The organism is Lysinibacillus pakistanensis (assembly GCF_030123245.1).
Classification (GTDB): Bacteria; Bacillota; Bacilli; order Bacillales_A; family Planococcaceae; genus Lysinibacillus; species Lysinibacillus pakistanensis.
In genome coordinates, this window is the sequence record NZ_CP126101.1 from 1,160,586 (window position 1) to 1,391,271 (window position 230,686).

The following is a 230,686-nucleotide window of genomic DNA, read 5'->3' on the forward strand; positions in this document are numbered from 1 at the left end:
AAACGCAATCCTACCTGGTAAGAAGGAAGCTGAAAAACCAATACCATACAATCAAGAAACAAATTCATAGTAGTACCTTTTAATGAATTGTCCAGAGAGGCAAAAAAAGGGAAGTTGTGGACATGCTAAAGCAGGAATAGATGCCTGCTGTGGTTTGTCACGCCTCCTTATGCCTCGTTGATGACATCAGCGGGGCTTTTATTATCTTCATTCATTCCACCCTTGAAGGTGAGATGAATGAAGATAAAGCCTCCGGCGGATGTCACGGATTTTGAAAGGAATGAATTGTGCTCGCACAATTCAAAATCCGGACGCATTGTTTATCTGTGCGAAAGCGCAGTGCTAACGTAGCGACAGCAACAATTACGCCAAGGCGAAATTGATTTTAGCGAACGTTATACATAGACGTTCATGACACACAACCTAATGGAGGTCACATGATGAAGAACTTATTATCGATGGAACATTTAACAACTGAAGAAATTAACTACATCCTAGATCGTGCGCAAGCTTTTGAAAATGGTGAAGCATCATCGTTATCTCGCACATACAACATTGCAAACTTATTTTTCGAACCAAGTACCCGGACAAAAACAAGCTTTGAAATGGCTGAGCGCAAAGTTGGCTGTACAGTTATCCCTTTTGATGCTGGATTTTCGAGTGTTACAAAAGGGGAAACAATGTATGATACAGTAAAAACATTAGAGATGATTGGATTGGATGCAGTGGTCATTCGTGCAACTGAAGATGAATACTATAATGAGCTTCTAGAAGGTATTAATGTTGCCATCATTAACGCTGGAGATGGAGCGGGTCAGCACCCTTCCCAATCATTACTGGATCTTTACACAATAAAAAAAGAGTTTGGTTCATTTGAAGGGTTGAATGTTACAATCGCTGGGGATATATCCCATAGTCGTGTCGCAAAATCAAATGCAACAGCTTTACAGCGCTTAGGGGCTAACGTACATTTTCTTTGTCCAGAAGAGTGGGCAGGTGATTTCAAGGCCCATCATTCATGGGATGATTTAATCGAAATAAGTGATGTCATTATGTTACTTCGTGTACAGCATGAGCGTCATAAAGTTAATAAAAGCTTCTCGAAGGAAAGCTATCACCAAGAATATGGTTTAACAATTGAACGTGAGAAACAAATGAAGGATACCGCAATTATCATGCATCCAGCACCCGTAAACCGTGATGTAGAAATTACTTCTGAGCTAGTAGAGTGTGAACGTTCTCGAATTTTCGAGCAAGTCCGAAATGGTGTCTATACAAGAATGGCTATTGTGGAAACAATTTTAAAGGGGAGAGAATAACATGACAAAGATACTTCAAAATGTACAAATGTTAAATGAGCAAGGTGAATTGCATACTGTTAATATCGCCATGGCTGAAGGGAGAATTACAGCAATCGGACAAGACGTAACTGTAGAAGATGCTGAAATTATTGAAGGAAATGGTTTTGTTGTTGCACCAGGCTTTGTCGATGTCCACACGCATTTACGCGAGCCAGGCTTTGAGCATAAGGAAACAATTGCAACAGGTTCAGCATCAGCAGCAAAGGGCGGCTTTACAACAATTTGTGCAATGCCTAATACAAAACCAGTACCAGATTCAGTAGAAAACATGCAACTAATTAATGGGCTGATTAAGGAAAGTGCTGTTATTCGAGTACTGCCATATGGCTCACTCACAAAGGATATCTCCGGTGAGGTTCGTACAAATATTGAGCAATTAAAAGCACAGGGGGCAGTTGCATTCTCTGATGATGGTGTAGGTATTCAGCTTGCTTCAACAATGTATGAACAGATGAAGGATGCTGCTCAGCACGATATGGTTGTGGTGGCACACTGTGAAGATAATTCATTAATTTATGATGGAGTTATGCATGAGGGGAAACGAAATAAAGAGCTTGGTCTTCCTGGGATTCCGTCCATATGCGAATCTGTACAAATTGCACGAGATGTTTTATTAGCAGAAGCAGCTGGCGCTCGCTATCACGTCTGCCACGTATCAACGAAGGAGTCTGTCCGTGCAGTACGAGATGCTAAAGCAGCGGGTATTCGTGTAACTGCTGAAGTATGCCCACATCATTTATTACTTGAAGAAATGGATATTCCATCAGATGATGCAAATTGGAAAATGAACCCTCCATTACGCGGGGCGGATGACAAAGACTCACTTCACGCTGCTCTACTTGATGGAACAATCGATTGCATCGCTACAGATCATGCTCCACATACAGTAGAAGAAAAATGCTGTGGCATGGTAGGCGCACCATTTGGCATTGTTGGCTTTGAAACAGCCTTCCCACTCCTTTACACACAATTTGTAGAAACAGGGAAATGGACGTTAAAACAGTTGATTGACTGGATGTCTGTAAAGGCAGCAAAAATATTTGATTTACCCTATGGCACATTAGAAGTTGGAGCTTCAGCAGATATGATTTTACTAGATTTAAATAAAGAGCAAGCAATTGATGCGGAAGGCTTTGTATCAAAAGGACGTAATACACCATTCAATGGTTGGACTGCAAAGGGATGGCCAATCCTTACAATTTTTGAAGGCAATATCGTATACCAGGAGGCAGAGTAATGAAAAAACGTTTACTTATTTTAGAAGATGGCACAGTATTTACAGGTACAGCGTTCGGTAGTGAGCGAGCTTCACAAGGTGAGGTAGTTTTTACAACAGGGATGACAGGTTATCAGGAAACCATTTCAGATCCTTCATTCTATGGACAAATCGTTACATTAACATACCCTTTAATCGGTAACTATGGAATCAACCGTGATGACTTTGAATCAATTACACCTGCTATTCGTGGATTTGTTGTTCGAGAATTAGCCAAAACCCCTTCAAACTTCCGCTGCGATTTAACGGTAGATGATTATCTGACAGCAAAGGACATTCCAGGAATTGAAGGAATCGATACTCGGAAATTAACACGCATCATTCGTAGTAAAGGATCGGTAAAGGCCATTTTAACAGCAGCCGATGAGGAAGTGAATGTGGCTGAAATCGTAGCAAAATTACAAGCAACACCGGCGATTACACACCATGTTCGTGAAGTTTCACCAAAGGCTGCTTATCCGTCACCAGGACGTGGTAAACGTGTTGTATTAATTGACTTTGGTATGAAGCATGGTATTCTTCGTGAATTAAATAAACGTGATTGTGATGTGTTAGTTGTACCCTATAACACACCGGCAGAGGAAATTTTAGCATGGCATCCAGATGGAATTATGCTATCAAACGGTCCAGGTAACCCAGAAGATGTACAGGAAGGTATCGAAACAGTTCGCAATTTAATTGGTAAAGTGCCAATGTTCGGTATATGCCTAGGTCATCAAATCTTCTCACTTGCTTGTGGTGCTCGAAGCTTTAAATTACCGTTTGGACATCGTGGAGGAAACCATCCGGTAAAAGATTTACGCACAGGCCGTACAGATTTAACATCTCAAAACCACGGATACGCAATCGATATTGAATCATTAAAAGAGACAGATCTAGAATTAACACATATCGCATTAAATGATGGTACTTGTGAAGGTGTACGTCACAAGAAATATCCAATCTTCACAGTCCAATACCATCCAGAAGCATCACCAGGTCCAGAAGATTCAAACCACTTATTTGATGAGTTTATTGAAATGATGGAAGTAGAAGCAGGGAAGGGGAAACAACATGCCTAAACGTACAGATATTGAAACAATTTTAGTAATCGGATCAGGTCCAATCGTTATCGGACAAGCAGCAGAATTTGACTATGCAGGAACACAAGCTTGTCTATCTTTAAAAGAAGAAGGCTATCGCGTTATTTTAATTAACTCAAACCCTGCAACAATCATGACGGATACAGAAATTGCCGACAAGGTTTATATTGAGCCAATTACTCTTGAGTTTGTATCACGTATTTTGCGAAAAGAGCGTCCAGATGCCATCCTACCAACTCTTGGGGGGCAAACTGGCTTAAATATGGCGATTGAATTAGATAAATCAGGAATTTTGGATGAGCTTAATATTGAGATTCTTGGGACAAAATTAGAAGCAATTCATAAAGCAGAAGACCGTGATTTATTCCGTAATTTAATGTATGAACTAGGTGCTCCAGTGCCTGAATCAGATATTATCCATAACTTAGATGAAGCGAAAAACTTTGTTGCAAAGATTGGTTATCCAGTTATCGTTCGACCTGCATTTACATTAGGTGGTACAGGCGGTGGAATTTGCTACAATGATCAAGATTTAGAGGAAATCGTGACATCTGGGCTTAAATATTCTCCAGTTACACAATGCTTACTAGAAAAATCAATCGCTGGCTATAAAGAGATTGAATATGAAGTAATGCGTGATGCGGCTGACAATGCCATTGTAGTATGTAACATGGAAAACGTTGACCCAGTAGGTATTCATACAGGGGATTCTATCGTAGTAGCACCAACACAAACACTGTCAGATCGAGAAAACCAAATGCTACGTAATATTTCCCTAGATATTATTCGTGCACTGAAAATTGAAGGTGGCTGTAACGTTCAATTAGCTCTTGATCCATATAGCTTTAATTACTATGTAATCGAGGTTAACCCTCGTGTATCACGTTCATCAGCGTTAGCATCTAAAGCAACAGGCTACCCAATTGCCAAGCTAGCAGCAAAAATTGCAGTTGGCTTAACATTAGATGAAATTAAAAACCCTGTAACAGGTTCAACGTATGCTTGCTTCGAGCCAGCACTAGATTATATTGTGGCAAAAATCCCACGCTGGCCATTCGATAAATTCGAATCAGCAAAACGTAATCTTGGTACACAAATGAAAGCAACTGGCGAGGTTATGGCACTAGGACGAACATTTGAGGAAGCGATGCTTAAAGCAGTTCGTTCACTTGAAACAGGTCAAGTACACTTAGAGTTAAAGCATGCCGAGGAAAACTCCGATTCTTGGATTGAAAAACGTATCCGCAAAGCTGGAGATGAGCGTCTATTCTTTATCGGTGAAGCATTACGTCGCGGTGTAACAATTGAGCAAATTCATGAGTGGTCTGCCATTGACTTATTCTTCTTAAATAAATTCAAAAACATTGTGGATATGGAGAAAACACTTGCTGACAATAAAAACGATAAAGACGTATTACGTACAGCAAAACGTCTAGGCTTTGCAGATAAGAAAATTGCAGAGCTTTGGGAAACTACACCTGAGGAAGTATATGCATATCGTAAAGAATATGGTATTATCCCGGTCTATAAGATGGTTGATACATGTGCAGCAGAGTTTGAATCTGAAACACCTTACTTCTATGGCACATATGAGGAAGAAAACGAATCAATTAAATCAGATAAGCCATCTGTTGTTGTCCTTGGGTCAGGTCCAATTCGTATTGGTCAAGGGGTAGAATTTGACTACGCGACAGTACATTCAGTTTGGGCAATTCAAGAAGCTGGCTATGAGGCAATTATTATTAACTCAAATCCAGAAACTGTATCCACGGACTTCTCGATTTCAGATAAATTATACTTCGAGCCATTAACAATCGAAGATGTAATGCATATTATTGACCTAGAGCAGCCAATTGGTGTGGTTGTGCAATTCGGTGGACAAACAGCTATTAATCTTGCGGATAAATTAGCGGCAAATGGTGTGAAAATCTTAGGTACAACACTTGAAGATATTGATCGTGCAGAAAATAGAGATAAATTCGAGCAAGCATTACATGAATTAGATATTCCACAGCCACAAGGTGAAACGGCTATCTCAACAGAGGAAGCACTTGCTATCGGTGGACGTCTTGGCTTCCCGGTGTTAGTTCGCCCTTCATATGTACTAGGTGGACGTGCGATGGAAATCGTCTACAACGAAGAAGAGCTACAACACTATATGGAAAATGCGGTTGAAGCATCTCCAGACCATCCAGTATTAGTGGACCGTTATTTAACTGGTCAGGAAATTGAAGTAGATGCAATTTGTGACGGGGAAAATGTGTTGATCCCAGGTATTATGGAGCATATCGAGCGTGCAGGTGTTCACTCCGGTGACTCTATCTCTGTATATCCACCACAAAAATTAACACAGGCACAAAAGGATACATTAGTGGACTATACAACACGCCTTGCAAAAGGTCTTGGCATCATAGGTTTAATGAACATTCAATATGTTATTTCACAAGGTGAAGTATTTGTAATCGAGGTGAACCCACGTTCTTCTCGTACAGTGCCATTCTTAAGTAAAATTACTAATATCCCAATGGCTAATATTGCGACAAAAGCAATCCTAGGTAAGTCCATTATCGAACAAGGTTATCCTACAGGCTTAGCAGCAGAGCAAAAAGGCGTATTTGTAAAAGTACCAGTATTCTCATTTGCTAAATTACGCCGTGTTGACATTACATTAGGACCTGAAATGAAGTCAACAGGTGAAGTAATGGGGAAAGATGCAACATTAGAAAAAGCCCTTTACAAAGGCTTGGTTGCAGCAGGAATGGAAATTCGCACAGAAGGTACAGTATTATTTACTGTATCTGATAAAGATAAAGAGGAAGCGATTGCCCTTGCAAAACGTTTCTCAACAGTAGGCTATCGTATTGTGGCTACTGAAGGTACTGCTAAAGCATTTGAAGCAGCAGGAGTCCGCACAGATATCGTTGGAAAAATCGGTGCAAAGGGCCAAACATTAATCGATTTAATTCAAAATGGTGAAGCACAACTTGTAGTAAATACACTTACAAAGGGCAAGCAACCAGCTCGTGATGGTTTCCGTATCCGTCGTGAATCTGTCGAAAATGGTGTCCCATGTTTAACATCATTAGATACAGCAGAAGCAATGCTACGTGTTATTGAATCAATGACATTTACAGCAGAACAAATGCCAAAAGCGGAGGTAGTACACTAATATGATACGTCAAGAGAAAATGACGGTCGTCTCTCAAAAACAAATAGCGACAAACATTTTCGAATTGACACTTCATGGTGAACTGGTTCAGGATATGACTCCTGGCCAGTTTGTCCATGTAAAGGTGTCAGATTCATTGGAGCCGCTTTTACGTCGACCAATCAGTATTGCCAATATAGATAAAGATAACAACGAATTTACAATGATTTATCGAGCAGAAGGACGAGGAACAAAGGTTTTAGCGACGAATCGCGAAGGTCAGCTTGTAAATGTATTAGGACCAATCGGTAATGGATTCCCTGTAGACGCAGTAAAAGAAGGAGGGACAGCTCTTTTAGTTGGAGGAGGAATTGGCGTACCACCATTACATGAGCTTTCGAAGCAATTAAATGCGCGAGGTGTGAAAACAATTCATGTGTTAGGCTTCCAAACAGAGGATGTATGCTTTTATGAGGAAGAATTCAGCGCACTTGGTGAAACACATTATGTAACGGTGGACGGCTCTAAGGGCACAAAGGGCTTTGTCACGAATGTACTAGCGTCACGAGCACCTGAGTTTGATGTCTTTTATTCCTGTGGTCCACTACCAATGTTAAAAGCACTTGAAGGCTTTTACCCGGAAAAAGAGGGCTATCTATCATTTGAAGAGCGTATGGGCTGCGGTATCGGCGCTTGCTTTGCATGTGTATGTAAAACAACAGACCAAGTAGCAAAAGACTATGTTAAGGTATGCTCTGATGGTCCAGTTTTCCCGAAAGGTACGGTGGCATTATGAGTCGGCTAACAATACAATTACCAGGTTTAGAGTTAAAAAATCCAATAATGCCAGCATCAGGCTGCTTCGGATTTGGTCGTGAATATGCTCAACTATACGATTTATCAAAGCTTGGCGCTATAATGATTAAAGCAACAACTGTAGAAACACGACCAGGGAACCCTACACCACGTGTAGCAGAAACAGCAGCAGGGATGTTAAATGCTATAGGCCTACAAAACCCTGGCATTGACAAAGTCATGAATGAGGAATTAAAGTTTCTAGAGGACTATGATGTGCCAATTATTGCAAATGTAGCTGGTACAGAGACAGCGGATTATGTAGAAGTTGCACAACGTATTTCCACCGCGGCCAATGTAAAAGCATTAGAGCTTAACATTTCCTGTCCAAACGTAAAATGTGGGGGTATTCAATTTGGTACTGATCCCGCAACAGCACGTGAACTGGTGGAAGCTGTTAAAGCTGTGTCTGAGGTGCCTGTTTACGTAAAATTATCTCCAAATGTAACAAGTATTGTAGACATTGCCCAAGCTGTTGAAGCGGGTGGAGCAGACGGTATTACTATGATTAATACGTTAATTGGAATGCGTCTGGATGAACGTACTGGTAAGCCGGTAATTGCCAATGGCACAGGTGGTTTATCCGGCCCTGCTGTAAAACCAGTGGCGATTCGGATGGTCTATGAGGTCTATAAGGCTGTCAATATTCCGATTATTGGAATGGGTGGTGTAACAGAGGCACAGGACGTTATTGACTTTATGTCGGCCGGTGCATCTGCAGTTGCAGTTGGGACAGCAAACTTTGTCGATCATTTTGTATGCCCGACTATTATTGATGAATTACCAGCAAAGCTTGACAAATTAGGGGTAGAGCATATTTCAGAAATAATCGGAAGGAGCCACCGTTAATGAATACAAAACCAATACTTGCACTAGATTTTCCTGGTGAAGCAGAAGTATTCAATTTTTTAAAGCATTTTAATGAGCCTCTTTTCGTGAAAATTGGTATGGAATTATATATGCAGGAAGGGCCAGATATTGTTCGGAAAGTAAAGGATTTAGGCCATGATATTTTCCTTGATTTAAAATTACATGATATCCCGAATACAGTTGGCTCTGCCATGAAGGGCCTAGCAAAATTAGGGGTAGATTTAGTCAATGTCCATGCAGCAGGCGGACGTCCAATGATGGAGGCTGCAATGGAAGGCCTTGAAGCAGGTACACCTGCAGGTAAAGGTCGTCCTGCATTAATTGCAGTTACACAATTAACATCAACAACTGAGGAACAAATGCAAGCGGAACAAAGAATTGCTCTATCTTTACAGGAGTCTGTCTTGCACTATGCAAGTCTCACAAAACAGGCTGGTTTACAAGGTGTCGTTTGCTCAGTACACGAGGCTAAAATGATAGCAGAGGTATGCGGGAATGATTTTCTACGTGTGACACCTGGTATTCGTTTAGCAGGTGGCGATGCACACGATCAAAAGCGCATTGCCACACCAGACGGAGCAAAACGTGATGGCTCATCACTAATTGTCGTGGGACGCGCTGTAACAGGTGCACAAGATCCAGTAGCAGCATATAAAATTGTAAGTGAATTATGGGAGGCATAACTATGACATTACAAAATGAAATCGCACACGCAATGTTAAAAGTAGGAGCAGTGGAACTAAATCCTACAGAGCTATTTACATGGGCATCAGGCATTCAATCGCCAATTTACTGCGATACACGTCTAACAATCTCAGATCCTGTTATTCGTAAACAATTAGCAAACGGCTTGGCATCACTGATTAAAGAAAACTTTAGCGCAACAGAAATCGTTGCAGGTACAGCAACAGCAGGTATTCCTCATGCGGCTTGGGTAAGTGATATTCTAGATTTACCAATGGTTTATGTACGTTCTAAAGCAAAAGAGCACGGGCGTGGTAATCAAATCGAAGGAAAATACGCAGCGGGTCAAAAAGTAGTTGTAGTAGAAGATATTGTTTCTACGGGTGGTTCATCTATTACAGCGGTTGAAGCTTTACGAGCAGCAGGCTGTGAAGTGTTGGGCGTTGTTTGCGTCTACACGTACAATCTTCCACGTGCTGAACAAGCATTCGATCAAGCTGGTATTCAATATGTATCATTAACAAACTTTGATTATTTAATAGAAGCAGCCAACGAATCAGGTGCTATTCAGGAAGAAGATATCCCATTTCTTAAGGAATGGCATGGAAAATTAAAGGCTGGAGCACTTTAATCTTCAAAGAAACTTTTAAAAGCGACTGTCGATATTTTTATCGACAGTCGCTTTTTTTTGCTAAATCAGCTGAAAAGATATAGAAAATAAGCCAGATAAAATAACAAGAAGTATGTAACATGGCATTGTTTACTTGCTTAAAGTAAATTATTTTTCTGCTGTAATATAAATCACTTCAATTTATTAATGTGTTATCAGAAAAAATTATTTACAAAAATTGAAAACTGAAAAATTGAAAATGTATCAATTCGTCAAAAAAATAACTAAAGTAATCTGAAATACTAAATAAATGTAAATTATGTAAGAGTAGGTAATAATATATTACATAGCATTTTATTATATTTTAATAATAAAAAAATAACACTTTATGCAGGTGAAGTGAAAAATGAGCAAATATTCATTTGGTAGAAATAAAAATATTTTAATGAAAATTGGAATAGTTGTATGGTTTATTTTGTATATAAGATAATAAGAATTAAAAAAAATTGCTTGATTAAATGGTTTATTTCTAGATAAAATAGCATTACGTCCAATTATCAGAATATTACATCAGTAGAATTTTTGACTTGGTATTATTTTTTTTGGTAATTAATCTAGCCATATTTTTTGATTTTCGAAATTGGTGATTTGTTTTCTGAAAAAGTAAAAAGTTATAAAAGGGATTTTTAAAATACCGTGGTGTAAATGAACTTTTTTAACGGAATATAATTCTGAAATTTCTGAAATTAATTCCGAAGGATAAGTATGGTCATTTTTCTGAATATTGAATATAAGGGGAGAGATTGTTTGAATACAGCAAATGAACTACTAACAATTAGAAATTTAACTACAAGTTTTCGAATTAAAGAAACTTACCACGCTGCTGTAGATGATGTCTCGCTTTCGCTTAAAAAGAATGAAGTATTAGCAATCGTTGGGGAATCAGGTTGTGGTAAAAGTACTTTAGCAACTACGATTGTAGGTTTGCACAATGAAGTTAACACAAAAGTTTCAGGTGAAATTCTTTATAACAATCAAAATTTAACTCAACTAAATGAGCAGAAATTTAATAAATTACGTGGTAATGATATTGGTTTTATATTCCAAGATCCTCTTTCAGCTCTTAATCCATTAATGCGGATTGGAGAACAAATTGCTGAGGGATTAATGTATCATACAAAGTTCTCAAAGCAACAGCGCGAGGAGAGAGTATTAGAATTATTGATTCAAGTAGGTATCTCTAATCCACAACGTGTGGCAAAACAATTTCCACATCAATTGTCTGGAGGGATGCGTCAACGCGTCATGATTGCTATTGCACTGTCGTGTAAGCCTTCCATTTTAATTGCAGATGAACCAACAACAGCTCTAGATGTAACTATCCAAGCTCAAATACTAGATCTATTAAAAGCACTTCAAGTAGAAACCGAAACGGGTATTATATTAATTACCCATGATTTGGGTGTTGTCGCGGAAATGGCTGATCGAGTTGCAGTGATGTATGCAGGTGAAGTAGTAGAAGAAGCACCTGTTCAGAACTTATTTAATAATGCTAAACATCCTTATACTCGTTCTTTATTGAATTCTATTCCACAAACACATAGTGAAAATGAAAGACTTGAAGTTATTCAAGGTATGGTGCCATCGCTGATGAATTTACCTCGGGAAAGCTGCCGATTTTCAGCACGAATACCTTGGATTGATGCATCTGCACACGAAAAAAACCCACATTTACATGAAATTGCGCCAGGACATTTGGTTAGATGTACCTGCTGGAAACACTTTCATTTTGAAGGTGAAGAAGGAGGGGTGACTGTATGAGTTTTATGCAAATTAGCGATTTGAATGTTCATTATCCAATTCGAGGGGGCTTTTTTAATACAGTAATCGATAAAGTATTTGCGGTTGATGGCGTCACAATGGAATTTGAACAAGGAAAAACATATGGTTTAGTTGGAGAATCAGGTTCTGGAAAATCGACAACTGGGAAAGCCATTATAGGTCTAGAAAAAATCACCTCGGGTCAAATTTACTATGAAGGTGAGAATGTTACAAATCAACGTAGAAATCGTAATTCGGCATATAACAAAGATATTCAAATGATTTTCCAAGATTCTCATTCAAGTATGAATCCTAGAAAAAGGGTTTTAGACATTTTAGCAGAGCCTATTCGAAATTTTATGAAGCTTAGTGATCAAGAGGAACGTAAGCGCATTAAAGAGTTACTTGCAATTGTAGGTATGTCTGAAGATGTATTGTTAAAGTATCCACATGAATTTTCTGGTGGTCAAAAGCAACGTCTTGGAATCGCACGTGCTGTTGCTTGTAATCCAAAAATGATTATTGCTGATGAACCTGTATCTGCACTAGATTTATCTGTACAAGCTCAAGTGCTAAATTTTATGAAAGACATTCAGAGTGAATTTGGACTTAGTTATTTATTTATTTCACATGACCTTGGTGTCGTGAAGCATATGTGTGATTACATAGCTATCATGTACAAAGGACGCTTTGTTGAAACAGGCACTCGAAATGACATATATACGAGTCCACAACATATTTATACAAAGCGCTTGTTATCAGCTATTCCAAATATTGAGCCAGAAACACGTTTAGAGCGTAAAATAACACGTCAAGATGTCGAGGCCAATTATCAAAAAGAACAGCATAAATATTATGACGAGGATGGCAAAGTATACCCATTAAAAACCATTTCGGATACGCATAAAGTAGCGATGTCTGATATTGAACGGGAGGGTATATAAATGTGGAAAACGATTGTTAGACGTGTGTTACTGATGATTCCTCAGTTGTTTGTCTTAAGTCTTTTTATCTTCATATTGGCAAAACAAATGCCAGGAGATCCATTTACGGGGCTTATTACACCAGAGACGGACCCTGCAAGGATTGAGGAACTTCGTATACAAGCAGGTTTCTATGACCCCTGGTATGTTCAGTATTACCACTGGATTACAAACGCTTTTCAAGGTGATTTCGGACGAAGCTATACATATAAAATTGCAGTGTCCACACTTATTGGTGAGCGCGGATTAAATACATTCTGGCTTTCATTACTTAGTGCAATCTTTGTATATTTGATTGCGATTCCATTAGGGGTGTTGGCTGGTCGTTATCAAGAATCATTTTTAGATAAATCAATCACCCTGTATAGTTTTATAAGTTATGCAATACCAACTTTCGTATTATCACTCATTTTCGTATATATATTCGGTTATAGACTCATGTGGTTCCCAACTAGCGGGACAGTTGATGTAGGGCTTGATCCAGGTACAATGGCATATTATTGGAATAAAATGTATCATTTACTGCTACCTGCTATTACGTATGCTATCTTAGGTACAACAGCCATTATTCAATATTTACGTTCAGAAATAATAGATGCAAAAACACAGGATTATGTGAAAACAGCTCGAAGCAAAGGTATCCCAATGCGAAAAGTCTATACTAGACATATTTTCCGTAATTCCTTACTACCAATCGCAGCCTTTTTAGGGTTTACAATAACAGGTTTATTAGGCGGTTCTATTTTTATTGAAACAATATTCGGTTTCCCAGGAATGGGTCAGTTGTTTATCAATTCAATCATGAGTCGAGATTATAGTGTTATTACGGCACTAGTTATGCTTTATGGCTTCTTAACATTATTAGGTAGTCTACTGTCTGATATTATTATGAGCATTGTCGATCCACGTATCCGCATAGACTAACTACTAAAATAATGTTTAAGGAGAGGTGAATTCAAATGGAACAATACAATAATGAAATAGTCAAATTTGATAACTCTCCGCCGACGGGAATACAAGTCGTTTTACGAGAGTTTAAAAAAGATAAATTAGCAATGTTTTCATTTTTTGGGATAACGTTTATTATTATTGGATTTTTAGTTGCTGCCTTGCTTTTAAATCAAGAAGAAGTTTTAAAAATTAAACTGTTGGAGCGCTACACTGAACCTGGTGTAAATGGTTATACACTTGGAACAGATGAAGCAGGTCGTGATATGCTGGGGCAGCTAGTAATAGGGGCAAAAAACTCTATTTTAATAGCATTTGCAATTACGATTATTACTAGTATTACAGGGATAGGTCTTGGTATTATCATGGGTTATTACGGTGGATTTGTTGATAATTTGTTTATGCGAATTACTGAATTTTTTATGACATTACCTAATCTAATGGTGATCATTGTTTTTGTAACTATAATACCGAAATATGGCATCCTTGAGCTGATTTTGATCATAAGTTTATTTCAATGGATGAGCACCGCACGTTTAGTCCGAAGTAAAGCACTATCGGAGGGCAGGAGGGATTATGTAAGTGCTTCTAAAACAATGGGGACAAGTGACTTCGCTATTATGTTTAAAGGCATTTTACCAAATTTAAGTTCGATTTTAATCGTTGAACTAACGTTGAACTTTGCTGGAAACGTTGGGATCGAAACAGGATTGTCCTTCTTAGGCTTTGGCTTACCACCATCGACTCCGAGTTTAGGAACTCTTGTAAACTATGCGAGAAATCCAATCGTTTTATCAGAAAAATGGTGGGTATGGTTGCCCGCATCAATATTAATTTTAATCTTGATGCTTGGTATAAATTACGTCGGTCAAGCACTTCGTCGTGCAGCTGACGCAAAACAAAGAATTGGATAAAGGGGAGGATGTACTATGAAAAAAAATTGGTTATTACTATCCGTTATTTTTGCAGTGATGTTTGTATTGGCGGCCTGCAATAACGATGGTAAAGACGCAGCTAAAACTGGGGATGGCAACAAAGAGAAATCGACACAAAAGGAAACAGAAACTAATAAAGAAGATACAGCTAAGTTTCCAATGGATATAACAAATGAAGGTGATGCTATTAAAGGCGGTACGTTAAAAGTAGCGCTTGTAACAGACACTCCTTTTAAAGGTGTTTTCATTCCGGAATTATCTGATGATGCTTACGATAGTACAATCTTAGATTACGCAAAAAATGAGATTTTCGAATTGGATGGGGATTTCCTAGTAAAAGATACAGGTATTGCAAAATTAGAAGTTGATAAGGACAATAAGAAGGCGAAGATTACTATTCAAGGTGATGTTAAGTGGTCAGATGGTAAACCCTTGACGGCAGAAGACTTAATTTATCCATACGAAATTATTGGTCATCCTGATTACGACGGAAAACGCTATGATGACGACTTCCAAAATATTATCGGTGCAAAAGAATATCATGATGGAGAGGCAAAAACAATTTCTGGTATTAAAAAAATTGATGAAAAATCAATTGAAATTACGTTCAAGAAAGTATCACCAGCTATTTATTCAGTTGGGGATGGGTTATGGGGTTATGCAGCACCGAAGCATCAGCTAGAGTCAATCCCTGTTAAAGATGCCCTAATTGCTTCAGATGCAGTTCGTAAAAATCCTGTAACACTGGGCGCATTTAAAATTGATAAAATTGTAAATGGAGAGTCTGTTCAACTTGTAGCGAATGAACATTATTTTAAAGGCAAGCCAAAGTTAGATAAAGTGGTGATCGAAGTTGTTCCTTCTAGTTCAATCGGTGAAGCTTTGAAAACTGGGAAATATGATATTGCAGAACATTACCCAACAAATCAATATGACAGCATAAAGGATTTATCAAATATATCGATTGTAAGCCGTCCAGAGTTATCATACTCTTATGTCGGGTTTAAAGTAGGGAAATACGATAAAGCAAATCGTATGAATATTTTTGATGAGAAGTCAAAAATGAATGATGTAAATTTACGTCGAGCGATTGGCTATGCGATGGATATTGAATCTGTTACAGAAAAATTCTATCAAGGATTGCGTGTACGAGCAAACTCATTAATTCCACCAGTGTTTGCATCTTATTATGATGGTACGTTAGAGGGTTATCACTATGATCCTGAAAAGGCTAAGGAATTACTAGATAAGGCAGGGTATAAAGATGTCGATGGTGACGGAATCCGTGAAGGTAAAGACGGGAAAAAATTCACGATTCGCTTAGCAGCAATGTCTGGTTCAGACACAGATGAAGCGATTGCTGAATACTATCGTCAAAATTGGAAGGAAGTTGGGTTAAATGTTGAGTTGACTACTGGCCGCTTAATTGAATTCAACAGCTTCTATGATAAAGTTGAGGCTGATGATCCAGAAATTGATATGTATATGGCTGCATGGAAAACAGGTACGAACCCATCTCCGTCAGGTTTATATGGTGAGGGTGCAGAATTTAACTTGAGTCGTTTCGTTTCTGCTGAATTAACAGAAATGTTAGAAGACATTGATTCTGAAAAATCAATGGATCCGGATCACCGTGCAAAAGCATTCCGTACATGGCAAGAATATATGAGCAAAACAGCAACGACAATGCCAATGTACTTCCGTACAGAGCTTTTCCCAGTCAACAAACGCGTGAAAAATTACAATGTTGATTACGCAAATCCAACGGAACTTCAAACTATTGAATTAACAGCAGATGCACCACTGAAATAAGCTGGTCATTGAAAAAACAGTCTTTCTTCATATGGGAAAGACTGTTTTTCATAACTGAGTAGTTATAACTCATCATCAAAAGTTGGGATGATATTTGTTAAAATCTGTGTCATGTATATAAGTTGAGTGGAGTGAAGGTTATTGATGCTTTTATTAAGACAAAAAATCCATCCACTGAAAATCTCCAATGGATGGATATTGAAAGTTATTATCGATTAGCAACCCAAGTTTTCACAAGATCCGCTGTACCATAAACGTAATGCTGATCGCCTACCTCATGATATGTTGCACTATCGTCCACCTCCGTATGCTTGTACGGAATACGTTGACGACGCTTTTCTGACATTGGGTCAGGAAGTGGGATGGCTGATAATAAAGATTTTGTATACGGATGAACAGGATTATTATAAATATCGTCCGCTTTACCGATTTCCATAATTTTACCACGGTACATAACAGCGATACGGTCACTGATGTATTTAACCATGGATAAGTCATGGGCAATAAATAGATATGTTAAGCCGCGCTCTTTTTGAAGCTGCTTTAGCAGGTTAACCACTTGCGCTTGAATGGATACGTCAAGCGCTGAGATAGGCTCATCAGCAATGATGAATTTTGGGTCTAAGCTTAGAGCACGAGCAATTCCAATACGTTGACGTTGACCACCAGAGAATTCATGTGCATAACGGTTGGCGTGCTCTTTGTTTAAGCCAACTGCCTCAAGTAGTTGATTTACTTTTTCACGGCGTTCTTTTTTATCCTTATAAAGACCGTGAATATCAAAGCCTTCACTAATGATTTCTCCAGCCGTCATACGAGGGTTTAAAGAAGCGTATGGATCTTGGAAAATCATTTGCATTTGACGATTGAATTTCTTTAAGTCATTTTTGGACTTTTTCCCATGAACGTTCTCGCCATCGAAAATAATTTCCCCATCTGTAATATCATACAGGCGAATAATGGAGCGACCAGTTGTTGATTTACCACAGCCTGATTCACCTACAAGACCAAGTGTCTCACCTTCGTATACATCGAAGCTAATACCATCAACAGCTTTAATAGGGTTACTTGCTGAGCCGAAATGCTGCTTTAAATTTTTAATTTCAAGAATTTTTTTTGCACCCGTTTTAGTCATTTGATTGTGCCTCCTTTGCTAAATACCCTTCAATTCGTTTAGCAACAGCTTCTGGAAGTGGTATTTTTGGTGCGTCTGGATGCAACAACCAAGTTTTTGCAAAGTGTGTTTCACTTACCTGGAACATTGGAGGTTCTTGCTCGTAGTCAATAGCCATTGCAAATTCATTACGAGCGGCAAAAGCATCTCCCTTTGGAGGGTTTGTAAGATCTGGCGGTGAACCAGGAATCGTACGTAATAGCTCGTCTGTGTCGTTATCTAAGTCTGGCATTGATCCGAGAAGTCCCCATGTATAAGGATGCTTAGGATTATAGAAAATATCATTGACAGTACCATATTCCACGATTTGACCAGCATACATAACAGCAACACGGTCAGCGATGTTGGCAACAACACCTAAATCATGCGTAATGAAAATGATAGATGTTTTCGAATTTTTTTGTATTTCTTTCATAAGTTCTAAAATTTGCGCTTGAATTGTAACGTCTAGGGCTGTTGTTGGCTCATCGGCAATTAATAGCTTTGGATCAGCTGCAAGAGCGATAGCAATAACAACACGCTGACGCATACCACCTGAAAACTCATGTGGATATTGGTTATAGCGTTTCTCAGGGAAGGGAATACCTACCTGTGTTAAAAGCTCAATTGCACGTTTTTTTGCATCTGCTTTAGATACTTTTTTATGTTGTAAAATTACTTCAGTTATTTGACGTCCGACCTTCATGGTTGGATTTAAACTTGTCATAGGGTCTTGGAAAATCATTGCAATCTCATTTCCGCGTACTTTTGACATTTCTTTATCACTTAAAGGAACTAAATCACGGCCATTAAATAAAATCTGTCCTGACTCATAAATACCAGGTGGCTGTGGAATTAATTTCATTAACGCGTTACTCGTAACACTTTTACCAGAACCTGATTCACCAACTATAGCGAGTGTTTCACCTTCCTTTAAATCAAAGTTAACACCACGTACAGCATGGACAAGCCCTGCATAGGTTTTAAAGTTTATTCGTAAATCTTTTACTTCTAGAATTGTTTTATTCATTTCGGCCACCTCCTTATTTACGTAGTTTTGGATCTAATGCATCACGTAAGCCGTCACCAACTGCGTTAAACGCAAAGATTGTTAGTGAAATAAATACTGCAGGGAATATTAAACGCCAAGGAGCATTGGTAATCGCTCCATTACCATCAGAAGCCATTGTTCCCCAAGAGGCTTGTGGAGCAGGAACCCCAAGTCCTAGATAACTAAGGAAAGACTCTGTAAAAATCGCATGTGGAACAGTTAATGTCATTGTTACTAAAATCGCACCAAGTGCATTTGGCACTAAATGTTTTAAAATTAAATGTCCTGTTTGTGCACCCAGAGTTCGAGCGGCTAAAACATACTCTTGATTTTTAATAGATAATACTTCACCGCGAACAATACGAGCCATATTAATCCATCCTGTAATCGATAATGCGATAATCATTGGTATAATACCAGGTTTTAATACTACTAAAAGTACGATAACAACTAGTAGGTAAGGAACGGCTGTTAAAACATCGGCAATACGCATCATAATATTGTCAACACGACCGCCTGCTAAACCAGAAATACTTCCCCATAATACGCCGATGATCAAGTCAATCACTGCAGCAGTTATTCCGATGAGTAAAGAGATACGAGCGCCAGCCCATATTCGAACGAAAATATCTCGACCTAAATCATCTGTACCAAACCAATATTCTGAAGATGGTGGGGCGTTATAAACACCTAATTGATCACTATAGTGGTATTGTGAAAACATTGGCACAAATGTAGCCATCAAAACAATAATGATTAAAGCAATTAAACCAAAAATCGCCATTTTATTATGGGAAAAACGAATAAATACTTCCTTCCAAAAGGAGATAGATTTATCTGCTAATTTATCAGTTGCTTCATGATTTCCGCCAACAATTTTAAACTTATCTTTCTCAATTTGTTGCTGTGTCATTACTTTTTCGCTCCTTTCAGCTTAATTCGCGGATCAATCACGCTATATAAAATATCTACGATGAATACCGCAAATAAAAGAATGATTGCGTAGAACACCGTTGTTCCCATAACAACTGTATAGTCACGGTTTGTAATACTCTGTACAAAGTGCTTACCTAAACCAGGGACCGCAAAAATTTGCTCTACAATGAAGCTACCTGTAACAACCCCAGCAGTTAATGGACCTAAATAAGTAATAACTGGTAAAAGGGCGTTACGTAAAGTATGGCGGAAGACAACTGTCCATTTGCCTATTCCTTTTGCACGAGCCATTTTTACGTAATCACTATTATTTTGTTCAAGCATACTTGAACGTGTTAGTTTAGCGATAAAGCCCATATGCGAAAATGCAATAGCTAAGGCTGGTAATATACTATAACTAAAGCCTTTCCATCCACTAATCGGGAATAACTCAAGCTTGTATGCCAGAAAATACTGCATAAGCCCAGCTAAGATAAAGGATGGAACGGAAATTCCGAGCACCGCAAAGGTCGTTGCCAAATAATCTGGCCATCTATTATGATAAAGCGCTGCCACTACACCGATTAATACACCAAATCCAATAGCTAGCAGCATAGCTTCAATCCCTAAAGTTAAAGATACTGGGAAGCCTTCTGCAATCATATCATTCGTTGAACGCGCTTTATATTTCATAGATTCACCGAAATTAAAAGTGGCCGCATCGATTAAATAATCTTTGTACTGAATATACCAAGGGTTATTTAATCCATACGTTTCGTTTAACTTTTCCTCTATTTGAGGAGGGAAATTACGTTCAGATGCAAATGGATTACCAGGAGCAAGACGCAATAGGAAAAACGTAGCCGTTACGATGACGAAAAGCGCGAGAAGTATATACATCAGCCTTTTCAAAATATATTTAATCACATAAAACTCCTCCTTCTACTTGTCAATTATCTGACAAATAAGTGCTTTCGTATTTTAAAAAGAGCTGACTCGCGCCGCAAGGGCTACGAGGCAGCTCTCAGCTTAGAGCTTAAAAAGAAATGGTTAACAAAATTATTTCATCTTTACATCTTTAAGGTGGATATCACCTGTTGGATTTGGATTTAAATTTTCAATACCATCTTTAACTACTGATAAATTCGTGTAGTAGTAAATAGGTGCAACTGGGAATTCTGTCATACCAATTGCTTCTGCTTGTTTTAAATACTCAAGACGTTTAGCTTCATCTACTTCAGCAACTGCTTTATCTAGTAATTCTTTATATTGAGCATTTTCCCATCCTGTTTGGTTGTTACCGTTTTTAGCCGTATCGAACATTTCAAGGAATGTATATGCATCTAGATAGTCAGCTACCCATCCCATACGACCAATTTGATAGTCACCCGTTTTTAATTTGTCAATATAAACTTGCCATTCTGAGTTATCTAACTCAGATGAAATACCAAGTTTTTTACTCCATTCTTCTTGAATGTATTGAGCAATTGCTGCATGTCCTTCAGAAGTGTTATATGAAATGTTAACTTTAATATCTTTAGGGTCTTTAATACCAAGCTCTTTCATTCCAGCTTCAAGAGCAGCTTTTGCTCCATCAACATCATTATCTTTGAAGTAACCACGGTCTTCTGTAAAGCTAGGAATTGCTGGAGGAACCATACCTGTAGCCGGTTTTTGTTCACCTTTAGTTACGTTGTCAATTAATGTTTGACGATCGATTGCTAGTGTAAGCGCTTTACGAATATTTGCATTAGACATAATTTTGTCTTTTGTATTGAATTTATACCAATAAATACTTGCTTCGTCCTTGATTTTTAAAGAACCATCTTTTTTGAATTCATCAATAACATTAAGATCTACTGTTTGGAATGGCTTACCAATATAGTCAAGAGAGCCAGATTTAAAGTTAGTAGCAACAGTTGGCTCTTTTTCAATCATAGCAATATTGACAGTATCAACATCAACATTTGCTGCATCCCAATAATCTTCATTTTTTGTAAGAACGATAGAATCACTATGTTTCCATTCGCTTAATTTATAAGGACCATTTGTTACGTAATTTTCACCAGCGTCTGCGTACCATTCTTCATTAGCCTCAGTCACTTTTGGGTTAATTGGTAAATAAGTTTTAAAGCCTGTTAATTCTAGGAAATAAGGAGTTGGGTTTTCTAAAGTTACGACTAAAGTTTTGTCATCTTCAGCTTTAATACCAACGCCATCAGCAGAACCACCATTGTGGTAATCTTTAGCACCTTTAATTGGGTAGAAAATAGAAGCATACGCAGAAAGATTTTCTGGATTTAATGCCCATTTCCAAGCATATTCGAAGTCACCTGCTACAACTGGATCACCGTTTGACCATTTTGCATCACGTAATTTAAACGTATAAGTCTTTTTATCATCGCTGATTTCCCAATCCTCAGCTATACCTGGAGTAGGCTTACCATCAGCGTCTGAAACAGTTAGACCCTCAAAAACGTTAATTAAGATTGCACTAGATGTAGTATCTTCTGCAAGTCCTGGGTGTAAAGACGGTGGTTCTGAAGGAATTGCTAAGTTAAGCTCTTTAGTTTTTGAACCAGAATCTTTTTTACCGTCTGAAGATGAAGAATTATCAGACTTATCTCCACCGAAGCCACATGCAGCAAGAACTAATGAAAATACTGCAAGGACTGTTAGTAATAAAAACTTTTTGTTTTTAATCATGTAAATCCCCCTTATACAATTTTAAGCCTTCTTTGAAGCTCCTATTTAATATACCAAAAAAATCATTGTGCACAAAATAAAAAAGATTCAAATTTATATAGTATTATCTGACATCTAATAGAATAATAAATTTTTTCGATTTATCACATTACTAAACTAAAGTGTTTAATTGATAATAATTTGATATTTTTATCTTTTGAATATCAAAAATAAAACAAAAATAAAAAAATGACATACTATACCGAAAATTCCTATTCTTTTGATAATATTATTAATATTTGAAAAATGATTCGAAAGTCATAGATGTGATTCATTAAGAGAATTGTTTGGTTATGTAGAAAATCTTTGCAAAACTAAGTGATTTAGTTTCGTATTCAGGTAATTTTTTGTAATTTCCTATGTCGAAACATGAATATTTTTATCTATTAATGATATACAAGAATCTTGTTTTGTATTTATCTAAGATTTTCTGTTTTGACGCTAAAAAAGAAGAAGTAAAGTAAATGAATGAAATAATGAGCCCTTTTTAAGAAATAATTGTATTGAATGGGAAGTGATTTTAAGTAAGAGAAGTTTTCTTGAAATAATTTAAGGGATGCTTGAATATGCAATGATGTATGTAAAAATGACAAAAATCATCATTTATTCACATATTCAATTTTGTATCTATTGAATGGTAAAAATAACTATTTTAACGCGATTTTAAGTAGTTGTTTTGTGGAGAAGTTCATTTGTCTTACTTAGAAGGAAAGTACGTGCATATAGTTATTATAACATTCCAGATGAAAGTCTAAGTATGTGGTTTTTGACGAATTTTGTTGAATCAAAAACAGGAAAGAAAGGGATTAAGGATAAATATAGCAGTGCATTTTTTCGTTTTCAAATGCACTGCTAACATGTTTAAAGTTTAAATTGGCTAATTTTTGATTGCAGATCCAATGATTTTTCACTTAAATCAGCAGCGACCTGGTTTATTTGTTGCATTGTAGCAGCTTGTTCTTTACTAGATTCTGCAACAATTTGTGTATGGGCTGCACTAGCAGAGGCACCATTTGCAATCTCTGTGACAGATGCAGCTACTTGTTCTGCACTGGCAGATATTTCTTCAGAAGTAGCAGAAATATCTTCAATTTGATCGGTCATGGTATTAATAGCTTCCACGATGGCTTCAAAAGCTGTCCCAGCCTGGCCAATCATTTGTACACCATCTGCTACAGATTGTAGACCATTCTCAACAGCCTTCTCTACATTTTGCGTATCTCCTTGAATTTCTTGCGTTAAATTGACAATTTTATTGGCAGATTGCTTGGATTCTTCAGCTAATTTTCGCACCTCATCCGCTACTACGGCAAAACCTTTACCATGCTCACCTGCGCGTGCTGCTTCGATTGCGGCATTTAGAGCTAATAAATTAGTTTGTTCAGTGATAGCTGTAATGACTGTAGTGATATGACTAATTTCTGCAGATTGTTTGCTTAATTTCTGAACAAGATTATTAATTACCTGTGTGGAGTCATAGATGATATTCATTTGTTGTTGAGCCTCATCCGCTGTTGTACTACCGTTATTGGCTAATTCTGTTGTTTCGACTGCGTTTTGATGTAGTTGTTGGGTTGCTTCTGCTATACGTTGAACCCCTATAGCTGTTTCATCCATAGCATGTGCACTTTCATTTGCAGCAATGGTAGCAGCAGAAGCCGTGTTTGCAGTTTCAGTTATACTTCTTGTTACCTCATCTGCTGAAGCAGAAATTTCTTCTGTAGAGGCGGAAAGCTCTTCAGCCGAGGCCGTTAAGTGTTCTGTGTTGCCTTGAATATGGGTTAACAAGTTTCGCAAGCTGTTTTTCATTGTGTTAAAGGCGGTAGAAAGCTGACCTATCTCATCTTTAGACTGATGGCTAATATCTTCATGATACAATTCACCATTTGCTATGTTATTGGCTGCGATAACTGTTAATTTTAAAGGCTTTGAAATGGTACGCTGCACATAAAGCATTAGTAATATCCCAATAACTAATCCTAGAGCGATGGCAATAATCGAGATTGTTTGTGAATTGGCTACGGCCTTTTTGGACTCCTTCGTTACAAGATCAAGCTGGTTCTTTTGGTAGCTTACAATCTTTTCAGATACTTCTAATAATCCTTTATTTGCTTGTTCAACCTCACTATTAACTTTTTGTAAAGCCTCATCAAGTTTTCCTGCAGTATGAAGGGCAAGAGCTTCATCCGCTGCTTTATTAAAAGCTTCATTATATGTATTGAGGTCCTTAGCGTAAGTGTCCATTTCGGATGAATCGGATATTTGCATTATTTCATCTACATGCTCATCTAGCATTCCAGCATATTTCGAGAAATTTTCCTGATTAGTTGCTTTATCTTCAATAAATATTGCGCGAATAAAAAGGCCTTGCATCGCTAGTTCAAATTGAATATTATCCGCTAACTCTACTAGGGCGACACGATTTTCAAGTGCATTTTCAACCTTTTTTTCAATGTTGGTAAACTGAAAAAACATGATTAACAAAGAAATAATTAAGGTGAGGATGATTGTGAAAAAACCAAAACTTAGTTTTCTGCCTACAGTCATAGAGATACGCCCTTTCCAAAATACAAATATAATTTTTTTTATACTTAAATTTAGCCTTTTAGAAAGATGGAAGTCAATAACGCAACAGATAAACAGTACAGATTATTCATGAGTTTTTTTGACGCTATTATAATAAGGAACATTTGCTGTAAAAAAAGAGTAGAAGAAAGAAAAATTTAATACAGCTATAGTAAGGATTGCGTGGAAATTAAAATAAAAAAGGAATACGATATATCACATATCCTATTCCCTCTCTATTCTGTGCGGAAATACAATTTGGTCGTAGTAATTTGGGATACTATGGTCGAGTTTTGCACATATAACTTTAACTTCGTCCTAGTAAACAGTTTTTCTACTAAGCAAATTAACTTACAAAGATCATCCTGTATTTCAACACCAAGTTTATGATTGTTTTTTTAACTGTAAAATAACAGCTTCATCAGGATCAATGTATAGAGTTTTTTGTTCAAAGTAAATAACAAATCCAGGTTTAGCTCCATTTGGCTTTTTTACCTGACGGATTTCTGTGTAATCTACTGGAACAGACGAGGATTCCCTTGCTTTCGAAAAATAGGCAGCCAGTGTTGCTGCTTCACGAAGAGTAGTTTCGTCCGGTTCACTCATATGGATAACAACATGGGAACCAGGAATATCTTTCGTATGGAGCCAAATATCTGTGCGTTTAGCAATTTTAAATGTCAGCATATCGTTTTGTTTATTATTTTTACCAACAGATATGGGAACGCCTGTAGAAGATACATAACGCTCTGGTTCCGGCTTTGCTTGTTTTTTCTTTTTTCGAGCATGACGTAATTTTAAATAACCTTGTTCTGCTAACTCCTCGCGAATTTCTTCAATATCACTCGGCGCTGCTTGTTGAACCTGCTGTGAGAGCATTTCAAAATACACAATCTCGTCCTTCGTTTTTTCGAGCTGCTCCTGAACCATTATAAGTGCATTTTTGGCCTTTGTATATTTTGTATAGTAGCTTTGAGCATTTTCAATTGGGGTCTTACGTTCGCTGACTGGGATAGTGATTTCCTCTCCCGTTTCACTATAGTAGTTCATGACGGTGACTTCTTTTACACCCTTTTCAAACGCATATATATTTGCCATTAGTAGTTCACCATATAATTGAAACTGGTCGAGCCTTGAAGCGTGTTCATAGTCTTTATTAAGTTTTTTAATTTTTAATGTTAGCTTATCAATTTCATTTTGTAGCCATCGCTCTAAATCACCAGCCTGTTGTTTAACACGATCTCTCTCAGCGCGTGCAAAAAATACACGATCAAGTAGCTCATGAACATTTGAATAGTTGGTAACATCTCCTTGTAAATGTGTTAAAGCGATTGGGGAGTAGTAAGTTTTATTATTTGCTACTACATACATTGGCTGTGTGCCACCATGTTGAAAGGAAGCAATAAAATGTTGAAAGCAATCAACCTTATCTTTTGTATCCTTCAATCGGAACAGTAATTCCTCAGCATGTAACGGTGAGAAGCCCATAAACTGAGAAACAATATCCTTAGCAGATTTTGTTTCTGAGAAAAAAACTCCTAGCTGTTCTTTCGTTACGGTAAGCGGGTGCCATTTATTTTGTGCGGGAGGAGCAATGTAAGGCTGACCAGGTAGCACTGTACGGAAACTATTTACAGAAGGTGGCAAATGCTTTAAGCTATCGACTATTTTTTCCTGCTCCTTATCAATTAATAATAAATTACTGTGACGCCCCATAATTTCAGCGTGGAGCTCCCTTACAATTGGGTCGCCAATTTCATTTTTACTTTCAATTTCTACTATTATAATGCGGTCAAAATCATGCTGTTTAATTGAAGAAATAAAACCACCGTCCAAGTGCTTTCGTAACAGCATACAAAACATTGGAGGTTCTGCTGGATTTTCAATGGATTGCTCCGTAAGATGAACACGCGCATAAGAAGGATGAATTGAAAAAAGTAATTTATGATTACTTCCATTTGCACGGATGTGAAGGACAACCTCCTGAGCGTTCGGCTGATGTATTTTAGTAATCCGACCTTTTACTAATTGTTGTAGATCGGCTGTCATTGAGTAAGTAAATAAGCCATCAAATGCCATATGATTTCCTCTTTCCAACGATATAAGCATCCTTGGTACTTTCGTATTTGTTGTATTTTCATAATGCAGCGGTACCCCATGTTTCATTTAGGTAGCACAAATGCACTATTCTAATGTTTATCATAGCATTTTTTAGGAGAATATTAAAATATAGCTTCAGAAGTGGTAGAATTAGCTTTTGCTCTATCTTGGGTGTCCAAAGATAGAGCCACCAGCGGATGTTACGGAAGGTTGTTAGCCTAAAACCTCCGCATCCTGCGAAAATAGCTAACTGACCTACCTCCAGTAAAAACGCCTACGTCCCTGTGACATTATAGAAATACCGACGTCGTGTCCGCCTAGTCAAAATCTGTATGCATTGTTTTCGTAGCGAAAGCAAAGCGACAGCAACAATTACGCTAAGGCGAAATTGCTCTAATTTTTTACGGAGAGACATCATAAATGGCAGAGCTTATGTTATAATAATTCCAGTATGCAAAGAAAGGTGTGACGAACCTTGGTGCGTAGTATGACTGGTTTTGGCAGAGGTGTCACAACAACAAGGGACTTTCAATTAACCGTAGAAATGCGCTCGGTCAACCATCGTTTTTTAGAAATTCATGCAAAATTTCCGAAAGAATGGCTTGAAGCAGAAATTTTTGCAAAGAAACTAATTTCACAAGCTTTGTCACGCGGCAAAATAGATGTGATGGTTTATGTGAAGGATTTAGAAAATGTCGAGCAATCTATCGAGATTAATTGGTCATTAATTGAAGCGTATCGTAAGGCAAAAGAGGAATTAGCAAAAAAAGTACCACTAGAAGAAAAATGGACGATGCAAGAGCTACTATCACTTGAACAAGCACTTGTCCAAGAAAAACAGCAGCTTACACCTGAGGATTTACTAAGAGCTGTGGAAATGGCGGTTACGCAAGCAATTGAGCAATTAATTCAAATGCGTGAGCGTGAGGGGCAAGAGCTACATGATGTTGTCGTACAATATAAACAGCAGCTAACGGAACAGGTGAACCAGATTCGATCATTCTCCTCACTAGCTGTAGAAAAATATCGTACTCGATTATTGGAGCGAATTACAGAAATAGCTGATGGTGCGTTGTTAGAGGATCGCTTACTTGCAGAAGTAGCGATATTTGCTGAACGTGTGGACATTACTGAAGAATTGGACCGATTAGATAGTCATTTTAACCAACTGGAGGAGACGTTATTAGAAACGATTTCTGTAGGGCGTAAATTAGACTTTTTAATGCAGGAAATTCATCGTGAAATTAATACGATTGGCTCCAAAAATCAATCTACAGAGGCGGCAGTAGCGGTAGTTCAAGCGAAGACAATTTTAGAAAAGATGCGTGAGCAGGTTCAAAATATTGAATAGCCTATTGCATCTGTTATAAATTAAGGGAGATATAGAGAATAAATGATAAAAGAACGTGGATTATTAATTGTTCTGTCTGGCCCATCTGGTGTAGGTAAAGGGACAGTGCGAAAAGAATTATTTTCTCAGCCGAATACGAACTATGAGTATTCCATCTCGATGACAACACGAAATCCTCGCGAAGGTGAAGTAGATGGTGTAGACTATTTTTTCAAGACGCGTGTAGAATTTGAAGCGCTAATTGAACAGGGTGGCTTATTAGAGCACGCAGAATTTGTCGGTAACTATTATGGCACACCACTAGCCTATGTGAACGAAACACTGGATGCAGGTCGTGATGTGTTTTTAGAAATTGAAGTGCAGGGTGCAGCACAAATTCGTAAAAAAGCACCAGATGCCTTATTTATTTTCTTAGCCCCTCCAAGTTTAACGGAATTAAAAGATCGTTTAGTTGGACGTGGGACAGAAACAGAGGATATCATTGCAAAACGCATTGCTACTGCAAGTGAAGAACTTGAAATGATGAGCTTGTATGACTATGTTGTGGAGAATGATGAAGTGACGAATGCCTGTGATCGTATTAATGCGATTATAAAAGCTGAGCATTGTCGTAGAGAACGTGTGGAAAAAAGATATTTGTCAATGTTGAGAGGAGAATAAACCCATGTTATACCCATCAGTAGATGCATTAAAAAAAGAGATCGATTCAAAGTATTCATTAGTAAGTCTAGCATCAAAACGTGCTCGTCAAATGCAGGAAGAACAAGATACAGAACGCTTACACAAGTATGTTTCCCATAAATATGTAGGAAAAGCACTTGAAGAAGTAGCGGCAGGTGTACTTACAAAGGTATCACAGGATGAGTCAACTGTGTACGAAGACGAAATCTAACATGGATGTAAAATAGCTTTTGCCCCATTAATGTTAAAGTCTTGCAGTGGATTTTTGATTATACAGAATGCCGAAAGCTCCCGAGGAATGATCCTTTGGGAGCTTATCCTTTGAAAGGACGATATTATGCATGAATAAAAATATTTTACTTTGTGTTTCAGGTGGTATAGCGGTTTATAAGGCTGTCGCTCTTGTTAGCAAGCTTTCGCAGGCAGGGGCGAATGTAAAAGTCATCATGACAGCATCCGCAAGACAATTTGTAAATCCATTGAGCTTTCAAGTGATGTCCAAAAATGATGTCTTTTTCGATACGTTTGATGAAAAGGATTCTAGCGTTATTGCCCATATCGATTTGGCGGATTGGGCAGATTTAGTGTTAGTTGCTCCTGCGACAGCCAACATCATAGGAAAACTGGCAAATGGCATTGCTGATGATATGGTAACCACAACCCTGTTAGCCACTACTGCACCCGTTTGGATTGCACCAGCTATGAATGTGCATATGTATGATCATCCAGCGGTTAAACGGAATTTGGCTCAGCTTGCATCTGATGGCTATCAATTTATTGAGCCTTCAGAAGGATTTTTAGCATGTGGGTATATCGGGAAGGGACGTTTAGAGGAGCCGGAAAAAATAACAGCGATTGTCCAAGAATATTTTTCAGAAACAGCAAAGAGACTTTCCGGAAAAATTGTAGTTATTACAGCGGGAGCATTTTATATGCCTGTGGACGAACAACATATAATCAGTGCGTATGCTAACGGTAGAATTGGTCAAGCGATTGCCCAAGAGGCCAAGGTACTTGGAGCAAAAACAATCCTTTTAGATGAAGAAGATGCGAACGTGCATAAACTTTTGGCAAAACTTGAGGATTATAAAAAACAATATCCGCAGGCTATTTTCATCCATGCGGCAAATATCCCTGCAATCGAAGGTGCGCCAACATTATCGATTGAAGGAACAGTTGCAATAACCTTTGGACAAAGGGTTATTGGTGAACCTATGTTAACCATTACATCTGATAAATGGATTGATTTTAGTGATGAAGCACAAATAAACGGGGAACCTTTTGATACATCGAATGCTGAGCTTTTTGCGAAGGCGTTTTGGGCATTTCTTATTCAAGGTGAGGAGCAATGAGCTATTTAATTGCAGAGGTTATAGTGGATGTTTCAACATATCATGTCGATCATCCATTTGATTATAAAGTGCCGGTAGAATGGTCAAATGTTATTGAAATGGGTTGTCGTGTAAAAGTACCGTTTGGGCCAAGAAATGTCCTAGGCTTCGTAGTTGGATTAAAAAACGAAACAGAGGTACCACAAAATAAAATTAAGGCTATTACACAAATATTAGATATAGAGCCCGTGCTAACGGAAGAAATGCTATTGATGGCAAAGTGGTTAAAAAACGAAACAATATGCTATGAAATTGATGCCTTACAGGTCATGCTTCCATCTGCACTGCGAGCAAAATATGAGAAAATTATTACGCTACAAGAGGAAAATGATGCTTTACCAGATGAGGCTAAAGCAATTTTTGGTAAGCGACAACAGGCTAATTTTAAAGAATTCGAGCGTGCTGAATTACTTCCATTATTAAAGCAGCTTATAACTAATAAAATCGTAAAAATTGAAAATGTTGTAAAGCAGCAAGGAAATGTGAAAGAAATAAGGATGGTTAAAATTTCACATAATCAGCAAGATATAGACAGGGCAATGGAAGATGCAGCGAGAGCAGCCAAACAGCGCCAGCTAATTGAGTGGATGGGCAGACATCTTGGAGAGGTCCTTTTGCCACAGAAAATCTATGAGGAAACTGGTGTATCTTCCGCAGTACTCCAGTCAGTTATCGAAAAAGGAGCAGCCCATTTTATACATGAAGAGGTATATCGGGACCCCTTCACAAGGGAGGTTTCTCGTACTCAATCATTGCAGCTGACGGATGAACAGCATATTGCACTAGAGGCAATTACTACATCGATGGAAGAACAGACAGCGAAAACTTTTTTACTACACGGTATCACAGGAAGTGGTAAAACTGAAGTATATCTACAAGCGATACAAAAGGTCTTAGATGATGGTAAGGAAGCCATTATGCTGGTGCCTGAAATTTCATTAACACCACAAATGACAGAGCGTTTTCGTAGTCGCTTTGGTGAACTGGTTGCTGTTATGCATAGTGGACTATCTGTTGGAGAGAAGTATGATGAATGGCGTAAAATTCAGCAGGGAAAGGTGAGCGTTGTTGTAGGAGCTCGTTCAGCTATCTTTGCGCCTTTCACAAATATTGGTTTAATTATTTTAGATGAGGAGCATGAATCTACGTATAAGCAAGAAGATTCACCAAGATATCATGCAAGAGATGTAGCAATTTGGCGAAGTGAATTTCATAAATGTCCTGTTATTTTAGGAAGTGCAACGCCTGCATTGGAATCATTCGCTAGGGCTAAAAAGGGTGTTTATAACTTACTTACATTAAAGCAACGTGCTCTGCATCAAGCGTTACCAACTGTTTTTATTGCTGATATGCGAGAGGAGCTTCAAAAAGGAAATCGTTCTATGTTTTCTGAGCAGCTTGTTGAGGCAATGCGTATAAGGCTAGAGAAGCAAGAGCAGATGGTGTTGTTTTTAAATCGCCGAGGCTATTCCTCATTTGTGCTTTGTCGTGATTGTGGTACGGTTGTGCAATGTCCAAACTGTGACATTTCGCTCACATATCATCGTACAACTGAGAAATTAAAATGTCATTATTGTGGGTATGAGGAGCGTGTTCCACGAATTTGCCCGCAATGTCAAAGCGAGCATATTCGCTACTTTGGTACAGGTACACAAAAAGTGGAGGAAGAAATTTATAAGCTTTTTCCGGAGGCGAGGGTGCTTCGGATGGATGTGGACACAACAAAGCAAAAAGGTGCGCATGAACAAATTCTCCAGGCATTTGGAGAAGAACAGGCAGATATTTTGCTAGGCACACAAATGATTGCAAAAGGGCTTGATTTTCCTAATATTACGCTAGTAGGTGTGTTGAGTGCCGATACATCATTACATCTTCCCGATTATCGTGCGGCGGAGCGAACATTTCAGTTGTTAACACAGGTAAGTGGTAGGGCTGGAAGACATAACAAGCATGGAGAGGTTATTATACAAACGTATACCCCAGAGCATTATGCTATTGAGCTGGCAAAAATACAGGATTACGAGCCATTTTATGAACGAGAAATGTTTTTACGTCGTCGTTCAAGCTATCCACCTTATTTTTTTGTTGCGCTTGTTCAAATCTCTCATGAGGATGTTATGATGGCAGCGGAATATGCTGGACGTGCGGCGGATTGGCTACGAGGAAATTTATCTAATCAAGTTGCTATTATTGGTCCAACAACTGCAAGTATTAGTCGTCTCCAAAATAGATATCGCTATCAATGTTTGATAAAATATAAAATTGAACCAAATCTGATTGCTGTCTTACAGCGCCTTCTTGCAATGTATCGAGCAGAATGGATAAAACAAGGGATATTAATGACAGTGGATTTAGATCCGTCAACAATCTAATTATAATTGAAAGAATTATTAATAGATTTTTTAAAAATATTGACTTTACAGAGTAGCAAAGTCTGAAATAGTAGAAATGAGGAAACAGAAAATGGCTATAAAAAAAGTTGTAGAACATCCAGCAAAGGTCTTATCTACGCCATGCGCTGAGGTAACAGAAATAAATGAAGACATAATTACGCTGTTGGATGATTTATATGACACAATGGTTGAATATGATGGGGTTGGGATTGCAGCACCTCAAATAAATGTTGGCTTGCGTGTTGCAATTGTTGAGCTTGGTGAGGAACGAGATATATTAGAAATGATTAACCCAACTGTTATCGAAACAGACGGCGCAGAAATAGATATTGAGGGCTGCTTAAGCTTTCCAGGGTTATACGGTGAGGTTGAGCGACCTGACTACGTGAAAATCGAAGCATGTGATCGTGAAGGACGCGTTTATGAGTTAGAAGCGGGAGGCTTTGATGCTCGAGCTATTTTACATGAAATTGATCATTTAGATGGCGTGCTATTCGATTCAAAAATCAAACGAATTGTCACAGAGGACGAACTTGAGGCAATGTACGCAGAAGAGGAGGAATAATATGACATCAATAATTTTTATGGGAACACCAGATTTCTCTGCTCCAATTTTGCGTATGCTACACCATGAAGGATATGATATCAAAGCAGTTGTTACACAGCCAGATCGTCCAGTTGGCCGGAAGCGTGTTCTTACGCCACCACCTGTAAAGGCTGCTGCTATAGAATTAGGCTTATCCGTTATACAGCCTGAAAAGCTACGAGGTTCTGAGGAATTACAGCAAATCCTTGATTTACAGCCTGACTTAGTTATAACAGCCGCATTTGGACAAATATTGCCGAAAGCATTACTTGATGCACCCAAGCTTGGATGTATTAACGTTCATGCATCACTTTTACCCAAATATCGTGGAGGTGCACCGATTCACCAAGCGATTATTGATGGTGAAAAAGAGACAGGTGTAACAATCATGTATATGGCTGAAAAGCTTGATGCAGGTGATATTATATCTCAGAAGGCTATCCCAATCGAAGAGGATGACCATACAGGTGGTCTATTTGATAAGCTCAGTGTAGTAGGCAGAGAATTATTAAAAGATACACTTCCTTCTATTATTAATAGAACAAATAGTCGAACAGTACAGGATGAAGCACAGGTAACCTTTGCAAGTAATATTTCACGTGAACAAGAGCGTATCGATTGGACAAAGGATGCTGCAACTTTATACAATCAGGTGCGAGGACTGCATCCATGGCCAGTAGCCTATACAACCTTTGAGGGTGAAAACTTTAAGATTTGGTGGGCTAAGGTTGGCAACACAAAGCACGAGGCTCGTCCTGGTACAGTCGTTGCCATTTCAAAGGATTATTTTGAAGTTGCGGCTGGAAATGGCACAACACTTGCACTATATGATGTTCAACCAGCTGGTAAAAAACGTATGATAGCTGAAGAATACTTGCGTGGTACAGGTTCTAAATTACAGATTGGGGACCAATTTAAATGAGTAAAAAAAGCGTAGTTATTTGGGATGGAAATGTGCGTGATGCTGCCCTTTCTATTCTTTTAGCAATAGATAAAAATCAAGCCTATAGTAATTTACTTTTAAGTGAAACGATCAAGCGACATAAAATTGAGGCGAAGGATCGTGCTCTTTTAACAGAAATTACGTATGGCACCCTACAATATAAAATGACACTTGATTATTATTTAGAGCCCTTTATTCGTGGCTCTGTGGATCATTGGGTGCGTTGGCTTTTACGATTATCCCTATACCAAATACATTATTTAACGCGTATTCCGCCACATGCAGCGGTGAATGAGGCTGTAGAAATTGCTAAGCGTCGAGGTCACCAAGGTATTGCCTCAATGGTTAATGGTATTTTACGATCTATTTTACGTCAGGGTGTAGCTTCTACTGATGAAATTAAAGATCCAATTGAGCGCCTTGCTATTGAAACAAGCCATCCAGAGTGGTTAGTGCAACGCTTTGTGGATAACTATGGTATGGAAGTAGCGACTGAGATGTTACAGGAAAATAATGTTCCACCAGTACAGACTGTCCGCGTTAATACAACAAAAGTAAATGTCGAGGAAGCGATTGCCAGCCTAGAAGCGGAAGGCTTAACGGCTAAAAAAAGCGATATGATGCCAGAATGCTTACATGTAACAAATGGTCAGCCTGCTCGAACAAAAGCATTCCAAGAAGGGCTGATTACGATTCAGGATGAAAGCTCGATGATTCCAGCAAATGTCCTACATCCAAATCCCGGTATGCGTGTGTTAGATATGTGTGCCGCACCAGGTGGGAAAACAACACATCTAGCGGAGATCATGAACAATGAGGGGTCGATTTTAGCGACCGACCTTCATCCTCATAAATTAGATTTAATCGACCATAATACAGATCGTCTTGGTATTAATATAGTAGAAACTGCGCCTATTGATGGCCGTAAAGCACCAGATTTTCTACAGCCAGAATCCTTTGATGCTATTTTAGTCGATGCTCCTTGTAGTGGTCTAGGTGTTATGCGTCGTAAACCAGATATTAAATATACAAAGCGTGAAGAAGATTTAGAAAACCTTCAAAAAATACAATTGGCATTGCTTGATGCTGCAACAAAAGTATTGAAAATAGAAGGGAAACTTGTGTACAGTACTTGTACAGTCGATAAAAAAGAAAATGAGGGCACTGTAAATGCCTTTTTAACAGCGCATCCTGAGATGGAAGCGATACAACTAGAATCTTTACCAACAAAATTAGCGGAAAAGCAAGCAAATGGCATGCTTCAAGTCTTTCCACAAGACTTTGGCAGTGACGGTTTCTTCGTCGCCGCCTTTCGTAAAAAAGGAGGATCCAACTAATGGTGGATCAAGAGAAATTTAATGAACGTATCAACGATTTAGTTGACGAAGCAGAAGAAAAGCCTGTTCGACGCGCAAAAAAAGAAAAGCCTAATTTAAAGGAATCTGTCTATTCTTTACAACCAGAGCAGTTAGAAGAGTGGTTAAAGGAAAATGGTGAAAAACCATTTCGTGCAGCACAAATCTTTGACTGGTTATACAATAAACGTGTAAAGACATTTGCTGAAATGTCTAACCTTTCAAAGGGATTACGAGAAAAGCTTGAAGCAAGCTTTGCTTTAACAACATTGTCAACCATTGTTCAGCAAGAATCCAAAGATGGTACCATTAAATTTTTATTTCAATTACAGGATGGCTATTCTATTGAAACGGTATTAATGCGTCATGATTACGGTAACTCTGTTTGTGTGACAACACAGGTGGGGTGCAGAATTGGCTGTACGTTCTGTGCCTCCACTTTAGGTGGCTTAAAGCGCCATTTATTAGCAGGAGAAATCGTGGAACAAGTTGTCAAGGTTCAGCAAACATTAGATGAAGTGGGAGAACGTGTCTCACATATCGTTATTATGGGAATTGGAGAACCTTTCGATAATTATGATGCGATGATGAACTTCTTAAAAGTCATTAACCATGAAAAAGGTTTAAATATCGGAGCGCGTCATATTACTGTTTCGACTTCGGGTATCGTACCAAAAATTTATCAATTTGCTGATGAACAGCTTCAAATTAACTTTGCTGTATCTCTGCATGCACCGAACCAAGAGGCACGCCAAAAATTAATGCCAATCGCACGTGCCTATAAATTGGATGAATTAATGGAGGCTGTTCGTTACTATACAAAAAAAACTGGCCGACGTGTGAGTTTTGAGTATGGTTTAATGTCAGGTGAAAATGATTCAGTAGAAATTGCAGAAGAATTATCTGCATTAATTAAAGGAATTAAGTGCCATGTCAACTTAATACCAGTAAACTACGTACCAGAGCGTGATTATGTGCGTACATCTCGTAGTCAAATTTTTGCTTTTGAAAAAACATTAAAGAAAAATGGCATTAACGTAACAATCCGCCGTGAGCAAGGCTCTGACATTGCTGCTGCGTGTGGTCAATTACGTGCGCAAGAGAGATCTGAAGAGACGAGGTGACCAGTGTTGAAATACACAGTCGAAAGTGATATTGGGTTAAAACGAGCAATTAATGAAGACCGTGCTGCATTTTTTAAACGTCCAGATGGACTTGCACTAGCACTCGTAGCGGATGGCATGGGCGGTCATAATGCTGGCGATGTTGCGAGTGATATGGCAATGAAACAAATGGAACAAGTTTTTTTACAGGCAGAAGCACATCATTTTGCATCTACGACATCAAAAGAAGAGTGGTTATTACAAACAGTCAAGCAACTGAATAAAAATATCTATGACTATTCTTTATCACATGAAGACTGTAAAGGAATGGGCACGACGTTTATTGCAGTGTTAATTGAAGACAATCATTGTTTCATTGCACATGTTGGTGATAGCCGAGTGTATTATTTCTTTGATGATGGTGCACAACAAATAACAAGAGATCATTCATATGTAAATGTTTTGGTTGAAAATGGTGAGATTAGTGAAGAGGAAGCATTAACACATCCGAAAAAAAATTTCATCTTAAGAGCTTTAGGCACAGAAGAAACGATTAAACTAGACTTTTATGAAGTGGATTTAGCATCAGATTCGTATTTACTCATTTGCTCTGATGGTTTAAGCAATAAATTAACAGTGTATGAAATGGCGTCTATTATTACGTATCCGGATTCCATAGAAGAAAAGGGAAGAAAACTTGTGGAATTAGCAAATGCAAGTGGGGGGGAAGACAACATCTCCCTCGTGCTGCTCACAAGGCAAGATGAGGAGGTGTAAGTATGCTTGTAGGAAAACGAATTAGTGACCGCTATAAAATTATTGAACTCATTGGTGGCGGGGGTATGTCTAATGTCTATTTGGCACATGACATGATCTTAAATCGTGATGTAGCGATAAAAATATTACGCTATGATTTCACAAATGAGGATGAATTACATCGACGTTTTCAACGTGAGGCACTTTCTGCTACAAGCCTTACACATCCCAATATTGTTAGTATTTATGATGTAGGCGATGATGGAGATCTACATTATATTGTTATGGAGTATGTTCAAGGAAAAACATTAAAGCAGTACATACAGGAATATGCACCAATTTCTCCTGCTAGAAGTGTGCATATTATGAAGCAGTTGACGTCTGCAATTGCTAATGCCCATGAAAATCACATTATTCATCGTGACATTAAGCCTCAAAATATTTTAATGGATGCTGAAGGAAATGTGAAAGTCACTGATTTTGGTATAGCAATGACGTTAAGTGCAACATCCTTTACGCAAACAAATTCTGTGCTTGGTACTGTTCACTATTTATCACCAGAGCAGGCTCGTGGTGGTACAGCTACAAACAAATCAGATATATATGCACTTGGTATTGTATTATATGAATTATTGACTGGAGAATTACCTTTTTCAGGTGAGTCGGCTGTGTCGATTGCCTTGAAACATTTACAAGCTGAGACACCATCTGTTCGCGCATTTGATGCTACAATACCACAGAGCTTGGAAAATGTTGTGCTAAAAGCTACAGCAAAGGATGCTGCTCATCGTTATTCGACAGTAGAAGAAATGCAGGAAGATTTAGAAACAGTGTTATCGCCTAATCGTATAAACGAGCCTAAATTTGCTATTCCATTTGATAATGATGCCACTAAGGCTATTCCTATTATAAAGGACCAAGCGATACGAAATAATGAGGATTTAACGAAAACTAGAGCCATTGAACCTATTACACAATCCAAACCAAAACAAGACCCCAAAAAGACAATTGACAAGGTAACGCCTACTAAGAAAAAGAAAAAATGGCCGAAATATGTTGCTGGCTTATTCATCACAGTAATCGTGGTGTTCTTATACTTTTTATTTGCTACGGAGCTTTTTAGCCCAAAAAAGATACCTGTACCTAGTGTGACTGGTTTAACTGTTGAGGAAGCAGAAAAGAGATTAGAAGCAGATGGCTTTGTTGTAGGTGAGATAAAATCACGTAATGATGAGGAAGTAGAAAAGGATAAGGTGATTGAAACAGATCCGGCAGAAAAGGCAGAGCGTGTAAAAGGAACGAAAGTAGATATAATCGTCAGTCTTGGAGAAGAAATGACAAAGCTTGATAATTATGAAGGGCGACCATTTAGCCAAGTGGAAGCATTACTCAAGGACACATTTGCGGATATAAAATCTGAAGAAGTTTATTCACAAGAGCAGGCTGGTACTATTATTGGTCAGGAGCCAGTGGAAGGTACTGAAGTAATCGCCAAAGATACAACTTTACTATTTAAAGTTAGTAAGGGTGTACAATTGGTTAAAGTGGGGAGTATTGTGAATTATACTAAGGCTCAAGCAGAAGCGTATTTAAAAGATAAAGGCTTAAAATTGCATATAGTTCGTGAAGAAAATCACAATACAATACCAGCGGGAAGTATTATTTCACAATTGACAAAGGCTGAAGCAGAAGTTGAGATAGGTTCAACAGTAAGTGTTATCTTAAGCAAGGGACCTGCTAAAAAGCCTGATAAAACTTTTGTCAAAATAATCAAAATTGAGTATAAACCAAATGAGGAAGGCTTAGAACAAACCGTTCGAATCGAAATTCAAGATAAAACTCATTCAATGGTAGATACGTATGACACATTTCCTATCACGGCTGATACTGAATACAAAATACAGCTTGTTATAGGTGAGGGTCAAGAAGCGGCCTATAAAATTATTCGTGATTCGGATATCATTGCTGCAGATAAAATCAACTATGATGATATTAAATAAGGGGGAATTGGATGGCGCAAGGCCAAATACGCAAAGCATTAAGTGGTTATTATTATGTCTATGATGGAGCTCAATTAATACAATGTCGAGGACGTGGGGTATTTCGCAATCGCGGGGAATCCCCACTCGTTGGCGACATTGTAGAATATACGCTTGAAACAGAGGGATCAGACGGTACTATTCAAAAAATAATGGATCGCCAAAATGAATTAGTACGCCCTCCAATTGCTAATATTGATCAAGGCATTCTTGTGTTTTCTGTAAAAGAACCTAATTTTAATACGATTTTACTGGATCGATTTTTAGTTGTCTTAGAATCATTTCATGTTCATCCGATTATTTGTTTAACAAAAATGGATTTGCTAGAGGAACATGAACGTGAGGAATTGCAAGGCTATATAAAAGATTATGAAAGCATGGGATATACTGTACTGCAAACCTATAAAGGGGAGGAAGAATTAATAGAACGGCTTCAGCCGATTTTAAAAGGAAAAACCTCTGTGTTAGCAGGACAATCTGGTGTTGGCAAATCCACATTGTTAAATACTTTAATTCCAGATTTAAATTTAAAAACAGGTATTATCTCACAAAGCTTAGGACGGGGAAAACATACAACACGCCATGTGGAATTAATAGAGGTATGTGACGGTCTATTAGCAGATACACCTGGATTTAGTTCTTTTGATTTTGATGACATTGAAAAAGAAGAATTAGGCGCATGTTTCCCTGAAATGGTTCAAGTAGCGGAGAATTGTAAATTCAGAGGTTGCTTACATTTAAAGGAGCCAAAATGTGCCGTGAAGGTAGCTGTAGAGGCGGGAGAAATTCGTGAATACCGCTATAAGCACTACGAACAATTTATGCAAGAAATTATGGATCGAAAGCCGAGGTATTAATGATGATACAAATTGCACCATCAATTTTAGCAGCTAATTTTGCTAAATTAGGAGAAGAAGTAAAGGAAGTAGAAAAGGCGGGTGCCCAGCTTATTCACATTGATGTAATGGATGGACATTTTGTGCCAAATATTTCCTTCGGCTCTATCGTATTAGATGCCATTCGTCCTTTAACTGATTTACCGCTAGACGTTCATTTAATGATCGAAAATCCTGATCAATATATTGAACAATTCGCCAAAGCGGGAGCAGATTATATTACGGTGCATGTAGAAGCTTGCCGCCATTTACACCGTACAATTCAGTTAATTCGTTCATTAGGAGTCAAACCTGGTGTTGTGTTAAATCCACATACACCAATAGAATCGATTCAACATATTTTAGAGGATATTGATATGGTACTGTTTATGACAGTGAATCCGGGCTTTGGTGGACAACAATTCATCCATTCTGTTGTGCCAAAAATTAAAGCATTAGCTACAATCATTAAAGAGCGTAATCTTGATATTGCTATTGAAATAGACGGTGGCATTAATGCAGAGACAATAGTTCCATGTGCTAAGGCAGGTGCTACAATTTTTGTAGCAGGCTCAGCTATTTATAGCAAAGAGGATCGTACAGCAGCCCTTCAAGAAATTCTTGCTGCTGGTGAGGCAGCGATTAAAGGATGACACTAGTTGTTGTTTGTGCTGGTGGTCCTAAAGAGGAGCTATGTTCATTTGCTTCATTTTCAAAGAAAGAGGATGTACTATTTATTGGGGCTGATCGAGGAGCACTATATTTAATTGAGCAAGGCATTACACCGCATGCAATAGTTGGTGATTTTGACTCTTTAACACATGAGGAATATGAGCTTGTGATGAAGCATACCAATGATAGGCAGCGATTTCAGGAAGAAAAGAATGAAACAGATACTGATTTAGCGCTGTTAAAGGCCTATACCTACCAACCATCAGAGATTATACTCACAGGTGTTACTGGTGGACGCTTGGATCACTATGAGGCAGCAATCCGCTCCATTTATCGTTTGCAAAGGGAGCATCCACATATTGTCTTAAAGATTATGAATCATGCAAATCTATTGCAATTTTTAATGCCAGGTACTCACATTATTCAAGCAGATCAACAGTACCGTTATTTGTCCTTTTTTGCACATGAAGAGACGATAAAAAATGTTACTTTAAGGCAAGTGAAATATGAAACAACTGATGAAGAAATTACGTTAGGTACATCTCGATTTACAAGTAATGAAATAATAGGTGATTCAGGGTCTATATCTTTCTCAAAAGGCATATGTTTAATGATAAGAAGCATAGATTAGCGTAAGGAGGAGATAGTCCTGAAAGTCTATACTTTTCAGTTGCCAAAAGTTGTGAGTAGTATTACGCGTACATGTATCAATCTTTTTAAAAAAGACAAGAAAGTAAAAAAATCCGACTAATATTGGTCGGATTTTTTTCTGCCCTAGCGTTTGTTCTATTAGACTGTTCAATTATAGATTCTTTTTATAGTTCTGAGAAAATAAAAGCCTCTATTCATTATGTTCAGTGTAATGAATAGAGGCTTTAGGTAATTATCTAGCTGCTTACAATATGTTGCACTATATTTAAATGCACGAAGGCGGTTGGTAGTATGCCCAGTTAGAAAGAAAAAAATCGATTTGCGCTATAAGCCAAATCGATTTTTTAGAAGCAGCGATTAAACGCGCTCGATTTTACCTGATTTTAATGCACGAGTAGAAACCCATACACGTTTTGGTTTACCGTCAACTAAGATACGAACTTTTTGAAGGTTAGCACCCCAAGTACGTTTGTTAGCGTTCATAGCGTGGGAACGGTTGTTACCAGTACGAGCCTTACGTCCAGTGATTACACATTGTTTTGGCATGTTGTATTCCCTCCTTACTGTCAATGCTGAAAGATTATTATTTCAGTTCGGTATTTCACATACCATAATAATTTAACATACGATGACGTTCAGTGCAACAGTTTTCACATAACCTTTCAAGAAAAAAACCTTTACAGACAGAAAATCATTCCTTAATTTTGTTTAATCAATTTCGCCTTAGCGTAATTGCGTCTGGATTTTGAATTGTGCCCGCACAATTCATTCCTTTGAAAATCCGTGACATCCGCCGGAGGCATTATCTTCATTCAGTAGGTGATTGGACACCCGCTGAAAAGGAAACAAAACCGCATTCATCACACCACCTGTAGAGGTGGGAGTCTTCTGCTGAATGAAGATAAAGAGAATGCATCTTATTTACCTCGATAGCCAAGCTTAGCTGAGACACGTCTACCAGTCTCCACTAGAGAATCTGTTAGGTTTTGAATATGTTCTGGAGAAACATTGAAGCTTACAAAACCTATGCTTACGGCACCTACTACCTCACCAAAACCATTTAGGATGGAGACGGCAATAGAAGAGGTTCCTGCTGTTCTTTCCCCATGACTAATGGCAAAACCTTGTTGTCTTATTATAGCAAGCTGTGCCTTAAATTCAGCGATTTCCTCATGTGGCATAAGTTGCTCCATGATTTCATTTGCTTGATCAACAGGCATAGCAGCTAAAATGGCTTTATTTGCAGCACCTATATGCATGGGTATACGAATTCCTAGCTGATCGTAAATACGAATTGGATTAGCAGCGCTGTCTATTCTTTCAATAATAATCGTATCTAATCCAGCGGGTTTACTTAAATAAACGCTTTCCTCAACTTTTCTTGCTAAACGCTCTAATTCAGGTCTTATTTTACTAATGTAGTCCATCGTATCATACACTTGCAAACCAAGCTCCATCCATATTGTACCAAGTCGGTATTGTTTCGTCTGCTCATCTTGCTCAATCATTCCTTGCTTAATCATCGCTTTTAAAATTCTATGTAATGTACTAAGTGGCAAATCACATTTTGCTGAAAGCTCTGATATAGACAAGCTGTTTTCACTTGTTTCAGTAGCTAAAACTTTAGCTATGGTCATTGCACGTTCTAATAATTGCATGTCATTCCCACCTCTCCTTCCTATTATTTTATTTTTATTCCTTGTCTGCGTCTAGCTCCATAATTACAGTGCTACCTTTACATATGAAAATATCGCAAGTATTCATTTTTACTCCAAAAGGCAGTGCGAATATAAAAACTTTTCTAAATATATTGACAGTATAGCATAAAACACATATATTTTTCATATAAACTTTCCTCTTAACGGAAACGTTTTCCACTAAACGGAAAAGGGGTGAAGGGAATGCATTATTGTTCATCAATGTATGCACCTTTAAAACACGTAATAGTAAAACATCCAAAGGATGCTTTCCGAAACCAGGAGCATCTTAGAGATGAATGGAAAACATTTAACTACTTATCAGAACCAAATTTTGATGGGGCACTAAGAGAATTTGCGGATTTTATAGCGATTCTTGAAAAGTATGTGAAAAAAATTGATTATTTACCAGAATCAGAGAGTGTAGGTTTAGACTCCCTTTATGCACATGATCCAGTCAAATTTACCCCAAAAGGAGCTATTATTTTAAAATCTGGTAAAACACTCAGACAACCTGAAGCAGCCGTTTATAAAGACTTTTTACTAGATAAAGGTATTCCAATCATTGGCGAGTTAACAGGGGATGCAGTTTCAGATGGCGGCGATATTGTTTGGCTAGATGATAGAACACTTGCTGTAGGGAGAGGGTATCGAACAAATGATGAAGCAATTCGTCAGCTAAAGGATATGACGGCAGATATTGTGGATGAATTTATAGTTGTCCAGCTTCCACATGATTTAGGAGAGGCAGAATGTTTACACTTAATGTCCTTTATTAGCATGGTTGATAAAGATTTGGCGGTCGTACATTCGCGATTAATGCCAGTATTCTTCCGCCAGCTACTAATCGAACGAGGTGTTCAATTGATTGAGGTTTTAAAAGATGAATATGATGCGTTAGGCTGCAATGTGCTAGCCCTAGCACCAAGAGTGTGTGTAATTCCACAAGGAAATCCAATAACAAAACAGCAGCTACTTGATGCAGGGGCTACCGTTTATGAATACAAAGGTAATGAAATCACAGTAAAAGGAACAGGTGGTCCTACTTGTCTAACTTGTCCAGTGGTAAGGGGATAAAGTGGGGGAATGTACTTCATCCCTCTGATTAGTAAGTATTGCTAGTTAAATATAAAGGAGACGAAATGATGTTTAAAAATGTTATTGTAAAAAATCCAGGTAATAGTTTTGTAAACGGTTTAACAACAAGTGATCTAGGAAAACCAGTATTGGAGAAATTATTTGAACAACATGAAAAGTATGTGGCAGCGTTAAAAACATGTGGTGTAGAGGTAACTCAACTTCCTGCAAACGAGGCATTTCCAGATTCAACATTTGTAGAAGACACTGCTGTTTTAACATCTGAGTTTGCGATTATTTCAAATCCAGGTGCAGAGGCTCGCAATCGTGAAATAGAAGATATTGAACCAGCAGTAAAAAAATTCTATGAGAAAATATATTATATTGAAGGTCCTGGAACGCTTGATGGTGGAGATGTGCTACAGGCTGAAAAGAAATTTTATGTTGGTATTTCGGACAGAACAAATGAAGAGGGAGCAAGACAATTTAAAGAAATAGTTGAAAAAGAGGGCTATGAGGCAACGATTATCCCATTAAAAGAATTCTTCCATTTAAAAACAGGGATTGCCTATGTGGGTCAAAATCGCATGGTTCTTGCAGGTGAGTTTATCGATCATCCGGCATTTGCCTCCTATGAAAAAATTATTATTCCAAAGGAACACGAGTATTCAGCAAACTGTATTCAAGTTAATGATTATGTGATTATACCAGCCGGGTACCCAGAAACTAACCGTAAGCTAAATGATTTGGGCTATCAAACAATTGAGCTTGAGATGTCTGAATTCAGAAAACATGATGGTGGGTTAAGCTGTTTATCGTTACGTTTTTAATCAAATGTACAACTACCCAATCAATTTATATGGAATAAATTGATTGGGTACTTTAATACTTAAGATATCAGAATATTCACCTTAATTTAGCGAGCATACAAACGCCTAGTAAATCAAGAAAAACCCTGGCGAATGTCAATGGTTTTTGAAGAGGAGCTTTTCGAGTGAGCTCGAAAAAATACGGACGCAATTACACTAGGGCGTAATTGAATTAATTTGGGGACATATGGAAAGTGGGGATGGAATGTGAATAAAGGAGAACAACTTTTAAACCGATCAATGAAAAGCCGTCATTTATTGATGCTATCACTTGGAGGCGTTATTGGGACGGGGTTATTCTTAAATGTTGGCTATACAATCAATCAGGCAGGTCCCGGGGGAGCTTTAATTGGGTATTTATTTGGTGGATTAATATTATATATGGTTATGAATTGTCTTGGAGAATTAGCTGTTTATATGCCTGTAACAGGATCTTTCCAAACCTATGCAACACGTTTTATCAGTCCATCAGCTGGTTTCTCATTAGGATGGATGTACTTTGTAGGTTCAGCAGCAACAGCAGGAGTCGAATTTACAGCTGCAGGGATTTTGATGCAGCATTGGTTTCCAAATGTGCCGATTTGGATCTGGTGTGCAGTTTTTATGGTTCTACTCTTTATCTTAAATGCATTAACAACAAAGGGTTTTGCAGAAGCAGAGTTCTGGTTTGCGAGTATTAAAGTCATTGCAGTAATAGCATTTATTATTATTGGGGGTGCTGCCATTTTTGGTTTGATTCCATTAGCTGATCGCCCTACACCACATTTTACGAATTTAGCACCTTCTGGGTTATTCCCGGCAGGAATTAGTATTATCTTTGTCACGATGATGAATGTTATCTTTTCTTATCAGGGATCGGAGCTTGTTGGTATTGCTGCTGGGGAAACAGAGAGTCCAGAAAAAAACATTCCACGAGCAATACGGACAATTCTTTTTAGAATCATTGTTTTCTATATTGCCTCTATTATTGTATTGTCTGCTATATTCCCTTCTTCTGAGCTGGGCTTATTAGAAAGTCCTTTTGTAACGTTAATGAATTTAGCTGGGGTTCCATATGCTGCTGGCATTATGAATTTTGTTATTTTAACGGCTATTTTATCAGTAGGGAATTCATGCTTATATGCATCAACACGCTTGCTATGGTCGATGTCTAAAGAGGGAATGGCTCCGAAACTATTTGGACGTCTCACTAAAAACAAAGTGCCATTGAATGCATTGATTTTTACAATGCTTTTCTCATTGCTCTCCCTCTTAACAAGTGTAATGGAAGCAGATGCAGTATTTGTTTTACTCATGTCTATTGCAGGAATATCCGTTACGATTTCTTGGATGGGAATATGTGCCTCTCAATTGATGTTCCGCTATCGTTATGTAAAGGCTGGAGGGAATGTAGCTGACTTAAAATTTAAAACGCCATTTTATCCATTAATCCCAGTTTTTTGTATGAGCTTTTGCGTGATAATCCTTGCCTTTTTAGCTTTCGATCCAACGCAAAGAATTGGACTACTATATGGTATTGGATTCTTTATCGCATGCATGATTTTCTACAAGATTAAATTGAGTAAAACGAATACAGTTTCTTCTGAACTGGAAATAACAGAACAGGAATCACTAGATAGACAATGAAATGCATTCGATCTTGAGTATCGAATAAAGGAGACTTTTTTATGGAAAATTATTTTTGGGATTCACCTGAAAAATTAAAAGCATTGTTATGTGAAATTGTTAGCTGGGAAAGTAGGACATTAACGATAGGTGAGAATGAGTTTGCTTATAAATTAAAAAATATATTGCAAACGCTTTCTTATTTTCAAGATAATCCGCAATTCATTGAGCTGCATGATGCTGGACTTGGGCGAAATGCTGTAACAGCCTTGTATAAGCATCCAACCGCGACAGAGACAGTGGTGTTAATTAGTCATTTTGATACTGTCCATACAGAGGAGTATGGAGAGCTTGAACCTTTTGCCTTTTATCCAGAAGAATTAACGAAAAAGTTGATGGAGCCAAAATACAAAAAGGATTTACCCGAAGCCGCAAGAATTGATTTAGAATCTGGTAATTATCTATTTGGCCGTGGAACAATGGATATGAAAATGGGACTTGCCTTGCATATGCAATTAATCGAAAAAGCAAGCATTGAACAATGGCCCATTAATTTAATTTTAACGGCTGTACCTGATGAAGAAGTGAATTCAGCGGGAATGAGAGCTGCAGTGGTGGAGTTAGTCAGACTTCGTGAACAATATGGGTTATCTTATAAACTATTTTTAAACAGTGAGCCTTCATTTTCACAGGGACCTGCTGATATAAATGAATATATCTATTCAGGAACTATCGGTAAAATTATGCCTGCCGCCTTATTCTATGGGAAAGAGACACATGTAGGAGAGCCGTTAAAAGGGATGACCGCAAACTTTATTGCTTCTTATATGACACAGCATATGGAGTGGAATCCAATATTCCGTGAAACAGATCTTGGTGAGAGTACACCATTACCGGTGTCCTTACAATTAAAGGATTTGAAAATGGAGTATTCCACACAAACGCCATATCGCGCAGCCGCTCTTTACAATGTGTTCCTATTAAAGCGAACTGCATCTGAAGTAATGGAAATTTTTGAGCAAGTAGCTTTAGAGGCTATGATGGCTTGTAATCAGTCCTATAAACAAATGTGTGAGCGAGAAAAGGTTCAGGGTGTTGGAAAGGTAAAAGTCCTCCGCTATGAGGCGCTTTTGGAGCACGCGATTCATAAATTAGGCACTGAGGAAGTGGCATCCATCAAACGTCAGGTTCTAGAAAACAGTGTATGGGATGATCGTGAAAAATCCATCCGAATAGTGGATCAACTGATGATTCGTTGCCAAGAACTAACGCCAGCAACCGTATTATTGTATGCGCCACCTTACTATCCAGCCATCAATTCATCGAATCATCCATTAGTTATTCAATTGATTGAATTGATGAAAAAAACAGCCAAAACATTTGATATTGAGGTTGAACAAATTCATTATTTTAATGGTATTTGTGATTTAAGCTATGTGAATTATTCAGATGCTTCAAATGGATGGACCGCTTTTGAGCACAACACACCTGTATATGGCGATACGTATAGTATTCCGTTTGATGCTATGTCAGCCTTACAAGGTCCTGTTCTGAATGTTGGCCCATTTGGAAAGGATGCCCACCAAAAAACAGAAAGATTACAAGTGGACAGTGCTTTTAAGGAAATGCCTGTAATGCTAGACACGCTTATTAAGAGTTTATTTTAATAGTGAAAGATTTGAAGAAAGCTGATGCTAAAAAGTATCAGCTTTTTCTTTTTTATTTTTAAGCGATTGTAATTGTAGTCTGTTGAATATTTTAGAAAAGTGAAAGTAGAATAGCAGAAAATTTATCTTATGTTCGGATACATGAATTAACTTTAGATGATGCAGTGGGAAGATTTCAAAGGTTTCTTGATACTGATGTCACCAATGAATATATTCACAAACTAAAAATGAAATCAGAAAAGTAATGTATTTTGGAGCTATGCTATTTCTAATTTTTTTCAATATTTTTAAGGAGATTACTTGTATTTTAAATTATTTAGACGATAAATATAGGAAATATTATTTACTAAATTGCAATAGGAGCGGACAGTATGGAAAATCAAGAAAAACTTGCTCTCGCTATAAGTAAAGAAATGATTTATTTTAATGTAAAGCGTATGCGAACAGTGGCATGGTCATTAATGTATGTATCAGCCGTCATTACAATCATACATTATGGTGAGGTTTTCTTTTCAAAAACAGAGCAAGTGATGGTGCCAGCTTATATTGCGATTCATACTATTTTGTTTTATATTGATTTGGCAGTTCTATTGCTTATTAAAGAAAAAAAATTACATGTTACATTCTTGAACATGCGCAAATATGAAATGGTTTTACTTATGTATATTTATATAGTGTTATTGTTAATTACAATTATCACTGTAATGGATGTATATTATTTTAAACATGCTGCTCTATATGAAGTGCTGTTTTTAATTATTTGTACGGTTTTCGCTATTTCTTTTCGTAAGATATATCCATTAATTGTAGTAACTGCACTAGCAATTTTTATCAGTGCTTACTTGGGTAATGGAATATCGGGCGAAAGTATCAAGGTTTTCCTACCGTTGTCTCTCATTCTTCCGATAGGGTTCGTTATTCAGTATCATACCTACAAGATTCAGAAGCAATTCATCACACAACATATTTTGTTGGGGGAAGAAATGACAAAATCCAAGCAATTATCAAAATTATTAGTTGAAAAAAATAATGAGCTGTTAGAGCAAGCCCTCCGTGATTCGTTGACAAATCTTCCTAATCGACGAGCTTTTAATAATAAGCTGGTGCAAATTGGGCAACAGCTTCATAAAGCTAAAAACCTAACAGTGATGATGATTGATATTGATTTCTTTAAAAATTTCAATGATCATTATGGTCATTTACAAGGTGATGAGGCATTAATTAAGGTTGCTGCTCTACTAGATGAAATTGCTGAAAAGTATAATGCATTTGCTGCACGATGGGGAGGCGAAGAGTTTATAATTGTTAGCCAACACGCATCCAAATTTGCGGAGCATGTTTGTGAGGAAATTTTAGAGGAAGTCCGTAGTTTAAACATTCGTCATGAGCATTCAAAAATAGCTGACATTGTAACAGTTAGCATCGGGATGTGTCACGCCAAAATTTCAACAATTGAACAATTAGAGAAGTGTTGTGAATTGGCTGATCAAGCATTATATAAAGCCAAAGAAAAAGGACGTAACAATTTTTATCTTCATTCAGCAGAAGACTTCCACCTCTACAGATGGTGAGATGAATGTGGTTTTGGTTCCTTTTCAGTGGATGTCCAAACACCTACTGAAATAGAAGAACTCAGGCTAAGAACTTCACTTCCTGTGAAAACGCCTAAGTGACCAACCTCACATTTTGGCCCAAAGCCTCTGAACGCAATTACGCCAAGGCGAAATTGATAGCAAAATGAAATATTCGATGAAGGAGTATTTTATCCTATATAATGCCAGCGAAACGTTGATACAGAGCGTTTTCATGCCTTCTTAGGTTGCTTATTGTATAACGAAAGTGTTACAATATAGTTTAGTCAAAAAGAGCCAAGGGGGCATTTCTATGTCAATTGAATTAAACAATGAATTCGGCCAAATTGATATTTCAACAGATGTACTTGCACAAATTGCTGGTGGCGCTGCTGTAGAATGCTACGGTATTGTTGGCATGGCATCTAAACATCAAATTCGTGATGGTCTAACTGATATTTTACGTAAAGAAAACTTTGCAAAAGGTGTTGTTATTCGACAGCAGAACGACGATTTACATATTGATATGTACATTATTGTTAGTTATGGTACGAAAATTTCGGAAGTGGCTTACCAAGTACAGTCGAAAGTGAAATATACAGTGGATAAAACGTTAGGTATGAGCGTAAAATCTGTCAATATTTTTGTGCAGGGCGTTCGTGTAGCGAATGATTAAGAGGAGGAACTAAATCGAATGCAGTCTTTAGACGGAATAAAGTTTGCGGAAATGGTGCAAATGGGTGCTCATCACCTATTCCAAAATGCAAATTATGTTGATTCATTAAATGTATTTCCGGTGCCAGATGGCGATACCGGAACAAATATGAACTTATCGATGACATCTGGTGCCAAGGAAACAGAGCATTCTGCCTCAGAACATATTGGAAAAACAGCACAGGCTTTGTCAAAAGGTTTACTTATGGGAGCGCGTGGTAATTCTGGTGTTATTCTATCTCAGTTATTTAGAGGCTTTGGGAAGTTTATCGAAAAAGAGGCGGCAATTGACGCTAAGGGGTTTGCAGGTGCTTTCCAAGCTGGCGTAGATACAGCTTACAAAGCAGTCATGAAACCTGTTGAAGGTACGATTTTAACAGTTGCTCGTGAAGCGGCAAAAAAAGGCGTTGAAGTGGCTGAAACTGAAAACGATATCATTGCGGTGATGGAGGCATTTACAGCGGAAGCAAAAGCATCATTAGAACGTACACCTGAGTTACTACCAGTTCTTAAAGAAGTAGGTGTTGTTGATAGTGGTGGTCAAGGTCTTTTATTTGTGTATGAAGGATTTTTAGCTTCCTTGAAAGGTGAACCATTACCAGAGAAAAATGAAGCAACATTAGATGATTTAATCAATGCAGAACATCATAGGGCACAGGATTTCATGAATACAGCGGACATTGAATTCGGTTACTGTACGGAAATTATGGTCCGCTTTGAGGAAGGCAAAGAGCCTTTTAGTGAAGAACAATTTAGAAATGAGCTAAACCCATTAGGTGATTCTTTGTTGGTGATTTCAGATGATGAAATTGCGAAAGTGCATATCCATTCTGAGCAGCCAGGTGCTGTTTTAGCAATGGGGCAAAAATATGGCAGTCTTATTAAAATTAAGGTTGACAATATGCGTGAACAGCATTCTGCTATTGTTGGTGAGGATCATAGAGCAACAACTCCTGTTAAAAAGGCTGAGAAACATCCATATGCTATTGTAACTATTGCAATGGGTGAGGGCGTGGCTGAATTACTTCGTTCAATCGGTGCATCCTACGTCATCGAAGGTGGTCAAACAATGAACCCTTCAACTGAGGATATCGTGAAAGCTGTGCAAGAAATTGGTGCTGAAAAAGTGTTAATTTTACCAAATAACAAAAATATTGTCATGGCGGCAGAACAAGCAGTTGAGCTTCTAGATATTGAAGCGGCAGTAGTACCTACTAAAACTATTCCTCAAGGGATGGCAGCTATTTTATCGTTCAATCCAGAAGCAACAGTTGACATAAACCAAAAAGCAATGACAGAAGCGTTTGCTAACGTAAAAACTGGTCAAGTAACTTATGCAGTGCGTGATACATCTATAGATGGCATCCAAATTCATAAGGACGATTTCATGGCTCTTGCGGAAGGAAAAATTGTGTTATCTACACCAGCATTAAAAGATGCAGCTGAAAAGGTAATTACCGATTTAGTGGATGAAAATGCTGAAATTGTTACAGTTATTTACGGTGAAGATACATCGGAAGAAAATGCCTCAGAATTAGTGAAGTTTATTGAAGAGAACTATCCAGAAGTAGAAATTGAGTTATTTAATGGTAAACAAGCATTATATCCATATATTATTTCGGTAGAATAATTTAATGCCTACTTAGTAAATAAATAGACAAAGCAGTGCACAGTTTGTGTACTGCTTTTGTTTATGCTATAAGGAGAATAGAAGATAATTACTGAATTGCAATGCCAAAATAAACAATTCACTGTACGTATCTAGAGGACGATAAAATTGGAAATACTGGAATATGAGCCTTTAAGAGCTACTGTATATAGAGAGTGGACAAAAAATAACAATATTCTCATCGTGGAAATTATAGTCGTGTAAATTTTCTGAAAGTTGATAAATTATTGCTTTACTTTTATAGTTACTATCAAGCATGATATAAGTAAATGTAAATATTATTATATGGATAGAATAGAGGGGTGTTTGAATGAAGTTTACTTCAGTATTTGATATTATTGGACCTGTTATGATTGGGCCTTCCTCCTCTCATACGGCAGGGGCAGCTCGTATTGGACGTGTTGCTAGAGATCTATTTGGTAGACAGCCAAAGTGGGCAAAAATCCACCTATATGGATCATTTGCTGAAACGTATAGAGGTCATGGAACTGATGTTGCATTAATCGGAGGTCTTTTAAACTTTGATACATTTGATGAGCGAATTAAAACAGCCTTTGCTGAAGCCGAAAAAGCTGGGCTAGATTATGAATTTATCCCAGAAACAGCAAATACTGAGCATCCAAATACTGCGCGTCTTGTCATAGGTGATGATGAGGGAGAAATGTCTGTCGTTGGTATTTCTATTGGCGGCGGTAAAATTGAAGTAAGTGAAGTAAACGGTTTCAAGCTACGTTTAACTGGGGGAATGCCAGCCATTCTTGTAGTACATGATGATCGGGCAGGCTGTATTGCCAATGTTGCTAATTGCTTAGCGATGCATGATGTTAACATTGGTCATATGGAGGTTTCACGTATAGAGAGAGGATTAACGGCTCTGATGGTTATTGAAGTCGATCAAAATATAGAGGAAAAAGTATTGCAACAAATTTCATTAATACCACATATTACGAAGGTATCAAAAATTAACAACTAGGGGGTGTCTCACTATGGACGTATTGTTTCATAATGTTCGTGAACTTGTTGAACGAGCAGAGCAAGAGGGAAAACTAATTTCAGAAATTATGATTGAACAGGAAGTGCTAATAACGGGACGCTCACGAGAAGAAATTATGGGGCAAATGGATCGTAATTTAACGGTCATGGAGGAAGCTGTTGAACGTGGCTTAAAAGGTGTACAGTCCGTAACTGGCTTAACTGGTGGAGATGCCGTATTGCTTCAAACTTATATAGCGCAAGGAAAATCATTATCTGGTGATTTATTATTAGATGCTGTCAGCAAAGCAGTTGCAACGAATGAGGTTAATGCAGCAATGGGAACAATATGTGCAACACCAACCGCTGGCTCAGCTGGGGTTGTACCAGGTACATTATTTGCTGTCAAAAATAAGTTAAATCCAACGCGTGAGCAAATGATTCGCTATTTATTTACTTCAGGTGCATTCGGCTTTGTGGTTGCCAATAATGCATCCATTTCTGGTGCTGCTGGTGGCTGCCAAGCAGAGGTTGGCTCAGCAGCAGGTATGGCTGCGGCAGCTATCGTTGAAATGGCTGGTGGTACACCACAACAATGTTCTGAAGCTTTTGCCATTACACTTAAAAATATGCTAGGTCTTGTATGTGATCCTGTCGCTGGGTTAGTGGAAGTTCCATGTGTAAAACGAAATGCAATGGGAGCCGCTAATTCACTTGTGGCAGCTGATATGGCCCTCGCTGGCGTCACAAGTCGTATCCCGTGCGATGAAGTAATTGGGGCAATGTATCGAATCGGACAATCTATGAGTCCTAATCTAAAAGAAACTGCTCGAGGCGGCTTGGCTGCCACACCTACAGGAAAAGCCATTAGTAAAGCAATTCTAGAAAATGGTGGATTACAAAGTATTAAAGCGATTCAATAGGGTGCAAAATAAACATGCTATCAGTAAAGAGATAGCATGTTTCATAGTGTTGAAAAACTAAATGGTCAAGGGACTCTTTGTGAATATTTAGTCAAAAAGAAGGTGATTTCCGTTCCAGGCTACTCGCTTTCCAGTGGGCGAGCGACGAGCCGCTTCCTTCGCTGACGCTCCGTGCAGGGTCTCGTCTGTCTCGCTATCCCACGGGAGTCGAGTAGCCTTGCACTCCAATCAGCAATAGTGTAGAACTTTAAATATTTTCTTTCCTCAAAAGTAATGTAAAAGCATGTTACTCACCATCATTAAATGGATAGAATAGTGGTATAATTCTATAGCTGTCAACCTACATTTTATGCATAAAACTACTTTGTAACTTTACAAAAGTCACTTATTAAAATGTAACCATCACTATTTTGCGCAAAATAGTGATGGTTAAGACTTCAAAATTTATCACTATACTTTTATGTGAAATGCCAGAAGAAAATACTATGAGCAGTGGTTTATTGGAGTGTAGACTGAGTGACTTCTTGGGGATTCAACATCACAGATGAGGCCTGGAGCTTCACAACGCGAGTGAAGCGGTTCATCGGAAGCCCCCAGGAAGCTCTGCTCTGCGCGAAAGCGAAGCGTCAGCGGCAAATGTTTTCTGTAGCGAAAGCAAAGCGACAGCTACAAAGCACTCAGTCGGAACGGAGATCACCCCCTCGTTTTGAAAAAGACTATACTTTTAATTTGTCACCTTGATTTCATTGACATAATAGTATTTCAACAACATGAAACATGCTATCAGTAAAGAGATAGCATGTTTGTCTTTTTTTAATCTATAATTGTTTATTATTTCAACATTATTCACTACTACAAATTGCTTGTTCTTTTTCAATGAGGCAGAATAGGCATGGCTCAAATATTATTCTAGTTCATACATCGATATTTGGAGTCTAGAATTGGGCCATCAGTTGCAGGGAAACCATAAAGGAGTTTTATTAAATAATGGAAATTCACAATTTAGAGTCTTTGGCGAAAAAAGCGATAGATGATAGACGATATCTTCATCAATATCCAGAACTATCTGGAGAGGAGTTTGAAACAAGCAAATTCATTCGAAATAGATTAATGGAGTTAAATATAGACATTTTGTCTTTTGAACCACCCAGTGTAGTTGGATGGATAAGAGGGACGATAGGTTCGAAAACGATTGCCCTAAGAGCAGACATTGATGCGCTTCCGATTGTTGAGGAAGGGGATAAACCATACATCTCTAAAACACCCGGAATTGCTCATATGTGTGGTCATGACGGTCATACAGCTATTTTATTAGCAGTTGCTGAATGGCTATCAAACAATGAAGTTGAACCAAATATTGTTCTTATATTCCAATCGGCTGAGGAAATTACCCCTAGTGGAGCAGATTTGCTGATTAAACAGGGTGTTTTAGAGGGAGTAGATGCAATTTTTGGTATTCATTTATGGCAGGGGTTAGAGAAGGGGAAAATTGGGTTAACACATGGATCAATGATGGCTTCCGTTGATGATTTTGAGATTGACATTCTAGGGTATGGAGGTCATGGATCAATGCCACATGAAACAATTGATCCTATCTATATTGCAAGTAATTTAATCCAATCTTTTCAGAGTATAATAAGTCGAGGTATCAATCCGATTGAGGCAGGGGTTATTACTGTAGGAAAGGTTCAGGCTGGTACGACTTATAATATTATTCCTGATTCGGCGAGATTAATAGGTACAATAAGGGCGTTAACTCCTGAAACAGTTACAACGATTCAGACAAAAATGGCCAATTTAACTGAGGGAATCTGTCAAGCCTTCGGAGCAAAAGCGGAGGTTCGTTTTATAATAGGGACGCCACCGCTTATAAATGACCCAAAGGAATCAAGTTTCGTGCAAGATATTATTTGCAGAGAATTTAGTCATGACGTATTTGAAGTAGTTGAGCCTGTGATGGGTGGAGAAGATTTCTCCTACTATTTACAGAAAAAACCTGGAGCGTTTATTTTTGTTGGTATGGGCGGAGAAAAAAGTCAATATCCACATCACCACCCTCAATTTGATCTTGATGAGGATGTATTTCCAAAGGCAATTAAGCTGTTTATTGAGATTATAAACCAATATAAATAAAGGCTTAGAGGCTCTAACTGAAGTGCCATACTATAGGACCCACCTGATGCTAAATAGTAAAGTACTTATTTTAGGGAAAACCGTAGATCTATGATACAGTGAAAGTAAAAAAGCTAACATTCTGCTAAATAGAACATATATATTCTATAGCCAGCATCATGAAAGGAGTTGTCGTACAAGATGACTGATTTAACGAGTCCAGTCACCGGATTAAAGGGAATCGGGAAGGAAACTGCAGGACATTTAGAGGCATTAGGCATCGAGACGATAGCAGATTTATTATGGACGTTTCCACATAGACATGAGGATTTTAGGTTAAAGGATTTGGCACAAACACCCCATAATGAGCGTGTGACTGTGGAGTGTAAAGTAGAGCGTGAGCCGACAATTTTGTTTTTAGGGCGCAATAAATCAAGATTACAGGTGACAGTGCTAGCAGGTCGCCATTTAGTAAAGGTTGTGTTTTTTAATCAAGGCTATTTAAAGCAAAAGCTTATTCCTGGAGCTATTATTACCGTCACAGGAAAGTGGGACAGAGGCAGACAGGTAATCAATGGAACATCTGTCACATTCGGTCCAAAGACAGAGCAGGTCGACTTTGAGCCTGTCTATAGCTTGAAGGGCCTTATTCCACAAAAACGATTTCGTAAATATATACGACAGGCGTTAGATGACATTGGTGCAGAGATACCTGATGCTATTCCATTACATATACAAGAGGCCTATAAGCTTGCTCCAATAGCTGATGGTCTTGAAGGAATTCATTTCCCTCTCGATGCAGGGCATGCAAAACAGGCTAGACGGCGCTTTGCCTATGAGGAGCTACTATTCTTTCAGCTACGTATTCAAGCTCTACGTAAAATTAGAAAGGATAGTGAGCATGGCACCATAATACAATATGATTTACAAAAACTGCGTGCTTTCATTGCATCGTTACCTTATGAATTAACTGCTGCCCAAAAACGTGTGGTTAATGAAATTTGCAAAGATCTGAAAGAACCACATCGTATGAATCGCTTGCTTCAGGGAGATGTAGGGTCAGGGAAAACAGTTGTTGCGGCAATTTGCCTCTACGGAGCCGTTACTGCAGGTTTTCAGGGAGCGTTGATGGCGCCGACAGAAATACTGGCAGAGCAACATGCTGAAAACTTGACAGAATGGTTTGAACCATTTGGTGTACGTGTCGCTTTACTATCAGGATCAACAAAAACAAAAGAGCGCCGCTTACTTTTAGAGGAGCTTGCTAATGGCAGTATTGATATTTTAATTGGGACACATGCACTTATTCAGCCGGATGTTATTTTTAGTAAACTTGGTTTTGTGATAACTGATGAACAGCATCGTTTTGGGGTTGAGCAGCGTAGAATTCTGCGTGATAAAGGAGATAATCCAGATGTGCTTTTTATGACGGCCACCCCTATTCCACGTACCCTTGCTATCACAGCGTTTGGGGAAATGGATGTTTCCATTATTGATGAAATGCCAGCGGGACGTAAACAGATTGAAACGCACTGGATGAAAAAAGAGCTATTTGGCTCTGTTCTATCAAAGCTTGAAATGGAACTTGCTGCTGGTAGGCAGGCATATGCGATTTGCCCGCTCATTGAGGAATCTGATAAACTTGATGTCCAAAATGCAGTTGAGATTTATGAGCAGCTCGCCACGTATTTTAGCGGACGATACCATGTTGGATTAATGCATGGTCGTCTGACAGCCGATGAAAAAGATGCTGTTATGCGTGCCTTTAGTGAGGGGGCAATAGATGTGCTTGTATCAACAACAGTTGTTGAGGTTGGTGTAAATGTACCGAATGCAACTTTTATGCTTGTTTATGATGCAGAACGCTTTGGACTAGCACAATTGCATCAGTTGCGGGGGCGTGTTGGACGTGGAGAGCACCAGTCATATTGTGTATTACTGGCTGACCCAAAATCAGATGAAGGGAAGGAGCGAATGCAGTCAATGACAGAAACGAATGATGGGTTCCGACTAGCTGAAAAAGATTTGGAGCTGCGTGGACCAGGTGATTTTTTTGGCCGGAAGCAAAGTGGTTTACCAGACTTTAAAGTAGCAGATTTAGTGCATGATTATCGTATCCTTGAGACTGCGAGAAAAGATGCTATCGAGATGCTTGAGACGGATGCTTTTTGGCAGCATGATGACTATCAGGCTTTACGGGCAATGCTTGAGCAATCAGGCGTATTGCAGGGGGAACGCTTTGATTAATAATTATTCAGATGCTATCAACGGGATGTAAGAACTTGTTTTGAAAACAGGTCTTGCATTCTTTTTTTATAGTCTATATACTGATATTAGTACCAAGTGCTAATAACAACTAAAAAAGGTGGCGAATGATGTTGAGACGAACGAAAAAAGAGCGACAGCGACTATTATCTGAAACGATAGCTGAAAATCCATTCGTCACAGATGAACAGCTTGCAACACAGTTTCAGGTGAGTGTCCAAACGATTCGTTTAGATCGTATGGAATTAGCAATTCCAGAATTGCGAGAGCGAATTAAAGATGTTGCTTCGAAAACCTATGAAAATGAAGTAAAATCACTACCGATTGATGAAATTATCGGAGAAATTATTGATATTGAATTGGATAATCGTGCATTATCTATTTTTGACGTAAAAGAAGAGCATGTTTTTCAGCGCAATGGCATTGCACGTGGACATCATTTGTTCGCACAGGCAAACTCATTAGCGGTAGCGGTTATTGATGACGAACTGGCATTGACAGTGCATTCGAATATAACGTTTGTGAAACCTGTTAGAGCTGGAAATCGTGTTATTACAAAGGCAGTTGTTATCGCACGTGATGATGAAAATCATCGAACAAAAGTAGAGGTAACATCCACAGTTAATGGTGAAACTGTTTTTGTTGGTGAATTTGATATGTACCGCACGAAAGGTTAAGGTGAACAACAATGAAATTAGCGCTTGATGGAATGGGTGGCGACAACGCACCAAAATCAGTTGTTGAGGGTGCGCTATTGGCATTAGAGCAAATTCCAAATTTAGAAATACAATTATATGGTCAACAAGAAAAGCTTGAGCCATTTTTAAAAATACATGACCGATTGACGGTTATACATTGTGAAGAAGTAGTAGAAGGAACTGATGATCCAGCACGTGCTGTTCGTCGTAAAAAGGATTCATCTATGGCGAAAATAATGGATGCAGTGGAAATTGGGAAAGCCGATGCTTGTCTTTCCGCAGGTAATACAGGAGCTTTAATGGCAGGCGGTCTGTTTAAAGTTGGGCGAATAGAGGGAATTGCTAGACCAGCGCTTGCGACTACATTACCAACATTAGATGGTAAGGGCTTTTTAATGTTAGATCTTGGTGCAAATGCAGATGCACGACCTGAGCATTTATTGCAATATGCAATTATGGGTGATATTTATGCCAAAAAGGTTGGGGGCTTACAAAAACCACGCATCAGTTTGCTTAATATCGGTACTGAGGATAAAAAAGGGAACGAATTAACAAAAGCGGCTTTTGAACTGCTAAAAGAAGCGGATTTAAACTTTATTGGCAATGTGGAAGCACGTGATTTACTAGAAGGGGTAGCAGATGTTGTTGTAACAGATGGTTTTACGGGAAATATGGTACTGAAATCGATTGAAGGTACAGCAGGAGCATTATTTTCAATGTTGAAGGAAGCATTTATGTCTTCAACAAAGACAAAAATTTCGGCCGCTCTTATGAAAAATAATTTACGTGACTTGAAAAACAAAATGGATTATACCGAGTATGGTGGAGCAGCTTTATTTGGCTTACAGGCGCCAGTTATAAAGGCACATGGTTCATCTAATGCTAAAGCCATTTACAGTGCAATACGCCAAGCAAGTACAATGGTGGAGCATACAGTAATCTCAACGATTACCGAGACAGTACGTCACCTAGAAATTGATTAACTTCTCTCAGTTGAAAGAAGTTAAAGCCCCCGGCGGATGTCACGGAATCGGAAAGGAGTTCTTAAAGGATGTTAGCCTAAAACCATCGCATCCATGCGATAACGGCTAACTGACCTGCATCGGTAAAAAACGCCACGTCCTGTGGCTTTACCGAAATGACCGACATCGTGTCGGCCCTCACGCAGGCCTAAGCACAAATCCGATTCTGGACGCAATTTTGCCGAGGCATAATTGATTAAAAAGGGGTTAACGAAGAATGACGAAAATAGCATTTATTTTTCCTGGGCAAGGCTCACAGACAGTAGGTATGGGGCAGGAGTTTGTTGAAAATTCAGCAGACAGCAAGGCTTTTTATAATCGTGCAGATCAATCACTTGGCTTTGAATTATCGAAGCTTATGTTAGAGGGGCCTGCTGAGGAGTTAACATTGACTTACCATGCACAACCAGCTCTATTAACAACTGGTGTAATGGTTGCAGAAAAATTACAGACAGCAGGAATTACACCAAATTTCGCTGCTGGACATTCACTTGGAGAATATGGAGCACTGGTTATAGCAGGTGTGTTATCGTTTGAGGATGCAGTTTCTGTTGTGCATAAGCGTGGCCTTTATATGAATGAAGCTGTGCCTGCTGGACAGGGGGCAATGGCAGCTATTCTTGGGCTGGAGCTTGAGGCACTGCATGAGGTAACTGAAAAAATATCTAAAGCAGGGAATCCGGTTCAGGTAGCGAATGTTAACTGTCCAGGACAAATTGTTATTTCAGGTACAAAGGAAGGCGTAGAAAAGGCTTCTGTAGCTGCGAAGGAAGCAGGTGCCAAACGAGCAATTCCTTTAGTTGTTAGTGGCCCGTTCCATTCAGAGCTTATGCGTCCATCCTCTGATAAATTAGCAGCAACATTAGCAGCTATATCATTATCAGAGCCACAGATTCCGGTAATTGGTAATGTTATGGCAAAAGAATTAGAGGATGTTTCTGCTATTCAACAAGAATTAGTAGAACAAGTTTATAGTGCTGTACAGTGGGAAGCTTCTGTACGCGAAATGATTGCACAAGGTGTTGATGTTTTTATTGAGTGTGGTCCAGGCAAAGTATTAAGTGGTCTAGTGAAAAAAATCGATCGCTCTGTTGCAACTTATTGTGTTTATGATGAAGCATCCTTAGAGTCAGTGATAGAAGCGGCAAAGGAGTGGACAATTAATGCGTAAATTAGAGGGTAAGGTAGCCGTTGTAACAGGTGCTTCACGTGGAATCGGGCGTGCTATTGCATTAAAGCTTGCTGATGAAGGAGCTAAAGTTGTCGTTAACTATAGTGGCTCTCAGGCAAAGGCAGAAGAGGTTGTCGCAAGAATTCAAGAAAATGGCGGAGAGGCTATTGCCGTACAAGCGAGTGTGTCACAAACAGAGGAAGTTACAGCATTAATGGATACAGCGGTGAAGACATTTGGCTCGCTTGATATTTTAGTAAATAATGCTGGAATCACACGTGATAACTTATTAATGCGTATGAAGGAAGACGAATGGGATGATGTGTTAAATACTAATCTTAAAGGTGTTTTCCTTTGCACCAAAGCCGTAACACGTCAAATGATGAAGCAACGTGCAGGACGCATTATTAATATTTCATCTATCGTTGGGGTTGCTGGTAATGCTGGACAGGCAAACTATGTAGCTGCCAAAGCTGGTGTAATTGGATTAACAAAAACAACAGCAAAGGAATTAGCCTCACGAAATATTTTGGTAAACGCGATTGCACCAGGTTTTATCGAAACAGAAATGACTGATCAATTACCAGAAGAATTAAAGCAGGGAATGCTTACTCAAATTCCGCTGGCAAAACTTGGGCAGCCAGCGGATATTGCAAAGGCAGTAGCTTTTCTAGCTTCAGATGATGCAAATTATATGACGGGTCAGACATTGCATATAGATGGCGGCATGGTGATGTAATTTCAATTAGTCAATAATAATGTTTTTTTGTATAATATTTGAGGGGAGGTGAATGATTTGTCTACAGTATTAGAACGTGTAACAAAAGTAATCGTGGACCGTTTAGGTGTTGAAGAAAGCGAAGTAACGCTTGAAGCTTCTTTCCGTGATGATTTAGGTGCTGACTCATTAGACGTAGTTGAACTTGTAATGGAGCTTGAAGACGAGTTTGATATGGAAATTTCTGATGAAGATGCTGAAAAAATCTCAACAGTAGGTTCTGCTATTTCATACATTGAAAGTAAAATAAACTAATTTTTTTAACTTTATTTAACACCTTGATAGGTTTTGTCATAAATGCTAATCGTTTTTATGGACTGGTTAAATAAAGTTAAAGCCTCTGGCAGAAATTATTACTACTCTTTTTTCGTTAAAAGAGCAAATTTACATTGTAAAGTGTATTTAAAAGGGTACGAAATGGTTCATTTTTTGAACTATGGATGTCCCTTTTTTTATTTTGGAAAATAATTTGCAAAAAAACTTCCAAAACATTGTATTTCAGCCGAAATAATTTTGCATAAACGCCTTGAAAAAGGTACACTAAGACGGTAGAAACTATTAGGAAGGCAGATTGTTCAATGGCTATGAAAAGAAAAGGAACTATGCAGAAATCTGGCGTACTTCCTGAAAAAGTACGCAATCAATTCGAGCTGCTACAGCATGAATTGAATATCACATTTATTAATAAAAATTTATTGTATCAAGCATTCACGCATTCATCTTATGTGAATGAGCATCGCCGTAAATTATTTACGGATAATGAGCGTCTTGAATTTTTAGGAGATGCAGTACTTGAACTGTCTGTTTCTAAATACCTCTTTGAGAAATATCCTAATATGAGTGAGGGCGAGTTAACGAAGCTACGAGCATCTATTGTATGTGAGCCATCTCTTGTTATTTTTGCAAATGAATTAGGTTTTGGTCGCTTCGTATTACTCGGAAAAGGTGAAGAATTGACAGGTGGACGGGAACGCCCGGCGCTACTTGCTGATGTTTTTGAGTCATTTGTAGGTGCTCTTTACTTAGATCAAGATTTGCAAACGGTCGTGTCATTTTTAGAACGTATTGTGTTCCCAAAAGTAGAAATCGGTGCTTTTTCGCATGTGATGGATTTTAAAAGTCAACTGCAGGAAATGGTACAACAAACGAATAATGGATTACTTCATTACGAAATTATTGATGAAAAGGGTCCTGCCCATAACCGTACCTTTGTATCAAGTGTTCTTTTGAATGGACAGGAGCTTGGTATTGGTCGAGGGAAATCGAAAAAAGAAGCCGAGCAGCAAGCTGCGCAATGTGCAATGCGAACAATGCGCGAGCAAACTGCGAAAGAGGAGGCTTAATAGATGTTCCTAAAACGACTCGAAGTGATTGGCTTTAAATCTTTTGCGGAGCGCATTGGAATTGATTTTGTACCTGGTGTGACAGCAGTTGTCGGACCAAATGGCAGTGGGAAAAGTAATGTCACTGATGCCATTCGTTGGGTACTTGGGGAGCAATCGGCAAAGTCGTTACGTGGATCTAAGATGGAGGATGTTATTTTTGCTGGCAGTGATTCTCGAAAGCCACTAAATTTTGCTGAGGTAACATTAGTTTTAGATAATACAGATGAACAACTTGCTTTTTCATATACAGAGGTCAGCGTAACAAGACGCGTATACCGTTCAGGTGATAGTGAATATTTATTAAATAACCAGCAGTGTCGCCTGAAGGATATTACGGACTTGTTTATGGATTCAGGTCTTGGGAAAGAGGCATTTTCAATTATTTCGCAAGGCCGTGTTGATGAGATTTTAAATAGCAGACCCGATGACCGACGTTCAATTTTCGAAGAGGCAGCTGGCGTATTAAAGTACAAACTGAGAAAGAAAAAAGCAGAGCATAAACTTATTGAAACAGATGAAAATTTATATCGCGTGTTAGATATATTACATGAATTAGATAGTCGACTTGAACCGCTTGAAATTCAGGCATCCAGTGCAAGAGATTATGTGCAAATGTCTACAGAGCTAAAAGATTTTGATATCGCCATTCTTGTGCACGATTTAAAAAATTGTGCACAATCTTTGCATGCTCTGGAAGCTGAGTTCACAGAGTTATCTGAGACTGAGCAAAAACAAGCACATTCCATCGCTACCGTCGAAAAACAAACAGCAAGTATTCGTAAACTGTTAAAGGAGCTAGATGACTATTTAGATACTACTCAAGCTGATTTTGTGAATGCAACAATGGAAGTTGAACGTTGGGATGGTCGAAAGGCACTAATGGCAGAAAAGCGACAAAATGCTTCCAATCAATTACTACAATTGAATGCTTCTTTACAGGAAGCAAAGACTGAGGTAGAGGCTCTGATTTTACAGGAAGCTGAAAAAAAAGAGCTATTTACAGAGAAGCAGCAAGATGTACTGGTGTTAAAACAAAGCATTAAGCAACTGGAACAATCATTAAATCGCTCTGTTACTGAAATTGAGCAAGAGATTGAAGAGCAAAAGAATCGCTATATTGACTCCTTAAATGAAGAGGCAACCATTAAAAATGAATTAAAGAATATTGATCAGCAATTGGCACAGCAAAAAGCGATGGCAGCACGTATGTCAGACCAAACAGATGAAATTGGACAAGAGCTTGCGCAAATTATTGCAGAAAAAGAAAAGCTTGCTGTGGCTCACAACACCACAACAAAGGATTTGCAAGGAAAGCTTGAACATTACGAATCATTGCAAATTGATCTAAAAAAAGTCAATGCATCTTTTAATGAGAAGCAGGATATGCTTTATAAAGCTTATCAACACCAACAGCAACTTAAGGCTAGAAAGGACACATTAGCAGAGCTTGAAGCTGACTTTTCAGGTTTCTTCCAAGGTGTAAAAGAAGTATTGCTGGCACGTGATAAAGGTGAACTAGTAGGCATTGAGGGGGCTGTCGCTGAGTTAATTCAAGTAGATGGAAAATACTCACAAGCGATTGAAACAGCCTTAGGTGCGGCTTCTCAGCATATCGTGACAACGGATGAGCGTCATGCTCAGCAGGCTATACATTGGTTGAAGCAAAAAAGAGCTGGTCGTGCAACATTTTTACCAAAGACAGTTATGAAGTCGCGAAAAATTAATCTATCTACTATTCATTTGGCAATAGAGCACCCCGCCTTTGTACAAATGGCGGATGAACTTGTGACTTTCCATGAGGATAATCGAACAATTGTTGAGAATCTTCTAGGCAATGTAATTGTTGCATCAAGCTTAGAGGGTGCGAGTCAAATTGCACGTTTATGTGGCTTCCGCTATCGTGTGGTGACTCTTGATGGTGATATTGTTAATGCAGGTGGTTCATTGACAGGTGGTGCAACGAAGCAACAATCTTCGCTCTTTACAAGAAAGGCTGAATTAGATGGTCTAATTGTCAAATTAGAAGCGTTGGAAGCATCTATTTTTAGTGCTGAACAGGCTGTTTCAGCAGAAAAAGAAAGGCTAGCGACATTACGAGATCAAGTAGAGCAATTGAAACTTGAAGGCGAACAGCTTCGAAAGGATGAATTACAACAGGCAAGTCGTATTCGTGAGCTTGAGGTTGTTGAGAAAAGTCTATCAGCACGTGTATCCTATGCATCAAATGAGACACAAGATGTTAAGACACGCGAGCAAACATTATTAGCTCAACGGGAAGTGGCTACAAATCGTTTAACAGCCCTAGCGACAGAGCTATTAGAGATTAATGGTACGGTTGAGCACCTAAATAAAATAAAACTGCAGAGCGAAACGGAGAAAGATGTACTGCGTGAACAATTAGCAGAAAAACGCTCCCAATTAGCAGTTATGCAGGAGCAAATGTCACAAGTACAAATTGCTACTGCAGAAATAGCTTTGCAATTAAACAAAGCTCAGCAAAAGATGGACAGTATTTCTCAGGAAATAATCTGGTTGCAATCAGATGAGTCGACAAAACTTTTAAGTGATGAAGAAGTTGAGGAGCAGGTTGCTACTTGGAAAGAGAGAAGAGATTCGTTACACAATACGATTTCTCAGAAAAAGGATGAGAAAATAGCACAACAGCAGCAACTCGCTGCTTTAGAGGAACAGCTTAAAGAATTGCAACGTATACATAAAGGTTACCTTGAAGCAATACGTGCAAATGAGCTAAAGCAGAGTCGCTTAGAATTTGAAATTAAAAGTTTTAATGAGCAGCTAGAGGAAAACTATCAGCTAATCCTTGAGGAGGCTGAGGAGATTGCGATAGAAATTAGCGATGAAGAGCATATGCGACGTAGAGTGAAGCTATTGAAAAAATCGATTGAAGAGCTTGGTCCTGTTAATTTGAGTGCGATTGAAGAATATGATAGAGTACTAGAACGTCATTCATTCTTGACAGAGCAACGTGAGGATCTACTTGCTGCTCAGGAAACATTGCATGAAGCCATTAAAGAAATGGATGAGGAGATGACGTTGCGATTTAGCGAAACGTTTTATGCTATTCGTGAACAATTTAAGCGTGTATTCCGTGAATTATTTGGTGGTGGGCAAGCAGATTTAGTATTACTGGAGCCTCAAAACTTACTTGAAACAGGTATTGAAATTGTGGCTCAGCCTCCAGGGAAAAAATTGCAGAATCTAAGTTTACTTTCTGGTGGTGAGCGTGCACTTACTGCCATCGCATTATTATTTTCCATCTTAAATATAAGACCTGTACCATTCTGTATTCTGGATGAAGTAGAGGCTGCGTTAGACGAGGCAAATGTAGTTCGGTATAGTCAATACTTGAAAAAATTTAGCCATGACACACAATTCATTGTTATCACACATCGTAAAGGAACGATGGAAGGAGCTGATGTATTGTATGGTATTACAATGCAGGAGTCTGGTGTCTCGAAACTTGTATCAGTAAAATTAGAAGATGAACCCGTACTTGCGGAGCAAAGGAGCGAACAAGCATGAGTTTTTTTAAACGTTTAAAAGATAAGCTGATGGGCAACCCAGCAGAAGAAGAAAAAGTTGTAGAAGTTAATGAAAATGAGGATGAGACTGCCGAGAAGCTTGAGGATGCAGAGGAGCCCGCTCTTATTGAAGCAACTGTTGAGGAAATCGACTTAGCAACTGAGACTCCAAAGGCGGAGGGTCCTATTGAAACAGAACTTCCCGAATTAATGGAAGAACCGGTGCAACATGAAGTGCACGAGGTTGCGAATGTGGAGGAGAAAAAGCCTTCTGCATGGTCCATTACGCAAAAATTTAAAGCTGGTCTGGAAAAAACGAGAAATTCCTTTACTTCAAAAGTAAACGATTTAGTGGCACGTTATCGAAAAGTGGATGAGGACTTCTTTGAAGAACTAGAAGATTTATTATTACAGGCTGACGTTGGCTTTGAAACAGTTATGGAGCTAATGGACAAATTACGTTTTGAGGTTCAACGAAAAAATATTAAAGACACAAATGGTATCCAAGCAGTGATTTCTGAGAAGCTTGTTGAAATTTATGAGCAGGGCGAAGAGGATTTAATTGATGTAAACATGCAGCCTGATGGTGAACTAACAGTGATTCTATTTGTTGGAGTCAACGGTGTTGGGAAAACCACAACAATTGGTAAGCTTGCTCATCGTTTGAAATCTCAGGGCAAAACGGTTGTTTTGGCTGCGGGCGATACGTTCCGTGCTGGAGCCATCGATCAATTACAAGTATGGGGCGATCGAGTCGGCTGTGAGGTCATTAAACAATCTGAGGGTTCTGACCCAGCTGCAGTGATGTATGATGCTATTCGTGCAGCGAAAAATCGCAAAGCAGATGTATTAATTTGTGATACTGCTGGACGTTTACAAAACAAAGTCAATTTAATGAATGAGCTTGAAAAAGTACATCGTGTCATTTCACGTGAAATACCAAATGCACCTCATGAGGTTCTATTGGCTTTAGATGCAACTACTGGTCAAAATGCACTTGTGCAGGCACAAACGTTTAAGGAAGCGACAAATGTTACGGGAATCGTTTTAACAAAGCTTGATGGTACAGCAAAAGGTGGTATTGTCCTAGCAATTCGTAATAAATTACACATTCCAGTTAAGTTTGTAGGACTTGGTGAGAAGATGGATGACCTTCAGCCATTTGATGCAGAACGCTATGTCTATGGTTTATTTGCCGAGGGATTAGATAAAGAATTACAAAATAACGAGGATTAATCTTGATTACGCCCCCTCTATAAATACGAGATGAATGCGATTTTTGCCTATTCAGGTGAGGTAGAAACGCCTGCCGAATCTGGGAGGCTCCCTTGAGAATATTTACTGAAGAGGGACTTTTTAATCGACCTTGATTATTCTGGGGGAATATACACTGGGGCATAATTTAGTTAAGTGAAAAGCTCGTCTGTAAAATGGACAATTCATTGTTTAAAAGAGAAATGCTTGCTATAGGTGAAAGACGCCTGAAAGCAGTTAATGAAGGCTTTTAGACAAGGGAATTACCTTGACACAGACGGGCGCTTTTCGTTATGATACAAATGACTAAGGACGGGAGGAGAAACATTCGATGCTACTTGAAAAAACAACACGCATGAACTTTCTCTTCGACTTTTATCAAGCATTATTAACAGACAAGCAACGTAGTTATATGGAACTATATTATTTAGATGATCACTCACTTGGGGAAATCGCTGAATCATACGGAGTTTCACGTCAGGCTGTTTATGATAATATTCGTCGAACAGAAGCGATGCTTGAAGAATATGAAGAAAAACTTTGTTTATTAGACAAATTTCAAAAACGTACACAAATGCTTGCACAGCTAACAGCAGGAATTACAAAACAAAACATGACGGCTGAAGAACAGCTAGCGCTTATTGAGCAGTTGAAAGAATGGGATTAGGAGGCGAAAGCAATGGCTTTTGAAGGATTAGCGGAACGACTCCAAGGAACGATCCAAAAGATTAAAGGTAAAGGTAAGGTATCGGAACAAGACGTTAAGGAAATGATGCGTGAAGTCCGATTTGCTTTAATCGAGGCGGATGTTAACTTAAAAGTAGTCAAAGAATTCGTGAAAAAGGTTAGTGAACGTGCGGTTGGTGTAGATGTTATGCAAAGCCTTACACCTGGCCAGCAGGTAATTAAAATCGTACAGGACGAATTAACGGAATTGATGGGTGGCGAGCAAAGCCCCATTAAATTTAATACAAAGCCACCAACTGTTATTATGATGGTCGGCTTACAGGGTGCGGGGAAAACGACGACTACAGGTAAACTGGCGAATGTGTTACGTAAAAAATATAACCGTAAGCCATTACTAGTAGCGGCAGATGTTTATCGCCCAGCGGCTGTTCAGCAATTACAAACATTAGGTAAACAGTTATCTCTTCCTGTATTTGCATTAGGCACTGATGTTTCTCCTGTAGAAATTGCACGTCAGGCAATTGAACTGGCAAAAGAAGAGCATCATGATGTCGTTATTATCGATACAGCGGGTCGCTTGCATATTGACGAAGATTTAATGCAGGAATTAAAAGATATACGTGCGTTAAAGGAGCCAGATGAAGTCTTCCTAGTTGTGGATGCTATGACGGGTCAGGATGCTGTAAACGTAGCAGAAAGCTTTAATGAAGCAATTGGTATTACCGGAGTTGTTTTAACAAAGCTTGATGGTGATACACGTGGCGGTGCAGCTTTATCAATTCGTTCCGTTACCCAGAAACCAATAAAATTTGTTGGTATGGGCGAAAAAATGGATGCACTGGAACCTTTCCACCCAGAACGAATGGCGTCTCGTATATTAGGGATGGGTGACGTTCTATCACTTATTGAAAAGGCTCAGGCAAATGTTGACGAAGCAAAGGCCAAAGAATTAGAGGAAAAATTTAAATCCCAAACCTTTACATTTGATGATTTTGTTGAACAATTACAGCAAGTGAAGAAAATGGGGCCTCTTGATGAAATTTTGAAAATGCTACCTGGCGCGAACAAAATTAAAGGCTTAGACAATGTTAAAGTAGATGATAAGCAAATGGGCCGTGTAGAAGCGATTATTTATTCGATGACAACGGCAGAAAAGACGAATCCGGAAATCATTAATGGTAGCCGTAAAAAGCGTATTGCAAAAGGCTCTGGAACATCTATTCAAGAGGTGAACCGTCTATTAAAGCAATTTGATGAAATGAAAAAAATGATGAAGCAAATGACTGGAATGGCAAGTGGTAAAGGTAAGAAAAAAATGAAATTACCAGGCTTTGATTCATTGTTTAAATAATAATTTTTAGGTGTTAAGAAAAAACACTTTACAAACAACCTAAACATTGATAATATACTATCTTGTGTGAAACTTATTCGGAGGTGCTATTAAAATGGCAGTTAAAATTCGCTTAAAACGTATGGGAGCTAAAAAATCTCCTTTCTATCGTATTGTAGTTGCAGATGCTCGCTCACCACGTGACGGTCGTCAAATCGAAACAGTTGGTACTTACAACCCACTAACTCAACCAGCTACTGTAAACATCGATGAAGAGAAAGCTCTTAAATGGTTAGCTGACGGTGCAAAACCATCAGATACAGTACGTAACTTGTTCTCAGAACAAGGAATCATGGAAAAATTCCATAACCAAAAATTCAGTAAATAATCGGGGGCGACGTTTTTGAAGCAGCTGATTGAAGCAATCGTTTTACCGTTAGTCGATTATCCAGAAGAAGTTCGTATTGAGACGGATGAAAATGCAAATCGAATTGTTTATAAACTTTTTGTTCATCCAGAGGATCGAGGGAAAGTCATAGGCAAACAAGGGCGAGTAGCGAAAGCGATTCGTACAATTGTTTATTCAGCGGCAGGTAGTCACCATCAAAAAAAGACCTACGTCGATATATTGGATTGATAGAAAAGATGTTCACGCTCTTTTACACGCGACAAGCACAGGAAAGTCCTGATTGGTATGTTTACATGCATTTAGGAATTCGGAGTGGTCTTGAGCCTGGAGCGTAAAATCTGGACTATAGAGGAGGGAGCTTGCCGGTTCCTTCCTTTTTTTATCTTTCATCATTAATGTATGTGCTGTAAAGCATTTATATGGAGGGTACTGCTTCCTTGTGCCTCATAGGTAATACTTAAAGCAATTATATTGAGAGATAATTGAGCATAATAACATTGAGATGCTTAAGCTAAAACATCTTCTCCAAAATGTTCAGCTGCTTTTTAGAGGAAAGTGAGACAATGGTTACTTTTAAACTCTGATTAGCAAGTAGCTTGAAGGAGGCAGCATGTTTTAACATTTTTTATCTTCATTCATCAGAAGACTCCCACCTCTACAGGTAGTGAGATGAATGCAGTTTTGGTTCCTTTTCAGTGGGTATCCAAACACCTACTGAATGAAGATAAAGCCCCTGGCAGATGTCACGGATTTTCAAAGGAATGAATTGTGCGTGCACAATTCAAAATCCGGACGCAATTACGCCAAGGCGAAATTGATATGAGGTGAAATTTGTGGAATGGTTTAATGTAGGTCGTATAGTCAATACGCACGGAATTCGTGGCGAGGTGCGAGTTTTATCAACAACAGATTTTGAAGAAGAACGATTTGCAGTCGGGAATAGACTTGCAGCATTTAAAAAAGATGATAAAAAACCAACATGGGTAACAATTGAATCCATACGTCGTCATAAAAATTTTATTTTATTAACATTTGAAGGCATGGACAATATTAATATGGTGGAGCCTTTTAAAGAAGGTCTGTTAAAAGTAACGAAGGACCAAATGACAGATGATTTATTACAGGAAAACGAATTTTTCTTTCATGAGATTATTGGCTGTGAGATTGTTTCTGAAGAAGGAGAAAAGATTGGTGTAGTGTCTGATATTCTTCAAACAGGTGCCAATGATGTATGGGTGGTAAAGGGTGCTAAAAAAGAGCATTACATTCCATATATCGAAGACATCGTCAAGGAAATTAATGTTGATGACAAAAGAATTGTGATTCATGTAATGGATGGTCTACTATGATGAATATTCATGTATTAAGTCTGTTTCCTGATATGTTTGCAGGCGTCTTTGGTGCCTCAATATTGAAGAAAGCGCAGGAAAAAGGCGCTGTTCAGCTAGAAGTGACTGATATTCGAGCGTTTTCAGGTAACAAGCATAATCAAGTGGATGATTATCCCTATGGCGGTGGTGCAGGCATGGTATTAAAGCCTGAGCCAATGTTTAGCGCTGTTGAGACAATTACAGCTGGGAAAAGTCCTCGAATCATTTTAATGTGTCCACAAGGAGAACGCTTTACTCAAAGAAAGGCTGAAGAGCTAGCACAGGAAAAGGAGCTTGTTTTTTTATGTGGTCATTATGAAGGCTACGATGAACGCATTCGGCAACATCTTGTCACAGACGAGATTTCTATTGGAGATTTCGTTTTAACCGGTGGAGAGCTAGGAGCTATGACGGTTATTGATAGTGTTGTACGATTACTACCTGGCGTTTTAGGGCAGGAGGAGTCCCATATACAAGATTCATTTTCCACAGGCCTTTTAGAGCACCCTCATTATACGCGACCAGCTGATTTTCACGGAATGAAGGTACCTGATGTTTTACTATCAGGCAATCACGCAAAAATTGAGCAGTGGCGTGAAGAGCAGTCACTCAAAAGAACCTTGGAGCGTCGCCCAGATTTACTAGAAAACTATCCATTAACAGATAAACAAAAAGTGTATATAGAAAAACTGAAAAACAACCATAAAGATGCTTGATTGCTTTTTATATTTGTGATAACATCTAATCTGTACTTCTATGTGAAGTACTGAATTACGGTGTTCCGCTGTGACATAAATTGCGTGCAAGAGCATCTGTCTAAGGAGAGAAAAACAATGTCAAACATTATTGCAGAAATTACAAAAGCTCAGCTTCGCACTGATCTACCAGCTTTCCGTCCTGGTGATACTGTTAAAGTACACGTGAAAGTAGTAGAGGGTACTCGTGAACGTATCCAAGTATACGAAGGTGTAGTTATTAAACGTCGTGGTGGCGGTATTAGCGAAACTTTCACAGTTCGTAAAATTTCTTACGGTGTAGGTGTTGAACGTACTTTCCCTGTACACACACCAAAAATCGCTAACTTAGAAGTTGTACGTCGTGGTAAAGTACGTCGTGCTAAACTTTACTACCTACGTAACCTACGTGGTAAAGCTGCTCGTATTAAAGAAATTCGATAATTATGGCTTAAAAGTGAGGGGCTTGTATTGCAAGCTCCTTTTCTTTTTGCTTGTCATCTTAAATAGCTATCATCTAAAATGAGGATAGACAAGGGGGCAAATCTCGATGGAAAAAAAAGTGAAGGAAAAGAATGAATTATGGGAATGGACGAAGGCACTTCTTATTGCATTTGCGATCGCAGCAATTATTCGTTATTTTTTATTTACACCGATTGCAGTAGATGGTGAGTCTATGATGCCAACCCTTGAAAATGGCGACCGTATGATTGTGAACAAAATTGGCTATAAAATAGGAGAGCCGAAACGCTTTGATATAGTTGTGTTCCATGCTCCAGAGAAGAAAAACTATATTAAACGTGTTATTGGGCTACCTGGAGAGACATTAGAATATAAAAATGATCAATTATATATAAATGGTGAACCTATCGATGAGCCCTATTTAGATGCCTACAAATCACAGATTACTGAAGGTACATTAACAGAAGATTTTTCATTAAAAGATATTGGTGTAAACCTTGAGGAAATTCCAGAAGGCTATGTGTTTGTTATGGGAGATAATCGTCGATACAGTAAGGATAGTCGTCATATTGGACTTGTTGATCAGAAAGAGATTATTGGGAATACAAGTCTAATTTTCTGGCCGTTTAGTGATATAAAAATTGTAAAGTAATGCAATGCAAGAAAGGGAGAACTTACACTCCCTTTTTCTTTTAGTTTAGGAGGTATAGATATGACTATACAATGGTTTCCAGGGCATATGGCAAAGGCCCGAAGAGAAGTAACAGAAAAATTAAAGCTTGTGGATATTATATTCGAATTAATTGATGCACGTTTACCATTATCCTCACGGAATCCAATGATAGACGAAGTTATCAATCAAAAGCCGCGTCTTCTTATCTTAAATAAATCAGATATGGCTGATGAGCAGGAAACACGGAAGTGGGTAGATTATTTTGCACAGCGTGGTCATAAGGCAGTGGCCATCAATTCTCTTGAAGGCAAAGGCTTACAATTGGTAACGAAAGCAGCACAAGAAATTTTAAAAGAAAAATTCGAGCGTATGAAAGCGCGTGGGATGAAGCCTAGAGCAATCCGTGCGATGATTGTCGGTATTCCGAACGTAGGAAAATCAACGCTAATCAATCGCCTAGCTAAAAAAAATATTGCGAAAACAGGAAATACGCCGGGGGTAACAAAGGCCCAGCAATGGATAAAAGTTGGGAAGGAGCTTGAATTACTTGATACGCCAGGTATTTTATGGCCAAAATTCGAAGATCAGGAAGTAGGCTATAAATTGGCATTAACCGGTGCTATAAAAGATACTATAACAAATATGGAAGACTTAGCTGTCTATGGGTTGCGCTTTTTATCTATTCACTATCCAAAGCGTATGGAGGAGCGCTATGGCTTTGAGTTTCTCCATGAGGATTTAGTGGAAACCTTCGATCATATCGGTAAGCTTCGTCGTGTCTTTGGACAAGGCGGCGAAATTGATTATGACCAAGTAGCTCAATTAATCGTACGTGATATTCGTGGCTTACAATTAGGCAAACTAACATTTGATTTTGTTGATGAGCAACTGGAAAAAGAGGCAACAGAAGAATAGAAGGATATAAAACGGCTGTCGAGAAAATGAAGAATCTCGACAGCTGTTTTTTTACGATTGAATACCACGAATAGCTTTTAGGGTGCTTGAGATTGCATTACCCTCTGAGGGGAGGGAGCTATTCGCCGATATAGATAGCTAGCATACAGGCAATTTTTTAAACGACATATAATTTTACAAAAGTGTGAAAGAATTGTAAGGAAATGCATTTCTTTCCTTACAAGCCCTATCTTTCTTTTGTTATATAATTAAAAAAACAAGCCGATATACATAAGAGAGATGAGGTAATACTACAATGCAAACAATAAAAGAAATTACAACTGCTTTAAAAGCCGCTACAGCACATGAGCCGTGGATGGATACCGTCCAGCAAGATGGACGAACAGGCGTACAGAAAGCGTGGCAGCAGTTTTTAAAGCGCATGGAAAAAAAGCAGCAATTACAACGGGAGCACGATGCGAAAATTGCATTTGATGCACAATTTGGCCAGTTAGTCGCGGGCATAGACGAGGCTGGGCGTGGTCCATTAGCAGGCCCTGTCGTTACCGCAGCCGTAATTCTACCTGAAAATTGTCAGGCATTGCTAGGCTTAAATGATTCTAAACAACTGTCAAAAGAAACAAGAGAAAAAATGAGTAAGTTAGTAAAAGAGCATGCAATAAGCTATAGCATACATTTTCAAAATACTAAAGTAATTGATGACATCAATATTTATGAGGCAACGAAACAATCAATGGTCACAAGTATAGAGACACTAAAAATAAAACCGAATTTTGTTATAGCAGATGCCATGACACTGCCAATCAATTTACCACAGAAATCGATTATTAAAGGGGATGCACAAAGCTTAGCGATTGCTGCCGCTTCTATTTTGGCGAAAACGGCGCGTGACGAATATATGGAGAAGCTTGCACAAGACTTTCCGCAGTATGGCTTTGAGCAACATGCAGGCTATGGCACAAAACAGCATTTAGAGGCACTTGCTAAGTATGGACCGACGATTCATCACCGAGCAAGTTTTGAACCGATAAAATCTATGATGAAGGGGTAATGATATGACATCTACATCATTTAATCCAATTGCAGCACAAACACAGGCGCTTTCAACGAATCAACCGTTAGCGATGAAACAGGGTCAACTATTTCATGGAACAGTTAAGCAGCTTTATCCAGATCAAATGGCCGAGATACAGGTTGGTCAACATAAGTTTGTTGCTAAGCTTGAAGCACCGCTAAAAGCAGGAGACACACATTTCTTTCAGGTAACAGGCACAAGTCCCCAAACGGAACTAAAAGTGGTGACAGGCCCGATGGTACAAACGGCTTCTTCAAGTCAGCAAATCAATCAATTACTTGAATCTATGAATTTGCCAAAGACACCTGAAATGCAACAGCTTCTAGCTCATTTTATGAAGGCGGAATTACCGATTTCAAAAGAGCAGCTGATGCAGGCAGAAATGTGGTTAAAGGCTTTACCTGAAGGTATTACTAAAATGGATGCTCTACAAGCTATTCAAAAAATGGTAGAGCTAAAAATGCCGATGACGAATGAAATTTTTCAAGCACTTATTAGTGGGCAAAAAACTACAGGGATGAATTCCGTTATGGAAAACTTTACTCAAGTTTTAGCAAAGGATACATCTTTACCAGAAAGCCTAAGGCAAAATCTAATGCAACAAGTACAGGCAATTGCAAAGCCATTTGAGGTAGAAACAGGTGGTTTAGTACTCGCGAAGTCCATTCAATTACTAACGAGTGAAGCTGCTTCGATGAGTGAAAAGATTCAAGCTTTGAATATTTTAAAAGAGGCAGGGATAGTGCCTCAACAAGCTACTTTACAAAATTGGTCAAATCTGAACGCAGCCAAGTCTGGTCAACCAATTCCACCTCAACAGGCAGGACAAGTTATTCAAACAATTTTAACGACAAGCCCTGAAGATAAAAATCAGCTTATCAACGACCTAAAATCATGGACAGCCAACCAAAGCCTATTAACGAATGAGCAAAAACAGCAAATTAATCAATTAATCGATAGGCTAAACCAAATACCAGCTACTAAACAAACATTAGAGATTTTTGCGAAGCAGATGCAGGAACAACTCATAAAAGCATTTGCACAGAATGCTTCAGATCGTTTATTCACACAGGATAGTAATGCTCTTTCAGTAAAGGATCATTTATTATCATTATTAAAAAATGATGTAATTACTCCATTACAGAGCGAAGTATGGATGAGAAATCTTATGAAAAGTAGTGTAGAATCCCCACAATCTTTCATTCAGCAAATGGTTACACAGGCAGATGCACAGGTGCAAAACTCAATGGATAATAAAGCAATGGAGCACGCTCTTAAAACGGTATTGAAGAATCTAGGTATTAGCTATGAGGCTGCACTTAATAATAAATCTGCGGATTTACAAGTGATTGCACATCAATTAAAGCCTCAACTTCATACACTCTTGCAGGATGCCCAAATTACACCCCAGTTGAAGGAAGCGGCAGAAATGTTAATGGCTCGTATGAATGGCATGCAGCTTGTATCTGGAGAGAATGGGCATCAGCATCAACTTATTATGCAAGTACCGCTAGAATTCTTCGGCAGAAAAATGGATGCAACACTACAATGGAATGGACGTATGAAGGAAGATGGAAAAATAGATGCCAATTATGCGCGTATTTTATTTTATTTACAAATGGAATCAATGAAAGAAACTGTAATTGATATGCAGGTTCAAAATCGTGTCGTAACAGTGACAGTATTTAATGAAAATAATGACGTTGTTCCTCTTGCAGAACCATTAAAAGCAGCATTAAAAATTGGCTTAGCAGAAAAAAATTATCAACTTTCAGGAGTATTTATTAAACAATTTGAAAAAGCTAAACCTGAAAAAATAACCGCTGTAGTAGAACAGCAGGAGGAACATAATGGGGTGGATTTCCGCGTATGAGTGAAGAAAAATTTACTCGAAAAGAGGCTATCGCGCTCACATATAAGCTAGGTCGTTTTGATAGTCCAAAAGTCGTAGCAAAAGGAAAAGGGAAAATAGCAGAAAATATTTTAGCACGAGCAAATGAGCACAATGTGCCGATTTATGAGGACCCGAACCTCGTTCAATTACTTGGGCAATTAGATTTAAATGAGTCAATACCTGAAGAATTGTATCAAGCTGTCGCTGAAGTTTTTGCATTTATTTATCATTTAGATCAACAACATGCGCAAAAAAATAGAAAAGATAAATGATTCTGATAGTTTGAAAAATCTGTTTTAGTACACGAAGTAGAAGAAAATGTCATAACAAGAGAGAAAATTCGAACAAAAGACAAAGTGTAGACTTTATCAGAATCTTTCGTTAGAATAGATTATGTTAGTAAAACAATTTTATGCAAATGTTTGATGGGAGGATGTATTATGAATATCCATGAATATCAAGGGAAAGAGATTCTGAGAAAGTATGGTGTAGCTGTACCAAATGGAAAAGTAGCTTTTTCCCCTGATGAGGCAGTGAAAGTAGCGAAGGAACTTGGCTCTAATGTAACGGTAGTCAAGGCGCAAATTCATGCAGGTGGACGCGGTAAGGCGGGCGGTGTAAAAATCGCTAAAAACCTTGACGAGGTGCGTACGTACGCAAAGGAATTACTAGGAAAAATTTTAGTGACTCATCAAACAGGTCCTGAAGGAAAAGAAGTAAAACGCTTATATATTGAAGAGGGTTCTGATATTCAAAAAGAGTACTATTTAAGTTTAGTATTAGACCGCGCAACATCCCGTGTGACAATGATGGGTTCTGAAGAGGGCGGCATGGATATTGAAGAGGTAGCGGAAGCACATCCAGAAAAAATCTTCAAAGAAGTTGTAGATCCAGTCGTTGGATTAACAGGCTTCCAAGCACGTCGTATGGCGTTTAATATGAATATTCCAGCAAACCTTGTAGGGAAAGCTGTTAAATTAATGTTAGGCTTATATCAAGCATTTATCGATAAGGATGCTTCAATTGTCGAAATCAATCCGCTTGTTGTCACTGGACAAGGAGATGTATTAGCTCTAGATGCTAAATTTAATTTCGATGCAAATGCATTATATCGTCATAAAGATATTGTCGAATTACGCGACTTTGATGAAGAGGATGCAAAGGAAATCGAAGCATCTAAATATGACCTTAGTTATATTTCACTAGATGGCAACATTGGCTGTATGGTTAATGGTGCTGGACTTGCTATGGCTACAATGGACACAATTAGCTATTACGGCGGAAGCCCCGCTAACTTCCTTGATGTAGGTGGCGGTGCAACAGCTGAAAAAGTAACAGAGGCTTTCAAAATTATCCTTTCTGATCCTCACGTAAAAGGCATTTTCGTGAACATTTTTGGCGGAATTATGAAATGTAACATTATCGCTGAAGGTGTGGTAACAGCTGCTAAAGAAATTGGCTTAGCTGTGCCATTAGTTGTACGTTTAGAAGGTACAAATGTAGAACTTGGAAAAGAAATTTTAAATGCATCTGGTTTAAACATCGTTGCAGCGGATTCAATGGCTGACGGTGCACAAAAAATTGTGGGACTAGTAGGCTAAGGAAGGCAGGGAGAATAATGGCTGTATTTATTAATAAAGATACGAAGGTAATTGTACAAGGGATTACAGGCGAAACAGCGCTTTTCCATACAAAACAAATGCTTGAGTACGGTACTAAAATCGTAGCAGGTGTAACACCAGGTAAAGGTGGTCTTGAAATCGAAGGAGTACCTGTATTCAATACAGTAGCAGAAGCAGTAGCTGCAACAGGTGCAACTACATCAGTTATTTATGTACCAGCTCCATTTGCTGCAGATGCAATTCTAGAAGCTGTAGATGCTGAATTAGAATTAACAATCTGTATAACAGAACATATACCTGTCCTTGATATGGTAAAGGTTAAACGTTATATGGAAGGTAAAAAAACTCGCCTTGTAGGACCAAACTGTCCAGGAGTTATTACAGCAGATGAATGTAAAATTGGTATCATGCCTGGCTATATTCATACAAAAGGACATGTAGGAGTGGTTTCTCGCTCTGGAACATTAACATATGAGGCAGTTCACCAATTAACGCAAGAGGGTATTGGTCAAACTACAGCTGTTGGTATTGGTGGAGACCCTGTCAATGGTACAAACTTTATCGATGTATTAGAAGCCTTCAATAATGACCCAGAAACATATGCAGTCGTGATGATTGGAGAAATTGGTGGTACTGCTGAAGAGGAAGCTGCTGAATGGATTAAAGCAAATATGACGAAACCTGTCGTTGGCTTTATCGGTGGACAAACTGCACCCCCAGGAAAACGTATGGGCCATGCTGGTGCTATTATTTCTGGTGGTAAAGGTACAGCCGCTGAAAAAATCAAGGCTATGAATGCTGCTGGTATTGAAGTAGCAGAAACGCCATCTGTCATTGGTGAAACACTTATTAAAGTAATTAAAGAAAAAGGGCTATACGAAAAGTGTAAAACCCATTAAAATGGAAGATGTAGCACATTGTGGCTACATCTTTTTCTTTTACTTTATTTGGACATAAATTAAAGTACTTCTCCTGCCTTGCTCAATATTGATTAATGAAAATTAAGATTGCGGTCATTTATCTTTCTTCTATATTAAAAGGAGGTTTTTAAATGATCTTTTCAGTCGATACACAAAGATTACTAGCTTTGCATTATATTTACCCGTTACCACTTCAAAAACTTCAGCAATTACTGTCTCCAGTAGATCTATTAAGTTATTTTGAAGAAGCAACCCCCAATGAGATCGCAAATGCATTGCAAATATCATCGCACAAAGCCTTGCAAATTTCTCGAAGTTTTCGACAAATTATGACATGGTCGTTTGAAGAGGCATATGAACGTTCCCATATTTTCCCCATACCTTTTCATCATCCTTTTTATCCAGCGCAATTATTTGAAATCTCCAGCCCACCTACTGTATTGTATGTGAAAGGTCAGTATTTGCAATTAATGAAAGGAAAACAAGTAGCTGTAATAGGCTCTAGAAAGGCTACAGCTTATACAAAAACAGCGATGGACTTAATTGTCCCACCTCTCGTTGAACATGGGTATACGATAGTGAGCGGGCTTGCAAAAGGTGCAGATACGATGGCTCATGAAGCAACTATAAAAATTGGTGGGCAGACAATTGCAGTGCTTGGTCATGGTTTTAATTATGTATATCCAAAGGAAAACAAAGCCTTGGCAAATAGTATGGCGGAGCATCATTTATTAGTTACCGAGTATCCACCTTACATGAAGCCGGAGAAATGGCATTTTCCTATGCGTAACCGTATCATCAGTGGCCTGTCTCAAGCATTAGTTGTCACAGAAGCTTCATTAAGAAGTGGTACGCTTATTACAACGGAATGTGCACTAGAGCAGGGAAAAGATGTATTTGTTGTGCCAGGTCCAATTGATGCTGAGCAATCAAAAGGGACGAATAGATTACTGGTAGAAGGAGCTATTCCAGTATGTAATGGTCATGAAATCGTTGCATCACTTGCACTCTTTTCTAACAAAAATTGAAAAAAAGTTGCATTATCTTAAAATCTGTTATACATTTTGCAACAGGTAACTTAAAAAATTAGCAATAGACCTCGCTAAGGGGGAGACATAGATGGCGGATTATTTAGTGATTGTAGAATCACCAGCAAAAGCAAAAACAATTGAACGTTATTTAGGAAAAAAATATAAAGTGAAAGCGTCAATCGGACATGTTCGTGACTTACCACGTAGTCAGATGGGCGTTAGTGCTGAAAATAACTTTGAGCCTAAATATATTACTATTCGTGGTAAAGGGCCTGTTTTACAGGAATTAAAGACTGCAGCTAAAAAAGTGAAGAAAGTCTATCTAGCGGCCGATCCAGACCGCGAGGGAGAAGCGATTGCTTGGCACCTTGCGACTGCGTTAAATATTGATATTCATTCAGATTGTCGTGTTGTATTTAACGAAATAACAAAAGATGCAATTATAGAATCTTTTAAAAATCCACGTCCTATTAATATGGATCTTGTAGATGCACAGCAAACAAGACGTATATTGGACAGACTTGTTGGCTATAACATTAGTCCAATTCTTTGGAAAAAGGTTAAAAAGGGATTATCAGCAGGACGCGTTCAATCTGTAGCACTGCGCATGATTATTGATCGTGAAAATGAAATTAAAAATTTCCAACCTGAAGAGTATTGGACAATTGAGGGCTCTTTTGAGAAGGGGAAAAAAACGTTTGATGCACTTTACTATGGTAATGGCAAAGACAAAATTAAATTAACAAATGAAGAACAGGTAAAGGCTATATTAAAAGATGTAAAGGGTACTGATTTTAATGTAGTCAATGTTTCTAAGAAAGAGCGTAAACGAAATGCCGCACCAGCCTTTACGACATCTTCATTACAGCAAGAAGCGGCACGTAAGTTAAATTTCCGTGCGAAGAAGACAATGATGTTGGCACAACAATTATATGAAGGAATTGATATTGGTAAAAAAGAGGGAACTGTCGGTTTAATTACCTATATGCGTACTGATTCAACTCGTATTTCAGATACTGCAAAAGCGGAAGCGATTGCATACATTGAATCGAAATACGGAAAAGAATATATCTCAACAGATACGAAGCAGGCAAAAAAAGCATCAAATGCACAGGATGCCCATGAGGCGATTCGTCCAACTAGCACAATGCGTTCTCCGGATGAATTAAAAGCAGTTCTAAGTCGTGATCAATTACGCTTATATCGTTTAATTTGGGAACGCTTTATCGCAAGCCAGATGGCACCGGCTATACTTGATACAGTTGCTGTAGACCTTCAAAATGGTGATGTTTTATTCCGTGCAAATGGCTCACAAGTTAAATTTGCAGGCTTTATGAAGCTGTATATTGAAGGTACTGATGATCAGACAGAGGAAACTACAAAGCTTTTACCTGAAATGGAAGTTGGCGATCAAGTAAAGTCTCTTGAAATCGAGCCAAAGCAACATTTTACTCAGCCACCACCACGTTATTCAGAGGCGCGTCTTGTAAAAACAATGGAAGAGCTAGGTATAGGGCGCCCGTCCACATATGCACCGACCCTCGATACAATTCAGCGCCGTGGCTATGTCGTGTTAGATGCAAAGCGATTTATGCCAACAGAGCTAGGAGAAATCGTGCACCAACTCGTACTAGAATTTTTCCCTGATATCATAAACATCGAATTCACAGCACAAATGGAGCAAGATTTAGATGATATTGAAGAAGGTAGTCGGCAATGGAAAAATGTTGTAGAAGAGTTTTATAAAGATTTTGAGGTTCATGTAAAATATGCAGATGAGGCGATGGAAAAGGTTGTTATTAAAGATGAGCCGGCTGGCGAAGATTGTGAGCTTTGTGGGTCACCAATGGTCTTTAAACTAGGAAGATATGGGAAATTTATGGCTTGTTCAAACTTCCCGGATTGTCGCAATACTAAAGCGATTATGAAGCCAATTGGCGTAAAATGTCCTTCGTGCGAAACTGGTGAGATTGTAGAGCGTAAAAGTAAAACAAAGCGTTTATTCTATGGCTGTAATCAGTACCCTGAGTGTGAATTTGTTTCATGGGACAAGCCAATTAGTAGACCATGTCCAAAATGTAGTGCATTATTAGTAGAGAAAAAAATTAAAAAAGGTGTACAAATTCAGTGTACGAAATGTGACTATGAAGAAGCACCAACACAATGATAGAAAGATGGTAAGCACATGACGGAACAAGTAGTAAATGTAATAGGAGCGGGCCTTGCAGGAAGCGAAGCGGCTTGGCAAATTGCCAAACGTGGTGTGAAAGTTAAACTTTATGAAATGCGTCCAGTAAAGCAAACACCAGCTCATCATACCGATAAATTTGCCGAGCTTGTATGTTCAAATTCTTTGCGTGCGAATGGTTTAACAAATGCTGTAGGCGTTATTAAAGAAGAAATGCGTATGCTAGATTCTGTTATCTTAAAGGCGGCAGACCAATGTTCAGTACCTGCTGGGGGTGCATTAGCAGTAGACCGTCACGAATTTGCTGGATATGTGACTGAGAAGGTGAAAAACCATCCGCTTGTGGAAGTTATTCATGAAGAGGTCACAGAAATTCCAGAAGGTATAACAGTTATTGCAACAGGACCTTTAACATCAAAAGCCTTAGCTGAAAAAATTCAAGGCTTAACAGGATTAGATTATCTTTATTTTTATGATGCAGCTGCACCTATCATCGAAAAAGATAGTATAGATATGGATAAAGTATATTTAAAATCCCGTTATGATAAAGGGGAGGCAGCCTATTTAAACTGTCCTATGACAAAGGAGGAGTTTGATCGTTTCCGCCAAGCATTAATTGAAGCGGAAGTTGTACCTTTGAAAGAATTTGAAAAGGAAATTTACTTTGAGGGATGTATGCCAATTGAAGTAATGGCAGCTCGTGGGGAGAAAACAATGTTATTTGGACCGATGAAACCAGTAGGTCTTGAAGATCCGAAGACAGGAAAGCGCCCGTATGCAGTTGTCCAATTACGCCAAGATGATGCTGCGGGTACTCTTTATAATATTGTTGGCTTCCAAACGCATTTAAAATGGGGACCACAGAAAGAAGTATTGCAGCTAATTCCTGGGTTAGAAAATGTGGAAATCGTTCGTTATGGTGTGATGCATAGAAATACCTTTATAAATTCACCGAAGGTATTAGAGAAAACTTATCAACTTCGTGAACAAAAAAATATTTTCTTTGCTGGTCAAATGACAGGTGTTGAAGGGTATGTTGAGTCAGCTGGTAGTGGACTAATTGCAGGGATTAATGCTGCTCGTTTAGCATTGGGGCAGGACCCAATTATTTTCCCATTCGAAACAGCATTAGGCAGTATGGCGCGTTATATAACAGAAGCGCAAGCAAAAAACTTCCAACCGATGAATGTTAACTTTGGAATTTTCCCTGAATTACCACCAGGTCGTCGTTCCAAACCAGAGCGTGCTGAGATGCATGCTAACCGTGCAATAAGCACAATTTGTAATTTTGTGAATTCACAAACAATTTAATTGCAATAAGCCTCTAAAAGTTGTTATACTCTTAGAGGCTTTTGTTTTTTTGTAGACAAAATGCTGATTAACACGTATTTTATTATTTTGTATGGAGATTTTCTCAAAATATAACCATTATCACTTGCTATATTATGTAGATAGGTATAGTGTCAGTATGTATGTTTGTTAACGATCGGTAACTGATAAGCTTATCCATTTAAATTGTAAGTGTTCGTCATTTGAGAAGATTATTAATAATTCATTGGTGGTGAATCTTTTCATGTTAGTTTCGTCCCAAGATGCACTTGAACAGTTCATGCTTTACATCCAGGTAGAAAAGAACTTCTCTGTTCATACGGTGCGAGAATATGAATCAGACCTACTAGATTTTTTAACCTTTTTACAGGCAGAGGGTGTCAACGATTTAGCTAGTGTTGAGTATATACATGCACGTCTTTATGTAACAAAGTTGTACGATGAAAAAAGAGCAAGATCTTCAGTATCTAGAAAAATATCTTCCATACGCTCCTTTTTTCGTTTTCTAAATAGACAGTTCGGCATAGATGATGGAGCATTTCGTTCACTTTATCATCCGAAAAAAGAAGCACGCTTACCAAGTTTTTTCTACGAAGAGGAATTAATGCAGCTATTTGAAGCAAATACTGGTGATGATTTGAAATCAATCAGAAATATGGCTATATTAGAGCTGTTATATGCGACAGGAATTCGTGTGAGTGAACTAACTTCAATTCAAGTGAAGGATGTAGATTTTCATTATTCAATTATTCGAGTAATGGGAAAAGGACGAAAAGAGCGTATTATTCCATTCGGTCAGTTTGCGAGTTTAGCGATGCAGGTTTACATAGAGCAAGCTCGTCCACGATTGATGAAAAAAACAAGTCATCAGCAATTGTTTGTCAACATGCGTGGTGGGGAACTTACTCCTAGAGGGGTACGTCATATTTTAACAGAAATGATTGACAAAGCCTCACTCCATACGAAAATATATCCTCATATGCTTCGTCATACTTTTGCTACACATTTATTGAATAATGGCGCAGATTTACGTACGGTGCAGGAATTATTAGGCCACGCACATTTATCTTCTACGCAGGTTTACACACATGTAACGAAAGAGCATCTTCGTCAAACATATATGAATGCTCATCCAAGGGCATAATAGAGCTAAGGAGGAAGACGAATGGGACAAATTCATGCGACAACGATATTTGCAGTTCATCATAATGGGGGCTGCGCAATGGCTGGTGATGGTCAAGTGACCTTAGGAAATGCAGTTGTGATGAAAGGTACGGCTAGGAAGGTCAGACGTCTGTTTAATGGGCAAGTCCTTGCTGGTTTTGCTGGATCAGTTGCCGATGCCTTTACACTTTTTGAAATGTTTGAAGGAAAGTTAAATGAATACAATGGTAATTTACAACGTGCAGCCGTAGAAGTTGCGAAGCAATGGCGTGGTGATAAAATGCTGCGCCAGTTGGAGGCAATGCTCCTTGTAATGGATAAAAGCACACTTCTTCTTGTTTCTGGGACTGGAGAAGTTATTGAACCTGATGATGGAATATTAGCAATTGGTTCTGGTGGAAACTATGCATTATCTGCTGGTCGAGCACTGAAAAAATATGCGGGCGAAACAATGTCTGCTCGTGAAATTGCTGAAGCAGCACTCGAAACTGCTGCTGAAATATGTGTATTTACGAATCATAATATTATCGTGGAGGCGCTGAGCTAATGACGCAAAATAATTTAACGCCAAGACAAATCACTGAGCATCTGGACCGTTATATTGTAGGACAAAATGAAGCAAAGCGAGCAGTTGCTATTGCCTTACGTAATCGTTATCGCCGCTCGCTGTTAAATGATGACATGAAGGCAGAGGTTATTCCAAAAAATATCTTAATGATAGGGCCAACAGGTGTCGGAAAAACAGAAATTGCAAGAAGAATTGCAAAGTTAACGAATGCACCATTTGTCAAAGTTGAAGCAACAAAATTTACAGAAGTAGGCTATGTTGGACGTGACGTAGAGTCTATGGTACGTGATGTTGTAGAAGCTTCTCATCGACTTGTAAAAGAAGAGATGATGGAGTCTGTGAAAGAGCAGGCGGAAGAATTAGCGAATGAGGCAATCGTTAAATTATTGGTTCCCTCCTTGCGAAAAAAACAATCGATGCAAAATCCTTTCGAAATGCTGTTTGGTGGCAAAGATCAGCAGTCAACTGATGAAAACTCATCTGAAGAGACTGAGGTGCGTTCAAAACGTGCACAAATCGCGATTGATTTACGTAATGGTAAATTAGAAAACGAGTGGATTACCATTGAAGTAACAGAGCAAAGTCCTTCTATTTTTGATGCATTACAAGGAACGGGTATGGATATGTCTGCTAATAGTGGTATGCAAGATATGCTATCTAGCTTGATGCCTAAAAAAACGAAAAAACGCAGAGTCCAAGTGAAGGATGCGCGACGCATTTTAACAATTGAGGAAGCGAACAAACTTATAGATGCAGATGAAGTTGCACAAGAAGCCATAGTAAGAGCTGAGCAATCAGGCATTATCTTTATTGATGAGATTGATAAAATTGCTAGTAAAGAAAGTAACTCTTCTGCGAATGTATCTCGAGAAGGTGTACAGCGTGATATACTGCCAATCGTGGAGGGATCTACAGTTACTACAAAGTATGGCGCTGTGAAAACAGACTATATGCTCTTTGTTGCTGCAGGAGCATTCCATATGTCAAAGCCATCCGATTTAATTCCTGAACTACAGGGGCGTTTCCCAATTCGGGTAGAACTTGAGAAATTAACGAAGCAAGATTTTGTCCGTATTTTGCAAGAGCCAGATCAATCGCTTATTTTGCAGTATAAGGCATTATTAGAAACAGAAGGTGTAGAGATTAACTTTACGGAAGATGCTATTGAACGTATTGCTGAAATTGCAACTGAGGTCAATCAAGAAACGGATAATATTGGAGCCCGACGTTTGCATACGATTTTAGAGCGCTTGCTCGAGGAATTATCGTTTGAGGCATCAGAGATTGCACCTGCGAATATTCCGATCACTGCCGCATATGTTGATCAAAAACTAGCGGGTATAGTAAAAAACAAAGATTTGTCACAGTTTATATTGTAAGATAAAGCTGAATAGTACCATTCAGTTGTAAAAACCTTTAGAATAGTAAGAAAATACTCTTTGGACCATTTATAGGAGGAACATATAATGAATTTATTAGAAAAAACACGTAAAATTAACTCAATGCTTCAAGCATCTGCTGGTAAACCGGTAAACTTTAAGGAAATGGCTGACACACTAGGTGATATTATAGATAGCAATGTTTACATTGTGAGCCGTAAAGGAAAGCTTTTAGGCATTTCCATCCATCAGCAAATAGAAAATGAGCGAATGAAGAAGATGTTTGAAGAGCGTCAATTCCCTGAAGAGTATACACATAGCTTGTTTACAATTTCAGAAACATCATCAAATCTAGATATAAATAATGAGCATACTGCTTTCCCAGTAGAAAATAAAGAGTTATTCCAAAATGCGCTAACAACTATTGTGCCAATCGTTGGTGGTGGAGAACGCCTTGGAACATTAATTCTTGCACGTTTATCTGCACAATTTGAGGATGATGATTTAATTTTAGCTGAATATGGTGCAACAGTAGTTGGCATGGAAATTTTACGTGAGAAATCAGAAGAAATTGAAGAAGAAGCTCGTAGTCGAGCAGTTGTACAAATGGCGATTAATTCACTTTCTTACAGTGAGCTAGAAGCCATTGAACACATCTTTGAAGAACTTGATGGTAACGAAGGGTTACTAGTTGCTTCTAAAATTGCAGACCGAGTAGGAATTACACGTTCAGTGATTGTAAATGCATTACGTAAACTAGAATCAGCAGGTGTTATCGAATCTCGCTCTCTAGGGATGAAAGGTACTTATATTAAAGTGCTAAATGATAAGTTTCTAAATGCATTAGCAGAAATTAAAATGAAATAAGCTAAAATTTCCTTGCGTTTTTTTAGGAACTGTAAAAGGTATCTGGAGTAGTTTTCCAGATACCTTTTGAAATTTTAAGAAATACTAGTAGCGATGATTGCGCACAATACTTCCTTCATCCTCTATAGGTAGCCCAAGATTCTTTCATATCTCAGCAGATAATAAAGGGGACCTTTTCGAGCTAGCTTGGAAAAATCCAAACACAATTGCGCTGGGGCGTAAATAACAATTAAATTAATCTTTGTGAAAGGTTTTGCCTTTTAAATGTGGGTAATTTTCGTTTTCCTGACGGGGCATCGAGCAAATTAGGAATGTATCCAAAATTGAATGCTGTTTGATATTTTCAAAAGGCAATATATATATCTTCATAACATTGACACTTTTTTGTTACTAATAGTATAAAAATAAAGGCTGGTTTTAATTTATTTGTCATATTGCAACTAAGCTGTTTAATCCATTCTATTTAGTGATTGACATAGTAAAAATGGACTTGGAATTTGGTTCTAAGTCAATGACGAAAAAGCGAAAAAAAGGAAATATTCAATACTGAAACCGTAAACACTGTCGAAATAGTGTAAAATAACTAGAAGTAACTTGAAACTCTTTGAAGGTAGATGGATCAAGGGGTTCGGGAGTTTTGTTACGGTTAACGGCAAGAAAAAATAGGGCGTATCTACTATTAAAAAATGACAAAAGACAATAGACACTACGTATCATCTTAATTACAATTGTATTATTGGATAAATTAAGAAATACATAGAATTGAAATAAAAATGAGGTGAATGGTTTTGAACTTATTTGGAGGAACTATTAGTAGCCTGGAAAACGGACTTTCCTATGCAACTTTAAATCATAAAACAATTGCCAATAATATTGCAAATGTTGATACGCCGAATTATAAGGCGAAAAGTGTTAGCTTTAAGGATATGTTAGAAGAAGAAAAACAAATATCAATTTCAGCATATCGTACCGATAGCAGACATTATGATTTTTCGATTCATCAATCTACACCTGGTGTGAATAATATTGATGGCCTACGATATCGAAATAATGGTAATGGTGTTGATATGGATGCTGAACAGGCGAAATTAGCAGAAAATCAAATTTATTATAATGCTTTAATTGACCGTGTTAATGGTAAATTAAATACATTAAATACTGTTATAAAAGGAGGTAAGTAATAAATGTCTATTTTTTATGGAATGAATACCACTGCCTCAGCTTTAACAGCACAGCGTTTACGAATGGATGTCATTTCTTCGAATATGGCTAATATGGATTCTACGCGTGCTAGACAAGTAAATGGAGAGTGGGAGCCCTACCGCCGTAAGTCAGTAACATTTACAGCTCAAGAGGGTCAGTTTTCAAAATTTTTCAATGTTGCTCTAGGCAAAAACGCAAAAAGCGGCGTCGGCAACGGCGTAAAAGTAACACAAATAAAAGAAGATAGAGAAACACCTTTCAAACTTGTGTATGATCCAACTCATCCAGATGCAAACGCAGATGGCTATGTAAACATGCCAAATGTGGATCCATTAAGGGAAATGGTAGATTTAATGTCAGCTACTCGTTCTTATGAGGCAAACGTAACTGTATTTAATGCAAATAAATCTATGCTGACAAAGGCTTTAGAGATTGGTAAATAACTAAGAAGAAAGGAAGATACATAATGACAATTTCGTCCGTTTCACTAATGACACCAACCCAGGTTGTAAATCAAACAAATAAACTCCAGACGACACCTTATGAAGCACAGCAAAACTTTGCGAACTCTTTAAAAGAAGCAATAGCAAAAGTGAATGATCAGCAAATTACTTCTGATAATTTTACACAAAAGCTAATTACTGGTGGAGATGTAGAGTTGCATGAGGTGATGATTGCATCACAAAAAGCAAGCATTACATTAAATGCAACAATTGAAGTTCGCAATAAGGTGATTGAAGCTTACCAAGAAATAATGCGAATGAGTGTCTAGCTTTATCGACTAGTTGAACAGTTTGATAAAGATTATATCCCCAAAAAGCTTGTTTATGGGGATATCACTGTTTTCGCGAATTATTGATGGTTAGGTTATTCACTATAACCGGAGGATTCATAATGAATGAACGATTGACGAAAATAAAAAACGACACCAGCCAATTTTGGACAAGTCGTAGTAAAAAACAAAAGATTGTAATGATTGGATCCGTCATCGGAGTAATAGCACTAGCGGCAGTTATTACAATTTTTGCTACAAAGACTACATACGTACCTCTCTACAAAGATTTATCGACAAGAGAAATCGGGCAAGTAAAAGAAGCGTTGGATTCTCAAGGGGTCAAATATGAAATTGCCCCAGGTGGAACATCGATTTTAGTCCCGGAGGAACAAGTGGATTCCCTATTAGTACAATTAGCTTCAGAGGGATATCCGCAAACAGGTACAATTGATTATTCATTTGCGAACAGCTCTGGATTTGGTATGACAGATAATGAGTTTAATCTATTGAAAAAGGCAGCAACTGAAACAGAGATTGCTAAGCTCATTAAAAATCTTGAGGGTGTAAAAGATGCAAAAGTGATGATAAATGTACCTGAAAAGGGAGTATTCTTAAAAGAAGCTAACTTAGAAGAAGCCACTGCATCTATTGTTTTGAATACTGATCCAGGTTATAAATTTACAGAGCAGCAAATTTCAACAATGTATAATTTAGTAGCAAAAAGTGTTCCGAACTTAAATACGGATAATATTGTAATTTCCAACCAATTTTCTGAGTACTTTGATTTGAATGCTGCCACTGCTGATGGAGCTTCCACAACAACAGCTGAAGGTCAATTACAGGCAAAGAAATTGGTGGAGCGTGATCTTCAGCGTCAAGTGCAAAATATGCTTGGTACACTGATGGGGCAGGATAAAGTCATTGTTTCTGTAACAACAGACATTGATTTCAAAAAAGAAAATCGTGAAGAAAATCTAGTTTCGCCAGTTGATGAAGAAAATATGGCTGGAATTGCTATTAGTGCACAGCGCATTACAGAACAATATTCTGGTACTGGAGCTGCAGCCACTGGTACACCTGAAGCAGAAACAACAACAGATAACTTCACAACTTATAATGAAGGTGCGATGGGGAACGGGGATTATGAACGTACAGAGGAAACGATTAATAATGACGTAAACCGTATCCGTAAAGATATTCAAGAGGCACCTTATAAAATTCAAGATATTGGTATCCAAGTAATTGTAGAGCCACCAACAGCGACAGATGCAGCTTCATTACCTGATGGGGTTCGAGAAGATATTGAGAAAATTTTAAGCACTATTGTTCGTACAACGATTTCTAAGGATGTTGCAGCAGAGCTTACTCAAGAGCAAATTAATGAAAAAGTGGCTGTTTCAGTACAACCTTTAAATGGGAAAGCAACAGATGTGGCTGAAGAAACGCCTGTTATTCCATGGTGGGTTTGGGTCATTGGCGGTATCCTATTAGCTGTTATACTATTGCTGGCATTCTTCATTATCCGCTCACGTAAACGTGCGAAGGAAGAAGAGGAACTTAGCATCCTAGAAGAACAAGAAGAACTAATGATTGATGATATAAATGAAGAAATTGAAACGGAAGCTACAATGCGTCGTAAGCAGCTTGAAAAAATGGCAAAAGAAAAGCCAGACGATTTTGCAAAGTTACTGCGTAGTTGGATTGCTGAAGACTAACTAAGAGGTTCGGCTGTGTCCAAGAAAGATAAGGAATTAACCGGAAAACAAAAGGCCGCTCTCTTGTTAATTTCGTTGGGGCCTGAGGTTTCAGCTTCTGTCTATAAACATTTAACAGAGGAAGAAATTGAACGCTTAACATTAGAAATTTCAAGTGTTAAAAAGGTAGAAGCAAACGTTAAAGAGGAGATTATAGAGGAATTTCATAATATTGCTCTTGCACAAGACTATATTACACAAGGCGGTATTGGCTATGCAAAAACAGTATTGGAGAAAGCACTTGGTGTTGAACAAGCACAAACAATTATTAATCGTCTAACATCTTCATTACAGGTGCGTCCATTTGACTTTGCGCGTAGAGCTGATCCTGCACAAATTTTTAACTTTATCCAAAATGAGCATCCACAAACGATTGCCCTTATTCTATCTTATTTAGAAGCAGGGCAAGCTGGTGTGATTCTATCTTCATTACCACAAGAAGTACAGGCTGATATTGCCAAACGTATAGCAGTCATGGAATCAACATCGCCAGAAGTTATTAGCGAAATTGAGTCTGTCTTAGAGCGTAAATTATCGTCAACGGTTACACAAGATTACACAGAGACTGGCGGTATTGATGCAGTCGTTGAAGTATTAAACGGTGTAGATCGACAAACAGAAAAAACGATTTTGGATGCACTCGAAATTCAAGATCCAGAGCTTGCAGAGGAAATCAAAAAACGCATGTTTGTATTCGAGGATATTGTTACACTCGACAATCGTTCGATTCAGCGTGTTATTCGTGATTGTGAAAATGAAGACTTATTACTATCCATGAAAGTTTCAAGCGAAGAAGTCAAGGATATTATTTTCCGCAATATGTCACAACGTATGGCTGAAACCTTTAAAGAAGAAATGGAAATTATGGGACCTGTACGTTTACGTGATGTAGAGGAAGCACAATCTCGAATTGTTGCGGTAATTCGTCGCTTAGAGGATGCTGGTGAGATTATTATTGCACGTGGTGGAGGAGATGACGTCATTGTCTAGAATCATCCGTTCTATCTATACAGAGTCCAATGGCGATAATGTTAAAACGATAAAAATTCGTGATATGTTTGAAATACCCGAAATTGAAGGGGAAGAAACACCATTACAGAAACAAATTACGATTGAAGAAATTCTTGAAGAGCGAGACCGTATATTAGCAGAGGCGAGAGCCGAATTGCAGGCAGAACGTGAAGCTTTTGAACAGGAGAAGCAAATGTTCTTTCAGGAAATTGAGCATCTAAAGCGTAACTGGGAAGAAGAACGTCCTAATCGTGTGCAAGAGGCTTATGATGAAGGATTTGGTCAGGGGTATGAGGATGGGACGAACAAAGCCAATGAAGCGATGATGCAATCCCTCCAAACGGCCAATGAGGTTATCATCCATGCAAAGGAAAATGCAAGGAAATATATTGAGGATCAAGAAGAAGTCATATTAGAGCTGGGCTTAACAGCAGCAGAACGAATTATTGATGCATCCTTGGAGCGTGAAAATGAACTATTTGTTTCTATCGTTCGCAGAGGACTTAAAGAAGCAAGAGAAATGAAAGAAATAAAAATTTATGTTTCACCAACCTATTATGCATTAATTACTGCTAATCGTGATGAATTAGCTGAAATGTTCCCAACTGATGTCCCATTCATGATTTTTGTTAATGAAGATTTAGAACATGAAACGGATTGCTTTATTGAAACAAATCATGGCCGAATTGTTGTTAGCATTGATGAGCAATTGAATGAATTAAGATTAAAACTTTATGAAATATTAGAAAGTAAGGAATGATCTAGATGAAAACGGCTCAATTAATCGAACAAATTCCTCATATATCAACCTTTAAAAAGTTTGGTAGAGTTACTCGAGTTGTCGGCTTAATGATTGAGTCGCAAGGTCCAGATAGTTCCATTGGTGATGTTTGTAAAATTCATGTGGAAACTTCAAAAAATGGTCATCAAATTATACTAGCAGAGGTGGTTGGTTTTAAGGATGAAATAGTCATCTTAATGCCTTTTACCTCTCTGCGAGAAATTTCAATTGGATGCTTAGTTGAAGGGACTGGGGCACCACTTGAAGTAAAAGTAGGACCCGAGCTGATAGGTAAAGTATTAGATTCGATGGGGAATCCTATCGATGGAACAGTGTTACCAAAGGGATTATTATCAGTTCCAACTGAGCAGGATCCACCAAATCCTCTGACACGTCCACCGATAAATGAAAGACTTGAAGTGGGCGTAAAGGCAATAGATGGTATGTTAACAGTCGGAAATGGTCAGCGTGTGGGTATTTTTGCTGGATCAGGCGTGGGGAAAAGTACCTTGCTTGGTATGATTGCTCGAAATACACAAGCTGATTTAAATGTTATTGCACTAATCGGAGAACGTGGTCGTGAAGTACGTGAGTTTATAGAACGTGACTTAGGATCTGAAGGGTTAAAACGTTCAATCGTTGTTGCTGCCACATCTGACCAACCCGCACTCATGCGTATTAAAGGCGCCTTTACCGCAACGGCTATTGCAGAGTATTTTAGAAACCGTGGTTTGAATGTAATGTTGATGATGGACTCCGTCACTCGTGTTGCGATGGCACAGCGTGAGATTGGGCTTGCAACGGGCGAACCACCAGCTCAAAAAGGCTATACGCCATCAGTGTTTGCCATTTTACCTAAACTATTAGAGCGGACAGGAACGAATGAAAATGGTTCTATTACAGCCTTCTACACAGTATTAGTAGATGGGGACGATATGAATGAGCCAATTGCAGATACTGTACGAGGAATTTTAGATGGTCATATTGTTCTTGATCGGAACCTTGCCAATAAAGGTCAATATCCTGCAATCAATGTATTAAAAAGCGTTAGCCGTTTGATGAATCATGTGGCAGAGCCAGAGCATAAAAAGGCAGCGGAACGATTAAGGGAGCTTTATTATACATATGACAAGTCAGAGGATTTAATCAATATCGGTGCATATAAACGTGGTACCTCACAAGAAATAGATGAGGCTATATACTATGAGCCTCTAATTACGGCTTACCTTAAGCAAGGCTATTTAGATAAAGTGACACTTCTTGAAAGTATGAATGAGTTAATTACATTATCGAACGGTGGAGGGAAATAAATGGTGAATTATATATATCGTTTTGAAAAAGTGTTAACCATTCGTGAACAAGAAAAAAATGAAACGGAAATAGCTTATAAAGATTCTGTTCGTTCTTTTGAAGAAATAGCAACTAGGCTGTATGAGCTGTTGAAAAAGAAAGAGGATTTAATTGACTTTCAACAAGAGCGCTTAGCTGTTGGCTCATCTATAGAGGAGATTCATCATTATGCGAGATTTATTGATAGCCTCGAAAAAACAATTGTAGATGTACAACAAAAGGTAGTGCAAGCACGTTCAAAAATGAATTGGTACGAAGAAAAACTGTTAGAAAAAAACTTGGAAGTACGTAAATTTGAAAAAATGCGAGAAAAGGATTTTAAGTTATTCCAGCAAGAGCAAGATCGGATTGAAGGTATTTTCTTAGACGAAATTTCAACCCTTACGTATAACAAGAGAGAAATCAGGTGATTTCATGGCGAAAAAGGAAAATCGACTTTCAATGGAATTAGCAGAGCAACAACCAAAGCGTAAATCAGGAGGCTTTCGAAAGTTTTTCACCTGGTTTGTCATACCTATTATGTTTGTGGTAGCCGTGTTACTTGTTGTAGCAACGCTAATGAATACGAATGTCTTTGATTTAGGAAAGAAAGCTTTTGAAAGCTTGCCATTTGTTCCTTCAGAAGAACAGCAGGCAAAAGATGCAGTCGTTAACAACGATTCAAAACTTGTAAATCTACAAGCTGAAATAAAAGAAAAAGAAGCTGAAATTGCACAGTTACAAAAGAAATTGGATACTACAGCGACTGAAAAGGAAAAATTATTGACAGAAAAAGAACAGCTCCAATTTGAAATTGAAAAACTAAATAGAGAACAAAATGATTCGAAGCGAGATTTTAATGATATTTTAATAACATTCGATAAAATGTCTCCTAAAGCTGCAGCACCAGTATTAATCAAAATGAGTGATGCTGAAGCGCTTCGTATTTTAACAAATTTAAAGCCAGATAAATTAGCAGCTATTTTAGAAAAAATGAGCCCTGAGAATGCAGCTAAATATACGGAAATGATGGCTAAACAATAAAACATGAAAGGAGGTGAAAAAAGATGGATGTAGCAATGATGCAAATGATATCCAAAGCAATGCCACCTAAAACAGCGGCTACTGCTACAAACAGTGGTTCTGATGTTAAAGCTAGTGGAGGTTCAAAGAATGATAATCTATCTGCATTTGGATCAGTTTTTGGACAAATTATGTCTGCTTCAAATCAAACAACTCAGCCTGCACAACAAACAGCAGCAGGTGAGATTAATCAATTAGCAGCTGTTCTAAACGCTGAATCAATTGAGGAAGTACTTGACTTACTAGATATTCCACATGATGATGGTCTGTTAATGCTTCAAATTGGTGAAGATGGTAAAGCTGTTGCAATGGATGAAATGCTCAATCTTGAGAATTTAATGGGTGCATTAGGCATTGATTCTGAACAGCTTCAAAAATTAGTACAGAAGTTGCTAGGTGAGGATAAAGAAGCAAAGGATGTTTGGGAGCTATTAGCATTAGTAGATGTTCAGGCACCTGTACTACAGGCACAAGTAGTTACTGCTTTACAGGGTGAGGGACAGGTTACACCAAAAGAGGCCACACAATTACTTCAAGTTTTAAAATTAGCACAATTAGTTGGACAAAAAACAGATTTAACAGCTCCACAAGAAAATTTACTAACAAATGTTAAAAGCCTTTTAACAGTGCTACAAACGAATGTAGAGACGATTCAAACTACACCACAGGTAACAACAAAAACAACTGTAACTCTTCCATTGCAGGGCTTTCAACATGTGGTTCAGCAGGTTCAGGTAACAAAGCAGACTGACACAAGCGCCAATGAAATGGTAACGGCTAATACAGTTCAAACAAAAGCTGATACATTCCAAGTGACGTTGCCAGCAGCAAAACCTGCACAATCCGAGGCATTATTAAAAGAGATGCAAGCTATCATGAATAAAGCACAAATTTCCAATGTACAGGGAATTACACGTTTAACATTAAAATTGTATCCTGAGAATTTAGGAACAATTCGGATTGAACTAGTGCAAAATGATGGAGTTCTTACAGCTCGACTACTTGCTTCAACAGCACATGGACGTGAATTACTGGATAGTCAAGCACATCAGTTAAAGCAAGCATTTGTTCAGCAGAATATCCAAATTGAACGTCTAGATATTGCTCAATCCCTACAAGATGCAGACCGTCAACAAAGAGATCAAAGCTTCTTTAGCAATTTCTTTAAGCAGCAACAGCAAGAAGAGCAGGAGCAAAGCACCGAAGATGACGATGAAGGCAAGTCCTTTAATGACTATTTAATAAGTGAGGAGGTGTAAGCATGGCAGATGCAACAACAAAAACTGAAAACTCATCAATGTCAATAACGGATGATTTATATTATTCTAATTATAAAAAACCAACAAGACAAACAGGAAATAGTGAACTTGGCAAGGATGCATTTCTAAAATTACTGATTACACAATTACAACATCAAGATCCAACGAATCCAATGGATGACCGAGAGTTTATCTCACAGATGGCACAGTTTTCTTCATTAGAGCAAATGCAAAATATGACGAAAGCAATGGAGTCATTACTTGCCTCGCAGCAACAAACACAGATGATGAATTATTCAACCTTTATTGGTAAGGAAGTCAAATGGCACGAGTTAACTGACAAGGTAGATGAAGATAAAAAACCTATTGTCAATGAAGGAACCGGTGTTATCCAATCCCTGAAATTTGTAGATGGCAGTGTTGTATTTGTATTAGCGGATGGCAAAGAAATAACACCAGGTAATATTTCAGCCGTTTTAAGTGGTTCTGCAACGGATTCAAACAGTAACGGTTCAGTTACAGAATCGCCACTTGTACAAGCAAGCAAGTTGATTGGTAAAAATGTTACTTATAAAGATGGCGAACAAGAACTGCAAGGACGTATCGTTTCTGTTTCAAATAAAGATGGCGTTATACAATATATATTAGACAATGAGAAAAGGTTAACAGATAAGGATTTTACAGTAATAAGCGAATAAAGGTGGAGAATAATGATGGATAAATTTTCAATTCATCGTGTACCATTGCATCCATCTATTCGCCAAGCACAGCCCTCGCCAATAAAATCACAGCAATCGTTCCAAGCTCATTTACAGGAGGCTACCAAACAACAAGAACTAAAAGTGAGCAAACATGCGCAAGAACGTATTATGGAGCGTAAAATAGCGATTTCTGATCAGGAATGGCAGGTTGTATCAGACAAGGTATTTGAGGCACATTCAAAAGGTGTCAAACAACCATTAGTCTTGATGGATCAAGCGGCTTTAATTGTCAGTGCTAAAAATGCTACTGTCATTACAGCAATGGATCGCACGGAGGCAAGGCAACAATTATTTACAAATATTGATGGCACCATTGTGCTTTAATGGCTGGACCTTAATTGGAAGCCTAGTGTGCTGAATGATAGACGCACACAATTTAAAATGAAGGGAGAACGGCATTTATGTTACGTTCTATGTATTCAGGTATTTCAGGTCTTAAAAACTTTCAAACTAAACTAGATGTGGTTGGTAATAATATTGCCAATGTTAATACGGTTGGCTTTAAAAAAGGTCGTGTTAATTTCAAAGATTTAATGTCTCAAACACAAGCAGGTGCATCTGCTGCAACTGCTACACGTGGAGGAGTTAACCCTCAACAAGTAGGATTGGGTTCTCAATTAGCTGCCATTGATACGATTCATGGTGGTGGTTCTATACAAGGTACAGGACGTGCACTTGACTTCGCAATTGAAGGGGATGGCTTCTTTATGGTAGCTGATGCAAATGGTGCCCCAGACCCAGACAGTGGTTTTATTGATGAAGAAGGCTTCAACAACACTTTATTTACTCGAAACGGTATTTTCTACATGGATAGTAATGGCTACTTAGTTAATGCTGATGGTAAATACTTAGTGGGTGTATCTGCTGGGAATGATATTGTTATGGAAGCTGATGATGATGGCATAAATCCTGATGATGCACCAATCGCTTCAGGGGATGAAGGTGCTAACTTATTTAATGAAGATGGTGAATTAACACCTGCTGCTGGTACTGTAGGACCAATTCGTATTCCAACAACGGCTAAAGAGATTAGTGTAGGGCCTAATGGTACGATTGAATATACGGACTTAAACGGTCAACGTAAATGGGCAGGACAGATGATTATGGCTAAATTCCCGAATGCGGGGGGTCTTGCTAAGGTTGGTGGTAACTATTATCAACAAACAGCAAACTCTGGTGCCGCTTATGCACAAGTAGCAACTGTAGCAGGGATGGGGAAAGTGGCTCCTGGGGCTGTAGAAATGTCTAACGTTGATTTATCAGAAGAATTTACTGAGATGATTGTGGCACAACGTGGTTTCCAAGCAAATACTCGTATCATCACAACATCTGATGAAGTACTTCAAGAGCTAGTAAACTTAAAACGATAGGTTAAAATAATTTTAGTGTTTTATGCTTTATATGAATACCTGGTAATGCATATATTACTAGAATATGAATAAAGCATTCAGGTTATCAAAACATAATTTCATATGAGGGAGGGTCGGGCCGGCTCTCACGCTAGACCCGGCCCTATTTCAATGATTGAACTAACACGTCTAAATGGCAAAGCATTTACATTGAATGCTTTATACATAGAAACGGTCGAATCTTTTCCAGATACGACTATAACATTAACGACTGGAACCAAAATCATTGTTTTACAGAGTGAAGATGAGGTGCGACAAAAGGTAAATGCCTTTTATAAAAATATACAAATACTATCAAACCCGCATCTACGAGGTGAAGAAGATGAAGAATAACAAAATTTTGACGATGATTATTATCGTACTAGTAGCAATCATACTTATCGGGGGGATTGCGGTTGTATTGCTAACCCAATTTAATAAGCCAGCTGGATCACTTGAACCATCGATTGATGACATCGTAAAAGCTTCTGTAGAGGTTCCGGAAATAACGACAAATCTCGCTGATAACAGAGTCGTACGTTTTTCGTTAACAATTCAAACATCCAGTAAAGATGCAGCAGAAGAATTAACGAAACGTACATTCCAAGTGAAAAATATTGTTATTCAGGAGCTTTCCGAAATGGAGCAAAAGGATTTAGAAGGTAAGCAAGGTAAACAAGTTTTCCAAAAATCATTAAAAACACGAATAAATGAATTGATGCAAGAGGGAGAAGTTCAGGAGATTTATTTCACCTCCTTTATCACTTCATAAAACGAAAAACTGCTTGAAATGGAGGTGGGCAAATGGCAGGAGATGTGTTATCTCAATCCGAGATAGATGCGCTGCTTTCCGCAATATCAACTGGGGAAATGTCAGCGGACGACATAAAGAAAGAGGATGAGGGGCGTAAGGTTAAGGTCTATGATTTTAAACGAGCTCTGCGATTCTCAAAAGATCAAATCCGAAGTTTGACCCGAATACATGAAAATTTTGCACGACTACTGACAACCTTCTTTTCTGCACAGCTAAGAAGCTATGTGCAGATAACGGTTGCATCAGTGGACCAAATACCATTTGAAGAGTTTGTACGTTCGATTCCGAATATGACACTCATTAATGTGTTTGAAGTGCCACCATTAGATGGTAATATATTGATGGAAATAAATCCGAACATTGCCTACTCCATGCTAGATCGTTTAATGGGCGGTAGTGGATCAAGTCATAGTAATGTAGATAATTTAACAGAAATTGAAACGAAAATTATGACAAACCTATTCGAACGTTCATTTGATAATTTACGTGAAGCGTGGGAAAATGTTGCGGAAATTGATCCAATTTTAGTGGAGCTTGAGGTGAATCCTCAATTTTTACAAATGATTTCACCTAATGAAACAGTTGTTGTCATTTCTTTAAATACGATTATCGGTGAAACAAGTGGCATGATTAATATTTGTATTCCGCATGTCGTACTGGAACCTATTGTTCCAAATCTTTCTGTTCGTTACTGGATGCAAACAAATACGAAAGAGATGTCTCCAGAACAAACAAAAATGCTTGAAACGCGCGTTAAACAAGCGCAATTACCACTTACCGTTGAATTAGGTAATACAGATATCACGATTGAGGATTTCCTGACAATGCAAGTTGGGGATGTTATACAACTAGATCAAAAAATCGAAAATCCTTTAATGTTAAAAGTAGGTACACTACCGAAATTTACTGTTCAACCAGGTAAGCAAGGCAAAAAATTAGCAATCCAAATTATCGACCCTTTGAAAGGAGGAGACGAAGATGAGTGATGAAATGCTCTCCCAAGAAGAAATTGAAGCGTTATTAAGGGGCGAAACGTTGGAAGATAAAAACAGCGGCACTGAAGCTTCTACAAATGATGATATGAACGATATACGAGTAGAGGATTATCTCGATTCGTTTGCCCAAGATGCATTAGGTGAGGTAGGTAATATATCTTTTGGTAGCTCTGCCACAGCACTTTCAGCGTTATTAGGTCAAAAAGTAGATATTACTACCCCAAGTATTTCGATGATTAACCGCAATAAGTTAGAAGAGGAGTTTCCTCACCCTTATGTGGCAGTCCAAGTTGAATATACAATTGGCTTAACAGGTATGAATTTACTTGTTATTAAACAATCTGACGCAGCGATTATTGCTGATTTAATGTTAGGTGGAGATGGATTAAATCCGAAGCCAGATTTAGGTGAGATTCAGTTAAGCGCTGTTCAAGAGGCCATGAACCAAATGATGGGTTCAGCAGCCACGTCCATGTCGACTGTATTCAACAAAAAAGTAGATATATCTCCACCAACAATTGATTTGATGAATATTTCTCAAAATGAAGGACGAGAAAATATTCCAGAAGACGATTTGCTTGTAAAAGTATCCTTTAGATTACGTATTGGTAATTTAATTGATTCAAATTTAATGCAATTATTACCGCTTAAATTTAGTCAAAATATTGTTAAGTCACTTTTAGGAGAAACACAAACAATAGAAGAACCGGTAGCTGCAACGATTGCACCTGAAGCACCAGTAGCACCACAGCCAGTGCAACCACAAGCTCCTGCGACGCCACCACCAGCACAGCCAGCTTATCAACAGCAGGAGGCGCCAGTACAACAGCAACCAATGTATCAAGAGCAGCAACAGATCCCTTACGCAGCAAGACCTGTTCAGCCTGTCAATGTTCAACAAGCGCAGTTTGCTAGTTTTGATACGGATGTAATCTCGCAATCTGAAGCTAGAAATTTAAATATGCTACTTGATATTCCATTGCAAGTTACTGTAGAGTTAGGACGTACGAAACGTTCTGTAAAAGAGATATTAGAACTATCTAGTGGTTCGATTATTGAACTAGATAAATTAGCTGGTGAACCAGTTGATATTTTAGTAAATAGCCGTTTAATCGCTAAAGGTGAAGTCGTTGTTATTGATGAAAACTTCGGTGTCCGCATTACAGATGTTTTAAGTCAAGCAGAGCGTTTAAATAATTTAAGATAGTTTCAATTGGAGGAGTTAACCATGTCTAAAAGAATTTTGATTGTAGACGACGCTGCATTTATGCGCATGATGATCAAGGATATTTTATCGAAAAATGGATTTGAAGTGGTTGGAGAGGCAGCCGATGGTTTACAAGCTGTCGAAAAGTACAATGAACTGAAGCCAGACTTAGTAACAATGGATATTACAATGCCTGAAATGGACGGCATTGCTGCTCTTAAAGCGATTAAGGGCTCTGATCCAAGTGCAACTGTAATCATGTGTTCAGCAATGGGACAACAAGCGATGGTAATCGATGCAATTCAGGCAGGTGCGAAAGACTTTATCGTCAAGCCTTTCCAAGCTGATCGTGTAATTGAAGCGATTCAAAAAGCTCTAGGATGATAGCATGCAAATGTTAAAATCATTTCGTCTAACGATGATTTTCGCATTTCTTGTATCCTTCCTGTTTTTGTACCCTACACCTGCTTCTGTATCTGCTGAATCTAACACAGGAAGTGTTGATGATTGCATCAATAAAACAGAAGCATGTAAAGAAGATATAGATCCAGCTGCTCCACAAAATACAGATGTATCAGCGGCTGGAAATATATCTGCATGGGAATACATAAAAATGGTTTTGGCGCTTATTTTTGTTGTAGCTTTATTTTATGGGCTAATGAAGTTTTTAAATAAAAGAAATTTAAACTTTCAACGTAATCAATTGGTACAAAATTTAGGCGGTTTATCGTTAGGTGCACAAAAGTCAGTGCAGTTATTACAAGTAGGGAAAACACTCTATTTAGTAGGGGTCGGTGAGGATGTTCAACTGTTACGTGAAATTACTGATCCTGAAGAAGTCGCAACACTTTTAGCACTCTATAATGAACGACAAGAACTTGCAGCATCATCACCGTATATTGCAGAAGTATTTTCAAAGCTTAAGAGAAAAAATATTGGGAGCTCATCCACAGAGCAAGGGAAAGATTCATTTGGTGAGCTATTTGAAAAAAAGATATCCGAAATTAAACAGGAGCGTAGTGAAGAACTGGAGAGATGGAAGCAAAAGGAGAATGATGATAAATGAATGATGCAATCAGTATTTTGTCCAACAGCGACCCGACAAATGTCTCCAATGCTGTGAAGCTCCTTTTACTGTTAACGGTTCTCTCACTGGCACCAAGTATATTAATTTTGATGACTTCGTTTACACGAATTGTTATTGTTTTATCATTTGTTCGAACGGCGTTGGCGACACAGCAAATGCCGCCAAACCAAGTCATTGTTGGTCTTTCTTTATTTTTAACTTTCTTTATCATGGCTCCGACGTTCCAAGAGGTTAACAAAGAGGCATTGCAGCCCTTATTTTCTGAAGAAATCGGACTTGAGGAAGCTTATGATCGTGCCAGTGTGCCTTTTAAGGAATTTATGAGTAAACATACAAGGCAAAAGGATCTTGACTTATTTTTAACATACAATCAAGCAGAAAAACCAGCATCAGTGGAAGAAATTCCGCTAACTATGCTTGTTCCTGCATTTGCATTAAGTGAGATTAAAACCGCTTTTCAAATTGGTTTTATGATTTTTATTCCATTCCTAGTTATCGATATGATAGTTGCAAGTACGCTCATGTCGATGGGGATGATGATGTTACCGCCAGTTATGATTTCATTACCGTTTAAGATTTTATTATTTGTTCTCGTTGATGGCTGGTATCTCGTGATGAAATCATTACTACAAAGTTTTTAGGGGATGATACAGTATGACAGGTGAATTGGTTATTTCAATTGCAGAGCGTGCCATTATGATTATCCTTCTAACAAGCGGTCCGCTACTATTAGTTGCTTTAATCACTGGTTTAGCGGTTAGTATTTTTCAGGCAACAACTTCGATTCAAGAGCAAACATTAGCATTTGTTCCAAAAATTATCGCTGTATTAGTAGCCATAGTTTTTTTCGGACCATGGATGTTATCCCAGGTGACAAGCTATGCGAGAGATATTTTTGAGAATTTAACGCGTTATATAGGGTGAGTAGATGAATGAATTAATTCCGCACTTCACGGTTTTCTTGTTAGTACTTGTACGTGTATCGGCATTTTTTGTTACGGTTCCTTTCTTCTCGTACAGAACGATTCCGTCACAAGTCAAAATAACTCTCGCACTCGTTTTAGCTTGGATGATGTATTATACGATAGACGTTGAGCCATTTGCCTTTAATGGTGATTACATACTGTTAGTGATGAAAGAAGCCCTCATTGGACTGTTACTCGGACTTGTTGGCTATATCATCATGTCGGCAATTCAAATAGCCGGAAGCTTTATTGATTTTCAAATGGGGTTTGCTATCGCCAATATTATTGACCCGCAAACGGGGGCACAAAGTCCTTTAATTGGGCAATTTTTTAATATGTTAGCAATGCTCTTACTATTAGCGATTAATGGACATCATATGATTCTTGATGGCATCTATTATAGTTATCAATTTTTACCAATAGACCAAGGATTTCCTCATTTCTCGAGTGACAATTATATTACATTTATTATTACAACATTTACGGCTGTTTTTGCCATTGCCTTTCAAATGGCTGCACCTGTAGTCGCAACATTGTTTTTAGTTGATTTATCGCTCGGTATTACCGCTAAAACAGTCCCACAGTTAAACATTTTTGTAGTCGGCTTTGCTATTAAAATTGGTGTTAGTTTTTTAGTGTTATTTACAATGATGGCTGTTATGATTCAGGTTATCCAAAAGTTGATTAGTATCATGATCTATGCAATGCGAGATTTTATGGCAATTTTAGGTGGTGGGTAAAATGAAGCTACTACTAGACTTAGATTTACAATATTTTTCCGGAGAAAAGACGGAGAAGGCAACACCTAAAAAACGCCAAGATGCTCGTAAAAAGGGTCAGGTTGTTAAAAGTCAGGATATTTCCAGTGCTATTGTCATGCTCATGGTCTTTATCTTTTTATTCTTCTTCGCAGGCTCAATGCGAGACGATTTATTGGCTTTTTTTAGACAAACCTTTATCCATAATATACGCGTAGAAACACTTACAATTGATAGTGTCATACGCCTTTTTACAGAAACTTTAGTACAAATGGCTTTTATTGTTGTTCCAATAATGGCAATAGCCTTTGTAGGAGCCTTAGCGGGTAACTTTTTACAATTCGGTTTTTTATTTACTTTAGAGCCAATGAAATTTGATTTAACGAAGATGGATCCAATCAAGGGATTAAAAAAAATATTTTCAGTTAAGGCCATTGTAGAGCTGATTAAATCCGTATTAAAGATTGGTTTTATTGGTGGCGTTACGACCATTATTGTATGGACGAATTTGCCAGAGGTTTTGGCATTATCCTTTAAAAGCCCTGGAATTACACTGATTACAGTGGGCAAGCTTGTAGGAATCATGGGAATTGCAGCTTCCCTCGTTCTACTTTGTGTATCCATTTTAGATTGGATGTATCAAAAACATGATTACGAAAAAAATCTTAAAATGTCTAAGCAAGATATTAAAGATGAATATAAAAATAGTGAGGGTGACCCGCTAATTAAATCAAAAATCAAACAGCGTCAACGTGAAATGGCGATGCGTCGTATGATGTCAGAAATTCCTAGCGCGGATGTTGTCATTACAAACCCTACGCACTATGCAATTGCCCTCAAATATGATGAGAATAGTATGGATGCTCCACGCGTTGTGGCGAAGGGGACAGACTTTATCGCTCAAAAGATTAAGCTGATTGCAAAAGAACATGATGTCATTATGGTTGAAAATAGACCATTAGCACGAGCAATGTATGATCAGGTAGAAATTGGCGATCAAGTACCAGAAGAGTTTTTCAAAGCAGTGGCAGAAGTGCTTGCTTATGTATATCGAATTAAGCGGAAAATTTAAAGTTTTAAGTAGGAGGGACACAAATGAAAGTTCGCGATATAGGGGTTTTAGGTGCGGTTATTTTAATCGTTGCGATGCTCATCATCCCTCTTCCTCCGTGGATGTTAAGTTTCTTAATCGTCATTAATATTACATTGGGATTAATCGTACTTTTAACAGCAATGAGTATGAAGGAAGCATTAGATTTTTCAATATTTCCTTCCGTTATTTTACTGTTAACCTTATTCCGACTCGGACTGAGTGTATCAACAACACGTGCCATCTTGGCAAACGGAGATGCTGGTGCTGTTGTTGAAACCTTTGGTGATTTCGTAGTCGGCGGGAATGTTCTTGTTGGGTTAGTTGTATTCTTAATTCTTGTGTTAATTCAGTTTATCGTTATCACTAAAGGAGCGGAGCGTGTAGCTGAGGTAGCAGCACGATTCACACTGGATGCGATGCCTGGTAAACAAATGAGTATTGATGCTGACTTAAATGCAGGAATTATTTCTGAGCGAGAAGCACGTGAACGACGCGATAAAGTATCGGGTGAAGCGGATTTCTACGGAGCAATGGATGGTGCCACAAAATTTGTTAAAGGGGATGCCATTGCCTCTATGGTAATGGTTATTATCAACCTATTATTTGGGATTATCATCGGTGTTGTGCAGATGAAGCTTCCATTTGCAGAAGCAGCAACTCACTTTTCTAAGCTAACTGTTGGTGACGGTATTGTATCTCAAATTCCTGCGCTATTAATTTCTACAGCGACAGGTATTGTTGTAACACGTGCATCCTCTAAAGGAAGTCTTGGACAAGATATTACGGGTCAGCTCTTTGCTCAAGCAAAACTGCTCTATGTTGCGGGCGGTACAATTGTATTACTAGGGTTATTTACACCTATTCCAAACTGGGTTACACTTCCAATTGGCATCTCGCTAATTGCTGGTGCATATATGATGGAACGTAAGAAACCAGAAGATGAAGAAGAATTACTTGAAATTGAGGAAGAAGTGGCAACAGACGGTATGAAGAGCCCTGAAAATGTTGTGAATTTATTAAATGTGGACCCTATTGAATTTGAATTTGGCTATGGTCTAATACCTTTAGTAGATGCTGCACAAGGTGGAGATTTATTAGACCGTGTCATTATGATTCGTCGTCAGTTAGCATTAGAATTAGGAATTGTTATTCCTGTTGTACGTATTCGAGACAACATTCAATTACAACCAAATGAATATCGAATTAAAATTAAGGGTAATGAAATGGCACGCGGTGAACTGTTGCTTGATCATTATTTAGCAATGAGTCCAGGGGACGATGATTCTATTGAGGGCATTGATACAGTCGAACCTTCATTCGGCTTACCAGCTAAATGGATAACTGAGCAAGTGAAAGAAGATGCTGAAATGTTTGGCTATACAGTAGTTGATCCACCGAGTGTTGTTTCAACACATCTAACAGAAATGATCCGTGCCAATGCATATGAGTTGCTTGGTCGACAAGAGACAAAGCAGCTAATCGATCATTTACGCGAAACACATCCAATTTTAGTAGAGGAATTGACACCTGCTCCATTATCAACAGGGGAAATTCAAAAAGTGTTGGGTAAATTACTCCGAGAAAATGTTTCTGTCCGCAATCTACCAATTATCTTTGAAACACTAGCTGATTATGCAAAATTAACTAGCGATACGGATTTATTAACGGAGTATGTGCGTCAATCTTTGGCGCGTCAGATTACTTCACAATTTGTTGGGGACGGTTCATCATTGAAGGTTATTACTGTTTCGGGTAAAGTAGAGAAAATGATTGCTGATAGTATTCAGCAAACCGATCACGGTAATTACTTGGCGATGGATCCACAAGATTCCCAAATTGTCCTGGAATCCATTGCAGCAGAAATAGAACGTGTTTCCTTTATGGAGCAGTCAGCTATAATATTATGCTCTCCAGCGGTTCGTATGTACCTGCGTCAGCTAACAGAGCGTTACTTCCCGCAAATTCCAGTTCTATCCTATAACGAACTTGATGCTACGGTTGAAATTCAAAGTGTTGGAGTGGTGAATGTAGAATGAAAATGAAAAAATATTATGCATCTTCCATACCAGAGGCTATGAAGCTTGTGCGTGCTGAGTTAGGTGAGGACGCTGTCATTCTGAATTCAAAAGTAGTAATCACAAAGAAATTTTTCGGGATTCTTAAAAAGAAAAGTTTTGAGGTGGTGGCAGGTATCGATTCAATGGAGCCAAAGGACTTGGCTCCAAAACCTGCCGAAGTACCAGTAATACAGCCTAAAAAAGAAAATGTAAGTTTACAAGAAATTACTCATGCTGTGCAAGCCAAAATACACCAAGGACAGCCGCAGCAGGATGTGTCTTTACTTGAAGACACAGGCATACCTGATGAATTGAGGAAGGAAATTGCAGATTTAAAATCTTTAATGCAGTCTATGCATAAAAAGACAACCCAAGCTCAATATCCCGATGAACTCTTCCCCTTCATTGAATACTTAAGACAGCAAGAGCTAAGTGAAGAGCTCATCACGGAGATTGGTGATGAGCTTTTTATGCATTTTAGAGAAGCATCAGAAATTAATTTTTCACAATGCAAGCTGATAACAAAAAATTTATTACGTAAAAGGCTAGAGGATTTTCCGATAGGAGGAATATCCTATGAAAGAAAATATATTAATGTACTTGGTCCTACAGGTGTTGGCAAAACAACAACTATTGCAAAAATGGCTGCTAGGGCAGTTTTAGAGAAAAAGAAAAAAATAGGATTTATTACAACTGATACTTACAGAATTGCAGCAATCGAGCAATTGAAAACATATGCAGGACTTTTACAGGCACCTGTCGAGATTGCCTATAATGCAACAGACTTTGAACAGGCCGTTCAACGTTTAGCTCATTTAGATTTAGTATTTATCGATACAGCAGGGAGAAATTATAAAGAAGTAAAATATGTTAATGATTTGCAACGTCTAATAAAATTTGATGATCAAGCAGAATCCTTCTTAGTCCTTGCTATGACAACAAAAGAGAAGGACATGGCAAACATTATCGAGCAATTTAAGCAATTACCAATTGAAAAATTCATTTTTACAAAGCTAGATGAAACAAATTCTATTGGCACAATGATTAATTTAATGATTAAATATAATAAAGGACTTGCTTACTATACGAATGGTCAAGAAGTACCAGAAGATATTGAAGAAGCTAATCTAGAAGCAGTGCTTAATTTGTTTTTCCAAGGTGAAGAAAAATGAGAGACCAAGCTGAAACATTACGCTTGAAAATGCTAAAACGGCAAGGAGATTTAGGTAGAGCAATTGCTGTTGTAAGTGGCAAAGGTGGGGTAGGTAAAAGTAACTTCACAATGAATTTTGCAACTATGCTAGCAAATAGAGGGAAAAAAGTTGCAATCATTGATATGGATATAGGTATGGGGAATATCAATATCTTAATTGGAAAAAATGTTTCTTTTAGTTTAAAAGATTACTTGGAAGGAAATAAGTTACTAGATGAAGTGGTATTTGAGGGTCCTTACGGTTTAAAGTATATTTCCGGTGGTTCTGGTATGTCGAGTGTCCTAGAATGGTCGGAAGTGTTGCTTGAACGACTTATACATGCATTTGAGCAACTACAAAAAAACTTTGATTATATTTTATTTGATATGGGGGCAGGAGCAACAAGCTGGTCATTAGAATTACTGACGTCAATCGATGAGATTATTGTTATTTCAACAGCTGAACCAACTTCTATTACAGACGCCTATTCGATGATGAAATATATTCATGTAAGAGATATGGATAAACAGTTTTATATTCTCTGTAACCGTGCTTTTAGTAAGGAAGAAGGAATGGAGACCAATGAACGATTAAAGCAAACCATGAAACGTTTTTTGGACAAAGAGGTTATTGTTTTAGGATCATTACCTGAGGATGCTGTTGTGCGTAAGGCTGTGCGCGAGCAAGTACCTTTTTCACTTGCTTATCCGGACGCACTTATTTCGAAGACACTTCAACTTATAGTGGCTCGTTTTATGGAACACCGTGTGGAGGAAGTTCACGCACATGATCAGTCAGCGAGTAAATTCTTAACTAAATTAAGAAGTATTTTTTCGAAAGGGCGTGATTAATTGGACTTTTTACATAAAAGCAAGCTATTGGTAGTTGATGATTCTGCTTTTATGAGAAAGCTAATTAGTGACTTTTTTGTTGGTAATTCGAAGGTTGAAGTAGTTGGAACTGCACGAAATGGGAAAGACGCGATAAAAAAAATTCAATCATTGAGGCCGACAGTTGTGACAATGGATATTGAGATGCCTGAAATGAATGGACTTGATGCTTTAAAAGAAATAATGACAATATGTCCAGTACCTGTGGTGATGCTTTCTAGTACAACACAACGAGGTGCTGAAAATGCCTTATCAGCAATTGAATTTGGAGCAGTGGATTTTGTCGCTAAGCCAAGCGGAACAATTTCTCTTGATTTACATAAAATCCAAACTGAACTTGTCCACAAGGTTGAACAAGCATCATTGGTACCTATTTCAAAATTAAAGAAACCTTCTGGTAGTAAAAGACAACAAGAACCGGCATTAAACGTGAGTACCATAAGAAGAGATTCACCAAATGAAGGAAAAATAGCCTCTCCTGTTAATATTTCTCCAACAAGAGTAGAGCTATCAAAATCACGTGTGGAGTGGAATAAAATAGGTAGGAAAATTGTGTTGATTGGTACTTCTACTGGCGGACCAAGAGCGTTACAAGAAGTCATTACGAAAATTCCTAAAACAATTCAAGCACCGATTTTAATCGTCCAGCATATGCCGGCCGGGTTTACAAAATCACTTGCGACTCGCCTTGATCAATTGAGTGAAATTACTGTAAAAGAAGCCGAGCAAGGTGATATTCTCCAAAATGGAGTAGCCTATATTGCTCCTGGCGGGTATCATCTAAAACTTCGAAAAGTAGGTACCTCCTTTGGCATCGTTCTAGATAGTAATGAACCACCTAGATCCGGACATCGACCTTCTGTAGATGTGATGTTTGAAGATGTGAGTCAATGGAAGGATTTTGATAAGGTAGCAGTGATTATGACAGGTATGGGGCAAGATGGCTCAAATGGACTAAAGGTACTAAAAAGTACTGGCAATGTAATTGCTATCGCTGAGTCAGCTGAAACTTGCATTGTATATGGAATGCCAAAAGCAGCAGTAGAGACGCAGCTTGTTGATGAAGTTGCAGATGTAGATGATATTGCACAAACAATAATGAAATATTTGCCTTAAAAGGGGTGTCCTCTTATGGAAGTAAATCAATATTTAGAGATGTTTATTGAAGAAAGTAAAGAGCATTTACAAGCATGTAGTGAACATTTATTAGAATTAGAAAAAAATCCGGAAGATTTGGCGATTGTTGGGGAAATTTTCCGTTCGGCACATACATTAAAAGGTATGTCTGCAACGATGGGCTTCGAGGATTTAGCAGATTTAACGCATAAAATGGAGAACGTATTAGATGCAATCCGTAACGAAAAAATTCACGTATCACCGGAAATTCTAGATGTTGTCTTTGAGTCTGTTGATCATTTAGAAGAAATGGTGATGGACATTGCGAATGGTGGAGATGGAAAGCGAGATGTCTCTTCTACTGTAGCACAATTAAAACGTATCGAATTAGGTGAAGAAGCAATTCCTGAGGTTGTGGCAACTATTGAAGCGCCTTCAGCCCCTGCTGTAGCAAGCGTTTTAGAATATGACAGCTTTGAAGAAACGGTTATTTCCCAATCTGCGGAACAAGGTTTCAATGCTTATGAAATTTCAGTGAAATTACGTGAAGATTGTCTATTAAAAGCTGCACGTGTATTTATGGTGTTTGAAATTTTAGAAAAAGATGGAGATGTTATAAAATCAAGTCCATCTGTAGAGAAACTAGAAGACGAGCAGTTTGATCAACAATTCCATGTAGCCTTTGTGACGAAAGAATCTGCAGAAGATATGCAGAAAAAAATTATGAAAGTCTCTGAGGTGGAAGAGGTTAACGTTGCTACGATTGACCAAAAGCAATTTAGTGAAAAAGAATTCCAAGTAAATGAAGAAGTAGCTGCGACTACTACAGCACAGGTTGAAGTGGTGGATAAAGCTGCAGCAGTACCAGAAAACAATACACCAGCAGCTAAGTCTGCAAAAACGGCAACTCCAGCTAAGGCAGATAAAAGCCATGCACCTGTTGGAAATAAAACAATTCGTGTCAATATCGAGCGTCTGGATATTTTAATGAACTTATTTGAAGAGCTTGTAATAGATCGTGGAAGACTGCAGTCTATTGCAACAGAGGTAAACCATGGTGAGTTAAATGAAACGGTTGAACGTATGAGTCGTGTAATGGGTGACCTGCAAACGATTATTTTAACAATGCGAATGGTACCAGTGGAAACAGTATTCAACCGCTTCCCAAAAATGATTCGTCAATTGTCTCGCGATCTTAACAAGAAAATTAATCTTGAAATTATCGGTGCTGAAACAGAGCTAGATCGTACAGTTATCGATGAAATAGGAGATCCGCTTGTTCATTTAATTCGAAATTCTGTGGACCATGGTATTGAAAATCCTACTGCGCGTCGTGCTAAAGGAAAGCCAGAAGAAGGGACAGTTGTACTACGTGCATATCATAGTGGTAACTATGTCTTTATTGAAATTGAGGATGATGGCGCAGGGATTAACCGTGATAAAGTATTAGCAAAAGCAATATCTAAAGGTGTTGTAACGCAAGAGCAATCCTATTCAATGTCAGATAAGCAAATTAACGAGTTAATTTTAGCATCTGGGTTCTCAACAGCTGATGTCATTTCGGATGTTTCAGGGCGAGGCGTTGGATTAGACGTTGTGAAAACAACCATTGAATCTTTAGGTGGAAATATTTCGATTGAATCTACACAAGATGTAGGATCAATCTTCTCAATTCAACTACCCCTAACATTATCGATTATCTCGGTCATGCTGATAGAGATTGAAAAAGAGATTTATGCTATTCCACTTTCATCAATAATTGAAACTTCTATTATCCGTTCATCAGAGATTATGAATGCGCATAATCAAAAAGTAATTGACTTCCGTGGGAAGGTTGTCCCGCTTGTGTTCTTAGAAGAAATCTTCGAAGTACCTCGTAAAGAGCAGCAGGATGATGAATTCCATTCAGTAGTCATCGTACGAAAAGGCGAGAAACTTGCTGGTTTAGTTGTGGATTCATTCATTGGCCAACAAGAGATTGTACTGAAGTCATTAGGCAATTACTTAACGAATATCTTTGCTATTTCAGGTGCAACTATTTTAGGTAACGGAAAAGTAGCCTTAATTGTGGACTGTAACGCACTTATAAAATAAGTAAGGTGAATGAATAAGAGAGGTGTAGATTATGACAAACGCAGTGGAACAAGAAAGTATTAAAGTAATTGTCTTTCAATTAGCCGATAAAGAATATGCAATCCCAGTGTCACATGTACAAGGGATTGAAAAATTAATGCATATTACTCGTGTACCAAAAACGGCGAAATATGTGAAAGGTGTCATTAACCTTCGTGGTGTTGTAACACCAATTGTTGATTTACGAGAAAGATTTGAATTACCAATTTCTGAGCACGAAGAAACAACGCGTATTATCATTATTTCCTTAGAAGATATGGAAGTAGGCTTCGTCGTAGACTCTGCAAATGATGTATTAGACATTCCTGCAAATTCAATTGAACCACAGCCAGAAGTAGTTGGATCGCTTGAAGAAGAGTTTATTTCAGGAGTAGCTAAAATTGATAAACGATTATTAATTTTATTGCATTTAGAGAAAGTACTAAATCCACTAAAGTAGGGATCGATAATGACACTTAATCAAAAGATTACATCACTACATTTAGATGTATTAAAGGAAATTGGGAATATTGGTGCTGCGCATGCTGCGACAGCACTTTCCAATTTACTCGGAAAAAAAATTGATATGCGAGTACCAAAGGTAGAAATGGTGTCGTTTAATGACATGATGGAGCTTGCTGGTGGATCTGAAAATGTTGTAGTTGGCATCTATCTACGCATCGAAGGTGATGCTGAAGGCAGTATGTTCTTTATCTTGCCAATCGAACAAGCGAATCGTTTTATTCGTCGTCTTATTCATGATGAATCATTCGACTTTAAAAAACGACCAGTTTCAGAGCTAGGGTTATCAGCCATGCAGGAAATGGGGAATATTTTATCAGGTTCCTATTTATCCGCATTATCTGACTTTACAAATTTGAAAATTTATCCAACTGTTCCAGGACTAAGCGTTGATATGTTTGGTGCTATTATCAGTATTGGCTTAATTGAATTATCACATGTAAGCGATAATGTTATCGTCATAAACACATCCATTTTTGAAGACGGGGTAGAGGACCACGAAACAGTAAGGGGCCACTTTTTCCTATTGCCCGATCCAGACTCATTTGATGCTATTTTCAAAGCATTAGGAGTTTCGTAGATGATGCTAAATAGTAGTAGTGGGCTAGTGATTAAAGTTGGAATTGCACAAATGGATGTGGTAAAGTTACCCAACACTATCAGAACATCAGGTCTTGGATCTTGTGTAGGTGTTATTTTATATGATGAATCAAAAAAAATTGCTGGTTTAATACATGTGATGTTGCCAGATTCAAGTTTAGGTAGACAGGAGTCAATAAACGTAGCCAAATTCGCTGATACAGGTATTTCAGCTATGATTGACTTATTAAAAATAGAAGGCGTACAAAAATTCAAGCTAAAGGCAAAAATTGCGGGTGGTGCACAGATGTTCCAATTCACCTCAGATAAAGACTCGATGCGCATTGGTCCACGTAATGTTGAGGCTGTCAAACGTGAGTTGAAACGCCATGGCATTCCATTAGTTGCAGAAGACACTGGTGGTAATAGTGGTAGAACAATTGAATTTAATCCAGCGACGTCAACATTACATATTCGAACAGTTAACCAAGGAGTGAGCGAAATATAATGTTTGGTTCTATTTTTTACAACCTATGGGGAGCGCTAATTGCCTTTTCAATTTATTTTTTCAGTACATTTCAAAAACCCCTTACGCCACTACGTATTCTTATAGGATCATTTATAGTAGCCATAATCGTGTTTTTCGCAATGTATATAATTCGTTTTTTAATTGCCTATATTTTATATACACCAGAAGATAACGAAGCAATGGGTGAAGGTGAGTTGGAAGAAAACGCATCCGATGAGCATAATGAAGGCGAACAAGAAGGATCTTCTGCTAGTTCAACTGTTGAATTTCAGGATGAAAGCTCAGAAGAAATTGCGCAAGTTGTACGAACGATGATGAGCCGTGAAGACCATCAGCAAGTAAATGCATAAAATAAATAAGGGGGTCGCGAGTTGCGGCTCTTTTTTTGTTATCGTAAATGCTTTGATGAGTATCAAGCAATGAGGACTACTTTGATTAACCTCTTTAGAAATATTTTCATAAAATTCACAAGCTATAAGTTAAATACCTAGCAATTAATTAAATTATGTACACTCATAAATTTAAACAATATGTGAGAGAGTGGGGGAAACAAATGAAATTATGGTCGATTCTTGCTATAATGTAGGAAAGAATGGTAATCACTTTATCTTCATTCCGGAAGTGTTTTTTGTATCGAAAGCATAGCGGCAAATACAGAAGACTCCCAGGCCTGGGCACAATTTAAAATCCAGACGCAATTACGCTAAGGCGAAATTGATCTTGGCGGCTCACAACAGTGAAGTTTAGTGTTTTTCTAAACGAATAGGCGCGGTAAAGGCGTTTTCTTAAGAGAGGTGGATTTCATGACACAACCAAATCTAAACGATGAACAAAAGCTGTGGAACCGTTGGATAGATGACCGTGATCCAGATGCTGGGGATTTGCTTATCAAAAAATATATTTCACTAGTATCTTATCATGTACAACGCATTGGTGCGAGCTTACCGAAAAATGTATCTCGAGATGATCTAACTAGCTTAGGCATGGTAGGTCTATTTGATGCATTAAATAAATTTGATATTAAGAGAGATTTGAAATTTGATACATACGCTTCTTTTAGAGTAAGAGGAGCAATTATAGATGGTTTACGGAAAGAAGATTGGTTGCCGCGTTCTGCTCGTGAAAAAGCTAAAAAATTAGATGCGCAAATTGAACGGTTAGAACAAAAATATATGCGTCATGTAACTCCTGAGGAGCTTGCTGAAAATTTGGAATTACCAGTAGAGGAAGTCTATCAAACTGTACAGGAGCATTTCTTTTCGAATGTCCTTTCTATTAACGAACAACAAGATCAGGAAGAAACGGATGGAAAGTCATTTGTTATTAGGGATGATACAACAAAAACACCTGAACAGGTTATCATTAAATCGGAATTATTGGGTGATTTAGCGGAAAATATTCAAAAGTTGAATGAAAAGGAACAATTGGTGCTTAGTTTATTTTATACAGAGGAATTGACCTTAACAGAAATTGGTGAAATGCTTGATTTATCAACTTCACGTATTTCACAAATTCACTCAAAGGCGCTTTTAAAGCTACGAAAGTTATTATCTAGTGAAATGATTAATGCCTAATGATGATTAGATACATAACATTAAGGGAGGAATTCCAATGAGTTTAAAGGGTGTCGAATTACAAATTGCTATTCCAAAAACGTTTGAGGCAGGGAAAATGGCAGATCAGGCTCAGCAGCAAACCTTGGCTCAACAAGCACATGCAAATGAAGCATTAAAAAAAGAAATAGATCGCAAGCAAAAAATTGTGAATACTTCAGAAGGTATGGATGAGATTAGTGAAGATGAAGAGGCGGGCGGCGAGTACATTAAGGGAACTCGCAAAAAAAAGAAAGAGAGTGACAATCAAGAAAAACAGGCACGACATCCGTTTAAAGGAAATTTTGTAGATTTTAGTGGATAGGAGTTTACTATGGCAACCATACTAATTACGATTCTATTTTTCTTACAGTTGCTTTCGTTTTACTTCCTTATTATTTTAAATACGAAACTAGCTAAATTTAAAGATTTAGAAAAGAAACAGGAACGTTTAATGCGCGAAATGGATGATACAATTAGTGTCTATTTAGCAGATATGAAAGACGAGAATGATCGTTTAATACAAGAACTACACAGCGTTTCAAAATCGGAATTGAACGTAAATGCTATCCAGCAGGCTGAAAAAATTGTCATTCAGAAAGAGCAAGAGCCGCTTCCTGAAAAAATGAAAAAAGAACAAGAATCTCCTAATTTAGAAACCGATTCACGAAAATATATACCTAAAAATATTGTTGCGAGTGCTTATTCACGCCAGCAACAGTCTGTTTCAAAAGCAGCTCAATCTGATAGTATGGCTAATGAGACAGAAAAGGAACAACCAAAGGTATTCACAATGGAGCAACAAGCCATCGAATTAGCGAAGCAAGGAAAAACACCAGAGGAAATTGCAAAACAACTCCAAAAAGGCAAGACAGAAATCGAGCTTTTATTGAAATTTCATGGCTAAAACAGTTGCGAATAGGGTAAAGCTATGATATAGTTGCAAATGGTGTTATTACTACACACGCATTTTGATGCAGTAAGTGGTGCTCTAAGCTTAGGGTAGCTTGTTGTAGATGATAAATGCGGAGGATAAAAACCAAACATATTAGGAGGAAATTCACATGTCAGTAATTTCTATGAAACAATTACTTGAAGCTGGTGTACATTTCGGTCACCAAACTCGTCGTTGGAACCCAAAAATGAAGAAATATATCTTCGTTGAACGTAACGGGATCTACATCATCGACTTACAAAAAACTGTTAAAAAATTAGAGGAAGCTTATGACTTCATGCGTCAAGTTGGTCAAGACGGTGGTAAAGTTCTTTTCGTTGGTACGAAAAAACAAGCACAAGAAGCGATCAAAGATGAAGCTGAACGTTCAGGCAACTACTACATCAACCAACGTTGGTTAGGTGGTACTCTTACAAACTTCGGTACAATTCAAAAACGTGTTGCACGTATGAAACAAATCGAAAAAATGGAAGAAGAAGGAACTTTTGAAGTTCTTCCTAAAAAAGAAGTAATCCAACTTAAAAAAGAACACGAACGTCTAATCAAATTTTTAGGCGGTATCCGTGATATGCACGATCTTCCAGACGTAATGTTCGTGGTTGACCCACGTAAAGAACGTATTGCGGTTGCAGAAGCTCGTAAATTAAACATCCCTCTAGTAGGTATTGTTGATACTAACTGTGATCCAGATGAAATCGACTACGTAATCCCTGCTAACGATGATGCTATTCGCGCTGTTAAACTTTTAACTGCAAAAATGGCTGACGCTTTAATCGAGTCAAAACAAGGTGAAGAGGAAGCTCCAGCTGTAGAAGCTGCTGCTGAGTAATTCACGTTTACAAAAAGGTGATAAGTGGCTCAAAACCCTTATCACCTTTTTTAGAACCTATCATTAAATTATGTTCAACCAATTTGAGGAGGAAACACTAAATGGCAAACATTACTGCACAATTAGTAAAAGAATTACGCGAAAAAACTGGCGCTGGTATGATGGATTGTAAAAAAGCGTTAGTACAAACTGATGGTAACTTAGAAGCTGCTATCGATTTCTTACGTGAAAAAGGTCTATCTTCAGCTGCTAAAAAAGCTGACCGTATCGCTGCAGAAGGTACAACTTATATTTTAGAACAAGGTAACGAAGCAATCATCCTAGAAGTAAACGCTGAAACAGACTTCGTTGCAAAAAACGATAAATTCCAAGTATTAGTTGCTTCTTTAGCAGAACAATTACTTGCTGCTAAACCAGCATCAGTTGAAGCTGCATTAGAGCTTACAAATGCTGAAGGTGTAAAAATTGTTGACCAAATTTCAACAGCAGTTGCAACAATTGGTGAAAAAATCACACTTCGTCGTTTCGAAGTGAAAACAAAATCTGATGCTGATGCATTCGGTTCTTACTTACACATGGGTGGTCGTATTGGTGTATTAGTAACTTTAGAAGGATCTACAGATGCTTCTGCTGCAAAAGATGTTGCTATGCATATCGCGGCAATCAACCCAACTTATGTTTCTCGCGATGAAGTTTCTGCTGAAGAGGTTGAACGTGAGCGTAAAGTATTGACTGAACAAGCACTTAACGAAGGTAAACCAGAAAACATTGTTGCTAAAATGGTGGAAGGTCGTCTTGGTAAATATTTCGAGGATGTTTGTTTACTTGACCAAACATTCGTTAAAAACTCTGACCAAAAAGTGCGTGATTTCGTTGCATCAACTGGTGGTTCAGTAAATGGTTTCGTACGCTATGCTGTAGGTGAAGGTATCGAAAAACGTGAAGATAACTTCGCTGAAGAAGTTATGAGCCAAGTTAAAGGTAACTAATTAGCTGCATTTGATCCTAATCAAATAATATCTAGATTTTCTAGACAAAAAATGGGGAACACAATTTAACGTGTTCCCTATTTTTCCGAAGAGAGCGAAAAGAAGGATATAATTTTCTATTCTGCCTTATTCACAACTAGTAATTATTGTAATATATACTATAATGGAAAAGGGAATAGAGATGTTTTAAATAAAGTCTGACGGAGGTTTACAATGAGTGTGCCACAATATAAACGAGTAGTTATAAAATTAAGTGGTGAAGCGTTAGCAGGAGAAGCGGGCTTCGGTTTATCACCAAAAATAATCAAGGCTGTTGCAGAGGAAGTAAAAGAAGTAGTAGATCTTGATGTAGAAGTTGCTGTTGTTGTAGGTGGCGGTAATATATGGCGTGGAAAAATCGGTAGTGAAATGGGAATGGATCGTGCGGCAGCTGATTATATGGGAATGCTGGCAACGGTTATGAATTCTTTAGCATTACAAGATGCACTTGAAAAATTAGGCATTGAAACACGTGTCCAATCTTCTATCGTGATGACACAAGTAGCAGAACCATATATTCGTCGTAAGGCAGTTCGTCATTTGGAGAAAAAACGTGTGGTTATTTTTGCGGCAGGTACAGGTAACCCGTTCTTCTCAACTGATACAACTGCAGCATTACGTGCAGCAGAAATCGATGCAGATGCGATTTTAATGGCTAAAAATAATGTAGATGGTGTTTATTCTGCAGATCCAAAAGTAGATACAACTGCCATTAAATACGATACACTCACATACTTAGACGTTATTCAACAAGGCTTACAGGTAATGGATTCAACAGCTTCTACTTTATGTATGGATAACGATATTCCGTTAATTGTCTTCTCAATTACAGAACAAGGTAATATTAAACGTGCCGTACTAGGCGAGAAAATTGGAACAGTTGTTAGGAGGAATGCATAATGGCTAAACAAGTATTAGAACAAGCTAAAGAAAAAATGAACAAAACAATTGCAGCTTTCAGTCGTGAATTATCATCAATCCGTGCAGGACGTGCAAACGCATCTTTATTAGACCGCATTACGGTTGATTATTATGGTGCGCCAACCCCGATTAATCAGCTTGCAGGTGTATCTGTACCAGAAGCACGTTTATTAGTGATTACACCATATGATAAAACAATTCTAGGTGAGATTGAAAAGGCAATTATGAAATCAGATATTGGTATTACACCATCAAATGATGGCTCTGTCATCCGTTTAATGATTCCTGCTTTAACAGAAGAGCGTCGTAAAGATCTTGTGAAGCAAGTGAAAAAAGAGGCAGAGGATGCAAAAATCGCTGTACGTAACGTTCGTCGCGATGCCAATGACGATCTAAAAAAACTTGAAAAAGCTGGCGAAATCACAGAGGATGATCTACGTGGCTATGGTGAAGATATCCAAAAATTAACAGATGAATTCATTGTAAAAGTTGATCAGGTAGCGAAAGAAAAAGAAAAAGAAATTCTAGAGGTGTAAGCAGACGCTTTACATATCTAAGATGGAACTTTTTGAGGAGATGAAGGCGTCCTATACATATCAGGACGTCTTTTCTCTTTACAATTAAATCTACATGTATCAGAGTATTGGAGTTTTATACATTCAAGCTTTAATTGTTTTAGAGTGAATACCTTTCAACTATTTTTGCTTTCTTTTTAGATTAAGAAGAACTGATCTTTACTTGAAACGAAAACATAGGTGAGGATTGCATGAAAAAAAGGGAAACCGCCCTTAAAAAACCTTACTTGTAAGTAGTTCTAAATGAAGCTGGTTCCTACATAGTCAATTTAGAGGGAAAAAAAAGACAAAACATGCTTTTGTTTGTTATGATAGGTTAGTATACGTCCGATTAGTTGTAGTGGGGGAGTTAGCATGTTTAAAAAGCTATTAGGTAAACAAATAAATATGGATACACTATCATTGGGGGAACGTGTTGCCCTTGCTAAAAGCGAGCCAATTCCTGCCCATGTTGCGATTATTATGGACGGAAATGGACGGTGGGCAAAAAAACGCGCGATGCCACGTGTTGCCGGGCACCATGAAGGTATGAAGACGGTACGAAAAGTCACTAGATTTGCGTCAGATCTTGGAATAAAGGTTCTAACAGTGTATGCGTTCTCTACAGAAAACTGGAAGCGTCCAAAAACAGAAGTCGATTTTCTTATGCGTCTACCTGTTGAATTTTTAGGGTCCTTTTTACCCGAAATGATGGAACGTAATGTACGTGTGGAAATGATTGGAGATCCTACTTTATTGCCTGCACATACACAGAAAGCATTGTTTGAGGCGATGGAGGAAACGAAGCATAATACAGGGTTAATTTTAAATTTTGCCTTGAATTATGGAAGTCGTTCTGAAATGGTCAATGCAATGAAAACGATGCTTCAAAAAGTGCAAGATGGACAATTAACATTACAAGATATAACAGAAGAATGTTTAACATCTCATTTGATGACAGCTCATTTACCAGAGCCGGATTTATTAATTCGTACAAGCGGTGAGGTACGATTAAGTAACTTTATGCTATGGCAGCTCGCCTATACAGAATTTTGGTTTACAGATACATTGTGGCCAGATTTTAGCGAGGAAACCTTATTGGAAGCGGTGGAAAATTATCAGAAACGTAATCGCCGTTACGGTGGGTTGAAGGGAGAAGAAACAACTTGAAACAAAGAATCATCACAGCAATAATTGCAGCTGGGCTTTTTATTCCATTTGTTATTTATGGAAATGCACCATTTACACTACTAGTGCTTGCAATGGCTGTTGTCGGCTTTTATGAAATACTGAAAATGAAAGGTATTTCACTTTTTTCAGTGCCTGGTATTTTAGGGCTACTTATTTTACTGTTACTTGTTATACCTAACGGCTGGTCAGATAAGGTAGTAGATGCAATTGGCTACTCCTCTAATTTAATGGTTGTATATGGCATCGTTTTGCTATTGCTGATATATGTCGTTCTTGTAAAAAATAAAATCACATTTGATGAAGTGGGTTTTATTTTATTAGGTGCGTTTTACGTGGGCCTTGGCTTCCATTATTTAGTTGAGACAAGAAATGAAGGGCTTGTATATGTTGTCTACTGTTTACTAATTGTTTGGACGACTGACTCAGGAGCATATTTTGTTGGAAGAAAGCTAGGTAAAAATAAGCTATGGCCAGAAATTTCACCGAAAAAAACCATAGAAGGGTTTATAGGCGGAATTGTGATTGCAGTAATCTTTGCTGTAGGGATGCAGGCAATCTATCCATTTGCAAATGGCTACATCTCACTTATTTTCATCACAATTTTTGCATCCATTATCGGGCAAATGGGTGATTTAGTAGAATCTGCCATAAAGCGTCATTTTGATGTGAAGGATTCAGGAACTATTTTACCTGGACATGGCGGAATTTTAGATCGCTTTGATAGTCTATTATTTGTAGTTCCGCTATTACACTTTTTGCATTTTTAAGGAATTAAAGCCATCTACTTGAATGTTAATGTAGTTTTTCATTTGTTAGAGAGAAAAAGGGGACAATTTGTCGTGAAAAAAATTAGTTTACTTGGTGCAACTGGGTCCATTGGTTGGCAAACCTATGATATCTTAAAGGAACAGCGTGATGCCTTTCAGCTAGTCGCATTTTCTTCAGGGAAGAATATCGAAAAAACGCGTGAAATGATTGAAGCTTTGAAGCCAGAGTTGGTATCTGTTCAGCGAGAAGAGGATGCATTGACACTGGCTAAAGAGTATCCTCAAATCCAATTTTCATTTGGAGAAAAGGGGCTTGTTGAGGTGGCTACACATCCCGATTCTACAGTACTTGTTAATGCTGTTCTAGGTAGTGTGGGACTAGAGTCAACATTAGCCGCAATTCGAATGGGAAAAACAGTTGCCATTGCTAATAAGGAAACACTTGTAACGGCTGGCCATTTAGTGATGGCGGAGGCAAAGAAATACAATGCTAAAATTTTGCCAGTTGATAGTGAGCATTCCGCAATCTTTCAGTCAATGAATGGCGAAAATCCAAAAAATGTTGAACGTTTAATCATTACAGCCTCTGGTGGTAGTTTCCGTGATAAATCACGTGCGGAATTAAAGGATGTAACCGTTGCCGATGCACTCAATCATCCAAATTGGTCAATGGGTGCGAAGATTACCATAGATTCGGCTACAATGATGAATAAAGGGCTAGAAGTCATAGAAGCACATGTCCTATTTGATATGCCTTATGATAAAATTGATGTACTTTTACATAGAGAAAGTATTATTCACTCTCTAGTTGAGTATCATGATACTAGTGTCATTGCACAGCTTGGTACTCCAGATATGCGTGTGCCTATCCAGTATGCCTTAAGCTATCCTGATCGTATGCCGCTGCATAACGGACAACGACTCAATTTAGCACAAATTGGTCAGTTGCATTTTCAAGAAATGGATTTCGAGCGCTATCCAGCGTTGCGTCTTGCCTATGAGGCCGGTCGTACTGGTGGTACGATATTGACAGCAATGAATGCAGCAAATGAGGCGGCAGTTGCAGCCTTTTTACAAGGGAAAATAACATTCCTAGAAATCGATGAAACAATCGAGCGTGTGATGCAGGCACATAACAACATTTTAGTGCCAGATTTACAGACAATTTTACAGGTAGACGGTGAAACAAGAAAAACAGTGTTAGACATGGTAAAATAACAAAAGTATGATTACGTTAACTATTCACTTTTAAAGGTGGGGTATTATGCAAACAGCCATTGCATTTATATTAATATTTGGCCTGCTCGTATTCTTCCATGAACTTGGTCACTTCCTGTTTGCGAAACGCGCAGGAATTATGGTTCGTGAATTTGCTATCGGTATGGGTCCAAAAATTTATGGAAAAACACATGGTGAAACAATCTATACGGTACGACTTTTACCAATTGGTGGTTACGTTCGTATGGCTGGTGATGACATGGATGGTACTGAATTGTCACCTGGATACCGTGTAGGGCTTATTGTTGATGAAGATAATCGTGTTAAAAAAATTATTTTCAATCAAAATAATAAGCAGTTACCAGACTTATTATTTTTAGAAGTTGAACGAGCCGATTTAGAAAAGGATTTATTTATTGAAGGCTATGATGAAGAAGAAAATTTAGTGCGTTATAATGTGACGAGGGATTGTATTTTAGTCGAAAATGGAAAAGAAACGTTGATCGCACCATATGACCGTCAATTTAACGCTAAAACAGTGGGACAGCGTGCCATGACAATCTTTGCGGGACCATTGTTTAACTTTATATTAGCATTTTTCATTTATTTAATGATTGGTTTATTAAATGGTGTACCAACAAATGAGCCGATTATTACAGAAGTAGTAGAAAATCACCCAGCAGCACAGGCAGGCATGCTTGCAGGTGACAGGGTGAAATCAATAGATGGACATGCTGTTGAGACGTGGCAAGATTTAGTTTCCATTGTACAAAGTCGACCTAATAAGACGATTAATGTTACAGTTGAGCGAGATGGAACAACGGAAAATCTTACGATGACAGTGAACGAAGTGAAAGAAAAAAACGGTGAGACATATGGTCAAATTGGAGTGACAAGTCCAAAAGTCCACAACCCGTTAAAAGCTGTCGTCTATGGTGCTCAAGAAACATATAATATGACAATGCGTATATTTGAATTACTGGGAATGCTTATTACTGGTCAATTTACAATTGATGCTTTATCAGGACCTGTTGGAATTTACAAAACAACAGAGACTGTTGCCACATGGGGCATCTTTGCTTTAATGAATTTTGCAGCCATGTTAAGTATTAATCTAGGCATCATGAATTTATTACCACTTCCTGCTCTTGATGGTGGTCGCCTATTATTCTTTGGCTTTGAGGCAGTAAGAGGTAAGCCAATTGATCGTCAAAAAGAAGGTATGGTTCATTTTGTTGGGATCGTTCTATTAATGATCTTAATGGTTGTCGTCACATGGAATGATATCCAACGTTTCTTCTTTTAGTGAAGAAAGGTGAACGTTTTGACATAGTGCCTATACGTAATTATTACGTCAAGGCGAATATGAATGAAAAACATAGCTTTGAGCGCAATTTATTTGAAACATTGCGTTCAAAGCTAAATTTGTTTATGCTAATTAGAGTATAAACATATTTATCTTCATTCAGCAGAAGACTTCATACCTCTACAAGTGGTGAGATGAATGCAGTTTTGGTTCTTTTCAGTACGTGTCCAAACAGCTGCTGAATGAAGATAAAGCCTCTGGCGGATGCCACGGATTTTCAAAGGAATATATAAAAGGATGTTAGCCTAAAATCTTCGCATCCTGCGAAAATGGCTAACTGACCTGCATTGGTTAAACGCCACGTTCCCTGTGGTATTACCGAAATGACCGATATCGTGTCGGCCCTCGTGCAGGCCTGGGCACAATTCAAAATCCGAACGTAATTACGCCAAGGCGAAATTGATGAAAAAAGGTGGAACACTGAATGAAGCAAAGTAAAACATTTATCCCAACGCTACGTGAAGTACCTGCAGATGCAGATGTAAAATCACATAAGCAATTACTACGTGCAGGGTTTATTCGTCAAAATACAAGTGGGGTATATTCGTATTTACCGCTTGCAAAACGTGTATTATCAAAAATTGAAAATATTATTCGCGAAGAAATGGAAGCCATTAACTCTATCGAACTGTTAATGCCTGCATTACAATCTGCGGAGCTATGGCAGGAGTCTGGCCGTTGGGAAAAATATGGTCCAGAATTAATGCGTTTGAAAGATCGTCATGATCGTGACTTTGCATTAGGGCCTACACATGAAGAGGTCATTACGACTCTTGTACGTGATGAAATTAAATCTTATAAAAAATTACCGTTAACACTATATCAAATTCAAACAAAATTCCGTGATGAAAAACGTCCTCGCTTTGGATTATTACGAGGTAGAGAGTTTATTATGAAAGATGCTTATTCATTCCATGCATCACGTGAAAGCTTAGATGAAACATATGAAGATATGTATCGAGCATACTCTAATATTTTCTCTCGTCTAGGTTTAAATTATCGTGCGGTTATTGCGGATGCTGGTTCCATCGGTGGGAAGGGTACACATGAATTCATGGTATTATCAGAAATTGGTGAGGATACAATTGCCTACTCTGACACATCTGATTATGCTGCGAACATTGAAATGGCAGAAGTAGTAGTAGATTATCAAGCATCCGAAGAAGCATTAAAGGACCTTGAAAAAGTAGCAACACCAGATCAAAAAACAATTGAGGAAGTATCTGCTTTCTTAAATATTCAATCTTCAAATGTGATTAAATCATTAGTATTTGAAGTAGATGGTGAATTAGTAGTTGTACTTGCACGAGGCGATCATGAAATAAACGATATCAAACTGAAAAATGCCCTAGAGGCTAGCTCAGTTGAACTTGCTAGTGAAGCGGCAATTCAAGACCTTTTAGGCTGCGGAGTGGGTTCTATCGGTCCAGTTAAATTACCAGTAGATGTCAAAGTTATAGCAGATAATGCAATAAAGTCTATCCGTAATGGAGTAGCTGGTGCAAATGAGGATGGGTTCCACTTAATCAATGTAAATCCAGAGCGTGATTTTGCAGTTAATAATTATTTAGATATTCGCTTTATTCAAGAGGGTGATCCATCACCAGATGGACAAGGTATCATCAAATTTGCAGAAGGCATAGAGGTTGGTCATATTTTCAAATTAGGGACTACTTATTCTGCAAAAATGAATGGTACTTTCTTAGACGAGCAAGGGAAGGCACAGCCATTTATTATGGGCTGCTATGGTATTGGTGTTTCACGTATTTTAGCTGCTGTGGCTGAGCAATTCCAAGATGAGAATGGTTTCGTTTGGCCGACTCAACTAGCGCCATATGATATTCATGTTGTACCTGTAAATACAAAGGATGAAACACAGGTAGCCCTAGCGGATGAGCTATACGGCTTATTAAAGTCCTACCGCTATGATGTGCTTTTGGATGATCGTGCTGAGCGCGCTGGGGTTAAATTTGCTGATGCAGATTTAATTGGATTGCCTGTACGTGTAACAGTTGGTAAAAAAGCAACTGAAGGTATAGTTGAAGTCAAGTTCCGTCAAACAGGTGAAACATTTGAATGGAAAAAAGAAGAGGTCATTGATCGCTTAAATGAATTTTTCCGTAAAAACTAATTTAGACAAAGGTGTAAATGCTTCCAATAGAGGCTGCCCTTTAATTTTGATAAGATAGTAGTAAAGAATTCGCGACACTTCTGCGGGACAATGAACCAATCAAGCTATAACAGATATCAATCAGGTATTTGTTGTTGTTTGTAGATCGCCCGTAGAGAGGGTGCGAATTTTTTTCTTCAATTTAGATTGTAGAAAGTAGGTGTTACTAAGTTGGAACAGCAACAAGAGGCAAGAGCGAGGTTTTGGATGCTCTTGCAGCAACTAGAGTTAACAGATGATGTTTATATGTCTTTTTTTGAAGAAGGTGAATTATCACGTTTAACCGTTCACAAAAAAAACAGACTATGGCATTTCACCATTAAATTACGAGGAATACTTCCGTTTCCTCTTTATCAGCTTTTCCGTACACATTTAACAGAGAAATTCTCTGCTATTGCTCAGATCCATACAACATTTGAAACGGTAGAGAAAGATGTGACAGAAGAGCTTGTTCAGGCTTATTGGTTAACTGTAGTTGAACAAATAGATGAAATGGCGCCAACTCTTAAAAATTGTCTTGTATCTCAAATGCCAAACTGGAATGGTCAAAAGATTACGTTATCCTGCATGCAAGAAATGGAATTTATGATGCTAAAAACAAAGTATGCAGAAAAGCTTTCCATGAGCTATAGTCAATTCGGTTTTCCATCAATGGCTGTAGACTTTGTGTTACAGGATGAAACAGAAGAAATGATTGCAGCACAGGAAGCTTTTATGGAGCAGAAGCGCTTGGAGGAAGCTGCATTAGCTCAACAAGCGATACAAGATTATCAAAAACGTGAGCAGGAGAAGAAAGACAATCCAGCAATGGCGAACCTTGGTGATCGTCCATTCCAATTGGGAATGCATATTAAAGATGATGAGATTATGGAGATTAAACGCATTGTGGAGGAAGAGCGTCGGGTTATTATTGAGGGCTTTGTCTTTGATACAGAAATTAAGGAACTGAAAAGTGGTCGCTCATTATTACAAATTAAAATGACTGACTATACGGATTCTATTATTGTCAAAATGTTCTCTCGCGATAATGATGATGCCGAACTGATGCAACATTTGAAAAAGGGCATGTGGATAAAAGTTCGCGGCTCTGTTCAAACAGATACATTTATTCGTGACTTAATTGTGATGGCAAATGATATCAATGAAATCAAAAAAGAAACACGTCAGGACAAGGCACCAGAGGGAGAAAAACGTGTTGAATTACACTTGCATACACCAATGAGTCAGATGGACGCTGTTACCCCAGTTGATCGACTAGTGAGTCAGGCAGCAAAATGGGGACATCCAGCTGTTGCTATTACAGATCATGCAGTAGTGCAATCCTTCCCAGATGCGTATGCAGCAGGAAAAAAACATGGCATCAAAGTAATCTATGGTTTGGAAGCAAATTTAGTTGATGATGGTGTGCCAATTGCTTATGCCTCTGAGCATCGATTATTAGCTGACGCTACCTATGTTGTATTTGACGTGGAAACAACAGGTCTTTCCACCGCTTACGATACAATCATAGAGCTTGCTGCAGTTAAAATTAAAGATGGACATGTGATTGATAAATACGAAAGCTTTGCCAATCCACACCATCCGTTATCAGCGACCACCATTGAACTAACAGGTATTACAGACGATATGGTACGAAATGCACCTGAAGTGGAGCAAGTCATTAAGGAGTTCCATGCATTTATTGGAGATGGGATTGTGGTAGCTCATAATGCATCATTTGATATTGGCTTTTTATACACAGGCTATAAAAAATATGAGCTAGAGGATACCATTCATCCAGTTATTGATACGCTGGAGCTTGCCAGATTACTCTACCCAACAATGAAAAATCACCGTTTAAATACACTATGTAAAAAATTTAATATTGAATTAACCCAGCATCACCGAGCTATTTATGATACTGAGGCAACGGGTTACTTACTTTTACAGCTATTAAAGGATGCAGATGAATTAAACATTAAATATCACGATGATTTTAATAAGCATATCGGCGGTGGAGACGCTTATAAAAAAGGAAGACCTATGCACTGCACGATATTAGCAGTAGATAATGCTGGACTTAAAAATTTATTTAAAATCGTCTCTCATTCTCATACAAAAACGTTCTATCGTGTACCCCGTGTTACACGAGCAGTTCTTGAGCAATATAGAGAAGGTTTATTAGTTGGATCTGGCTGTAGTAATGGTGAAGTATTCGAGACGATGATGAATAAATCGCCAGAAGAAGCTGAGAAAGTTGCACGATTCTATGATTATATTGAGGTTCAGCCTAAGGCAGTGTACGCACCATTAATTGAGCGTAATGTCGTTCGTGATGAATGGACACTTGAGGATATTATTCGAAAACTTGTAAAGCTTGGGAAGAAGCTTGATAAACCAGTTGTGGCAACAGGTAATGTTCATTATTTAGATCCGACAGATGGGATGTTCAGACAAATATTAATTGGTTCACAAGGTGGTGCCAATATTTTAAATAAATCAAAGCTACCTGAAGTTCATTTTAGAACGACGGATGAAATGCTCAAGGAATTTGACTTTTTAGGGCCAGATCTTGCGAAGGAAGTTGTTGTTACCAACTCTCAAAAAATTGCAGATATGATTGGTGATGTGAAGCCTATTAAAGACGATTTATATACACCTAAAATTGAAGGCTCGGATGATGAGGTAACAAATTTAACTTATGAAATGGCTCATCGCATTTATGGAGACGATTTACCTGAAATCGTGAAGGCGCGTATCGAGAAGGAATTAAAATCGATTTTAGGTCATGGCTTCGGTGTAATTTATTTAATCTCTGCGAAGCTAGTGAAAAAATCATTAGCTGATGGTTATTTAGTTGGTTCCCGTGGTTCCGTTGGATCTTCGTTAGTAGCAACCTTTATGGAGATTACAGAGGTAAACCCACTACCACCTCATTATATTTGCCCAAATTGTAAGCATTCCGAGTTTTTTGATGATGGATCTGTTAGCTCAGGTTTTGACTTACCAAATAAAGATTGTACAGAATGTGGAACACCTTATAAAAAGGATGGACAAGATATTCCATTCGAAACATTCCTTGGTTTTAAAGGAGATAAGGTGCCTGACATCGATTTGAATTTTTCTGGTGAGTATCAACCAAATGCTCATAACTATACAAAAGTTCTATTCGGTGAAGATTATGTATTTCGTGCTGGAACAATTGGTACAGTTGCTGAGAAAACAGCGTATGGCTATGTAAAGGGCTATGCAAGTGATAATAACCTGCATTTTCGTGGAGCAGAAGTAGATCGTTTAGTGCAAGGCTGTACAGGTGTAAAACGTACAACAGGACAACATCCGGGGGGAATCATCGTAGTACCAGATTATATGGATATTTACGACTTCTCCCCAGTGCAATACCCTGCGGATGCACAGGATGCCGAATGGCGAACAACTCATTTTGATTTCCATTCCATTCATGACAATATTTTGAAGCTGGATATTCTGGGACACGATGATCCGACTGTGATTCGGATGTTACAGGATTTATCAGGTATAGATCCAAAAACGATTCCAACAGATGATCCAGTCGTTATGAAAATTTTTAGTTCCCCTGAATCTTTAGGTGTAACAGAAAAACAAATTGGCTGCAAAACAGGAACATTAGGAATTCCAGAATTCGGTACTCGATTTGTGCGTCAAATGCTAGAAGATACAAAGCCATCGACTTTTTCAGAGCTTGTGCAAATTTCGGGGCTTTCCCATGGAACAGACGTATGGCTAGGTAATGCTCAGGAATTAATACAAAACGGTACTTGTGTACTAAAAGAGGTAATTGGCTGTCGTGACGATATCATGGTGTATTTAATTTACCAAGGACTAGAACCGTCATTGGCCTTTAAAATTATGGAATCCGTGCGTAAAGGGAAGGGATTATCTAATGAGTTTGAAGCAGAGATGCTTGCCAATAAGGTACCAGGCTGGTATATCGAATCATGTAAAAAAATAAAATACATGTTCCCGAAGGCCCATGCGGCAGCTTATGTGTTAATGGCAGTACGTATTGCTTGGTTTAAGGTACACTTCCCAATCCTTTATTATGCAGCTTATTTCACAGTTCGTGCCGATGATTTTGATTTAATATCGATGGTACAGGGTTCCCAAATGATTCGTGCCAAAATTGATGAAATCAATATGAAGGGCTTAGATGCTTCCACAAAAGAGAAAAACTTACTTACGGTTATGGAGCTTGCACTCGAAATGTGTGAGCGTGGTATGAGCTTCCAAAAGGTTGACTTATACCGTTCACAGGCTAGTGAATTTGTAATTGATGGTAACACATTAATTCCCCCATTCGATGCGATTCCTGGACTTGGGACGAACGTTGCGAAAACAATTGTGGCGGCCCGTGAGGAAGGCGAGTTTTTATCGAAAGAAGACCTACAGCAACGTGGTCGTGTATCTAAAACATTAATTGAATACATGGATCAACTTGGCTGTTTAGAAGGCATGCCAGATGCTAATCAGCTATCACTATTCTAATGATTACGTAGGTTTTTATGTCAAACTAATGGATATTTTCGAATTCCAGACACATTTATAATGTGTCAATGATGTCTAGAATAAGGAAATTTGCATTGTGCTGTAAACTGTGCTATTCTTATGGTAATAATTTGTTGATAATTTTCCAGCAAAAGAGTGGGGCCTTCCCGCTCTTTTCTGTTGTTATGCCGTAGCAAAACAAATTTTTGACTAACAGCAGGTAAGACCGTAAAATTTCACCAAAGCAATGGTGGAATTTCTGTTTTATTATGGTTCATTACAGGGATTTAGTAATGAATCGTTATTACGCTAGAATTTAATAGATACAGGAGGCAACAATGAGCAAAGTACCATCTTTAATTGAAGAGCTCGCTAAACCAATTGTAGAAGAGTTAAACCTTGAGTTAGTGGATATCGAGTTCGTAAAAGAAGGGCGTAACTGGTTTTTACGTGTTTATGTCGATACACCTGAAGGCGGAATTGACATTGACCAATGTGCTCAAGTAAGTGAAAGACTGAGTCTACTATTGGATGAAAAGGATCCAATTACACAAAACTATTATTTAGAAGTTTCTTCCCCTGGAGCAGAACGTCCACTAAAAAAAGATGCTGATTTTGAAAAAGCGATTGGTAAATTTATTTACGTAAAGACCTATGAGCCCATTAAGGACATGAAGGAATTCCAAGGCTACTTAACGTCATACAATGAACATACATTAGTGATGGAAGTACGTATTAAAACGCGCAAAATAACAGTAACCATTGAACAAGAAAAAATCGCATTGGCACGATTAGCCATCGATTTTTCAGCATAATGCATATTTAGGAGTGAAAACAAAATGAGTAGTGATTTGTTAGATGCGCTAACTGCGCTAGAAGAACAAAAGGGAATTTCAAGAGATGTGTTAATTGAGGCAATTGAAGCGGCATTAGTTACAGCTTACAAACGCAACTTTAATCAAGCACAGAATGTTCGTGTGGACTTAAATTTAGATAAGGGCTCTATTCGTGTCTTTTCACGTAAAGATGTTGTAGAAGAGGTTGAGGATGACCGTTTACAAATATCTTTAGAGGATGCCAAGGCTATCAACCCCGCTTATCAATTAGAAGATGTGGTTGAACAAGAAGTGACACCTCGCAATTTTGGTCGTATTGCTGCTCAAACAGCGAAACAAGTCGTGACACAACGTGTACGCGAGGCAGAACGAGGCTTAATTTATGAACAATACGTAGACCGTGAAGACGATATTGTCACTGGTGTTGTTGAGCGTCTTGATGCTCGTAATATTTATGTAGGCTTAGGTAAAGTTGAAGCTGCTCTACCAGTCAATGAACAAATACAAGGTGAAAAATATCATCCGCATGATCGTATTAAAGTCTATATTACAAAGGTTGAGCGAACAACTCGTGGACCGCAAGTCATTGTGTCACGCACACATCCGGGGTTATTACGTCGATTATTTGAGATGGAAGTACCTGAAATTTATGAAGGTATTGTAGAAATTAAATCAATTGCTCGAGAAGCGGGAGATCGTTCAAAAATTTCTGTATATGCACATAATGAAGAAGTAGATCCAGTCGGCTCATGTGTAGGGGCAAAAGGTGCTCGTGTTCAGACTATTGTCAATGAATTAAACGGAGAGAAAATCGATATTGTTGAATGGTCAGAAGATCCAGTTGTTTTCGTGGCAAATGCTCTTAGCCCTTCAAAGGTTTTAGATGTGCAAGTAAACGAAGAAGAAAAATCTACAACGGTTGTCGTACCTGACTATCAATTATCTCTGGCAATTGGTAAACGTGGTCAAAATGCACGTTTAGCTGCAAAGCTAACTGGTTGGAAAATTGATATTAAAAGTGAAACAGATGCCCGTGAGCTAGGTATTTATCCATCTGCTACAAGCACTTTCATTCCTGCTGAAGATGAAGAAAGTGATTATGAGGATGTAGCAGTTGACTTATATCAAGACGACGAAGAATAAGTAAGAAAGGCCGTGTGACTAGTCTGCTGCCATTATTCAGTGGACGTTGAGGGCGTCGACTGAATAATGGCATTGTCTACCTTGTAAAAAGTTATGGTTTCTTAATCAGGACATGACTGAGGTAATGCGTGGCTAGTCCACCTCTTACGACAAGCTTCAGAGAGGAAAGGTGATTCTTATGGCTGTTAATAAAAAAATACCTCTTCGCAAATGTGTAGCTACTGGAGAAATGCTACCCAAAAAAGAAATGATTCGTGTTGTTCGTTCAAAAGAGGGTGAGGTAAGTGTGGATATTTCTGGAAAGAAATCCGGACGTGGTGCTTATGTCTCTAAATCAGAGGAGGCAGTTGAAATCGCTCGTAAGAAAAATGTTTTAGGGCACCAACTTGATGTAAAAATACCTGAAGAAATATACGATGAACTACTATTGTTGATTCGTAGGGAGTCTATTATATGATCCAGCAAGCAGTGTTTAATTTGCTTGGAATCGCGGCAAGAGCCCGTAAAGTCATTTCAGGAGAAGAGTTAGTAGTAAAGGAAGTCCGCAATGGTAATGCTAAGCTTGTACTGCTTGCAAACGATGCTTCTAAAAACTCTAGCAAGAAAATTCAAGATAAATGCACGTACTACAACGTTGAGTATCATGTAATTGGTGATCGTTATGATCTAGGACATGCTACAGGTAAGGAGGCCCGAGTGGCTTTAGCTATTACCGATAAAGGTTTTGCAAGTAAATTGTCTAGTCTACTCAACGAAAAATAATCGGGGGTGAGCAGATGACCAAAATCAGAGTTCATGAATATGCAAAACAAGTGAATAAAACGAGTAAAGAGGTTATTGAAGCACTAAGTAAATTAAATGTGAGTGTAACAAATCATATGTCTATGTTAGAAAAAGACATTGTGTCGAAGTTAAACCAAACATTTAGTACATCAGGAAAAAAAGAAGTGAAACAACCTACTCAAAACGTATCACAAAGAACACAACCTAATGGCCAACAAAAACCACAGCAATCGATGAAAAGGCAAGAAGGACAAAAGCAGCAATCTGCTACTTCTAAGCCTAGAGCAAACAATCAGCAACAATCGCACCAAAACTCAAATTCGTCTAACGAAAAATCTAAGAATACAAAAGGTAATCAAAATCGAAATATGACACAAAATAATAATAATAACAATAATAATAATCGTAGAGGTGGCGGTGGTTTTAACCAACGTCCAAAACCAGGAATTCATGGAGGCAAACGTCGCCATCCAAAAACACATCAACCATCAATACCAGTGAAACAAAAGGAATTACCAGAAAAAATTACGTTTGTTGAATCACTATCTGTTGCTGAATTAGCCAAAAAACTACATCGTGAACCATCAGAAATCATTAAAAAGTTATTTATGCTTGGTGTAATGGCAACAATTAACCAAGAATTAGATAAGGATGCAATTGAATTAATTTGCGCAGACTACGGTGTAGAAGTTGAAGAAGAAATTCGTGTAGATATTACGGATTTAGAAACACACTTCGAACAACCAGAAGAAGTAAACGAGGAGGAATTATCGGAACGTCCTCCAGTTGTAACAATTATGGGTCACGTTGACCATGGTAAAACGACATTATTAGACTCAATTCGCCATACAAAAGTTACAGCAGGAGAAGCTGGTGGTATTACACAGCATATTGGTGCCTACCAAGTAACTGAAGGTGACAAAAAAATTACGTTCCTTGATACACCAGGTCACGCTGCTTTTACAACAATGCGTGCACGCGGGGCAAAAGTAACAGACTTAACAATTTTAGTGGTAGCTGCAGATGATGGTGTCATGCCACAAACAGTAGAAGCTATTAACCACGCAAAAGCTGCAGAAGTACCAATTATTGTTGCTGTCAATAAAATGGATAAACCTTCAGCGAACCCTGATCGTGTAATGCAAGAATTAACAGAGCATGGTCTTGTTCCAGAGGCATGGGGCGGAGATACAATTTTTGTACCAATTTCCGCATTAAAAGGTGAAGGCATTGATACATTGCTTGAGATGATTTTACTTGTTGCAGAAGTTGGGGAATTAAAAGCAAATCCTAACCGCCTAGCAATAGGTACCGTTATTGAAGCACAGCTTGATAAAGGTCGTGGTTCCGTTGCAACACTATTAGTACAAGATGGCACACTAAAAGTAGGTGACCCAATTGTTGTTGGTCATACTTATGGGCGAGTACGTGCGATGGTAAATGACAAGGGGCGTCGTGTGAAAGAGGCTGGACCATCAACGCCAGTAGAAATTACGGGCTTAAATGATGTGCCGCAAGCTGGAGACCGCTTCGTTGTTTTTGAAGATGAAAAAACAGCACGTCAAGTCGGTGAAACACGTGCAATGTCTGCCATACAAGCACAACGCTCTGAAAAACAGCGCGTAACATTGGATAATTTATTTGAACAAATGAGCCAAGGTGAAATGAAAGAGCTTAACCTTATCGTGAAGGCTGACGTTCAAGGTACTGTTGAAGCTATGGCTGCATCTTTAATGAAAATTGATGTGGAAGGCGTTAACGTAAAAATTATTCACACTGGCGCAGGGGCAATTACAGAGTCAGATATTTCTCTTGCTGCTGCATCAAATGCCATTGTAATTGGTTTTAATGTTCGTCCAGACGTTAATGCAAAACGTGCTGCTGAACAAGAAGGCGTAGATATTCGCTTACACCGTATTATCTATAAAGTAATCGAAGAAATAGAACAAGCGATGAAAGGTATGCTTGATCCAGAATTCGAAGAAAAAATTATTGGTCAAGCAGAAGTTCGACAAACAATTAAAGTATCAAAAGTTGGTACAATTGCTGGTTCATACGTAACAGAAGGTAAAGTAACGCGTGATTCTGGCGTACGTGTAATCCGCGACAATGTAGTAATTTTTGAAGGTGAATTAGATACACTTAAACGCTTCAAAGATGAAGTGAAAGAAGTTGCAAAAGGATACGAATGTGGTATTACAATTACAAACTTCAACGATATAAAAGAAGGCGATATTATTGAAGCCTATATTATGGAAGAAGTTAAACGCGTCTAATGATTGTCTACGCAGAGGTTGAATTCATCATTCAAACTGCCCATTCGTTAAAGGAAAAACGTGCTGTCCTACAGCGTATGATTACCCGCACAAAGCAAAAGTTTAATGTATCCATTGCGGAAATTGACCATCAAAATGTATGGCAGCGCACAAAATTAGCACTTGTTGCTGTTTCTTCTTCAAAAGAAGCGGCCGAGCGAGAAATTAATCATGCGCTTCATTTCTTACAGTCAAATCCGTCATGGGAACAGCTCAATGTGTGGCGAGATTATTTATAAGTAACAAAAGATAGCTGTGTCATTTATATGTTGAGATCATTCCAATACATCTAAAAGAGTAAGCACACTATCTGGAATCGAAATAGAGGTGACAAATTATGTCTCTACGCTCAAACCGTGTTGCTGAGCAAATGAAAAAAGAACTCGGTGATATTCTTGGCCGTAAAATAAAAGATCCGCGTGTTGGGTTTGTTACTGTTACGGGTGTTGAGGTAACAGGTGATTTACAGCAAGCGACTATTTATATTACAACTTTAGGCAATGAACGTGAACGAGAAGAAACACTAAAAGCTTTAGTAAAGGCTTCTGGTTTTATTCGTTCAGAAATCGGTTCACGTATCCGATTACGCCGTACACCAGAATTAATCTTTGAATTTGATTCATCGATTGAATATGGAAACCGTATTGATACATTGCTACGAGGTTTACACAAAGAATAAGTAAAAGATAAAGAGTCTGCCACATGCATATTCATGCAGGCAGGCTTTTTATTGTAGGAAAAAATTGTTGATTTGGCAACAAAAAAGTTTGGGAGGAGCTATATGAACGGTATTTTACCGCTTTGGAAGGAACATGGCATGACAAGCCATGATTGTGTTTTTAAATTACGAAAAATTTTACGCACAAAAAAAGTAGGACATACAGGTACTCTTGATCCAGGTGTAGAGGGTGTTCTACCAATTTGTATTGGACAGGCAACAAGGATTGCAGAGTATTTAACAGATGCAGGAAAAACCTATGAAGCTATTATTTCTATTGGTCGAACAACGACAACTGAGGATGCAGAAGGTGAAACAGTTGAACAGGATACCAACATCAAGCAATTCACTCGAGGTCAATTATTAGAGGTGCTAGCTTCTTTAACAGGAGTGATTGAACAAACACCACCTATGTTTTCTGCGGTCAAAGTCAATGGTAAACGGCTTTATGAATATGCACGTAAAGGGGAAACCGTTGAAAGACCGACACGTCAGGTTACAATTTATGCTTTAGAGCTTTTAGATGAGATCGAACTATATGAAGGACAAGAAATTACGTTTCCAGTTCGCATAGCTTGTAGTAAGGGCACATATATCCGCACATTAGCCGTACAAATAGGGGAAGCACTTGGTTATCCTGCACATATGCAAGAGCTTGTACGCACAGCCTCAGGCACATTTACACAAGAAAATTGCTTTACATTGGGACAGGTAGCTGAGCTGATGGAAGCTGAACAAATTGATAGATGTATTTTACCAGTTGAGTATGCATTAACAGACTTTCCATATATTGAAATTACTGCTGCTAATGAAAAAGAAATTTTCAATGGACAAGTGCTTCCGGCAGATACATTATTAAAGATACATGATAAAATTGTTTTTGGAATCAATGGGAAAGCAATGGCGGTTTATCAACCACATCCAACGAAGGAAGGGTTGATGAAACCACATAAAATGTTTCCGACGATAGAGTAGGAGGATTTTTGTATGGAGGTCATTCATTTAAAATACCCGCATCAACTACAGCAACGAGAAAGCATGCAGCCTTATTCATTAGCAATTGGCTTTTTTGATGGTGTACATAGAGGGCATCAGGCAGTTATCAAGGCAGCGAAGGAAGAAGGGGACAAGCGTCAAATTTCGACTGCAGTGATGACATTTGATCCACATCCTTCTATAGTCCTTGGTGGACGAAACGAAAAGGTTTTTTATATTACATTGCTACAGCAAAAATTGCAACTGTTTCAAGAACAAGGCGTGGATACGGTATTTGTCGTACATTTTACTTCAGACTTTGCCAAGCTTTCTCCAGCAGCCTTTATTGATACGTTTATCCGTGGATTAAATATCCAACATGTTACAGCAGGCTTTGATTTCTCCTTTGGTGCATTTGGAAAGGGCACAATGGAGGAGATGCGTGCTTTGAGTAATGGCGATTATGGTGTGACGATTGTTGAAAAGAAAACGGATGATATTGAAAAAATTAGCTCTACACGAATTCGTAAACTTTTACAGGAGGGTGACATGGAAGCTGCAAGAATGCTGCTAGGTCGACCTTTTGAAATCGCAGGTATTGTTATACATGGTGATAAGCGAGGACGTACTATAGGCTTCCCTACTGCAAATGTTCAAGCACTAGAGGGCACTTATATTCCAGCAAGCGGTGTCTATGCTGTCCGTTTATTTGTACAAAATAATTGGTATGATGGCGTATGTAATGTGGGCTACAAACCAACATTTAAAGACCCAAATGATAAGCAATTATCCATTGAGGTCCATATATTAAACTTCGAAAAGAGCATCTATGGCGAAGAAGTACATGTTGCTTGGTATAAACGTATTCGAAGTGAACGTAAATTTGATGGTATTGAAGCATTAAAGGCACAAATTGAAAAGGATAAACAGGAAGCGATCGACTATTTTAATGCTTTCCAATAATAACAGTTAAACATGGTCAATGTGCTGTGTTTTTCTGCTTCGGTATTTGAATAGAATTACGTTATCACTTGCTTGACCTTTTGATTTATGGTAACATTCATAAGTGCATAATGCTTAACCTTAGCTCGGTATATCGATGACTCCAACGTGTACTGTGCTAATGGGGATTTATTATAATTTAGGAGGTCCATACAAATGGCTATTTCAAAAGAACGTAAAAACGAAATTATCGCTGAGTACCGCACCCACGAAAGTGACACTGGTTCACCAGAAGTACAAGTTGCAGTGTTAACAGAGGAAATTAATGCTCTAAACACACACTTACGTACTCACAAAAAAGATTTCCACTCTGAGCGTGGTCTTCTAAAAATGGTAGGTCGTCGTCGTCACTTATTAAAATTTCTTCGTGAAACTGACGTACAACGTTACCGTGAACTAATTAACCGTTTAGGCTTACGTCGCTAATTTAAAAGCGGGATTGCTCCTGTTTTAGACTATAGACAACTTTGTTTGTCTATGGTCTTTTTTGTTTTTTAGTCAGGTTAGTAACAAAAATATTACACTTGAAAAAGGAAATATTTCGCAACTAAATTGAGAGGTTATCAACATAACATAATGAGTTAGTCATAAAAGTCCTTATTCCCTGGAAAGAATTTGCTCAGGGTCGATTCATATGTTGCATTTTTACAATGGTCATGATCCTATTGGATTGGGCCGCTTCATCATGCCAATCTTTTTTATACTTCTTTGGTTATCTATGCTTAAACTTTACTATGCACCTAACTTTCATTATACTAGAAAGATGTGGTATGATAACCTATTGTGTAAACCTGCAGTTGAAAATAATGTTTTATCCATTATTTCCTATCAGGAAGGATTATTTTAAGTCAAATTCATATAACAAAAGTATAAAAGTGCTTTTTCAATAAAATATAAAAATAAATCTTAAATAAATTGGCAATAATTGATTTTAAATGTATGATTATTTCATGAAATATTTTTTAGCATAGAACAAGCATTTTTGGTACACTTACTATTAGTACATACAGACGAAGTAAGTGTTTTATAATAGAGAGGGGTTCATTGAATGAACGAGAAGAAAGTCTATTCCTACGAATGGGCTGGCCGTCCACTTGTAATTGAAGTTGGACAGTTAGCAAAACAAGCAAATGGAGCTGTATTAGTACGCTATGGCGATACTTCAGTACTTTCAACAGCAACAATGTCAAAATCACCAAAACCACTTGATTTCTTCCCATTAACAGTAAACTATGAAGAACGCCTATATGCTGCAGGTAAAATTCCTGGCGGCTTTATTAAACGTGAAGGTCGTCCATCTGAAAAAGCGATTCTTGCAAGCCGTCTAATCGACCGTCCTATTCGTCCGATGTTCCCAGATGGGTTCCGTAATGAAGTCCAAGTAATTTCAATGGTTATGTCCAATGATCCGAATTGTACGTCTGAAATGGCAGCTATGGTTGGTTCCTCATTAGCATTAGCTGTTTCCGATATCCCATTCGATGGACCGATAGCAGGTGTACAAGTTGGCTATATTGATGGAGAATTCATCGTGAACCCAACAGTGGAACAATCTAATCATTCAACTATTCATTTATCTGTAGCTGGAAACAAAGATGCTATCAACATGGTTGAAGCAGGTGCACTTGAAGTTCCAGAGGAGGTAATGTTAGAGGCCATCATGTTTGGTCATGAAGAAATTAAAAAAATTATTGCTTTCCAAGAGCAAATTGTTGCTGAAGTAGGAAAAGAAAAATTACCAGTAACATTATTTGAAATTAATGAAGAGATTCAAGCAGATATAAAGGCAGCTTGTGAGTCTGACATGCATGATGCCATTCAAACAGCGGAAAAACATGCTCGTGATGAAGCGATTCAAGCAGTAAAAGATCGTGTTATTGCTTCTTACGAAGAGCAAGAAGCTGATGATGAAACAATGAAGCAGGTTTATACGATTCTAGATAAGATGGTAAAGGATGAAGTACGCCGTCAAATTACAGAAGATAAAATTCGTCCAGATGGTCGTAAACTTGATGAGATTCGTCCACTTTCATCAGAAACAGGATTATTACAGCGTACGCATGGTTCAGCACTATTTACACGTGGACAAACACAAGCATTGTCAATTTGTACTCTAGGGGCACTTGGAGATGTGCAAATTATTGATGGATTAGGTGTGGAAGAATCTAAACGTTTCATGCATCATTATAACTTCCCTCAATTCTCAGTTGGGGAAACAGGACCGATTCGTGGACCAGGTCGTCGTGAAATCGGACATGGAGCGCTAGGAGAACGTGCACTTGAAGCGGTTATTCCAGATGAATCTGTATTCCCATATACGATTCGTTGTGTATCGGAAGTGCTTGAATCGAATGGTTCTACTTCTCAGGCTTCTATCTGTGCCTCCACGTTAGCAATGATGGATGCGGGTGTTCCATTAAAAGCACCTGTAGCAGGTATTGCAATGGGTCTTATTAAAAAAGGTGAGTATTACTCCATCTTAACAGATATTCAAGGAATGGAAGATCACCTTGGAGATATGGACTTTAAGGTTGCAGGTACAGCTAAAGGTGTAACGGCTCTACAAATGGACATTAAAATCGATGGATTATCTCGCAATATTTTAGAAGAAGCATTAACACAAGCTAAAATTGGGCGCATGCATATTTTAGAATCAATGCTTGCGACACTTGCTGAACCACGTGAAAAATTATCTGAATTTGCACCGAAAATTGTCATTGTGAAAATTAACCCTGATAAAATCCGTGATGTCATTGGACCAGGCGGTAAACAAATTAACAAAATTATTGAAGAAACTGGGGTAAAAATTGATACAGAGCAAGACGGTACAATTTACATCTCTTCTGCAGATGAAGAAATGAATGCACGTGCAAAACAAATTATTGAAGATATCGTACGTGAAGCAAAAGTAGGGGAGTACTACTTATCGACAGTGAAGCGTATTGAAAAATTCGGTGCATTCTGTGAAATCTTCCCAGGTAAGGATGGTTTACTTCATATCTCTGAAATCCAAGAGGAACGTACAAAGCAGGTAGAAGATGTTTTAAAACTTGGTGATCAATTACTTGTAAAAGTGATTGAAATCGACAAGCAAGGACGTGTGAATTTATCTCGTAAAGTTGTTATTCAAGAGGAAAAAGAGCGCGCTGAGCAAGGTAAATAATAGGGAATAGCAAAGGCTGCGTATGTTGCGCAGCCTTTTTTAAATCAAGATGGAGGGAATTTTATGGTACAAGTACATACATGTGACAATGGTGTGCGTATTGTGTCTGAGCAAATTGATCATGTAAGATCAGTAGCTTTAGGCATTTTTGTGAATGCAGGTTCTCGCTATGAATTACCTGAAGAAAATGGAATTACTCATTTTATTGAACACATGCTGTTTAAAGGAACAGCAACGCGCACTGCTCGTCAAATTGCTGAGGAATTTGATCGTATTGGTGGAGAATTAAATGCTTTTACCTCTAAGGAAAATACATGCTATTATGCAAAAGTTTTAGATCATCATGCTGAGCTTGCAGTCACAATACTTGCTGATATGTTCTTCAACTCTACATTTGCAGAAGAAGAGTTAGAGAAGGAACGACAAGTCGTATTAGAGGAAATCTTAATGAGTGAAGATGCACCAGATGACGATGTACATGAAAAGCTATGGGAAGTAATGTATCCGAATGATGCGCTTGGTCGTCCAATACTAGGCACTGCTGCTACGTTAAAAACATTTACAGCAGATATGATTCGCGCTTATATGGCTAAACATTATGGCCCGAAATCAGTAGTTATTTCATTAGCAGGCAATATTTCCGAAAAACTCCTACAAACAATAATTGATTTATTTGGACAATACCAAGCATCTCCTCTTGAAGTTGCACCAGTATTAACAAACCCGCAATTTCATCCAGGAGAGATAACAAAAATACGTGATACAGAGCAAGCACATGTAGCTATCTCTTACCCAGCAATCGGTGTAAAAGATCCAGATATGTATAGTTTTATTGCTCTTAATAATATTATTGGGGGCAATATGAGCTCTCGCTTATTCCAGGAAGTTCGTGAGGAACGAGGCTTGGCTTATACGATTTTTTCCTACCAATCCTGCTATGCTGACGTCGGAGCATTTACGATTTACGGTAGTACAAGTCGTCAACAATTATCACAGCTCCAGCACACAATTGATGCGACATTACTTGATATTGTAGCTGGTGGCGTAACAGAGGAGGAGCTTGATAATGCTAAGGAGCAGCTTAAGGGCAGTTTTGTGCTTGGATTAGAGGGGACTGGTGCTCGAATGAATCGTAATGGTACAAGTGAACTGGTACATGGAAAGCATCGCTCTGTGGACGAGGTACTAACAGCTATTGATGCAGTTTCAATGGAGTCAGTAGAACGCCTAATTGCGAAAATATTAAAAGCGGAGCCAGCCATCGCCATAATTGGCCCTAAGGCATAAATATTCCGAAATTAATAAAAGAGTATTAGCTCATATAACTAAGATAAGCTTCCGTTTTTAAGGGCACTAAAAAAGTCGATTTGTCACAAAAAAATGTGATGCAAATCGACTTTTTTTGGTTTTTTCAACTTTAACTAAAGACAGATTTCTACTATAAAAAATGAAATGGTCAGTGCCCTCTCGTTTTGGTAGCCTATTTCTATCTCTTTTAATAAACTTCTTTTGCTAAATACAATGTCAAGCTTTTATGGAAAATAAAAATGCTAATGATAAGACTGATAATTGTTGGGACTAAAATGATCAATAAATTGGCTGCTACTAGTGATAAATAGTAATGAATTGGAAAATTGATGATAAAAATAATGAGAATAGCAATGATCATCTTAAAATTACGTATCCCTTTCGTCTCTTCTAGATGATGGATATAAAACTGTGTACAGATGAGCAGAGAGGCACTGCTAATATAAGCAAAATACATGGCGAAATGCTCTGAGAAATTTTCGTTCGCAGCGGTTTGTGAAAAATAAGCTGGTGCCATTAGGAAAAATAGCAATATTACGATTCCATAGCAATATAGATAATCAGCCTGAAGCTGTGTTTTTTTAGTTAACGGGAGACTATTAACAAACAATTCCCAGTTAATTTTATAATCACTATCATATAGTCCCCCAACAATGGAAGCGGAAAAAACAACCGCAAAAATGCCTATTGAGGGATTGTCTAAATAAGGTATATCCAAGAAACTGATAATAGCACTTATGATAAATACCAAAAAAATTGACCATTTTTGTACCATTATTCTTTGTAAAAGTAGAGCTTGCATGAACTCCCTCCTCTAAAATTCTTTTTGTTTATAAATGGCTGTCGAGATAAGAGAGGATAGCCATAGGATTAGAAGTCCAGCAAAAGGTGCCAAAAACATAAATTGTTTAATGTTTGTTAAAACTAAAAACATATCAGGTGATTGCTTGTTAATGAGGCTAAATAAAAAGCCCGGGATGAAGCAGATCGCAATAAGAACCATTCTTCCTTTAATGGAACCAAATTTAATGTAGATGGGTAATAATATGGCTAGCATACAAAAGGCTAATGTTACTATTAGATTGAATGTTAGAAAAAATTCTGCTGATGCCCAGTTATTCGGCGTAAAACGATGAATAATCCATACAATCGGTAGTGCAAAAATAAGCCCCATAATCATAAGAAGGATACTAAGTATATATTTACTAAGTACGATGTCCCCTTTTGGAATAGGTAAAGTATTTGCATATTTATCCCAGCCACTTTGTTCATCATAGGTAATAGCAGTTATCGCCTGAAAAGTAACCATAATTATAACAAGTGAAAAGAGCATTGAACCTTGTTGTACAATGAAAGACATAAATAGGAAGAAAATCAACACAAAAGCTTGTGTCTTCATTTGACGCTGAATCGTCATTAAATCTTTTAATATAAGACCTACCATGCTCATACACTACCTTTCACATAAAATAGCATAATGTCTTCAATAGAAGGCTTTTCAAAAGAAAATACTTCGTTTACTTCATTTTTTAGCACTAATGCTTCTACACCAAAAGCTCCATTACGTTTTCTTAAAATGGCATGCTCTGGAATGGCACTTATATCCTCTTTACTACCTTTAAATATTCCATACTCATAGAGTAATACATCCTTACCCTCACTAAATAAAACCTCACCATTATGGATAAAAGTAATATAGTCTGCAATCTTTTCTAAATCACTTGTTATATGGGAAGAAAATAAAATGCTGTGTGTTTCATCTTGCATAAATGCTAAAAATAAATCGAGAATTTCATCACGAATAATCGGATCTAACCCACTTGTTGGTTCATCTAAAATTAACAGCTTTGGATGATGTGCCAGTGCCAATGCAATAGACAGCTTCATCCTCATACCTCGCGATAATTCTTTTACCCTCTTCTTCTCAGGAATTTTAAATTGTCTCAATCGCTCAAAATAATAGCTTGAATCCCACGTTTTAAATACTTTTTTCATAAATTTGTCAAGTTGTGTCGCATTAAGCGTTTCAGGTATGTGTAAATCGTCAAAAACTACACCGATGTCGTTTTTTATCGATAATTCATGTTCGACAATATCCTTGCCAAATAGTAAAATTTCGCCATATTCCTTTTTTAATAAATTGAGCATGCATTTTATCGTTGTTGATTTTCCAGCACCGTTTTCTCCGACAAATCCCATCACTGTGCCTTGGGGTACAGAAAAGCTTACATCTTTAAGGGAAAACCCTTCAAAGCTTTTATGTAAATCATGAATTTCAATCGCATTCATTTAGTTGCCCTCCTCTAAAATCATTGTTAATAATTCCTGTAGCTCCTCATTAGTTAGTCCAGCCGTTTTAGCAGTTTTGACTGCTTTTTGCATATGCTCTTCAACCTGACGTAATAATTCTTCGCGTAGAAAATCTTGATTTCGTTCTGTGACAAAGCTACCTTTTCCAGCGACGGTTTCGATAAAGCCATCTCGCTCTAAATCAGCATAAGCGCGTTTTGTTGTCATCACACTTATCTTTAAATCCTTTGCAAGTGCACGGATAGAGGGTAGTGCATCACCAGCCTGTAATTTATTTGCTAAAATTGCTTCCTTTAGCTGTATGGTAATTTGCTCATAGATGGGTTTATCACTGGCATTGCTTAAATGGATATGCACAAATTTCTCACCTCACTCAACTGTATATATACAGTATATACAGCGTGTTTGTGAAATGCAACATATTCCTACTTAAGGTAGGGGCACGATTTGCAAAAACTCGGCATATATTGGGGTAACGGTTCAAGGAGGGAGATGAGGGATGCTACTATCAGAGATGGTGGATAAGGAGTTAATTCAAGTTGAGGGTGGCGTACACTTTGGCATATTAGCACATACGGAATGTCTATTAGATGTGCAAACAGGAAAGATACATGGTTTTGAGATTGTCAAAGATAAATTACCATTCCAAAAAAAGAAAGTAAAAGTTAGTGAAATGATACCTTGGCATGAAATTATATTAATTGGAGAAGATCGAATTTTATTTAACAAAACAACGACAGTACAGTCAGAATTTTTACAGTGAGGTGAGCTTTTGGAAAACGAAAAGTGGCTTGTTATCGGTGAAGACTCACGATTAAAGGAATTAGCGACAATGTTAAGAAGCCCATCGAGAACGGTATTTTATAAAAGAACATCTGTTTGGAACGAAGAATTAAATAAACTAGTTTTAGAATTCCAGCCAAATAAAATTATTCTTCCTATACTTCCATTAAAGATTGAAGTAGAACAACTATATGGAATATCTCAGGTGAAGTTTTATACAGGGCGTTTAACTATGCATTGGAAGCAATTGCTAGAGAGAAATGAAACGAATTGCTATTTACAGCAAGAGTCTTTTATTTGGCAAAATGCAAGATTGACAGCAGAGGGATTTATCGCCACGTTTTACGGACTCGAGCAGAAATGTATTTACGGACAAAACTTTACAATCGCAGGATTTGGGCGCATCGCCAAAATGCTCGCTTCTTTACTTGTCAAGATGGGCGCTAATGTCCATATTGTAGCGCGTTCGGTTGTACAAGTGAGTGAAGCAAAAGCATATGGTTACAAAGCGACCAATTTAGATGATCGCAAATGGTCCATTAACGATAGTATTTTTATCAACACGATTCCAGCTAAGTGGATTACAGAGTCTTTTATAGAGCATGTCCCAGCAGTTTTATATGATCTAGCCTCGGAGCCAGGCTGTTTAGATATAGATGCTGAGCAACTACAAACATATGTACTATTGCCATCATTACCTGGGAAATACTTTGCACATGATGCTGCTGAAATATTGTGCAAGGCAATAGAGGAGGAAGAAAATTGCTAACGGGGAAACGAATTGGTTTAGGTATTACGGCCTCACACTGTACGTATGAGGATGTGATACCTAAAATTCAGAATTTCATCGATGTAGGAGCAACTGTTATCCCTATTATTACTCATTCTGTATTACATGCAGCTACACGTTTTGGTACTGGTGAGGAATGGATTGCTAAAATTGAGGCATTGACAGGCGAAAGAGTTATTTCTTCTATTAAAGAGGCAGAACCTTTTGGACCATCTAATCCTTTAGATGCCATGGTCATTGCACCAATGACTGGCAATAGTATTAGTAAATTTGCTAATGCTGCAACAGATAGTCCAGTACTAATGGCTGCGAAGGCAACATTGCGTAACGGCTCACCTGTGATTTTAGGCATTTCAACAAATGATGCACTTGGTTTAAATGGTATCAATATTATGAAGCTGCTTAATGCTAAAAATATTTATTTTATTCCATTTGGTCAGGATTCTCCACATTCAAAACCTAATTCACTCATTGCTGATTTCGATCAAATGGTTGCGACTGTTCAAGAAGCAATTACGCAAAAAAAGCAATTACAACCACTGTTGATACAATATTTCAAATAAATCAGGAATTACACACAATTTTCAGTATTTTTATGATACAATAGCACACATTATGGAACTTGTATTCAAGGAGAGATGATAGATGACAAAGCAGTTAACAGTTGCAGTTGTTGGGGCAACAGGGGCAGTAGGAACAAAAATGATGGAGCAACTAATTAAACGAAATTTTCCGATTGGCGCTATAAAGTTCTTAGCTTCTGCACGTTCAGCAGGAAAACCAATCGAATTTAATGGGAAGACATATACAATAGAAGAAGCGACACCTGAAGCTTTTGAAGGCGTCAATGTCGCTTTATTCTCCGCTGGTGGATCAGTATCAGCTGTATTAGCACCCGAAGCTGCAAACCGTGGTGCTGTTGTTATTGATAATACGAGCCATTTCCGCATGGATCCAGAGGTACCATTGGTTGTACCTGAAGTAAACAGAGAAGATTTAGCGAAGCATAAAGGAATTATTGCTAATCCAAACTGCTCTACAATTCAAATGGTTGCTGCACTTGAGCCTATTCGCAATGCATTTGGTCTAACAAAAGTGATTGTTTCAACGTATCAAGCTGTTTCAGGGGCAGGTATTACAGCTATTCAAGAATTAAAGACACAGAGCGCAAATTGGGAAGCAGGTAAGAATGTAGAAGCAAATATTTTACCTTCTGGTAGTGATAAACGTCATTATCCAATTGCACGTAATGTTATTCCACAAATCGATAAATTCACAGATAATGGATTTACATACGAAGAGATGAAAATGATTAATGAAACGAAAAAGATTATGCATGCACCAGAGTTAAAAGTAGCTGCAACTTGCGTTCGTGTACCAGTCGTTTCAGGACACTCTGAATCTGTTTATATTGAAGTAGAAAAAGAAACAACAGTACAAGAAATCTTTGACGTATTACGCAATGCACCTGGCATTGTTTTACAAGATGATATTACAACACAAACTTACCCAATGCCAATTTATGCAGAAGGAGAAGACGCTACTTTTGTAGGACGTATCCGTCAAGATTTAGATAATAATAAAGGATTCCACCTATGGATTGTTTCCGATAATTTATTAAAAGGCGCTGCATTAAACTCTATCCAAATTGCAGAAGCAATGCTTGAGGATAACTTACTATAAGAGGGGTGTAAGGATGAATTTAGGTCGAATTGGAACGGCTATGATTACTCCGTTCAAAGAGGATGGCACGATAAATTACCCAGAATTAGAACGAATTATTAATCACTTAATAAACAACGGTACAGATTGTATTGTTGCATGTGGCACAACCTCTGAAAATCCAACGATGTCCACAGAAGAAAAAATCGAAGTTGTCCGCTTTACCGTTGAAAAAGTGGCAGGGCGTGTACCTGTTATTGCAGGGACAGGGGATAACGAAACAGCTTATTCCATTGCAATGACACATAAGGCTGAAGAAAATGGTGCAGATGGTATTATGCTTGTAGCGCCATACTATAATAAGCCAAACCAACGAGGTATTTTCGCACACTTTGAAACCATTGCAAAAGAAACAAGTCTGCCTGTTATGCTTTATAATGTACCTGGACGTACTGGAGTCAATGTTGCTTACGAAACATCTGTTGCACTAAGTAAGATTCCAAATATCGCTTGGATAAAAGAGGCGAGCGGCAATTTAGATCAAATGGGCGATATTATTGAGAATGTAGACGCAGATGACAATTTCTTAGTATATAGTGGTGATGATGGTTTAACACTGCCACTACTAGCAATCGGCGGCGCAGGTATTATTTCAGTTGCTGCTCATGTTGTTGGTAATGATATGCAATTAATGATTAAGGCGTTTGAAGAAGGAAATCACAAGCTAGCAGCCAAAATTCATCGAGCATTACTGCCACTAGTACGTGCACTATTTGCTCAACCAAATCCTTCACCTGTCAAATATGCAATGACAAAATTAGGCTTTGATACACTTAATGTTCGTTTACCAATGATGGAGATGACAGATGAGGAAAAAGCTAATTTTGATCGAATTTGGGATACGTATCAAGAAAAAGCGAGAGGCTTTAGAGAATTAAATAGCTTTACTTAAGCATCAAAGACTTTAGTCAAATTTTAAATTTGTCTAAAGTCTTTTTACTTTTTAAAGGTGTTGCTCCTCTTAATTGTCATCATAGTTGGGAGTGCTCAGGTAAAGGCATTATCCGCTCAGGTGAAGGAGAAAACTGCTCAGGTAACAGCACTATCCGCTCGGATGAGAGAGAAAGTCGCTCAGGTAACGGCATTATCCGCTCAGTTGAGAGGGAAAACTGCTCAGTCAACAGCATTATCCGGTCAGATGAGAGGGAAAACTGCTCAGTCAACAGCATTATCCGCTCAGATGAGAGAGAAAGTCGCTCAGTCAACGGCATTATCCGCTCAGGTGAGGGAGAAAATCGCTCAGTCAACGGATTATCCGCTCAGGTGAGGGAGAAAGTCGCTCGGTCAACGGCATTATCCGCTCAGGTGAGGGAGAAAATCGCTCAGTCAACAGAATTATCTGCTCAGGTGAGAGAGAAAACTGCTCAGTCAACAGCACTAACTGCTCAGGTAGCATCCCATTCCGCTCAGGTAGGAGAAACCCCGCAAGTAGAAAAGAAAACCGCTTTAGAAGATAGTCCCTAGACAACTTTAAAATCAAATAGTTTTCACATCTAGTAGTCAAAATTTTAGACCTTCATCTATGTAAGACTTTTACCTTTCCTTCCATCTAAGAGCAACAGGGATTTGTAATAAATTTTTTGTTTCCATCATGAAACATGTATTTTTAATTTGTGCAAAAGCTTTGCAAACCGTATAATGAAAATTAAGTGGTTGCTGTTCGGGATATCTTTTAGGAGGAAATAAATTGACAAAAAAGAAAAATGAATTAATTCGTATCATTCCACTGGGTGGTGTGGGCGAAATTGGTAAAGCAATGTACGTAGTAGAAATTGATGAGGAGCTATTTGTAGTAGATAGCGGCTTAATGTTCCCGGAAGACGAAATGCTGGGCATTGATATTGTAATTCCAGATATTACGTATTTAGAAGAAAATAAAGAACGTGTGAAAGGCATTTTCTTAACGCATGGCCATGAAGATGCGATTGGCTCGATTGCCTATGTATTACAAAAAGTAAAAGCACCTGTGTATGGATCGAAGCTAACAATTGCACTTGCTAAGGAACATTTAAAGGAATTACCTGCACCACATCAGGTGAAATTCTTTGAGGTTACCAATCGCAGTCGCATGAATTTCAACTCAACGTATGTAACATTCTTCCATACAACACATAGTATTCCCGATTCGTTAGGGGTAGTGTTCCATACATCTGAAGGAGCAATTGTTCATACAGGTGAGTTTAAATTCGATCAATCCGCAACAGGTAAATTTAAGCCTGATTTAGCTAAGATGGCACACTTAGGAGAAGAAGGCGTTTTTATTTTGCTATCTGAGTCATGTGAAGCGGAGCGACCAGGTTATACGACATCTGAGATTGTAATTGAAGAGCAATTATCAAAAACATTCCATTCAGCACCAGGTCGTATTTTAGTGGCTGTGTATGCATCGAATTTTATTCGCATTCAGCAAGTGTTTACGCAAGCTCAAAAATCATTCCGTAAAGTTGTCATTGTTGGGAAACCATTAGAAAAGGCTGTGGATTTAGGTGTACAGCTAGGTTATTTAACAGTTGAAGACGAAACAATTATTCCTATTTCAGAAATGCATAAATATCAAGATGATGAGATTATTATAATTGCCACTGGTAATCGGGGAGAGCCGCTTGATGCGCTTGAAAAAATTGTACGTAAGCATCATCGAGACATTAAAATTAAGCAGGATGATACAGTCTTAATTACTTTTACACCCTCACCTGGCATGGAAGTACAGATGGCTAATACCATGAACTCTATTTCAAAAGCAGGTGCTGAAATTTTGACATCTAGTAAAAATGTTCATGTATCAGGTCACGGAAGCCAAGAAGATTTAAAGCTAATGCTTAACTTGATGCAACCGAAATACTTTATTCCTGTACAAGGGGAGTACCGTATGCTGATTGCGCATTCTAAACTTGCTCAACAACTGGGTATGCAAAAATCCCAAATTTTTATCGCTGATAAAGGGGATATCGTTGAGTACAAGAATGGTAAAATGCGTATGAGCGGGCGTGTACAAGCTGGTAATGTTTTAATTGATGGTATTGGTGTTGGCGACGTAGGTAACATTGTTCTGCGTGATCGTAAATTATTATCACAGGATGGTATTTTCATTGTAGTTGTCACATTAAACCGTGCTCAAAAGAAAATTGCATCTGGACCAGAAATTTTATCACGCGGTTTCGTTTACGTTCGTGAATCAGAGGAGTTAATGGTGGAGGCTTCTGATATTGCGAAGAATGTTATAGAAAAATATGTTGGTAAAGATACATTTGAATGGACAAACATTAAACAAGATATTCGAGATACACTGAACACATATTTATTCCAGAAAACAAAGCGCCGCCCAATGATTATCCCAATCATTATGGAATATTAAAAAACTCATCGTTCAAGCTTTGAGTGAGAAATGAATGAAAAAGGATTTTCTAGCCGAGTGTACACGGTGGAAAATCCTTTTTTTTGAAATAATTAAGTTCTACATGCTAGGATTCATTTCATATATAGAATGGATTGTAAAAGAGGGTGAAATAGATGGCGACTAGTAAAAGAAGAAAAGTCACTAAAGGAAAAGGAACAACCGAAAAAAAAGAGATGCATCCGCTGATGTTTGAAATTTTAGGACTCATCTTAATTGCAATTGCCGTTATTATCATTTTTGAATATGGCATGATTGGACGTTTTCTAACAACGATAGCAATGTTTCTTTTAGGAAATTTGTATTTTGCTGTGCCATTTATGCTTATATTTGTTGCATTATTGCTAATGATTGGTCGGAAAAAAGTAAGTTTGAAGGACCGTCTAATTTTAGGAATGTTCCTAATTGTTATGAGTTTAACAATTTTTAGTCATGGAATACTTTTTGAACAATTATCAAAATCAGGTGGTTTATTATCAGAATCTGTATTGCGAGAATCCTGGCGTATTTTAATTAATACAGAGGGTGTTGTTCAGCGAAGTAGTGCACTTGGCGGAGGAATGATTGGTGCCCTCCTATTTAGTATGCTACATGTTTTGTTTGAGGCTTCAGGGGCTAAGGTTGTTGCATGGGTGATTTTCTTTATAGGGTTAATTTTAGTTACGGGAAAAGCACTTGTGCCTTATTTAGCTGAAAAAATGCCTGCTCTTTTTGGTAAATGGCAAAAAAAACAAAAAGAGAAGAAAAAGAATGAACCAAAGAAACCTAAAAATCGCCGATCAACAAGAGACACAATGGAAGAAATCGCTGCTGTTGATCTTACTAATGAAATACAAGAAGAAGAGGAAATTTCCCATGAACCTATTATCTCAGCCTTTACTCAAAATGTTTCTCATGAACGAGAAGTGTTTGAGAGTAATGACTTTGAGGGTATTGAACATGGAGAGATCGTAGATGATGTCCATATCCAAGGCGCTGATGCAGTGGAAAATGCAGATTATCAACTTCCCTCTTATAATTTATTACAATTGCCACCGCAACATGACCAAAGTGGTGAATATTCAGTAATTCAGGCAAATGCAAAAAAACTAGAGCAAACGCTGCAAAGTTTTGGTGTAAAGGCAAAAGTTACGCAAGTTCATTTAGGACCAGCAGTAACTAAATACGAGATATTGCCAGACATTGGCGTAAAAGTAAGTAAAATTGTAAACCTTCAGGATGATCTTGCATTAGCGCTTGCTGCAAAGGATATACGGATGGAAGCACCTATCCCTGGAAAATCTGCAATTGGTATTGAAGTACCGAACAGTGAGGTAGCCATTGTCACATTACGGGAAGTATTAGAGTCGAAGGATGGAGCGAAGCCAGAAGCTTTATTGCAAGTTGCGTTTGGCCGTGACATTACAGGACAAGCTGTACTTGCTGAGCTTAATAAAATGCCACATTTACTTGTTGCTGGTTCAACTGGTAGTGGTAAGAGTGTGTGTATAAATGGCATTGTTGTATCCATACTAATGCGTACAAAACCACATGAGGTCAAATTGATGATGATTGATCCAAAGATGGTGGAATTAAATGTTTATAATGGGATTCCTCACCTTTTAGCGCCGGTTGTTACGGATGCGCGAAAAGCATCTCAAGCATTAAAAAAAGTCGTTGCAGAAATGGAACGTCGCTATGATTTGTTTTCACATACGGGTACACGAAATATCGAAGGCTATAATAACCACATCCAAAAGGTTAATGAACAAACTGATGAAAAACACCCAAAATTACCTTATATTGTTGTGATTGTGGATGAGTTAGCGGATTTAATGATGGTTGCCTCAAGTGATGTCGAGGATTCGATTACTCGTCTAGCGCAAATGGCACGTGCTGCTGGAATTCATTTAATTATTGCCACTCAACGTCCAAGTGTAGATGTACTTACAGGTGTCATAAAAGCAAATATTCCTTCCCGAATTGCCTTTGCAGTATCTTCCGCAATTGATTCCAGAACGATATTAGATATGGGTGGCGCTGAGCGATTATTAGGTCGAGGGGATATGCTATTTTTACCTGCTGGTGCCTCAAAGCCAAAACGTGTACAAGGTGCCTTTTTATCAGATCAGGAAGTAGAGTCAGTTGTAAGCTTTGTTATAGAACAGCAAAAAGCGCAGTACCAGGAAGAGATGATCCCAACAGAAGAAGATACGATTCTTGAGGAAACAGATGAATTATTTGATGAGGCTGTGCAATTGGTTGTAAGTATGCAGACGGCTTCTGTTTCCATGCTACAGCGCCGCTTCCGAATTGGCTATTCGAGAGCAGCTCGCATTGTCGATCAGATGGAACAACGAGGAATCGTCGGCCCTTCGGAGGGAAGTAAACCCCGACAAGTACTTGTTCATCAATACGATTAATCAACATAATTGCGGATATTGTTGTATATTTAGCAAGTTGTTTAGAATGTACAAATACAATTCAAAATTGATAGTAATTACGCTAAGGTGTAATTGATTTCAGTCTGCAAAAATGTTATATTTATGAACGATTAGTAGGAATGTTGTACATCAGATGTCTGATCTCTGATATTGGTGGTGATATATGTGACTATTAAAGCAGATCATCGTCATCTCTATCTTCAAGTAATTGATCGTTTAAAGTCTGACATTGAAACAGGCGTTTTCAAGGAAAATGAAAAATTGCCTTCAGAATTTGAATTATCTAAATCACTAGGAGTCAGTCGAGCAACACTTCGTGAGGCGCTTCGACTGTTGGAAGAGGAAAATGTAATTGTGCGTCGACATGGGGTAGGTACGTTTGTCAACCCCAAGCCATTGTTTACATCAGGCATCGAGCATTTATCGAGCATTTCTTCCATGATTGAGACAGCTGGTATGGAGCCCGGTTCCCGCTTTTTAAAGGCGACCGAAAACATACCTTCTGAGGAAGATTTAAAACGCTTCCAATGCGATGACGAAGATAAAATACTCACGATTGAACGTGTCAGAACAGCCGATGGGGAGCCTGTAGTTTATTGTATAGACAGATTACCGGCTAGCTTTCTGCCAACTGATTTTGTAGAAAAAAAAGAGGTTTCACTCTTCTCTGCACTTGAACAATCTGGGAAAATTCATGTGGCCTATGCTGTAACATATATAGATCCAGTAGGGTATCATGAGCAAGCGTCACCGATTTTAAATTGTGGCCGTGAAACAGCTCTTTTAGTATTAAAGCAGTTACACTACGATGATCATGATCAAGTAGTGCTCTATTCAAAAAATTATTTCCGAGCTGATAAATTCAGCTTCCATGTAGTTCGTAAACGGGTGTAGAACATTTCTAAATATTTTTCCTGCTAATTACATTACCTTTGGGGGGTTAACACAATGAAAAAACGTAAATTTGGCTTAGTATTATCATCAGTTTTAGCGGCGAGTGCTATTCTTGGTGCATGTGGCGCGAAGGAAGAAAAACCAGCAAAAGAAAATGAAAATGCATCATCAGGCGAAAATAACAGCGAAGAAGCATTCTCAGTAGCAATGGTTACAGACGTAGGTGGTGTGGATGATAAATCATTCAACCAATCTGCATGGGAAGGTGTTAAAGCCTACGGTAAAGAACATGGCCTTTCAAGAGGTGAAGGTGGTTTTGAATACCTACAATCAAAAACAGATGCTGACTATGAAACAAACCTAAACAACTTAATTCGCCGTAATTTTGACTTAGTTTTCGGTATTGGCTTCATGATGGCTGACGCTGTGGAAGCAGTTGCTGCAGATAACCCAGATAATCATTTCGCATTAATTGATGCAGAAGTAGAAGCTGACAATGTAGTAAATGTTATGTTCAAAGAGCAAGAAGGTGCTTTCCTAGCAGGTGTTGCTGCTGCGAAAATGACTAAAACAGGTAAAATAGGCTTTGTAGGTGGCGTAGATATCCCAGTTATTAACCGTTTCGAAGCTGGTTTTATAGCGGGAGCAAAGGCTATAAATCCTGATATTGAAATCCAAGATAAATATACTGCTGCATTTGATAAAGCGGATCTTGGTAAAATCACAGCGAACAGCATGTACTCTTCAGGTGTAGATATTATTTTCCATGCTGCGGGTGCCACTGGTAACGGTGTTTTCTCTGAAGCAAAAGAGCGTAAAGCGAAAGATCCTAATGCAAATGTATGGGTAATCGGTGTAGATGCTGACCAATACGATGAAGGTAAAGTAGACGATAAAACAAATGTAACGTTAACTTCTATGTTAAAAGGTGTTAATACAGCAGTAGTAGATATTTCTAATAAAGCGAAAAACGGTAAATTCCCAGGTGGTCAAACACTTACTTACGGTTTAGCTGAGGATGGTGTAAAACTTGCGGATTCTCGTGGCGCAATCCCAGAGGATGTACAAGCAGTAATTGACGAATATAAAGGAAAAATTGCTAGCGGTGAAATCGTCGTTCCAGAAAAAGTGGAAAAATAATTCATCTCTTGATCATCATAAGGGACTTTTAGCAGACCCTTATGATGATTTTTCAATCTATCGTTATATTTCGACTATTTATACTATTTGATTATTTTAAGATAGAGCTAGTATTTCAAAATATAATCGCGAGTTTATGAGTATTGATGGAAACAAATTAATAGAAGAAAGGTTTCTAACGATGACCTTTCCTGTATTAATTTATCTTCATTCAGCAGAAGACTCCTACCTCTACAGGTGGTGAGATGAATGCGGTTTTGGTATGGATCTTCATTCAGAAAAATACTGACCTCTATTGACAGGGCAAAATATGAGTGAATTTTTTGTTAATTTGGAAAGCCTATTGCCCACTGAGCGAAGATAGAAATATTGGCTATCATTACAATGATAGTAATATAGCTAGTATTAGAGTTAATACAAGTCTTCATATCATTTCAAAAACTGGACGTATTGCTTATCTGTATCAAAAGTCTAAGCATCAGATACGAATACGCCATAGCGAAATTTATTTACAAAAGTGCCTATTAAGGGAGTGACTAAATTGGAACATGTGATTGAGATGCTAGGGATCCGTAAAGAATTCGGAGATTTCGTGGCGAATAATAATATCACCCTCCAACTGAAAAAAGGCGAAATCCATGCATTGCTAGGCGAAAACGGTGCAGGTAAGTCGACTTTAATGAACGTCCTTTTTGGTTTGTATCAACCAGAGGGAGGCGAAATTCGAGTTCGTGGGAAGGCTGTTAAAATTACAAACCCGAATGTTGCCAATGATTTAGGTATTGGTATGGTGCATCAGCACTTTATGTTAGTGGAAAACTTTACAGTAACAGAGAACATTATTTTAGGTACTGAACCAACTAAAATGGGGATTGTTAACATTAAGGATGCAGCTAAAAGTGTACAGGCTCTTTCTGAAAAATATGGTTTAGATGTTGATCCCTATGCGAAAATTGAGGATATAACGGTTGGGATGCAACAGCGTGTTGAAATCTTAAAAACTTTATATCGTGGAGCAGAAATTTTAATCTTTGATGAACCTACTGCATCTCTAACACCTCAAGAAATTACTGAATTAATACAGATTATGCGTCGTTTAATTGCAGAGGGAAAATCTATTATTTTAATTACCCACAAACTAAAAGAGATTATGGAAGTTTCTGATCGTGTAACAATTATCCGCAAGGGTGAAGGCATCGGAACTGTTGTTACAAAAGAAACAAACCCAGAACAACTAGCAGAGATGATGGTTGGGCGTCATGTAGAATTTAAAACAGTGAAAACAGAGGCTACACCTACAAAAGAAGTACTTTCCATTGAAAATGTGGTCGTTACAGACTACCGTAATATTGATAAAGTAAAAGGGCTTAACTTAAAGGTTCGTAAGGGTGAAATCGTTGGTATTGCAGGTATTGATGGCAATGGACAGTCCGAATTAATCGAAGCCATTACAGGTCTGCGTAAAATCAAAAGTGGTTCTGTGAAATTAAATGGTAAAGATATAACGAATATGAAGCCTCGAAAAATTACAGAGGCGGGTGTTGGGCATATTCCTCAAGACCGTCATAAGCATGGTTTAGTGTTAGATTTCCCAATTGGGCATAATATTGCCTTACAAACCTATTACCAGCCTCCAATTGCAAAGGGCTTTGTTATGGATTATAAAAAGGTATCTGAAAAAGCACAACAGGTTATTAAAGAGTATGATGTGCGTACAGGTAATGGTGAAATGACGCCAGCTCGTGCACTTTCTGGTGGTAATCAGCAAAAAGCGATTATTGGTCGTGAAATTGATCGTGATCCAGATTTATTAATCGCGGCATTACCAACGCGTGGCCTAGATGTAGGGGCAATTGAATTTATTCACTCTCGCCTGATAGAACAACGTGATAAAGGAAAAGCTGTTCTGTTAATTTCATTTGAATTAGATGAAGTTATGAATGTTTCAGACCGTATTGCTGTTATTTATGAAGGACAGATTGTAGATGAATTAAATCCAAAAGAAACTTCAGAACAAGAGCTTGGCTTATTAATGGCAGGTCAAAGTAAAAAGAATCATACGAAGGAGGGGAACGACTAATGTCAAATCGTGTCATTAATATACTCGTTCCTGTCATCTCTATTATTATCGGTTTAATTGTTGGAGCTATCGTAATGGTAGTCAGCGGCTATGATCCAATACAAGGTTATATCGCTCTTTGGACAGGTATTTTTGGAGATTCATATTCAATCGGGAACACAATCCGTCAAATAACACCGTATCTTTTGGCAGGTCTTGCTGTAGCATTTGCCTTCCGTACAGGTTTATTCAATATTGGTGTTGAAGGTCAGTTAATTTTAGGTTGGCTCGCTGCCGCATGGGTAGGATATGCATTTGAATTACCTAAAATTATTCACTTACCATTAGCATTGCTTGCTGCAGCAGTTGCAGGTGCATTTTGGGCCTTTATTGCAGGTTTCTTAAAAGCGAAATTTAAAGTTCACGAAGTAATTGCGACAATTATGTTAAATTACACTGCGCTTTATATTGCGAACGCAGTGATTAAAAGATTGTCAGATGGGAGCTTTAAAACAGAACGTATTCATGAATCAGCTTCATTACGTTCTCCGTTTTTAAGAGAGCTTACAGACAATTCAAGTCTTCACTATGGGATCATTGTTGCACTTTTAATGGTAGTCGTGATGTGGTTTATTTTAGAAAAAACAACACGTGGGTACGAGCTAAAAGCAGTAGGATTCAATAAAAATGCTGCCGAATATGCGGGTATGAGTGTCAATAAAAATATTATATTAGCAATGACGATTTCAGGTATGTTTGCTGGACTTGGCGGTGCGATGGAGGCACTGGGTACTTTCCAAAACGCTTCTATTAAACCAGGCTTTACAGGTATAGGTTTCGATGGTATTGCTGTTGCCTTGCTTGGTGCGAACACGCCACTAGGGGTTGTGTTTGGAGCCTCATTATTCGGCTCACTTAAATATGGTGCGTTAAATATGCCAAACGCTGCAGGGATCCCAGAGGAAATTGTTTCTATTATTATCGCGTTAATTATTTTCTTTGTAGCTTCTGGCTACATTATTCGAGTTGGATTACAAAAGTTGAGTAAGAAAAAGGAGGGGCAATAACATGACCTTTTTAGAAATGTTATATTTTATCATCCCTTCTGCGATTCTTTATGCAACACCATTAATCTTTACGGCCATCGGTGGTGTTTTCTCTGAACGCTCTGGTGTTGTTAACATCGGGCTAGAAGGTTTAATGATAGTTGGAGCCTTTGTTGGTATATTTGTCAATTTAGAATTTGCTTCAACATTCGGTGCAGCAACTATTTGGGTGGCAATGCTTGCAGCTATCGTTGTAGGAGGTATCTTCTCACTTTTCCATGCTGTTGCCTCAATCTCCTTCCGTGCCGATCAAACGGTATCAGGGGTAGCCATCAACTTACTAGGTTTGGCTGCAACAGTCTTTTTAGTAAAAATGATTTATGATAAAGGTCAAACAGATATGATTGACCAACCTATTCGTCGTTTCGGAATCCCTTATTTAGAGGATATTCCATTTTTGGGTCCTTTATTATTCAAAGAAGTTTATAGTACTTCTATATTAGCTTTTGTAGTAGCAATTGGCGCATGGTTTATCATCTATAAAACGCCATTTGGTTTACGTCTTCGCGCAGTCGGTGAGCACCCAATGGCAGCAGATACAATGGGTATAAATGTTAATAAAATGCGCTATATTGCAGTTGTGATCTCAGGAGCCCTTGGTGGTCTTGGTGGGGCTGTCTATGCCCAAACTATTACGCACGACTTCTCACATGCAACTATTGCTGGGCAAGGGTTTATGGCTATTGCAGCAATGATTTTCGGGAAGTGGCATCCAATCGGTGCACTTGGTGCTGCATTATTCTTTGGATTAGCGCAAACGTTAAGTATCGCAGGGAACCAAATGCCATATATCCAAGAGATTCCGGCAGTATACCTACAAATTTTACCTTATGTCTTAACAATCCTTGCATTAGCTGGCTTTATCGGTAAAGCAAGTGCACCAAAAGCTAGTGGACAGCCTTATATTAAAGGTAAACGTTAAATAATAGGTAGCTAAATGTCTTAACACTAAAGACTGAGCGAAAATGCTCAGTCTTTTTCCTTGTACATATCTTAGATGTTTAGGAAAATAGAGATGTTGCACCATCATGCTAATGTAATTTTACACTTTTCAAATACATACTTTGGATTCTTTTTGCAATTATAGACAATAGCCATGTATAGTATGTGTAGTACATTGTTATATTAAGAAGGATAGGAGGGTTTCCATATGTTTAAAACAATACCTTTTGCAAAAGGTGTCAACTTGCATATCCGACAAACAACCCAATTTAAAACCGTAAATTTTTCAATTAAATGGAGAAGAGCATTAACGGCTCAAAATGCATCTGAACGTACTGTATTAACAAATGTTTTGCAACATAGTAACGCCAAATATACAACGACTGCTGCATTCCGAAGCTTTTTGGATGATTTATATGGTACTGTGCTGTATTTTGACACTTCCAAACGTGGTAATGAGCATACGGTACTAATGAATATAGAGACTGTAAATGATCAATATTTAGCCAATACAAGTGTTTTAAATGAAGTACTAGGTATTATACACACAGCAATATTTGAACCTAATTTAGAAAACGGTGTATTTAAAGAATCCATTGTAGAACGAGAGAAGAAAATGGTCATTCAGCGTATTGAATCCATCTTCGATGATAAATCCCGTTTTGCTCAGGTTCGCCTTCAGCAAATTTTACGTCCAAATGAACCGGCCTCTATTTCTGCTAACGGCACTGTCGAGGACATTCAAAAAATTACACCTACTTCATTACTGGAAGCATACCAATCCATGCTTGCCAACGATAAAATTGACATTTATGTTGCAGGGGATATTAATGAAGACGAAATTATAGCGAAGCTGAAAAAAGCGCTACCATTTACGGATCGTACTCCAGAAGAAATTCCTGTTGTGCTACCACAGCAACATCCGCAAAATGATTATGTTCGTGAACAACAAGAAATGAAGCAAGGAAAAATGCATATTGGCTTTAGTACACCTGTAAGATTTGGTGATGCAGATTTTGCAAAAATGCAAATCTTTAACGGCATCTTTGGTGGTTATCCACATGCTAAATTATTCATGAATGTTCGTGAAAAGGAAAGTCTGGCTTATTATGCATCTAGTTCATATGCATCACATTATGGCTTATTGTTTGTTGTATCTGGAATTGAACCAAAGAATGAGGAAAAAGCCTTATCACTCATTAAAGAACAACTTGCTGTTATGCAAGCAGGCGAAATTACAGATTTGGAATTAGAGCAAACAAAAGCTATGTTGACGAACCAATTAAAGGAATCATTAGATTCTGCCCGAGGACAAATAGAAATTTTTGACCAATACAAAGATTTACCCGAGGAGTTCTCTGTTGAAACCTGGGCAAATAAGTGGAAAGCTGTGACGAAGGAAGATGTTGTTGAAATGGCAAAGCAAGTACAGCTAGAAGCGGTCTATTTCTTATGTGGGAAGGAGCAAGCCGCACAATGAAAACAATTGAATTCAAGCAATTAGATGAAACACTTTACTATGAAAAACTTGAAAACGGTCTAGATGTTTATATTTTACCGAAAAAAGGATTTTCTAAAACATTTGTCACTTTCACCACTAAGTATGGCTCTGTTGATCGTACATTTGTGCCGATTGGTGAAACAGAAAGCATTACAGTACCTGATGGCATTGCCCACTTTTTAGAGCATAAAATGTTTGAAAAAGAAGATGGAGATGTCTTCCAAAAATTTAGCGAATTTGGTGCCTCTGCTAATGCTTTTACGTCATTTACACGGACTGCTTATTTATTTTCATCTACAGATAATATTTATAAAAGCACAGAAACGTTACTAAATTTTGTGCAAGAGCCTTATTTTACTGAAGCAACAGTCAATAAGGAAAAGGGTATAATTGGACAGGAAATTACCATGTATGATGATCAACCAGATTGGCGTCTGTACTTTGGTACGATTGAAAATATGTTTCATACACACCCAGTAAAAATTGATATTGCTGGTACGATAGAGTCAATTGATGGAATTACAGCTGATCATTTATATACGTGTTACAACACTTTCTATCACCCAGCTAACATGCTTTTATTTGTTATTGGGGCTGTAGATCCGAATGAGATGATAGCATTTATTCGCGAAAATCAAACTAACAAAGAATTTCCTGAGCCAACACCTATTCAACGCTTTTTTGATCAAGAGCCAGTTGAAGTGGCGATAAAAGAACGTACATTGAATATGGATGTACAGAAGCCAAAGATGTATATAGGTTTAAAAGCAAAAGATACAAATCTTTCTGGACGTGATATGTTAAAGCATGAGCTATCTGTCCAAATTGCGCTAGAGCTTATTTTTGGCCGTACCTCAAGCTTTTATGAACGTGTTTATGATGAAGGTTTAATTGATGAGACCTATGCCTTTGATTTTACATTAGAAAAAGGCTTTGGCTTTGCTATGATCGGCTCTGATACAACAGAACCAGCTACATTGGAGAAAGCAATTAAGGAAGAATTAGCCAAGTATGATGGTAAGGGACAATTTGAGCCTACAGATTTAGAACGAGTAAAACGTAAGAAAATTGGATTCTTCCTACGTGCATTGAATTCCATTGAATTTATCGCTAACCAATTTACACGCTATTCGTTTAATGACATGAATTTATTCGATGTTGTGCCTGTATTAGAGGAACTGACGATTGAGGATTTGAAAAAAGCATTTACTTCGATTCAAGGTGAATCTCAACAAACTGTTTTTAAAATCTTACCGGCAGAGAAGGGCGCACAGTGAAAAAATTTGTCCTTGTACTAGGGGCATCAGGGGAGATTGGCCGTGCTATTTGCCAAAGTCTAGCTGCAGACGGATGGTCTATCTATGTCCATTATTCGAATAACGAGAAAGCTGCACAGGATTTATATGCTTCCCTATCAAAAAATTTTCCTGCACAGGAATTTATGCTTGTGCAAGGAGATTTTTCAAAAGAAACGGGTGCTGAGTCAGTTGCTTCACAAGTTTTTAATGTGCAGGCTATTGTTTTTTCAAGCGGTCAGGCGCATTATTCTCTCCTTGAAGATACGACAGTTGAAGATATGGATGCTTTATGGCGTGTCCATGTGCAAAATCCTATGCGTTTGACAGCATTACTTTCATCCAAGCTTCGAGCTCATGATGTCAGCTATGTGCTTTTTATCGGCTCAATTTGGGGCGAGGCAGGCTCAGCTGGCGAAGCACTTTATGCTACGGTAAAGGGAGCTCAACACGCTTTTGTGAAATCCTATGCCAAGGAAGCTGCACTGTCACGAATTCGAGTGAATGCAATTGCTCCAGGATTTATTAACACTTCAATGAATAGTCATTTAAGTAAAGAGGAGCTCAATTACATTTTAGAAGACATTCCGTTAGGTACTATTGGAGAAACCACAGATGTGGCTGAGATGGTGCGTTTCTATCTTTCAGGAAAAGCAGATTATGTCACAGGACAAATAATTCGTTTAAATGGTGGCTGGTACATATAATATTCTTTTTTGCACATACTACATGTGTAAAGGAGGAGGAACATATGACCATTTTAGAAAACTGGCAAAAATGGACATCGTTTTTAGGACAAAATGTTATGCAGGCAGAATCAACTGGTATGCCAAAGAAAATGATTCAGCAAGCAGCTGTACAAATTGGCGAATATTTGGCGACAAATGTCGACCCTAAAAACGAACAAGAGCGAGTGCTGTCGGATTTATGGGGCGTTGCCTCTGAAGATGAAAAAGAAGCACTAGCGAATTGTGTCATTAAACTTGTGCAAAATAAGCATGTGCAGTAAAAAAGAGGAGAGCTTTCTCCTCTTTTTTCTATATCAAAAACATTCTTCCTATCGAAAAGGGAACGTATGTAAGCCTATTTGGATGGCTTTTAAAAAAAATAGGAAGTTTTTAAAAATAACGAGGTATTTCCATGTATTCTAACTTTCCATTACATAAAAAATCAGCTATGATGGAACTTATAAAGGATTTTTTACGTTAACTAATAGGAAGGGAACGAGTGTGTTTGAGCGATTGGTACTTTGAATATGAAATTCAGGTGAATCGCCCTGGATTATTAGGAGATATTGCTTCACTTTTAGGGATGCTTCGTGTCAATATTATTTCAATTAATGGTGTCGATGAGGATCGTCGTGGTATGTTAGTGCATACAGACAATGATGAGGCAATTGAGCGTTTTCGTACAATTGTTTCGACAATGGAACATATTAACGTGACCAAATTTCGACAACCTAAACTCCGTGATCGTTTAGCCATTAGGCACGGTCATTATATTCCTCGAGATGCAGATGAAAAAAATACTTTCCGTTTCGTACGAGATGAACTCGGTATCTTGGTTGACTTTATGGCTGAACTTTTTAAAAAAGAGGGACATAAGCTCATAGGAATACGTGGTATGCCTCGTGTTGGAAAAACTGAATCGATTGTTGCGGCAAGCGTATGTGCTAATAAAAAGTGGATTTTTTTGTCGTCAACAATGATTAAGCAAACTGTCCGGAATAAACTCGCTGGTGATGAATTTAGTGACAATAATATTTTTATATTAGATGGTATTGTGACACGTCGCTCTTCTGATGAACGACATTTACAACTAGTGCGTGAAATGATGAATATGCCTTCCATTAAGGTGGTAGAGCATCCAGACATGTTTGTTCAGCACTCAGAATATAAGATAGAGGATTTTGATTATATCATTGAACTACGTCATCACCCAGATGAAGAAATCACTTATGAAATAATGGAAAAAAATCATATGATGTCCGAATCCGATTCATTTGGAGGATTTAATTTTTAATTTGATATTAAAGTAGGTGTTATGAGTGGCAGAATTAGGGACTCGACTAAAAGAGGCGAGGCTGTCTAAAGGCTACAGCTTAGACGATTTACAAGAAATAACAAAAATTCAAAAGCGTTATTTAGTAGGAATTGAAGAGGGTAATTATTCGATTATGCCTGGTTCGTTTTATGTACGAGCCTTCATTAAACAATATGCAGATGCTGTTGGTTTAAACGCAGAAGAGCTTTTAGAAACCTATAAAAGTGAGCTGCCAAGTACGCCGAACGATCAGGTCAGCCAATCTATTACGAATAGCCCAAGTAGAAGAAAAGTTTCAAAGGGCCCTTCCAATAAAATGATGGAGGCAATGCCGAAAATAATTGTTGGTTTATTTATCATTGTCATCATTGTCGTGATCTGGGTTTTAGTGCAATCTAAAAATAGCCCAGGAACAGACGGTGAGAACGATACGCCTTCAGAAATAGAATATGATTCAAAAGTAAAACCAATTGATAGTGAAAAAGAAAAAGCTGACGCTGAGAAAAAAGCTGAAAAGGACAAAAAAGATTCAGCAGATTCTACGGATTCAACAAAAGAAGAAACACCTGATGAAGATCAAACTGAAGAGGTTAAGCAATCGATTTCAGCGGGTACTATAGAAGCGGATAGAGCTACAACTTCTTATACGTTAACAGGTACAGATACACTTAAAATACGTATTGAAGTGTCAGGTCCTACATTCGTCGGTATTCGTAATCAACAGCAGCAAGAATTATTAGCAGATACTCGCGTCTATAATGCAGGAGAGGTAGTAGAATTTGATGCAACTTCTCAAAACTATGTTCGCATTCGCTTAGGTAATTCACAACAGGCTAAGATATATATTAATGACGAGCTATTAACGTATGCACAGCAAATCGTAACGCAAAACATCGTCATCAATTTCAATAAAGAACAGTAGTCATCTAATGATGACTACTTTCTTTCATCATGAAAGGTGTTAGAAAAATGAACATTCCAAATAAAATTACCATCTCTCGAATCTTACTTATTCCTTTTTTTGTCATTGTAATGATGTTTGATTTTGGCTGGGGAACAATGTCACTATTCGGTGCGAAGATGCCTGTTCATCACTTTGTAGGTGCTCTTATCTTTATCTTTGCATCAACAACTGATTGGGTGGATGGTTATTATGCACGTAAGTATAATCTTGTGACGACATTTGGGAAATTTTTAGACCCGCTAGCTGATAAATTGCTTGTTTCAGCAGCTTTTATTTTAATGGTGGAGCTTGGTATGGCGCCTGCTTGGATTATCATTGTCATCATCAGCCGTGAATTTGCTGTAACAGGTTTACGTTTAATTTTGGCTGGTGGAGGAGAAGTAGTTGCGGCAAATCAGCTTGGCAAGATTAAAACATGGGCACAAATTGTTGCTATCGCAGCAGCACTTTTACACAATACAATCTTTACGCTAATTGGTATTCCGTTCGATACAATAATGCTATATATTGCATTGTTCTTCACATTGTGGTCTGGATGGGATTATTTCTATCTAAATCGACGTGTTTTACTTGAGTCTAAATAAGAAAGGTCTTGTGAATCATGAATGCTGAAATTCTTGCAGTTGGTTCAGAATTATTGCTAGGACAAATTACAAATACAAACGCGAAATTTATTTCTAATCAGCTGTCAGAGTTAGGGATAAATGTGTATTATCATACGGTTGTTGGGGATAATGCCAAACGTTTAGAGGAAGCTATAACAATTGCGGAGTCTCGTGCAGATTTAATCATATTTTCTGGTGGGCTTGGACCTACAAAGGATGATTTAACGAAGGAAACAATCGCACGTCATCTTGATATTTCGCTTGAATTTGATGATGTCGCCCTAACGTATATTGAGCAGTTTTTTGCTAAACGAGGTCGTCCAATGACTGAAAATAATCGTAAACAGGCATTAGTATTAGCTGGTTGTGAAGTACTAGCAAACCATCATGGAATGGCACCTGGCATGATACTAACAAAAGGTGGACGAACGTATATCTTGCTACCTGGGCCACCGAAAGAGCTTGAGCCAATGTTTCAATTTGAGGCAAAGCCAAAGCTTGGTGCATTGTTAAATGCTGGAGGCGTTATTGTCTCTCACGTTATGCGCTTTTATGGTATTGGGGAGGCAGAGCTGGAGGTTCGTGTTCAAGCTATTTTAGATACACAAACAAATCCTACTGTTGCACCGCTTGCCTCAGATGGTGAAGTGACATTGCGTGTAACTGCTAAAGCAGAAACAGTACAGGAGGCACAGCAGCTTATTGCGACTAAGGTAGCTGAGATTCAAGCACTTGTTGGCGAATATCAATACGGCGTAGATGACGATTCTCTTGCCTCTAAAACAGTAGAAATGTTACTTGATAATCAATTAACTATATCCGCTGCAGAAAGTTTAACTGCGGGGTTATTTCAATCAGAGCTGGCGGAAATTTCAGGAGTAGGGAATGCGCTTACTGGTGGCGTTGTCACGTATACAGAAGAGGCAAAAATAAGTCAGCTTGGCATTCCTAAACAATTACTAGATACACATGGCATTGTCAGCAGTGAATGCGCTGCGGCTATGGCTAGTGCCGTAAAGCAAAAATTTGGTACAAATATTGGTATTGGCTTAACTGGGGCAGCAGGACCAACAGCACACGATCACCAACCAGTTGGAACAGTTTGGATTGGTATCGCCATTGACGATGAAGAACCAATCACGTATTTACTTCATTTATCGGGTATGCGGAATACAAATCGACTTCGTGCAGTAAAGTTTACATGTCATTATCTAATGCAGCTTTTGGAAGAAAGAGGATATACTAAACGCTATAAATAGAGAAAAAGTAGGAATTTGGGTAGAGGAAAATTACCCAAATTTTTATTTTGAAGAAAAATCGAATAAACGTTCGCTTTTTTCTTGCGTGTTCTCTCAAAAACAAGTATAGTAGAGATAGAGAAAAACAGTGAACAGTTTTCGAAGGAGGAAAATAAATGAGTGATCGTAAAGCAGCCTTAGAACAGGCGTTAAAACAAATTGAAAAGAACTTTGGTAAAGGTTCAATTATGAAACTTGGCGAAAAAACCGATTTAGAAATTGCTACATCATCAAGCGGTTCGCTAGCACTTGATGCTGCACTAGGTGTTGGTGGTTATCCACGTGGGCGAATTATTGAAGTTTATGGTCCAGAATCATCAGGTAAAACAACGGTTGCTCTCCATGCAATTGCAGAGGTGCAAGCAACTGGAGGACAAGCAGCATTTATCGATGCTGAGCATGCATTAGATCCAATTTATGCACAAAAATTAGGTGTTAATATTGATGAACTACTATTATCGCAGCCGGACACAGGTGAGCAAGCCCTTGAAATTGCCGAAGCATTAGTTCGTAGTGGTGCAATTGATATTATCGTTATTGACTCAGTGGCTGCATTAGTGCCTAAAGCTGAAATTGAGGGGGATATGGGTGATTCCCATGTCGGTTTACAGGCACGTTTAATGTCTCAGGCATTACGTAAACTTTCTGGTGCTATTAATAAATCGAAAACGATTGCTATTTTCATTAACCAAGTACGTGAAAAAATTGGTGTAATGTTCGGAAATCCAGAAACAACACCAGGTGGACGTGCTCTTAAGTTCTATAGCTCTGTTCGTTTAGAGGTTCGCCGCGCAGAAGCCATTAAACAAGGCAATGATATTATGGGGAATCGCACAAAAGTGAAGATTGTGAAAAACAAAGTTGCACCACCTTTCCGTACAGCTGAGGTAGATATTATGTATGGAGAAGGGATTTCAAAAGAGGGCGAAACAGTTGATTTAGGTGTTGAGCTAGACATCGTTCAAAAAAGCGGCTCTTGGTATGCTTATGGTGATGAACGTTTGGGGCAAGGACGCGAAAACGCAAAACAATATTTAAAAGAGAATCCTGCCGTTATGGAGGAAATTGCTAATAAGATTCGTTCCTCTTATGGTATCGCTGCATCTTCATACACAATCGCTGCTCATGATGAGGAAGAAGAAATGGATGAAGAATTAATGCTTCTTCTTGAAGATGAATAATAAAAATGCATTGTTCCCACTCTAATTTGAGCAGGAACAATGCATTTTTTTGTCTATATTCCATATAAAGGTGGGTATACTCATGTAGATACCATCATGATTCTAATGAGAGTGTAAAATAAAAAATTATATCCATAGTACTGTTTATTCCTAATTATGTAAAACAGATAAATGTAATTCTAGTGTAAAAGTATTAGGAACTTTATCTTTATTCAGCAGAATACTCCCACCACTATGAATTACTTTTTTTCTGGAGAGGGGCGAACAGGTGCCCGACTATCCTTGACAGAGTTTGAGGCTAGCTATACAATTAAATATGTATAATTTCTGAATTATGACTTTAAATAGGCAGTACATTTTATCTTCATTCAGTAGAAAACTCCCACCTCTAAAGGCGGTGAGATGAATACGGATGTAGTTCCTTTTCAGTGAGTGTTTAAACACCTATTGAATGGAGCTAAAGCCTTTGGCGGATGTCACAGATTTTGAAAGAAATGAATAAAAGGATGTTTGTCTAAAACCTTCCATCCTGCAGGCCTAAGCAAATTCAAAATCTGAACGCAATTATGCCAAGGCGAAATGGATGTATGCGCCGACTGAAACTGTATTACCCAAATAGCAAGAGGAGGTGTTCATATGGATGGAATTACTATCATCTCCGCTTTGCTTGGAATCATCGTTGGTGCCGCTGTTAGCTATATCTACATGAAAAAAGTGAATGACTCAAAAATCACTGGTGCTAAACATGTTGCTGAAACAATCGTTGAAGAAGGAAAACGAGAAGCGGAGGCATTAAAAAAGGAAGCACTACTTGAAGCCAAAGATGAAACTCACAAATTTCGTACTGAAGCTGAAAATGACATTCGTGAACGTCGTTTAGAACTTCAAAAACAAGAGAACCGTTTATTGCAAAGAGAAGAGAATCTTGATCGCAAAGATGATGCTCTAAATAAGAGAGAAGCTGGCTTAGAGCGTAAAGAACAAGCTCTTGCCGAAAGACAACAGCATATTGAACAGATGGAAAGCAAAGTGGACGAGCTCGTTGCCTCGCAAAAAGCAGAGCTAGAGCGAATTTCTGCTTTAACTAGAGATGAAGCAAAGACTATTATCTTAGGGGAAGTAGAAAAAGAGCTAGCAACTGATATTGCTGTGATGACGAAGGAATCAGAAACACGTGCGAAAGAAGAATCAGATAAAAAAGCACGTGAAATTTTATCATTAGCATTACAACGTTTTGCTGCGGACCACGTTGCAGAAACAACGGTGTCTGTCGTGAACTTGCCAAATGATGAAATGAAGGGTCGAATTATTGGTCGTGAAGGACGAAATATCCGTACATTGGAAACGCTAACAGGTATAGATTTAATTATTGATGATACACCAGAAGCGGTTATTTTATCTGGCTTTGACCCAATTCGTCGTGAAACGGCTCGACTTGCACTTGAAAAGCTTGTACAGGATGGCCGCATTCACCCTGCTCGAATTGAGGAAATGGTGGAAAAAGCTCGTCGTGAAGTGGATGAACAAATCCGTGAAACAGGTGAGCAAACAACATTTGAAATTGGCATTCATAACTTACATCCTGATTTAATGAAAATTTTAGGCCGTATGAAATATCGTACAAGCTATGGGCAAAACGTCCTAAAACATTCAATTGAAGTCGCATATTTGGCAGGATTATTAGCTGCTGAACTTGGTGAAGATGTAGCATTAGCTCGTCGCGCAGGCTTATTACATGATATTGGTAAAGCAATTGACCATGAAGTTGAAGGTAGCCATGTCGAAATCGGTGTGGAATTAGCAACAAAATATAAAGAACATCCAGTAGTCATTAATAGTATTGCTTCTCACCATGGTGATACAGAAGCAACATCTGTCATTGCAGTATTAGTGGCTGCAGCTGATGCATTATCGGCTGCTCGTCCAGGTGCTCGCAGTGAGACACTCGAAAACTATATCCGCAGGCTTGAAAAATTAGAAGAAATTTCAGAGAGCTATGAAGGTGTAGAAAAATCCTATGCAATTCAAGCTGGTCGTGAAATTCGAATTATTGTCCAACCTGAAAAAATTGATGACTTAGCTTCACATCGCTTAGCACGAGATATCCGTAAGCGAATTGAAGAAGAGCTCGATTATCCAGGTCATATCAAAGTTACTGTCATTCGTGAAACACGTGCTGTGGAGTACGCGAAATAATATTGAATGTTAGAGGTTTCTCAAGATGATTATCTAGAGGACCTCTTTTTTACTGTCAATGAATCGCAATATACAGCTTTGTAGTCAAAAAGCGTCAAGAGCCTGTACTGATTAAACTGTAATCAAAAGGATATTGAAGCACACTTGAAATATGCACCTCCTATACTAAAACGCTACAATCACAATATTTAATATTTTTTTTGCTTAATACTCTTACTGAGGTTACAATTAATGATGTTATAGAGCCAGTCATTAAAAAGGGCTTCATAAAGCTCCAACTTATAGCAATAAAATGGCAGCGTAATTGATAGAAAGAGGCGTATGTAAAAATGAAAGTATTGTTTATAGGAGATATTGTCGGTTCGATTGGTAGAGACGCAGTAGAAAAATATTTACCACGCTTAAAGAAAAAATGGAATCCAGACGTTGTAATCGCAAATGGTGAAAATGCAGCGGCAGGTCGTGGCATTACTCGTAATATTTATAATGACTTATTACAAATGGGTGTGGATGTCATTACGATGGGAAATCATACATGGGATAATAAAGATATTTTTGATTTTATTGATGATGCGGATTATTTGATTCGTCCCGCAAATTTCTCAAGCGAGGCTCCTGGTAAAGGGATGGTGCAGATTTCAAAAAACGGAGTGACCATATCTGTGATTAATCTGCATGGCCGTGTGTTTTTACCTCCTCATGAGGACCCATTTGCAATGGCAGAGAAATTAATCGAAGAAGCACATAAAACGTCACCACTGGTATTTGTAGATTTTCATGCAGAGGCGACAAGTGAAAAAATTGCACTTGGTTGGCATTTAGATGGCAAGGCATCGGCAGTTGTAGGCACTCATACTCATGTACAGACAGCTGATGCACGTATTTATCCAAATGGAACAGCCTATATTACAGACGTTGGAATGACGGGTCCTTACGATGAAATTTTAGGAATGACAAAAGAAAGTGTTATTTATAAATTTCAAACAAATATGCCATCTCGTTTTGAGGTGCCCAAAAAAGGACGCGATGTGCTAAGTGGCTTTTTTGTAGACATTGATAATCAAACAGGAAAAGCACTGCATTGCGAGCGTATCTATATAAATGAAGATTATCCATTTCAGGTGTGAGGGAAAAAACTATTGTGTATGTTCTAAATGCACGATAGTTTTTTCCTATTCTATTGACAATAAAAAGTCATTCTTTTTTGATTGTTTGCAATATATCAGAAATGAAAATAGTCTATTTTCTTCTCGCCGAGCATAAAATGACCTATCGACAATAACTTGAGGTCCAAAAGGGGGACGTTTAGTTGTTGAGCGTAAACACTATTCGCGAAACGGGGAGGAATAATTGTGGATTCATTAAAAGTATCATCACGCTCTAATCCAAATTCAGTTGCAGGTGCATTAGTCGCGGTAATCAGAGAAAAAGGGCAGGCAGAAATGCAAGCAGTTGGGGCAGGTGCACTTAACCAAGCCGTGAAAGCAGTGGCCATTGCACGCGGATTTGTAGCGCCAAGTGGCACAGATTTAATTTGCGCACCGGCGTTTGCCGATATTTTAATTGCTGGTGAGGAACGTACAGCTTTGAAACTTCTAGTAGAAAAACGTATTCGATAAAAATGGAATGAAGTAAAATGCCTTGCACATTTTTAGTGCAGGCATTTTTTCATTATTTGTAGGAACATCTAGTTACATAATTTCGGAAAAATCACTCATCCTTAAATATGTTAACTGTCACTTGAAAATAGCAAGTTAATTTTTTATACTGCATTAATAGACCATATTGATGTAAACCGAAAATTACCCAGAAATTTAGTGAAAACAAGAAGTGAAGTGAGGGAATAATTGCGACTTATGACTGATTAGTGGAGAGTGGAAAAAACTTTTACTTTAGTATTTCGATAATTACAATTTATTGAACGGGATTTTCAGTCAAAGGTCTGATTTTCGGTTAAATCGTGGAATAACAATAGTGCAGACCGTTTCTTCGTGTTAAACTTATGAAGGAAAAATAGTAGTACACATTGGATTTAAGGAGTTGTTGACATGTTACATCAGCTTTCATGGAAAGTCGGTGGGCAACAGGGTGAAGGGATTGAAAGTACAGGTGAGATTTTCTCAATGGCAATGAATCGTTTAGGTTATTTCCTATACGGTTATCGTCACTTCTCTTCTCGAATTAAAGGTGGCCATACGAATAATAAAATTACAGTTCGTCCAACAGAGGTACGATCTATTGCGGATGATTTAGATATTTTAGTAGCGTTTGACCAAGAAACAATTGACGTTAATTATAAAGAATTAACGGAAAAAGGCGTTATTTTAGCGGATTCTAAATTTGAGCCAGTGAAGCCGGAAGATTCAAAGGCACCATTATTTGCCGTACCATTTACAGAAGTAGCAGCAGAGTTAGGTACTTCGTTAATGAAAAATATGGTGGCAATTGGAGCAACTGCGTCATTGTTAAATTTAGAAAACGAAGTATTCCAAAATGTTGTTGATGATATTTTTGGTAAAAAAGGTGAAGAAGTTGTTCAGAAAAATATGGAGGCCATTGCACGTGGTCGACAAATCATGAATGACCTGTTAGGTAATCGTGTAGGCGAATGGGAATTAGCTCCAGCTGATGGGAAACGCCGCATGTTTATGATTGGTAATGATGCTATTGCACTTGGAGCACTTGCAGCTGGGACACGCTTTATGGCAGCCTATCCAATTACGCCAGCTTCTGAAATTATGGAATACCTAATTAAAAAATTACCGAAATTCGGTGGTACAGTTATCCAAACAGAAGATGAGATTGCTGCAGCGACAATGGCAATTGGTGCAAACTTCGGTGGTGTTCGTTCCTTTACAGCTTCAGCTGGACCGGGTCTTTCGTTAATGATGGAAGCAATTGGTCTTTCAGGTATGACAGAGCAGCCACTAGTTGTTGTTGATACACAGCGTGGTGGTCCATCAACAGGATTACCAACAAAGCAAGAGCAATCAGATTTGATGGCAATGTTATATGGTACGCATGGCGAAATTCCTAAAGTAGTGATTGCACCTTCAACAATGGAGGAAGCATTTTTTGATACAATCCAAGCCTTTAACATTGCAGAGGAATTACAATTACCAGTTATTCTAATGACTGATTTACAATTATCTCTAGGTAAACAATCTGTTGAACCATTTGATTACAATAAAATTGAAATCCGTCGCGGGAAAATGGTCATTGATGACATTGAAGAGGCGGCAGATAAAGCTTATTTCAAACGTTATGAAAATTCAGAAGATGGTATTTCACCGCGCGTGCTACCTGGTACATTAAATGGTATTCACCATGTAACTGGTGTCGAGCATGATGAAACAGGAAAGCCATCGGAAGCAACTGGTAATCGTCAAACACAAATGGATAAACGATTCCGTAAGCTAGCTTCATTAACATTTGATCAGCCAGTTTATATAAATGCACCACATGAGGAAGCAGATATTTTACTAGTGGGCTTTAACTCAACACGTGGAGCGATAGAGGAAGTACAAGAACGATTAAATGCTGAGGGCATGAAGGTAAACCATGCGCATATTCGTTTAATTCATCCATTCCCATCTAAAGAAATAGCACCTTTAGTAGCGACAGCGAAAAAGGTAATTGTTGTGGAAAATAACTATACTGGCCAATTAGCCAATATTATGAAAATGAATGTTGGTGGTCACGATAAAATTGAGACGATTACAAAATATAATGGTACACCATTCTTGCCAGGTGAATTAGAAAATCGTGTGAAGGAGTTGACTCACTAATGGCAACATTTAAGGATTTTCGAAATACAGTAAAACCAAATTGGTGCCCAGGTTGTGGCGACTTCTCTGTACAAGCGGCCATTCAACGCGCTGCGGCGAACGTTGGCATCGAGCCAAATGAGCTAGCTGTAATTTCTGGGATTGGCTGTTCGGGCCGTATTTCAGGCTACATTAATTCTTATGGTTTCCATGGTATCCATGGTCGTGCACTACCGATTGCACAAGGCTTAAAAATGGCGAACCGTGATTTACATGTTATCGCTTCAGGTGGTGATGGCGATGGCTTTGCAATTGGTATGGGGCATACAATTCATGCAATCCGCCGTAATATTGACATTACTTATATTGTTATGGATAACCAAATTTACGGTTTAACAAAGGGGCAAACCTCTCCACGTTCAGCGGCAGGCTTTATTACAAAATCTACACCAGGTGGTGCGATTGAGCCTTCCTTAAAACCATTAGAAGTAGCTTTAACAAGTGGCGCAACTTTTGTCGCACAAGGTTTCTCAACGGATATAAAAGAGTTAACCGCTTTAATTGAAGCAGGTATTAATCATAAAGGCTTCTCATTCATCAACGTATTCTCACCTTGTGTTACGTATAACAAAGTGAACACGTACGATTGGTTTAAAGAAAACTTAACGAAGCTTGCTGATATCGAAGGCTATAATAATTCTGACCGTGGTATGGCAATGCGTACAGTGATGGAGCATGAGGGCTTAGTAACAGGTATTATTTATCAAGATACTGAAACAGCTTCATATCAAGAAAAAGTACCAGGCTACTCAGAGCTACCATTAACAGATATTGATATTAAAATGAGCGAAAATGATTTTAATGAATTAGTAAAAGAATTTATGTAAATCAATAACAAAGCGTATTTAAGAGAGTCTTAAATACGCTTTTTGCATGTTAAAAATCAGCAAGAGACACATTATTGCCCCCAAGGCTGTTCACCATATCTTTTGAGCATTACGACTTCGCCATCATTCTTTTTAATACGATTATATACATACTTAATTTTGTATTTATTGTATTTTTCCAATTCGATTTTGTCGTAAAAATCCTTTGGTAGAGCTAACTCCCGTTCATTAATTAAAAGATAGTGATCTCCGTTCTTCTCCATTATATTTTGTTCATCAATTTTAAAGGTACTTTCGATTTGCACATCATTTAAAGTATAAAAACCTACAGCAAACAAGCCTATAAATAAGAGTGATAAACAGATAGCTATCCAATTACCTTTTCTCAAGACCATCTCCTCCTTTTTTTATCTTTATCTTTTATACGAATAATCCATAAGATAGTTTCAAATTCTCCCGTTATTACGACTAACAACAATAAAAAATTTAAATCCTTATTAAATCCTTATAATTATTTTCTACATTAAAGTCATCGAAAGGATGATGACTTTAAATGGATACTATTATTTTAAAAACCGAAAATCTGAGTAAAAGCTTTAAGGGACAAAAAATTGTAGAGGATTTGTCGCTGAGGATACCACGCAATACTGTCTATGGCTTACTAGGCCCTAATGGAGCTGGAAAATCAACAACATTAAAAATGATGACTGGTATGCTGCGTCCAAGTACAGGTAAAATATTATTTAATGGACATGAATGGAATCGCAATGATTTACATGATATTGGTGTATTAATTGAAACACCGCCCCTATATGAAAATTTAACGGCAAGAGAAAATCTGAAAGTCCGAACGATTGCGCTTGGATTACCAGCATCACGTATTGATGAGGTATTAAGGATTGTTGATTTGACCAATACAGGGAAAAAAAGAGCCGGACAATTTTCCTTAGGCATGAAACAGCGTTTAGGAATAGCTATTGCACTGTTAAACTATCCAAAGCTTTTAATTCTAGACGAACCAACGAATGGGCTTGATCCAATTGGCATTCAAGAGCTAAGAAAATTAATTCGATCATTTCCAGAGCTGGGTATTACAGTCATATTATCAAGCCACATCCTGTCAGAAGTGGAGCAGGTCGTTGATGAAATAGGGATTATTGCAGGAGGAAAATTAGGCTATCAGGGAGCTGCACCACAGGGACAGGAATTAGAAGCATTATTTATGCAGGTAGTGTCTGCTAGTAGAAAGGCAGGCAATTAGTATGATTTCCATAGTGAGGGCTGAAAGATTAAAATGGAAAAAGACATTTATTGTTAAATTAGTTTGGCTAGCACCCATAGTGGCGATAGTACTCACTGCATTATTAATGGGAGGAAGCTTTTTTCAAAAGGGTGCTTATAATTGGTGGTATACAATGCTCTTACCAGGTGCTCTGACGATATGTTGTGCAATAGTGATGGAAAAAGATGCTAAATTGAAATATCATAGTATTCTCGCACTGCCGATTGATCTGAAGAAGATCTGGTTTGGCAAAATACTTGCATGCAGTGCCTGGTTGTTATTAATTTCACTTATTTTCTTTGCAGGAATTACTGCTGGTGGAATACTTTTTGGCAATAGCTTTTCTTTCATAAATAGTCTTACAGGTAGTTTATTAATTTTTGTCACATTTTTATGGCAAATTCCACTTTGTTTATTCCTTGCGGCAAAATTAGGAACTTATATGGCGATTTTTATAAATATAGTTGGCAATCTTGCTGGTATGATTGCATTTGCAAATGGAGAGTTTTGGTATAGAGTTCCTTATGCCATTACAGCAAGACTAATTTGTCCAACTCTTGAGATTTTACCAAATGGTTTGCCAGTGCCTGAGGGCAGCCCGTTATTAAGCATGTCGGTTATAGTTCCTGGCATTGTAATTGCTTTAGCATGGTTTGCATTAATCAGCTTCTTCACTGCCCGTTGGTTTCAGAAAAGGGAGGCGAAATAGTATATGGTAATGTTAAGATTACTGAGAGCTGAGTTTGTTAAAGTAAAAAGAACGCCATTTTTACTAACTCATTTCCTTGTACCGATTATTATTTCCGGGTTGTTTTTAGCATACTATTCTTATTCACCATGGAATTTTGATTGGAAAATATCCGGTTATTTTCAGGCTCTTTCATGTGGGTTTCCAATTATTATTGGATTAGTTTGTGCAATGGCTGCGGAGCAAGAAGCAAAGGCAGGACATTTTCAGGAGATGCTAACAGCTACTAAAACAAAAATAATTGCCTATTTAAGCAAGTTGCTACTGTTATTGTTATTTAGTTTTGGAGCAATATTACTGTCCTTCGGTATTTTTAGTGTTGGTTTTATTGAACTTTTGCATGAAGATACTTTTGGTTATCAATTTTATTTCATAGCTGGATGTATTCTATTTGTTAGCTTTGCATTTTTATATATTTTACATTTTTTTGTTAGTCTTCAATTTGGTAAAGGTGCCTCAATCGGATTAGGTATTGTGGGATCGCTATTAGTAGCCTTACTCCTCACTGGACTAGGTGATGGTATTTGGTCATTTATACCTTATGGTTGGGGTGGTCACTTTGTTTCATTGTGGGCAATGAAGGAGTCCGGGCTTGATCTATCGACGGTAGAAATAGGACTCCAGGAAGGTATTATTGCTTCAGTTTGCGGAACATTGCTAGCGTTAGTCCTATCTTGTTTATGGTTCTGGAGATGGGAAGGAAGAAAAACAGAAAGCTAGGGAAAATGATGAGGATAGAAGTATGGCAAAAATATTAGCAGTGGATGATGAAAAAGATATTTTAGTATTGATAAAAAATGCATTACTAAAAGACGAACATTTAGTAACGGCAGTCTCTGATGCGACAGAAGTAAGTAAAATGAATCTTGGTGCTTTCGATTTAATTTTATTGGATGTGATGATGCCCGAAATGGATGGATTTACTTTATGTGGCCAAATACGTCATGCTGTAGATTGTCCTATCCTTTTTTTAACGGCTAAATCGTTGGAGGAGGATCTAATGTATGGTCTAGGTCTTGGTGCAGATGATTATATTATCAAGCCGTTTGGAATTGGGGAGCTGCGTGCAAGAGTGAATGCGCATTTGAGACGTGAAAAAAGAGAAAGACGTAGCATTCTTTTTGTAGATAACGTTCACTTCAATCTATCTGGCAAAGAGCTGTTTGTAAATGAAGTTAAGGTAATGCTGACAAAAAGCGAATATGAAATATGCGAATTTCTAGCTCGAAATCGGGGACAGGTGTTTTCTAAAGAAAAGATTTATGAAACTATTTTTGGGTTTGATGGGAAAAGTGACAGTACAGCAATCACTGAGCATATTAAAAATATTCGTTCGAAGCTTCATGCCTTTGATGTGGACGCCATTGACACTGTTTGGGGGATTGGATATAAGTGGAGACAATGAGGCCTAATAAAGGAATACGTTTACATACTTTTTTTCTTCGATATCTCTTTTTCCTAAGTTTAGGTGTCATTCTGTTAGTAGTACTACTGCTCGGTTTAACGTTGTTTGCACTTTCTACCAATATCGTATTACCAGCAAATTATGCAGAAACTCAAATTTCGTTATCAAGGGATCGTATTGCATCTAGTAGTTCAGTTACAGCTGATATGATCCCGGATCTTGTTGATTACGCAGTCTTTTCTAAAGAAGGTAAATTTCTTGCAGGAAATCTTTCAAATAAGGAAGCTTTTAAAGCTTGGGATGCAATGACAAAAAAGCATTCTCAAAGTATCACTCATTTTTATTCGTTTATAGAGCGGGAAAATGAGATTTGTATATTACGGTATGATTTAGTGCCACAGTATCGTTCGGCTATTATGAGGAAGTATTTACCCAATCCACAACTATTAGATATTCTATTGTTTATTATAGGGGTTATAACTATAGCAACTGTCCTTGCAATCCATTTTGGAAGAAAGCTAAAGAAAAAAATGTTTAGCTTGCAGGAAGCTATTGAAAAAATACAAAATCAAAATTTAGATTTTAGTATTAACTCAACAGGAATTCGTGAAATTGATGATATATCCATCTCACTAGAGCAGATGAAAAGAGCGTTAAACAACTCATTAAAGCAGCAATGGGATTTAGAGCGAGCACGAAGAGAACAAATATCAGCTCTTGCTCATGATTTGAAAACACCTCTTACCATTATTCGAGGAAATGCAGAGCTTTTACAGGACACTGTCCAAGATGAGACACAAAAAGAATATAATGACTATATTTTAAAAAATACGATAGAAATTGAAAAGTTTACAAAACAGCTAATAGATTTATCGAAAATGGAGCAAAAAGTTGTTAGTGAAAAAGTGAATGTAGAAATGGATGCATTTATTCTACAGCTAGAACATCAAATGAAGGCTCTGTCTTTAGAAAAATGCCTTGAAGTGATTGTTGAAAAGAACAATCTTCCAGCTTCAATCTTTATGGATAAAGAGCTTTTTTATCGAGCAATGTTGAATCTGATTGTCAATGCAGTAGAGCATTCGCCAATTAAAAGTAAAGTCATATTATTTGTTCAAGGAGAGATGAATTTCGTTCATTTTACTGTAGTCGATAGTGGTGCTGGTTTTTCAGCAAAAGATTTAAAGGAAGCCACAAAGCAGTTTTATCGAGGAGATCCAAGTAGAAACTCAGCAAATCATCATGGTATGGGGCTTTATATTGCCCAATCTATCATTACTAAACATGGTGGAACGTTGACACTCGAAAATGATTCAATGTCTGGTGGAGGTAAGGTAACCATTACGATTCCAATCTAACCTTAAAAAGAATGAATTTAGCGTAGAGCTAAATTCATTCTTTCATAGTGTTGAAAAACTAAATGGTCAAGGGACTCTTTGTGAATATTTAGTCAAAAAGAAGGTGATTTCCGTTCCAGGCTACTCGCTTTCCAGTGGGCGAGCGACGAGCCGCTTCCTGCGCTGACGCTCCGTGCAGGGTCTCGTCTGTCTCGCTATCCCACGGGAGTCGAGTAGCCTTGCACTCCAATCAGCAATAGTGTAGAACTTTAAATATTTTCTTTCCTCAAAAGTAATGTAAAAGCATGTTACTCACCATCATTAAATGGATAGAATAGTGGTACAATTCTATAGCTGTCAACCTACATTTTATGCATAAAACTACTTTGTAACTTTACAAAAGTCACTTATTAAAATGTAACCATCACTATTTTGCGCAAAATAGTGATGGTTAAGACTTCAAAATTTATCACTATACTTTTATGTGAAATGCCAGAAGAAAATACTATGAGCAGTGGTTTATTGGAGTGTAGACTGAGTGACTTCTTGGGGATTCAACGTCACAGATGAGGCCTGGAGCTTCACAACGCGAGTGAAGCGGTTCATCGGAAGCCCCCAGGAAGCTCTGCTCAGCGCGAAAGCGAAGCGTCAGCGGCAAAGCATTCAGTCGGAACAGAGATCAACCCCTTGTTTTAAAAAAGGCTATGCTTTTTATTTTGTCACCTTGATTTCATTGACATAACAGTATTTCAACAACATGAAAGAATGAATTTAGCGTAGAGCTAAATTCATTCTTTTTTCTCTTTATTTTGGACAGCGTAGTGTTATACAGTTCATTAGGCCATATGTACAGATTGGCGTTTAATTAGATATAAAGAAAACAATTAACATTCCTCAATGGTGAGGGGCTATAAAAGTTTTTATAATAAAACAGCTTTCCATTAAATGCTTTAGTTTAAATAGCTGACAACTATTCACTTCAGCAAAGTTGTTTTCAAATGCCTGTACACCAATGATATAACAGTGATTTAGTATAGAATTTTAAAAGGAGGAATGCTATGAGCAAAATATGGAAGTCGGCAGTATCCTTTTTCGCCATCTATTTGTTATTCACACAGACTATATTTGGCAGTGTATCTGTGCTAGCAGAGTCAAATGGCAGTCCACAGCCAATACTCAACACCATCATGACATCGGATGGGCAGCCCTATAAAGAGGGTGACATCGCTACAAGTCCTGTTACGATTCAAGTCACAACGTCCACAGCCGATAGTGCCAGTATACAGCTAGAGCTATCCAAGGACAAAGGTGATTCGTGGGAGGAATTGGATAGCATGGCACCCCTTGTGCTAACTGAGGAGGGTGACTATTATCTTTGGTTTAGAATCAAGGGACAGCAAGCCATCAACAAGCATCATGTTCGTATCATACCACGGTTCACTGTATTAGCTGGAAATCATCCGATTTATGTAAATGCAGCATCAACTGGAGGTAATGATGGTAGTAGCTGGAGTAATGCCTTCAAAGATTTACAATCAGCACTCAATGCAGCTCAAACAGGGGATGAAATTTGGATTGCCACTGGAACCTATACACCCACAAAGAAGATTTCTGCAAATGATCCACGTACGGCAACCTTCCAAATGAAAAATGGAGTAGCAATTTATGGAGGCTTTCAGGGAACAGAAACCAAATTGGCTGAGCGTAATGTTCAAGTAAACCCAACAATATTAAATGGTCTAGGGGATATTTACCATGTATTTTATCACCCAAATGGCTTGTATTTAGATAGTTCAGCTGTACTTGATGGAGTGACGATTACAGGAGGGGATGCCAATGGAAGCTTGGAGCATATGTATGGAGGCGGTATGTACAACTGGAGGAGTAGTCCAACCATAACGAATGTAACATTCAATGAGAATAAGGCAAGCATTGGTGGTGGCATGTACAATGACAACGATAGTAGTCCAACCATAACGAATGTGGGGTTTAGTGAAAATGAGGCAGACTTTGGTGGTGGGATGCACAATAATAACTATAGTAGTCCAACCATAACAAACGTGGTGTTTAATGGAAACGAGGCCACCGAAGGAGGGGGAATGTACAATTATCAGAAAAGTAACCCATCCTTAACAAACGTAACATTCAATGGAAATAAGGCAAACGTTGGAGGTGGCATGTTCAGTAATACCGCTAGTAACCCAAACTTAACGAGTGTAACATTCAGTGGAAATAAAGCAAACGCTGGAGGTGGCATGTACAACTGGAGTAGTAGCCCATCCATAACGAATGTAACATTCAATAGGAATGAGGTAACTGCTGATGGTGGAGGCATATTCAATTATGATAGTAACCCGACACTAACGAATGTAGAGTTTAGTGACAATACAGCAAATTATGGAGGAGTCTTGTACAATATTAATAGTAGCTTGACACTATTGAATGTAACAATCAGCGGGAATCAGTTGAAGGGAGAGAAAGGTGCAATCGTTGGTGGGAATTCTCAAAGTAAAATTCAAAATAGTATTATCGTTGGTAACCATAATAAACCTGCTCTTTCTAACTATACGGGCACGATTGCCAATAGCTTATTGGATGTAGAGGAAAATGGGACTGTACTAGCTAAATTTCACAAGTCAAAATCAGATGTAGAAACGGACACTTATCAACCTGAAGATTTATTTATCAATCCAAGTCAGTCTGATTATCGACTAAGAGCAAACTCACCAGCTATTAACAAAGGGAACAATAGTGATATTACGATATTAACCGACCTTTCTGGCAATCCTCGTATTCAAGGAGTGAAAATTGATTTAGGTGCATATGAGGCATTTCCTTATACGGTGACATATCAGGAAAATCGAGCGATAAATGGGGACGTACCAATTGATAAGGAAACATATGATCAAGGACATTCAGTAATTGTACAAAGCAATAGTGGCAATCTTGAGAGAGCAGGCTATACGTTTAAAGGTTGGAATACACAAGCGGATGGAAAAGGCACACTTTATGCAGAAAATACAACATTCCCAATGGGCAAAGCGGATGTCACATTGTATGCAGAGTGGATGGTGAATCCAACCTACCAAGTTCAATATGATAAGAACGGTGCAACAGGTGGTCAAGTGCCACAGGATCACAACGAGTATGAAGAAAACGAAATGGTAACAGTCCAAAGCAATAGCGGCAAGCTTGTGAGGGCGGGTTATACGTTCAAGGGCTGGAACACACAAGCAGATGGAAAAGGCACATTCTATGCAGAAAATACAACATTCCCAATGGGTAAAGGGAATGTCACACTGTATGCAGAGTGGACTAAAAAACCAACCTATACCGTCACATATGATGCGAACGGTGCAACAGGTGGTCAAGTGCCACAAGATCACAACGAGTATGAAGAAAATGAAATGGTAATGATACAAAGCAATAGTGGCAAGCTTATGAGGGAAGGCTATACATTCAATGGCTGGAATACACAAGCAGATGGAAAAGGCACCCCCTACACTGAAAACGCAACGTTCCCAATAGGCAAAGCAAATGTCACGCTGTATGCAGAGTGGACAAAAAACCAAACCTATACCGTCACATATAATGCGAACGGCGCAACAGGTGGTCAAGTGCCACAAGATAATAGCGAGTATGAAGAAAACGAAATGGTAACGGTCCAAAGCAATAGTGGAAAGCTTGTGAGGGAAGGCTATACGTTTAAGGGCTGGAATACACAGGCAGATGGAAAAGGCACCCCCTACATGGAAAGCGCAATCTTCCCAATGGGTAAAACAAATATCACATTATATGCACAGTGGACAGTAAACCCACCAACAACTGGTGGAAGCACTACATATCCATCAACATCAAACGACAATGATTTTTCCCCACCAGCACCTGTGAAAATTACGTTTCATACAAATGGTGGCACAACACTAGCGCCAATCGAGCTTGCATACAATACAAAAGCAAAAGATTTGCCTATCCCAACAAGAGAGGGTTTCTGTTTTGATGGTTGGTATCGGGATGTAACGTTAACCACACTGTGGGCTGAAGATACGCTTGTGAGGGAAAATCTCAAGCTGTATGCGAAATGGACAGTATTGCCAGAAGAAGAATTGGAAAAACCAATAGAACCAATAGAACCAATAGAGCCCCACCAGCCATCTGTGGTAACTTTCCAGGATATTGAAAACCATTGGGCCAGAGAAATGATTGCGGCATTAGCAACGCTGGGCATTATTAAAGGCTATAAAGATGATACTTTCCGTCCAGATGAGCCGATTAGTCGTCAGCATGTGATGGCACTCTTTTCACGCGCCTTTGAGTTCGAAACAATTCGTCCTGCAACTGTCTTTTCTGATGTAGCACCAAATCATATATATTATGATGAGATTATGACCATGCAGAGAGCAGGGATTATCGACGGCACAAATGGTATATTCGCGCCAGCAGCCTATCTTACAAGAGCACAGTTAGCAAAAGTTTTAGTGGGTACATTGCGTCTAACACCTGAAGGTAGTAGCTCGTTCAAGGATGTATCCAGTTCACATTGGAGTGCAGGCTATATTGCAGCACTAGAACGAAGAGGAATTGCCTTGGGGGATAATGGCTATTTCCGTCCTGAGGCTCCTGTTACAAGAGCACAATTAGCAGCCTTTTTATACCGAGCAATGCAGCAAGGGACGTCTGAATTTTAAGGCGTCTCTTTTTTTATCCCATTCACGAGTATTCAGTTATATAAATTATTGTGTAGTATATTGCGGGAAAATACATAAATAAGCGCTTCCCGTACAGGAAAACTTCCTATAAAAAATGCTACAATAAAAGAAAAAAGAAGAGGCGATGCACGTGAGTAACGTCATTGATTTTATTGCAAAGAAAAAAGAACGTGAAGAAAGGCAGCGTGTTCAAGAATTAGAGCACTATGTTGCAACGCAGTGTAACTTTGAGCATCCCAGGAACATTGACGCACTTGTTGATGAAAAAATAATCGAAGTGAAAGATCATTCGCTATTTCTAGGTTTTCTATCCATTTTAAAGGATGAGCAAATTGATCCTCTTGATATTTTTCAGGATGTGTTTACTTTCGAGCCAGCTCACTTTGAGGTGTCCTATAATATGAGATGGTGGTCAGTTGTCCAGCTTGCCTTTACATTTTTAACAATCCTCAAGGAAAACGAGCCGCATACATATGCAGATTTTCTTGGTTTATCCGAATAACTAGAGTGTGTGCACGTCTTCAAATGCTATCAAAACGTGCGCATACGCCACTTGGTTTCCCCAATAGTCAACCCCAAACCATTTTAACTTTACAATTCTACCATTCTCAAAATAAAAATTCATATATTTTATAATTCCTCAATAATTTTTACCGAATATTTTAAAGCCCTCCATACTTGCTTAATGTTTGTTTTATAACATTATCGTTGTAAGCAAATAAAAATAAACAAAAACAAATGGAGGGTCCAACTCATGGCAATGCGAAAGTTGTGGAAGAAAGGTCTTATTGGTGCATTAGCAATTTCAATGTTGGCAGCTTGTTCTGATAGTTCTTCTGGTTCTAATGAAGTTAATAGTGATTTAACACTTGAAGAAATTACGAAAAAAGCAAAGGAAGAAGGAAACGTTAATTCAGTCGGTATGCCAGATACATGGGCAAACTGGGTGGAGACTTGGGAAGAGCTTGGTACGGAATATAGCTTAAAGCATAAGGATACAGATATGTCGAGTGCTGAGGAGCTGGCGAAGTTTGAAGCGGAAAAGGAGGATGCAACTGCCGATATCGGTGATGTAGGAATTGCCTTTGGTCCAATTGCCAAGGATAAGGGCTTAACATTACCATTCAAAACGTCTTATTGGGATGAAATACCAGACTGGGCAAAGGATGATGAAGGACACTGGATTGTGGGTTATACGGGAACTATTTCATTTTTAACAGATAAAAACAATGTAAAAAACGCTCCTACTTCTTGGGATGACCTTAAAAACGGTGATTATAATGTTAGCATTGGCGATGCACTAACTGCGAATCAAGCACAGTTCGCCATTTTAGCAGCTGCGATGGCATTTGGTGGAGATGAATCGAATATTCAGCCAGGGATAGACTTTTTTGCAGACCTAGCAAAGCAGGGGCGTTTGCAGGGTGATCCTTCTGTGGCGAATTTAGAAAAAGGTGAAATTGATGTAGCCATCCTTTGGGATTTTAATGCGCTAGGCTATCGACACCAAATTGATGAGCAACGCTTTGATGTAGTTATTCCCTCTGAAGGTTCTGTCACATCAGGCTATGCAACGATTATAAACAAATACGCTAAAAATCCTCATGCTGCAATGCTAGCGCGTGAATATATTTTATCTGATGCAGGGCAAGAAAATTTGGCGAAAGGATACGCTCGTCCGATTCGTGACAAGGTTCAATTATCAGACGATGTGAAGCAGCTACTACTACCTTCGAATATGTACAAAAACGCACAGCCAGTGAAAGATCAAAAGAAATGGGAAGAAACAACAAAGCAGATTCCACAACTCTATCAGGAGCAGGTATTAATTCATGCAAAATAATAAAGTTGTCTTAATAGTCGTAGATGCACTTCGTTTTGATACAGCCTGTACCCATATGGGATTTATGCAACATTTAGTGGAACGTAAAATTGCCGCACGCTATAAGGTTTGCTCTGAGGTTCCATCATTATCAAGACCTTTATATGAGACGATTTTAACAGGAACACCACCTATTGTGCATGGTGTCACAAGCAATATGACAGTACGTCTATCCACTCAAAACAGCCTATTTCATTTGGCGAAAGAAAATGGTTTGACTACAGCAGCCGCAGCCTATTATTGGGTTAGTGAGCTTTATAATCGAGCACCATTTATGCATATGGAGGACAGGCTACAATTAGATACACAACTACCTATCGAAAACGGCTTGTTCTACTTCGAGGATCATTATCCTGACAGTCATTTATTTGCAGATGCTGCTTGGCTAATGGATCAAAAGCAACCTGATTTTCTCTATATTCATCCAATGAATGTAGATGATGACGGTCATAAATTTACAGCAGATTCTGCACAATATCGAAATCGTGTGTTATCAGTTGATGCATTATTATCATTATTTATTCCAAAATGTCTTGCACAGGGCTATGAGGTGATTGTCACTGCAGATCATGGTATGACGAGTGATGGGAATCATGGAGGCACAACAGTAGAGGATCGTCATGTACCGATGTTTGTTATGTCTAAGCGAGTGAAGGCAGGTATAAAGGATGAGATTGTCTCTCAGCTTCAAATAGCACCACTTTGCTGTTATTTATTAGGAATAGAACCTTCCGATGAAATGGTTTCACTGTTATTAGAGGGCGTACAGTCCTTAAAAAAAGTTTAGTATGTATGAAATATTCGCGCCTTGTACAGGGTCAAGGTTAGAGGCGCGAATATTACTACAGGAAACAGCCGCGATTAATTATAGAAAGAAGTGATTGTATTGATATCGAAGCGGCAATCGATTGCCTGGCTATCTCCCTTTGTTGTACTAGTATTGCTATTTTTTTTAGTGCCGTTGCTGTATATGCTTATCACAAGCTTTCAAAATAGTGATGGATTTACACTTGCACAATATCAATCTGTCCTGACGAATGGTTATATTTTACAAGGCTTTAAAAATAGTATTACCCTGTCTGTTATTTCAGCAGTGATTGCATTAATCGTTACATTGTTTGCTGTCTATGCAATGATGAGGTTTTCTCCGTCAATGAGGGAGAAGATTTTAATACTGACAAACTTAACATCTAATTTTTCAGGTATTCCACTAGCGTTTGCCTTTATTGTTTTACTTGGTAATAGTGGGTTGTTTACATTGCTATTCGACAAATGGGGTATCGACACACTCTCCTCCTTTTCACTTTATAGCTGGGGTGGCCTGCTACTGATTTATATCTATTTTCAGCTACCGTTAGCATTAATGCTACTTTACCCAATCTATGATGGAATCCAACAACAATGGAAGGAAGCAGCCGCATTGCTTGGAGCTTCTACCTGGCAATTTTGGAAAAAGATTGGCATTCCGGTTATGCTTCCTGGGATTGTAGGAACATTTAGTGTGCTTTTTGCTAATGCAATGGGGGCATATGCATCAGCCTATGCGCTGACAAGCAGTAATTACAATTTGGTGGCCATACGAATTGGTTCACTAATTAAAGGAGATATTTTTGCACAGCCAGAGCTAGCCAGTGCTATTGCTGTATTACTTGCGGTAACGATGGTGACGGCAATGTTGTTAAGTGAATGGAGTATTTCAAAAACTAGGAGGAAGCTGTAATGAAAAAAAGAGGCTTTGCAGATTTATTTTTCCTCCTGCTTGCACTGTATTTAGTGTTGCCAGTTGTGGCCACAATGCTTTATGCCTTTGCAACGAAATGGAATAAGACGATTTTGCCAGAAGGACTAACCTTTAAATGGCTAGCAACATTATTTCAAGATGCTGAATTTATACAGGCATTTGGACGCTCTGTTTTATTGTCCTGTGGGGCAGTTTTGGTTGCGTTGCTCGTCATTGTTCCAGCTATCTTTGTAATTGTCTTGTATTTTCCAAAATATGAGAAGTGGATACAAGTGGCGGTTGTCATGGTCTATTCATTTCCAGGCATTATTTTAGCAGTTGGATTAATCCGTGTTTATAGCAAATTAGGTGTCTCCATGATTTTAGTAGTGTTAGGTGCCTATGTGATTGGCATACTTCCTTACATTTATCAGGGAACACGCAATAGTTTACGAAATGTAGATGCACGCCAGCTATTAGATGCAGCACAAATATTGGGTGCCTCTAAGTTTCAGGCATTTACCAAAATATTATTACCAACTGTTTATCCTGGCTTATTTGCTGGTGCGTTATTATCGTTTTCCGTCCTCTTTGGAGAATTTGTATTGATCAATCTAGTGGTTGGGTCTCGCTTTGAAACCGTGCAAATTTATTTAATGAAAAAGCTTAGTACAAGCGGGCATATTGCCAGTGCAGTTGTTTTTATTTATATCGTTCTAATGGGAGTATTAACGTTCATTATTGCAAAATTAACGAAACAATCGAAAGGTGCTACAAATGGATGAGTTATATTGTAATTGAAGGACTTCATAAAAAATATGGACAATCCACTGTTTTATCAAATATTGAGATGAGTATCGAAAAGGGCGAGTTTATCACGCTTTTAGGTCCTAGCGGCTGTGGGAAAAGTACCATTTTACGAATTTTAGCAGGCTTAACCGATGCATCTGCAGGGAAAATTCTAATTGAAGGAAAAGATATGCATGATGTTCAACCAAAGGATCGTCAAGTTGGGATGGTGTTTCAATCCTATGCACTGTTTCCTAATATGACAGTTAAGGACAATGTTGCTTTCGGCTTGCGAATGCAAAAAATGACTTCCGCTGAGATTGAACAACGTGTACAAGAAATGCTAGAGACTGTGCATTTATCAGAAAAGGCACAGGCTTATCCAAAGGAATTATCAGGCGGTCAACAGCAGCGTGTAGCTCTAGCGCGTGCGTTAATTGTTCGACCAAAGGTATTACTATTGGATGAGCCATTAAGTGCATTAGATGCTCAAATTCGCAAGAAACTGCAGGCAGATTTAAGAGATATTCAGCAAAAATTAGGCATTACCATGATTTTAGTCACACACGATCAAGAAGAGGCCATGGCTGTTTCTGACAGAATTTTTGTGATGAATAATGGGATGATTGCACAAAGTGGAACACCGACTGCCATTTATACAAGACCGGAAAGTGAGTTTATTGCAAGCTTTATTGGTCATTACAATGTTTTTACACGGCAAACTTTAGAGAAAATGGTAGGTGAGTTGTTACCCCAAGGTTACTCAAAGTTCGCCATCCGTCCAGAGGCCATCCACCTAGATAGGAGACAGGGGGATGTATCCATGGCTGGTGTGGCTAAGCAGTCATTTATGAGCGGCAATGTGATTCGTACAATGTTTGAGGGTGACTGCCTCTTTACGATGGAGCAGCTTCACGAGCGAGAGCAACAAATCAAAATAAATGAAAAATATATGTGCTATGTGGCAAGGGAAGATGTGATTGCATTATCATGACGTATGCAAAAATTGAACGATTCGAATTTATTTTAAAACAATTAGAGACAGATGGAAAAATTATTGTTGCCAATATTGCGGAAGAGCTACAGGTGGCCCCAGAAACAATACGTAGAGATTTTGATGAGCTAGAGCAACAACATTTATTAACGCGTGTCCATGGTGGCGCCATTAAGTATACGAATGTGAGAAATGAACCGGCATTTTTGCGCAAGCTGCAAATGCAAAAAGAAGCAAAGCGCAATATCGCACGCTTAGCAGCAAGGCGTATTTGTGATGGGGATACGATTGCTGTTGATACAGGGACAACGACAGTGCATATAGCAGATTTCATCATGGCAGTTAATGATATTACAGTCGTTACGAATTCCATTGCTGCAGCCGTACAGTTTAATTTGGCGATTGAAGAACGGCGAATGACAGGGAAAGTCATACTGCTAGGAGGTACCACAAATCCAAGACAATCCTCAGTTGCAGGTGCGATGACCCTAGAACTGTTAGGGAATATGAATTTTGATAAAGCGTTTTTATCCTGTGGTGGCATTAGTGAGGGCGTTATTTACGATTATGATTTGGATGAATCACTGATTTCTAAAAAAATGCTTGATCATAGTAAAATGAATTATTTATTAGCGGATGCCTCTAAATTAAATGGTAGATCCTTTTATCAAATTTGCCATATTGAGGAGTGTACAGAAATTTTTTGTGATATAGCTTGTCCGCTAGAGTGGCTTGCCTTTGAGGAAAAATGGACGGAATGCAATGGAGGGAAAAGCTAATGATTGATTATCATGTACATCTAGAGGAGGGGCCTTACTCATTCCGTTGGCTAGAGCGTACTTCTCAAGCAATGGCATTTTTTAAAGATGAGGATGTTGGAAAAGGATCCAAGGCATCTATAGAAAAGACAATGCAACAGCTGACTAGTCGACTGCAAAGTGGATGTTATAGTGAGCAATGGCTGGATTTATATTTACAGCAAGCTAAGAAGCTAGGTTTGCGTGAGGTAGGCATTGTAGATCATTTATATCGCTTTAAGGAGACGCGAGACTATTTCGAGCGTTATATGCAGTTAGACAATACCGAGACAATTGGAAAGATGCAGCGTTACTGGCTAGATAATGTGATGACCGAGAGTATCGATAATTTTGTGTCAGCAATTATTCGTGCAAAGGAAAAGTGGTGTCAGCATGGGATTGCTTTAAAGCTTGGCATCGAGGCAGATTACTTTGGTGGAGGTGAGGAAGAATTAGCATCATTCTTGCATAGGTATCCATGGGACTATGTAATTGGCTCCGTTCATTTTGTGGATGGCTGGGGATTTGATAATCCACAGACTCAATATATATTTGAGAATATGGATGAGGCTGCATTACAGCAAAGCTATGAGCGATTCTTTGCAACGGTTGAGAAAATGATCCATTCCAAAATGTTCGATTTTGTAGCGCATTTGGACAATTTTAAAGTATTTGACTATCAAGTGAAAGATGTGGCTTTTCTTGATTCTTGGTATGAGCGAATTGCAAGGGCACTTGTGGCGGCACAAACAGCGACAGAAATAAATGCTGGCTTATATTATCGCTATCCCGTGAAAGAAATGTGCCCAGGTCCTCGTTTCTTAGATGCATTAATTAAGCATGGAGTTACTTTTACTGTTTCCTCAGATGCACATTTCCCGGACGATTTAGGAAAGCATACATTTGCCAACGCAGATTTACTAAAAAGTTATGGTGTTCAATCAATTGTTGGGTTTAATCAACGTCATAAACAATATATAAAATTATAATGAAGGTCGCCGTTGATGAAATCATCGGTGATTTTTTATTAGGGGTAAGTGACGGATAGAAATAGCGAACTGGTGGATAGAATCATTTAAATGACGGATAAAAGCGACGAAGTGATGGAAAGCCCTCTCAATTGAGCGAAAGCGTAATTAAGTCTAAACCACGACATTTAGTACGCAAACCTTGTAGGATATAGCAATTATTCAGTATAATAATAAAATGGGAATTCAAATGCATGGAATTCGTTTGAAAGGAGTTACCTGATTACGATGAATGAGGAACAACGCTTAGCTAATCAACAGATCAATCAACCAAAACATAAAGACAAGCCTGAAAAGGATTATAGTAAATATTTTGAAACGGTCTTTACCGCCCCTTCGTTAAAGGATGCAAAAAAACGAGGAAAAGAAGAGGTAAAGTACCATAAGGACTTTAAAATTGCTCAAGAATTTGCGGGAATGGGTGTTGATCGTACCTTTTATATTCGTACGTATGGCTGTCAAATGAATGAGCATGATACAGAGGTAATGGCTGGGATTTTTATGCAGCTTGGTTACACGCCAACGGATAAGATAGAGGAAGCCGATGTCGTGTTGTTGAATACGTGTGCAATCCGTGAAAATGCAGAAAACAAAGTATTTGGAGAGCTTGGTTTCTTGCTGAAATATAAACGTAAAAATCCAGAAATGCTAATTGGTGTTTGTGGCTGTATGTCACAGGAGGAATCCGTTGTCAATAAAATTTTAAGAAGCTATCCACATGTTGATATGGTATTTGGTACACATAATATTCACCGTTTACCGAACATTTTAAAAGAAGCCTATATGTCTAAGGAAATGGTCATTGAAGTTTGGTCTAAAGAAGGCGATGTAATTGAGAATCTGCCGAAGAAACGTCTTGGCTCCATCAAGGCATGGGTAAATATTATGTACGGCTGTGACAAGTTTTGTACATATTGTATCGTACCATATACACGTGGAAAGGAACGTAGCCGTCGTCCAGAAGAAATTATAGCTGAAGTTCGTGAACTAGCGGCAGCAGGCTATAAGGAGATTATGCTACTTGGACAAAATGTCAACGCTTACGGCAAGGATTTTGATGATATTGAATATCGATTAGGGGACTTAATGGAAGAATTACGAAAAATCGATATTCCGCGGATTCGCTTTACAACGAGTCACCCTCGTGATTTCGATGATCATTTAATTGAAATACTTGCTAAGCGTGGCAATCTAGTGGAGCATATCCACTTACCTGTTCAATCTGGTTCCAATGACGTCTTAAAAATTATGGCGCGTAAATATACACGTGAGCATTTCCTTGAACTAGTGGCAAGGATTAAGGCAGCTATTCCTGAAGTGACGCTGACAACAGATATTATTGTTGGCTATCCAAATGAAACAGAGGAGCAGTTTGAGGAAACGCTTTCCTTATACCGTGAAGTTGGCTTTGAATCAGCCTTTACGTACATTTATTCTCCTCGTGAGGGTACACCTGCTGCAAAAATGGTGGATAATGTACCTGAGGAAGTAAAAAAACAGCGTCTTCAACGATTAAATGAGGTTGTAGCGGAATATTCTCGTAAATCATTAGAGGGCTTGAAGGGTCAGATAGTAGAAGTATTGGTCGAAGGGACAAGTAAAAGACGCGAGGATGTACTAGCTGGCTATACGCGTAAAAATCGTCTTGTCAACTTTAAAGCACCAGCGCATTTAATTGGACAATTAGTAAATGTAAAAATAATTGAGGCTTCCTCGTATTCATTAAGTGGTGAATTTGTTGAAGTCGTAAAAAATGAAAAGGTGGAAATATAAATGACACAAATTTTATATACAAAAGATGATTTAATTAAGAAATCTCATGAAATTGCACATATGATTGCCAATACGCCAGAAGTTGAATTTTTCAAAAAGGCAGAAGCACAAATAAATGAAAACCAGCATGTACGTGAGCGTATTGCAAGCTTAAAGAGCTTACAAAAGCAAGCTGTTAACTTCCAGCACTTGGGAAAAGAAAAAGCGCTGAAATTGATTGAAGATAAAATTGCAAAAATTGAAGAAGAAATTAATGCGATTCCAGTTGTTCAGCAATTTAAGGAATCTCAAGGCGATGTTAACGATTTACTACAATTAGTTTCAAACACAATCGCTAACAATGTGACAAATGAGATTATACGTTCAACAGGCGGCGACGTACTACGCGGAGAAACAGGCTCATATGTAGCTAACACAAAGCCAGGCAGCTGCTCATAAATATAATTATCCAGAAATGCACAAGCTTAATATCGGTATATCATAGCTCGAATGATTTTATTCGGGCTATTTTTTATTTTTATTCAGCAGATTACTTCCACCTCTATAGGCGGCGAGTTGAATGCGGTTTTTTCCTATTCAGTGAACGTACAAACGCCCGCTGAATCAAGATAACGCCCCTGGCAGATGTCACGGATTTTGAAGAGGAGTTTTCGAGCGAGCTCGAAAAAAATCTGGACGCAATTACGCTGGGGCGTCATTGATGCTTTCTTTCTATGGCAATCCCGTAAATCCCCAATCTTCAAGTCATTTAGATAAAATTCTATGAAAAGGAATGTTATGCCGAGGCATAATTGATTTCTATAAAAATATATGTTCACCCAATGGGCGCTACCTGCATATGATGGAGTGAAAAGAGTCGAAGGAGGAATTGCGCTGAAACGTTTACGACATATCGTGACGAGAGCAGTAGTTGCCAAAGGGAAGAAGAAAACGGAAGAACGTGTAACATTAAGTCCATCAAATAAACCGACAAGTATTCTTGGATGCTGGGTTATTAACCATACTTGCTCCGCAAAAAAAGTCGGTAAATTTGTAGAAGTATCAGGGAAATTTGATGTTAATGTATGGTATGCCTATAGTAATCATTCGAAAACAGCAGTGTTTTCTGAAACGGTTCACTATAAAGACAAAGTGAAGCTTCATTTTAGAGATGGCGATGTAAGTGCTGGTGATGATGTTCGTGTACGTGTTATTCAAGAGCCAAATTGCATAGAGGCTATCATCTCTCCATGCGGCACGAAATTTGAAATCGTTGTTGAGCGTGAAGTAGTTGTAGAGGTTATGGGAGAAACGACAATTTGTATTAGTGTACATCCACTAGATTTTGAAGAAGAATGGAACTTTAATGATGAGAGTTCATCCTCATCTTCCTCTAGCTCCAGTTCCAGCTCATCGTCTAGCTCGAGTGGAGAAGGAAGGTATGTTTTAGAGTCCTCATCGTTTCCTGATGAAAGACCAAGATAATATTCAAAACGATAAGTTATTGATACATGCGAAACGCTAACATCTTATAAAAGATGAATGAAGCGTTTCGCATGTATCTTTTGTTATAATAAAAATATCTATATGGCAAGAGCGAGGGAAATTTTATTATGACTACATATACACCAATGATGCAACAATATTTGCAGGTAAAAGAAGATTACAAGGATGCCTTTTTATTTTTTAGATTAGGTGATTTTTATGAGATGTTTTTTGAGGATGCGATTAATGCCTCACAACTGTTGGAAATAACATTAACAAGCCGAGATGCAGGTGCAAAAGAACGTATCCCGATGTGCGGTGTTCCGCATCATTCAGCGAAAAATTATATTGAAACACTGGTGCAAAAGGGGTACAAGGTTGCTATTTGTGAGCAAACAGAAGATCCAAAGCAAGCAAAAGGTGTAGTGAAGCGAGAAGTTGTGCAGCTTATTACACCAGGAACGATAATGGAGGGTAAATCCCTAGAAGGAAAATCCAATCATTTTATTGGTGCAGCTGAGCAGCTTGATGATACGACGTTTGGTTATGCCTATTTAGATCTCTCTACTGGTGAAGCAGTCGTCTCCTCCATCGAGGGAGATGGTCGGGCACTTTTACTACAAATGCAGGCATATGGAGTGCGTGAACTGATTGTGACGGAAAGTTTACAGCTTTTATTGGCGGAGCATGCAGTCAATGCTGGAATCGTACTATCTGTTGAAACTGATGAAATGACAATGGATAAAGCTACAAACTATTTACAAGCTGTACCAAGTGAATTACAAGTTGCATGCTTACGTTTGCTGGCTTATATCGATAAAACTCAAATGCGTTCATTATCACATATTCAAGCATTTACCTATAATGAAATGAAAAATTACTTACGCATTGATTCTAGTTCAAAGCGTAATTTAGAGCTTATTCAATCAATACGAGGTGGCGATCAAAAAGGTACACTCTTATGGTTATTAGATGATACGGTAACAGCCATGGGTGGGCGAAAGCTTAAGCAATGGTTACATCAGCCCCTTGCCACACGTTCAGCCATAGAGGCTAGACAGGACATTGTGTCAGTCTTATTAGAAGAATATTTTGTTCGAACAGAGCTACAGGCTTCCTTAAAGCAAGTATATGATTTAGAGCGTTTAGCGGGGCGTGTTGCTTTTGGAAATGTAGGGGGACGTGACTTAGCACAGCTTCGTGATTCGTTACGTCAGGTACCGATTATTCAGCAACAATTGCTAAGTGCCAATAAAGAAACCCTACAAAAACTTGGCGCTGCACTGGATACATGCGCAGATGTAGAGACATTGTTAGCTCATGCGATTACAGATAACCCACCGATTACAATTAAAGAGGGTGACGTCATTCGTGACGGCTATGATGAACGCTTGGATGAGCTACGTTTTGCTTCACGAAATGGCAAGGATTGGATTGCGCAGCTAGAGCAAGAGGAGCGAGCGAAAACAGGTATTAAAAACTTAAAAATCGGCTATAACCGAATTTTTGGTTATTATATCGAAATAACAAAATCAAATATTCATCTAGCTGATTTAACACGCTATGAACGCAAGCAAACTTTAGCGAATGCAGAACGATATATTACGCAGGAGTTAAAGGAAAAAGAAGCATTAATTTTAAACGCAGAAGAAGAAAGTCTAACATTAGAGTATAACTTGTTCGTGGAAATTCGTGATCAATTAAAGGCATTTATTCCACGGGTACAAGCACTGGCAGCAAGCATTAGTGAGATAGATGTGTTAGTCAGTTTTGCGAGTGTTTCTGAGAAATATCGCTTTACAAAGCCTGAATTCCACGGTGGTCGCTCCTTAGAAATTATAGAAGGGCGTCATCCTGTAGTAGAGAAAATGCTCAACAAGCAAATGTATGTGCCTAATGATTGTGTGCTTGAGGAAAATAATAATATGATGCTCATTACAGGTCCGAATATGTCTGGTAAAAGCACCTATATGCGTCAAGTTGCACTGATTGTCGTTATGGCGCAAATGGGCTGCTATGTGCCTGCTGAAAGAGCGAGATTGCCTATTACAGATCAGATTTTTACACGCATTGGGGCAGCGGATGATTTAGCAGCAGGGCAATCAACGTTTATGGTAGAGATGCTAGAATCTCAACATGCCATTATGCATGCTACGAAAAATAGTTTAATGCTGTTTGATGAAATTGGGCGAGGTACTTCCACTTATGATGGTATGAGCCTTGCGCAATCCATGATGGAGTATATCCATGATAAAATTGGAGCAAATACGCTGTTCTCTACTCATTATCATGAATTAACAGCACTTGAGAAGGAACTTACACGTCTACAAAATGTTCATGTTTCAGCTACTGAAAAAAGTGGAACAGTTGTCTTTTTACACAAGGTCAAAAAGGGGGCAGCTGATAAATCGTATGGTATTCATGTAGCACAGCTTGCTCAATTACCAGAGGAAATTTTATCGAGGGCACGTGTGCTGCTTGAAAACTTTGAGGCCGGGAAGGAAATAACTACCCCTCAGGAAATTAACGAACAGCCCGTTCAAATGACGCTATTCTCAGAGGAGGAACCAATTTCATCTGCCGAAGCAGAGGTGCTAAAAAATTTAGAAAAAGTAAATATTCTAGGCACTTCACCCATGCAGGCAATGAATATTTTATATGAGCTACAGCAGCAGCTAGTAAATGCTAAAAAATAAAGGAGTGATGCGCAATGGGAAAAATACAAATTATGGACGAATGGCTGTCCAATAAAATCGCTGCCGGGGAAGTAGTTGAAAGACCAGCCTCTGTTGTGAAAGAGCTTGTGGAAAATGCCATAGATGCAGGTAGTACGTCCATCGATGTTTTTTTACTAGAAGCGGGTCTCACTTCAATTCAGGTTATTGATAATGGAAGTGGAATGGATGAAGAGGATGCATTGATATCATACTCTCGGCATGCGACAAGTAAAATCCATCAAGAGCATGATTTATTCCGCATTCGAACACTGGGCTTTCGAGGTGAAGCATTAGCCTCGATAGCTTCAGTTTCTAAAATGACACTTATTACATCTAATGGAGAATCAGGTACGTATTTAGAGCTAGAGGGTGGGCATGTGGTGACAAATAAGCCTGGTCCACTGAGAAAAGGAACAGATATAACGGTGGCACAGTTATTTTTCAATACACCTGCACGTTTAAAATATATGAAAACGATACAAACCGAGCTTGGACATACAATCGATTTGATGAACCGTCTTGCGCTTGGCAATCCACAAATTGCGTTCAGATTGCTACATAATGGTCAGCAATTGCTACAAACAAATGGACGAGGTGATGTGCAGCAAGTATTAGCGGCAATTTACGGTGTGCATAATGCCAAGAAAATGGTGCCTTTTGAGGGAGAATCGCATGATTATAAAGTTACAGGCTTCGTATCCTTACCTGAAGTGACACGTGCTTCGAAAAATTATATGTCCCTCTTTGTCAATGGTCGTTGGGTCAAGCATTATTTAGTGCAAAAAGCGATTGTCGATGCTTACCATACGTATTTACCAATTGAGCGTTTCCCTATAGTGGCTCTCTTTATAGAGGGTGACCCCTACTTAACAGACGTCAATGTTCATCCTGCCAAACATCAAATCCGTTTAAGTAAGGAACCAGAGCTCCTTAAACTTATTGAGGAAACCATTCGGGAAACTATACGACATGTTATCAGAGTGCCACAAATGGAAAAGAAGGAAAAGGTTGTGAAGTCTACAGCAGAGCAGTTAAATATCTGGAAGCCAGCTCCGAAGCTAGATGTGGAGAAAATGAATGCCATTGTAGAAAAGCTATATGATGTGCAAACCGTTCAGGAATCAAGCATGCTAGAGCCAATAAAATCATTACAAGAATCATCCCCTACTCCTGTTGAAGATAGCTTTGAACATACACAGCCAATCGAGGAAAAATCAATTCAAAATGTGGTAGATGAGGAAGTAAAGCAATATTCAATGGAAAAGTCTACAAAAGAACCATTTCCTGCACTAGAAGTAGTGGGTCAAATTCATGGCACATATATTGTTGCACAGATGGAGGATGGCTTTTATTTAATTGATCAGCATGCAGCTCAGGAACGTATTAAATATGAATTTTTCCGAGAAAAGGTGGGTATGGTGAACCCAAATGAACGTCAGGCTTTACTGCTACCATTAACCTTCCACTATGCCGCTGACGAGGCACTCTTATTAAGAGAGAACAAACAAGAATTAGAGGCTGTAGGGGTGTTTTTAGAGGAATTTGGACAGTCATCATTTGTCGTAAGGGAGCATCCTAGCTGGTTTCCTAAAGGAGAAGAACAGGAAATTATTGAAGATTTAATTGAACAGGTACTCACCACGAAAAAGGCAGACGTTAAGAAATTACGGGAGGCAGCGGCAATTATGATGAGCTGTAAAAAATCAATCAAGGCCAATCATTTTTTAACAAGGGAGCAAATGGTAACGCTATTGAATGATCTACGAAATGCTGATAATCCATTTACATGCCCACACGGACGTCCAGTACTCATTCATTTTACGACTTATGAAGTGGAAAAATTGTTTAAACGGGTTATGTAGAACTGTATTAAAGGGGGAGAATGAATGGGTGAATTTATTTTAGCTATAGATCAGGGCACTACGAGCACAAGAGCAATTTTGTTTAATAAAAAGGGCAAAATTGTCCATGTAGCTCAAAAGGAATTCCAACAATACTTTCCCAGGGCTGGTTGGGTAGAGCATAATGCCAATGAAATTTGGGGCTCTATCCTAGCTGTGATAGCAGCCGTATTAACGGAAAGTGGGCATGAGGCCAGTGAAGTACATGCCATTGGGATTACTAATCAACGTGAAACAACTGTTGTTTGGGATAAACATACAGGTCAGCCTGTTTACAATGCCATTGTCTGGCAGTCTAGGCAAACGCAGGACATTGTGAATGACTTAAAGGATCAAGAAGGCCTAGAGGAACTCCTTGAGCAAAAAACAGGTTTACGTTTAGATGCCTATTTTTCTGCAACAAAAATTAAATGGATTTTAGATCATGTTGATGGCGCACGAACGATGGCAGAAAACGGAGATTTATTATTTGGTACGATTGATTCTTGGATTGTTTGGCGATTATCAAAAGGAAAGGCACATATAACAGATTATTCAAATGCCGCGCGCACTTTACTTTACAATATCCATGACTTGAAGTGGGATGAAGAGCTTTGCAAATTGTTAGATATTCCAATGTCCATGCTGCCAAGTGTAAAAAATTCCTCTGAGATTTATACACATACAGCACCTAGTATTTTCTTTGGTGAGGAAATCCCGATTGCAGGGATAGCAGGGGATCAGCAGGCAGCGCTTTTTGGTCAAACATGCTTTTCTAAGGGAATGGCTAAAAATACGTATGGCACAGGCTGTTTTATGCTATTAAATACAGGTGAGCAGGCGGTTAAATCAGAGAATGGTTTATTAACAACCATTGCATGGGGAATCGATGGTCAAGTGACGTATGCATTAGAAGGAAGTGTATTTGTTGCAGGCTCAGCGATACAGTGGCTACGAGACGGTTTGCGAATGATTCGCTCAGCCGAGGATTCTGAGACCTATGCGAGTAAGGTGGAAAACACGGATGGTGTGTATGTTGTACCTGCATTCGTAGGTTTAGGGACCCCTTACTGGGATACCGATGCAAGAGGAGCCGTTTTTGGCCTAACACGAGGAACCTCCAAGGAGCACTTTATTCGTGCAACACTGGAATCACTTGCTTATCAGACAAAAGATGTGCTTGATGCAATGGAGCAAGATGCGGGTACGCCTATTGAGTTGCTACGAGTAGATGGTGGAGCAGTAAGTAATAAATTTTTAATGCAGTTCCAAAGTGATATTTTGCAGTTAAGGGTGGAGCTAGCTAAGCTTAATGAATCTACTGCACTTGGAGCAGCCTATTTAGCAGGGCTTGCGACAAATTTTTGGCCAAATCAAGAGGCATTATCTGCATTATGGATGCATGGTCAAACGTATCAGCCGAAAATGAATGCAGAAGCGGGAGAAGCTCTTTATGATGGCTGGAAAAGAGCTGTAGCGGCTACAAGAATATTTAAATCATAGCTGATGGGGGAATAAGATATGTTTTCATTTGAGCATCGTCCTAAAATTATGCATTTTTTAGAACAATATAGCTTTGACGTCTTAATCATTGGTGGCGGTATTACAGGTGCAGGTATCGCACTCGATGCTGCATCTAGAGGGCTGTCAGTTGCTTTGATTGAGATGCAGGATTTTTCTGCTGGCACCTCAAGTCGCTCTACAAAGCTTATTCATGGGGGACTTCGATATTTAAAGCAATTTGATGTAAGCGTAGTGGCTGAGGTTGGGCGTGAACGGGAAATTGTATACGATAACGCCGTACATGTGACAACACCTGAAAAGATGCTTCTACCATTATATAAAAAAGGCTCACTTGGTCCTTTAACTACATCATTAGCTTTGAAGGTCTATGATCGCTTAGCAGGTGTCAAGAAGAATGAGCGTAGAACAATGCTAAGTGCACAGGAAACTTCAGCACTTGAGCCTTTACTCAATCAAGATGAGCTGGTCGGTGGAGGCTATTATGTTGAATATCGGACAGATGATGCACGTCTTACCATTGAGGTTCTGAAAAAAGCAGTGGAATATGGAGCATTATGCATTAATTATGCCGAGATGACAGAATTTTTATATCATAAGAAAAAGCTTGTAGGTGTGCAAGTTAAGGATCATATAACAGGAAAAACGATAGAAGTGCATGCTGCGCAAATTGTCAATGCAACAGGACCATGGGTGGATGCAGTCCGTCAAAAGGATAAAGTGGCAGACAAAAAGCAATTACGACTCACGAAAGGGGTCCATATTGTTCTAGATCAAAAGGATTTCCCGTTAAAGCAAGCGGTGTACTTCGATATCATGGATGGTCGCATGGCCTTTGCTATTCCACGCGATGGCAAAACCTATGTAGGTACTACCGATACAGAATACGAAGGGGACATAGCACATCCTTTTGCGACACAAGAGGATGTTGATTATTTAATTGCTGCGGCAAAAACTGTTTTTCCAACAGCGAAAATCTCAAGAGAAACAATTGAATCTTCCTGGGCTGGCATACGTCCACTTATTTTTGAAAAAGGAAAGAATCCGTCTGAAATCTCTCGAAAGGATGAAATATGGACGGCTCCAAGTGGACTCATGACAATTGCTGGTGGAAAATTAACAGGCTATCGTCAAATGGCAGAAACAATTGTAGATAAAATTGTCAAAACACATAAATATAAGCATGCAAGTCCATGTATAACACGTGAGTTATCACTTTCTGGTGCAAAGGGCATCAATGCGGTTAATTTCCCCGATTATACAGCCTATAAAGCAAGAGAAGGCGTTCAGTACGGGCTAAACTATGATGAAGCAAAAATGCTTGTTCAAAAATATGGCACAAATGTCGATGCATTGTTTGATCAGGTGAAATATTTACATGAGCATGGTAGTACGATGCCACTTGCTCTCCATGCAATGCTGCTCTATGGTATTGAGGCAGAGATGGTATACACCCCAAGTGACTTCTTTATTCGTCGTACAGGCTTGTTATACTTTGATATCGATGCTGTTAAACGTTATAAACAACAGGTTATTCAAGTGATGCAGCAACGCTTACATTATACAGAGCCACAAAAAAACATGTATATTGCTCATCTAGAGCAGGCCATTTTAGATGCAACAAATTTTGTGGAAGAGGGAGTGTAGGGAAATGGAACGTTACATTGAAATGTCAGACGGCCATTTTGTCTTTACGCGTACATTACAGCCGTCAAGTACATGTATTGGCCATATTCATATTTTACACGGCATGGCGGAGCATAGTGGGCGCTATATAAAGTTTGCTAGCGCACTAACGACAGCAGGGTATGCAGTGACTATGCATGATCATCGAGGGCATGGCGAAACGGCAGGCTATAATGGTACATTAGGGTTTTTTGCTGAACAAAATGGGTTTGATCGAGTCGTAGAGGATGTTCATGAGGTAGTTACAGCATTACATGAACAGTTTGCAGATGTCCCTTTCATACTATTTGGACATAGTATGGGATCGTTTATTACGAGAAGATATATACAACTGTACAGCCGCCATGTTGATAGGGTAATTCTTTGTGGAACAGGGCATGTGACAACCTTGCATGCGATGGGAAATATGGTAGCGAGAGCCTTAGCGAAGCAGCTTGGAAAAGAGACAGAAAGCAAGCTATTAAATAAGCTGAGCTTTGGAAGCTTTAATAAGCAATTTCCCAATTCGAAGACGGCGTATGATTGGTTATGCTCTGTTGAAAACGAGGTACAAAAATATATAGATGATCCATATTGTGGCTTTATCCCAACAAATCAATTTTTTGTAGATTTGACAACAGGTTTTATGACCTTAAATCGAAAAAATGAAATGGCAAAAGTAAGAAAAGATCTTCCTATTCTTTTGATCAGTGGTAGTAAGGATCCAGTAGGAGATCAAGGGCAGGGTATTTATGCTGTTGCTGAGCAATTCGCTGTGGCAGGCTTGCAGAATGTGACAGTCTATTTATTTGAGGATAAGCGCCATGAAATTTTAAACGAGGATAACCAAGAGGCAGTCTATCAAGTTTTATTACGGTGGTTAGAAAAAAATGATACAAGATAAAATAAGACAGGCAGAGGTCATCGCAATTGTTGGCCCAACTGCTTCAGGTAAAACAGCATTAAGTATTAAGCTAGCCAAAAAATATAATGGTGAAATTATAAACGGTGACTCCATGCAGGTCTATCGAGGCTTAGATATTGGTACGGCTAAAATTACCGAGGAAGAGATGGAGGGTGTACCACATCATTTACTTAGCTTTAAGGAGCCAACGGAGGCTTTTTCAGTAGCAGACTATCAAAGAATGGTACGAACGAAAATTGCAGAAATTCGAGCACGGGAGAAGCTACCTATTATAGTAGGGGGCTCTGGTTTATATGTGCAGGCAGTGCTCTATGATTTTCAATTTACAGAGGAGCAGGTAGATGAGGTGGCACGGAAGGCTTATTATGAAGAGCTGGAAAAATTAGGCCCTGAGGCAATGCATGCGAAGCTAGAGAAGCTTGACCCACAAACTGCAGAGTCCATCCATCCCAATAATACGCGCCGTGTGATACGAGCATTAGAGATGATTGAGCTAAGTGGTGTTTCTAAGGCTTCCGAGGCACATAATCGTGGAGAGATCCCTCTCTATAACCACGTTGTTTTAGGGCTTGGTCAACATATGTCTCGAGAAGAGCTATATGATCGAATTAACCATCGTGTTGATGTGATGATGGACAACGGTTTATTAGAGGAAGTAAAGGGGTTATGGCAGCAAAATATTCGAGGTGTACAATCCATTCAAGCGATTGGTTATAAGGAATTGTATGATTATTTGGATGGTAAATGCTCACTTGATGAAGCACTTGAAAGCTTAAAACAAAATTCTCGTCGCTATGCCAAAAGACAATTAACCTATTTCCGTAATAAGATGGATATCTATTTTATTTCAAATGGTGAACAAATTTAAAACTTCCACATTAGAATGCATAATTTCTAAAAATTACTAATTGCTAAAATGGTAGAACATGCTACTATAGGAATGAAGAGGTAGAAAGAGAGTAGGGAGGTATTTTTGATGAAGTCAATTAATTTGCAAGATACGTTCTTGAACCATCTACGTAAAAACAGTGTATTTGTAACTGTGTTTCTTTTAAACGGCTTTCAATTAAAAGGAACTGTAAAATCCTATGATAATTTTACAGTGTTGTTAATTGATGCCGAAAGTAAGCAGCACCTTATTTACAAACACGCTATTTCTACATTCGTTCCTGTAAAGCAAGTAGATTTTTTAGAAACAGAGCAATAAAAGCGTGTAAATATGATATGAAAACAGTTAGTGTTCATGACACTAGCTGTTTTTTTGCCTTCGAGCTATAATATAATAGGAAATTGATATTTTGGAGGACAAACTTTTATGAAATCAATGGATACAACGCAATTATTAGAACTATTAGACGCTAATGAAGATCTTTACATTATAGATGTTCGTGAGGATGATGAGGTAGCTCAAGGTATGATTCCTGGTGCTCAGCATATAGCGCTTGGAACAATTCCAGAACGCCTAGAGGAATTAGATGAGACGAAACCATATATTATTGTTTGCAAGGCTGGCGGTCGTTCAGCAAATGCTTGCTCATATCTAGAAGCTCAAGGCTTTGATGTAACAAACCTTGAAGGTGGTATGCTTGCCTATGATGGCGAGTTAGAGTTTAAATAACATTGATTTTGAAGCCTTCGCTTTAGTATGCGGAGGCTTTTTTTTGTCGAATACAAGTAGGAATTTATGTTTTGATGGGGGAGTGCTGAATTGAGGGGAATATGTGCAGAATTGATTAGTATTTATGCTAGATAGAAGGCCACTTGTGCTTGATAGCAAGAGAAAAACACTCGATTGAACACAATTCATTCTAGCTGATATGATAGATACAAGAAAGGTGTGATAAATTGCAAACAACCCAACCAAAAAAGCCCCACAAACTGTTAAAGCTTGAAGCGATATTACGCAGACTGCAGAAAACATCCCTAAATTATCCGTATTTTCAAGAGTTACATCGAAAATTGAGTGCTGGTTTTCAAGGTGAGCTCCGAGTTAATCGCTTTGGCAAGAAATGAACTTCACTTTCCCTCATCAAATATTCTATGATTATTGTTTTATCAATAATTCAGGTTTTACACATCAAATCGATACACTATTTGTGACACCACATTTTCTATGCTTAATCGAAATTAAAAATATTTTAGGAAAACTTGATTTTGATGATGTAAAGAGACAATGTATTCGTACAACTTCGGATGGAAAAATAGACAGTTTAATCTATCCAGTAGATCAACTATTTCGGCATCAAAGCTATTTCCAAATATTATTAAAGCAACTAAATATAGAGCTCCCAATTGTGAAGGTGATCGTAATTGCAAATCCTTCTACCATAATTGGTCAATTAAGCACAGAATGTCCAATTATGCATAGTGTGGGTTTACCTTATTTCTTATGGCAACAGCTACAGCATTTTGGTCAACGATCATTAGAAAAGAGTGATTTTCAGAGATTGCTTAAGCACTCAAAATCTATTCGTCAAGATAAATTATGGGAACAAAAACTGATGGAAGATGAATGGAGGTCAGGTGTTCTTTGTCCAAAGTGTGCCTATGAGAAGAGCATGTTTTATAGGCATGGCTCTTGGCTTTGTCGAAGCTGCGGTGTAGAAAATAATGAGGCTTTTTTACAAGCATTACAGGATTATCGACTTTTACGGGAAAGCTATGTTTCTACAACCACTTTATGCCAAGAATTCAATATACCAAGCAAGTATATTGCCTACCGTATTATAAAAGCGTTGAAGTTTGAAAAGATAGGGAATAATCGCTATAGTCATTATAAAATTTCGGAGTATTAGAAAGCTACACGATGAAAGCGGTCTTCATCGTATATCTTATTAAGATACATAACACTAACAGGTAAAAAAATAATCGATTATATTTATACGCATTTTGATGAACCTTAGATGGATTTAAATTATTTATCAGGCATTTGATAAGGCAAAGCGCTACTAGTTCATAGAAATAATGAAATTGCTTCGTTAGTGGGCTATAGTAATGGGGAGTATTTTATTAAAGTATTTAAGGAATGAAACCAGCCAAATATCGAACTATTTAAATCAATTGGGTTTTGGTAAAATAAGTATAGAATGACCGAGTTGAAAATAGAAAGGATGAGTAATATGTTCCGATCAATAGCGCCTCCAACAATGTCTTGACAGTAGAGTCTACTGTTTAAGGCATTCCACACTAGCTTGCTCTTCTTGCAATAGATTCTACTGTATAGGCTAAAAACTATATAAGTAGAAAGTAGGAATCAGAAGTGAGCGGAAAATTTGCATTTGTTTTATCCATGATTATCTTTGGGGCTGTCGGTATTTTTGCTAAATATATACACCTGCCATCTAGTGAAATTGCCTTCTGGATGAGTGTTATTGGCTCTAGTTTTTTATTGATAATTTTCATCGTTAAGAAAGAAAAAATAACGAAAGCATCCATTTTGCCTAATATATGGCCATTGCTGCTATCTAGTGTAGCGTTATGTGGGAATTGGATTTTTCTATTTCAAGCATACAAAGAAACAACCATTGCCAATGCAGCGCTTAGCTATTATTTTGCGCCAGTTTTAGTGATTTGTTTATCACCAATTATATTAAAGGAAAAACTGTATCTAAGAAAAATTTTCTATGTATGTGTGGCATTAGTTGGATTATTCTTTATTGTCCATAGCCAAGCTACAGAAGAAAAAGGGCAAGATATCGGCATATTGTATGGGCTTATTGCAGCATGTTTCTATACGTTGGTAACATTTGTAAATAAGTATATTCATGGACTTAAAGAGCCGGCAAACACAATTCTGCAGCTTTCTTTAGCAGCGTTATTTCTAGCACTTTATCTTTATGGAACAACTGGATTTCAAATCATGTATATCGATATAAAATCCATTAGTTTACTAATAGCATTGGGCATTGTCCATGCCGGTATAGGCTTCTATCTTTTCTTTTTGGGAATGAGTCATTTAAAGGGGCAAAGCATAGCCATTTTAAGCTATATTGACCCTCTAACGTCATTGGTAATCTCAACGATGATTATAGGAGAAAAAATGACTATGCTGCAAATAATAGGAGCTATTCTATTGCTTGGCGCGACATTTATTAGTGAAATAGATCAGAAAGAAGTCTAATTTTGCTTTAAAGGTGTCATATTGACAGTAAGATATCTTTACAGTAAATTAAAAGAAATTGCATAATAGCATTGGGTGCCCATTGAGGGAGAATAGGGAATAAAGTGAAAGTCTTTAGCGGTCCCACCACTGTAAAAAGGAGTTTCATAGAGAATGCCACTAGCATGGTGCTGGGAAGGTTCTATGAAATGTTGAAATTGAGCCAGGAGACCTGCCTAATTGCTTCGATTATATAGACGATGGAAAAGTCTGTAGTTTATTTGTCATGAATAAACTGCAGGCTTTTTATATTGTCTCGAAAGATTGAAAGGGGAATAGTTTCATGCAATTATTACAGCACACGATTAAAAAAATTCAAAATGCGGATAGCCGTATGATGGAGAAAGCTAGGGAATATATAGACTCTCTGAGCAAGCCACCTGGAAGCTTGGGGAAATTGGAGAATCTTGCTGTACAGCTTGCTGGTATTACAGGAGAATTATTTCCTAAAATTGAGAGTAAAGCAATTATTGTCTGTGCAGCAGATCACGGTGTTTGTGAGGAAGATGTAACTTCAAATCCACAAAAGGTCACATTTTTACAAACATTGAATTTTCCAAAAGGGCTTACGGGTGTTTGTGCAATCGCCAGCATAACCAATGCTAAAATTATAACGGTCGATGTTGGTGTAAAAGAAGATGTACCGCTTGATGCTGGTGTCATTCTAAAGAAAATTAAATATGGGACAGACAACATGGCAAAGGGTCCAGCTATGTCAAGAGAGGAAGCTATTCAATCCATCGAAGTAGGAATTGAAGTTGCAACGAACGAAATAAGAAACGGAGCAGATGTTCTTGGAACTGGTGAAATGGGTATTGGGAATACAACACCAAGTGCGGCTATCCTATCCGTGCTTCATGCCTGTCATCCAAATATAGTAACAGGACTAGGTGCAGGTGTTGGAGCTGGGGGAATTACGCATAAGGTGGAGGTTATTCAACATGCTATTGCACTAAACAAGCCTAATCGCCACGATGCTATTGATATTCTTGCAAAAGTTGGTGGCTTAGAAATAGGTGCTATGGCTGGAATTGTACTTGCGGCTGCTGCAAATCGCAAACCTGTTGTAATTGATGGCTTTATTTCTACGGTTGCTGCTCTCATTGCCTTTGAGCTTGAGCCAAAAGTAAAGGACTACATCATTCCTTCCCATGCCTCAGAAGAACCAGGGGCTAAAATAGCAGCCAAGTTGCTAGGGGTAGAACCAATGCTACATATGAATATGCGTTTAGGAGAAGGCTCTGGTGCAGCTTTAGCCTTTCCAATTTTAGATGCAGCATGCTCAATGATGAAAAATATGGCAACACTTGAGGAATCTGTAGTGCTAGTAGAATCGAAAGAATAGATCGTAACAAAAAGTATAACAAGCCCATATATTCGAACTATGTGGGCTTGTTACTATTTATAAAATGGCTATGCCCGATTGAGCTTTCGTAAAGGCAAACGCCATTTCTTCATATAGGAAAAAATTCTTAGCACTGTTATTATACCAAATAATCCATATAAAAAGAGGTCGCCTGTCAATACTTCTAGACCAATCATGAGTCCTGCAAGAGCTGCCCAAACCCCGTAAATTTCATCACGTAATACGAGAGGCTTGCGTCTTGCTAATAGATCTCGAACTATGCCGCCTCCTGAACCAGTTAAGACAGCAGCTACAATAACTGCACTAATAGGCATGTCGAGCTTTACAGCATAGAGGGCACCTTGAATAGCAAATGCCGATAAGCCAATGGCATCCGTAAAGTTTCCCCAGCGATGCCAATGCTGAATTAGATGATGTGGAAAAATAAAAAATATAGTAATCGCCGCAAGTGCAATTTGGAACATCATATCCTGTCCCCATAATGTTGTAACAGGCAGGCCAATAAGTAAGTTACGAATTGCTCCACCACCAAAGGCAGTGACAATACCGAGTATATAAACACCGAATAAATCGTATTCTTCCTCCATGGCGATAATTGCCCCAGAAATAGCAAAGGCAATTGTTCCGATAATACTGAAAACCTCCCAAGCCATCCCTTTCACCCCTTCTGAAAAATAATGTACTTTCTCATTAAAGTTAAAAAATTCTATTAAATGTAAGAGAATCTATGAAATTTCAAAAATAATGAAAGAAGTCCGCACATTAGCTTAGCGCAAATTGCGAGTAGAAACAATAGGCAAGTTTTGCAGACACATCTACAAATTGTTAAGATGAGATAGGAGAAAGTGAAAACTTCAATTTGTGGGTGTAGGTGCCCGCAATTGAACAAATGTGAATGGAGAAGAATGCATGACTTTTACAACGAATTTAACAGAAGAAACGTTAGCATTAGCTACCAAAATAGAGGAAAAGGTTCGCCCGTTTCAAAGGAAGGTAGACGAGATGGCGTTCTTTAATCAACAAAAGGTGCTTGCAGCTTTTAGGAAGCATCAAGTGAGTGACTATCATTTACACCCTTCTAATGGATATGGTTATGATGATGAGGGACGTGACAATTTAGAGCGTGTTTATGCAGAGGTTTTCGGAGCGGAGGCTGCCATTGTACGTCCGCAGATTATTTCGGGGACACATGCCATTACGCTTAGTCTATTCGGCGTGCTGCGACCGGGTGATGAATTGCTGTATATTTCAGGTCAACCATATGATACATTACAATCCATAGTAGATGGCGGTGATAAGGATACCGGCTCATTAAAGGATTATAAAATTGGCTATCGCCATGTAGATTTAATGGAAAATCAACTGATTGATTGGGACGGGGTAGCGGCTGCTATTACAGAGAATACAAAAATGATTGCCATTCAACGTTCAAAGGGCTATGCATCACGTCCATCCTTTACTATTGAAGAAATTACTTCATTGTGTGTGAAAATCCGTGAATTAGCACCACAGGCGATCATCTTTGTCGATAATTGCTATGGAGAATTTGTGGAGGCTCAGGAACCGACAGAGGTAGGGGCAGATTTAATGGCAGGCTCTCTGATTAAAAATCCAGGCGGTGGCTTAGCCAAAATTGGTGGCTATATTGCTGGTCGTGCCGATTTAGTTGAAAAATGTGCCTATCGTATGACGTCACCGGGTATTGGTGCTGAAGCAGGTGCAACACTAAATACGCTTGGCGATTTTTATCAGGGCTTTTTCCTAGCGCCACACGTTGTAGCACAAGCATTAAAAGGCGCAATTTTCACAGCGGCAATGCTAGAAGAAGTTGGTATGTCTACATCTCCACGCTATGATGCGAAACGAACGGATTTAATTCAATCTGTTTCATTCCAAACGGCTGAACAAATGATTGCCTTTTGTCGCGAAATCCAAGCAAATTCACCAATCAATGCCCATTACGCACCAGAGCCAGCCTATATGCCAGGCTATGAGGATGATGTCATAATGGCGGCAGGTACCTTTATTCAGGGCTCCAGTATTGAGCTTACAGCAGATGGTCCTATTCGCCCGCCATATACGGCATTTATTCAAGGCGGACTCACATATGAGCATGTAAAATTTGCTATTTGTAGTGCGGTTCAAAAAATTCAAAAATAGGTAAGTGAAAAACTATTCTGTTAGGTCAATGAAATCAAGGTGCCAAATAAAAAGTAAATTCCTATTGAATTTCACTTTTTCTATGAAAAAGCAGAGCGGCAGCAATTAGTGGCTTTATGTAAATGCCTTTGCTTTACTTTTGCAGGAAGAAAATGTTTGAAATTATACACTATTATTGATTGGAGTGCAAGGCTACTCGACTCCCGTGGGACAGACGAGACCCTACACGGGGCGTCAGCGAAGGAAGCGGCTCGTCGCTCGCCCACAGGAAGCTTTGCTCTGTGCGTCAGCAACAAAGCGAGTAGCCTGGAACGGAAATCACCTTTATTTTGATTTAATATTCATAAAAATTCCCTTGGCCATTTTTTTAATATTACGAAAAACTATTCAAATCGTTATTTTGAATAGTTTTTTTACAATTTTGTAGCAGTCAAAAAAATATTAAAAAACGATGTCAGGAAACCTTACATATTTGTTGACAGTGTAAAAATTTCGTTATATGATTAGCGGGTATTGGAGGGGACTTAAATGAGTCGTGAAATTAGACGAACTATGCCGTTATTATCTATGAGTATCGTGATGCAATTGACCGAGCTTTCGGCACGCCAAATTCGTTATTATGAAGAACACCATTTAATTGAGCCGCACCGAACAGAAGGCAATCGTCGAATGTTCTCATTAAATGACGTCGATACATTGCTAGAAATTAAAGATTACTTAGAACAGGGCATGAATATGGCAAAGATTAAAAAATTATTTGCTAAAAAGAATAACCCTGTGACGACAGATGAGCCGGATTTAAGTGACTCAGAATTACGTCGTATCATGCGTGAGGAAATGCGTCAAGCACAGCGCATGCAAAAATCATCCATCCGACGTGGGGATTTATCCCGATTCTATTAAAAGCCTTTAATAGGGTAGGGTAAAGATAAAAGCTAGACAAATTATAGGAGTGTGGAAAACTGTGGGTAAATACACAAAAGAGGACATTAAACGTCTTATCGAGGAAAAAAACGTAAGCTTTATTCGTCTACAATTTACGGATATACTTGGCACAATTAAAAACGTTGAGATTCCTGTAAGCCAATTAGACAAAGCGCTAGAAAATAAAATGATGTTTGATGGTTCATCTATTGAAGGCTTCGTTCGTATTGAAGAATCAGATATGTATTTATATCCTGATCTAGATTCCTTCGTGGTGTTCCCTTGGACTTCTGAAAAAGGGAAAGTAGCACGCTTCATTTGTGATGTATACACTGCGAAAGGCGAACCATTTGCTGGTGACCCACGTAACAACCTAAAACGTATCCTAAGAAAAATGGAGGATATGGGCTTCACAAGCTTCAATTTAGGACCTGAGCCAGAGTTCTTCTTATTCAAATTAGATGCAAAAGGCGAACCAACATTAGAGGTTAATGACCACGGTGGTTACTTTGACTTAGCGCCAACTGATCTTGGTGAAAATTGCCGTCGTGATATCGTATTAGAGCTAGAAGAGATGGGCTTTGAAATTGAAGCTTCTCACCATGAGGTAGCTCCTGGACAACACGAAATTGACTTTAAATATGCAGATGCTATCACAGCTTGTGATAATATCCAAACGTTCAAATTAGTTGTAAAAACAATTGCACGTAAACACGGCTTACACGCTACTTTCATGCCAAAACCATTATACGGTGAAGCTGGCTCTGGGATGCACTTCAATGTTTCATTGTTTAAAGGCAAAGAAAATGCTTTCTATGATGAATCGACTGAATTAGGTCTTTCTGAAACAGCTATGCAATTCATGGCAGGCGTTCTTGCGCATGTTCAAGGCTTCACAGCTGTAACAAACCCTACAGTTAACTCTTATAAACGTCTTGTTCCTGGTTATGAAGCACCATGTTATGTGGCATGGTCAGCGCAAAACCGTTCACCATTAATTCGTATTCCATCAGCTCGTGGTCTGTCAACACGTGTAGAGGTACGTTCTGTGGACCCAGCCGCAAATCCTTATTTAGCAATGGCTGTTATTTTAGAAGCGGGTCTAGAAGGGATTCGTCAAAATCTAACTCCACCAGCTGCAATTAACCGTAACATTTATGTGATGTCTGAAGAAGAACGTAAAGCAAACGGAATTGAAAACTTGCCACCAGCTCTTGATGATGCATTAACATTACTTGCTAAAGACAAAGTAGCGCAAGAAGCGTTAGGTGAGCATATCTATGCAAACTTCAAAGAAGCAAAAGAAATTGAGTTTGATATGTATCGCACTACTGTCCATCAATGGGAACGTGACCAATATTTAAAAATGTACTAATTAAGATTAACCGAGTATCTAATAGAGGATACTCGGTTTTTTACAGACATATAAAAAGCACAAAAAGCGATGAGGCGTTTAACAACCTCATCGCTTTTTTTTATCTTGATTCAAGCAGAGTATTAATTAAGTGGCGAGATGAATGGTTATTTAATTAAGAGCTCCTTGGCTATCATAGTTTTTGAAGAGGAGCGTTTTGAGCAAGATTGACGCAATGTAATTGATTAATAGCCCATATGATTGTGATGATACGGCATATGGCCGTGGTGGTGCGACATATGGCAGTGATGCTGCGGCATGTGACAAGGGTTAGGTGGCATTTCGCAAAGTGTATGGTTTTCGCAACATTCATTCACGACAGATTCAGTACATGGGAAATAGTATTGATGATCGAAAATATGTTTATTTACATTTGTAATATGTGTTGGTTGTACATGCGGTACGACAGTATGGATATAATTTGTACGAACATATTGCTCTGGTGGCATAAATTGTGGTGGATCAAATTGTGTTGGCATTGTTTGTGGTGGACAACAATGTGGACCTTTCCCATGATGACGCATACGATTAAACATGGTTATTACCTCCTGTTTTAATAAGTTGTGGTTCATTATTAAGATATGAGTGATATGTCGATAGGGTCTATTTATTTGCCTACTAACTATTAGATAAATCTCACACATCAGTGAAAATCGAAACTTATGTAACATATGCCTAATATATCCTTAGAGCTTATTTAGATGAGTATATATACCTTTGTTTCAAGTGATTTTCTTTATCAAAAGAGATTAATTTGTATATTTGTATAATAAGCAGCCAATTAAAAATAAAATATTATTAAAATTATTAAAAAGGTACGTTTTTTATAAAAAAAGATATTGTAAATACATTTTTTGTACAGTATACTCTTTTAGTGATAATGATTATCATTATTGATTATTATTTGGGAGGACATATATGTCGAAACTTACATTTAACAAAAGAAATTTTTATTTGCTTTTCACATTATTACTATCATTCGCATTTTTACTAGCTGCTTGCGGGGATAAAACATCAAAAAGTAGTGAACAGGAAAATAAAGCATCAGAAGAAGGAAAAACAGAGGAAGCAAGTCGTGAAATTACACATGCGATGGGTACAACAACCGTAAAAGGAACACCGACAAAAATAGTAACGCTTTATCAGGGTGCTACCGATGTGGCAGTTGCAATGGGGATTAAGCCAGTAGGTGCAGTAGAGTCGTGGGCAGAAGCGCCTATCTACAACTATCTTAAAAATGATTTAGATGGTGTAACAATCGTTGGGCAGGAAACACAGCCAAATTTAGAAGAAATTGCGAAGCTTAAGCCTGATTTAATTATTGCTTCGAAAGTGCGTCATGAGGAAATTTATGATCAGTTATCTCAAATTGCACCAACAGTTGCCCATGAAACTGTTTTTGATTTCAAAGGAACAGCAGAAATGATGGGTCAAGCGATGAATCAAGAAGATAAGGTCAAAGAGCTATTAGGAAATTGGGATAACCGAGTGGCAGATTTCCAAACAAAAATTAAAGAAAAGCTTGGAGATCAATGGCCACTACATGTTTCAGTTGTTAATTTTAGAGCAGATCATGCACGAATTTATGTTACAGGCTTTGCAGGATCAATTTTATCAGAACTTGGCTTCGAGGGTCCTAAAAATCTAACAGATGATTCATTAGAGATTGTAAAACTAACGGACAAAGAAAGTATTACACAGATGAATGCAGATGTGATTTATATGTTTATGGAAAATGATGAGGCTGTTAAAAAAGTTTATGAAGAATGGACAAATCATCCATTATGGAAAGAGCTTGATGCAGTCAAAGCAAATCAAGTATATCAGGTTGATGAAATTAATTGGAATCTAGCTGGTGGTATTCTAAGTGCTAATTTAATGCTTGATGATATTTATGACAAATTTGAATTAGAAAAATAATGGCAAGTAAGGGCTGTATCTTTAGCGACAGCCCTCTTCTTGTAGATAGAAAGCTTTATATTTAAACTGCAAGCTAGTTTTCGAGATAAATTGTGGATGAAGAAAGTTGGCATAAAATGAGAATTATTCTTTCCAGTACCTCAATGAAAAAAATTTGCTTCCTAATAAGCTGTGTATTGCTTTTTTGCACATTTATTTTAAGTATTGCACTTGGTCAAACCTCTATATCATTAGAGTCTATCTATCAGGCATTTTTTCATTTTAATGATGCAAATACCGAGCATGTCATTATAAGAACTTCTCGTTTGACACGCGCTATTATCGCTGCGGTAGTTGGTGCCAGTCTTGCCATTGCTGGGGCTTTAATGCGTGCATTAACAAGAAATCCATTAGCGGCACCTGATATTTTAGGTATTAATGCAGGAGCTATATTTTTTATTGTCAGCGCGATTACTTTGTTTTCAATAGATTCCTTAATGAGTTATATGTGGATTGCCTTTTTAGGGGCAGGTATTGCAGGAGCAATGGTTTTTTTCTTAGGATCATTAGGAAGAGATGGTTTAACACCCATCAAAATAGTATTAGCAGGTGCAGCGATTACAGCCTTATTCGTATCGTTTACACAGGGATTACTTGTGATTGATGAACAGGGCCTACAAAGTGTCCTTTTTTGGTTAGCAGGGTCAGTGTCAGGACGTAGCATTGATATGCTTTTACCTGTTCTTCCATTTATTTTAGTCGCAACCATTGTTTCAATAGTTATGGGAAGATCCATTAATGTCTTGCAATCTGGTGATGATATTGCAAAAGGGTTAGGGCAGCGAACAATTATCACTAAAATTACGCTGGGTATAATTATTATTGTGCTTGCAGGTAGCTCTGTAGCAGTTGCGGGCTCAATTGGCTTTATTGGACTGATTGTACCGCATATAGCAATAGGGCTTGTAGGTTCAGATTTTCGCTGGATTATTCCTTATAGTGCGGTGATTGGGGCTACGCTTCTACTGTTGGCTGACATAGCAGCTAGATTTATAATCATGCCATTGGAAATGCCAATTGGTGTTATGACGGCTTTAATTGGTGCTCCTTTCTTCATTTATATTGCACGAAAGGGGTTAGCGAAAAATGCCTAAGTACATGACAATACGCTCAAAATCTGATCGTATTTCGTTTCAAATTGCTTTAAAAACATGCTTGATCACTCTAATTCTGAGTCTTTTATTAGCCCTAATAACGATTCTTGGCTTATCAGCTGGCAGTGACTTTATTCATCCATGGATTGTTATTCAGGAATTGTTTGGCTATGGAAGTGGGGACTATAATTTTGTTTTACATACATTAAGGCTACCTAGAGTATTGATGGCTTTATTAGTCGGTGCAGCACTTGGTGTTGCGGGCTTAATCTTACAAGGAATTATTCGTAATCCACTTGCAGCTCCAGATATTATTGGAGTAACTAGTGGCGCATCAGTTGGGGCGATTGTTTTTATCGTGTATTTTATGGGAGCAGTCAGTATTCAATTTTTACCCCTAGCAGCAATAATAAGTGCTACGATCGTGTCGTTTATCATCTATCTTCTATCCTGGAAAAAGGGTGTAACTCCTATACGTATGGTGTTGATTGGTATTGGGATTTCGGCACTAGCAAAAGCGATGGTGACCATGCTGCTCGTTATTAGCAATGTGGCTGCTACCACGAAAGCATATTTATGGTTAACAGGAAGTTTATATGGGGCTAATATGCAAGATGTTTTTCTATTGCTACCATGGGTTTTAGTATTATTACCATTGACATTCGTAATGGCTAGAATTGTAAATGTTAAGGAATTGGGAGATGATATTGCTATTGGACTAGGCGTAAAAGTCCAAATCTATCGTTTATTCTTTTTACTAATCAGTGTCATGCTTGCAGGTTCTGCTGTAGCCTTTGCTGGTGGAATTGCTTTTGTCGGATTAGTGGCACCACATATGAGTAGAATGCTTGTTGGACGCTCTTTTGCCGCTTTAATTCCAGTAACGGCTATTATCGGTGGCATTATTGTTATAGCAGCCGATATTGTGGCTCGAACAGCCTTCTTACCTAAAGATCTACCAACAGGTGTATTTACAGCAGCTATCGGTGCTCCATTTTTTATATATTTATTGTTTAAAACACGCAATCAATAAATGCTTATAACAACAGCTACAATAGCTAAAGAGTATAAAAGAGGGTGACAGGATTTTGAAAAATGTTTTAAAGGCTCATGATTTAAGCGTATATTATGGGGAAAATAAAATTTTAGAGAATTTAAATTTGCAAATACCTGAAGGAAAAATTACCGTATTGGTAGGTGCCAACGGTTGTGGAAAATCCACACTTTTACGAACCTTTGCCCGCTTAATAAAACCGAAAGCTGGTCAAATTTTCTTAGAGGATGACTTAATTCAAAAAATTCCCACAAAGGATATTGCAAAGCGTTTAGCGATTCTACCACAGGGACCTGTTGCACCTGAAGGATTAACAGTCTTACAATTAATTAAACAGGGGCGTTACCCTCATCAAAGCTGGTTAAAGCAGTGGTCTAATGAGGATGAAAAAATTGTAAATAAGGCGTTAGAAGTAACACAGATGACTGATTTTGTAGATCGATCAGTAGACGCTTTGTCTGGTGGTCAGAGACAGCGTGCTTGGATTGCGATGACCTTAGCACAAAAAACGGATTTAATTTTATTAGATGAACCAACTACCTATTTAGATATGGCTCACCAAATAGAAATATTAGACTTACTATTTGATTTGAATGTCGAAGAAAATCGTACAGTTGTTATGGTGTTACATGATTTAAATTTGGCATGTCGTTATGCCCATCATATTGTTGCAGTACGAGATAAGCAAATATACGCTCAAGGTAAACCTGAGGAAGTTGTAACAATGGAGATGGTGCAAAATGTATTTCGAATGAACTGTACGATCATTAAAGATCCAATTTTCGGGACGCCATTATGTGTTCCTCATGGTAAGGGACAGAAAGTAGGAAGGTAAGCATCGGGTGAGTTTAGATCTTACAACTGATGAAATAGCAGCATTAACGTAAGGGTATAGACTTACTACCGAACAAAAATCAGATTGGATTTATTCAATTCCTGCCAAGAATTCTGTAAAACCTGCCCAAAAATAAAACGAATCTGATTGCCACTTTACTTTCCTAAACAAGTGAATCAGCACCTGAATTTTAACTGCGTGTTTATTCACTTGTTTTTTTATCCCACTTACTGTATTAAGATGCTATTATAAACGAAAAAGGGATAGACTTGCATCTTAATCTATTTTTCGTTATGGTAAATATTGTATTGGAATGAGTGGTCATAAAAAGGGGGTTAAGCCTTGCTTAAAAAAATTTTATTCTTTTTAATGGTTTTAATCATTTTAACTGGGTGTTCCTTAACAGGTGGATACGACTCCTCTAAAGCGATTAAAAGAGGGGATATTACAATTTTACATAACGGAGTACATAATTTAGAACGATTTGAACTATTTCTTGAGCATCTAGCTAATAATCAAGAGGATACTGTTCGAGTGACTTCCTATACAAAAGAGGGGGATCCCATCTTCGAAGATGTACATTTTGATGGGAAGGACATTCAATATACGCATGATAATTCACAGGATGCATTTGGAGGGCAGGACAAAGGGCAAGAGACAGATGTTTGCAAAAATATAATGTCTAGGGTAAATGATCAAAATGAAGTGGAGTATGTATTAGTTGACTGTATAAAAAATGGGGAAATTCCTCTTTTTCAAATAAATGGGGAAGAGGCTAAAAAATAATAACATACCTGACAAAAAGATGCCAAGTCTTCTTGTCAAATGACCTGGCATCAAGAGAACATACTATTAGATGACTATTTTTTTCTTCACACGCTTCCATAATAGTAGCATATAGATAAAAAGTACAATTATTATAATATAGGTATATAACAAAGAGCTTTCCTCGTTGCCCATAAAGTTAAAGAAATTATTCAAGCTATGGAACAATATTGTTAGAATGATGGATTGACCATCTAAAATTAATAAAGAAAGTACAAGCCCGACAAGTAGTGCATAGATTAATTGGATAACTGTATCTTCAAGAGATTGACCACCAAGTAACTGTAAGGCATGTGTGATGCTAAATAGGAGACTTGATACCCAAATGGCTGTTAAAGGCCCTTTTGCTAATAGCGTCCGTAGCATGATGCCTCTAAAAACGGTCTCTTCGATAAAAGCTACAACGAACAATTGCATGATCAACATCACGATTAAATTACTAAAGGATTCTGTATTCAAGCCTTTGGTACCGAAAAGAATGATACATAAAACGAAAATAAGTGGGCTAACAAGTAAAATATCACTTTTATTAAAAGCTAAGAAGAAGTATTGGTGCCATTTCTTTTTCACTGCAATGTACACAAAGAGCCCTAATGAAAGAGGTACTAGCAGCGCAAATTGGAAAAAGGGACTTGATGGTTGTTGAATGGAAACGTAGGCACCATTTATAACATAGAAAAATATAAGTAAAAGTTCTAAGCCAATTAGTTTAAAAAAGATTTTTTTGTCATCTACACGATCCCTTCTTTTTGAATTAAGCAGGATTTACTGAAGCCTTCCGTAAAGCCAGTGAGATGATAAAGTATAGGAGGACACTAAATACTAATAGACTACTTACTATTGTTATAGCTGATACTTTTGAAAACAGTTCAAACAATGGAGTATACCACTCGAAAATGACCATAGTAATTGGAATTAAACAAACTAATCCGATAAAACTATAACCACCAACAGTTCCAAAACGATAAAAGATAATGTTTAACAATAGCCCAGATGTTAAAGCGAATAGTAGTAATACCGTGTCCAGTGCAACTGTATCTATAAATGCAGTGGAGTTTCCGAAAAAGTATATTGGATGAATAATAAATATTTCTTTAATTTTTAGTAATGCTGTAAAGTAGGTAATGACTTTATGCGTACAAGTAATGATTACAGCGCCAGCTAGGCTCCAGCAGATAAAAAAGAGACCAACATTGACCATATACTGCGTACGACTTATTCCGAGTTTTAAAAAATAAGGCAAGGTGTTATTTAACAACTTTGATGCCGTTGAACTGTAAAAGATATAGACTGGAATAGAAATCGTAATGGCGAAAGAAAACAAGTATTGCCCAAAAAAAGTATCTATGAAAAAAGTCAATAGAACGATAGAAAATAAAATGCTCCAAAAAATAATGTTTTTCTTTTTATAGCTTTGAAATAGAATATAAAAACTACCCTTCACTGTATTCATTTAATAGCCCTCGCTTTCTGCTGCTTACTTAAGTACACCAACATATCCTGTAAGGAAACACGCTCAAGTTTAATATTCTGCCCCTCGATATGGCGACCATCGCTATAGATTACCGCAGTTAATTTCTGCATAAACATATGTTGATAGATAATTTCTAGTCCATGTATTGCCTGCTCAACATCTGAAGCGTTTCCTTTTACAGCTACAATATGCTGGTGCCATTCCTCTGCTGCTTTTTGAAGCAACAACTGCCCTTCATTCAAAATTAGAATTTCCTCGAAGAGATCACTTGCCTCATCAATTAAATGTGTGGACAAGATAAAAAGTCTTGGATTTTCAGTTTGTTGCTCAATTAATAAATCATAAAATGTATTTCGTGCAGCGACATCAAGCCCGATATAAGGCTCATCGAAAATTGTTATTCCTGCATTGCTTGCAAACCCTGTAATAATGCCTAAAGCTGAAACCATTCCTTTCGATAAACCACGAACCTTATCCTTGGGATTTAATGCAAATACCTCTAGTAACTCCCTCGCAAGTGCTTCATCCCATTGTGGATAAAAGAAACTATTAGCTTTTAATGCCTGTGCAATGGTCATTTCCTCCTGAAAATTACCACTTTCTGCGATAAAGCAAATATCACGTAAAGTTGCAGGTGCATTGAACACATTTTCTCCGTTGACAGAGATGCTTCCACTAGTTGGGGCAATAAGTCCAGCTAATAAATTTAAAAAGGTTGTTTTACCAGCACCATTATGACCTAAAAACCCAATAATTTTAGGTCCCTCTAGCGTAAATGTGAGATTTTTTAAAGCTTTCTTATGTTTAAATGTTTTAACAACATTTTTTACGTCGATTTTCATATACTAACCCCTTTGTAACATATTTTGTAATTCTTCATTGGAAATACCTAATCTTGTGGCTTCTTTTTTTAATGGCTCTATATGCTGCTGAAAGAAATTTTCCTTGCGCTCCACCAGTAAAATTTCACGAGCATCTGTACTAACAAACATGCCAACACCTCGTTTTTTATAAATAACACCTTTATCCACTAATTCGTTCACGCCTTTCCCAGCTGTTGCAGGATTAATTTGATATTCCTTCGCAAATTCATTGGTGGATGGAACGCGATCCTCGGGCTGTAACTGTCCATCTAGAATGGCATCCTCAATTCGTTCACGGATTTGCTGGAAGATAGGCTTTTCATTGTTTAAAGAATGAATCACAATCCACCTCCTTTGTTAATTGGTTAATTACTCTTGTAACTAACCATACAATGCAAGGAATTTATTGTCAATGGTTTTGATGGGAAAATTTTAATGTGACAGAAGTTATGAAGAAAGTATGCATAGCATTATGTAGGGGATTTAAGTATTTGTAATTCATGCTGATACACTAAAATTCTTAGTAAGAAGAATTACTATAAAGCAAAAGTAGAGACATCTGACTTTTTTCACATTGTTTTTTATGGTGATCAATTCCCTATAAAATATAATTTTTAAAGTAAATTTGTAATTTTCGTTTAAGTAAATTGTTTGTTTAATACCCCTTATTTCTATAGCTCGAGTTCCATTTTTGCATATGTGTCAAGTTTTCATTGTGCATATATTGTAGAGAAGGGGGGAGGTGAGCTTCTATGAAAATTAACTGGAAGATTCGTCTTCAGCATAAGCCATTTTTATTGGCACTATTTTCATTGATTTTATTACTCGCACAGCAAGTTGCAGCTATTTTTGGCTATGATTTAACGAGTGCAATGAGTGAGCAGCTAACATCCATCTTAAATACTGTTTTATCAATTCTCGTATTAATGGGTGTTGTTATAGATCCAACTACAAGGGGTACGAAGGATAGTGAGCGTGCTTTAATGTATCGAAGACCTAGATAGCTATAGTATAAATATGATCTAAAAGTATAATTTTACACCTTTCTAAAAGGTGTTATAATGTAAAAAATGAAAAAGTAGGGAGGATGATGGGATGTCACTTGAAATGGAGCAAAGGATTGCCAAGCTTGAGAAGGAAATGATGGATTTGAGGCAGGAGTTAGATGTCTTAAAACAGCAACATTCTACTGGTCAATCAACAGCAATAAATGCTAGAAAAACAATAATTAAACAATCTTCATCATTGGCAGAACAAAAACCAAATAGTACTTCCAAGCCAAACCCAAGGCCAATACCTGAAAAAAAGAAGCAACCACAGCAATCGCTGGAGGAACGTATCATGTGGGCTTTACCAAAAATATTCATGGTAATTTTAGTGATGGGGGTGCTTTGGGGTCTTAAGCTCGTTAGTGATTATGGTTATTTATCGAATGAGGTTAAAATCATCCTCGCCTATGCATTATCGATTTTCTTAGCCGTACTAGCAAATGTGCTGGAGCATAGAAAAAAAGGATCTCCAGCTATCACCATTTCCTTATATGGTGGGGCATTTATCGTAGGAATTTTAACAACAGCGGCTAGTGCAATATTGTATGAAATTATTGGTTTAACGCTGGCACTCATTATTGCCATCATCTATATTGGCTATGGGATTGCTATTTGCTACTTAAAGAAAAATGAGATATTAACAGTGTTTGTAGCATTCACTTCACTCTTGCTACCATATTTACTAGAATATATGGATTTTAGTGCTGTTATTATTTTAATTTATGTACTTGCGTTATTTACGATGCTACAATTTGTCATTTATCAGCATAAGCAAAAGCTGGCACTCTATATAGCAACCTTTTTCTCTATGGTAGCTGTTAGCATTATAGCGTTTATGAACACTGACAATCGAGCTATAATGGCATTTGGCTTGATGGCTGTATTAGCTATTTGCTATACGAGTTGGTGCCGTTTATTTAATATTGAATCTAAATGGAAGCATATTCATGTCGGTCTTCAATTTTCTTTAGGAGTTTTTAGCTTATTGCTTTTGAACCTTATGATTAGACCAATCGAATATAGTGAAGTGCTTTTATTCGTATTGGTCATCTTGTTTGCGACTTTAGCGGGTTATGGCTATAGGCAAAAATGGCAGGAGGCATTTGATAGTGCCATCACACTCGCGTTTATCACCCTATGTAATACGCTACTCGTTATGAATATACCAGAGAAAGTAGAAGATTTACTATTGCCGTTTATCGCATTTACAGGTGTTATAATGAGCTTACGTTTACGAGCAAGCTTGATGAAGGTCATCAGCTCGGTCATATTTGCTATTACCATTATAATCAACTTTATGATTCATGAGCCGGTACCATTTTTTAGCATTAACCATGCTAGCCTTTTTATGCCAGTCATCTATTTGCTGCTTATTTATCTATATGCAATGCGTCCGAAAGAGTCACTTTCGGTATTTGAAAAACTGATGAAGGATTTATATGTAGTAGACTTTTTAGCGGTCATAACAACTGGTTACTTCTTAGCCTATATTAGTAAGCTTGATGCAGTATATTTTGCTGGTGTTAGCAACAGCCAGCATATGATGAGTATCATGCTAGCTGTCCTATTTGCAGCATCCCTTCTAGTGCCAGCAAAATATAAAGGACGCGCATTAACACCAGTGCTTGGCGCATTTTTCCTGCTTTTTGCGCTGTCAATCGGTATCCTTCCAGCCGAAATGCAGGGAATAGAATGGCTCCATCTTTTAACAAGAATCATTTATATTGGTGTGCTTGTGGCACTATTAATAGATGTGCTTATGAAGGGCCGTATTTATCAAATTTATCAACAACAGATGGAGAAATACGTCGATCCGACAGTGAGTGCAGGCATCGTGCTAACAATGCTATCCATTTGGGGATTCGTACATCAGCTAGCCTATAACAATCTACTAGACTGGAAGCTCAGCATTGCACTCTCTACAATTACACTTTTTGTGACAGCCAGTATTGCCCTATGGCTGAGTACGGTGCGTAACTTACGAACATTACGCTTAACGGGCTTTACTATCTTGGTCATTGCGTTTATAAAGCTTATATTCTTTGATTTATCTGCACTCGATCTATTAATACGAGCTGTCCTGTTTATCGCGATTGGTGGAATCGGATTGTTGTTGTCGGGTAGGTTGTTGAGGAAGGATAAGGAATAAAGTAAGGGGATAAGGTTGTTAGTAAAAAGTAGCCATCAAATACAAAATGCCAAAGTGTTGTTTAACAGCGCTTTGGCATTTTAAAATTATAAATGATGATTTTGATAAAGGAGTTTTCTTTTACCAATAAAATCTAATAAAAAAGAAGGGTTCCATGTAAAATGTAAGTTATCACACCGACATGAGGAAGAATCCTAGGCTTGCAAATAACCCGATTTTCAAACTCCTTCAAAACTTTATTTAACTGGAAGAAGTAGATGCGATGGAATTCTAGCTGAGGTTCAGGTTTAAAGTTAAAGTCCATAAATGTGATGAAAGCTATAGAAATGATGCTCAATGTAAAGCTACTGCAAAAAATGATATACCTCCTGTTGATGATGTTAATAGTAAATTTGATAAAACAGCCAAGAGAGAGTTGAATTTCTCATTGGCTGTTTTCAGTTGTTTAGGAAATTATTAAGTTTAAAGTATAATTAGTTTTCTATAATAGAACCTTCTTCAAAAGGTAATCTTTCACCATCAGGATCAAGTAAACCATCTGATGGTCCTACACCTGATGGTAGAGGAGGTAAATTAGAGCCTTTATAAATTCTACCATTACCGGTAAAATTTATAGAGTCAGCTACAACGGAACCTCTAATAGAAGCACTCCCATCAATAATTAACTCAGCATTTGGTGCAATAACATATTGACCTGTAGTAGGTGTACTTCCAGAAAAAGTGATTTTGCTTCCTCCTGAAATAATATTACCATACACTTTAGAGCCACTACCCAATGACATATTAGCACTTTGGCTAAATAATGTTGCATAAAATGGTGTAGAACCATTTAAAGTGAATTGTGATGAGCCTACGTAATAGAAATTGACTTTTGAAGGGTCTGCTGTATTTGCGTTAAACCCAGTAGTAGAGTTAAGTGCAGTGAATTTTTTTACATATAAATTCAACTTTCCATTCCCTGTAACATTTATTGTTCCATAATTCATATCAAAATCATCTACTAATAAATTTACTTCACTGTCTATGTTAATAGTAATTGTTCGATTGGAAGTAATTCTAATTCTTGATAGATGTGTATCTGATGTTAAATTGAATGTTACATTATTTTTCAAATAGCCTTTCGGGTCTTCAGTTGAAAGTACGCCATTAGTAACTAAATCCACTCCATTAGATAGCGTATATTCTGATAGTAATGGAATTGCTGATAATTGATTTGTTTTATCCGTTGTCCTTTCCCAAAAATCATTAGGCAAAAAACTCTTTGGGTCAATTGCAAGTGGTGGTAATATTGTTTTAGGGTAATGCCACTCATTCTTTTGTTGTTGATTTTGAGGGGTAATTGACTGTTTTGAACTATCCATATTAATTTTTCCGCCAGTTGAACCATCTTCAGTAAGAATTTTTCCAGAGTAGTTGTTAAAAATTACATTCCCATATCTTAAAGATGTGTCCCCATGAATTTCACCACTACTATTAAATACAATATTTCCAGATGTTAGAACGGTATGA

The 230,686-nt window shown here is 38.1% G+C and carries 212 protein-coding genes and 1 riboswitch (2 of these 213 only partly in view); of the genes, 191 read left to right on the top strand and 21 right to left on the bottom strand.

Annotated elements, in window-relative coordinates:
- The 14 genes from QNH24_RS05435 to QNH24_RS05500 all read left to right on the top strand — a co-directional run.
- Positions 1-70, top strand: partial view of a uracil-xanthine permease family protein gene (locus QNH24_RS05435; RefSeq protein ID WP_283871092.1) — the final stretch only. It extends 1,220 nt beyond the left edge of the window; only the last 70 of its 1,290 coding nucleotides appear in the window; the start codon falls outside the window, past its left edge; it ends in the stop codon at positions 68-70.
- 370 nt (positions 71-440) lie between these two features.
- Entirely contained in the window at positions 441-1,319 is an 879-nt protein-coding gene (locus QNH24_RS05440; RefSeq protein WP_283871093.1) for an aspartate carbamoyltransferase catalytic subunit, read from the top strand.
- A 1-nt stretch (position 1,320) separates the two neighbouring features.
- Positions 1,321-2,598 carry a dihydroorotase gene (pyrC, locus tag QNH24_RS05445; RefSeq protein ID WP_283871094.1) on the top strand — a complete coding sequence of 426 codons (1,278 nt, stop codon included), beginning with the start codon at positions 1,321-1,323 and terminating at the stop codon, positions 2,596-2,598.
- The gene (locus QNH24_RS05450) at positions 2,598-3,698 is read left to right on the top strand and encodes a carbamoyl phosphate synthase small subunit (protein ID WP_283871095.1); all 1,101 of its coding nucleotides are present in this window, start codon (positions 2,598-2,600) and stop codon (positions 3,696-3,698) included. The genes pyrC and QNH24_RS05450 overlap by 1 nt, the downstream gene beginning before the upstream one ends.
- Complete coding sequence (gene carB / locus QNH24_RS05455) at positions 3,691-6,888, top strand: carbamoyl-phosphate synthase large subunit (protein ID WP_283871096.1); 3,198 nt, start codon at positions 3,691-3,693, stop codon at positions 6,886-6,888. The genes QNH24_RS05450 and carB overlap by 8 nt, the downstream gene beginning before the upstream one ends.
- Position 6,889: 1 nt before the next feature.
- Complete coding sequence (locus QNH24_RS05460) at positions 6,890-7,663, top strand: dihydroorotate dehydrogenase electron transfer subunit (RefSeq protein WP_283871097.1); 774 nt, start codon at positions 6,890-6,892, stop codon at positions 7,661-7,663.
- Positions 7,660-8,571 carry a dihydroorotate dehydrogenase gene (locus QNH24_RS05465; protein ID WP_283871098.1) on the top strand — a complete coding sequence of 304 codons (912 nt, stop codon included), beginning with the start codon at positions 7,660-7,662 and terminating at the stop codon, positions 8,569-8,571. The genes QNH24_RS05460 and QNH24_RS05465 overlap by 4 nt, the downstream gene beginning before the upstream one ends.
- Positions 8,571-9,275, top strand: coding sequence for an orotidine-5'-phosphate decarboxylase (gene pyrF / locus QNH24_RS05470; RefSeq protein ID WP_283871099.1), 705 nt, complete (start codon positions 8,571-8,573; stop codon positions 9,273-9,275). Before QNH24_RS05465 ends, pyrF begins: the two co-directional genes overlap by 1 nt.
- Before the next feature lie 2 nt (positions 9,276-9,277).
- On the top strand, positions 9,278-9,907 hold the full coding sequence (gene pyrE / locus QNH24_RS05475; RefSeq protein WP_283871100.1) for an orotate phosphoribosyltransferase: 630 nt from the start codon (positions 9,278-9,280) through the stop codon (positions 9,905-9,907).
- A gap of 786 nt (positions 9,908-10,693) precedes the next feature.
- Entirely contained in the window at positions 10,694-11,707 is a 1,014-nt protein-coding gene (locus QNH24_RS05480; RefSeq protein WP_283871101.1) for an ABC transporter ATP-binding protein, read from the top strand.
- Positions 11,704-12,651, top strand: coding sequence for an ATP-binding cassette domain-containing protein (locus tag QNH24_RS05485; protein WP_283871102.1), 948 nt, complete (start codon positions 11,704-11,706; stop codon positions 12,649-12,651). Before QNH24_RS05480 ends, QNH24_RS05485 begins: the two co-directional genes overlap by 4 nt.
- Entirely contained in the window at positions 12,652-13,614 is a 963-nt protein-coding gene (opp4B, locus tag QNH24_RS05490; RefSeq protein ID WP_283871103.1) for an oligopeptide ABC transporter permease, read from the top strand.
- A gap of 35 nt (positions 13,615-13,649) precedes the next feature.
- Positions 13,650-14,552, top strand: a complete 903-nt coding sequence (locus tag QNH24_RS05495; RefSeq protein WP_283871104.1) for an ABC transporter permease — start codon at positions 13,650-13,652, stop codon at positions 14,550-14,552.
- 15 nt (positions 14,553-14,567) lie between these two features.
- Entirely contained in the window at positions 14,568-16,385 is a 1,818-nt protein-coding gene (locus tag QNH24_RS05500; RefSeq protein WP_283871105.1) for an oligopeptide ABC transporter substrate-binding protein, read from the top strand.
- Between the two features lie 208 nt (positions 16,386-16,593).
- Here QNH24_RS05500 and QNH24_RS05505 read toward each other — a convergent pair whose 3' ends face one another.
- From QNH24_RS05505 to QNH24_RS05535, 7 genes are all read right to left on the bottom strand, one after another.
- Positions 16,594-17,520 carry an ABC transporter ATP-binding protein gene (locus QNH24_RS05505; protein ID WP_283871106.1) on the bottom strand — a complete coding sequence of 309 codons (927 nt, stop codon included), beginning with the start codon at positions 17,518-17,520 and terminating at the stop codon, positions 16,594-16,596.
- Positions 17,513-18,568 carry an ABC transporter ATP-binding protein gene (locus QNH24_RS05510; RefSeq protein WP_283871107.1) on the bottom strand — a complete coding sequence of 352 codons (1,056 nt, stop codon included), beginning with the start codon at positions 18,566-18,568 and terminating at the stop codon, positions 17,513-17,515. The genes QNH24_RS05505 and QNH24_RS05510 overlap by 8 nt, the downstream gene beginning before the upstream one ends.
- Positions 18,569-18,581: 13 nt before the next feature.
- Positions 18,582-19,502: an ABC transporter permease gene (locus QNH24_RS05515; RefSeq protein ID WP_283871108.1), complete on the bottom strand. Its 921-nt coding sequence runs from the start codon at positions 19,500-19,502 to the stop codon at positions 18,582-18,584.
- Positions 19,502-20,431 (bottom strand): ABC transporter permease, encoded by a 930-nt coding sequence (locus QNH24_RS05520; protein WP_283871109.1) that lies wholly within the window; start codon positions 20,429-20,431, stop codon positions 19,502-19,504. The genes QNH24_RS05515 and QNH24_RS05520 overlap by 1 nt, the downstream gene beginning before the upstream one ends.
- Positions 20,432-20,563: 132 nt before the next feature.
- Positions 20,564-22,210, bottom strand: a complete 1,647-nt coding sequence (locus QNH24_RS05525) for a peptide ABC transporter substrate-binding protein (RefSeq protein ID WP_283871110.1) — start codon at positions 22,208-22,210, stop codon at positions 20,564-20,566.
- 900 nt (positions 22,211-23,110) lie between these two features.
- Entirely contained in the window at positions 23,111-24,796 is a 1,686-nt protein-coding gene (locus tag QNH24_RS05530) for a methyl-accepting chemotaxis protein (protein WP_283871111.1), read from the bottom strand.
- A 402-nt stretch (positions 24,797-25,198) separates the two neighbouring features.
- Positions 25,199-26,893 (bottom strand): Rqc2 family fibronectin-binding protein, encoded by a 1,695-nt coding sequence (locus QNH24_RS05535; RefSeq protein ID WP_283871112.1) that lies wholly within the window; start codon positions 26,891-26,893, stop codon positions 25,199-25,201.
- A gap of 496 nt (positions 26,894-27,389) precedes the next feature.
- Here QNH24_RS05535 and QNH24_RS05540 point away from each other — a divergent pair, with 496 nt between their 5' ends.
- The 15 genes from QNH24_RS05540 (at position 27,390) to spoVM (ending at position 41,810) form a co-directional block, all read left to right on the top strand.
- Positions 27,390-28,265, top strand: a complete 876-nt coding sequence (locus QNH24_RS05540) for a YicC/YloC family endoribonuclease (protein ID WP_283871113.1) — start codon at positions 27,390-27,392, stop codon at positions 28,263-28,265.
- Between the two features lie 42 nt (positions 28,266-28,307).
- Positions 28,308-28,925: a guanylate kinase gene (gene gmk, locus QNH24_RS05545; RefSeq protein WP_274795908.1), complete on the top strand. Its 618-nt coding sequence runs from the start codon at positions 28,308-28,310 to the stop codon at positions 28,923-28,925.
- 4 nt (positions 28,926-28,929) lie between these two features.
- On the top strand, positions 28,930-29,157 hold the full coding sequence (gene rpoZ, locus QNH24_RS05550) for a DNA-directed RNA polymerase subunit omega (protein WP_004227380.1): 228 nt from the start codon (positions 28,930-28,932) through the stop codon (positions 29,155-29,157).
- A gap of 130 nt (positions 29,158-29,287) precedes the next feature.
- Positions 29,288-30,298: a bifunctional phosphopantothenoylcysteine decarboxylase/phosphopantothenate--cysteine ligase CoaBC gene (gene coaBC, locus QNH24_RS05555; protein ID WP_283871114.1), complete on the top strand. Its 1,011-nt coding sequence runs from the start codon at positions 29,288-29,290 to the stop codon at positions 30,296-30,298.
- On the top strand, positions 30,295-32,709 hold the full coding sequence (gene priA / locus QNH24_RS05560) for a primosomal protein N' (protein WP_283871115.1): 2,415 nt from the start codon (positions 30,295-30,297) through the stop codon (positions 32,707-32,709). Before coaBC ends, priA begins: the two co-directional genes overlap by 4 nt.
- A 91-nt stretch (positions 32,710-32,800) precedes the next feature.
- Entirely contained in the window at positions 32,801-33,295 is a 495-nt protein-coding gene (def, locus tag QNH24_RS05565; RefSeq protein WP_283871116.1) for a peptide deformylase, read from the top strand.
- A 1-nt stretch (position 33,296) separates the two neighbouring features.
- Positions 33,297-34,238, top strand: coding sequence for a methionyl-tRNA formyltransferase (gene fmt, locus QNH24_RS05570; protein WP_283871117.1), 942 nt, complete (start codon positions 33,297-33,299; stop codon positions 34,236-34,238).
- Positions 34,235-35,596: a 16S rRNA (cytosine(967)-C(5))-methyltransferase RsmB gene (gene rsmB, locus QNH24_RS05575; protein WP_283871118.1), complete on the top strand. Its 1,362-nt coding sequence runs from the start codon at positions 34,235-34,237 to the stop codon at positions 35,594-35,596. The genes fmt and rsmB overlap by 4 nt, the downstream gene beginning before the upstream one ends.
- A complete protein-coding gene (rlmN, locus tag QNH24_RS05580) occupies positions 35,596-36,738 on the top strand; it encodes a dual-specificity RNA methyltransferase RlmN (RefSeq protein WP_283871119.1) in 1,143 nt (380 codons plus the stop codon). Before rsmB ends, rlmN begins: the two co-directional genes overlap by 1 nt.
- 6 nt (positions 36,739-36,744) lie before the next feature.
- Positions 36,745-37,494, top strand: a complete 750-nt coding sequence (locus QNH24_RS05585; RefSeq protein ID WP_283872746.1) for a Stp1/IreP family PP2C-type Ser/Thr phosphatase — start codon at positions 36,745-36,747, stop codon at positions 37,492-37,494.
- A gap of 2 nt (positions 37,495-37,496) precedes the next feature.
- Positions 37,497-39,473: a Stk1 family PASTA domain-containing Ser/Thr kinase gene (gene pknB / locus QNH24_RS05590; protein ID WP_283871120.1), complete on the top strand. Its 1,977-nt coding sequence runs from the start codon at positions 37,497-37,499 to the stop codon at positions 39,471-39,473.
- An 11-nt stretch (positions 39,474-39,484) separates the two neighbouring features.
- Complete coding sequence (gene rsgA, locus QNH24_RS05595; protein WP_283871121.1) at positions 39,485-40,369, top strand: ribosome small subunit-dependent GTPase A; 885 nt, start codon at positions 39,485-39,487, stop codon at positions 40,367-40,369.
- Positions 40,370-40,371: 2 nt separating this feature from the next.
- Positions 40,372-41,040, top strand: coding sequence for a ribulose-phosphate 3-epimerase (rpe, locus tag QNH24_RS05600; protein WP_283872747.1), 669 nt, complete (start codon positions 40,372-40,374; stop codon positions 41,038-41,040).
- Positions 41,037-41,690, top strand: coding sequence for a thiamine diphosphokinase (locus QNH24_RS05605; protein ID WP_283871122.1), 654 nt, complete (start codon positions 41,037-41,039; stop codon positions 41,688-41,690). Before rpe ends, QNH24_RS05605 begins: the two co-directional genes overlap by 4 nt.
- Before the next feature lie 18 nt (positions 41,691-41,708).
- Complete coding sequence (spoVM, locus tag QNH24_RS05610; RefSeq protein ID WP_283872749.1) at positions 41,709-41,810, top strand: stage V sporulation protein SpoVM; 102 nt, start codon at positions 41,709-41,711, stop codon at positions 41,808-41,810.
- A 257-nt stretch (positions 41,811-42,067) separates the two neighbouring features.
- Here the strand turns inward: spoVM and rpmB are convergent, their stop codons facing one another.
- Entirely contained in the window at positions 42,068-42,256 is a 189-nt protein-coding gene (gene rpmB, locus QNH24_RS05615; protein WP_054770615.1) for a 50S ribosomal protein L28, read from the bottom strand.
- 371 nt (positions 42,257-42,627) lie between these two features.
- The gene (locus QNH24_RS05620) at positions 42,628-43,368 is read right to left on the bottom strand and encodes an IclR family transcriptional regulator (RefSeq protein ID WP_283871123.1); all 741 of its coding nucleotides are present in this window, start codon (positions 43,366-43,368) and stop codon (positions 42,628-42,630) included.
- 243 nt (positions 43,369-43,611) lie between these two features.
- Here QNH24_RS05620 and QNH24_RS05625 point away from each other — a divergent pair, with 243 nt between their 5' ends.
- The 97 genes from QNH24_RS05625 to QNH24_RS06105 all read left to right on the top strand — a co-directional run bounded on the left by QNH24_RS05625 (position 43,612) and on the right by QNH24_RS06105 (position 145,895).
- Positions 43,612-44,484 carry a dimethylarginine dimethylaminohydrolase family protein gene (locus QNH24_RS05625; protein WP_283871124.1) on the top strand — a complete coding sequence of 291 codons (873 nt, stop codon included), beginning with the start codon at positions 43,612-43,614 and terminating at the stop codon, positions 44,482-44,484.
- A 68-nt stretch (positions 44,485-44,552) separates the two neighbouring features.
- A complete protein-coding gene (locus QNH24_RS05630; RefSeq protein ID WP_283871125.1) occupies positions 44,553-45,314 on the top strand; it encodes a dimethylarginine dimethylaminohydrolase family protein in 762 nt (253 codons plus the stop codon).
- A gap of 279 nt (positions 45,315-45,593) precedes the next feature.
- Positions 45,594-46,979, top strand: coding sequence for an amino acid permease (locus QNH24_RS05635; RefSeq protein WP_283872751.1), 1,386 nt, complete (start codon positions 45,594-45,596; stop codon positions 46,977-46,979).
- Positions 46,980-47,020: 41 nt separating this feature from the next.
- On the top strand, positions 47,021-48,625 hold the full coding sequence (locus tag QNH24_RS05640) for a M20/M25/M40 family metallo-hydrolase (RefSeq protein WP_283871126.1): 1,605 nt from the start codon (positions 47,021-47,023) through the stop codon (positions 48,623-48,625).
- A gap of 371 nt (positions 48,626-48,996) precedes the next feature.
- Positions 48,997-50,196 (top strand): GGDEF domain-containing protein, encoded by a 1,200-nt coding sequence (locus tag QNH24_RS05645; RefSeq protein ID WP_283871127.1) that lies wholly within the window; start codon positions 48,997-48,999, stop codon positions 50,194-50,196.
- 313 nt (positions 50,197-50,509) lie between these two features.
- Entirely contained in the window at positions 50,510-50,872 is a 363-nt protein-coding gene (locus QNH24_RS05650; protein WP_054770620.1) for an Asp23/Gls24 family envelope stress response protein, read from the top strand.
- Positions 50,873-50,890: 18 nt separating this feature from the next.
- Positions 50,891-52,540, top strand: coding sequence for a DAK2 domain-containing protein (locus QNH24_RS05655; protein ID WP_283871128.1), 1,650 nt, complete (start codon positions 50,891-50,893; stop codon positions 52,538-52,540).
- A gap of 349 nt (positions 52,541-52,889) precedes the next feature.
- Positions 52,890-53,552 carry an L-serine ammonia-lyase, iron-sulfur-dependent subunit beta gene (gene sdaAB / locus QNH24_RS05660; protein ID WP_283871129.1) on the top strand — a complete coding sequence of 221 codons (663 nt, stop codon included), beginning with the start codon at positions 52,890-52,892 and terminating at the stop codon, positions 53,550-53,552.
- A gap of 13 nt (positions 53,553-53,565) precedes the next feature.
- Positions 53,566-54,474, top strand: a complete 909-nt coding sequence (sdaAA, locus tag QNH24_RS05665; protein ID WP_283871130.1) for an L-serine ammonia-lyase, iron-sulfur-dependent, subunit alpha — start codon at positions 53,566-53,568, stop codon at positions 54,472-54,474.
- Positions 54,475-55,461: 987 nt separating this feature from the next.
- Positions 55,462-56,607 (top strand): M20 metallopeptidase family protein, encoded by a 1,146-nt coding sequence (locus tag QNH24_RS05670; RefSeq protein ID WP_283871131.1) that lies wholly within the window; start codon positions 55,462-55,464, stop codon positions 56,605-56,607.
- A gap of 180 nt (positions 56,608-56,787) precedes the next feature.
- Complete coding sequence (gene recG / locus QNH24_RS05675) at positions 56,788-58,833, top strand: ATP-dependent DNA helicase RecG (protein ID WP_283871132.1); 2,046 nt, start codon at positions 56,788-56,790, stop codon at positions 58,831-58,833.
- Positions 58,834-58,964: 131 nt separating this feature from the next.
- Positions 58,965-59,528 (top strand): transcription factor FapR, encoded by a 564-nt coding sequence (gene fapR, locus QNH24_RS05680; protein ID WP_283872753.1) that lies wholly within the window; start codon positions 58,965-58,967, stop codon positions 59,526-59,528.
- Positions 59,529-59,539: 11 nt separating this feature from the next.
- Positions 59,540-60,532 carry a phosphate acyltransferase PlsX gene (gene plsX / locus QNH24_RS05685; protein ID WP_283871133.1) on the top strand — a complete coding sequence of 331 codons (993 nt, stop codon included), beginning with the start codon at positions 59,540-59,542 and terminating at the stop codon, positions 60,530-60,532.
- Positions 60,533-60,788: 256 nt separating this feature from the next.
- Entirely contained in the window at positions 60,789-61,742 is a 954-nt protein-coding gene (gene fabD / locus QNH24_RS05690; protein WP_283871134.1) for an ACP S-malonyltransferase, read from the top strand.
- Positions 61,735-62,481 carry a 3-oxoacyl-[acyl-carrier-protein] reductase gene (gene fabG / locus QNH24_RS05695; RefSeq protein ID WP_283871135.1) on the top strand — a complete coding sequence of 249 codons (747 nt, stop codon included), beginning with the start codon at positions 61,735-61,737 and terminating at the stop codon, positions 62,479-62,481. The genes fabD and fabG overlap by 8 nt, the downstream gene beginning before the upstream one ends.
- A 57-nt stretch (positions 62,482-62,538) precedes the next feature.
- The gene (gene acpP / locus QNH24_RS05700; RefSeq protein WP_008181678.1) at positions 62,539-62,775 is read left to right on the top strand and encodes an acyl carrier protein; all 237 of its coding nucleotides are present in this window, start codon (positions 62,539-62,541) and stop codon (positions 62,773-62,775) included.
- 323 nt (positions 62,776-63,098) lie between these two features.
- Positions 63,099-63,863 carry a ribonuclease III gene (rnc, locus tag QNH24_RS05705; protein WP_283871136.1) on the top strand — a complete coding sequence of 255 codons (765 nt, stop codon included), beginning with the start codon at positions 63,099-63,101 and terminating at the stop codon, positions 63,861-63,863.
- Positions 63,864-63,866: 3 nt separating this feature from the next.
- Entirely contained in the window at positions 63,867-67,448 is a 3,582-nt protein-coding gene (gene smc, locus QNH24_RS05710) for a chromosome segregation protein SMC (protein ID WP_283871137.1), read from the top strand.
- Positions 67,445-68,683, top strand: a complete 1,239-nt coding sequence (ftsY, locus tag QNH24_RS05715; protein WP_283871138.1) for a signal recognition particle-docking protein FtsY — start codon at positions 67,445-67,447, stop codon at positions 68,681-68,683. Before smc ends, ftsY begins: the two co-directional genes overlap by 4 nt.
- Positions 68,684-69,032: 349 nt before the next feature.
- Complete coding sequence (locus QNH24_RS05720; protein WP_283871139.1) at positions 69,033-69,368, top strand: putative DNA-binding protein; 336 nt, start codon at positions 69,033-69,035, stop codon at positions 69,366-69,368.
- 12 nt (positions 69,369-69,380) lie between these two features.
- The gene (gene ffh / locus QNH24_RS05725) at positions 69,381-70,739 is read left to right on the top strand and encodes a signal recognition particle protein (protein ID WP_283871140.1); all 1,359 of its coding nucleotides are present in this window, start codon (positions 69,381-69,383) and stop codon (positions 70,737-70,739) included.
- 94 nt (positions 70,740-70,833) lie between these two features.
- Positions 70,834-71,106, top strand: a complete 273-nt coding sequence (gene rpsP / locus QNH24_RS05730) for a 30S ribosomal protein S16 (RefSeq protein WP_004269411.1) — start codon at positions 70,834-70,836, stop codon at positions 71,104-71,106.
- A gap of 15 nt (positions 71,107-71,121) precedes the next feature.
- A complete protein-coding gene (locus QNH24_RS05735; RefSeq protein ID WP_004269410.1) occupies positions 71,122-71,355 on the top strand; it encodes a KH domain-containing protein in 234 nt (77 codons plus the stop codon).
- A gap of 605 nt (positions 71,356-71,960) precedes the next feature.
- Positions 71,961-72,476 (top strand): ribosome maturation factor RimM, encoded by a 516-nt coding sequence (gene rimM, locus QNH24_RS05740; RefSeq protein ID WP_283871141.1) that lies wholly within the window; start codon positions 71,961-71,963, stop codon positions 72,474-72,476.
- Positions 72,476-73,213 (top strand): tRNA (guanosine(37)-N1)-methyltransferase TrmD, encoded by a 738-nt coding sequence (gene trmD / locus QNH24_RS05745; RefSeq protein ID WP_283872755.1) that lies wholly within the window; start codon positions 72,476-72,478, stop codon positions 73,211-73,213. The genes rimM and trmD overlap by 1 nt, the downstream gene beginning before the upstream one ends.
- A 117-nt stretch (positions 73,214-73,330) precedes the next feature.
- Positions 73,331-73,675 carry a 50S ribosomal protein L19 gene (gene rplS, locus QNH24_RS05750; RefSeq protein ID WP_054770625.1) on the top strand — a complete coding sequence of 115 codons (345 nt, stop codon included), beginning with the start codon at positions 73,331-73,333 and terminating at the stop codon, positions 73,673-73,675.
- A 106-nt stretch (positions 73,676-73,781) separates the two neighbouring features.
- Complete coding sequence (gene lepB / locus QNH24_RS05755; RefSeq protein ID WP_283871142.1) at positions 73,782-74,345, top strand: signal peptidase I; 564 nt, start codon at positions 73,782-73,784, stop codon at positions 74,343-74,345.
- A gap of 60 nt (positions 74,346-74,405) precedes the next feature.
- The gene (gene ylqF, locus QNH24_RS05760; protein ID WP_283871143.1) at positions 74,406-75,281 is read left to right on the top strand and encodes a ribosome biogenesis GTPase YlqF; all 876 of its coding nucleotides are present in this window, start codon (positions 74,406-74,408) and stop codon (positions 75,279-75,281) included.
- Positions 75,282-75,576: 295 nt separating this feature from the next.
- Positions 75,577-76,332 (top strand): ribonuclease HII, encoded by a 756-nt coding sequence (gene rnhB, locus QNH24_RS05765; protein WP_283871144.1) that lies wholly within the window; start codon positions 75,577-75,579, stop codon positions 76,330-76,332.
- A gap of 4 nt (positions 76,333-76,336) precedes the next feature.
- Entirely contained in the window at positions 76,337-78,229 is a 1,893-nt protein-coding gene (locus tag QNH24_RS05770) for a TP0910 N-terminal domain-containing protein (RefSeq protein ID WP_283871145.1), read from the top strand.
- On the top strand, positions 78,226-78,522 hold the full coding sequence (locus tag QNH24_RS05775) for an EscU/YscU/HrcU family type III secretion system export apparatus switch protein (protein ID WP_283871146.1): 297 nt from the start codon (positions 78,226-78,228) through the stop codon (positions 78,520-78,522). The genes QNH24_RS05770 and QNH24_RS05775 overlap by 4 nt, the downstream gene beginning before the upstream one ends.
- Before the next feature lie 168 nt (positions 78,523-78,690).
- The gene (gene sucC, locus QNH24_RS05780) at positions 78,691-79,851 is read left to right on the top strand and encodes an ADP-forming succinate--CoA ligase subunit beta (RefSeq protein WP_283871147.1); all 1,161 of its coding nucleotides are present in this window, start codon (positions 78,691-78,693) and stop codon (positions 79,849-79,851) included.
- A 17-nt stretch (positions 79,852-79,868) separates the two neighbouring features.
- Positions 79,869-80,771: a succinate--CoA ligase subunit alpha gene (sucD, locus tag QNH24_RS05785; protein ID WP_283871148.1), complete on the top strand. Its 903-nt coding sequence runs from the start codon at positions 79,869-79,871 to the stop codon at positions 80,769-80,771.
- A 152-nt stretch (positions 80,772-80,923) separates the two neighbouring features.
- Positions 80,924-81,820, top strand: a complete 897-nt coding sequence (gene dprA / locus QNH24_RS05790) for a DNA-processing protein DprA (RefSeq protein ID WP_283871149.1) — start codon at positions 80,924-80,926, stop codon at positions 81,818-81,820.
- Positions 81,821-81,911: 91 nt separating this feature from the next.
- Entirely contained in the window at positions 81,912-83,990 is a 2,079-nt protein-coding gene (topA, locus tag QNH24_RS05795) for a type I DNA topoisomerase (RefSeq protein WP_283871151.1), read from the top strand.
- Positions 83,991-84,008: 18 nt separating this feature from the next.
- Positions 84,009-85,322, top strand: a complete 1,314-nt coding sequence (trmFO, locus tag QNH24_RS05800; protein ID WP_283871153.1) for an FADH(2)-oxidizing methylenetetrahydrofolate--tRNA-(uracil(54)-C(5))-methyltransferase TrmFO — start codon at positions 84,009-84,011, stop codon at positions 85,320-85,322.
- Between the two features lie 262 nt (positions 85,323-85,584).
- On the top strand, positions 85,585-86,484 hold the full coding sequence (gene xerC, locus QNH24_RS05805) for a tyrosine recombinase XerC (RefSeq protein ID WP_283871154.1): 900 nt from the start codon (positions 85,585-85,587) through the stop codon (positions 86,482-86,484).
- A 21-nt stretch (positions 86,485-86,505) separates the two neighbouring features.
- Positions 86,506-87,051 (top strand): ATP-dependent protease subunit HslV, encoded by a 546-nt coding sequence (hslV, locus tag QNH24_RS05810; protein WP_283871155.1) that lies wholly within the window; start codon positions 86,506-86,508, stop codon positions 87,049-87,051.
- The gene (gene hslU / locus QNH24_RS05815) at positions 87,051-88,451 is read left to right on the top strand and encodes an ATP-dependent protease ATPase subunit HslU (protein WP_283871156.1); all 1,401 of its coding nucleotides are present in this window, start codon (positions 87,051-87,053) and stop codon (positions 88,449-88,451) included. The genes hslV and hslU overlap by 1 nt, the downstream gene beginning before the upstream one ends.
- Before the next feature lie 87 nt (positions 88,452-88,538).
- Positions 88,539-89,318: a GTP-sensing pleiotropic transcriptional regulator CodY gene (codY, locus tag QNH24_RS05820; RefSeq protein WP_283871157.1), complete on the top strand. Its 780-nt coding sequence runs from the start codon at positions 88,539-88,541 to the stop codon at positions 89,316-89,318.
- A gap of 788 nt (positions 89,319-90,106) precedes the next feature.
- Positions 90,107-90,499, top strand: a complete 393-nt coding sequence (gene flgB / locus QNH24_RS05825) for a flagellar basal body rod protein FlgB (RefSeq protein ID WP_283871158.1) — start codon at positions 90,107-90,109, stop codon at positions 90,497-90,499.
- Between the two features lie 3 nt (positions 90,500-90,502).
- Complete coding sequence (flgC, locus tag QNH24_RS05830; protein WP_283871159.1) at positions 90,503-90,964, top strand: flagellar basal body rod protein FlgC; 462 nt, start codon at positions 90,503-90,505, stop codon at positions 90,962-90,964.
- A gap of 23 nt (positions 90,965-90,987) precedes the next feature.
- Positions 90,988-91,293 carry a flagellar hook-basal body complex protein FliE gene (gene fliE, locus QNH24_RS05835; RefSeq protein WP_054770630.1) on the top strand — a complete coding sequence of 102 codons (306 nt, stop codon included), beginning with the start codon at positions 90,988-90,990 and terminating at the stop codon, positions 91,291-91,293.
- 122 nt (positions 91,294-91,415) lie between these two features.
- Positions 91,416-93,011 carry a flagellar basal-body MS-ring/collar protein FliF gene (gene fliF, locus QNH24_RS05840; RefSeq protein WP_283871160.1) on the top strand — a complete coding sequence of 532 codons (1,596 nt, stop codon included), beginning with the start codon at positions 91,416-91,418 and terminating at the stop codon, positions 93,009-93,011.
- Between the two features lie 15 nt (positions 93,012-93,026).
- A complete protein-coding gene (gene fliG / locus QNH24_RS05845; RefSeq protein WP_053594207.1) occupies positions 93,027-94,040 on the top strand; it encodes a flagellar motor switch protein FliG in 1,014 nt (337 codons plus the stop codon).
- Complete coding sequence (gene fliH, locus QNH24_RS05850) at positions 94,033-94,821, top strand: flagellar assembly protein FliH (RefSeq protein ID WP_283871161.1); 789 nt, start codon at positions 94,033-94,035, stop codon at positions 94,819-94,821. Before fliG ends, fliH begins: the two co-directional genes overlap by 8 nt.
- Before the next feature lie 5 nt (positions 94,822-94,826).
- Positions 94,827-96,152, top strand: a complete 1,326-nt coding sequence (gene fliI, locus QNH24_RS05855; RefSeq protein ID WP_283871162.1) for a flagellar protein export ATPase FliI — start codon at positions 94,827-94,829, stop codon at positions 96,150-96,152.
- Positions 96,153-96,602 (top strand): flagellar export protein FliJ, encoded by a 450-nt coding sequence (fliJ, locus tag QNH24_RS05860; RefSeq protein WP_283871163.1) that lies wholly within the window; start codon positions 96,153-96,155, stop codon positions 96,600-96,602.
- Between the two features lie 4 nt (positions 96,603-96,606).
- Positions 96,607-97,215, top strand: a complete 609-nt coding sequence (locus QNH24_RS05865) for a MotE family protein (RefSeq protein ID WP_283871164.1) — start codon at positions 96,607-96,609, stop codon at positions 97,213-97,215.
- Positions 97,216-97,238: 23 nt separating this feature from the next.
- Entirely contained in the window at positions 97,239-98,513 is a 1,275-nt protein-coding gene (locus QNH24_RS05870; RefSeq protein ID WP_283871165.1) for a flagellar hook-length control protein FliK, read from the top strand.
- 2 nt (positions 98,514-98,515) lie between these two features.
- Positions 98,516-99,211, top strand: coding sequence for a flagellar hook assembly protein FlgD (flgD, locus tag QNH24_RS05875; RefSeq protein ID WP_283871166.1), 696 nt, complete (start codon positions 98,516-98,518; stop codon positions 99,209-99,211).
- A 15-nt stretch (positions 99,212-99,226) separates the two neighbouring features.
- The gene (locus QNH24_RS05880) at positions 99,227-99,598 is read left to right on the top strand and encodes a TIGR02530 family flagellar biosynthesis protein (RefSeq protein WP_283872756.1); all 372 of its coding nucleotides are present in this window, start codon (positions 99,227-99,229) and stop codon (positions 99,596-99,598) included.
- Positions 99,599-99,675: 77 nt separating this feature from the next.
- Positions 99,676-100,644, top strand: a complete 969-nt coding sequence (locus tag QNH24_RS05885) for a flagellar hook-basal body complex protein (protein ID WP_283871167.1) — start codon at positions 99,676-99,678, stop codon at positions 100,642-100,644.
- A 150-nt stretch (positions 100,645-100,794) separates the two neighbouring features.
- Positions 100,795-101,016, top strand: a complete 222-nt coding sequence (locus QNH24_RS05890; protein WP_283871168.1) for a flagellar FlbD family protein — start codon at positions 100,795-100,797, stop codon at positions 101,014-101,016.
- Positions 101,006-101,434 (top strand): flagellar basal body-associated protein FliL, encoded by a 429-nt coding sequence (fliL, locus tag QNH24_RS05895; RefSeq protein WP_054770633.1) that lies wholly within the window; start codon positions 101,006-101,008, stop codon positions 101,432-101,434. Before QNH24_RS05890 ends, fliL begins: the two co-directional genes overlap by 11 nt.
- A gap of 32 nt (positions 101,435-101,466) precedes the next feature.
- Entirely contained in the window at positions 101,467-102,462 is a 996-nt protein-coding gene (fliM, locus tag QNH24_RS05900; protein WP_283871170.1) for a flagellar motor switch protein FliM, read from the top strand.
- Positions 102,455-103,678, top strand: a complete 1,224-nt coding sequence (fliY, locus tag QNH24_RS05905) for a flagellar motor switch phosphatase FliY (RefSeq protein ID WP_283871172.1) — start codon at positions 102,455-102,457, stop codon at positions 103,676-103,678. Before fliM ends, fliY begins: the two co-directional genes overlap by 8 nt.
- Before the next feature lie 21 nt (positions 103,679-103,699).
- Positions 103,700-104,062 (top strand): response regulator, encoded by a 363-nt coding sequence (locus QNH24_RS05910; RefSeq protein ID WP_008180756.1) that lies wholly within the window; start codon positions 103,700-103,702, stop codon positions 104,060-104,062.
- A gap of 10 nt (positions 104,063-104,072) precedes the next feature.
- Positions 104,073-104,744 carry a flagellar biosynthetic protein FliO gene (locus QNH24_RS05915; RefSeq protein ID WP_283934525.1) on the top strand — a complete coding sequence of 224 codons (672 nt, stop codon included), beginning with the start codon at positions 104,073-104,075 and terminating at the stop codon, positions 104,742-104,744.
- The gene (fliP, locus tag QNH24_RS05920; RefSeq protein WP_054770635.1) at positions 104,741-105,406 is read left to right on the top strand and encodes a flagellar type III secretion system pore protein FliP; all 666 of its coding nucleotides are present in this window, start codon (positions 104,741-104,743) and stop codon (positions 105,404-105,406) included. The genes QNH24_RS05915 and fliP overlap by 4 nt, the downstream gene beginning before the upstream one ends.
- Positions 105,407-105,419: 13 nt before the next feature.
- Complete coding sequence (fliQ, locus tag QNH24_RS05925; RefSeq protein ID WP_283871174.1) at positions 105,420-105,689, top strand: flagellar biosynthesis protein FliQ; 270 nt, start codon at positions 105,420-105,422, stop codon at positions 105,687-105,689.
- Positions 105,690-105,693: 4 nt separating this feature from the next.
- Entirely contained in the window at positions 105,694-106,470 is a 777-nt protein-coding gene (gene fliR, locus QNH24_RS05930; protein ID WP_283871175.1) for a flagellar biosynthetic protein FliR, read from the top strand.
- A 1-nt stretch (position 106,471) separates the two neighbouring features.
- Positions 106,472-107,560, top strand: a complete 1,089-nt coding sequence (gene flhB / locus QNH24_RS05935; protein WP_283871176.1) for a flagellar biosynthesis protein FlhB — start codon at positions 106,472-106,474, stop codon at positions 107,558-107,560.
- A 23-nt stretch (positions 107,561-107,583) separates the two neighbouring features.
- Positions 107,584-109,617, top strand: a complete 2,034-nt coding sequence (gene flhA / locus QNH24_RS05940; RefSeq protein WP_054770636.1) for a flagellar biosynthesis protein FlhA — start codon at positions 107,584-107,586, stop codon at positions 109,615-109,617.
- A complete protein-coding gene (flhF, locus tag QNH24_RS05945) occupies positions 109,614-110,810 on the top strand; it encodes a flagellar biosynthesis GTPase FlhF (protein WP_283871177.1) in 1,197 nt (398 codons plus the stop codon). The genes flhA and flhF overlap by 4 nt, the downstream gene beginning before the upstream one ends.
- The gene (locus QNH24_RS05950) at positions 110,807-111,682 is read left to right on the top strand and encodes a MinD/ParA family protein (protein ID WP_283871178.1); all 876 of its coding nucleotides are present in this window, start codon (positions 110,807-110,809) and stop codon (positions 111,680-111,682) included. The genes flhF and QNH24_RS05950 overlap by 4 nt, the downstream gene beginning before the upstream one ends.
- Positions 111,683-112,837, top strand: coding sequence for a protein-glutamate methylesterase/protein-glutamine glutaminase (locus QNH24_RS05955; protein ID WP_283871179.1), 1,155 nt, complete (start codon positions 111,683-111,685; stop codon positions 112,835-112,837).
- A 15-nt stretch (positions 112,838-112,852) separates the two neighbouring features.
- A complete protein-coding gene (locus tag QNH24_RS05960) occupies positions 112,853-114,931 on the top strand; it encodes a chemotaxis protein CheA (RefSeq protein ID WP_283871180.1) in 2,079 nt (692 codons plus the stop codon).
- A gap of 31 nt (positions 114,932-114,962) precedes the next feature.
- A complete protein-coding gene (locus QNH24_RS05965; RefSeq protein ID WP_054770637.1) occupies positions 114,963-115,409 on the top strand; it encodes a chemotaxis protein CheW in 447 nt (148 codons plus the stop codon).
- A 9-nt stretch (positions 115,410-115,418) separates the two neighbouring features.
- A complete protein-coding gene (locus QNH24_RS05970; protein WP_283871181.1) occupies positions 115,419-116,051 on the top strand; it encodes a chemotaxis protein CheC in 633 nt (210 codons plus the stop codon).
- Entirely contained in the window at positions 116,052-116,558 is a 507-nt protein-coding gene (locus QNH24_RS05975) for a chemotaxis protein CheD (protein WP_430674998.1), read from the top strand.
- On the top strand, positions 116,558-116,929 hold the full coding sequence (locus tag QNH24_RS05980; protein WP_283871182.1) for a hypothetical protein: 372 nt from the start codon (positions 116,558-116,560) through the stop codon (positions 116,927-116,929). Before QNH24_RS05975 ends, QNH24_RS05980 begins: the two co-directional genes overlap by 1 nt.
- Positions 116,930-117,382: 453 nt before the next feature.
- Positions 117,383-118,153 (top strand): FliA/WhiG family RNA polymerase sigma factor, encoded by a 771-nt coding sequence (locus QNH24_RS05985; protein WP_283871183.1) that lies wholly within the window; start codon positions 117,383-117,385, stop codon positions 118,151-118,153.
- 37 nt (positions 118,154-118,190) lie between these two features.
- Entirely contained in the window at positions 118,191-118,496 is a 306-nt protein-coding gene (locus QNH24_RS05990) for an RNA polymerase subunit sigma (RefSeq protein ID WP_283871184.1), read from the top strand.
- Positions 118,497-118,505: 9 nt separating this feature from the next.
- Positions 118,506-119,078, top strand: a complete 573-nt coding sequence (locus QNH24_RS05995; RefSeq protein WP_283871185.1) for a hypothetical protein — start codon at positions 118,506-118,508, stop codon at positions 119,076-119,078.
- A gap of 157 nt (positions 119,079-119,235) precedes the next feature.
- Positions 119,236-119,955, top strand: a complete 720-nt coding sequence (rpsB, locus tag QNH24_RS06000) for a 30S ribosomal protein S2 (RefSeq protein WP_004269262.1) — start codon at positions 119,236-119,238, stop codon at positions 119,953-119,955.
- 101 nt (positions 119,956-120,056) lie between these two features.
- Positions 120,057-120,944, top strand: coding sequence for a translation elongation factor Ts (gene tsf / locus QNH24_RS06005; RefSeq protein ID WP_283871186.1), 888 nt, complete (start codon positions 120,057-120,059; stop codon positions 120,942-120,944).
- A gap of 213 nt (positions 120,945-121,157) precedes the next feature.
- Positions 121,158-121,883 (top strand): UMP kinase, encoded by a 726-nt coding sequence (pyrH, locus tag QNH24_RS06010; RefSeq protein ID WP_283871187.1) that lies wholly within the window; start codon positions 121,158-121,160, stop codon positions 121,881-121,883.
- On the top strand, positions 121,883-122,440 hold the full coding sequence (gene frr, locus QNH24_RS06015) for a ribosome recycling factor (RefSeq protein ID WP_283871188.1): 558 nt from the start codon (positions 121,883-121,885) through the stop codon (positions 122,438-122,440). Before pyrH ends, frr begins: the two co-directional genes overlap by 1 nt.
- A gap of 393 nt (positions 122,441-122,833) precedes the next feature.
- Complete coding sequence (gene uppS, locus QNH24_RS06020) at positions 122,834-123,628, top strand: undecaprenyl pyrophosphate synthase (RefSeq protein ID WP_283871189.1); 795 nt, start codon at positions 122,834-122,836, stop codon at positions 123,626-123,628.
- Entirely contained in the window at positions 123,625-124,416 is a 792-nt protein-coding gene (locus QNH24_RS06025) for a phosphatidate cytidylyltransferase (RefSeq protein WP_283871190.1), read from the top strand. The genes uppS and QNH24_RS06025 overlap by 4 nt, the downstream gene beginning before the upstream one ends.
- 72 nt (positions 124,417-124,488) lie before the next feature.
- Positions 124,489-125,634, top strand: coding sequence for a 1-deoxy-D-xylulose-5-phosphate reductoisomerase (gene dxr / locus QNH24_RS06030; RefSeq protein WP_283871191.1), 1,146 nt, complete (start codon positions 124,489-124,491; stop codon positions 125,632-125,634).
- A 46-nt stretch (positions 125,635-125,680) separates the two neighbouring features.
- Positions 125,681-126,940: an RIP metalloprotease RseP gene (rseP, locus tag QNH24_RS06035; protein WP_283871192.1), complete on the top strand. Its 1,260-nt coding sequence runs from the start codon at positions 125,681-125,683 to the stop codon at positions 126,938-126,940.
- Positions 126,941-127,424: 484 nt separating this feature from the next.
- Positions 127,425-129,131, top strand: coding sequence for a proline--tRNA ligase (locus QNH24_RS06040; protein WP_283871193.1), 1,707 nt, complete (start codon positions 127,425-127,427; stop codon positions 129,129-129,131).
- Positions 129,132-129,341: 210 nt separating this feature from the next.
- A complete protein-coding gene (locus QNH24_RS06045; protein WP_283871194.1) occupies positions 129,342-133,673 on the top strand; it encodes a PolC-type DNA polymerase III in 4,332 nt (1,443 codons plus the stop codon).
- Positions 133,674-134,011: 338 nt separating this feature from the next.
- Positions 134,012-134,488: a ribosome maturation factor RimP gene (rimP, locus tag QNH24_RS06050; protein WP_283871195.1), complete on the top strand. Its 477-nt coding sequence runs from the start codon at positions 134,012-134,014 to the stop codon at positions 134,486-134,488.
- Between the two features lie 24 nt (positions 134,489-134,512).
- Positions 134,513-135,652: a transcription termination factor NusA gene (nusA, locus tag QNH24_RS06055; protein WP_283871196.1), complete on the top strand. Its 1,140-nt coding sequence runs from the start codon at positions 134,513-134,515 to the stop codon at positions 135,650-135,652.
- Between the two features lie 178 nt (positions 135,653-135,830).
- Positions 135,831-136,109 (top strand): RNase P modulator RnpM, encoded by a 279-nt coding sequence (rnpM, locus tag QNH24_RS06060; RefSeq protein WP_283871197.1) that lies wholly within the window; start codon positions 135,831-135,833, stop codon positions 136,107-136,109.
- Positions 136,106-136,414, top strand: a complete 309-nt coding sequence (locus tag QNH24_RS06065; RefSeq protein WP_054770641.1) for a YlxQ family RNA-binding protein — start codon at positions 136,106-136,108, stop codon at positions 136,412-136,414. The genes rnpM and QNH24_RS06065 overlap by 4 nt, the downstream gene beginning before the upstream one ends.
- Positions 136,415-136,428: 14 nt before the next feature.
- Positions 136,429-138,711 carry a translation initiation factor IF-2 gene (infB, locus tag QNH24_RS06070; RefSeq protein WP_283871198.1) on the top strand — a complete coding sequence of 761 codons (2,283 nt, stop codon included), beginning with the start codon at positions 136,429-136,431 and terminating at the stop codon, positions 138,709-138,711.
- Positions 138,711-138,989: a DUF503 domain-containing protein gene (locus QNH24_RS06075; protein ID WP_054770642.1), complete on the top strand. Its 279-nt coding sequence runs from the start codon at positions 138,711-138,713 to the stop codon at positions 138,987-138,989. Before infB ends, QNH24_RS06075 begins: the two co-directional genes overlap by 1 nt.
- Positions 138,990-139,087: 98 nt before the next feature.
- Positions 139,088-139,429 (top strand): 30S ribosome-binding factor RbfA, encoded by a 342-nt coding sequence (rbfA, locus tag QNH24_RS06080; RefSeq protein ID WP_283871199.1) that lies wholly within the window; start codon positions 139,088-139,090, stop codon positions 139,427-139,429.
- A gap of 102 nt (positions 139,430-139,531) precedes the next feature.
- Positions 139,532-140,443 carry a tRNA pseudouridine(55) synthase TruB gene (gene truB / locus QNH24_RS06085; protein ID WP_283871200.1) on the top strand — a complete coding sequence of 304 codons (912 nt, stop codon included), beginning with the start codon at positions 139,532-139,534 and terminating at the stop codon, positions 140,441-140,443.
- A 12-nt stretch (positions 140,444-140,455) separates the two neighbouring features.
- Complete coding sequence (ribF, locus tag QNH24_RS06090; protein ID WP_283871201.1) at positions 140,456-141,406, top strand: riboflavin biosynthesis protein RibF; 951 nt, start codon at positions 140,456-140,458, stop codon at positions 141,404-141,406.
- Positions 141,407-141,601: 195 nt separating this feature from the next.
- Positions 141,602-141,871, top strand: coding sequence for a 30S ribosomal protein S15 (gene rpsO / locus QNH24_RS06095; protein ID WP_054770643.1), 270 nt, complete (start codon positions 141,602-141,604; stop codon positions 141,869-141,871).
- Positions 141,872-142,493: 622 nt separating this feature from the next.
- Positions 142,494-144,608: a polyribonucleotide nucleotidyltransferase gene (pnp, locus tag QNH24_RS06100; RefSeq protein WP_283871202.1), complete on the top strand. Its 2,115-nt coding sequence runs from the start codon at positions 142,494-142,496 to the stop codon at positions 144,606-144,608.
- Positions 144,609-144,671: 63 nt separating this feature from the next.
- Positions 144,672-145,895, top strand: a complete 1,224-nt coding sequence (locus QNH24_RS06105) for a M16 family metallopeptidase (RefSeq protein WP_283871203.1) — start codon at positions 144,672-144,674, stop codon at positions 145,893-145,895.
- 208 nt (positions 145,896-146,103) lie between these two features.
- Here the strand turns inward: QNH24_RS06105 and QNH24_RS06110 are convergent, their stop codons facing one another.
- The 4 genes from QNH24_RS06110 to QNH24_RS06125 are packed head-to-tail and all read right to left on the bottom strand — an operon-like array spanning position 146,104 to position 148,583.
- Positions 146,104-146,718: an ABC-2 transporter permease gene (locus tag QNH24_RS06110; protein WP_283871204.1), complete on the bottom strand. Its 615-nt coding sequence runs from the start codon at positions 146,716-146,718 to the stop codon at positions 146,104-146,106.
- A gap of 12 nt (positions 146,719-146,730) precedes the next feature.
- Positions 146,731-147,366, bottom strand: a complete 636-nt coding sequence (locus QNH24_RS06115) for an ABC-2 transporter permease (RefSeq protein ID WP_283871205.1) — start codon at positions 147,364-147,366, stop codon at positions 146,731-146,733.
- Complete coding sequence (locus QNH24_RS06120) at positions 147,363-148,205, bottom strand: ABC transporter ATP-binding protein (RefSeq protein WP_283871206.1); 843 nt, start codon at positions 148,203-148,205, stop codon at positions 147,363-147,365. Before QNH24_RS06120 ends, QNH24_RS06115 begins: the two co-directional genes overlap by 4 nt.
- Complete coding sequence (locus QNH24_RS06125) at positions 148,206-148,583, bottom strand: GntR family transcriptional regulator (protein WP_054770644.1); 378 nt, start codon at positions 148,581-148,583, stop codon at positions 148,206-148,208.
- 142 nt (positions 148,584-148,725) lie between these two features.
- Between QNH24_RS06125 and QNH24_RS06130 the strand changes: the two genes are divergently transcribed.
- From QNH24_RS06130 to QNH24_RS06260, 27 genes are all read left to right on the top strand, one after another.
- Complete coding sequence (locus QNH24_RS06130; RefSeq protein WP_053594254.1) at positions 148,726-148,989, top strand: YlmC/YmxH family sporulation protein; 264 nt, start codon at positions 148,726-148,728, stop codon at positions 148,987-148,989.
- A 9-nt stretch (positions 148,990-148,998) separates the two neighbouring features.
- Complete coding sequence (locus QNH24_RS06135; RefSeq protein ID WP_283871207.1) at positions 148,999-149,778, top strand: NAD(P)-dependent oxidoreductase; 780 nt, start codon at positions 148,999-149,001, stop codon at positions 149,776-149,778.
- Complete coding sequence (locus tag QNH24_RS06140) at positions 149,772-150,362, top strand: dipicolinate synthase subunit B (RefSeq protein WP_283871208.1); 591 nt, start codon at positions 149,772-149,774, stop codon at positions 150,360-150,362. Before QNH24_RS06135 ends, QNH24_RS06140 begins: the two co-directional genes overlap by 7 nt.
- A gap of 82 nt (positions 150,363-150,444) precedes the next feature.
- Positions 150,445-151,482, top strand: a complete 1,038-nt coding sequence (locus QNH24_RS06145; protein ID WP_283871209.1) for an aspartate-semialdehyde dehydrogenase — start codon at positions 150,445-150,447, stop codon at positions 151,480-151,482.
- Between the two features lie 13 nt (positions 151,483-151,495).
- Positions 151,496-152,413 carry a 4-hydroxy-tetrahydrodipicolinate synthase gene (dapA, locus tag QNH24_RS06150; protein ID WP_054770648.1) on the top strand — a complete coding sequence of 306 codons (918 nt, stop codon included), beginning with the start codon at positions 151,496-151,498 and terminating at the stop codon, positions 152,411-152,413.
- Positions 152,414-152,442: 29 nt separating this feature from the next.
- Entirely contained in the window at positions 152,443-152,985 is a 543-nt protein-coding gene (locus QNH24_RS06155; RefSeq protein ID WP_283871210.1) for a hypothetical protein, read from the top strand.
- A gap of 223 nt (positions 152,986-153,208) precedes the next feature.
- Positions 153,209-154,876: a ribonuclease J gene (locus QNH24_RS06160; RefSeq protein WP_283871211.1), complete on the top strand. Its 1,668-nt coding sequence runs from the start codon at positions 153,209-153,211 to the stop codon at positions 154,874-154,876.
- A 155-nt stretch (positions 154,877-155,031) separates the two neighbouring features.
- The gene (locus QNH24_RS06165; protein WP_283871212.1) at positions 155,032-157,317 is read left to right on the top strand and encodes an FtsK/SpoIIIE family DNA translocase; all 2,286 of its coding nucleotides are present in this window, start codon (positions 155,032-155,034) and stop codon (positions 157,315-157,317) included.
- 186 nt (positions 157,318-157,503) lie between these two features.
- Positions 157,504-158,232, top strand: coding sequence for a GntR family transcriptional regulator (locus QNH24_RS06170; RefSeq protein WP_283871213.1), 729 nt, complete (start codon positions 157,504-157,506; stop codon positions 158,230-158,232).
- 54 nt (positions 158,233-158,286) lie between these two features.
- Positions 158,287-159,372, top strand: coding sequence for a BMP family lipoprotein (locus QNH24_RS06175; RefSeq protein WP_283871214.1), 1,086 nt, complete (start codon positions 158,287-158,289; stop codon positions 159,370-159,372).
- 541 nt (positions 159,373-159,913) lie between these two features.
- Positions 159,914-161,452 carry an ABC transporter ATP-binding protein gene (locus QNH24_RS06180; protein WP_283871215.1) on the top strand — a complete coding sequence of 513 codons (1,539 nt, stop codon included), beginning with the start codon at positions 159,914-159,916 and terminating at the stop codon, positions 161,450-161,452.
- Positions 161,452-162,498 (top strand): ABC transporter permease, encoded by a 1,047-nt coding sequence (locus QNH24_RS06185; RefSeq protein ID WP_283871216.1) that lies wholly within the window; start codon positions 161,452-161,454, stop codon positions 162,496-162,498. The genes QNH24_RS06180 and QNH24_RS06185 overlap by 1 nt, the downstream gene beginning before the upstream one ends.
- Before the next feature lies 1 nt (position 162,499).
- Positions 162,500-163,459: an ABC transporter permease gene (locus QNH24_RS06190; protein WP_283871217.1), complete on the top strand. Its 960-nt coding sequence runs from the start codon at positions 162,500-162,502 to the stop codon at positions 163,457-163,459.
- Between the two features lie 228 nt (positions 163,460-163,687).
- Positions 163,688-164,959 carry an EF-P 5-aminopentanol modification-associated protein YfmF gene (yfmF, locus tag QNH24_RS06195; RefSeq protein ID WP_283871218.1) on the top strand — a complete coding sequence of 424 codons (1,272 nt, stop codon included), beginning with the start codon at positions 163,688-163,690 and terminating at the stop codon, positions 164,957-164,959.
- Entirely contained in the window at positions 164,956-166,257 is a 1,302-nt protein-coding gene (gene yfmH, locus QNH24_RS06200) for an EF-P 5-aminopentanol modification-associated protein YfmH (RefSeq protein ID WP_283871219.1), read from the top strand. The genes yfmF and yfmH overlap by 4 nt, the downstream gene beginning before the upstream one ends.
- The gene (ymfI, locus tag QNH24_RS06205; protein ID WP_283871220.1) at positions 166,254-166,982 is read left to right on the top strand and encodes an elongation factor P 5-aminopentanone reductase; all 729 of its coding nucleotides are present in this window, start codon (positions 166,254-166,256) and stop codon (positions 166,980-166,982) included. The genes yfmH and ymfI overlap by 4 nt, the downstream gene beginning before the upstream one ends.
- A 44-nt stretch (positions 166,983-167,026) precedes the next feature.
- Positions 167,027-167,284, top strand: a complete 258-nt coding sequence (locus tag QNH24_RS06210) for a DUF3243 domain-containing protein (protein WP_054770649.1) — start codon at positions 167,027-167,029, stop codon at positions 167,282-167,284.
- Positions 167,285-167,508: 224 nt separating this feature from the next.
- Positions 167,509-168,297 (top strand): DUF3388 domain-containing protein, encoded by a 789-nt coding sequence (locus tag QNH24_RS06215; protein WP_283871221.1) that lies wholly within the window; start codon positions 167,509-167,511, stop codon positions 168,295-168,297.
- A gap of 25 nt (positions 168,298-168,322) precedes the next feature.
- A complete protein-coding gene (locus QNH24_RS06220; RefSeq protein ID WP_283871222.1) occupies positions 168,323-169,240 on the top strand; it encodes a helix-turn-helix domain-containing protein in 918 nt (305 codons plus the stop codon).
- Positions 169,241-169,287: 47 nt separating this feature from the next.
- On the top strand, positions 169,288-169,866 hold the full coding sequence (gene pgsA / locus QNH24_RS06225; RefSeq protein ID WP_283871223.1) for a CDP-diacylglycerol--glycerol-3-phosphate 3-phosphatidyltransferase: 579 nt from the start codon (positions 169,288-169,290) through the stop codon (positions 169,864-169,866).
- Between the two features lie 17 nt (positions 169,867-169,883).
- On the top strand, positions 169,884-171,146 hold the full coding sequence (locus QNH24_RS06230; protein ID WP_283871224.1) for a competence/damage-inducible protein A: 1,263 nt from the start codon (positions 169,884-169,886) through the stop codon (positions 171,144-171,146).
- 155 nt (positions 171,147-171,301) lie between these two features.
- Entirely contained in the window at positions 171,302-172,366 is a 1,065-nt protein-coding gene (recA, locus tag QNH24_RS06235) for a recombinase RecA (protein ID WP_283871225.1), read from the top strand.
- A gap of 636 nt (positions 172,367-173,002) precedes the next feature.
- Entirely contained in the window at positions 173,003-174,562 is a 1,560-nt protein-coding gene (gene rny / locus QNH24_RS06240; protein ID WP_283871226.1) for a ribonuclease Y, read from the top strand.
- A gap of 329 nt (positions 174,563-174,891) precedes the next feature.
- Positions 174,892-175,689 carry a TIGR00282 family metallophosphoesterase gene (locus QNH24_RS06245; RefSeq protein ID WP_283871227.1) on the top strand — a complete coding sequence of 266 codons (798 nt, stop codon included), beginning with the start codon at positions 174,892-174,894 and terminating at the stop codon, positions 175,687-175,689.
- A gap of 225 nt (positions 175,690-175,914) precedes the next feature.
- Positions 175,915-176,181 (top strand): stage V sporulation protein S, encoded by a 267-nt coding sequence (locus tag QNH24_RS06250; RefSeq protein WP_004224903.1) that lies wholly within the window; start codon positions 175,915-175,917, stop codon positions 176,179-176,181.
- A 429-nt stretch (positions 176,182-176,610) separates the two neighbouring features.
- Complete coding sequence (locus QNH24_RS06255) at positions 176,611-178,350, top strand: 2-oxoacid:acceptor oxidoreductase subunit alpha (protein ID WP_283871229.1); 1,740 nt, start codon at positions 176,611-176,613, stop codon at positions 178,348-178,350.
- Positions 178,350-179,216, top strand: coding sequence for a 2-oxoacid:ferredoxin oxidoreductase subunit beta (locus QNH24_RS06260; protein ID WP_054770650.1), 867 nt, complete (start codon positions 178,350-178,352; stop codon positions 179,214-179,216). Before QNH24_RS06255 ends, QNH24_RS06260 begins: the two co-directional genes overlap by 1 nt.
- Before the next feature lie 71 nt (positions 179,217-179,287).
- On the opposite strand, the gene QNH24_RS06265 is transcribed toward QNH24_RS06260, so the two are convergent.
- The gene (locus QNH24_RS06265) at positions 179,288-179,605 is read right to left on the bottom strand and encodes a hypothetical protein (RefSeq protein WP_283871230.1); all 318 of its coding nucleotides are present in this window, start codon (positions 179,603-179,605) and stop codon (positions 179,288-179,290) included.
- 164 nt (positions 179,606-179,769) lie between these two features.
- Here QNH24_RS06265 and QNH24_RS06270 point away from each other — a divergent pair, with 164 nt between their 5' ends.
- The 28 genes from QNH24_RS06270 (at position 179,770) to cobT (ending at position 213,356) form a co-directional block, all read left to right on the top strand.
- Positions 179,770-180,477 carry a lantibiotic protection ABC transporter ATP-binding protein gene (locus tag QNH24_RS06270; RefSeq protein ID WP_283871231.1) on the top strand — a complete coding sequence of 236 codons (708 nt, stop codon included), beginning with the start codon at positions 179,770-179,772 and terminating at the stop codon, positions 180,475-180,477.
- A gap of 1 nt (position 180,478) precedes the next feature.
- Entirely contained in the window at positions 180,479-181,207 is a 729-nt protein-coding gene (locus tag QNH24_RS06275) for a lantibiotic immunity ABC transporter MutE/EpiE family permease subunit (RefSeq protein ID WP_283871232.1), read from the top strand.
- 3 nt (positions 181,208-181,210) lie between these two features.
- Positions 181,211-181,966: a lantibiotic immunity ABC transporter MutG family permease subunit gene (locus QNH24_RS06280; RefSeq protein WP_283871233.1), complete on the top strand. Its 756-nt coding sequence runs from the start codon at positions 181,211-181,213 to the stop codon at positions 181,964-181,966.
- Positions 181,967-181,988: 22 nt separating this feature from the next.
- Positions 181,989-182,651, top strand: a complete 663-nt coding sequence (locus QNH24_RS06285) for a response regulator transcription factor (RefSeq protein ID WP_283871234.1) — start codon at positions 181,989-181,991, stop codon at positions 182,649-182,651.
- Positions 182,648-184,009, top strand: coding sequence for a sensor histidine kinase (locus tag QNH24_RS06290; RefSeq protein WP_283872759.1), 1,362 nt, complete (start codon positions 182,648-182,650; stop codon positions 184,007-184,009). The genes QNH24_RS06285 and QNH24_RS06290 overlap by 4 nt, the downstream gene beginning before the upstream one ends.
- A 1,037-nt stretch (positions 184,010-185,046) precedes the next feature.
- A complete protein-coding gene (locus tag QNH24_RS06295) occupies positions 185,047-188,676 on the top strand; it encodes an InlB B-repeat-containing protein (RefSeq protein WP_283871235.1) in 3,630 nt (1,209 codons plus the stop codon).
- Positions 188,677-188,821: 145 nt separating this feature from the next.
- Complete coding sequence (locus tag QNH24_RS06300; protein ID WP_283871236.1) at positions 188,822-189,199, top strand: 2-oxoglutarate ferredoxin oxidoreductase subunit beta; 378 nt, start codon at positions 188,822-188,824, stop codon at positions 189,197-189,199.
- A 252-nt stretch (positions 189,200-189,451) separates the two neighbouring features.
- Complete coding sequence (locus QNH24_RS06305; protein ID WP_283871237.1) at positions 189,452-190,540, top strand: ABC transporter substrate-binding protein; 1,089 nt, start codon at positions 189,452-189,454, stop codon at positions 190,538-190,540.
- The gene (locus QNH24_RS06310) at positions 190,530-191,366 is read left to right on the top strand and encodes an alkaline phosphatase family protein (protein WP_283871238.1); all 837 of its coding nucleotides are present in this window, start codon (positions 190,530-190,532) and stop codon (positions 191,364-191,366) included. Before QNH24_RS06305 ends, QNH24_RS06310 begins: the two co-directional genes overlap by 11 nt.
- 102 nt (positions 191,367-191,468) lie before the next feature.
- Positions 191,469-192,299, top strand: a complete 831-nt coding sequence (locus QNH24_RS06315; RefSeq protein WP_430675484.1) for an ABC transporter permease — start codon at positions 191,469-191,471, stop codon at positions 192,297-192,299.
- Positions 192,299-193,084 (top strand): ABC transporter permease, encoded by a 786-nt coding sequence (locus QNH24_RS06320; RefSeq protein WP_283871240.1) that lies wholly within the window; start codon positions 192,299-192,301, stop codon positions 193,082-193,084. Before QNH24_RS06315 ends, QNH24_RS06320 begins: the two co-directional genes overlap by 1 nt.
- Positions 193,081-194,082 carry an ABC transporter ATP-binding protein gene (locus QNH24_RS06325; RefSeq protein WP_283871241.1) on the top strand — a complete coding sequence of 334 codons (1,002 nt, stop codon included), beginning with the start codon at positions 193,081-193,083 and terminating at the stop codon, positions 194,080-194,082. Before QNH24_RS06320 ends, QNH24_RS06325 begins: the two co-directional genes overlap by 4 nt.
- Complete coding sequence (locus tag QNH24_RS06330) at positions 194,079-194,861, top strand: DeoR/GlpR family DNA-binding transcription regulator (RefSeq protein WP_283871243.1); 783 nt, start codon at positions 194,079-194,081, stop codon at positions 194,859-194,861. The genes QNH24_RS06325 and QNH24_RS06330 overlap by 4 nt, the downstream gene beginning before the upstream one ends.
- Complete coding sequence (locus tag QNH24_RS06335; RefSeq protein ID WP_283871245.1) at positions 194,861-195,868, top strand: histidinol phosphate phosphatase domain-containing protein; 1,008 nt, start codon at positions 194,861-194,863, stop codon at positions 195,866-195,868. Before QNH24_RS06330 ends, QNH24_RS06335 begins: the two co-directional genes overlap by 1 nt.
- Positions 195,869-196,135: 267 nt before the next feature.
- Complete coding sequence (gene miaB, locus QNH24_RS06340; protein WP_283871247.1) at positions 196,136-197,680, top strand: tRNA (N6-isopentenyl adenosine(37)-C2)-methylthiotransferase MiaB; 1,545 nt, start codon at positions 196,136-196,138, stop codon at positions 197,678-197,680.
- A complete protein-coding gene (locus QNH24_RS06345) occupies positions 197,681-198,118 on the top strand; it encodes a YlbF/YmcA family competence regulator (RefSeq protein WP_054770659.1) in 438 nt (145 codons plus the stop codon). It abuts the gene before it with no gap.
- A gap of 372 nt (positions 198,119-198,490) precedes the next feature.
- Positions 198,491-199,144 (top strand): outer spore coat protein CotE, encoded by a 654-nt coding sequence (cotE, locus tag QNH24_RS06350; protein WP_283871248.1) that lies wholly within the window; start codon positions 198,491-198,493, stop codon positions 199,142-199,144.
- A gap of 128 nt (positions 199,145-199,272) precedes the next feature.
- A complete protein-coding gene (gene mutS / locus QNH24_RS06355; protein ID WP_283871249.1) occupies positions 199,273-201,840 on the top strand; it encodes a DNA mismatch repair protein MutS in 2,568 nt (855 codons plus the stop codon).
- A gap of 14 nt (positions 201,841-201,854) precedes the next feature.
- A complete protein-coding gene (mutL, locus tag QNH24_RS06360) occupies positions 201,855-203,723 on the top strand; it encodes a DNA mismatch repair endonuclease MutL (RefSeq protein ID WP_283871250.1) in 1,869 nt (622 codons plus the stop codon).
- A gap of 24 nt (positions 203,724-203,747) precedes the next feature.
- Positions 203,748-205,244, top strand: coding sequence for a glycerol kinase GlpK (glpK, locus tag QNH24_RS06365; protein ID WP_283871251.1), 1,497 nt, complete (start codon positions 203,748-203,750; stop codon positions 205,242-205,244).
- Positions 205,245-205,262: 18 nt separating this feature from the next.
- A complete protein-coding gene (locus QNH24_RS06370; RefSeq protein WP_283871252.1) occupies positions 205,263-206,909 on the top strand; it encodes a glycerol-3-phosphate dehydrogenase/oxidase in 1,647 nt (548 codons plus the stop codon).
- A 4-nt stretch (positions 206,910-206,913) separates the two neighbouring features.
- Positions 206,914-207,831, top strand: coding sequence for an alpha/beta fold hydrolase (locus QNH24_RS06375; protein ID WP_283871253.1), 918 nt, complete (start codon positions 206,914-206,916; stop codon positions 207,829-207,831).
- On the top strand, positions 207,818-208,720 hold the full coding sequence (miaA, locus tag QNH24_RS06380; RefSeq protein WP_283871254.1) for a tRNA (adenosine(37)-N6)-dimethylallyltransferase MiaA: 903 nt from the start codon (positions 207,818-207,820) through the stop codon (positions 208,718-208,720). Before QNH24_RS06375 ends, miaA begins: the two co-directional genes overlap by 14 nt.
- A 108-nt stretch (positions 208,721-208,828) precedes the next feature.
- Positions 208,829-209,059 (top strand): RNA chaperone Hfq, encoded by a 231-nt coding sequence (gene hfq, locus QNH24_RS06385; RefSeq protein ID WP_054770660.1) that lies wholly within the window; start codon positions 208,829-208,831, stop codon positions 209,057-209,059.
- A 108-nt stretch (positions 209,060-209,167) separates the two neighbouring features.
- A complete protein-coding gene (locus QNH24_RS06390) occupies positions 209,168-209,470 on the top strand; it encodes a rhodanese-like domain-containing protein (protein WP_054770661.1) in 303 nt (100 codons plus the stop codon).
- A 391-nt stretch (positions 209,471-209,861) separates the two neighbouring features.
- Entirely contained in the window at positions 209,862-210,647 is a 786-nt protein-coding gene (locus QNH24_RS06395; protein WP_283871255.1) for a nuclease-related domain-containing protein, read from the top strand.
- 464 nt (positions 210,648-211,111) lie between these two features.
- Positions 211,112-211,972 carry a DMT family transporter gene (locus tag QNH24_RS06400; protein ID WP_283871256.1) on the top strand — a complete coding sequence of 287 codons (861 nt, stop codon included), beginning with the start codon at positions 211,112-211,114 and terminating at the stop codon, positions 211,970-211,972.
- Positions 211,973-212,028: 56 nt separating this feature from the next.
- A riboswitch (cobalamin riboswitch) is annotated at positions 212,029-212,205 on the top strand.
- An 89-nt stretch (positions 212,206-212,294) separates the two neighbouring features.
- On the top strand, positions 212,295-213,356 hold the full coding sequence (cobT, locus tag QNH24_RS06405; RefSeq protein ID WP_283871257.1) for a nicotinate-nucleotide--dimethylbenzimidazole phosphoribosyltransferase: 1,062 nt from the start codon (positions 212,295-212,297) through the stop codon (positions 213,354-213,356).
- A gap of 68 nt (positions 213,357-213,424) precedes the next feature.
- Here the strand turns inward: cobT and QNH24_RS06410 are convergent, their stop codons facing one another.
- A complete protein-coding gene (locus QNH24_RS06410) occupies positions 213,425-214,030 on the bottom strand; it encodes a trimeric intracellular cation channel family protein (protein ID WP_283871258.1) in 606 nt (201 codons plus the stop codon).
- Positions 214,031-214,286: 256 nt separating this feature from the next.
- Here QNH24_RS06410 and QNH24_RS06415 point away from each other — a divergent pair, with 256 nt between their 5' ends.
- The 3 genes from QNH24_RS06415 (at position 214,287) to glnA (ending at position 217,836) form a co-directional block, all read left to right on the top strand.
- Positions 214,287-215,537 carry a methionine gamma-lyase family protein gene (locus tag QNH24_RS06415; RefSeq protein ID WP_283934526.1) on the top strand — a complete coding sequence of 417 codons (1,251 nt, stop codon included), beginning with the start codon at positions 214,287-214,289 and terminating at the stop codon, positions 215,535-215,537.
- A 528-nt stretch (positions 215,538-216,065) separates the two neighbouring features.
- A complete protein-coding gene (locus QNH24_RS06420; protein WP_283871260.1) occupies positions 216,066-216,440 on the top strand; it encodes a MerR family transcriptional regulator in 375 nt (124 codons plus the stop codon).
- Between the two features lie 61 nt (positions 216,441-216,501).
- Positions 216,502-217,836 carry a type I glutamate--ammonia ligase gene (glnA, locus tag QNH24_RS06425; protein ID WP_283871261.1) on the top strand — a complete coding sequence of 445 codons (1,335 nt, stop codon included), beginning with the start codon at positions 216,502-216,504 and terminating at the stop codon, positions 217,834-217,836.
- Between the two features lie 224 nt (positions 217,837-218,060).
- Here the strand turns inward: glnA and QNH24_RS06430 are convergent, their stop codons facing one another.
- Complete coding sequence (locus QNH24_RS06430; RefSeq protein WP_283871262.1) at positions 218,061-218,411, bottom strand: CotD family spore coat protein; 351 nt, start codon at positions 218,409-218,411, stop codon at positions 218,061-218,063.
- 382 nt (positions 218,412-218,793) lie between these two features.
- Between QNH24_RS06430 and QNH24_RS06435 the strand changes: the two genes are divergently transcribed.
- The 5 genes from QNH24_RS06435 (at position 218,794) to QNH24_RS06455 (ending at position 223,603) form a co-directional block, all read left to right on the top strand.
- A complete protein-coding gene (locus tag QNH24_RS06435) occupies positions 218,794-219,795 on the top strand; it encodes an ABC transporter substrate-binding protein (protein ID WP_283871263.1) in 1,002 nt (333 codons plus the stop codon).
- A 116-nt stretch (positions 219,796-219,911) separates the two neighbouring features.
- The gene (locus tag QNH24_RS06440; protein ID WP_283871264.1) at positions 219,912-220,928 is read left to right on the top strand and encodes a FecCD family ABC transporter permease; all 1,017 of its coding nucleotides are present in this window, start codon (positions 219,912-219,914) and stop codon (positions 220,926-220,928) included.
- A complete protein-coding gene (locus QNH24_RS06445; RefSeq protein ID WP_283871265.1) occupies positions 220,921-221,961 on the top strand; it encodes a FecCD family ABC transporter permease in 1,041 nt (346 codons plus the stop codon). The genes QNH24_RS06440 and QNH24_RS06445 overlap by 8 nt, the downstream gene beginning before the upstream one ends.
- A gap of 55 nt (positions 221,962-222,016) precedes the next feature.
- Positions 222,017-222,817: an ABC transporter ATP-binding protein gene (locus QNH24_RS06450; RefSeq protein ID WP_283871266.1), complete on the top strand. Its 801-nt coding sequence runs from the start codon at positions 222,017-222,019 to the stop codon at positions 222,815-222,817.
- A gap of 342 nt (positions 222,818-223,159) precedes the next feature.
- Positions 223,160-223,603, top strand: a complete 444-nt coding sequence (locus QNH24_RS06455) for a DUF4362 domain-containing protein (RefSeq protein WP_283871267.1) — start codon at positions 223,160-223,162, stop codon at positions 223,601-223,603.
- A 66-nt stretch (positions 223,604-223,669) separates the two neighbouring features.
- Here the strand turns inward: QNH24_RS06455 and QNH24_RS06460 are convergent, their stop codons facing one another.
- The 4 genes from QNH24_RS06460 to QNH24_RS06475 form a co-directional block, all read right to left on the bottom strand.
- Positions 223,670-224,224 carry a CPBP family intramembrane glutamic endopeptidase gene (locus tag QNH24_RS06460; protein WP_283871268.1) on the bottom strand — a complete coding sequence of 185 codons (555 nt, stop codon included), beginning with the start codon at positions 224,222-224,224 and terminating at the stop codon, positions 223,670-223,672.
- Positions 224,225-224,396: 172 nt separating this feature from the next.
- Positions 224,397-225,095: a hypothetical protein gene (locus QNH24_RS06465; protein WP_283871269.1), complete on the bottom strand. Its 699-nt coding sequence runs from the start codon at positions 225,093-225,095 to the stop codon at positions 224,397-224,399.
- Positions 225,092-225,958: an ABC transporter ATP-binding protein gene (locus tag QNH24_RS06470; RefSeq protein WP_283871270.1), complete on the bottom strand. Its 867-nt coding sequence runs from the start codon at positions 225,956-225,958 to the stop codon at positions 225,092-225,094. The genes QNH24_RS06465 and QNH24_RS06470 overlap by 4 nt, the downstream gene beginning before the upstream one ends.
- 3 nt (positions 225,959-225,961) lie before the next feature.
- Entirely contained in the window at positions 225,962-226,321 is a 360-nt protein-coding gene (locus QNH24_RS06475; RefSeq protein ID WP_283871271.1) for a GntR family transcriptional regulator, read from the bottom strand.
- A 410-nt stretch (positions 226,322-226,731) separates the two neighbouring features.
- Between QNH24_RS06475 and QNH24_RS06480 the strand changes: the two genes are divergently transcribed.
- Both QNH24_RS06480 and QNH24_RS06485 read left to right on the top strand, forming a co-directional pair.
- On the top strand, positions 226,732-226,983 hold the full coding sequence (locus QNH24_RS06480) for a phage holin (protein ID WP_054772305.1): 252 nt from the start codon (positions 226,732-226,734) through the stop codon (positions 226,981-226,983).
- A 91-nt stretch (positions 226,984-227,074) separates the two neighbouring features.
- Complete coding sequence (locus tag QNH24_RS06485; RefSeq protein WP_283871272.1) at positions 227,075-229,177, top strand: DUF2339 domain-containing protein; 2,103 nt, start codon at positions 227,075-227,077, stop codon at positions 229,175-229,177.
- Between the two features lie 473 nt (positions 229,178-229,650).
- Here the strand turns inward: QNH24_RS06485 and QNH24_RS06490 are convergent, their stop codons facing one another.
- Positions 229,651-230,686 carry the 3' portion of a pilus assembly PilX N-terminal domain-containing protein gene (locus tag QNH24_RS06490; RefSeq protein WP_283871273.1) on the bottom strand. Its footprint extends 611 nt past the window's final position, so only the last 1,036 of its 1,647 coding nucleotides appear in the window; its start codon lies beyond the right edge, outside the window; it ends in the stop codon at positions 229,651-229,653.

Bases quoted from the DNA above. Each gene is read 5' to 3' on its own strand.
- QNH24_RS05440 (WP_283871093.1), top strand. From the start codon at position 441: ATGAAGAACTTATTATCGATGGAACATTTAACAACTGAAGAAATTAAC.
- pyrC (WP_283871094.1), top strand. From the start codon at position 1,321: ATGACAAAGATACTTCAAAATGTACAAATGTTAAATGAGCAAGGTGAA.
- QNH24_RS05450 (WP_283871095.1), top strand. From the start codon at position 2,598: ATGAAAAAACGTTTACTTATTTTAGAAGATGGCACAGTATTTACAGGT.
- carB (WP_283871096.1), top strand. From the start codon at position 3,691: ATGCCTAAACGTACAGATATTGAAACAATTTTAGTAATCGGATCAGGT.
- QNH24_RS05460 (WP_283871097.1), top strand. From the start codon at position 6,890: ATGATACGTCAAGAGAAAATGACGGTCGTCTCTCAAAAACAAATAGCG.
- QNH24_RS05465 (WP_283871098.1), top strand. From the start codon at position 7,660: ATGAGTCGGCTAACAATACAATTACCAGGTTTAGAGTTAAAAAATCCA.
- pyrF (WP_283871099.1), top strand. From the start codon at position 8,571: ATGAATACAAAACCAATACTTGCACTAGATTTTCCTGGTGAAGCAGAA.
- pyrE (WP_283871100.1), top strand. From the start codon at position 9,278: ATGACATTACAAAATGAAATCGCACACGCAATGTTAAAAGTAGGAGCA.
- QNH24_RS05485 (WP_283871102.1), top strand. From the start codon at position 11,704: ATGAGTTTTATGCAAATTAGCGATTTGAATGTTCATTATCCAATTCGA.
- opp4B (WP_283871103.1), top strand. From the start codon at position 12,652: ATGTGGAAAACGATTGTTAGACGTGTGTTACTGATGATTCCTCAGTTG.
- QNH24_RS05495 (WP_283871104.1), top strand. From the start codon at position 13,650: ATGGAACAATACAATAATGAAATAGTCAAATTTGATAACTCTCCGCCG.
- QNH24_RS05500 (WP_283871105.1), top strand. From the start codon at position 14,568: ATGAAAAAAAATTGGTTATTACTATCCGTTATTTTTGCAGTGATGTTT.
- QNH24_RS05505 (WP_283871106.1), bottom strand. From the start codon at position 17,520: ATGACTAAAACGGGTGCAAAAAAAATTCTTGAAATTAAAAATTTAAAG.
- QNH24_RS05510 (WP_283871107.1), bottom strand. From the start codon at position 18,568: ATGAATAAAACAATTCTAGAAGTAAAAGATTTACGAATAAACTTTAAA.
- QNH24_RS05515 (WP_283871108.1), bottom strand. From the start codon at position 19,502: ATGACACAGCAACAAATTGAGAAAGATAAGTTTAAAATTGTTGGCGGA.
- QNH24_RS05525 (WP_283871110.1), bottom strand. From the start codon at position 22,210: ATGATTAAAAACAAAAAGTTTTTATTACTAACAGTCCTTGCAGTATTT.
- QNH24_RS05530 (WP_283871111.1), bottom strand. From the start codon at position 24,796: ATGACTGTAGGCAGAAAACTAAGTTTTGGTTTTTTCACAATCATCCTC.
- QNH24_RS05535 (WP_283871112.1), bottom strand. From the start codon at position 26,893: ATGGCATTTGATGGCTTATTTACTTACTCAATGACAGCCGATCTACAA.
- gmk (WP_274795908.1), top strand. From the start codon at position 28,308: ATGATAAAAGAACGTGGATTATTAATTGTTCTGTCTGGCCCATCTGGT.
- rpoZ (WP_004227380.1), top strand. From the start codon at position 28,930: ATGTTATACCCATCAGTAGATGCATTAAAAAAAGAGATCGATTCAAAG.
- coaBC (WP_283871114.1), top strand. From the start codon at position 29,288: ATGAATAAAAATATTTTACTTTGTGTTTCAGGTGGTATAGCGGTTTAT.
- priA (WP_283871115.1), top strand. From the start codon at position 30,295: ATGAGCTATTTAATTGCAGAGGTTATAGTGGATGTTTCAACATATCAT.
- def (WP_283871116.1), top strand. From the start codon at position 32,801: ATGGCTATAAAAAAAGTTGTAGAACATCCAGCAAAGGTCTTATCTACG.
- fmt (WP_283871117.1), top strand. From the start codon at position 33,297: ATGACATCAATAATTTTTATGGGAACACCAGATTTCTCTGCTCCAATT.
- rsmB (WP_283871118.1), top strand. From the start codon at position 34,235: ATGAGTAAAAAAAGCGTAGTTATTTGGGATGGAAATGTGCGTGATGCT.
- rlmN (WP_283871119.1), top strand. From the start codon at position 35,596: ATGGTGGATCAAGAGAAATTTAATGAACGTATCAACGATTTAGTTGAC.
- pknB (WP_283871120.1), top strand. From the start codon at position 37,497: ATGCTTGTAGGAAAACGAATTAGTGACCGCTATAAAATTATTGAACTC.
- rsgA (WP_283871121.1), top strand. From the start codon at position 39,485: ATGGCGCAAGGCCAAATACGCAAAGCATTAAGTGGTTATTATTATGTC.
- rpe (WP_283872747.1), top strand. From the start codon at position 40,372: ATGATACAAATTGCACCATCAATTTTAGCAGCTAATTTTGCTAAATTA.
- QNH24_RS05605 (WP_283871122.1), top strand. From the start codon at position 41,037: ATGACACTAGTTGTTGTTTGTGCTGGTGGTCCTAAAGAGGAGCTATGT.
- rpmB (WP_054770615.1), bottom strand. From the start codon at position 42,256: ATGCCAAAACAATGTGTAATCACTGGACGTAAGGCTCGTACTGGTAAC.
- QNH24_RS05620 (WP_283871123.1), bottom strand. From the start codon at position 43,368: ATGCAATTATTAGAACGTGCAATGACCATAGCTAAAGTTTTAGCTACT.
- QNH24_RS05625 (WP_283871124.1), top strand. From the start codon at position 43,612: ATGCATTATTGTTCATCAATGTATGCACCTTTAAAACACGTAATAGTA.
- QNH24_RS05630 (WP_283871125.1), top strand. From the start codon at position 44,553: ATGTTTAAAAATGTTATTGTAAAAAATCCAGGTAATAGTTTTGTAAAC.
- QNH24_RS05635 (WP_283872751.1), top strand. From the start codon at position 45,594: ATGAAAAGCCGTCATTTATTGATGCTATCACTTGGAGGCGTTATTGGG.
- QNH24_RS05640 (WP_283871126.1), top strand. From the start codon at position 47,021: ATGGAAAATTATTTTTGGGATTCACCTGAAAAATTAAAAGCATTGTTA.
- QNH24_RS05645 (WP_283871127.1), top strand. From the start codon at position 48,997: ATGGAAAATCAAGAAAAACTTGCTCTCGCTATAAGTAAAGAAATGATT.
- QNH24_RS05650 (WP_054770620.1), top strand. From the start codon at position 50,510: ATGTCAATTGAATTAAACAATGAATTCGGCCAAATTGATATTTCAACA.
- QNH24_RS05655 (WP_283871128.1), top strand. From the start codon at position 50,891: ATGCAGTCTTTAGACGGAATAAAGTTTGCGGAAATGGTGCAAATGGGT.
- sdaAB (WP_283871129.1), top strand. From the start codon at position 52,890: ATGAAGTTTACTTCAGTATTTGATATTATTGGACCTGTTATGATTGGG.
- sdaAA (WP_283871130.1), top strand. From the start codon at position 53,566: ATGGACGTATTGTTTCATAATGTTCGTGAACTTGTTGAACGAGCAGAG.
- QNH24_RS05670 (WP_283871131.1), top strand. From the start codon at position 55,462: ATGGAAATTCACAATTTAGAGTCTTTGGCGAAAAAAGCGATAGATGAT.
- recG (WP_283871132.1), top strand. From the start codon at position 56,788: ATGACTGATTTAACGAGTCCAGTCACCGGATTAAAGGGAATCGGGAAG.
- plsX (WP_283871133.1), top strand. From the start codon at position 59,540: ATGAAATTAGCGCTTGATGGAATGGGTGGCGACAACGCACCAAAATCA.
- fabD (WP_283871134.1), top strand. From the start codon at position 60,789: ATGACGAAAATAGCATTTATTTTTCCTGGGCAAGGCTCACAGACAGTA.
- fabG (WP_283871135.1), top strand. From the start codon at position 61,735: ATGCGTAAATTAGAGGGTAAGGTAGCCGTTGTAACAGGTGCTTCACGT.
- rnc (WP_283871136.1), top strand. From the start codon at position 63,099: ATGGCTATGAAAAGAAAAGGAACTATGCAGAAATCTGGCGTACTTCCT.
- smc (WP_283871137.1), top strand. From the start codon at position 63,867: ATGTTCCTAAAACGACTCGAAGTGATTGGCTTTAAATCTTTTGCGGAG.
- ftsY (WP_283871138.1), top strand. From the start codon at position 67,445: ATGAGTTTTTTTAAACGTTTAAAAGATAAGCTGATGGGCAACCCAGCA.
- QNH24_RS05720 (WP_283871139.1), top strand. From the start codon at position 69,033: ATGCTACTTGAAAAAACAACACGCATGAACTTTCTCTTCGACTTTTAT.
- ffh (WP_283871140.1), top strand. From the start codon at position 69,381: ATGGCTTTTGAAGGATTAGCGGAACGACTCCAAGGAACGATCCAAAAG.
- rpsP (WP_004269411.1), top strand. From the start codon at position 70,834: ATGGCAGTTAAAATTCGCTTAAAACGTATGGGAGCTAAAAAATCTCCT.
- trmD (WP_283872755.1), top strand. From the start codon at position 72,476: ATGAATATTCATGTATTAAGTCTGTTTCCTGATATGTTTGCAGGCGTC.
- rplS (WP_054770625.1), top strand. From the start codon at position 73,331: ATGTCAAACATTATTGCAGAAATTACAAAAGCTCAGCTTCGCACTGAT.
- lepB (WP_283871142.1), top strand. From the start codon at position 73,782: ATGGAAAAAAAAGTGAAGGAAAAGAATGAATTATGGGAATGGACGAAG.
- ylqF (WP_283871143.1), top strand. From the start codon at position 74,406: ATGACTATACAATGGTTTCCAGGGCATATGGCAAAGGCCCGAAGAGAA.
- rnhB (WP_283871144.1), top strand. From the start codon at position 75,577: ATGCAAACAATAAAAGAAATTACAACTGCTTTAAAAGCCGCTACAGCA.
- QNH24_RS05770 (WP_283871145.1), top strand. From the start codon at position 76,337: ATGACATCTACATCATTTAATCCAATTGCAGCACAAACACAGGCGCTT.
- QNH24_RS05775 (WP_283871146.1), top strand. From the start codon at position 78,226: ATGAGTGAAGAAAAATTTACTCGAAAAGAGGCTATCGCGCTCACATAT.
- sucC (WP_283871147.1), top strand. From the start codon at position 78,691: ATGAATATCCATGAATATCAAGGGAAAGAGATTCTGAGAAAGTATGGT.
- sucD (WP_283871148.1), top strand. From the start codon at position 79,869: ATGGCTGTATTTATTAATAAAGATACGAAGGTAATTGTACAAGGGATT.
- dprA (WP_283871149.1), top strand. From the start codon at position 80,924: ATGATCTTTTCAGTCGATACACAAAGATTACTAGCTTTGCATTATATT.
- topA (WP_283871151.1), top strand. From the start codon at position 81,912: ATGGCGGATTATTTAGTGATTGTAGAATCACCAGCAAAAGCAAAAACA.
- trmFO (WP_283871153.1), top strand. From the start codon at position 84,009: ATGACGGAACAAGTAGTAAATGTAATAGGAGCGGGCCTTGCAGGAAGC.
- xerC (WP_283871154.1), top strand. From the start codon at position 85,585: ATGTTAGTTTCGTCCCAAGATGCACTTGAACAGTTCATGCTTTACATC.
- hslV (WP_283871155.1), top strand. From the start codon at position 86,506: ATGGGACAAATTCATGCGACAACGATATTTGCAGTTCATCATAATGGG.
- hslU (WP_283871156.1), top strand. From the start codon at position 87,051: ATGACGCAAAATAATTTAACGCCAAGACAAATCACTGAGCATCTGGAC.
- codY (WP_283871157.1), top strand. From the start codon at position 88,539: ATGAATTTATTAGAAAAAACACGTAAAATTAACTCAATGCTTCAAGCA.
- flgC (WP_283871159.1), top strand. From the start codon at position 90,503: ATGTCTATTTTTTATGGAATGAATACCACTGCCTCAGCTTTAACAGCA.
- fliE (WP_054770630.1), top strand. From the start codon at position 90,988: ATGACAATTTCGTCCGTTTCACTAATGACACCAACCCAGGTTGTAAAT.
- fliF (WP_283871160.1), top strand. From the start codon at position 91,416: ATGAATGAACGATTGACGAAAATAAAAAACGACACCAGCCAATTTTGG.
- fliI (WP_283871162.1), top strand. From the start codon at position 94,827: ATGAAAACGGCTCAATTAATCGAACAAATTCCTCATATATCAACCTTT.
- fliJ (WP_283871163.1), top strand. From the start codon at position 96,153: ATGGTGAATTATATATATCGTTTTGAAAAAGTGTTAACCATTCGTGAA.
- QNH24_RS05865 (WP_283871164.1), top strand. From the start codon at position 96,607: ATGGCGAAAAAGGAAAATCGACTTTCAATGGAATTAGCAGAGCAACAA.
- QNH24_RS05870 (WP_283871165.1), top strand. From the start codon at position 97,239: ATGGATGTAGCAATGATGCAAATGATATCCAAAGCAATGCCACCTAAA.
- flgD (WP_283871166.1), top strand. From the start codon at position 98,516: ATGGCAGATGCAACAACAAAAACTGAAAACTCATCAATGTCAATAACG.
- QNH24_RS05880 (WP_283872756.1), top strand. From the start codon at position 99,227: ATGGATAAATTTTCAATTCATCGTGTACCATTGCATCCATCTATTCGC.
- QNH24_RS05885 (WP_283871167.1), top strand. From the start codon at position 99,676: ATGTTACGTTCTATGTATTCAGGTATTTCAGGTCTTAAAAACTTTCAA.
- QNH24_RS05890 (WP_283871168.1), top strand. From the start codon at position 100,795: ATGATTGAACTAACACGTCTAAATGGCAAAGCATTTACATTGAATGCT.
- fliL (WP_054770633.1), top strand. From the start codon at position 101,006: ATGAAGAATAACAAAATTTTGACGATGATTATTATCGTACTAGTAGCA.
- fliM (WP_283871170.1), top strand. From the start codon at position 101,467: ATGGCAGGAGATGTGTTATCTCAATCCGAGATAGATGCGCTGCTTTCC.
- fliY (WP_283871172.1), top strand. From the start codon at position 102,455: ATGAGTGATGAAATGCTCTCCCAAGAAGAAATTGAAGCGTTATTAAGG.
- QNH24_RS05910 (WP_008180756.1), top strand. From the start codon at position 103,700: ATGTCTAAAAGAATTTTGATTGTAGACGACGCTGCATTTATGCGCATG.
- QNH24_RS05915 (WP_283934525.1), top strand. From the start codon at position 104,073: ATGTTAAAATCATTTCGTCTAACGATGATTTTCGCATTTCTTGTATCC.
- fliP (WP_054770635.1), top strand. From the start codon at position 104,741: ATGAATGATGCAATCAGTATTTTGTCCAACAGCGACCCGACAAATGTC.
- fliQ (WP_283871174.1), top strand. From the start codon at position 105,420: ATGACAGGTGAATTGGTTATTTCAATTGCAGAGCGTGCCATTATGATT.
- fliR (WP_283871175.1), top strand. From the start codon at position 105,694: ATGAATGAATTAATTCCGCACTTCACGGTTTTCTTGTTAGTACTTGTA.
- flhB (WP_283871176.1), top strand. From the start codon at position 106,472: ATGAAGCTACTACTAGACTTAGATTTACAATATTTTTCCGGAGAAAAG.
- flhA (WP_054770636.1), top strand. From the start codon at position 107,584: ATGAAAGTTCGCGATATAGGGGTTTTAGGTGCGGTTATTTTAATCGTT.
- flhF (WP_283871177.1), top strand. From the start codon at position 109,614: ATGAAAATGAAAAAATATTATGCATCTTCCATACCAGAGGCTATGAAG.
- QNH24_RS05950 (WP_283871178.1), top strand. From the start codon at position 110,807: ATGAGAGACCAAGCTGAAACATTACGCTTGAAAATGCTAAAACGGCAA.
- QNH24_RS05960 (WP_283871180.1), top strand. From the start codon at position 112,853: ATGGAAGTAAATCAATATTTAGAGATGTTTATTGAAGAAAGTAAAGAG.
- QNH24_RS05965 (WP_054770637.1), top strand. From the start codon at position 114,963: ATGACAAACGCAGTGGAACAAGAAAGTATTAAAGTAATTGTCTTTCAA.
- QNH24_RS05970 (WP_283871181.1), top strand. From the start codon at position 115,419: ATGACACTTAATCAAAAGATTACATCACTACATTTAGATGTATTAAAG.
- QNH24_RS05975 (WP_430674998.1), top strand. From the start codon at position 116,052: ATGATGCTAAATAGTAGTAGTGGGCTAGTGATTAAAGTTGGAATTGCA.
- QNH24_RS05980 (WP_283871182.1), top strand. From the start codon at position 116,558: ATGTTTGGTTCTATTTTTTACAACCTATGGGGAGCGCTAATTGCCTTT.
- QNH24_RS05985 (WP_283871183.1), top strand. From the start codon at position 117,383: ATGACACAACCAAATCTAAACGATGAACAAAAGCTGTGGAACCGTTGG.
- QNH24_RS05990 (WP_283871184.1), top strand. From the start codon at position 118,191: ATGAGTTTAAAGGGTGTCGAATTACAAATTGCTATTCCAAAAACGTTT.
- QNH24_RS05995 (WP_283871185.1), top strand. From the start codon at position 118,506: ATGGCAACCATACTAATTACGATTCTATTTTTCTTACAGTTGCTTTCG.
- rpsB (WP_004269262.1), top strand. From the start codon at position 119,236: ATGTCAGTAATTTCTATGAAACAATTACTTGAAGCTGGTGTACATTTC.
- tsf (WP_283871186.1), top strand. From the start codon at position 120,057: ATGGCAAACATTACTGCACAATTAGTAAAAGAATTACGCGAAAAAACT.
- pyrH (WP_283871187.1), top strand. From the start codon at position 121,158: ATGAGTGTGCCACAATATAAACGAGTAGTTATAAAATTAAGTGGTGAA.
- frr (WP_283871188.1), top strand. From the start codon at position 121,883: ATGGCTAAACAAGTATTAGAACAAGCTAAAGAAAAAATGAACAAAACA.
- uppS (WP_283871189.1), top strand. From the start codon at position 122,834: ATGTTTAAAAAGCTATTAGGTAAACAAATAAATATGGATACACTATCA.
- rseP (WP_283871192.1), top strand. From the start codon at position 125,681: ATGCAAACAGCCATTGCATTTATATTAATATTTGGCCTGCTCGTATTC.
- QNH24_RS06040 (WP_283871193.1), top strand. From the start codon at position 127,425: ATGAAGCAAAGTAAAACATTTATCCCAACGCTACGTGAAGTACCTGCA.
- rimP (WP_283871195.1), top strand. From the start codon at position 134,012: ATGAGCAAAGTACCATCTTTAATTGAAGAGCTCGCTAAACCAATTGTA.
- nusA (WP_283871196.1), top strand. From the start codon at position 134,513: ATGAGTAGTGATTTGTTAGATGCGCTAACTGCGCTAGAAGAACAAAAG.
- rnpM (WP_283871197.1), top strand. From the start codon at position 135,831: ATGGCTGTTAATAAAAAAATACCTCTTCGCAAATGTGTAGCTACTGGA.
- QNH24_RS06065 (WP_054770641.1), top strand. From the start codon at position 136,106: ATGATCCAGCAAGCAGTGTTTAATTTGCTTGGAATCGCGGCAAGAGCC.
- infB (WP_283871198.1), top strand. From the start codon at position 136,429: ATGACCAAAATCAGAGTTCATGAATATGCAAAACAAGTGAATAAAACG.
- QNH24_RS06075 (WP_054770642.1), top strand. From the start codon at position 138,711: ATGATTGTCTACGCAGAGGTTGAATTCATCATTCAAACTGCCCATTCG.
- rbfA (WP_283871199.1), top strand. From the start codon at position 139,088: ATGTCTCTACGCTCAAACCGTGTTGCTGAGCAAATGAAAAAAGAACTC.
- truB (WP_283871200.1), top strand. From the start codon at position 139,532: ATGAACGGTATTTTACCGCTTTGGAAGGAACATGGCATGACAAGCCAT.
- ribF (WP_283871201.1), top strand. From the start codon at position 140,456: ATGGAGGTCATTCATTTAAAATACCCGCATCAACTACAGCAACGAGAA.
- rpsO (WP_054770643.1), top strand. From the start codon at position 141,602: ATGGCTATTTCAAAAGAACGTAAAAACGAAATTATCGCTGAGTACCGC.
- pnp (WP_283871202.1), top strand. From the start codon at position 142,494: ATGAACGAGAAGAAAGTCTATTCCTACGAATGGGCTGGCCGTCCACTT.
- QNH24_RS06105 (WP_283871203.1), top strand. From the start codon at position 144,672: ATGGTACAAGTACATACATGTGACAATGGTGTGCGTATTGTGTCTGAG.
- QNH24_RS06110 (WP_283871204.1), bottom strand. From the start codon at position 146,718: ATGCAAGCTCTACTTTTACAAAGAATAATGGTACAAAAATGGTCAATT.
- QNH24_RS06115 (WP_283871205.1), bottom strand. From the start codon at position 147,366: ATGAGCATGGTAGGTCTTATATTAAAAGATTTAATGACGATTCAGCGT.
- QNH24_RS06120 (WP_283871206.1), bottom strand. From the start codon at position 148,205: ATGAATGCGATTGAAATTCATGATTTACATAAAAGCTTTGAAGGGTTT.
- QNH24_RS06130 (WP_053594254.1), top strand. From the start codon at position 148,726: ATGCTACTATCAGAGATGGTGGATAAGGAGTTAATTCAAGTTGAGGGT.
- QNH24_RS06145 (WP_283871209.1), top strand. From the start codon at position 150,445: ATGACAAAGCAGTTAACAGTTGCAGTTGTTGGGGCAACAGGGGCAGTA.
- dapA (WP_054770648.1), top strand. From the start codon at position 151,496: ATGAATTTAGGTCGAATTGGAACGGCTATGATTACTCCGTTCAAAGAG.
- QNH24_RS06165 (WP_283871212.1), top strand. From the start codon at position 155,032: ATGGCGACTAGTAAAAGAAGAAAAGTCACTAAAGGAAAAGGAACAACC.
- QNH24_RS06175 (WP_283871214.1), top strand. From the start codon at position 158,287: ATGAAAAAACGTAAATTTGGCTTAGTATTATCATCAGTTTTAGCGGCG.
- QNH24_RS06185 (WP_283871216.1), top strand. From the start codon at position 161,452: ATGTCAAATCGTGTCATTAATATACTCGTTCCTGTCATCTCTATTATT.
- QNH24_RS06190 (WP_283871217.1), top strand. From the start codon at position 162,500: ATGACCTTTTTAGAAATGTTATATTTTATCATCCCTTCTGCGATTCTT.
- yfmF (WP_283871218.1), top strand. From the start codon at position 163,688: ATGTTTAAAACAATACCTTTTGCAAAAGGTGTCAACTTGCATATCCGA.
- yfmH (WP_283871219.1), top strand. From the start codon at position 164,956: ATGAAAACAATTGAATTCAAGCAATTAGATGAAACACTTTACTATGAA.
- QNH24_RS06210 (WP_054770649.1), top strand. From the start codon at position 167,027: ATGACCATTTTAGAAAACTGGCAAAAATGGACATCGTTTTTAGGACAA.
- pgsA (WP_283871223.1), top strand. From the start codon at position 169,288: ATGAACATTCCAAATAAAATTACCATCTCTCGAATCTTACTTATTCCT.
- QNH24_RS06230 (WP_283871224.1), top strand. From the start codon at position 169,884: ATGAATGCTGAAATTCTTGCAGTTGGTTCAGAATTATTGCTAGGACAA.
- recA (WP_283871225.1), top strand. From the start codon at position 171,302: ATGAGTGATCGTAAAGCAGCCTTAGAACAGGCGTTAAAACAAATTGAA.
- rny (WP_283871226.1), top strand. From the start codon at position 173,003: ATGGATGGAATTACTATCATCTCCGCTTTGCTTGGAATCATCGTTGGT.
- QNH24_RS06245 (WP_283871227.1), top strand. From the start codon at position 174,892: ATGAAAGTATTGTTTATAGGAGATATTGTCGGTTCGATTGGTAGAGAC.
- QNH24_RS06255 (WP_283871229.1), top strand. From the start codon at position 176,611: ATGTTACATCAGCTTTCATGGAAAGTCGGTGGGCAACAGGGTGAAGGG.
- QNH24_RS06260 (WP_054770650.1), top strand. From the start codon at position 178,350: ATGGCAACATTTAAGGATTTTCGAAATACAGTAAAACCAAATTGGTGC.
- QNH24_RS06270 (WP_283871231.1), top strand. From the start codon at position 179,770: ATGGATACTATTATTTTAAAAACCGAAAATCTGAGTAAAAGCTTTAAG.
- QNH24_RS06275 (WP_283871232.1), top strand. From the start codon at position 180,479: ATGATTTCCATAGTGAGGGCTGAAAGATTAAAATGGAAAAAGACATTT.
- QNH24_RS06280 (WP_283871233.1), top strand. From the start codon at position 181,211: ATGGTAATGTTAAGATTACTGAGAGCTGAGTTTGTTAAAGTAAAAAGA.
- QNH24_RS06285 (WP_283871234.1), top strand. From the start codon at position 181,989: ATGGCAAAAATATTAGCAGTGGATGATGAAAAAGATATTTTAGTATTG.
- QNH24_RS06290 (WP_283872759.1), top strand. From the start codon at position 182,648: ATGAGGCCTAATAAAGGAATACGTTTACATACTTTTTTTCTTCGATAT.
- QNH24_RS06295 (WP_283871235.1), top strand. From the start codon at position 185,047: ATGAGCAAAATATGGAAGTCGGCAGTATCCTTTTTCGCCATCTATTTG.
- QNH24_RS06300 (WP_283871236.1), top strand. From the start codon at position 188,822: ATGCACGTGAGTAACGTCATTGATTTTATTGCAAAGAAAAAAGAACGT.
- QNH24_RS06305 (WP_283871237.1), top strand. From the start codon at position 189,452: ATGGCAATGCGAAAGTTGTGGAAGAAAGGTCTTATTGGTGCATTAGCA.
- QNH24_RS06310 (WP_283871238.1), top strand. From the start codon at position 190,530: ATGCAAAATAATAAAGTTGTCTTAATAGTCGTAGATGCACTTCGTTTT.
- QNH24_RS06320 (WP_283871240.1), top strand. From the start codon at position 192,299: ATGAAAAAAAGAGGCTTTGCAGATTTATTTTTCCTCCTGCTTGCACTG.
- QNH24_RS06325 (WP_283871241.1), top strand. From the start codon at position 193,081: ATGAGTTATATTGTAATTGAAGGACTTCATAAAAAATATGGACAATCC.
- QNH24_RS06330 (WP_283871243.1), top strand. From the start codon at position 194,079: ATGACGTATGCAAAAATTGAACGATTCGAATTTATTTTAAAACAATTA.
- QNH24_RS06335 (WP_283871245.1), top strand. From the start codon at position 194,861: ATGATTGATTATCATGTACATCTAGAGGAGGGGCCTTACTCATTCCGT.
- miaB (WP_283871247.1), top strand. From the start codon at position 196,136: ATGAATGAGGAACAACGCTTAGCTAATCAACAGATCAATCAACCAAAA.
- QNH24_RS06345 (WP_054770659.1), top strand. From the start codon at position 197,681: ATGACACAAATTTTATATACAAAAGATGATTTAATTAAGAAATCTCAT.
- cotE (WP_283871248.1), top strand. From the start codon at position 198,491: ATGTTCACCCAATGGGCGCTACCTGCATATGATGGAGTGAAAAGAGTC.
- mutS (WP_283871249.1), top strand. From the start codon at position 199,273: ATGACTACATATACACCAATGATGCAACAATATTTGCAGGTAAAAGAA.
- mutL (WP_283871250.1), top strand. From the start codon at position 201,855: ATGGGAAAAATACAAATTATGGACGAATGGCTGTCCAATAAAATCGCT.
- glpK (WP_283871251.1), top strand. From the start codon at position 203,748: ATGGGTGAATTTATTTTAGCTATAGATCAGGGCACTACGAGCACAAGA.
- QNH24_RS06370 (WP_283871252.1), top strand. From the start codon at position 205,263: ATGTTTTCATTTGAGCATCGTCCTAAAATTATGCATTTTTTAGAACAA.
- QNH24_RS06375 (WP_283871253.1), top strand. From the start codon at position 206,914: ATGGAACGTTACATTGAAATGTCAGACGGCCATTTTGTCTTTACGCGT.
- miaA (WP_283871254.1), top strand. From the start codon at position 207,818: ATGATACAAGATAAAATAAGACAGGCAGAGGTCATCGCAATTGTTGGC.
- hfq (WP_054770660.1), top strand. From the start codon at position 208,829: ATGAAGTCAATTAATTTGCAAGATACGTTCTTGAACCATCTACGTAAA.
- QNH24_RS06390 (WP_054770661.1), top strand. From the start codon at position 209,168: ATGAAATCAATGGATACAACGCAATTATTAGAACTATTAGACGCTAAT.
- QNH24_RS06395 (WP_283871255.1), top strand. From the start codon at position 209,862: ATGAACTTCACTTTCCCTCATCAAATATTCTATGATTATTGTTTTATC.
- cobT (WP_283871257.1), top strand. From the start codon at position 212,295: ATGCAATTATTACAGCACACGATTAAAAAAATTCAAAATGCGGATAGC.
- QNH24_RS06410 (WP_283871258.1), bottom strand. From the start codon at position 214,030: ATGGCTTGGGAGGTTTTCAGTATTATCGGAACAATTGCCTTTGCTATT.
- QNH24_RS06415 (WP_283934526.1), top strand. From the start codon at position 214,287: ATGACTTTTACAACGAATTTAACAGAAGAAACGTTAGCATTAGCTACC.
- QNH24_RS06420 (WP_283871260.1), top strand. From the start codon at position 216,066: ATGAGTCGTGAAATTAGACGAACTATGCCGTTATTATCTATGAGTATC.
- QNH24_RS06430 (WP_283871262.1), bottom strand. From the start codon at position 218,411: ATGTTTAATCGTATGCGTCATCATGGGAAAGGTCCACATTGTTGTCCA.
- QNH24_RS06435 (WP_283871263.1), top strand. From the start codon at position 218,794: ATGTCGAAACTTACATTTAACAAAAGAAATTTTTATTTGCTTTTCACA.
- QNH24_RS06440 (WP_283871264.1), top strand. From the start codon at position 219,912: ATGAGAATTATTCTTTCCAGTACCTCAATGAAAAAAATTTGCTTCCTA.
- QNH24_RS06445 (WP_283871265.1), top strand. From the start codon at position 220,921: ATGCCTAAGTACATGACAATACGCTCAAAATCTGATCGTATTTCGTTT.
- QNH24_RS06465 (WP_283871269.1), bottom strand. From the start codon at position 225,095: ATGAATACAGTGAAGGGTAGTTTTTATATTCTATTTCAAAGCTATAAA.
- QNH24_RS06470 (WP_283871270.1), bottom strand. From the start codon at position 225,958: ATGAAAATCGACGTAAAAAATGTTGTTAAAACATTTAAACATAAGAAA.
- QNH24_RS06480 (WP_054772305.1), top strand. From the start codon at position 226,732: ATGAAAATTAACTGGAAGATTCGTCTTCAGCATAAGCCATTTTTATTG.
- QNH24_RS06485 (WP_283871272.1), top strand. From the start codon at position 227,075: ATGTCACTTGAAATGGAGCAAAGGATTGCCAAGCTTGAGAAGGAAATG.